Source organism: Enterococcus sp. DIV2379, from assembly GCF_050542965.1.
GTDB classification, from domain to species: domain Bacteria; phylum Bacillota; class Bacilli; order Lactobacillales; family Enterococcaceae; genus Enterococcus_D; species Enterococcus_D entomosocium.
Map to the genome: position 1 here is coordinate 2,951,445 of NZ_CP172938.1, position 230,686 is coordinate 3,182,130.

212 protein-coding genes, 1 tRNA gene and 4 other annotated features (2 of these 217 only partly in view) are annotated in these 230,686 nt (G+C 43.1%); of the genes, 64 read left to right on the plus strand and 149 right to left on the minus strand.

From position 1 onward, the window contains the following. The 4 genes in view from IGI92_RS13500 to lacG are tightly spaced (at most 24 nt apart) and all read right to left on the minus strand, a layout consistent with a single transcriptional unit that may run on beyond the window. A protein-coding gene (locus tag IGI92_RS13500; RefSeq protein WP_016621690.1) for a glycoside hydrolase family 53 protein crosses the window boundary here: on the minus strand, window positions 1-92 show its 5' portion. It extends 1,540 nt beyond the left edge of the window; only the first 92 of its 1,632 coding nucleotides appear in the window; it begins with the start codon at window positions 90-92; its stop codon lies off the left edge, out of view. Window positions 93-107: 15 nt separating this feature from the next. Then, window positions 108-1,781: a PTS lactose transporter subunit IIBC gene (locus IGI92_RS13505; RefSeq protein WP_016621691.1), complete on the minus strand. Its 1,674-nt coding sequence runs from the start codon at window positions 1,779-1,781 to the stop codon at window positions 108-110. A gap of 12 nt (window positions 1,782-1,793) precedes the next feature. Beyond that, a complete protein-coding gene (locus tag IGI92_RS13510) occupies window positions 1,794-2,111 on the minus strand; it encodes a PTS lactose/cellobiose transporter subunit IIA (RefSeq protein WP_034858641.1) in 318 nt (105 codons plus the stop codon). Between the two features lie 24 nt (window positions 2,112-2,135). After that, entirely contained in the window at window positions 2,136-3,536 is a 1,401-nt protein-coding gene (lacG, locus tag IGI92_RS13515) for a 6-phospho-beta-galactosidase (RefSeq protein ID WP_016621692.1), read from the minus strand. A gap of 236 nt (window positions 3,537-3,772) precedes the next feature. On the opposite strand from lacG, the gene IGI92_RS13520 reads away from it, so the two are divergent. The 4 genes from IGI92_RS13520 to IGI92_RS13535 all read left to right on the plus strand — a co-directional run bounded on the left by IGI92_RS13520 (window position 3,773) and on the right by IGI92_RS13535 (window position 6,716). Then, window positions 3,773-4,558 (plus strand): DeoR/GlpR family DNA-binding transcription regulator, encoded by a 786-nt coding sequence (locus IGI92_RS13520; protein ID WP_016621693.1) that lies wholly within the window; start codon window positions 3,773-3,775, stop codon window positions 4,556-4,558. A gap of 2 nt (window positions 4,559-4,560) precedes the next feature. After that, a complete protein-coding gene (locus tag IGI92_RS13525) occupies window positions 4,561-5,253 on the plus strand; it encodes an HAD family hydrolase (RefSeq protein ID WP_144330899.1) in 693 nt (230 codons plus the stop codon). A gap of 298 nt (window positions 5,254-5,551) precedes the next feature. After that, a complete protein-coding gene (locus tag IGI92_RS13530) occupies window positions 5,552-6,037 on the plus strand; it encodes an RNA polymerase sigma factor (protein ID WP_016621695.1) in 486 nt (161 codons plus the stop codon). Beyond that, complete coding sequence (locus tag IGI92_RS13535; RefSeq protein ID WP_016621697.1) at window positions 6,027-6,716, plus strand: hypothetical protein; 690 nt, start codon at window positions 6,027-6,029, stop codon at window positions 6,714-6,716. Before IGI92_RS13530 ends, IGI92_RS13535 begins: the two co-directional genes overlap by 11 nt. Window positions 6,717-6,771: 55 nt before the next feature. Here the strand turns inward: IGI92_RS13535 and IGI92_RS13540 are convergent, their stop codons facing one another. From IGI92_RS13540 to IGI92_RS13575, 8 genes are all read right to left on the minus strand, one after another. Then, complete coding sequence (locus tag IGI92_RS13540) at window positions 6,772-7,479, minus strand: zinc metallopeptidase (RefSeq protein WP_016612795.1); 708 nt, start codon at window positions 7,477-7,479, stop codon at window positions 6,772-6,774. A 94-nt stretch (window positions 7,480-7,573) separates the two neighbouring features. Then, window positions 7,574-7,906: a zinc ribbon domain-containing protein YjdM gene (locus IGI92_RS13545; protein ID WP_005233964.1), complete on the minus strand. Its 333-nt coding sequence runs from the start codon at window positions 7,904-7,906 to the stop codon at window positions 7,574-7,576. 181 nt (window positions 7,907-8,087) lie between these two features. Then, complete coding sequence (locus IGI92_RS13550; RefSeq protein ID WP_005233963.1) at window positions 8,088-8,747, minus strand: methionine ABC transporter permease; 660 nt, start codon at window positions 8,745-8,747, stop codon at window positions 8,088-8,090. Then, a complete protein-coding gene (locus IGI92_RS13555; protein ID WP_151195952.1) occupies window positions 8,740-9,765 on the minus strand; it encodes a methionine ABC transporter ATP-binding protein in 1,026 nt (341 codons plus the stop codon). The genes IGI92_RS13550 and IGI92_RS13555 overlap by 8 nt, the downstream gene beginning before the upstream one ends. A gap of 14 nt (window positions 9,766-9,779) precedes the next feature. Then, a complete protein-coding gene (locus tag IGI92_RS13560; RefSeq protein ID WP_430607247.1) occupies window positions 9,780-10,637 on the minus strand; it encodes a MetQ/NlpA family ABC transporter substrate-binding protein in 858 nt (285 codons plus the stop codon). A 50-nt stretch (window positions 10,638-10,687) separates the two neighbouring features. After that, window positions 10,688-10,922, minus strand: a binding site (T-box leader). A 93-nt stretch (window positions 10,923-11,015) separates the two neighbouring features. Next, window positions 11,016-11,849, minus strand: a complete 834-nt coding sequence (gene dapF, locus IGI92_RS13565; protein ID WP_301388841.1) for a diaminopimelate epimerase — start codon at window positions 11,847-11,849, stop codon at window positions 11,016-11,018. A gap of 23 nt (window positions 11,850-11,872) precedes the next feature. Further along, window positions 11,873-13,189 carry a diaminopimelate decarboxylase gene (gene lysA / locus IGI92_RS13570; protein ID WP_005233959.1) on the minus strand — a complete coding sequence of 439 codons (1,317 nt, stop codon included), beginning with the start codon at window positions 13,187-13,189 and terminating at the stop codon, window positions 11,873-11,875. A gap of 4 nt (window positions 13,190-13,193) precedes the next feature. Next, window positions 13,194-14,363: a M20 metallopeptidase family protein gene (locus tag IGI92_RS13575; protein WP_008380505.1), complete on the minus strand. Its 1,170-nt coding sequence runs from the start codon at window positions 14,361-14,363 to the stop codon at window positions 13,194-13,196. Between the two features lie 222 nt (window positions 14,364-14,585). Here IGI92_RS13575 and dapA point away from each other — a divergent pair, with 222 nt between their 5' ends. Genes dapA through dapD form a run of 3 tightly spaced genes read left to right on the plus strand, consistent with a single transcriptional unit; the run spans window position 14,586 to window position 16,962 of the window. Then, window positions 14,586-15,467 carry a 4-hydroxy-tetrahydrodipicolinate synthase gene (dapA, locus tag IGI92_RS13580; protein WP_008380503.1) on the plus strand — a complete coding sequence of 294 codons (882 nt, stop codon included), beginning with the start codon at window positions 14,586-14,588 and terminating at the stop codon, window positions 15,465-15,467. A 13-nt stretch (window positions 15,468-15,480) separates the two neighbouring features. Next, window positions 15,481-16,236, plus strand: a complete 756-nt coding sequence (dapB, locus tag IGI92_RS13585) for a 4-hydroxy-tetrahydrodipicolinate reductase (protein WP_005233953.1) — start codon at window positions 15,481-15,483, stop codon at window positions 16,234-16,236. A gap of 12 nt (window positions 16,237-16,248) precedes the next feature. After that, the gene (dapD, locus tag IGI92_RS13590; RefSeq protein ID WP_005233952.1) at window positions 16,249-16,962 is read left to right on the plus strand and encodes a 2,3,4,5-tetrahydropyridine-2,6-dicarboxylate N-acetyltransferase; all 714 of its coding nucleotides are present in this window, start codon (window positions 16,249-16,251) and stop codon (window positions 16,960-16,962) included. A 144-nt stretch (window positions 16,963-17,106) separates the two neighbouring features. On the opposite strand, the gene IGI92_RS13595 is transcribed toward dapD, so the two are convergent. From IGI92_RS13595 to IGI92_RS13615, 5 genes are all read right to left on the minus strand, one after another. Continuing rightward, complete coding sequence (locus IGI92_RS13595) at window positions 17,107-18,060, minus strand: DHH family phosphoesterase (protein WP_008380500.1); 954 nt, start codon at window positions 18,058-18,060, stop codon at window positions 17,107-17,109. A gap of 54 nt (window positions 18,061-18,114) precedes the next feature. Then, window positions 18,115-19,446, minus strand: coding sequence for a DRTGG domain-containing protein (locus tag IGI92_RS13600; RefSeq protein WP_005233948.1), 1,332 nt, complete (start codon window positions 19,444-19,446; stop codon window positions 18,115-18,117). Window positions 19,447-19,483: 37 nt separating this feature from the next. Next, a complete protein-coding gene (locus IGI92_RS13605) occupies window positions 19,484-20,167 on the minus strand; it encodes a metal-dependent hydrolase (RefSeq protein ID WP_005233945.1) in 684 nt (227 codons plus the stop codon). Between the two features lie 198 nt (window positions 20,168-20,365). After that, complete coding sequence (locus IGI92_RS13610; protein WP_008380496.1) at window positions 20,366-21,805, minus strand: MFS transporter; 1,440 nt, start codon at window positions 21,803-21,805, stop codon at window positions 20,366-20,368. Window positions 21,806-22,046: 241 nt separating this feature from the next. Further along, the gene (locus IGI92_RS13615; protein ID WP_005228243.1) at window positions 22,047-23,729 is read right to left on the minus strand and encodes a ribonuclease J; all 1,683 of its coding nucleotides are present in this window, start codon (window positions 23,727-23,729) and stop codon (window positions 22,047-22,049) included. A 364-nt stretch (window positions 23,730-24,093) separates the two neighbouring features. On the opposite strand from IGI92_RS13615, the gene IGI92_RS13620 reads away from it, so the two are divergent. Next, the gene (locus IGI92_RS13620; protein ID WP_301388833.1) at window positions 24,094-24,594 is read left to right on the plus strand and encodes a hypothetical protein; all 501 of its coding nucleotides are present in this window, start codon (window positions 24,094-24,096) and stop codon (window positions 24,592-24,594) included. A gap of 95 nt (window positions 24,595-24,689) precedes the next feature. On the opposite strand, the gene IGI92_RS13625 is transcribed toward IGI92_RS13620, so the two are convergent. The 5 genes from IGI92_RS13625 to IGI92_RS13645 form a co-directional block, all read right to left on the minus strand. Next, window positions 24,690-25,667: a peptidylprolyl isomerase gene (locus IGI92_RS13625; RefSeq protein WP_301388831.1), complete on the minus strand. Its 978-nt coding sequence runs from the start codon at window positions 25,665-25,667 to the stop codon at window positions 24,690-24,692. A 123-nt stretch (window positions 25,668-25,790) separates the two neighbouring features. Then, window positions 25,791-26,096: a hypothetical protein gene (locus IGI92_RS13630; RefSeq protein ID WP_301388829.1), complete on the minus strand. Its 306-nt coding sequence runs from the start codon at window positions 26,094-26,096 to the stop codon at window positions 25,791-25,793. A 755-nt stretch (window positions 26,097-26,851) separates the two neighbouring features. After that, a complete protein-coding gene (locus IGI92_RS13635) occupies window positions 26,852-27,904 on the minus strand; it encodes an aspartate-semialdehyde dehydrogenase (protein WP_301388827.1) in 1,053 nt (350 codons plus the stop codon). A 304-nt stretch (window positions 27,905-28,208) separates the two neighbouring features. Beyond that, on the minus strand, window positions 28,209-29,996 hold the full coding sequence (locus IGI92_RS13640; protein ID WP_034872136.1) for a glycoside hydrolase family 13 protein: 1,788 nt from the start codon (window positions 29,994-29,996) through the stop codon (window positions 28,209-28,211). Window positions 29,997-30,156: 160 nt separating this feature from the next. Continuing rightward, complete coding sequence (locus tag IGI92_RS13645) at window positions 30,157-30,642, minus strand: MarR family winged helix-turn-helix transcriptional regulator (protein WP_301388824.1); 486 nt, start codon at window positions 30,640-30,642, stop codon at window positions 30,157-30,159. A gap of 138 nt (window positions 30,643-30,780) precedes the next feature. On the opposite strand from IGI92_RS13645, the gene IGI92_RS13650 reads away from it, so the two are divergent. After that, the gene (locus IGI92_RS13650) at window positions 30,781-33,123 is read left to right on the plus strand and encodes an ABC transporter ATP-binding protein/permease (protein WP_016612861.1); all 2,343 of its coding nucleotides are present in this window, start codon (window positions 30,781-30,783) and stop codon (window positions 33,121-33,123) included. Between the two features lie 156 nt (window positions 33,124-33,279). Continuing rightward, the gene (locus IGI92_RS13655; protein ID WP_301388822.1) at window positions 33,280-34,629 is read left to right on the plus strand and encodes an Nramp family divalent metal transporter; all 1,350 of its coding nucleotides are present in this window, start codon (window positions 33,280-33,282) and stop codon (window positions 34,627-34,629) included. Between the two features lie 42 nt (window positions 34,630-34,671). On the opposite strand, the gene IGI92_RS13660 is transcribed toward IGI92_RS13655, so the two are convergent. The 9 genes from IGI92_RS13660 to IGI92_RS13700 all read right to left on the minus strand — a co-directional run bounded on the left by IGI92_RS13660 (window position 34,672) and on the right by IGI92_RS13700 (window position 45,787). After that, window positions 34,672-35,895 (minus strand): DUF1015 domain-containing protein, encoded by a 1,224-nt coding sequence (locus tag IGI92_RS13660; RefSeq protein ID WP_400449883.1) that lies wholly within the window; start codon window positions 35,893-35,895, stop codon window positions 34,672-34,674. After that, window positions 35,895-37,079 (minus strand): phosphoglycerate dehydrogenase, encoded by a 1,185-nt coding sequence (locus tag IGI92_RS13665; RefSeq protein WP_016609459.1) that lies wholly within the window; start codon window positions 37,077-37,079, stop codon window positions 35,895-35,897. The genes IGI92_RS13660 and IGI92_RS13665 overlap by 1 nt, the downstream gene beginning before the upstream one ends. Further along, window positions 37,080-38,159: a 3-phosphoserine/phosphohydroxythreonine transaminase gene (gene serC, locus IGI92_RS13670; RefSeq protein WP_086372363.1), complete on the minus strand. Its 1,080-nt coding sequence runs from the start codon at window positions 38,157-38,159 to the stop codon at window positions 37,080-37,082. A gap of 125 nt (window positions 38,160-38,284) precedes the next feature. Beyond that, window positions 38,285-39,211, minus strand: a complete 927-nt coding sequence (locus tag IGI92_RS13675) for an alpha/beta fold hydrolase (protein WP_086372364.1) — start codon at window positions 39,209-39,211, stop codon at window positions 38,285-38,287. 205 nt (window positions 39,212-39,416) lie between these two features. After that, on the minus strand, window positions 39,417-40,823 hold the full coding sequence (locus IGI92_RS13680) for a glycoside hydrolase family 43 protein (protein ID WP_301388813.1): 1,407 nt from the start codon (window positions 40,821-40,823) through the stop codon (window positions 39,417-39,419). Between the two features lie 30 nt (window positions 40,824-40,853). Further along, window positions 40,854-42,647 carry a glycoside hydrolase family 2 protein gene (locus IGI92_RS13685; RefSeq protein ID WP_301388811.1) on the minus strand — a complete coding sequence of 598 codons (1,794 nt, stop codon included), beginning with the start codon at window positions 42,645-42,647 and terminating at the stop codon, window positions 40,854-40,856. A gap of 18 nt (window positions 42,648-42,665) precedes the next feature. Next, a complete protein-coding gene (locus IGI92_RS13690; protein WP_061053283.1) occupies window positions 42,666-43,499 on the minus strand; it encodes a carbohydrate ABC transporter permease in 834 nt (277 codons plus the stop codon). 11 nt (window positions 43,500-43,510) lie between these two features. Beyond that, window positions 43,511-44,386, minus strand: a complete 876-nt coding sequence (locus IGI92_RS13695) for a carbohydrate ABC transporter permease (protein ID WP_016612866.1) — start codon at window positions 44,384-44,386, stop codon at window positions 43,511-43,513. Between the two features lie 159 nt (window positions 44,387-44,545). Beyond that, window positions 44,546-45,787 (minus strand): extracellular solute-binding protein, encoded by a 1,242-nt coding sequence (locus tag IGI92_RS13700; RefSeq protein ID WP_301388807.1) that lies wholly within the window; start codon window positions 45,785-45,787, stop codon window positions 44,546-44,548. A 246-nt stretch (window positions 45,788-46,033) separates the two neighbouring features. Here IGI92_RS13700 and IGI92_RS13705 point away from each other — a divergent pair, with 246 nt between their 5' ends. Next, a complete protein-coding gene (locus IGI92_RS13705; protein WP_008380365.1) occupies window positions 46,034-46,942 on the plus strand; it encodes an ArsR/SmtB family transcription factor in 909 nt (302 codons plus the stop codon). A 78-nt stretch (window positions 46,943-47,020) separates the two neighbouring features. On the opposite strand, the gene IGI92_RS13710 is transcribed toward IGI92_RS13705, so the two are convergent. The 6 genes from IGI92_RS13710 to IGI92_RS13735 all read right to left on the minus strand — a co-directional run bounded on the left by IGI92_RS13710 (window position 47,021) and on the right by IGI92_RS13735 (window position 52,712). Continuing rightward, window positions 47,021-48,049 (minus strand): Gfo/Idh/MocA family protein, encoded by a 1,029-nt coding sequence (locus IGI92_RS13710; protein WP_244732441.1) that lies wholly within the window; start codon window positions 48,047-48,049, stop codon window positions 47,021-47,023. Window positions 48,050-48,073: 24 nt separating this feature from the next. Next, a complete protein-coding gene (locus tag IGI92_RS13715) occupies window positions 48,074-49,042 on the minus strand; it encodes a sugar phosphate isomerase/epimerase family protein (protein ID WP_101699350.1) in 969 nt (322 codons plus the stop codon). Continuing rightward, complete coding sequence (locus IGI92_RS13720) at window positions 49,039-49,758, minus strand: ThuA domain-containing protein (protein ID WP_142437711.1); 720 nt, start codon at window positions 49,756-49,758, stop codon at window positions 49,039-49,041. Before IGI92_RS13720 ends, IGI92_RS13715 begins: the two co-directional genes overlap by 4 nt. Next, complete coding sequence (locus IGI92_RS13725) at window positions 49,755-50,507, minus strand: sugar phosphate isomerase/epimerase family protein (protein ID WP_196043764.1); 753 nt, start codon at window positions 50,505-50,507, stop codon at window positions 49,755-49,757. Before IGI92_RS13725 ends, IGI92_RS13720 begins: the two co-directional genes overlap by 4 nt. A 30-nt stretch (window positions 50,508-50,537) precedes the next feature. Next, the gene (locus IGI92_RS13730) at window positions 50,538-51,611 is read right to left on the minus strand and encodes a Gfo/Idh/MocA family protein (protein WP_005228203.1); all 1,074 of its coding nucleotides are present in this window, start codon (window positions 51,609-51,611) and stop codon (window positions 50,538-50,540) included. 234 nt (window positions 51,612-51,845) lie between these two features. Continuing rightward, window positions 51,846-52,712 (minus strand): AraC family transcriptional regulator, encoded by an 867-nt coding sequence (locus IGI92_RS13735; RefSeq protein ID WP_301389587.1) that lies wholly within the window; start codon window positions 52,710-52,712, stop codon window positions 51,846-51,848. A 132-nt stretch (window positions 52,713-52,844) separates the two neighbouring features. On the opposite strand from IGI92_RS13735, the gene IGI92_RS13740 reads away from it, so the two are divergent. Continuing rightward, a complete protein-coding gene (locus IGI92_RS13740; protein ID WP_008380351.1) occupies window positions 52,845-53,633 on the plus strand; it encodes a PHP domain-containing protein in 789 nt (262 codons plus the stop codon). 111 nt (window positions 53,634-53,744) lie between these two features. On the opposite strand, the gene IGI92_RS13745 is transcribed toward IGI92_RS13740, so the two are convergent. The 12 genes from IGI92_RS13745 to pfkB form a co-directional block, all read right to left on the minus strand. Beyond that, window positions 53,745-54,395, minus strand: a complete 651-nt coding sequence (locus IGI92_RS13745) for an HAD family hydrolase (RefSeq protein ID WP_144330891.1) — start codon at window positions 54,393-54,395, stop codon at window positions 53,745-53,747. Next, complete coding sequence (locus tag IGI92_RS13750) at window positions 54,392-55,072, minus strand: fructose-6-phosphate aldolase (protein ID WP_008380347.1); 681 nt, start codon at window positions 55,070-55,072, stop codon at window positions 54,392-54,394. Before IGI92_RS13750 ends, IGI92_RS13745 begins: the two co-directional genes overlap by 4 nt. Before the next feature lie 42 nt (window positions 55,073-55,114). Beyond that, a complete protein-coding gene (locus IGI92_RS13755; protein WP_016621850.1) occupies window positions 55,115-55,471 on the minus strand; it encodes a PTS glucitol/sorbitol transporter subunit IIA in 357 nt (118 codons plus the stop codon). 22 nt (window positions 55,472-55,493) lie between these two features. Next, window positions 55,494-56,492 carry a PTS glucitol/sorbitol transporter subunit IIB gene (gene srlE / locus IGI92_RS13760; RefSeq protein ID WP_301389586.1) on the minus strand — a complete coding sequence of 333 codons (999 nt, stop codon included), beginning with the start codon at window positions 56,490-56,492 and terminating at the stop codon, window positions 55,494-55,496. Between the two features lie 12 nt (window positions 56,493-56,504). Further along, a complete protein-coding gene (gene srlA / locus IGI92_RS13765; RefSeq protein ID WP_008380340.1) occupies window positions 56,505-57,059 on the minus strand; it encodes a PTS glucitol/sorbitol transporter subunit IIC in 555 nt (184 codons plus the stop codon). Then, window positions 57,059-57,544: a transcriptional regulator GutM gene (locus IGI92_RS13770; RefSeq protein ID WP_008380338.1), complete on the minus strand. Its 486-nt coding sequence runs from the start codon at window positions 57,542-57,544 to the stop codon at window positions 57,059-57,061. Before IGI92_RS13770 ends, srlA begins: the two co-directional genes overlap by 1 nt. Beyond that, window positions 57,541-59,403 carry a BglG family transcription antiterminator gene (locus tag IGI92_RS13775; RefSeq protein ID WP_301389585.1) on the minus strand — a complete coding sequence of 621 codons (1,863 nt, stop codon included), beginning with the start codon at window positions 59,401-59,403 and terminating at the stop codon, window positions 57,541-57,543. Before IGI92_RS13775 ends, IGI92_RS13770 begins: the two co-directional genes overlap by 4 nt. Window positions 59,404-59,418: 15 nt before the next feature. Next, a complete protein-coding gene (locus IGI92_RS13780; RefSeq protein ID WP_194188201.1) occupies window positions 59,419-60,219 on the minus strand; it encodes an SDR family oxidoreductase in 801 nt (266 codons plus the stop codon). 558 nt (window positions 60,220-60,777) lie between these two features. Next, window positions 60,778-61,755 (minus strand): tagatose-bisphosphate aldolase, encoded by a 978-nt coding sequence (lacD, locus tag IGI92_RS13785; protein WP_008380331.1) that lies wholly within the window; start codon window positions 61,753-61,755, stop codon window positions 60,778-60,780. A gap of 4 nt (window positions 61,756-61,759) precedes the next feature. Then, window positions 61,760-62,209 carry a PTS sugar transporter subunit IIA gene (locus IGI92_RS13790; RefSeq protein ID WP_301389584.1) on the minus strand — a complete coding sequence of 150 codons (450 nt, stop codon included), beginning with the start codon at window positions 62,207-62,209 and terminating at the stop codon, window positions 61,760-61,762. Beyond that, window positions 62,206-63,612 (minus strand): PTS fructose transporter subunit IIC, encoded by a 1,407-nt coding sequence (locus tag IGI92_RS13795; protein WP_400449887.1) that lies wholly within the window; start codon window positions 63,610-63,612, stop codon window positions 62,206-62,208. Before IGI92_RS13795 ends, IGI92_RS13790 begins: the two co-directional genes overlap by 4 nt. After that, window positions 63,609-64,547 carry a 1-phosphofructokinase gene (gene pfkB / locus IGI92_RS13800; protein WP_400449889.1) on the minus strand — a complete coding sequence of 313 codons (939 nt, stop codon included), beginning with the start codon at window positions 64,545-64,547 and terminating at the stop codon, window positions 63,609-63,611. The genes IGI92_RS13795 and pfkB overlap by 4 nt, the downstream gene beginning before the upstream one ends. Window positions 64,548-64,701: 154 nt before the next feature. Between pfkB and IGI92_RS13805 the strand changes: the two genes are divergently transcribed. Next, on the plus strand, window positions 64,702-65,451 hold the full coding sequence (locus IGI92_RS13805; protein ID WP_430607258.1) for a MurR/RpiR family transcriptional regulator: 750 nt from the start codon (window positions 64,702-64,704) through the stop codon (window positions 65,449-65,451). Between the two features lie 160 nt (window positions 65,452-65,611). On the opposite strand, the gene IGI92_RS13810 is transcribed toward IGI92_RS13805, so the two are convergent. From IGI92_RS13810 to IGI92_RS13835, 6 genes are all read right to left on the minus strand, one after another. After that, window positions 65,612-66,550: a 2-dehydropantoate 2-reductase gene (locus IGI92_RS13810; RefSeq protein WP_086316570.1), complete on the minus strand. Its 939-nt coding sequence runs from the start codon at window positions 66,548-66,550 to the stop codon at window positions 65,612-65,614. Window positions 66,551-66,816: 266 nt separating this feature from the next. Continuing rightward, window positions 66,817-67,779, minus strand: coding sequence for a rhodanese-related sulfurtransferase (locus IGI92_RS13815; RefSeq protein ID WP_016612875.1), 963 nt, complete (start codon window positions 67,777-67,779; stop codon window positions 66,817-66,819). Between the two features lie 107 nt (window positions 67,780-67,886). Further along, entirely contained in the window at window positions 67,887-68,636 is a 750-nt protein-coding gene (locus IGI92_RS13820; RefSeq protein ID WP_008379569.1) for an alpha/beta fold hydrolase, read from the minus strand. 98 nt (window positions 68,637-68,734) lie between these two features. After that, window positions 68,735-69,607, minus strand: a complete 873-nt coding sequence (gene scrK, locus IGI92_RS13825) for a fructokinase ScrK (protein ID WP_002347415.1) — start codon at window positions 69,605-69,607, stop codon at window positions 68,735-68,737. Window positions 69,608-69,626: 19 nt separating this feature from the next. Next, complete coding sequence (locus IGI92_RS13830) at window positions 69,627-70,124, minus strand: LURP-one-related/scramblase family protein (RefSeq protein ID WP_005233908.1); 498 nt, start codon at window positions 70,122-70,124, stop codon at window positions 69,627-69,629. Window positions 70,125-70,127: 3 nt separating this feature from the next. Next, the gene (locus tag IGI92_RS13835; RefSeq protein WP_008379560.1) at window positions 70,128-71,003 is read right to left on the minus strand and encodes an SPFH domain-containing protein; all 876 of its coding nucleotides are present in this window, start codon (window positions 71,001-71,003) and stop codon (window positions 70,128-70,130) included. Between the two features lie 165 nt (window positions 71,004-71,168). On the opposite strand from IGI92_RS13835, the gene IGI92_RS13840 reads away from it, so the two are divergent. Further along, a complete protein-coding gene (locus tag IGI92_RS13840) occupies window positions 71,169-71,525 on the plus strand; it encodes a hypothetical protein (RefSeq protein WP_008379558.1) in 357 nt (118 codons plus the stop codon). Window positions 71,526-71,564: 39 nt separating this feature from the next. Here the strand turns inward: IGI92_RS13840 and queG are convergent, their stop codons facing one another. Further along, the gene (queG, locus tag IGI92_RS13845; protein ID WP_008379556.1) at window positions 71,565-72,740 is read right to left on the minus strand and encodes a tRNA epoxyqueuosine(34) reductase QueG; all 1,176 of its coding nucleotides are present in this window, start codon (window positions 72,738-72,740) and stop codon (window positions 71,565-71,567) included. A gap of 259 nt (window positions 72,741-72,999) precedes the next feature. On the opposite strand from queG, the gene IGI92_RS13850 reads away from it, so the two are divergent. From IGI92_RS13850 to dhaL, 4 genes are all read left to right on the plus strand, one after another. After that, on the plus strand, window positions 73,000-75,324 hold the full coding sequence (locus IGI92_RS13850) for an HAD-IC family P-type ATPase (RefSeq protein ID WP_008379554.1): 2,325 nt from the start codon (window positions 73,000-73,002) through the stop codon (window positions 75,322-75,324). Between the two features lie 204 nt (window positions 75,325-75,528). After that, entirely contained in the window at window positions 75,529-75,933 is a 405-nt protein-coding gene (gene dhaM / locus IGI92_RS13855) for a dihydroxyacetone kinase phosphoryl donor subunit DhaM (RefSeq protein WP_005228160.1), read from the plus strand. Then, window positions 75,930-76,913, plus strand: coding sequence for a dihydroxyacetone kinase subunit DhaK (gene dhaK / locus IGI92_RS13860; protein WP_008379550.1), 984 nt, complete (start codon window positions 75,930-75,932; stop codon window positions 76,911-76,913). The genes dhaM and dhaK overlap by 4 nt, the downstream gene beginning before the upstream one ends. Before the next feature lie 14 nt (window positions 76,914-76,927). Further along, window positions 76,928-77,533: a dihydroxyacetone kinase subunit DhaL gene (dhaL, locus tag IGI92_RS13865; protein WP_005233893.1), complete on the plus strand. Its 606-nt coding sequence runs from the start codon at window positions 76,928-76,930 to the stop codon at window positions 77,531-77,533. Window positions 77,534-77,611: 78 nt separating this feature from the next. On the opposite strand, the gene IGI92_RS13870 is transcribed toward dhaL, so the two are convergent. The 4 genes from IGI92_RS13870 to hisS all read right to left on the minus strand — a co-directional run bounded on the left by IGI92_RS13870 (window position 77,612) and on the right by hisS (window position 83,796). Next, window positions 77,612-79,480 (minus strand): acyltransferase family protein, encoded by a 1,869-nt coding sequence (locus tag IGI92_RS13870; protein WP_061053302.1) that lies wholly within the window; start codon window positions 79,478-79,480, stop codon window positions 77,612-77,614. A 198-nt stretch (window positions 79,481-79,678) separates the two neighbouring features. Then, window positions 79,679-80,554 carry a YitT family protein gene (locus IGI92_RS13875; RefSeq protein WP_005233887.1) on the minus strand — a complete coding sequence of 292 codons (876 nt, stop codon included), beginning with the start codon at window positions 80,552-80,554 and terminating at the stop codon, window positions 79,679-79,681. A 156-nt stretch (window positions 80,555-80,710) separates the two neighbouring features. Then, window positions 80,711-82,486: an aspartate--tRNA ligase gene (gene aspS / locus IGI92_RS13880; RefSeq protein ID WP_016612881.1), complete on the minus strand. Its 1,776-nt coding sequence runs from the start codon at window positions 82,484-82,486 to the stop codon at window positions 80,711-80,713. Between the two features lie 11 nt (window positions 82,487-82,497). Beyond that, the gene (gene hisS / locus IGI92_RS13885) at window positions 82,498-83,796 is read right to left on the minus strand and encodes a histidine--tRNA ligase (protein ID WP_034872142.1); all 1,299 of its coding nucleotides are present in this window, start codon (window positions 83,794-83,796) and stop codon (window positions 82,498-82,500) included. A gap of 488 nt (window positions 83,797-84,284) precedes the next feature. Further along, window positions 84,285-84,489, minus strand: a binding site (T-box leader). A 189-nt stretch (window positions 84,490-84,678) separates the two neighbouring features. Between hisS and IGI92_RS13890 the strand changes: the two genes are divergently transcribed. Both IGI92_RS13890 and IGI92_RS13895 read left to right on the plus strand, forming a co-directional pair. Continuing rightward, the gene (locus IGI92_RS13890; protein WP_008379539.1) at window positions 84,679-85,113 is read left to right on the plus strand and encodes an acyl-CoA thioesterase; all 435 of its coding nucleotides are present in this window, start codon (window positions 84,679-84,681) and stop codon (window positions 85,111-85,113) included. 90 nt (window positions 85,114-85,203) lie between these two features. Next, complete coding sequence (locus tag IGI92_RS13895; RefSeq protein WP_008379536.1) at window positions 85,204-85,374, plus strand: hypothetical protein; 171 nt, start codon at window positions 85,204-85,206, stop codon at window positions 85,372-85,374. A 68-nt stretch (window positions 85,375-85,442) separates the two neighbouring features. On the opposite strand, the gene IGI92_RS13900 is transcribed toward IGI92_RS13895, so the two are convergent. The 6 genes from IGI92_RS13900 to IGI92_RS13925 form a co-directional block, all read right to left on the minus strand. Continuing rightward, window positions 85,443-86,081 carry a PepSY domain-containing protein gene (locus IGI92_RS13900; RefSeq protein ID WP_061053303.1) on the minus strand — a complete coding sequence of 213 codons (639 nt, stop codon included), beginning with the start codon at window positions 86,079-86,081 and terminating at the stop codon, window positions 85,443-85,445. A gap of 107 nt (window positions 86,082-86,188) precedes the next feature. Continuing rightward, window positions 86,189-87,547, minus strand: coding sequence for a sensor histidine kinase (locus tag IGI92_RS13905; RefSeq protein ID WP_301387896.1), 1,359 nt, complete (start codon window positions 87,545-87,547; stop codon window positions 86,189-86,191). After that, window positions 87,537-88,244, minus strand: a complete 708-nt coding sequence (locus IGI92_RS13910; RefSeq protein ID WP_034878320.1) for a response regulator transcription factor — start codon at window positions 88,242-88,244, stop codon at window positions 87,537-87,539. The genes IGI92_RS13905 and IGI92_RS13910 overlap by 11 nt, the downstream gene beginning before the upstream one ends. 141 nt (window positions 88,245-88,385) lie before the next feature. Then, the gene (locus tag IGI92_RS13915) at window positions 88,386-89,822 is read right to left on the minus strand and encodes an ABC transporter ATP-binding protein (protein ID WP_086316578.1); all 1,437 of its coding nucleotides are present in this window, start codon (window positions 89,820-89,822) and stop codon (window positions 88,386-88,388) included. Continuing rightward, window positions 89,819-90,520, minus strand: coding sequence for an energy-coupling factor transporter transmembrane component T (locus IGI92_RS13920; protein ID WP_008379524.1), 702 nt, complete (start codon window positions 90,518-90,520; stop codon window positions 89,819-89,821). The genes IGI92_RS13915 and IGI92_RS13920 overlap by 4 nt, the downstream gene beginning before the upstream one ends. Continuing rightward, window positions 90,517-91,116 (minus strand): MptD family putative ECF transporter S component, encoded by a 600-nt coding sequence (locus IGI92_RS13925; RefSeq protein WP_005233871.1) that lies wholly within the window; start codon window positions 91,114-91,116, stop codon window positions 90,517-90,519. Before IGI92_RS13925 ends, IGI92_RS13920 begins: the two co-directional genes overlap by 4 nt. A 550-nt stretch (window positions 91,117-91,666) precedes the next feature. Between IGI92_RS13925 and IGI92_RS13930 the strand changes: the two genes are divergently transcribed. Continuing rightward, window positions 91,667-92,242, plus strand: a complete 576-nt coding sequence (locus IGI92_RS13930; RefSeq protein ID WP_042890653.1) for a helix-turn-helix transcriptional regulator — start codon at window positions 91,667-91,669, stop codon at window positions 92,240-92,242. Between the two features lie 24 nt (window positions 92,243-92,266). Here the strand turns inward: IGI92_RS13930 and IGI92_RS13935 are convergent, their stop codons facing one another. The 5 genes from IGI92_RS13935 to nox all read right to left on the minus strand — a co-directional run bounded on the left by IGI92_RS13935 (window position 92,267) and on the right by nox (window position 96,891). After that, window positions 92,267-93,886: an ABC transporter ATP-binding protein gene (locus IGI92_RS13935; RefSeq protein WP_400449901.1), complete on the minus strand. Its 1,620-nt coding sequence runs from the start codon at window positions 93,884-93,886 to the stop codon at window positions 92,267-92,269. A 194-nt stretch (window positions 93,887-94,080) separates the two neighbouring features. After that, the gene (rplT, locus tag IGI92_RS13940) at window positions 94,081-94,440 is read right to left on the minus strand and encodes a 50S ribosomal protein L20 (protein WP_010749133.1); all 360 of its coding nucleotides are present in this window, start codon (window positions 94,438-94,440) and stop codon (window positions 94,081-94,083) included. Between the two features lie 63 nt (window positions 94,441-94,503). Then, the gene (gene rpmI / locus IGI92_RS13945; RefSeq protein WP_003128650.1) at window positions 94,504-94,704 is read right to left on the minus strand and encodes a 50S ribosomal protein L35; all 201 of its coding nucleotides are present in this window, start codon (window positions 94,702-94,704) and stop codon (window positions 94,504-94,506) included. 60 nt (window positions 94,705-94,764) lie between these two features. Further along, a complete protein-coding gene (gene infC, locus IGI92_RS13950) occupies window positions 94,765-95,286 on the minus strand; it encodes a translation initiation factor IF-3 (RefSeq protein WP_005228103.1) in 522 nt (173 codons plus the stop codon). Window positions 95,287-95,333: 47 nt separating this feature from the next. Beyond that, window positions 95,334-95,457, minus strand: a sequence feature (ribosomal protein L20 leader region). 99 nt (window positions 95,458-95,556) lie between these two features. Further along, on the minus strand, window positions 95,557-96,891 hold the full coding sequence (gene nox / locus IGI92_RS13955) for a H2O-forming NADH oxidase (protein WP_005228102.1): 1,335 nt from the start codon (window positions 96,889-96,891) through the stop codon (window positions 95,557-95,559). Window positions 96,892-97,223: 332 nt separating this feature from the next. On the opposite strand from nox, the gene IGI92_RS13960 reads away from it, so the two are divergent. Continuing rightward, entirely contained in the window at window positions 97,224-97,859 is a 636-nt protein-coding gene (locus tag IGI92_RS13960; protein ID WP_301387876.1) for a pentapeptide repeat-containing protein, read from the plus strand. Here IGI92_RS13960 and IGI92_RS13965 read toward each other — a convergent pair. Both IGI92_RS13965 and IGI92_RS13970 read right to left on the minus strand, forming a co-directional pair. Then, window positions 97,856-98,761: a magnesium transporter CorA family protein gene (locus tag IGI92_RS13965; RefSeq protein WP_008379505.1), complete on the minus strand. Its 906-nt coding sequence runs from the start codon at window positions 98,759-98,761 to the stop codon at window positions 97,856-97,858. The genes IGI92_RS13960 and IGI92_RS13965 overlap by 4 nt on opposite strands. Before the next feature lie 90 nt (window positions 98,762-98,851). Continuing rightward, window positions 98,852-99,496, minus strand: coding sequence for a deoxynucleoside kinase (locus IGI92_RS13970; RefSeq protein WP_008379503.1), 645 nt, complete (start codon window positions 99,494-99,496; stop codon window positions 98,852-98,854). 305 nt (window positions 99,497-99,801) lie between these two features. Between IGI92_RS13970 and mvk the strand changes: the two genes are divergently transcribed. The 5 genes from mvk (at window position 99,802) to IGI92_RS13995 (ending at window position 106,098) form a co-directional block, all read left to right on the plus strand. Continuing rightward, window positions 99,802-100,734 carry a mevalonate kinase gene (gene mvk / locus IGI92_RS13975; protein ID WP_301387873.1) on the plus strand — a complete coding sequence of 311 codons (933 nt, stop codon included), beginning with the start codon at window positions 99,802-99,804 and terminating at the stop codon, window positions 100,732-100,734. Further along, window positions 100,727-101,725, plus strand: a complete 999-nt coding sequence (gene mvaD / locus IGI92_RS13980) for a diphosphomevalonate decarboxylase (RefSeq protein WP_400449910.1) — start codon at window positions 100,727-100,729, stop codon at window positions 101,723-101,725. The genes mvk and mvaD overlap by 8 nt, the downstream gene beginning before the upstream one ends. Window positions 101,726-101,761: 36 nt before the next feature. Continuing rightward, on the plus strand, window positions 101,762-102,844 hold the full coding sequence (locus IGI92_RS13985; RefSeq protein ID WP_430607265.1) for a phosphomevalonate kinase: 1,083 nt from the start codon (window positions 101,762-101,764) through the stop codon (window positions 102,842-102,844). Then, on the plus strand, window positions 102,841-103,881 hold the full coding sequence (gene fni / locus IGI92_RS13990; protein WP_060791520.1) for a type 2 isopentenyl-diphosphate Delta-isomerase: 1,041 nt from the start codon (window positions 102,841-102,843) through the stop codon (window positions 103,879-103,881). The genes IGI92_RS13985 and fni overlap by 4 nt, the downstream gene beginning before the upstream one ends. Before the next feature lie 294 nt (window positions 103,882-104,175). Continuing rightward, window positions 104,176-106,098 carry a heavy metal translocating P-type ATPase gene (locus IGI92_RS13995; RefSeq protein ID WP_051154593.1) on the plus strand — a complete coding sequence of 641 codons (1,923 nt, stop codon included), beginning with the start codon at window positions 104,176-104,178 and terminating at the stop codon, window positions 106,096-106,098. A gap of 81 nt (window positions 106,099-106,179) precedes the next feature. Here the strand turns inward: IGI92_RS13995 and celB are convergent, their stop codons facing one another. From celB to rpsO, 4 genes are all read right to left on the minus strand, one after another. Next, on the minus strand, window positions 106,180-107,520 hold the full coding sequence (gene celB, locus IGI92_RS14000; RefSeq protein WP_034872146.1) for a PTS cellobiose transporter subunit IIC: 1,341 nt from the start codon (window positions 107,518-107,520) through the stop codon (window positions 106,180-106,182). A 2-nt stretch (window positions 107,521-107,522) separates the two neighbouring features. Next, complete coding sequence (locus IGI92_RS14005; protein ID WP_301387865.1) at window positions 107,523-108,923, minus strand: glycoside hydrolase family 1 protein; 1,401 nt, start codon at window positions 108,921-108,923, stop codon at window positions 107,523-107,525. 210 nt (window positions 108,924-109,133) lie between these two features. Continuing rightward, complete coding sequence (gene pnp / locus IGI92_RS14010) at window positions 109,134-111,251, minus strand: polyribonucleotide nucleotidyltransferase (protein WP_034878301.1); 2,118 nt, start codon at window positions 111,249-111,251, stop codon at window positions 109,134-109,136. Window positions 111,252-111,809: 558 nt separating this feature from the next. Beyond that, complete coding sequence (gene rpsO, locus IGI92_RS14015) at window positions 111,810-112,079, minus strand: 30S ribosomal protein S15 (RefSeq protein ID WP_005228072.1); 270 nt, start codon at window positions 112,077-112,079, stop codon at window positions 111,810-111,812. Between the two features lie 216 nt (window positions 112,080-112,295). On the opposite strand from rpsO, the gene IGI92_RS14020 reads away from it, so the two are divergent. Beyond that, window positions 112,296-113,156, plus strand: coding sequence for a MurR/RpiR family transcriptional regulator (locus tag IGI92_RS14020; protein ID WP_008379484.1), 861 nt, complete (start codon window positions 112,296-112,298; stop codon window positions 113,154-113,156). A gap of 69 nt (window positions 113,157-113,225) precedes the next feature. Here IGI92_RS14020 and IGI92_RS14025 read toward each other — a convergent pair whose 3' ends face one another. From IGI92_RS14025 to IGI92_RS14055, 7 genes are all read right to left on the minus strand, one after another. Then, window positions 113,226-114,611 carry a glycoside hydrolase family 1 protein gene (locus tag IGI92_RS14025; RefSeq protein ID WP_301387859.1) on the minus strand — a complete coding sequence of 462 codons (1,386 nt, stop codon included), beginning with the start codon at window positions 114,609-114,611 and terminating at the stop codon, window positions 113,226-113,228. Further along, entirely contained in the window at window positions 114,608-116,863 is a 2,256-nt protein-coding gene (locus IGI92_RS14030; RefSeq protein WP_306425326.1) for a glycoside hydrolase family 3 N-terminal domain-containing protein, read from the minus strand. The genes IGI92_RS14025 and IGI92_RS14030 overlap by 4 nt, the downstream gene beginning before the upstream one ends. A gap of 6 nt (window positions 116,864-116,869) precedes the next feature. After that, window positions 116,870-119,917: an alpha-mannosidase gene (locus tag IGI92_RS14035; protein ID WP_301387855.1), complete on the minus strand. Its 3,048-nt coding sequence runs from the start codon at window positions 119,915-119,917 to the stop codon at window positions 116,870-116,872. An 84-nt stretch (window positions 119,918-120,001) separates the two neighbouring features. Then, on the minus strand, window positions 120,002-121,654 hold the full coding sequence (locus tag IGI92_RS14040; RefSeq protein WP_005233773.1) for an extracellular solute-binding protein: 1,653 nt from the start codon (window positions 121,652-121,654) through the stop codon (window positions 120,002-120,004). A 21-nt stretch (window positions 121,655-121,675) separates the two neighbouring features. Further along, entirely contained in the window at window positions 121,676-122,590 is a 915-nt protein-coding gene (locus IGI92_RS14045) for a carbohydrate ABC transporter permease (protein ID WP_008379474.1), read from the minus strand. Window positions 122,591-122,605: 15 nt separating this feature from the next. Next, a complete protein-coding gene (locus IGI92_RS14050; protein WP_008379472.1) occupies window positions 122,606-123,559 on the minus strand; it encodes an ABC transporter permease in 954 nt (317 codons plus the stop codon). 55 nt (window positions 123,560-123,614) lie between these two features. Beyond that, window positions 123,615-124,973 carry an alpha-L-fucosidase gene (locus IGI92_RS14055; RefSeq protein ID WP_005233770.1) on the minus strand — a complete coding sequence of 453 codons (1,359 nt, stop codon included), beginning with the start codon at window positions 124,971-124,973 and terminating at the stop codon, window positions 123,615-123,617. Window positions 124,974-125,269: 296 nt separating this feature from the next. On the opposite strand from IGI92_RS14055, the gene IGI92_RS14060 reads away from it, so the two are divergent. Genes IGI92_RS14060 through IGI92_RS14075 form a run of 4 tightly spaced genes read left to right on the plus strand, consistent with a single transcriptional unit; the run spans window position 125,270 to window position 129,632 of the window. Further along, entirely contained in the window at window positions 125,270-125,899 is a 630-nt protein-coding gene (locus IGI92_RS14060; RefSeq protein WP_005233769.1) for a YesL family protein, read from the plus strand. A 15-nt stretch (window positions 125,900-125,914) separates the two neighbouring features. Then, entirely contained in the window at window positions 125,915-127,786 is a 1,872-nt protein-coding gene (locus IGI92_RS14065; RefSeq protein WP_301387851.1) for a beta-N-acetylhexosaminidase, read from the plus strand. A gap of 18 nt (window positions 127,787-127,804) precedes the next feature. Further along, window positions 127,805-128,302 (plus strand): hypothetical protein, encoded by a 498-nt coding sequence (locus tag IGI92_RS14070; protein ID WP_301387849.1) that lies wholly within the window; start codon window positions 127,805-127,807, stop codon window positions 128,300-128,302. A gap of 25 nt (window positions 128,303-128,327) precedes the next feature. Next, a complete protein-coding gene (locus IGI92_RS14075; protein ID WP_016612908.1) occupies window positions 128,328-129,632 on the plus strand; it encodes an alpha-L-fucosidase in 1,305 nt (434 codons plus the stop codon). A 238-nt stretch (window positions 129,633-129,870) separates the two neighbouring features. Here IGI92_RS14075 and IGI92_RS14080 read toward each other — a convergent pair whose 3' ends face one another. From IGI92_RS14080 to IGI92_RS14115, 8 genes are all read right to left on the minus strand, one after another. After that, the gene (locus IGI92_RS14080) at window positions 129,871-130,371 is read right to left on the minus strand and encodes a GNAT family N-acetyltransferase (protein ID WP_005233764.1); all 501 of its coding nucleotides are present in this window, start codon (window positions 130,369-130,371) and stop codon (window positions 129,871-129,873) included. A 150-nt stretch (window positions 130,372-130,521) separates the two neighbouring features. After that, entirely contained in the window at window positions 130,522-131,823 is a 1,302-nt protein-coding gene (locus IGI92_RS14085) for a family 20 glycosylhydrolase (protein ID WP_142437379.1), read from the minus strand. Window positions 131,824-131,842: 19 nt separating this feature from the next. Continuing rightward, entirely contained in the window at window positions 131,843-134,110 is a 2,268-nt protein-coding gene (locus IGI92_RS14090; protein ID WP_306425327.1) for a helix-turn-helix domain-containing protein, read from the minus strand. Between the two features lie 129 nt (window positions 134,111-134,239). Continuing rightward, on the minus strand, window positions 134,240-135,166 hold the full coding sequence (locus IGI92_RS14095) for an ROK family protein (protein ID WP_101699360.1): 927 nt from the start codon (window positions 135,164-135,166) through the stop codon (window positions 134,240-134,242). A gap of 530 nt (window positions 135,167-135,696) precedes the next feature. Continuing rightward, window positions 135,697-136,233, minus strand: coding sequence for a flavodoxin domain-containing protein (locus IGI92_RS14100; protein ID WP_008379457.1), 537 nt, complete (start codon window positions 136,231-136,233; stop codon window positions 135,697-135,699). 19 nt (window positions 136,234-136,252) lie between these two features. Next, on the minus strand, window positions 136,253-136,834 hold the full coding sequence (locus IGI92_RS14105; protein WP_087664579.1) for a TetR/AcrR family transcriptional regulator: 582 nt from the start codon (window positions 136,832-136,834) through the stop codon (window positions 136,253-136,255). Window positions 136,835-137,116: 282 nt separating this feature from the next. After that, window positions 137,117-138,298, minus strand: a complete 1,182-nt coding sequence (locus tag IGI92_RS14110; protein WP_005233743.1) for an AI-2E family transporter — start codon at window positions 138,296-138,298, stop codon at window positions 137,117-137,119. Between the two features lie 15 nt (window positions 138,299-138,313). Further along, entirely contained in the window at window positions 138,314-138,667 is a 354-nt protein-coding gene (locus IGI92_RS14115) for a PTS glucitol/sorbitol transporter subunit IIA (RefSeq protein ID WP_086298211.1), read from the minus strand. 118 nt (window positions 138,668-138,785) lie between these two features. Here IGI92_RS14115 and IGI92_RS14120 point away from each other — a divergent pair, with 118 nt between their 5' ends. The 3 genes from IGI92_RS14120 to IGI92_RS14130 are packed head-to-tail and all read left to right on the plus strand — an operon-like array spanning window position 138,786 to window position 140,373. Further along, window positions 138,786-139,808, plus strand: a complete 1,023-nt coding sequence (locus IGI92_RS14120) for a lactonase family protein (RefSeq protein WP_008379454.1) — start codon at window positions 138,786-138,788, stop codon at window positions 139,806-139,808. 19 nt (window positions 139,809-139,827) lie between these two features. Next, a complete protein-coding gene (locus IGI92_RS14125) occupies window positions 139,828-140,178 on the plus strand; it encodes a hypothetical protein (protein ID WP_005233740.1) in 351 nt (116 codons plus the stop codon). A gap of 33 nt (window positions 140,179-140,211) precedes the next feature. Beyond that, window positions 140,212-140,373: a hypothetical protein gene (locus tag IGI92_RS14130; protein ID WP_005233739.1), complete on the plus strand. Its 162-nt coding sequence runs from the start codon at window positions 140,212-140,214 to the stop codon at window positions 140,371-140,373. A gap of 43 nt (window positions 140,374-140,416) precedes the next feature. On the opposite strand, the gene IGI92_RS14135 is transcribed toward IGI92_RS14130, so the two are convergent. From IGI92_RS14135 to metG, 10 genes are all read right to left on the minus strand, one after another. Beyond that, the gene (locus IGI92_RS14135; protein ID WP_087664577.1) at window positions 140,417-141,964 is read right to left on the minus strand and encodes a bifunctional metallophosphatase/5'-nucleotidase; all 1,548 of its coding nucleotides are present in this window, start codon (window positions 141,962-141,964) and stop codon (window positions 140,417-140,419) included. Window positions 141,965-142,140: 176 nt separating this feature from the next. Next, window positions 142,141-143,424 (minus strand): ABC transporter substrate-binding protein, encoded by a 1,284-nt coding sequence (locus IGI92_RS14140; RefSeq protein WP_016609876.1) that lies wholly within the window; start codon window positions 143,422-143,424, stop codon window positions 142,141-142,143. 16 nt (window positions 143,425-143,440) lie between these two features. Further along, window positions 143,441-144,733: an MBL fold metallo-hydrolase gene (locus IGI92_RS14145; protein WP_005228016.1), complete on the minus strand. Its 1,293-nt coding sequence runs from the start codon at window positions 144,731-144,733 to the stop codon at window positions 143,441-143,443. Continuing rightward, a complete protein-coding gene (locus tag IGI92_RS14150) occupies window positions 144,717-145,535 on the minus strand; it encodes a carbohydrate ABC transporter permease (protein ID WP_005228015.1) in 819 nt (272 codons plus the stop codon). Before IGI92_RS14150 ends, IGI92_RS14145 begins: the two co-directional genes overlap by 17 nt. Window positions 145,536-145,539: 4 nt before the next feature. Further along, a complete protein-coding gene (locus IGI92_RS14155) occupies window positions 145,540-146,421 on the minus strand; it encodes a carbohydrate ABC transporter permease (protein ID WP_086298263.1) in 882 nt (293 codons plus the stop codon). Further along, window positions 146,421-147,494, minus strand: coding sequence for an ABC transporter ATP-binding protein (locus IGI92_RS14160; protein WP_086298266.1), 1,074 nt, complete (start codon window positions 147,492-147,494; stop codon window positions 146,421-146,423). Before IGI92_RS14160 ends, IGI92_RS14155 begins: the two co-directional genes overlap by 1 nt. Before the next feature lie 469 nt (window positions 147,495-147,963). Continuing rightward, window positions 147,964-149,466, minus strand: a complete 1,503-nt coding sequence (gene abc-f / locus IGI92_RS14165) for a ribosomal protection-like ABC-F family protein (RefSeq protein WP_086316601.1) — start codon at window positions 149,464-149,466, stop codon at window positions 147,964-147,966. 484 nt (window positions 149,467-149,950) lie between these two features. Beyond that, entirely contained in the window at window positions 149,951-150,379 is a 429-nt protein-coding gene (locus IGI92_RS14170) for a hypothetical protein (RefSeq protein ID WP_005228008.1), read from the minus strand. Window positions 150,380-150,550: 171 nt separating this feature from the next. After that, on the minus strand, window positions 150,551-153,229 hold the full coding sequence (locus IGI92_RS14175) for a cation-translocating P-type ATPase (protein WP_086332708.1): 2,679 nt from the start codon (window positions 153,227-153,229) through the stop codon (window positions 150,551-150,553). Between the two features lie 262 nt (window positions 153,230-153,491). Then, window positions 153,492-155,498 carry a methionine--tRNA ligase gene (gene metG, locus IGI92_RS14180; protein WP_005233704.1) on the minus strand — a complete coding sequence of 669 codons (2,007 nt, stop codon included), beginning with the start codon at window positions 155,496-155,498 and terminating at the stop codon, window positions 153,492-153,494. Window positions 155,499-155,854: 356 nt separating this feature from the next. On the opposite strand from metG, the gene IGI92_RS14185 reads away from it, so the two are divergent. Both IGI92_RS14185 and IGI92_RS14190 read left to right on the plus strand, forming a co-directional pair. Beyond that, window positions 155,855-156,130 (plus strand): hypothetical protein, encoded by a 276-nt coding sequence (locus IGI92_RS14185; protein ID WP_034872151.1) that lies wholly within the window; start codon window positions 155,855-155,857, stop codon window positions 156,128-156,130. A gap of 50 nt (window positions 156,131-156,180) precedes the next feature. After that, entirely contained in the window at window positions 156,181-157,011 is an 831-nt protein-coding gene (locus IGI92_RS14190; RefSeq protein WP_301387826.1) for an NUDIX hydrolase, read from the plus strand. Window positions 157,012-157,156: 145 nt separating this feature from the next. Here the strand turns inward: IGI92_RS14190 and IGI92_RS14195 are convergent, their stop codons facing one another. The 5 genes from IGI92_RS14195 to opp3b are packed head-to-tail and all read right to left on the minus strand — an operon-like array spanning window position 157,157 to window position 162,175. Beyond that, window positions 157,157-158,155 (minus strand): RNA-guided endonuclease TnpB family protein, encoded by a 999-nt coding sequence (locus IGI92_RS14195; RefSeq protein WP_008379437.1) that lies wholly within the window; start codon window positions 158,153-158,155, stop codon window positions 157,157-157,159. 30 nt (window positions 158,156-158,185) lie between these two features. Continuing rightward, window positions 158,186-159,124, minus strand: coding sequence for an ABC transporter ATP-binding protein (locus IGI92_RS14200; RefSeq protein ID WP_005233685.1), 939 nt, complete (start codon window positions 159,122-159,124; stop codon window positions 158,186-158,188). A 14-nt stretch (window positions 159,125-159,138) separates the two neighbouring features. Next, the gene (locus IGI92_RS14205) at window positions 159,139-160,191 is read right to left on the minus strand and encodes an ABC transporter ATP-binding protein (protein WP_216593164.1); all 1,053 of its coding nucleotides are present in this window, start codon (window positions 160,189-160,191) and stop codon (window positions 159,139-159,141) included. Further along, window positions 160,191-161,234: an ABC transporter permease gene (locus IGI92_RS14210; protein WP_005233683.1), complete on the minus strand. Its 1,044-nt coding sequence runs from the start codon at window positions 161,232-161,234 to the stop codon at window positions 160,191-160,193. Before IGI92_RS14210 ends, IGI92_RS14205 begins: the two co-directional genes overlap by 1 nt. Beyond that, a complete protein-coding gene (gene opp3b, locus IGI92_RS14215) occupies window positions 161,234-162,175 on the minus strand; it encodes an oligopeptide ABC transporter permease (protein ID WP_005233681.1) in 942 nt (313 codons plus the stop codon). The genes IGI92_RS14210 and opp3b overlap by 1 nt, the downstream gene beginning before the upstream one ends. A gap of 84 nt (window positions 162,176-162,259) precedes the next feature. Here opp3b and IGI92_RS14220 point away from each other — a divergent pair, with 84 nt between their 5' ends. Beyond that, complete coding sequence (locus IGI92_RS14220) at window positions 162,260-162,595, plus strand: DUF3899 domain-containing protein (protein ID WP_005227990.1); 336 nt, start codon at window positions 162,260-162,262, stop codon at window positions 162,593-162,595. 100 nt (window positions 162,596-162,695) lie between these two features. On the opposite strand, the gene IGI92_RS14225 is transcribed toward IGI92_RS14220, so the two are convergent. The 12 genes from IGI92_RS14225 to IGI92_RS14280 form a co-directional block, all read right to left on the minus strand. Then, the gene (locus IGI92_RS14225; RefSeq protein ID WP_005233679.1) at window positions 162,696-164,357 is read right to left on the minus strand and encodes a peptide ABC transporter substrate-binding protein; all 1,662 of its coding nucleotides are present in this window, start codon (window positions 164,355-164,357) and stop codon (window positions 162,696-162,698) included. A gap of 441 nt (window positions 164,358-164,798) precedes the next feature. Next, window positions 164,799-165,446 (minus strand): pyroglutamyl-peptidase I, encoded by a 648-nt coding sequence (pcp, locus tag IGI92_RS14230; RefSeq protein WP_301387823.1) that lies wholly within the window; start codon window positions 165,444-165,446, stop codon window positions 164,799-164,801. Window positions 165,447-165,476: 30 nt separating this feature from the next. Further along, window positions 165,477-166,397 carry a DUF979 domain-containing protein gene (locus IGI92_RS14235; protein ID WP_430607277.1) on the minus strand — a complete coding sequence of 307 codons (921 nt, stop codon included), beginning with the start codon at window positions 166,395-166,397 and terminating at the stop codon, window positions 165,477-165,479. Next, a complete protein-coding gene (locus IGI92_RS14240; RefSeq protein WP_005233676.1) occupies window positions 166,398-167,081 on the minus strand; it encodes a DUF969 domain-containing protein in 684 nt (227 codons plus the stop codon). Between the two features lie 196 nt (window positions 167,082-167,277). Further along, the gene (gene rlmN / locus IGI92_RS14245; protein ID WP_010749104.1) at window positions 167,278-168,345 is read right to left on the minus strand and encodes a 23S rRNA (adenine(2503)-C(2))-methyltransferase RlmN; all 1,068 of its coding nucleotides are present in this window, start codon (window positions 168,343-168,345) and stop codon (window positions 167,278-167,280) included. A gap of 305 nt (window positions 168,346-168,650) precedes the next feature. Beyond that, window positions 168,651-168,947, minus strand: coding sequence for a hypothetical protein (locus tag IGI92_RS14250; RefSeq protein WP_016612926.1), 297 nt, complete (start codon window positions 168,945-168,947; stop codon window positions 168,651-168,653). 8 nt (window positions 168,948-168,955) lie between these two features. Continuing rightward, the gene (locus tag IGI92_RS14255; protein ID WP_005227961.1) at window positions 168,956-169,327 is read right to left on the minus strand and encodes a type II toxin-antitoxin system PemK/MazF family toxin; all 372 of its coding nucleotides are present in this window, start codon (window positions 169,325-169,327) and stop codon (window positions 168,956-168,958) included. Between the two features lie 9 nt (window positions 169,328-169,336). Continuing rightward, complete coding sequence (gene alr, locus IGI92_RS14260) at window positions 169,337-170,458, minus strand: alanine racemase (RefSeq protein WP_061053329.1); 1,122 nt, start codon at window positions 170,456-170,458, stop codon at window positions 169,337-169,339. A 121-nt stretch (window positions 170,459-170,579) separates the two neighbouring features. Continuing rightward, the gene (gene acpS / locus IGI92_RS14265; protein WP_061053330.1) at window positions 170,580-170,945 is read right to left on the minus strand and encodes a holo-ACP synthase; all 366 of its coding nucleotides are present in this window, start codon (window positions 170,943-170,945) and stop codon (window positions 170,580-170,582) included. 202 nt (window positions 170,946-171,147) lie between these two features. Beyond that, window positions 171,148-172,674, minus strand: a complete 1,527-nt coding sequence (gene cshA, locus IGI92_RS14270; RefSeq protein WP_010749100.1) for a degradosome RNA helicase CshA — start codon at window positions 172,672-172,674, stop codon at window positions 171,148-171,150. Window positions 172,675-172,964: 290 nt separating this feature from the next. Further along, on the minus strand, window positions 172,965-174,314 hold the full coding sequence (locus IGI92_RS14275) for a UDP-N-acetylmuramoyl-tripeptide--D-alanyl-D-alanine ligase (protein WP_061053331.1): 1,350 nt from the start codon (window positions 174,312-174,314) through the stop codon (window positions 172,965-172,967). 86 nt (window positions 174,315-174,400) lie between these two features. Further along, on the minus strand, window positions 174,401-175,495 hold the full coding sequence (locus IGI92_RS14280; protein WP_061053332.1) for a D-alanine--D-alanine ligase: 1,095 nt from the start codon (window positions 175,493-175,495) through the stop codon (window positions 174,401-174,403). Window positions 175,496-175,677: 182 nt separating this feature from the next. On the opposite strand from IGI92_RS14280, the gene IGI92_RS14285 reads away from it, so the two are divergent. After that, a complete protein-coding gene (locus IGI92_RS14285; protein ID WP_016612930.1) occupies window positions 175,678-177,420 on the plus strand; it encodes an ABC1 kinase family protein in 1,743 nt (580 codons plus the stop codon). A gap of 52 nt (window positions 177,421-177,472) precedes the next feature. Here IGI92_RS14285 and IGI92_RS14290 read toward each other — a convergent pair whose 3' ends face one another. The 6 genes from IGI92_RS14290 to IGI92_RS14315 all read right to left on the minus strand — a co-directional run bounded on the left by IGI92_RS14290 (window position 177,473) and on the right by IGI92_RS14315 (window position 183,685). Further along, on the minus strand, window positions 177,473-177,925 hold the full coding sequence (locus IGI92_RS14290) for a YaiI/YqxD family protein (RefSeq protein ID WP_015510428.1): 453 nt from the start codon (window positions 177,923-177,925) through the stop codon (window positions 177,473-177,475). Between the two features lie 167 nt (window positions 177,926-178,092). Then, complete coding sequence (locus tag IGI92_RS14295; protein WP_008379404.1) at window positions 178,093-178,758, minus strand: ABC transporter ATP-binding protein; 666 nt, start codon at window positions 178,756-178,758, stop codon at window positions 178,093-178,095. 10 nt (window positions 178,759-178,768) lie between these two features. After that, on the minus strand, window positions 178,769-180,253 hold the full coding sequence (locus tag IGI92_RS14300; RefSeq protein WP_301387809.1) for an ABC transporter permease: 1,485 nt from the start codon (window positions 180,251-180,253) through the stop codon (window positions 178,769-178,771). A gap of 170 nt (window positions 180,254-180,423) precedes the next feature. Next, window positions 180,424-182,280 (minus strand): carbohydrate-binding domain-containing protein, encoded by a 1,857-nt coding sequence (locus IGI92_RS14305; RefSeq protein WP_016621916.1) that lies wholly within the window; start codon window positions 182,278-182,280, stop codon window positions 180,424-180,426. 15 nt (window positions 182,281-182,295) lie between these two features. Continuing rightward, complete coding sequence (locus IGI92_RS14310; protein ID WP_005233649.1) at window positions 182,296-182,973, minus strand: DUF4956 domain-containing protein; 678 nt, start codon at window positions 182,971-182,973, stop codon at window positions 182,296-182,298. Further along, entirely contained in the window at window positions 182,963-183,685 is a 723-nt protein-coding gene (locus IGI92_RS14315; RefSeq protein ID WP_301387805.1) for a polyphosphate polymerase domain-containing protein, read from the minus strand. Before IGI92_RS14315 ends, IGI92_RS14310 begins: the two co-directional genes overlap by 11 nt. 131 nt (window positions 183,686-183,816) lie before the next feature. Here IGI92_RS14315 and IGI92_RS14320 point away from each other — a divergent pair, with 131 nt between their 5' ends. Genes IGI92_RS14320 through IGI92_RS14330 form a run of 3 tightly spaced genes read left to right on the plus strand, consistent with a single transcriptional unit; the run spans window position 183,817 to window position 186,296 of the window. After that, window positions 183,817-184,491 (plus strand): response regulator transcription factor, encoded by a 675-nt coding sequence (locus IGI92_RS14320; protein ID WP_005233644.1) that lies wholly within the window; start codon window positions 183,817-183,819, stop codon window positions 184,489-184,491. A gap of 3 nt (window positions 184,492-184,494) precedes the next feature. Beyond that, on the plus strand, window positions 184,495-185,811 hold the full coding sequence (locus IGI92_RS14325; RefSeq protein ID WP_301387803.1) for a sensor histidine kinase: 1,317 nt from the start codon (window positions 184,495-184,497) through the stop codon (window positions 185,809-185,811). 11 nt (window positions 185,812-185,822) lie between these two features. Beyond that, window positions 185,823-186,296: a GNAT family N-acetyltransferase gene (locus IGI92_RS14330; protein WP_196043802.1), complete on the plus strand. Its 474-nt coding sequence runs from the start codon at window positions 185,823-185,825 to the stop codon at window positions 186,294-186,296. 351 nt (window positions 186,297-186,647) lie between these two features. Here IGI92_RS14330 and udk read toward each other — a convergent pair whose 3' ends face one another. The 3 genes from udk to IGI92_RS14345 all read right to left on the minus strand — a co-directional run bounded on the left by udk (window position 186,648) and on the right by IGI92_RS14345 (window position 188,769). Next, window positions 186,648-187,271, minus strand: a complete 624-nt coding sequence (udk, locus tag IGI92_RS14335) for a uridine kinase (RefSeq protein ID WP_005227927.1) — start codon at window positions 187,269-187,271, stop codon at window positions 186,648-186,650. Between the two features lie 83 nt (window positions 187,272-187,354). Further along, window positions 187,355-188,038, minus strand: coding sequence for a YjjG family noncanonical pyrimidine nucleotidase (locus IGI92_RS14340; protein ID WP_008379392.1), 684 nt, complete (start codon window positions 188,036-188,038; stop codon window positions 187,355-187,357). Window positions 188,039-188,052: 14 nt separating this feature from the next. Beyond that, window positions 188,053-188,769 (minus strand): 16S rRNA pseudouridine(516) synthase, encoded by a 717-nt coding sequence (locus tag IGI92_RS14345; RefSeq protein ID WP_301387798.1) that lies wholly within the window; start codon window positions 188,767-188,769, stop codon window positions 188,053-188,055. Between the two features lie 300 nt (window positions 188,770-189,069). Here IGI92_RS14345 and IGI92_RS14350 point away from each other — a divergent pair, with 300 nt between their 5' ends. The 3 genes from IGI92_RS14350 (at window position 189,070) to IGI92_RS14360 (ending at window position 191,616) form a co-directional block, all read left to right on the plus strand. Next, window positions 189,070-189,684 (plus strand): 50S ribosomal protein L25/general stress protein Ctc, encoded by a 615-nt coding sequence (locus IGI92_RS14350; protein ID WP_005227923.1) that lies wholly within the window; start codon window positions 189,070-189,072, stop codon window positions 189,682-189,684. A gap of 318 nt (window positions 189,685-190,002) precedes the next feature. Beyond that, window positions 190,003-190,320 (plus strand): DUF960 domain-containing protein, encoded by a 318-nt coding sequence (locus tag IGI92_RS14355; RefSeq protein WP_301387795.1) that lies wholly within the window; start codon window positions 190,003-190,005, stop codon window positions 190,318-190,320. A gap of 243 nt (window positions 190,321-190,563) precedes the next feature. Further along, window positions 190,564-191,616, plus strand: a complete 1,053-nt coding sequence (locus tag IGI92_RS14360) for a helix-turn-helix domain-containing protein (RefSeq protein ID WP_306425329.1) — start codon at window positions 190,564-190,566, stop codon at window positions 191,614-191,616. Window positions 191,617-191,654: 38 nt separating this feature from the next. Here IGI92_RS14360 and IGI92_RS14365 read toward each other — a convergent pair whose 3' ends face one another. The 6 genes from IGI92_RS14365 to IGI92_RS14390 all read right to left on the minus strand — a co-directional run bounded on the left by IGI92_RS14365 (window position 191,655) and on the right by IGI92_RS14390 (window position 196,557). Continuing rightward, window positions 191,655-192,509, minus strand: a complete 855-nt coding sequence (locus IGI92_RS14365) for a MetQ/NlpA family ABC transporter substrate-binding protein (protein WP_010749087.1) — start codon at window positions 192,507-192,509, stop codon at window positions 191,655-191,657. Window positions 192,510-192,553: 44 nt separating this feature from the next. Continuing rightward, entirely contained in the window at window positions 192,554-193,240 is a 687-nt protein-coding gene (locus tag IGI92_RS14370) for a methionine ABC transporter permease (protein WP_060791558.1), read from the minus strand. Further along, complete coding sequence (locus tag IGI92_RS14375) at window positions 193,233-194,267, minus strand: methionine ABC transporter ATP-binding protein (RefSeq protein WP_301387790.1); 1,035 nt, start codon at window positions 194,265-194,267, stop codon at window positions 193,233-193,235. The genes IGI92_RS14370 and IGI92_RS14375 overlap by 8 nt, the downstream gene beginning before the upstream one ends. Window positions 194,268-194,338: 71 nt before the next feature. Continuing rightward, window positions 194,339-194,588 (minus strand) — a binding site (T-box leader). A 77-nt stretch (window positions 194,589-194,665) separates the two neighbouring features. Continuing rightward, complete coding sequence (locus IGI92_RS14380; protein WP_010749086.1) at window positions 194,666-195,004, minus strand: glycine cleavage system protein H; 339 nt, start codon at window positions 195,002-195,004, stop codon at window positions 194,666-194,668. Beyond that, a complete protein-coding gene (locus IGI92_RS14385; RefSeq protein ID WP_301387777.1) occupies window positions 194,986-195,363 on the minus strand; it encodes an arsenate reductase family protein in 378 nt (125 codons plus the stop codon). Before IGI92_RS14385 ends, IGI92_RS14380 begins: the two co-directional genes overlap by 19 nt. Before the next feature lie 9 nt (window positions 195,364-195,372). Further along, window positions 195,373-196,557, minus strand: coding sequence for an FtsW/RodA/SpoVE family cell cycle protein (locus IGI92_RS14390; RefSeq protein WP_301387776.1), 1,185 nt, complete (start codon window positions 196,555-196,557; stop codon window positions 195,373-195,375). Between the two features lie 564 nt (window positions 196,558-197,121). Between IGI92_RS14390 and IGI92_RS14395 the strand changes: the two genes are divergently transcribed. Genes IGI92_RS14395 through IGI92_RS14425 form a run of 7 tightly spaced genes read left to right on the plus strand, consistent with a single transcriptional unit; the run spans window position 197,122 to window position 203,249 of the window. Then, a complete protein-coding gene (locus IGI92_RS14395) occupies window positions 197,122-199,065 on the plus strand; it encodes a BglG family transcription antiterminator (RefSeq protein ID WP_008379374.1) in 1,944 nt (647 codons plus the stop codon). A 2-nt stretch (window positions 199,066-199,067) separates the two neighbouring features. After that, window positions 199,068-199,523: a PTS sugar transporter subunit IIA gene (locus tag IGI92_RS14400; RefSeq protein ID WP_301387773.1), complete on the plus strand. Its 456-nt coding sequence runs from the start codon at window positions 199,068-199,070 to the stop codon at window positions 199,521-199,523. 15 nt (window positions 199,524-199,538) lie between these two features. Then, on the plus strand, window positions 199,539-200,876 hold the full coding sequence (locus IGI92_RS14405; RefSeq protein WP_005233598.1) for a PTS galactitol transporter subunit IIC: 1,338 nt from the start codon (window positions 199,539-199,541) through the stop codon (window positions 200,874-200,876). Between the two features lie 15 nt (window positions 200,877-200,891). Beyond that, window positions 200,892-201,176, plus strand: a complete 285-nt coding sequence (locus IGI92_RS14410) for a PTS sugar transporter subunit IIB (RefSeq protein WP_008379369.1) — start codon at window positions 200,892-200,894, stop codon at window positions 201,174-201,176. Window positions 201,177-201,188: 12 nt separating this feature from the next. Next, window positions 201,189-202,037 (plus strand): class II fructose-bisphosphate aldolase, encoded by an 849-nt coding sequence (locus IGI92_RS14415; protein ID WP_194199200.1) that lies wholly within the window; start codon window positions 201,189-201,191, stop codon window positions 202,035-202,037. Then, window positions 202,037-202,729, plus strand: a complete 693-nt coding sequence (locus IGI92_RS14420; RefSeq protein WP_301387769.1) for a triose-phosphate isomerase — start codon at window positions 202,037-202,039, stop codon at window positions 202,727-202,729. Before IGI92_RS14415 ends, IGI92_RS14420 begins: the two co-directional genes overlap by 1 nt. A 4-nt stretch (window positions 202,730-202,733) precedes the next feature. Then, a complete protein-coding gene (locus IGI92_RS14425; RefSeq protein WP_005227898.1) occupies window positions 202,734-203,249 on the plus strand; it encodes a YjbQ family protein in 516 nt (171 codons plus the stop codon). A gap of 102 nt (window positions 203,250-203,351) precedes the next feature. Here the strand turns inward: IGI92_RS14425 and IGI92_RS14430 are convergent. After that, a tRNA-Thr gene (locus IGI92_RS14430) sits at window positions 203,352-203,424 on the minus strand. Between the two features lie 126 nt (window positions 203,425-203,550). On the opposite strand from IGI92_RS14430, the gene IGI92_RS14435 reads away from it, so the two are divergent. Further along, complete coding sequence (locus IGI92_RS14435; protein ID WP_005227896.1) at window positions 203,551-203,787, plus strand: hypothetical protein; 237 nt, start codon at window positions 203,551-203,553, stop codon at window positions 203,785-203,787. Window positions 203,788-203,965: 178 nt separating this feature from the next. On the opposite strand, the gene upp is transcribed toward IGI92_RS14435, so the two are convergent. The 9 genes from upp to IGI92_RS14480 all read right to left on the minus strand — a co-directional run bounded on the left by upp (window position 203,966) and on the right by IGI92_RS14480 (window position 211,608). Continuing rightward, the gene (gene upp, locus IGI92_RS14440; protein ID WP_005227894.1) at window positions 203,966-204,595 is read right to left on the minus strand and encodes a uracil phosphoribosyltransferase; all 630 of its coding nucleotides are present in this window, start codon (window positions 204,593-204,595) and stop codon (window positions 203,966-203,968) included. A 248-nt stretch (window positions 204,596-204,843) separates the two neighbouring features. After that, window positions 204,844-206,088, minus strand: coding sequence for a serine hydroxymethyltransferase (gene glyA / locus IGI92_RS14445; RefSeq protein ID WP_008379359.1), 1,245 nt, complete (start codon window positions 206,086-206,088; stop codon window positions 204,844-204,846). 81 nt (window positions 206,089-206,169) lie between these two features. Next, window positions 206,170-207,198, minus strand: a complete 1,029-nt coding sequence (locus IGI92_RS14450; protein WP_301388091.1) for an L-threonylcarbamoyladenylate synthase — start codon at window positions 207,196-207,198, stop codon at window positions 206,170-206,172. Window positions 207,199-207,374: 176 nt separating this feature from the next. Then, window positions 207,375-208,232, minus strand: a complete 858-nt coding sequence (prmC, locus tag IGI92_RS14455) for a peptide chain release factor N(5)-glutamine methyltransferase (protein ID WP_005233577.1) — start codon at window positions 208,230-208,232, stop codon at window positions 207,375-207,377. After that, window positions 208,225-209,298 (minus strand): peptide chain release factor 1, encoded by a 1,074-nt coding sequence (prfA, locus tag IGI92_RS14460; protein ID WP_005227884.1) that lies wholly within the window; start codon window positions 209,296-209,298, stop codon window positions 208,225-208,227. Before prfA ends, prmC begins: the two co-directional genes overlap by 8 nt. 3 nt (window positions 209,299-209,301) lie before the next feature. Beyond that, window positions 209,302-209,886 carry a thymidine kinase gene (locus IGI92_RS14465; protein ID WP_301388094.1) on the minus strand — a complete coding sequence of 195 codons (585 nt, stop codon included), beginning with the start codon at window positions 209,884-209,886 and terminating at the stop codon, window positions 209,302-209,304. Between the two features lie 136 nt (window positions 209,887-210,022). Next, the gene (locus IGI92_RS14470) at window positions 210,023-210,604 is read right to left on the minus strand and encodes a GNAT family N-acetyltransferase (RefSeq protein ID WP_008379353.1); all 582 of its coding nucleotides are present in this window, start codon (window positions 210,602-210,604) and stop codon (window positions 210,023-210,025) included. Window positions 210,605-210,658: 54 nt separating this feature from the next. After that, window positions 210,659-211,084, minus strand: a complete 426-nt coding sequence (locus tag IGI92_RS14475) for a GNAT family N-acetyltransferase (protein ID WP_244732491.1) — start codon at window positions 211,082-211,084, stop codon at window positions 210,659-210,661. Between the two features lie 2 nt (window positions 211,085-211,086). Next, on the minus strand, window positions 211,087-211,608 hold the full coding sequence (locus IGI92_RS14480) for an AAA family ATPase (RefSeq protein WP_244732492.1): 522 nt from the start codon (window positions 211,606-211,608) through the stop codon (window positions 211,087-211,089). A gap of 92 nt (window positions 211,609-211,700) precedes the next feature. Between IGI92_RS14480 and msrA the strand changes: the two genes are divergently transcribed. Beyond that, window positions 211,701-212,219, plus strand: coding sequence for a peptide-methionine (S)-S-oxide reductase MsrA (msrA, locus tag IGI92_RS14485; protein WP_016609916.1), 519 nt, complete (start codon window positions 211,701-211,703; stop codon window positions 212,217-212,219). A 162-nt stretch (window positions 212,220-212,381) separates the two neighbouring features. Further along, window positions 212,382-213,446 (plus strand): iron-containing alcohol dehydrogenase family protein, encoded by a 1,065-nt coding sequence (locus IGI92_RS14490; RefSeq protein ID WP_005233563.1) that lies wholly within the window; start codon window positions 212,382-212,384, stop codon window positions 213,444-213,446. A gap of 152 nt (window positions 213,447-213,598) precedes the next feature. Here the strand turns inward: IGI92_RS14490 and IGI92_RS14495 are convergent, their stop codons facing one another. After that, window positions 213,599-214,393 carry an HAD family hydrolase gene (locus IGI92_RS14495; RefSeq protein WP_369076018.1) on the minus strand — a complete coding sequence of 265 codons (795 nt, stop codon included), beginning with the start codon at window positions 214,391-214,393 and terminating at the stop codon, window positions 213,599-213,601. 183 nt (window positions 214,394-214,576) lie between these two features. Then, the gene (locus IGI92_RS14500) at window positions 214,577-215,395 is read right to left on the minus strand and encodes a Cof-type HAD-IIB family hydrolase (protein WP_301388101.1); all 819 of its coding nucleotides are present in this window, start codon (window positions 215,393-215,395) and stop codon (window positions 214,577-214,579) included. 391 nt (window positions 215,396-215,786) lie between these two features. Between IGI92_RS14500 and IGI92_RS14505 the strand changes: the two genes are divergently transcribed. The 7 genes from IGI92_RS14505 to IGI92_RS14535 all read left to right on the plus strand — a co-directional run bounded on the left by IGI92_RS14505 (window position 215,787) and on the right by IGI92_RS14535 (window position 223,797). Then, on the plus strand, window positions 215,787-217,193 hold the full coding sequence (locus IGI92_RS14505; protein WP_008379338.1) for a TrkH family potassium uptake protein: 1,407 nt from the start codon (window positions 215,787-215,789) through the stop codon (window positions 217,191-217,193). A gap of 195 nt (window positions 217,194-217,388) precedes the next feature. After that, the gene (locus tag IGI92_RS14510; RefSeq protein WP_301388103.1) at window positions 217,389-218,738 is read left to right on the plus strand and encodes a Mur ligase family protein; all 1,350 of its coding nucleotides are present in this window, start codon (window positions 217,389-217,391) and stop codon (window positions 218,736-218,738) included. After that, entirely contained in the window at window positions 218,731-219,402 is a 672-nt protein-coding gene (locus tag IGI92_RS14515) for a type 1 glutamine amidotransferase (RefSeq protein ID WP_005233555.1), read from the plus strand. The genes IGI92_RS14510 and IGI92_RS14515 overlap by 8 nt, the downstream gene beginning before the upstream one ends. Window positions 219,403-219,589: 187 nt before the next feature. Further along, entirely contained in the window at window positions 219,590-221,182 is a 1,593-nt protein-coding gene (locus tag IGI92_RS14520) for an alpha-glucoside-specific PTS transporter subunit IIBC (protein ID WP_005233553.1), read from the plus strand. A 13-nt stretch (window positions 221,183-221,195) separates the two neighbouring features. Then, window positions 221,196-222,527 carry a 6-phospho-alpha-glucosidase gene (locus tag IGI92_RS14525; RefSeq protein ID WP_008379332.1) on the plus strand — a complete coding sequence of 444 codons (1,332 nt, stop codon included), beginning with the start codon at window positions 221,196-221,198 and terminating at the stop codon, window positions 222,525-222,527. Window positions 222,528-222,590: 63 nt separating this feature from the next. Then, window positions 222,591-223,364: a MurR/RpiR family transcriptional regulator gene (locus IGI92_RS14530; RefSeq protein ID WP_016621937.1), complete on the plus strand. Its 774-nt coding sequence runs from the start codon at window positions 222,591-222,593 to the stop codon at window positions 223,362-223,364. Beyond that, window positions 223,357-223,797, plus strand: a complete 441-nt coding sequence (locus IGI92_RS14535; RefSeq protein WP_301388108.1) for a hypothetical protein — start codon at window positions 223,357-223,359, stop codon at window positions 223,795-223,797. The genes IGI92_RS14530 and IGI92_RS14535 overlap by 8 nt, the downstream gene beginning before the upstream one ends. Before the next feature lie 55 nt (window positions 223,798-223,852). Here the strand turns inward: IGI92_RS14535 and IGI92_RS14540 are convergent, their stop codons facing one another. Further along, window positions 223,853-224,683, minus strand: coding sequence for an endonuclease/exonuclease/phosphatase family protein (locus IGI92_RS14540; RefSeq protein WP_086316619.1), 831 nt, complete (start codon window positions 224,681-224,683; stop codon window positions 223,853-223,855). A gap of 93 nt (window positions 224,684-224,776) precedes the next feature. Further along, window positions 224,777-226,951, minus strand: a complete 2,175-nt coding sequence (locus IGI92_RS14545) for a PTS transporter subunit IIBC (RefSeq protein ID WP_400449949.1) — start codon at window positions 226,949-226,951, stop codon at window positions 224,777-224,779. Window positions 226,952-227,202: 251 nt separating this feature from the next. Here IGI92_RS14545 and IGI92_RS14550 point away from each other — a divergent pair, with 251 nt between their 5' ends. Next, a complete protein-coding gene (locus tag IGI92_RS14550; protein ID WP_301388112.1) occupies window positions 227,203-229,467 on the plus strand; it encodes a glycoside hydrolase family 65 protein in 2,265 nt (754 codons plus the stop codon). A 107-nt stretch (window positions 229,468-229,574) separates the two neighbouring features. Beyond that, entirely contained in the window at window positions 229,575-230,594 is a 1,020-nt protein-coding gene (locus tag IGI92_RS14555; protein WP_005227844.1) for a LacI family DNA-binding transcriptional regulator, read from the plus strand. A gap of 77 nt (window positions 230,595-230,671) precedes the next feature. Here IGI92_RS14555 and IGI92_RS14560 read toward each other — a convergent pair whose 3' ends face one another. Continuing rightward, window positions 230,672-230,686 carry the 3' portion of a ribose-phosphate diphosphokinase gene (locus IGI92_RS14560; RefSeq protein WP_005233536.1) on the minus strand. 951 nt of this gene lie beyond the right edge of the window, so only the last 15 of its 966 coding nucleotides appear in the window; its start codon lies off the right edge, out of view; its stop codon occupies window positions 230,672-230,674.

Sequence of the window (230,686 nt, forward strand, 5' to 3'; positions counted from 1 at the left end):
GCAGATACTTCAACTGTTTTTGAAACAGCCCCCAAAGTCCCTATCACAGCTGCAAATAAAGCGGCTTTACGCAACCAAGCTCCCTTTTTCATTAATTTGCTCCTCCTTTATTGAAATTGGCTCAGAATAAATTGAACGGCTTTTTCAGGATCTCTCGTTAATCCGATATATTCTGCTCCTTTTGTCGCAACCAGCTTGATTCCTAAGCGATCGGTATCTTCTTTGATATCATCATAGTAAGAATTGACTTGCGGTGCTAAGACCACCATATCAAAATCCTGTAGCATTTCGTAATGAGAACCATAAGCACCCGCCATTGCACTGATCGGTGCTTTCGATTCCGATGCGCCTTCTTTTAAAGCATTAGCTAACATCGCACTTGTCCCTGCTCCAGCACAAAGTACCAACACATTGATTTCTTTATTTGCATCGTTGATAACTTGGCTCGCTGCCACAGGTACTTCCTCAGGAATAGTGGCAGAAGCACCTTCCTCAGTTGCGATCACTTCTGCTTTTTGTGCTTCTTGCTCTACTAAGACAGCATCGTATGCTTTACAAAATGGCAGATAGATCAGGAAGTCAACGACGATTAGAACCGCTGCTAAAACAAAGGCTAATACCCCCATGCCCGTTCCTAGAACCAAACCGATTGGTGCCGGAGTTGCCCAAGGTAAAACGTACATAAAACTGTTCATGCCTAGCACATCGACAAAAAACTTAAACAAGCAAACGTTTACAACAGGTGTTAACAAAAACGGAATGAAAAAATAAGGATTCAAAATCATGGGTGCTGCAAACAACAATGGTTCATTGACAGCAAAACTTACTGGAATAAAGGAAGCTTTCCCGACTGCCTTCAATTGTTTAGACTTTGCAAAGAGTAGGAAGATAAAAGGAACGACCAATGTTGCCCCAGTTCCTCCCATAGTTCCTACAAAATTCCCTAAACCCACTGTCAGTACTTTAGAAGCTTGTTCACCGGAATTGAACAATTGCAGATTGGTTTCCACATTGGCATAGATAATTGCCGCAATTGCCGGCTCCACAATCGACGGTCCGTGAACACCGACAAACCAAAATAGCGCCATCGCTCCCCAGATAATAGCGATTCCTAAATAACCGTCGGCTGCTGTGAATAATGGCTGCAGGACAGTAATGATTGCTTCTGCAAATGAGATTTGGAAAATTTGCCGAATACCTAAATCAATTAAAACGGCCGCAAATACTGAAAAAGAGAATGGAAAAATATCTCGGAAGGTTTGTGAAATCGTTCCAGGAACTTCTTTAGGCATTTTAATAGTAATATCTTTCAGTACACAAAACTTATATAAATTAACTGTTAAAAATGCAGCGACAAAGGAAGCCAGTAATCCCTTTGTCCCCATGTATTCCGTTGAAAATCCACCTTCAATTGGAGAGACACTTAGCAACAGGAAACTTACCACAGAGGCCAGCATCACAGAGGTAGTGTTGATCACTTTGTTTTTCGGTAAGCGGCGATTCATCGAATCAGCCAAGCAGCGAGCAGTGGTTGCTGAAACAAGTAACCCTACAACCCCCATCGAATAATTATAGACTTTCCATAACCAAGTGGAGACAGCTTCAGGCCATTGATAACCAAAAATCTCAGGAACCGCAGCAATCAAAATGAATATGCTTGAGAATAAAATAGCCGGCATCGCTGTTAAAAATCCGTCACGAACGGCTCCCAGATAACTATTGCGTGAGATTTTTTCAAAAAACGGTTTTCCTTTTTCGATTTGTTTAATGATTCCATCCATAGCGTTCTTCTCCTATTCTTGATTCTGCTTGTACAGTGCAATAAAGTCTTGAATCAGATCCCTCAGCAACAAAGTGGTCATTAAATGGTCCTGTCCATGGATAAAAATGAATCCCATCTCCATCTCTTTCCCCGATGCTTCTTCCGCTAAAATTTTTGTTTGCGAATTGTGTGCAAGGGTTAAATTTTCGTCGGCTTCTTTCAGTGCTGAATCAACATGCTCAAAGTTCCCTTGTCTTACTTCTTTCAATAATTTCAATAATGTACTGCGAGCGTCCCCTGAATAAGCAACGATCTCAAAACCAAGCATTTGTAATTCCTCTTTATTCATCTTTTCTTCCTCCATTATTACTTATTAAATAATCGTTTTGGTTTCACTAACTAATTTGTACCAGTATGCTGACTCTTTGGGGTAACGCTTCTGGGTTTCAAAATCAACATAAAACAAGCCATACCTTTTGTTATACCCATTTGTCCATGAGAAAAGATCCATAAGCGACCACAAAAAATATCCCTTCACATTTACTCCAGCTGTTATCGCCTTGCTTAAGGATTCCAAATAGACTCTCAAATAGTCGATTCTCGGCTGATCCATAATGATGCCGTCTTCAAACTGGTCTTTATACCCCATGCCGTTTTCAGTGATATAGATTTTGTTGTAATGCGGGTAATCGCTTTTAATTCGCAACAACAAGTCATAAAGACCTTCTGGATAAATCAGCCAGTCCCAATCTGTTCGAGGAATTCCTTCTTTATAAATGCGTTCTCCGATCCCCTTCACTTTATAAACAGAGGTCCCTTTTTCACCCGTGCCATTATGATGGATCGCGTTTTCTCCATCGTAAGCTTTGACAAAATGGCATTGGTAGTGATTGATTCCTAAATAGTCATTACGCGTGGAGGCTTTTTTCAATTCAACGAAATCTTCTTTAGGAAAATGATAGCTGGCCTGATTTGCTTCACATATCTCATCAAGAGCAGTCAAGGTTTCAGTTGAATAATAGCCTAAATAAGTAGCATCTAATAAGAAGCGGATCGACAATGCATCGTCTAAAAAGGCTGCATGCTTATCTTCTGGAGCATCTGTTGCCGCATATTTCGTCTCCAATGAGTGAACGACACCGATTTCGCCTGGAAGTTCGTTTTCTTTGAAATAGTTCACTACACGTGCATGGGCAACCATCATATTATGAAGACAGGCGATGATTTTTGTAAAATCATATTTGATTCCTGGTGGGAAAACGCCTAACAAATATTGATTGGTCGCAACAGGATAGATTTCATTAAAGGTACTCCACACTTTCACTTCTTTGAATTCATGAAAACAAAAAATGGCATAGGAAACGAATGCTTCTATTGTTTCTCGATTCAAAAAATCTCCCTGTTCAAACAAACGTTTAGGGGTATCAAAATGATGCAATGTCACAAACGGCGTTACGTTTCTTTTTGCGCATTCTTCGAACACACGATGATAAAAAGCGATTCCTTCTGGGTTCGGTTCCCCTGTTCCATCAGGAAAAATTCGACTCCATGCAATGGATAATCTTAGCCCATTCACACCAAATCGTTCACACAATTCAATGTCCCTTGCATATTGATGATAAAAATCACTTGCCGGATCGGGACTGAATCTACCCTGTTCCTCTAAAAAAGCATCCCAAGCAACAGCGCCTTTGCCGCCCTCCTTAGTGGCTCCTTCAACCTGATAGGCTGCTGTGGCTCCACCAAAAATAAAATCTTCTGGTAATTTCAGCATTTACATCTCTCCTCAAATCTATAATCAGTTTCCGCGTTTTCTAACTGATTGAATTGTAATCGCATCCAAAACATTTGTCAACAAAAACAAACATAAATAATCACAAAAATCGGAAAAAAATGATATATTTTATTGAAACAAACATGAAATAAGTATAATATGTTTGTTTTTGTTTGAATTGGATTGACTGTTATCCGATTATATGTTAGATTATCTTTAAATTAGAGGTGAAGACGATGCTGAAAAAAGAAAGATTGTTTACTATCGTAGAAATGGTCAATAAAAAAGGAATTCTTACTGTTAACGAGATCATCAATCAATTAGATGTTTCTGATATGACCGTTCGCAGAGATTTAGATGAATTAGAAAAATCGGGCAAGCTGCTACGTATCCATGGAGGGGCCCAAAGTCTTTCCTATACTTTAGATCAAGAACTTTCTCACACCGAAAAAGCCACTTTACAGATTCAAGAAAAAAAAGAAATTGCTGCCGCAGCAGCCTCATTGATTCACGAGGGAGAAACGATTTTCTTAGGACCAGGTACAACAATCGAACTATTGGCGACACATTTACTGAACAAGAAAATCCGGATCATTACTAATAATTACCCGGTTTTTGATATTCTTGCGCAAGCAGATGGACCGGAAATTTTACTAATTGGCGGTGATTTTCGTAAAAATACCGGTGCATTTGTTGGGCCGATTACTAACGACAATTTAAGAAGATTAAAGTTTACAAAAGCATTTATCAGTTCAAACGGGGTACACAACGAAGCCATTTCTACTTACAGTACAGAAGAAGGAGAAGCACAACAGATCGCTTTAAATAATTCCCGCAAGAAATATCTGCTCGTTGATAACAAAAAGTTCAACCGAGATGATTTTTATGTATTTTATAATTTGCATGACTTCGACCTACTCATTACGGATCGTCAAATATCACCTGAGCTGCAAGAGCACTATGCACAATATGTCGATCTGCAAATTGCTGATTCAACCGAAAATACCACTATAGGAGTGTAACTATGAAAGGGATTATTTTTGATTTCAACGGAACAATGTTTTTGGACTCTCATCTACATGAAGCTGCTTGGCTGCACATGATTCATGATCATACAAAAGATGGTTTATCAGATGAGGATATTTTAAAAAATATCCATGGTCGAACGAATACGGAGATTTTAAAACATTTCATTTCAGAACATTTGACTGTCTCTGAGATCGCCGTCTTGTCAGAAGAAAAAGAAAGCTATTATCGTATGCTTTGCTTGCAAAATGAGAACGATCTCCAATTGACAAAGGGGCTTGAAGCGACTCTTGATCAGCTGACTGACCAGCAGATTCCATTAACGATTGCCACGGCTACTGTTAAAGAGAATGTTGCTTTTTATTTTGATACTTTCGATTTAGCACGCTGGTTTGATTGGGATAAGATCGTCTATGACGATGGCTCTTTTCCTGGAAAACCGCAACCGGATATTTTTCTTAAAGCGGCTGGCAAATTGGGCTTAGCTCCTGCTGATTGTCTTGTTATCGAAGATGCTTATTCAGGTTTGCTTGCTGCCAAGCGTGCTGGGATTGGAACAATTATCGCAATTGATCCATTCGGAAAAAATAATGCAGTATTTGAACAGGCACAGCTAAATAAAGATGGAACAATCAAAGATTTTACTGATTTTTGGACAGAGCACCTATCTGTCATATCCATTAATTCTTAAGCGATTCTATTAAAAACAACTGAGATGCATATCTCCTTTTATAAAAAACTGCAGTGAAATGACATGAAAACACGTGTCATTTCACTGCAGTTTTTTTCATTTTCGTTTAGTTCTTACTCATTCTGCTAAAATTTCTAGATTTTCTCCAACCAATCATTGTCATTCTTTTTGTTCTTTGAGAAAATAAGCACAACTCAATCGATTAATTTAACGTTTTCTCGATTTTTTTCGATTTTTTCAGTTGAAAGATGTTCACTTTTTTTATTTTCAGTTGTTGTATTGTTAAGGAGGGAGAAAAATGCGTTTGGATGCTTACGAACATTATTTACTGCAGTTAACGAATGACTTGGTTCATTACCTGCAGTCCCTCGGCGCTTCTCAACAGGATGCCGAAGATATTGCTCAAGAAGCAGTTGTGAAAATCCTTGAAATCGATTCGGTCTTATCCGCAGAAGCGATTCGTCCGTGGCTGTTTCGTGTGGGGATCAATGGTTACTTTACTTTATATAAACAAACAAAGCGACGGCGAGAAATCGTCAGGCAGTATTTGCCAGTGACTGCTTCTAGTATCAACTGGCAAGAAACCGATGATGATCTTTATGAAGCACTTCAAGAATTACCCGTTTCTACCTCCACCCTTTTGATCATGAAGTACGCAGAAAATTTGAGCTTAAAAGAAAAAAGCTTCTTACTGAATCGCTCGGAAGATAGCATCAAAACAGCATTATACCGAGGAAGAAAACAACTGAAAAAACGAATGGAGGAAAAGAATCATGACTATTAAAGATCAAGAATTTAAAAAAATCGTGAAAAAAGCTCGACTAAAAAACACACGTAGGACAATTTTTATTGCTGTACTGTCTTTGTTAGTATTGATTGGTCTACCTGGGGGGCTTTATTTAAACTATTACAATTACGGTCCTTTTCGAGGAGAAAAAATAGCGGGTGTTCCAGATAATCATATAGTTCAAGTCGAAAATCAAATGGATCTTTCCAGATTGTTATTTGATTTTGGCTCACAGCTAAAATTTAATACCCAAGCTCGAGCGATGACGGTTTACTTTAATCACTACCAAAAAGGCGAGAAAACAACCCACAAGCTGATTGCTTCCTTAATGACAGATACCAAAAGCAATTATAACGGTTATTTAACAATTGGTATTTCTAAAGGAGAAAAAAAGCTGTTCGTAAACTTATCTTCCAATGGCGGTGCATCAGAAACAACGACAGATCTTACGGCATTTCAGTATATTTCTCTTGGAGAAGACAATGATCTTCCCGGGGGAGCAATCTATCACATTGAAGAAGATCCACTAGAAATCAAAAAAAATGTTGAGATTCCTTTGATTTACATTGCACAAGGCGGTGACCTAAAACTATTTGCTGAAATGGAAAACAATCTATCTGAAGAAAATTTAAAAAGCGTTGAAAACGTCTATTACGTTTACTTAATAGTAGAATAACGAAAAAAGACCAGTTCAGAATGCTGAGCTGGTCTTTTTTCTGTCACACTGTCGATTAATTCCGACGGTTGTTATTACCAAATAAAATAATCAAACGTAAGAGTTGCAATAAGGTTGCTACGGCAGCTGCGACATAGGTCAACGCTGCGGCAAAGAGCACTCTTCTCGCTTGTGGTACTTCCTCTTCTGTTAACAAGCCACCATCTGCCAAAATACGGATCGCCCGTTTTGAGGCATCGAACTCGACTGGCAAGGTCACTAATTGGAAAATAAACGCCAATGAGAAAGCCAACAAACCTAAGTTGATCAGAAACGAGCCTCGTAATAGTACCCCGATCAAAATCAACGGGATCGAGATGCTGGTTCCGATATTGGCGATCGGTACGATCGCATGACGCAAACGCAAAGGAAAATAGCCTTTGGCATCTTGGACTGCGTGACCACACTCATGGGCCGCAACACCGATTGCTGCTACCGAAGTTGATTGTGCGGTGGATTGCGATAAACTCAACATTTTGTTGCCAGAATTGTAATTATCCGTCAAATCACCAGCGATTGCTTGCACACCAACATTATTGATTCCTTGGCTCTGCAAGATGTACTGCGCCGCTTTTGTGCCGGTAATATTATTTTTACTTCTGACTTTGTCATATTTGTTAAAGGTACTTTTGACGTACGCTGACGCTGCTAGCGAAATCACCATACCGATAATTACAAGAATGAAAGTCGGGTCATAAAAAAAGCCGAACCCGTATCCGCCCATACCATACACGATAAAATTCCCCCTTTTAATCTTTGACCTTATTTTACCATTAAAGTGGTGAAAAAATTATGAAGATGACTGGAAGATTTTGTTTTTAACCTTTTTTTACAAATTCTGATTTTAGTTTCATTGGGCCGAAGCCATCGATCTTGCAATCAATGTTATGGTCGCCTTCGACTAATTTGATGTTTTTCACTTTCGTCCCTTGTTTGATGGCGCCAGATGCGCCTTTGACTTTCAAGTCTTTGATGACCGTTACTGTATCACCATCTACTAAAATATTGCCATTGGCATCTTTGTATACGGGTGCTTCTTCCGCCGCTTGTTGCTCTTGCCATTCGTTTCCGCATTCAGGACAAACAAACAGCCCGCGGTCTTCATAAGCGTATTCAGATTGGCAATTTGGACAATTAGGAATTTGAGTCATAGTGTTGCTCCTTTAAAATATAATTTTCGCTGTAAAAAACAACTCACCATCAGCATACCGAAAAACCACTAGTGGCGCAACCAAAAATCAGTGACCGATAAGCAAAAAAATCGCTTCTGTAGAGTAATAACAGAAGCGATAATTCAAGTGTATCCGAAAAGGAACTACACAGAATTCATTTTTATTTCGAGAAATAATTTGCACAAGCATCGCCGATCCATTGGATGAGTTGTACCAAAAGGATCAACAAGAGAATCACCACAATCAAAATCGCCGTTTCATAGCGATAATAACCATACTGAATCGCTAAATCGCCAATGCCGCCTGCGCCAATCGTTCCCACCATCGCCGAGTAGCCTAAAAGACTGATCAAAGTTAACACAAATCCGCGAATCAAAGCTGGCAGACTTTCTGGTAAAATCACTTCGCGAATAACTTGCCCCGTCGATGCTCCGGAAGCGACACTAGCTTCAAGGACGCCATAGTCGATTTCGGCAAATGCGGATTCAGCGATTCGGGCGTAAAAAGGAATCGCGGCAATCGATAAAGCAATCGCTCCGCCCGCCGGGGTATAAGGATCACCGATCAGCACCGCTGATAACGGAATCAACGTAATCAATAAGATCAAAAATGGTAGCGAACGGATTGCATTGACGACAAAATCGGCCAGATGATGCAAGAAAACATTTTTATGAAAAAGGTTACTGCCGACTAAAAACAGGACTAATCCAATCAATAAGCCGAAAACTACTCCTATAATTGCTGAAGTTCCCACCATGAAGAATGTTTCCCATAGTGCTTGGGGCAGGTTTGTTTTTAAAATCTCAAGCGTATCAGCCATTTTTCTCACCTATCTTTCTTAGAGAAAAGACGTTCGCAGCTAGGTGTTCTCGGGCTTTTGCTGCTTCTTCGGCGGATCCGGTCAAATAGATATACAAAATACCGATCACATCTTTTTTGATATACTCAATTTTTCCGTGGATAATATTGATCGACACATCATAGGCTTTGGCTACAGTCGAAATCAGTGGTTCTAACGTATACTCCCCTTGATAGCGCAATTCCAGCAAGTCGCCTTCCGTGAAGGATGCTAGAATTTCCTCGGGAAGCGTCAGATCCAAGTAACGACCTACCAGTTTTTTCGTAATAGGCTGTTTAGGCTGACTGAACAAGCCGTAGGTCGTTTGTTCTTCAACGATCCGACCCTTCTCCATCACTGCCACCCGATCAAAAAACTTGCGGGCAACATCCAATTCATGGGTGATAAAGACGATGGTGATGCCTGTCTGTTCCTTGATTCGGATCAATAATTTCAAAATTTCTTCAGTCGTTTCAACATCTAACGCACTGGTAGCTTCGTCACATAACAAAATCTCAGGTTCATTGGCAATCGCTCGTGCAATGCCGATCCGCTGCTTTTCTCCCCCAGACAAATTATTCGGATACTCGTGAATTTTGTGAGGCAGATCCACCATTTCCAACAGTTCCTTGATCCTCGCTTCTTGCTTTTCTTGCGGATAATGTCCAGCACGCAAAGCAAAGGCTAAATTTTCCTTGATGGTTCGATTATGGATCAGATTGAAATGCTGAAAGATCATCCCGATTTTTTGTCGTACTTCACGCAAGTGTTTGCCTTTAGCTTGCGTGATGTCTTGACCATCAATCAGAATTTGACCGCTAGAAGGCACCTGCAGTAGATTCAACGTACGAACCAAAGTACTTTTCCCAGCACCGCTCAATCCGACGATCCCATATACTTCTCCAGCTTGAACGGAAAAATCAACGGAATCCACTGCTTTTTTGATTTGTTTTTTATGAGTGAATGTCACTGATACTTGTTTTACTTCTATTTTTGCCATAAGATATGCCCTTCTTACTCAGTCCAAAATTTCGGTTGATCAAAGTTGCTGAACGGTGATTCGGCAATCGCTTTTTTAAATGCGTCACTTTCTAATACTTCCGTAACTGCCTTAGCAAAATCACTGTCTTCTTCTTCGGAGGACACCACAAAGACATTTTTATATTCTTCTTTCAATGACTCCAACGCCAAAGCATCTGCGGGATCAAGAGAAGCCGCCCAAGCGAAGTTTCCTGGTACTAAAGCTAAATCGACTGTATCTAACGAACGAGCCAATTGAGCTGCGTCTAATTCTTTAAATGTCAGATTCTTCGGATTTCCTTCGATGTCATTCACTGTTGCTTTCGTTTCGTCGATATTGTCTGCGATGGTGATCAACTCATTGGCAGCTAACAGTTGCAAGGTCCGAGCTAAATTTGAGGCATCATTGGCAATCGAAACAGTCGCCCCGTCTGCTAACTCATCCAAGCTGGACAGTTGATTCGAATAGATGCCCATTCCCAGTGTGGGCACTTTTTGTAATGCCGTAAGGGATAACTGGTTATCTGCCGAAAATTTTTCTAGATAGGCCGTATGTTGAAACAAATTGGCATCGATTTGGTCATTCGCCAAGGCATTGTTCGGCTGAATATAATCATTAAACACTTTAGTCGTAAGTTGATACCCTTTTTCTTCCAGTAATGGAGAAATCACCTCTGTCACCATGTCCCAGTATGGTCCCGGCGCAACTCCAACGACTTTTTCTTCCACTGCATTTACACTGTTTTCACCAGACTGTGTATCCCCTGTGCTGCTAGTATTGCCACAAGCTGCCAATGTAATTAAGAAAGCAGCAGCAACTAATCCAACGACTCCCTTTTTCAACTGTTTCATTTTTTTGTACCCCCTTTTTATAATAAAAAAACGTCCTTTCTCCATCATAGAGAAAGGACGAAACAACCTTGTTCGTGGTACCACCTTTGATTCATTGGCACAATCAGCCAACCTTATCAGTTTATCAACTGCTTTGCTATAACGGGCAATCCCGCTGCACGCTTGCTTTTGCTCACGTCCAAACGCTCCAAGGCCATCTTCAGTCAAACGGCTGTGCTCTTTCTCACCAATCCGAGCTCTCTGATCCAATCGAAACTGACTTACTCTTCTTATCATCGCGTGTTTTTTAATTTGTGTTTAACTATACGATAGCCTCAAATGAATGTCAATTCTTTTTTTAACGAAAATATCATCTTTTTGCAATAACTTTCACAGTGTTTACAGAGTCAAATTCTCATCTAGAATCAAGCCTTCAGAGACCATAACCGCATCACCGATCAATTCTAATGCGCCCTGATCAACATCAACTTCTACCGTTAACTGGCCACCTAACACGTGCAGCAAGACATTCGCTGCCGCTTGCTGTTGGCGTTTGGTCACGACATACGCAGTGGCACCAGATCCTGTGCCGCACGCATAGGTAAAACCTTCCACCCCTCGCTCATACGTGCGAACGATCAGCTCACCTTTCTCGTCTTCTTCATAGAAATTGACATTGGCCCCTTTTGGGAAAACTTCCCAATAGCGAATTTCTTTGGCAAGTTCAGCTAGCTGTTCCAACTCAGTTTCTGCCAGACCAGGATAGTGAACCACCGCATGAGGGATTCCCGGATCACCTAATTCCACATAGTCCACGAAAGAAACCGTTGGATTCGGGTACGCTTGATCAAACGTTGTCACGGTTGGTGGGTTCAAGGTTACTTTGTAGTGTTTTGCCGACAAGCGCCATGCGGGGACATCGCCAGCAACTGTTTCGATGGTCATCTGCTCGCCAGCAATTCCCTTCTCAAAGGCATAACGGGCAATACAGCGAGCGCCGTTGCCGCACATTTCTGCTTCGGTCCCATCAGCATTGTAAAACCGCATCCGAAAATCAGCGGTTCCTGTGGGGAAATCCACTGCCATGACTGCATCCGCGCCGACAGAAAATTTCCGATGGCAAACTTGAGCAGCAAATTGCGACAGTTGTTCATGGGAGAATTTCAATGTGCGGTTATCGATTACGATAAAATCATTCCCCGCACCTTGCATTTTTGTATAAGGAATCGTCATGTTGTCACCTGCTTTTCAAAATTTTACTTGCTGGAAGCTTCTTCTTTTAGAAACGAAGGAACCACTTCATTTTGCAGCATTTGCTCGTAGGACTGGCGTTTAACGGCTAATTCCGCTTGGCCATTTTCCACAAAGACGACTGCGGGTATCTGTAAATTATTGTAGCTGCTGGCCATCGAATAGCCGTAAGCTCCTGTTGCGAACGTAGCAAACAGATCCCCAGTTTCAACGGGCGGTAATGCAAGATCTTTTACTAAGATGTCTGTGCTCTCACAAGCTTTACCAGAAATGGTGATCTTCTGTGTCGCTGCTTCGGAAGCGCGGTTGGCTAAGATCCCAGTGTAAGTTGCCTGATAAAGACCAGGACGAATATTGTCTGTCATGCCACCGTCAATGCTGGCGTATGTTCTGATTCCCGGCAATGTCTTGATACTGCCGATGGTGTGCAAACTGATACCTGCTTCTGCGACGATACTGCGACCGGGTTCAATAACGATGGTCGGACGTTCGCTCTGGTGCTGCGCATAAAAGGCGTCGATTTTTTCCATCACAGGATCTAAAAAATAGCTGTAGGGTTGGCGAATATCTGCATCTGTGTATCGAACGCCAAAGCCGCCGCCAACATTTAGTTCTTTGATCCAATAATCAAAACGTTCATGAATGGTTTGGACAAGGGCCAAAGCCGCATCAACTGCCGCTAGATGTGAGCGATTGTCCGACAATTGACTGCCGACATGAAAATGCAGGCCATAGAAATCCAATTCAGGTGCTTGAATCACTTCTTCCACTAATGGAAATAAGATTTCTTCATCTAAAGGAATCCCGAATTTTGAATCTTTTTGTCCGGTCGAGATAAATTGATGGGTGCTGACCGAAACCTCGGGTGTGATGCGCAACAAGATTTTAGCAACGACTTGCTTTTCTTGACATAACGCGCGGATCAAGCCGACTTCTTGAATGCCATCAACGATGATCCGTCCCACGCCATAATCAAGGGCGGCTGCTAATTCTTCAATGGATTTGTTATTGCCGTTAAACTCGATGTGTTCTGCTGGAAAATCAGCTTGGATCGCTGTATACAGCTCCCCACCGCTAACCACGTCTAATGAAAGTCCTTCTGACTTGATCACTTGCAGCATCGCTGTAGTACAGAAAGCTTTAGCGGCATAGGCTGCTCGTGTCTTGCTGTAGCGCGTCAAAAACTGCGCCTGAATCTTTTGGCATTCTTCGCGAATCTCCGAAACGGAATACACGTAAAGGGGGGTTCCAAAGGTTTTTGCCAGTTCAACGGTATCGCAACCGTCAATGTATAAGTGATTGTTCTTGATTTCTTTTGCCATCGCTTTACTCCTTGTCTGTCGGCTCGTTCAACGCCTCGATCAAACGAACGTAGCATTCGATGCCTTGCAATAGATTTTTTTCGTCAAAATTCATTTTGCTGCTGTGTAAAGGGTGGACATAACCTTTTTCTTCATTTCGGGTACCGACAAAGAAAAAGACGCCGGGGATTTCCTTTTGGTACATCGAAAAATCCTCTGCCAACATATATGGCGGTGTTTCTCGGTAGCTCTCCCCGACCACTTTTTCCAATACTTCCACCATCTCAGGATCATTGTCCACGACACGATAAAGATGTTCGAATTCAACATCCGCCGTGCAATCATATCCTTTGGCGATTTCTTGTGCGACAGTGGTGATTCTGCGCGTCATCGTTTCATAGACTTCATCTTCAAACGCCCGCATCGTTCCTTTTAAAACGACCTTGCCGGGAATGATATTTTCCGCATCTCCCCCATGGATCTTCCCAAAAGTGATGACCCCAGCAGAAAGCGGGCTGATATTGCGTGAAATGATCGAATGCAATCCTTGAATGATCGCAGCCGCAGCTAAAATGGCATCATGCCCTTGATGAGGCTGGGCACCATGGGCACTCGTACCGTTGATCGTTAGATTGATCTCGCCGTTACGGGCCATCATCGGACCTTTCCGACTCGCAATGACTCCTTCGGGAAAGTCTGGGAAGACATGCAGCCCCACGATTTTTTCCACGCCAAAATCTCGTAAGATGCCTTCATCGATCATCAGTTGAGCGCCACCGGGGCTTTCCTCGGCTGGTTGGAAAATCAAAACGATCGTTCCACGAATCACTTCAGGATGCGTCGCTAAGTATTTGGCAAACCCTAGCATCGTTGCCATATGGCCATCATGACCGCAGGCGTGCATTTTTCCTTCATGTTTGGAAGCAAAAGAAACACCGGTCTCTTCTTTGATCGGTAGTGCATCGATATCCGTTCGAAAGGCCAGTGTCTTTCCTGGACGCTCACTGCGAAAGACAGCAATCAAGCCGGTTTCAATCACTGGATAGATTTCTTTGATCCCAAAGGATTGCAACTGACGCAGCAAGTATTCCTTTGTTTTGAACTCAGTTAACCCTAATTCAGGGATTGTATGTAATTCACGACGAAAACGAACCACGTCTTCGGTTAATTCTGTGACTGTTTGCGATACTTGCATGTTAAAACACCTTTCTATACATTCCTTTTAAAAATATCCATAAAAACCAGCGAATATTCAGTTTTTCATTGATATTGTTTAATATTATAGTATATAATTCGAATAATCTATAGTATAAATTGTCGAAATGTTTCGATTTTTATTGAAAATTTTACCCCTCGTTTTGGTACACTTATACGTAGAGTAACGAAAAATAAATTGGTTGAAAGGATGTGTCGTAGTTTGACAATATTCAAAGGTTCTGGCGTTGCGTTGATTACCCCTATGCTTCAAGATGGTTCGGTGGATTTCGATAAGCTGAAGGAGTTAGCGGAGTGGCATGTGCAGCAAGGAACGAATGCAATCATTGCATGCGGTACGACCGGTGAAGCATCCACGTTAGACGATGAAGAACATATCGCGGTGATCGAAGCGGTGGTAAAACAAGTTGCTGGTCGAATCCCCGTTATCGGAGGAACAGGCTCCAACAATACCCAACATGGGATCCATCTTTCAAAAGAAGCACAGCGCGTTGGTGCTGACGCATTATTGGTTGTAACACCTTACTACAACAAAGCGACCAAGAAAAGTTTAGTCGCTCACTATGAAGCAATCTGTCAAAGCGTTGAGCTGCCAGTGATCTTATACTCCGTCAGCTCAAGAACCGGCTTAAATTTAACACCTGAAGCCGTGGCAGAACTAAAAAAAATCCCTAATATCAAAGGCATCAAAGAGGCCAGCGGTGATATTTCGCAAATCGCAGAAATCGCTCGTCTTGCGGATGATGACTTTGCGATCTATTCAGGAAATGACGATCAAGTAACCCCAATTTTAGCTTTAGGTGGCTCTGGCGTGATTTCAACGATCGGCAATATCGCTCCGAAACAAACGGCACAACTCGTTGCTGATTTCTTAAATGGTGATGTAAAAGCAGCCATCAAAGAGCAGTTGCGACAAAAACCGTTGATCGATGCGATTTTCAGTGAAGTAAATCCTGTGCCGATCAAAGCAGCGGTCTCCTTACTGGGCAAATGCGAATTGCATTATCGTTTGCCTTTGGGTGTCCCGGAAGATGCGACCCTCGTTCATTTAGAAGAAGAAATGACCAATTACGGATTGCTGTAAGGAGGAGTTTTTGGTGAAACAAATTTTATTAAGCGGTGCAAACGGTCGCATGGGCAAAGTGTTGCAAAGCCTGATCGCAAAGCACCCTCAGTTAGAAGTGGCCGCCGGCTTAGATCGTACCGAGCAATTAGATGGTCCTTTTCCAATCTATGATCGTCCAGAAAAAATCACGCAACCGATCGATTTGGTGATTGATTTTTCTCATTATAGCAATGTGCCTGCCTTGTTGAACTATTGTGTCGAACAGCAGCTGCCAATCGTGGTTGCTACAACTGGTTTGACGGAAGACACGCAGATGATGCTGCCGTTGGCTGCTAAAGTGATTCCGGTTTTCTATTCTGCCAATATGTCGTTGGGGATCAATGTACTGATCAAAGCACTACAAAGTATCACCCCCGCATTAGAAGCTGACTTTGACATTGAGATTATCGAAAAGCATCATAATCAAAAACTTGATGCACCAAGCGGTACAGCTTTGCTGTTGGCAGACAGTATCAATGACAGCTGCGAAACAAAAAAAGAGTATCTCTACGGGCGTGAAGGCAGTGATCTAGTAAATGACCGCAAGCAGATGGGCATCCATGCCGTTCGCGGCGGAACGATCCCTGGGGAACACATTGTCATCTATGCTGGGCAGGATGAAATCATTGAATTAAAACACACTGCGCTCTCCCGCGAAATCTTCGCCAATGGTGCGCTAAAAGCAGCGGAATTTTTAGCCGATCAACCAGCCGGTTTTTATTCCATGCAAAATCTAATCGACAAGTAAAGGTGGTCTCTCATGACAGAATTACAATTTTCCGATCCTTATCAATTAGCAAAATATATCAAAGAAGCAAATAAACAAACACCTGTAAAAGTCTATATCAATGGAGATCTTGGCGACGTCCAAGCAGATGGCATCCAATTGTTTGGTAACGGCACCTTCTATTTCGTGGTTGGTGACAGTCAAAAAGTAGCTGAGTTTTTAACCGCGCACCAAGACAAAATCACCGATCACTATCTGGAAAATGATCGCCGCAACTCAGCGATTCCTTTGTTGGACTTGACGAAAGTCGATGCCCGTATCGAACCAGGTGCCTTTATCCGTGACCAAGCCATCATTGAAAAAAATGCCGTTATCATGATGGGGGCAGTGATCAACATTGGTGCTGTGGTTGGTGAAGAAACCATGATCGATATGGGTGCGATTTTAGGTGCTCGGGCAACCGTTGGGAAAAAAGCCCATATTGGCGCTGGTGCTGTCTTGGCTGGCGTTCTTGAGCCACCTTCAGCAAGCCCAGTCATCATTGAAGACAATGTTTTGATCGGCGCAAATGCCGTCGTCCTTGAAGGCGTCCGTGTCGGCGAAGGTGCAGTCGTTGCTGCCGGTTCTGTGGTGACGGAAGATGTCCCTGCTGGAGCAGTCGTTGCTGGCTCACCAGCTAAAGTCATCAAAATGAAAGACGAGAAAACGAAAAGCAAAACCGAATTTTTAGACGATCTACGGGGGTAAACTTCTTATTTTCTCGTAAATACGCAACAAAAAAACGCAGTACCGGTTCAGTGATGAGCCTGCGCTGCGTTTTGTCTAAAAAAGGGCGTGCCGAAAGCTTTTGGCACGCCCTTTTTCTATTGGCAAATGTGCTTGTAAAAGTGTTTATTCTGCTTGAAATTCTTTGATCGCTGCTTGGATCTCTTGATAGATCACTGCAACTTCTTCAAGGTCTTTTGCATTTGCTCCACTGGCAAGCGGATGTCCACCACCATGATGGCGTTTGGCGATCTCATTGATCACTGGACCTTTCGAACGCATCCGCACACGGTAATAGCCTTCTGGTTGTTCGACAAAGATCGCCCAAGCCATCACTTCGTCGATTTTCCCTGGTAAGGAAACGACTGCTGAGGTTTCCGAATCTACTACGCCAAAACGCTGCTGCAATTCTTGCGATAGGATCACTTTACCAGCACCAATCTCATCAATCTCGATGTTTTCGTAGACATACCCTGAAAGGCGAGCAACACTGCGAGAGACTTGATCCAATTGACGATTGATCTTCGGAGCATCAAAGCCGTAATCCAATAGTTCAGCCGCTAAGCGCAGGGTTGTCGCTGTCGTTGCCGGATATAAAAACCGTCCAGTATCACCAACAATGCCCGCATATAACAGACGAGCCGCTTCTTGCGTCATCGTCAGCTCGTTTTGAAACATTTGCCAAAACGAAACGATCATCTCACTACAGCTGCTGGCTTTCGTATTGACCCAAACCAGTTCTCCGTAAGGTTCATCATTAGGGTGATGATCGATTTTGATCAATTTCGCCCCTTGATCATAGCGTTGGTCACTGATCCGTGGTGCATTGGCCGTATCTGTAACGATCACCAGCGCCCCTTTATACAAATCATCAGGGATCGTCTGCATCAGCGCCAAGTAATCCAATCCTTCAACGGGTCCGCCAACTTGATAGATTTCTTTTTTGGGAAAACTAGCTCGTAAAATTTCTGCCAACCCCACTTGTGATCCTAATGCATCTGGATCAGGGCGCTGGTGCCGATGGATAATGATCCGGTCGAATGCTTTGATTGTTGCAAGTATTTCTTCTTGTACCTTCATGAATGGTCTCAACTTTCTCTCTAAAATTTTTCCATAAGTGCCGTTTTCGATGATTTATGGGCGTTCCATTACTTGGCATACCACGATCGCTTTTGCCACTAAGGAATTTTCGATCGATACTTCGATATCGATTTTCGCCGAACGTCGCCCCAGTTCTAGAATCTTCGGTTGAATGATGATCTCGCTTTCTAATTGGATCAAACGGAAGTAATGCAGATTGACTTGCTCGATCCAGCTATTGCGTCGTTGATTCAACTGCATCGTACGTTTCGCCGTATTAGCGATTACTTCACTCAAGACACCAAAAGAGATCGTTCCGACTTCATTAACCATTTGGGGCGTCACCGCAAAGCTGAAATACGGCTGCGGCAATTTGTTCCCTTCAAAATCTTGTTCGATAACTTGCATCTGTCCCGAGATTTGGTCAGAAATCGTATCTGAAATTTGCGTTTGTCGTTGGACCATCTGCATCGCTTTCATAATGTCTTGGCGTGTGACAATCCCAATCAAAGAAAGGTCATCAGCTACGACGGGCATCACTTCTAAGCCATCCCAAATCATCTGATGGCTGGCAGAGGCCACACTCATCTCTTTTTTTACGACCCGTGGTTCCCGGGTCATGATTCGTTCGATGATCTGCGTATCAGGCTTTTCTAAGACATCTTTGGCTGTGATGATCCCAACGACCCGCATATTCTTGTTGACGACTGGATAGCGGGAGTGATTGGTAGACTCCGAGAGTAGTTTGTAATCCTTGACCGTATCAAAGGTGTGCAGATACTTGGTTTTTTCCAATGGCATATAAATGTCACTCACCAGCATAATGTCCTTTTTGATCAGCTGGTCGCTTAAGGCACGGTTGATCATCGTTGCCACGGTAAAGGTGTCATAGGTCGTTTGTAAAATCGGCAACTCCAATTCGTCTGCTAAACGACAGATTTCCTCTGTTGTTTCAAAGCCTCCCGTGATCAAGACGGCTGCGCCATCCTCCAGTGCCAACTTGTGGACTTCGTTGCGGTTTCCGACGATCACTAAGGAGCCAGGCGTGATGTAGCGTTCCATTGCTGATTCTTTCATGGCGCCGATAACAAATTTGTTCAAGTCTTTGTCCAAACCGGCAGCGCCGCCCAAAACATCACCTTCAATGATTTGGACGACTTCGCCGAAAGTTAGTTTTTCAATGTGTTTTTTTAGTTTTCGTTCGATACGGATGGTTCCGACACGCTGGATCGTTGAAACCAAGCCGATATTTTCCGCATCTTTGATTGCCCGATAGGCTGTTCCTTCACTGACATTCAAGTCTTTTGCGATTCCCCGCACCGAGATGCGATCGCCTACAGGCAGATTCTCGATATGCGCTAAAATCAAGTCGTGTTTTGTCGCCATAATTATCCCCTATTCCTACTACGAATCTTCCTGTTGCTTAAACTTCTAATGTCTCACCGACTGCAAGGATCTGGCCCACACCTGCCGGCAATAAATTCACGAAGGTTTGCGGATCTTGCTTGATCATTGGAAACGTATTGTAATGGATCGGTACTACTTTGCTCGCGTTTAAAAGGGCCGCTGCTGTTGCGGCATCTTGAACGCCCATCGTAAAATTATCCCCGATCGGTAAAAATGCCACATCGATGTCGAAACGTTCACCGATCATCGCCATATCGCTAAAGAGTGCAGTATCTCCAGCGTGGTAGATGGTTTTGCCTTCTGCTTCTAAAATGATTCCAACAGGATTGCCCATATAGATCATCGTTCCGTCTTCTTCAAGGCCAGAGCTGTGTTTCGCTTCCACCATTGAGATTTTGCCAAACGGAAACTCAAAAGAACCTCCCATATTCATGCCATGCGTCTCAGCAACGCCTTTGCGGGCTGCATAGCGGCAAATTTCAACGACACTGATCACTGGCGCTTCATTTCTTTTGGCGATCGGCACCATATCCCCAATATGATCACTATGACCATGCGTGATCAAAAGCCAATCGGTTTCCACTGTCTCTGCATCTAAATCAGTCAGAGCATTTCCAGTAATAAAAGGGTCAAACAACAATTTTTGGCCATCCGCTAATTGGATAGCAAGCACTGAGTGTCCGTGATACGTGAGTTTCATACAACATTCCCCTTTCCATCTAAGTAATACAGTCTAATATTTTTCATTATAACAGATAACGCCAGAAATCCAAAAGCACAAATTCTGGCAGCTTTATTACATCCGTCCTTTTTCTGGTTCTTGTCAAGAAAAATAAAGAAACTGTTCTACCCTTTCTGAATAAGGAATAGAACAGTTCGACCTGATGACTTCAAGCGATCATAGCGTTTTCTTACGTCCGCCTTGTTTATAGATGCGCCAGACTGTTAAGAATAACGCCGTGATGCAAAGAAGGAACGCCCCAAAGAAGGTGATTTTCATGCCATAGGCAAAAATATCTGCCCGACCTGCGATATAGGTCGTCACATGCTTTCCATACGCTTGACTCATTGCTGCATAGAGAATCGTCGTTGCTAAGGATATCCCTAACACCATGCCCAAATTGCGGGCAAAGGAATTTAGACTACCTGCCACCCCAAGATTTTCTTTGGTGACACTGCTCATTACCATCGTATTGTTTGGGGATTGGAACAACGAATTGCCAAGTCCCATGATGGCAGTGGCAACGATATAATACCAAATCGGCGTATCCTGATTCATAAACATATACATCAGCTGAGTGATCGACAGCAACGCTAAGCCAGCTAAGACCAAAATCTCCGGTCCTACACGGTCCGTCAAATACCCGCTAAGTGGTGAACCAATGACCATCATCAAAGGAAAGACCATCATCAGCATTCCTGCCACGCTCGGCGTTAAGCCTCGGGCACTTTGCAAGTAAAAGGGAATCACGACATTGACAAAAAAGTTTGCAGAAAAGATCAGCAACGCCGTGATCAGGCTCATGGTGAAAATTTTATTACGAAAGATCCCAAAGGTAATCAGCGGTTTGCTCAGACGCGCTTCTACTCGCAAAAAGACGATGAATGCCACTAAAGCGATCCCACCCAACAGCAGCGGCAGCCACGTTAGAAAGCCACGCTCTTGTCCAAGAAAAATGCCGCCGAAGAAGCTGATAATTGCAATTGAAAACAGCACAAACCCGGTTTTATCAATGGAATCATGACTCATGGTAATATCTTTTGGTAACACCTTTTCTCCAGCAATCATCGTCAGAATACCGACAGGAACATTGATCCAAAAAATAAACGGCCAAGAAAAATGCGCCAAAATCACTCCGCCTAATCCAGGACCGGCGATGGAGCCTAACGAAACAAAGGCACCAATCATCCCTAAGGCGCGTCCTCGTTCACTCATAGGAAAAACTTCAGTAATGATTCCGGTATTCGTCGCCATCGTCATGCTAGCACCGATCGCTTGCACCACTCGGGCAAATAAAAGAAATGCTAAGGAGTGATTAAACCCGCATAACAGCGAACCGATAATAAAAATTAGCATTCCCAAGCGGAAAACTTTGATTTTGCCCCAACTGTCCCCTACCTTACCGAATAATAAAAGGCAGGCACAAACGATCATCAAGTAAACGGACACGACCCATTCCGCTTGATTCATAGGTACACCCATATCTGCCGAGATCGTCGGCAATGCGATATTTACGATACTCCCATCCAGTGTTGACATAAAGGTAAACATCGAAACAGCAATGAGAATCCACCACTTTCTCTGTTGTACTACTGGGTTTTCTTGATAACTATTCACAAATCGACCATCCTCTCTTTGCTTATTTTGTTCCTCTAGTCTTAGGGGGACAACTTTGTATTATTGATCGAAATCCATTCGCCGTCAATCCTTATCTGCCCATTCACGATCAAAATAAGGGGCATTTATTGAAAAAACGCCGCCTGTTTCTTGCACAAAAAAAAACAAAAGCTTCGGCGAAAAGAAATCGGCCGTCAAACGGCTATTCTTTCACCAGCTTTTGTCAGTAGGTCAAAACGAATTATTTACGGTTGCGATTTCTTTGGCTTGATTCCATGATGACCGGCAAGATGACTGGACGGCGTTTGGTTTGTTCAAACAAGAAACGACTCAAACGATCACGGATATCTTGTTTCAATTTGCTCCATTCAAACTCTTCATCATGAAGGTGTTTTTCTACGATTTCTTCTACGATCTCGCCACTTTCACGAATCAGGTCACGGCTGGCTTTCACGTAGACAAACCCGCGAGAAGTGATTTGAGGGGCAGAAATAATTTTCTTTTCGCGACGATTGATCGTCACTACTGCAACGAAAATTCCATCTTCAGATAAGACTTTGCGGTCTCGCAGGACGATATTCCCAATATCTCCGACACCGATCCCGTCGATCATGACGTTTTCAGCTGGGACCGCACCTGCGGCGATCATTTCGCCTTTTTTGTATTCTAAAACATCCCCACGCGCAGTAATGAAGATATTTTTCATCGGAATCCCGACTTCTTGCGCCAAGTCCACATGGGCGGCTAATTGGCGGTACTCGCCTTGAATAGGGATAAAGTACTTCGGTTTCATCATATTCAACATCAGCTGCAGATCATTCGGGTTGGCATGACCAGAAACACGGAAATTATCCGAGATCTGTTTCACGGTACCGCCAGCGCGATAGATGATATCTTCCGTTTTCGCAACCACCGTTTCCATTGCCGTTGTCGGCGTCGTTGTGATGTAAACAAGATCTCCTTCTTTGATGCGCAGCGTCCGGTGAGAGCCGTTGGCCATTTTTTGCAACGCTTTGATTGGTTCCCCCATACGACCTGTTTCTAAAATCAACAACTGTTCGTCTGAGTATTTTTTCATTTCTTTTTGGGTGATCAGCAAGTCTTCGGCAGGTAATTTTAATTTCCCTAACTTCATGGCCGTTTTGATGATCCGACCAAAATCTTGACCAGTCAAAACGACTTTGCGGTCAGAACGAAACGCCGCATCTAATACTTGTTGCACCCGTTGCAAATTGCTAGCAACGCTAGCGACGATGATCCGACCTTCCCAGTAACGGATATTGTCATAAACTTCATCTTGGATCGTCAATTCAGAAGCAATCGGCGTTGGATTTTCGGCATTTGAGGACGTACTTAGCAATGCTAAGACTCCTTCTTTTCCAATTTCCGCTAAGCGGCCAAAATCGGTTTGATACATAGGGATCGCTGTTTGGTCAAACTTGAAATCTCCTGTATAAACGATATTGCCAGCTTCTGTTTTTACGCTGATTCCAACAGAATCAGGGATAGAGTGGGTCGTACGGAAAAAGCTGATGGTCGCATGGCCAAAGTCGATCTCCGAATGTTCATCGATCACATGAAAATCTTTGAAGCGCTTGGTAGCTTCATTTTTATTCACGGTCAATTTTGCTAGTTCGATCGTTAACTCGGTCCCAAAGACCGGTACTTGGATATTCTCCAAGAAATAAGGCAATGCACCAATCGCATCTGCATGCCCGTGGGTCAAGAAGACACCAGCCACACGGTCGGCATTTTCTTCTAAATATGTGAAGTCTGGAATCACTGTATCGATCCCTAATAATTCATTTTCTGGGTAACGGACACCGCAATCCAGCACAAATATATCCTCGCCAACTTCAGCAATGTACATGTTCTTTCCGTTTTCGCGTACACCGCCAAGAGGAATGATTTTTATCGTTTCCACTTTTATTCACCTCTTAATTTTTTTCTACTGTATTATTTCCCAAGCATAAGCCGTCCCTATTATTATACAACAAAAATAACAATATTACTTGCAATCAATCGCAAAATCTCGCAACGTTAAGGTTTTTCGTTAGCGCAATGACACAAAATAGCGCAAACATTCGCAATAAAACGCAACTAAAGGGTAGTCAAAGGAATTCAAAAATGCGGGAATGCATACATATATTTTTTGATTTTTCAATTAGTCTCAAAATATCTAGATGAGTTAACAATTTTGCTTTTTCTTATATATTTTAGAAAAAATTCATAGTTATCTGGTATTTTAAAAATGTAATCGATACCATTCGAGAGAAAGAAGGTATTACATGAAAAAATATATTATTGTTGGATTGATAACATTATCCTTTTTTTTAGCAAGTTGCTCAAAAACTCCTGAAGATGAGCTGTCTAACATCATGAAGCAGTCACTTGAAACAAGGTGGTCGTATGATGTAAAAGATGAAAACAATTGGAAATTAATACAAAAAAGTCTACGAGCAGAATTAAATTTTCTAAAAGAACATACTGGCTTACTAAGTACGGACGACTCGAAAAAAATTAAACATGCCGAACTAAGATCGGCATTCGAGAATTATTACGCTGCCTTAGTAGCATTAGAAAGAAGCGCCGAGTATCAAACTAACGAATACCTCACTCCGGAACAATATAAAAAATCCGTTGAAAAGTACTATTCTACGATGTCAAAATCTATAGCTATTATTCATAAGCATTCCCCTATTAAAGTAGAAGAAAAATACGAATCAAACCTTGATCACATGCTTACTATTAATGATAACTCAAAAGAAGAAAAAACAATCCCTAAATGATTGAGGCAAACACCCTATCTTTTCGTTTAAAGAAGCCCCGGTTCTCCTGTTTGACCCTGAGCTTCTTTAAATCTTCTCTGGATTTCACAAAATGTTTATTCTTTTGATTCCTTTTGGTTTGAATCTTTGTATTTTGACTCTTTTTCATTTTCGTTATTCTTATTAGGCACTTGTTTATTCTCCTGATGAATTAAAGAATCCATAATATTACTTAATGTTGCATCTTTGATTTTCACATTTGCAGCTTTCAATTCCTGACTTATTGATTGTTTTACGAATTTTTGATCAGCTAATTGTTTTTCAATTATAATTTGCTTTAACTCGTCAGAATATTTTTCAATATCATCTCCTTTTTCCTGGTTCTGAATCATTTTAACTATATAGTAACTCGTTTGTTTTGTCATAAGATTCTTTACCGGAATAATCTCTGAAATATCGCTGTTACTTAGTTTGAAGCTAGCTTCTTTCACTTCTTCTGGCACAGATGAAGCATATGAATGAAATGTCACTTTCCCATCATTGGAATTTGATTTTTGATCTATTGATTTTTCCTTCACCAACTTCGAGAAATCTTCTCCCTCATCTAAAGATTTTTTTACTTTTTTTGCATCCTCTTCATTTTTCAATTTAATTTGCTGTACTTCTACTTCTGGATGGAAAGTCTCCCATATTTTTTTTAATTTCTCTTGATTTACTTCTACATTAGTTTCTAGGCCCTTTTTAAAGGCTAGTTGTTGCTTTATCTTTCGCTTTACTTCTGATTCCGTATTACCAGACTTAGCTAATTGAGAATCGAAGGATTTCCCGGCTTGTTCTTTGATTTTATTAAACTCTTTCTCAATATCCTTCGTAGCTATTTCGTCTCCATACTTATTCTCATACACTCGTTCAACTACCATCTGCTGGATTGCTGAATCTGCACCTTTGATTTTTTTTAATTGATCATTGATGTCTTTTTGTGTTATTGTACCACCTTTAAAGCTTACTGCGGTCTCTTTATCAGCACTCTTAGAGCATGCCGAAAACAAAAGCAATCCTACTGACATAGCTACAAATAAAAGTTTTTTTCTCATCTTACAGTTCCTCCATTTTTGTGAATGTTTGATAATCAAATACGTATTTTCACTTAAAGAAGTCCTGGTTCTCCTGTTTGAACCGGGACTTCTTTAGCCATTATCTAGTTTTGACAAACAAATTTATTCATTTGATTTCTGTCCATTTGAGTCTTTAGATTTTGATCCCTCCCCTTTTTCCTTGTTTTGATTCGGTTCTTGCTTCTTAGGCATTTGTTTCTTAGGTGTCTGCTTTTTAGGTGTCTGTCCTTTAGGTGTCTGTTTCTTAGGCGTCTGCTTTTTAGGTGATTGCTCGGAACCATATTTATTTTTTTGCTTTTGTTCGGTTTTCGGTGATTTTTCTGGGTTTTTTTTTGAACTTCCGGGTCCACATGCTGCTAAACTGATGACTGCCAACGCTGCTGTTACTACCAAAAAAACTTTTTTCATAAATCCACTTCCAATCTTATTTTTTTGTGTCCTTGACACACCTTTAATGTAAACGATAGGAAGGAATATTATTTTTACATTTCCTTAATTATAATTTAAGTTGAGCTTACATTAACGAAAGGTAACAATTGTTCGAAAATTATGTTTGAACAAACAATGTCTTTGACACATTTAAAAACAAATGTTCTTAATAAAATATTCTTTTATCACACAAATATGTGCTATTTATGATTTTTTTAATTTCATTCTATGTATCCACCTTTCAAAATAAGGTAGGTTTTATCACTTTACACTATTGTTCATTTTAACTCCGTAAAGAAATGTTAGATGCCTACTATAAAAATTATGCTAGATCCTAAACAGCACACAAAAAAAGAAAAACTTAGCGGACAAAAAATATAGAAAAAGAGATAGCCTAATTGGTAGAATTTAGTCGACTAAGATAAAATCACATCAGACAAAAGACCAACTTTTGCTTTATTGAGTAACAAAAACAGAATTACGCTTGGCATGTACACGATTTCACTGCAAAGAATGTCAGTCGGTATTCACCGCTCAAACAAATTTTGTGGATGAAAACTGCTATCTCTCAAAAGAATCAAATGAAATAAAAAACCAGTTAAGCACTATACCTAACTGGTTTTAACTAAGTTTCAATTATGTCTTTCTCTACCAACACTAAATGGCAAAGAATCATTATACAATAAAAAAAGAAAAGCGTGGCATTCACCACACTTTTCTGAAAAACTTATGGTTTACACATGAACTAATCCTTGCTGATGCAGGCTTTCGGCGATTTGAACAGAGTTCCATGCCGCACCTTTCAGCAAATTATCAGAAACGACCCATAAATGCAAGCCGTTTTCGACATCCAAATCTTTGCGAATCCGACCAACAAAGGTTTCCGTTTTGTCCACACTGGTCAAAGCTTGCGGGTACACTTGTTGACTCGGATCATCTTGCAAGACAGCTCCTGGGGCTTCGATGATCCACTGCCTAACTTCCTCAACACTGGCATGGTCTTTGGTCTCGATATAAATCGACTCCGAATGACCGCTAAACACAGGGATTCTCACACACGTAGCTGCTACTTTGATCTGCGTATCTTCCATGATCTTCTTTGTTTCATTGATCATTTTCCACTCTTCATAAGTATAGTCATCTTCAGCAAAGACATCGATTTGTGGCAAGGCATTAAACGCGATTGGGTAGTGCTTTTTATCGCTGCCTGCTGGTAAAATCTCAGGGTTTAGTTCATCAGCGGCTTTGCCGGCTAATAGTTCTTGAGATTCACGAGTCAATTCAGCCAATGCTTGTGCGCCAGCACCTGAAACTGCTTGATACGTTGAAACCAAGACCCTCGATAAACCGACTTTTTGACGAATCGGTTCTAATGCCACCATCATTTGAATCGTTGAACAATTCGGATTGGCAATGATTCCTTTATGTTGTGCTAATGCATGAGGATTCACCTCAGGAACGACTAGAGGAACATTCGGATCCATCCGAAAATGACTGGTATTGTCGATTACGACTGCACCGTGTTTGACTGCTTCTGGAGCAAATTGTTTTGAAATGCCACCACCGGCACTGAACAATGCAATATCGACTCCCGCAAAGGAATCTGCGGTCAGCTCTTGAATAACGAGCGGTTCATTTTTGAACACAAGGGTCTTCCCAGCAGAACGTTTGGATGCCAACAACGTTATTTTTTTGATCGGCAACGTGGTCTTCTCCAACATCTCAATCATTTTTGTTCCTACTGCGCCGGTAGCTCCGACAACTGCTATGTGATACCCTGTACTCATCAAATCACTCCTCGAATAAAAATACATTTTTACTAGTTTATCATATCTTGTAAAAAAGAAAAGGCCTTTCGTGGAAAGAAGCGCAAAAAGAAGGCAGAACTATCTAAATTTTCAATCGTTTTCCCCGTTTCAGGAAAAAACTACCTATATTTAAGGGTTATCATTTGTCACATTTAGGTGTTATAGGATATAATACCGACAGAAGGAATTTTGGGGAAGATTCTTTCCAACGTGCATGGGGAAATTAAAAATACCCAAAACATTGAATGAGGCAAGAATTGCATATGCAATTCTTGCCTCATTTTTATGCTTCATTCGATTCTTCGTTATTTACTTTCACGATAGCAAAGCCTTTGTTATCGATGATCATCGTCTCATCTTCCAGTTGGACAAACTGTTCCATCAAAATTGAATCAGGACGAGAGAGTGTAAGTTGGTCCTCGCCAGTGTTGAAAATACCGATGATCCGCTGTGCCCCCAACTCTCGTTCGAAAATGATCAGGCCATCTTCTTCCGAAACCCAGTTCCAACTCAAGGAACCTTCAGATAAGACTTTTTGGTTGTCTTTGCGTAGTTTGATCAATGACTGGGTGAAATGCAGCAAATCACGATCTTGCTTTTCCTCATCCCAAATCATACATTTACGACAATCCGGATCCATATCACCGGTCAAACCAATCTCATCGCCGTAATACAGGCAAGGAACTCCTTGTTGCAGATACGTAAAGGCCATCACTTGGCGCATCAAGTCTTTGTCTCCCCGAGCCAAAGTTAACAAACGCGGGGTATCATGAGAATCTAAAATATTGAACTGCACTTGGTTGGTTTGCTCCCGATACAACATCAGCTGGTTATTTAATTCCGAGACCATTTTCGTCATGGAGATCTCGTCTTTGACAAAATATTCAATAATTGCATCTGTAAAGGCGTAGTTCATCACTGCATGAAACTCGTCGCCTTGTAACCAGCGTTGAGAAGAATGCCAAATTTCCCCAAGGATATAAAAATCATCTTTGGCCTCATCACACACTTGGCGGAATTTTTTCCAGAAGAAGTGACTAACTTCATTAGCCACGTCCAAGCGCCAAGCATCGATATCAAATTCTTCGATCCAATAACGAGCGATCTTCAACAAATAATCTTGCACATCGGGATTTTCCGTATTGAGTTTCGGCATATGCGGCGTAAAGGCAAAAACATCATAGGTGATGTCATAAGCATCTTCAAAGTTTTCCCCTTCTTTGTAGTTGACAGGAAACTCATTGATGTGGAACCAATCAGCAAACGGCGAATCTTTGCCGTTTTTGATGACATCTAGCCATTGATGCGAAGTATCCCCCATATGGTTGAAAACAGCATCCAGCATAACTTTGATGCCGCGTTTGTGGCATTCCTCCACTAATCGTTTAAAGGTATCGTTATCACCAAAAGCAGGATCGATGGCCAAATAATCGATGGTATCATACTTGTGATTCGAATATGCCTCAAAAATCGGACAGAAATAGATCCCATTGATTCCTAGATCGACAAGGTAATCCAAATGATCGATGACTCCTTGTAGATCCCCACCGAAAAAGTCTTGGCGATCGGGATTTTTTGAGCCCCATGGCAACACACCTTCAGGATCATTTGATGGGTCCCCATTTGCAAAGCGCTCAGGGAAAATTTGATACCAAACCGTTTCTTTCGCCCACTCGGGAATTTTGAAACGATCGGCTTCTTGGAAGTAAGGCATCCGAAAATAATTGTTGTTCATTTCTAAATATTGCTGTTCAAAGGGGTAGACCCCGTGATCCCCATAGAAGACATGCAACCCATCGTAACTTTCGATGGAAAAGCCGTAAGACAAACGGCGGAATTCTGCTCCGACCGATACTTGCCAATAATCATGCAAGTCCGTGGAAAGAATTTTTTGCATTTCAATTCTTTGTTGGTACCAAGCTTCTTTATACAGTGTGTAAGGATCACCGCAAAGCAGCTGGACATGGCGGACGTCTTGACGGGCGGTACGCAAACGGATATGCATTTTATCCTTCTCGTACAAATACGCAAATTCACTTTCGGGACGATGATAGATGGCAGTAGTATTCATAGCAGACTCCTTTGACTTGTTTGATATACCCATTGTCGCACAAATCAGAAGTCAAAACAAGAGAAAAACGCAATCGGTTGCTTTATCTAATAAATCGATAATATAGGTCAATATGAAATTAATTCAGCAATTAAAAAGCAAACGATTGCTTCACCCTTTTTTAATCAAACTGTGTCTTCTTCTCACATTGATTGCCAGTCCGTAAAATGTCATATTTCCGCAAGATCCCCACTGCCTCCGTCAACGACTGACTCAACTGCTGGATATCTTCCGCAGCCATTTGAGCGGTTTTGGCATTCAAGCGTTCTTCCACTTGTTTTTTCTTTTGGACAAACAACTGCTTCCCAGCTTCTTCCAAATAAACATTGACGTTGCGACGATTGACGCCGTTGGTTTTGCGTACCACAAAGCCAGCCTTTTCCAACCCCGAGATCGAACGACTGATTTGGACTTTTGATGTACCGATTTGCTGGGCCAACTCGGACATCGTAATTCCTTCATTACTAGAGATCACCACGAGTTCCAAGATTTCCATTTTGGTCAATTTTAAATCTTCCAGACCGATTTCTTCAAACAATATGTTTCCCATCAGCGAAAATATCTCCGCAAACACTGCCATATTGAATGTTCCTAACGCTTTTTCCATACTCTCCCTCTTTTCTGTCTTTAGTTTAGTATAAATTATTTATTTAAACAATGATAATCGTTGATTTTTGTTAACCATTATGATAGCGTGGTTACATAATGAAAATAATCGTGAAAACGGCAAGAAAAGAGTGACCCCATGTTAGAATTAAAAGATATCAAGAAGTATTATACAGTTGGCTCCAGTACTACGAAAGCCCTCGACGGCGTCACCGTCGCCTTTCGTAAACAAGAGTTTGTTGCCATTTTAGGGCCAAGCGGCTCTGGGAAAACAACCATGTTGAACGTGATCGGCGGCTTAGATAATTACGACTCTGGTGATATGATCATCAATGGCAAATCAACCAAATCCTTTAAAGACCGCGACTGGGATGCCTATCGGAACAATTCGATTGGCTTTGTCTTCCAAAGCTACAATTTGATCAGTCATTTAGGCATCATCGACAACGTCGAGCTTGGGATGACCTTGAGCGGTGTGTCAAAAGAAGAAAAACGAGCCAAAGCAACCGATGCTTTGACGCGTGTGGGCTTGGCAGAACATATGCACAAAAAACCAAATCAGCTTTCTGGTGGTCAAATGCAGCGGGTAGCGATCGCCCGTGCCTTAGCAAATGATCCTGATATCCTCCTTTGTGATGAACCTACAGGTGCCTTAGATTCAGAGACCAGTGTCCAAATCATGGAACTGATCCAAGAACTATCAAAAGAAAAATTGGTCATCATGGTTACTCATAATCCTGAATTGGCCCACAAATACGCTGGACGGATCATTGAATTCAAAGACGGACGAATCATTAAAGATTCGAACCCCCATGTTGAAGGACAAAAGAAAGACCAATTCGAATTAAAGCACACAAAAATGAGTTTTATGACGGCCTTACGTTTGTCGTTTAACAATATCCGAACCAAAAAAGGGCGCACCTTCTTGACAGCCTTTGCTTCTAGTATCGGAATCATCGGAATCGCCATTGTTTTGTCACTATCAACGGGATTCCAAAAACAAATCGACAATACCCAGTCAGAAACATTAGCTCGTTTTCCGATCACGATCTCACAAGTGGCCACTGAACAAGATCCATCAGCGATGGGTACGCGGGATAAATCTGAAGATTTCCCTTCAGATAAAGAGGTCACTGCCAAATTAAGTGATACGGATCGTGCAACCCATATCAACAAAATCGATCAAGAGTTTCTCGATTACATCAACGACATTGATCCTGAGTTAAGTAACAATATCGGCTACACTCGTTCAACTTCATTGAATCTTTTCCGCAAGATCGATGACAATGTGGAACAAGTCAGCTTCTCCAACGCGTCGCCTGACAATGAACAGACCAATGCCATGATGTCTGCCATGAGTGCCTCAACCGGTATTGGGGTTTCGACTTTCCCTGAGCAGTTATCAGAGGATAACGGCAATTTCTTGAAAGACAACTATGACCTTTTAGAAGGCAGCTACCCAAGTGCCAGCACAGATGTCGTTTTGATCGTCGATGAAAACAACGTAACGAATGTCAATGCATTGATCAATCTCGGTTTTGATATTGAAGATGGTGACACGGTTTCCTTCGACGATATCGTGGGAACAAAAATCACATTGGCGTCTAATGATGCCTTTTACACCGAATTGCCGACTGGAAACTTCATTCCAAACCAAGATTTAAATGAAGTTTTCGATAACAGCAACAACAAAGAATTAACGATCAGCGGAATCTTACGTATCAAGCAAAACTCTACGATGAACTTGCTTTCAACCGGCATTGCCTACAGTGATGCCCTCGCGCAAGAAGTGATCAAAGAAAACCAAGACTCAGCGATCGTCCAAGCACAAAAAGATAGCGACACCAACGTGATGACGAATGAACCCGTTGACGAAAGTGCCAAAGATTCATTGATCGCTTATCTCGGCGGCAGTGATTTACCAAACAGCATTATGATCTATCCAAATGATTTCAGTGCCAAAGAAAAAATCCTTGATTACTTGGATGACTTCAACAAAGGCAAAGACAAAGAAGACCAAATCGTTTATTCCGATTTAGCCGGTACGATGACTCAATTGACTGGTGGCTTGATGGATGCCATCACCTATGTCTTGATCGCTTTTGCAGGAATCTCCTTGGTAACCAGCATGATCATGATCGGTATCATCACTTATACCTCTGTACTAGAACGCACGAAAGAAATTGGGGTCTTAAAAGCATTAGGTGCTCGTAAAAAAGACATCACCCGCGTCTTCGATGCCGAAACCTGTATTTTAGGGATCGCTTCAGGGGCTTTAGGTGTCCTAATTGCTTGGTTAGCTACATTCCCGATCAACGCGATCTTATATAGTATGACTGATCTCGAAAATGTTGCTCAATTAAATCCGGTCCACGGCCTGATCTTGATTGCCGTAAGCACCGTTCTAACCATGATTGGCGGCCACATTCCAGCTCGAATGGCAGCGAAAAAAGATGCAGCGATCGCTTTACGCGCCGACTAATTTTATAAGAAAACCTAACAGGCAGCAGCCACCCCCTTGGCTGCTGTTTTTTTGTCCTTCCTTCTGACTTCCAAAAGGTTTCTCTTGAAAAATCCATAAATGAGGAATACAATAGATTTGTTTTTAGGTATACCTAAAAAGATAGGGTGTGAAACGATGAATGAAGAAAAAAAATTGATCCAAGCGGCCAACGGTCCTAGCTTGGAAGAAATAAATAATACAGTTGCCATCCCAAAAAACGGCAGCTTTTGGCGCAATCTCTTAGCGTTCTCTGGTCCTGGGGCATTGGTAGCCGTGGGCTATATGGACCCAGGAAACTGGATCACCTCGATCGGAGGCGGTGCTGAATATGGCTATCTCTTACTTTCTGTGATCTTGATTTCCAGTTTGATCGCTATGCTACTGCAATACATGGCAGCCAAGCTAGGGATCGTGACCCAGATGGACCTTGCGCAAGCAACTCGTAAACACACCAGCAAAGGTTTAGGCTTTGTCTTGTGGATCGTCACCGAATTGGCTATCATGGCAACGGATATCGCGGAAGTGATCGGAGGAGCGATCGCTCTCAATCTACTATTCGGCTTACCGTTATTAGTTGGGGTCATCTTAACGATTTTCGATGTATTGCTTCTGCTCTTTTTAATGAAACTAGGTTTCCGTAAAATCGAAGCGATCGTCATGACACTGATTTTGGTCATTATGCTGGTCTTTTGTTACGAAGTCATTATTGCTCAACCGGATCTACCGGCTGTCTTGCAAGGCTTTATTCCCCAAAAGCAAGTCTTGAACCATGGACAGCTGACAATGGCATTGGGGATCGTTGGTGCGACTGTGATGCCCCATAATCTCTATCTGCATTCTTCGATCTCCCAGTCACGAAAAATCGATCGCAGCGATACCCAAGAAGTGGCAACGGCCGTGCGGTTCGCTACTTGGGATTCCAATATCCAATTATCCGCTGCGTTTTTGGTCAATTGCCTGCTTTTGATCTTAGGAAGCGCCTTGTTCTTTGGTCATAGCGAAGAAGTCGGCACCTTCTCCGCGCTGTTCAATGCATTGCAAGATTACTCCATTGCTGGTGCTGTCGCCAGTCCAGTCTTGAGCGTTCTGTTTGCCGTAGCGCTCTTGGCATCCGGTCAAAATTCAACGATCACTGGGACACTGACAGGCCAAGTCGTGATGGAAGGATTTATCCATATGAAGATCCCTACTTGGGCGCGACGTCTGATCACCCGTGGCTTATCGGTGATCCCCGTCTTGCTTTGTACAATTTACTTTGGCGGCAACGAACAAGCTCTGGACGATCTGCTGATCTATTCGCAAGTCTTTTTAAGCATCGCCTTACCCGTTTCGATGATTCCGCTGGTTCTTTTTACCAGCTCAAAAAAAATTATGGGGAAACGCTTCAAGAATCCGCTATGGGTCTCTACCTTAGGCTGGATTTGTGCCATTGCACTGACGGTCTTGAATGTCCGCTTGATCATCGAAACACTCGGCAACTTCTAATATCGAAAAAAGCTTACGAGGTAGCCTCGTAAGCTTTTTTGGTTAATTCGTTTCTAAATCATGTAAAAACAGACCGCTCAACAGTTTTGGTTCAAACCAAGTTGATTTTGGCGGCATGATTTCTCCCGCATCGGCTACTGCCAAAAGATCGGCCATTTGCGTTGGATACATGGAAAAAGCCAATGTCCATTCTCCGCTATCCACCAAACGTTCCAATTCTTCTGGACCACGAATCCCGCCGACAAAATCAATGCGTTTGTCTGTCCGCACATCTTGGATCGCGAAAATATCAGCCAGCACGTATTGTTGTAAAAGCGACACATCCAGCTGTCCTACCGCATCTTGCGGCACAGATTCCGGTTTGATGGTCAACTCCCACCACGCATGGTTTAGGTACAGATGAATCGAACCACGTTGCGCTGGTTTCTTCGTTGTAGTTTCTTGAATCGTAAAATGCTGGGCTGCCTGCTCAAAAAAGGTTTCTGGCACCGGTACCCGCAAGACCCGATTGTATTCCCAAATCGCTAATTCATTTTCTGGGAATAAGATTGCTAAAAAGCGGTCGCTTTCTTGGCTGCTTTGGCCATCGGCTCGCTTTTGCAAGCCAACTTTAACTGCTGACTCTGTACGGTGATGTCCATCCGCAATATAGAGGGCATCTACAGCCTGAAACTGCTGGGCAAAAGAGGCGACTAGCGCTGGATCATCGATCAGCCAAACACGATGCTGCACCTCATGATAGCTGACAAAATCATAGATCGGCGCATGCTCTGCTTGCCACGCATCGATCGCTTCTTTGACTGCTGCTGGTTGGCGATAGCTCAAGAAAATCGGACTTGTATTGGCATCACATGCCAGAATATGATTGATCCGATCGATTTCTTTTTCTGGACGGGTAAACTCGTGTTTCTTGATTTTCCCAGCGACATAATCATCGATCGAGGTACAGGCGACAAGCCCAGTTTGACTTCTGCCAGCCATCGTCAATTCATACAAATAATATGCGGGCGCCGTTTCTTGAATCAACCAGCCTTCTTCTTGAAAAGATGCAAGATTTTCAGCCGCTTTTTGATACACCGGTGGATCATAAGGATCGATTCCTGGCAAGTCGATCTCCGAACGGTCGATGTGGAAATAGCTGTAAGGATTGCCTTGCGCAAACGCTGCGGCTTCTTGTGAATTGACCACGTCATAAGGCAGCTCGGCCACTTTTTCTGCCAATGAGGCTTCTGGACGAATGGCTTTAAACGGAAATACTTGAACCATTAATACCCAACCTCCTGATTCTTGATGACCCGTACACGAACGATATTTTCGTTCTCCCGCAGTTTATCGGCTAATTGATTCAATAAGGCTTCATCTTCAGAAGCGACATCGGCTAGGGTGTAAGCAAAGTCTTCCCGGCCACGATTCAGCATATTGTCGATATTGATCCCAGATTCCGCAATGATCGATGAAATCTGACCTAACATATTCGGTACATTGCGATTGATGATCGTCAGACGATAAGGCGAATGAAAGGCCATCTCAACGGTTGGAAAATTCACCGAGCGCTTGATGGTTCCGAATTCCAAGAATTTTTTCAATGTTCGGGCTGCCATCTTGGCACAGTTGACTTCAGCTTCTTCTGTTGATGCTCCTAAATGCGGCAAGACGAGGACTTTTTCATTGTGCAGCAATTGTTCATCCGCAAAATCAGTCGTATAGCCCGCTAAACGGTCGGCTTTTAACGCACGTAAAACGGCATCTGTATCGACGATTTCTTTACGGGAAAAGTTGAATAGCTTCGTTGTTGGTTTCATTTTCGCGAGTTCGGCTTCCCCGACGAGATGATGGGTATTTTCCATTAGCGGCACATGAACCGTAATAAAATCACAGGTTGAAAAGACTTCCGCAATATCATTGGCACGCTTGACCCGACGAGAGATCGTCCAAGCAGTATCCACTGACACGTAAGGATCATAACCGACTACTTCCATCCCTAGACGATAAGCATCGTTGGCGACCATCGCTCCAATAGAACCAAGGCCGATGATTCCTAACTTTTTGCCTTCTAACTCTGTTCCAGCAAATTGACTTTTTTGCGCTTCTGCTTGTTCTTCCACATTATCACCACTCAAGGTTTGGACCCATTGGGCACCTCGTAAAATCGGGCGGACACTTAAGAGCAGACTAGCAATCACTAATTCTTTGACCGCATTGGCATTGGCACCGGGTGTATTAAAGACGACGATCCCTTTTTCAGTACATGCTTTGACGGGAATGTTGTTGGTCCCAGCCCCTGCACGAGCAATACCTAAGACACTTTCAGGAAAAGCGTAATCGTGCAATTTCTGGCTGCGCAGCAAAATCCCTTGCGGTTGGTCGCTCTCGTTGATGGCATACTTTTCTTTTTCTAAACGCTGTAATCCTTCTGGTGCGATCGCATTGAATGTTTTGATTTGGAACATTTATTTGACCTCCGCTTCAAATGATTTCATAAAGTCGACTAACGCTTGAACGCCAGCTAATGGAAAGGCATTGTACAAGCTTGCTCGCATTCCTCCAACGGAACGATGCCCTTTCAAGTTCTCAAAACCAGCTTCGACAGCTTCTTCATTGAAGCGCTGATCTAATGCTTTATCCCCTGTTACAAAAGGAATATTCGTTAGTGAACGGCTATCAACAGCCACAGGACTACTGTAAAGAGCAGAGGCTTCGATCGTTTCGTATAAAAGCGCCGCTTTTTGGCGGTCTTGTTCTAAAATTGCAGGAATGCCGCCTAATTCTTCCAACCATTCAAACACCAATTTAGCAATATAGATAGCATACGTTGGTGGTGTATTGTACAATGAGTCATTTTTAGCCTGTAGACGATAATCCAGCATTGGAGCGAAAACAGCATCATCATTGAGTAAATCTTCTCGGATGATCACTACCGTCAACCCTGCAGGACCAATATTCTTTTGGGCCCCAGCATAAATCACACCGAAGTCTTCTACGCGATAGTCATTGGCTAAAATATTTGAGGACATGTCTGCTACGATCGGCACATTGCCAGCCTGCGGAATCGTTTGAAAGGCCGTCCCTTCAATGGTATTGTTCGTGGTGATATGCAAATAAGCCGCTTCTTGATCGATCGCATCTTCTGAAATTTCTGGAATATAGGTAAAGTTTTGATCCTCACTAGAGGCAACAACTTCCACCGTCACGTTTCCAAGCGATTTTGCTGCTTCAATAGCTTTTTTCGACCAAGAACCGGTATTTACGTATAAGGCTTTTTTGTTTTGTGCAAGATTTAAAGGGATCATACTGAATTGGAGACTCGCGCCGCCTTGTAAAAACAGTACCTGATAGTTTTCAGGAATTCCCATCAATTTTCGTAAAAGTGCTTCTGCATCTTTAATGATCGCTTCAAACAAGGAGGACCGATGACTCAGCTCCATAACGGACATCCCACTTCCGCGGTAATTCAAAAGTTCGGATTGTGCTTTCTCCAATACGGGACGGGGCAATACGGCAGGACCAGCTGAAAAGTTATAAACTGTCATACAAAAAATCTCTCCTTTATGTTAGATGTGAAAATCATTATAACAGATAGCCGAAAATGAAAAAAGCCTTAAAAGAGAAAATAATTTTGAATTTTCAGAAAAGACTACCAATTTCTTAACGTTCGTCATTTCGGCATTTTTTCAAACAGCCAGCGAGAAATTTCATTGTAAACGATCTCGCGGTTGCGCTCATTCAAAATCTCATGACGTCCCTGCTCAAGCAAATACATCGTCACGTCAGCATTTTGCTTCAGCTGCTGAGCCAATTGGCGGACGCTTTTGCCATAGTGCCCCACAGGATCGTCTGCACCTGAAATCAAGAGCAGCGGCAATTCTGGGTCAATCCTGCGCAGTTGTTCCGGATCACTGGCAGCTTGCGTCAATGTAAAGAGATCCTTGTAAGCCGCTAAGGAAAAATGAAATTGCGTGTAAGGGTCCTTCAAGTAGCGATCCACTTGTTGCGGATCACTGGTCAACCAATCCTTGGCGGTCCGATTGGGACGAAAACGCCGGTTGTGCTGGCCAAAAACTAGCTGTTCCATTACGTGATAAGGCCATTGCTGAGCGGCAAACGGCCGCAACAAGTTCGTGACAAGTTTGCCTCCTTGCATCAGCACGGCTTTTTCCATCGTGGTGCCCATGAGGATCGCTCCTGTCAATGGATGTGGCTGACTAAACAAATAATTCCGCAACACCAGCGACCCCATACTGTGCCCTAAGATAAAGTATGGTCGGTCTGGGTAGCAAGCAGCGGCGTACTGATGGACCACTCCCACATCTGCCACTAAATAGTTGGCGCCCTCTTTTTCACCAAAATGCCCATAGGCCTGTGTTTCTTTCACGGATTGCCCATGCCCTAAGTGATCATGACCGACCACCGCATAGCCTTGCGCAGTCAAACATTCCGCAAACTCGTGGTAACGTTCAATGTGTTCGATCATTCCGTGAACGATTTGCACGACTGCTTTCGGCTGTTCTTCTGGCAGCCACGTTTTGACAAAAAGCTGATCCTTCCCATTTGATGAAGTCAGCTTTTCTTGATTCATCCTCATAGTTCGCACCTCTTTTGCTTTTTCTTTTCCCTTCGCCAAATAAAACGGTCGTTTTCTTTATTATACATGGAATTTTAGGCTATGGCGGTAGGAGTTGGGAATTTTCAAGGATAAAAAAATCCTGCCACATTGTCTAAAGACAAAGTAGCAGGAGTCAAACGATCATCACCCATCGCTTGGATTTAAAAAACTTCCTCATTATTCTTTATTGGAATTTGACGATTTCTAAACGATCAATACTTAGCGTATCAATCCCAATCTCAGACGAAAGGGTGATTTCCTGCGATCCTTTCGGTAACTTCATGCGGACTTGTAGCGGTTGATAATATTCGGAAGGATAGACATCCACCACGTGGTTTGCTTGTTTCGTTTCAATCCTGACCTGAATTGGGTCATTCAAGGAGAGATAATCAGTGGTTTTGACATAGGCAATCACCAGAAATTCGTCTGCTTCTTCAATCTGCGGGGCAAAGATAATTTTGTCAGTCGTTGATTCAAAGCCTTGGACGACTTTCTTAGAGAGTGCTGCCTCATCTTCGACAAGCACTAAATCGCCCTCCAGCAAAGCACGGCTAGCAGTTAATCGCAGTCGATTGGGCTCAGCTTTTGGCAACGCTTGAACATGCCATTCATCCAAAGGAGCTTCCATTAGAATTTTATCCTCTTGATCCCAACCAAACTTTTGTAAGCGGATCGAACGGTTCCAGCCCGAATGATCCCACCGAGCAGCATGATAAATCAGCCAGTCTTCAGAACCATCTTTTGATTTGGCAAATCCATTATGACCAGGTCCATAGACAGTGTTTGTCTGTTGGAAAATCGGCGCTGGTTCCTTTTGCCAGTTCGCTCTTTCTAGCGGATCATCAGCCACATCTAGGGTCATAAGACCAAGAGCGTAATCATTGTCCCAGCTTCCACTGGCAGAGTATACCAAATTGACTGTTTCGTCTTTGATCATCACTTGAGGGGCTTCATTGATCAATGGTGTTTGCCGCATTTCCCATTCATATTCTGGTTCTGAGATAAGTCGTTTCTCCCCAATCACTTCCGTAGGGGAGGCCATTTCCGCTAAATAAAGATTTTGCGCGACATTTTCATACCCTTCCCAGCCCGACCAAAGGAAATAGCGTTTGTCATTGATCTCTAAGACTGTTCCATCAATCGCAAATTTATCATCCATCCCTTTGATCTCTTCCAATTGCCACTCACCCATGTAAGGATCTTTTTGATGATTGACTAATGCGTACATACGATGCGTTTCTGAAGGACGATTAGCCGCGAAATACATCACCCAGCGATCATCTAAGTAATGAAGCTCAGGTGCCCAGATACTTTCAAATTCTGCTGGCATTTCCCAGATGATCTTTTTTTCACCAGCAGCAACGTGAGAGAGGTTTTCAGCACGCCAAAGCGTTAAATTATTCCCAGTCGTTTTGGTATAATAAAAGAACGCTTCCGTTTGCAAGATCCAAGGATCTGCCCCATCATTATCGATAATTGATGTAAAATCGGACACTTCTTCCCCTGGATCAGTTCCAGCGCTACAACCGGTTATCATAAGCGCAGCAATCAAGATACTTACTCCACTGAGCCAAGCTGCTGATTTCCCCATCGGACATCGCTCCTTTCCTTACCAATCATTTTATTCTATCTGTGGTGGATGAAACTGCTCATTGATCTCTTTAATCGCTGCCAAATCAACTTTTGGTTGGCGGTCATAGGTCAGTAATCCATTGATTTCTTGTTCAACATCTGTCAACTGAGTGTAGCAATAGCCCCAGAGTCCGACAGAATCATAAACAGCTGTCATGATTCGCTGATAATCCTTCAAGAAATCTTGTTGATTTTCCACTGAGGTATAGCCCCAACCGGGTTGCCCCGAAACATCGAAGCCAATACCGCCAAACTCAGTCAATAAAATAGGCTGATCCTGATAAGAAAATCCTCCAGCGAAAATCGGCCAGGGGGTCGATACTCGATTCACCAATTTTTCTCTCGTGCTGAGACTGTCTTTGAAGTATAGATATTTTTGCCGCTCAGATTCTTGCCCATGCGCATAATTATGAATCGCACAAATATCTGTCTCCGTCATCGCCCAACCATCATTTGAAATAACCAACCGTTGCTGGTCTAGCGAATGGATAAAGTGATACATTGCTTGAGAAAAATGCTGTTGCTGACGATCAAATGATATTTTTGGTACACCCCAGCTCTCATTGATTGGTACCCAAGTAACGATCGAAGGGTGACTATAGTCCCGAGTGATGATCTCTGCCCACTCTTGCATCAAACGCATCACAGAACGATCGGTATAGATTGCCGGCGCCGCACACTCTCCCCAAACAAGAAATCCTAATTTATCTGCCCAGTATAAAAAGCGTGGGTCTTCTGTTTTTTGATGTTTTCGGCAACCAGTAAATCCCATTTCTTTGGCCAATAAGATGTCTTGTTTAAAGTCCTCATCTGTTGGTGCAGTTAACAAACCGCTCGGCCAATATCCTTGATCGAGCACCAGCTTCTGGTAGTAAGGCTTGTTATTTAAGTAAATCATACCGTTTTCTGTATGTATTTTACGCATACCAAAATAACTTTTTAGCTGATCGATGGCATTCCCTGCTTCTCTAAGCGTCAATTCAACATCAAATAATTGCGGCTTTTCAGGTGTCCAAGACCAGCCTTCGTGGTGAAAATTCGTCCGAAAAATTTCTTGCTGGAAAATATCAACTGCAAAACTCAACTTAGAAGTGATAAAGTCTGCCTTTCCGCTGGTAACTAAAGCATCTTTAAAATAGATTTGATATTCTAAGACTACTTGCGGCTGTAACTGGTTCAGTTCTACATCGATCTTCACGGCGCCAGCATCAAAATCACTCGTAAATTTCACCTGTTGCAGATGGGTTTCAGCAACTACTTCAAGCCAGACTGGCTGCCAGATCCCTGTTGAGTTTGTGTACCAGATTCCTGCTGATTCTTCTTCCCAAAATTGTTTCCCCCGTGGAATGCTTTCATCAAAATGCGGGTCAAATGCTCGCACACTTAGTATTTGCTCTTGTCCAGATACTAGAGCATCCGTGATGTCTATAGCAAACGAGGTATGCCCTCCGCAATGATTTTTCACATGATTGCCATTGACAAACACATCTGCTTCATAGTCCACCGCCCCAAAATGCAAAAGGACACGACTTTTTTCAGGGACTTGCACATTGAAGGTCCGATAATACCATACAACGTCGTGCACTTCTCGATGATCAATGCCGCTCAATGCACTTTGATAGACAAAGGGAACATTGATCTTGTACGGATAGTTTGCTTCATTTGTGTACCACTTTTCTTTTAAACCAAGATTTTGGTCATCAAAGGTAAATTGCCATTCACCATTTAAGCTTAACCAATTCTCTCTCTCAAATTGCGGTCTCGGGTATTCTTCTCTACTCATATTTCCTCCAAAAACAAATTATTTTATGCCACTTTGCAACGACATTGACGCCATAAAGCTTTTTTGCGCCACCAAATACAATAAAAAGGTAGGGATCAAAGCCAAGATTGCTCCGGCAGTTCCAATTCCCGGATAGGTCATGTATTGCCCTTGTAGCAACTGCAGCCCCGGTGTAATCGGTAATTTATCAATATCGTTTATCACGATCGATGGCCACAAGAAGTCATTCCATGAGCCAGTAAAACTAAATAACGCAACCACCGTCAATACAGGTTTGATCAGTGGTAAGATAATATGATAAAAGATTTGAAACTCGTTGGCCCCATCGATCACAGCCGATTCATCCAATTCTTTAGGAATCCCTAAAATGAACTGCCGAACGAGGAAAATGTTATAAACACCTGCAGCCCCAGGAACGATGACTGCCAGAAATGTATTGGTCCAACCTAACGTATCAACGATTTTAAAATTCGGGATCAAATTGACCACCCCGGGAAACATCATCGTTCCTAACAATAGGGCAAAAATCAAATCTCTCCCCTTAAAGGTGAGTCGTGTATAGCCATAGGCTGCAAACGAGACGATCACCATAACCAACAGCGTATGTGAAGTTGAAATAATCATTGAATTCACAAACCAGCGGAACACAGGAGAAGAATCATTGCCTTGTAACAAGCCCAAAAAGTTAGTCAGCGTCCAATCTTGTGGAATCAAACTGAACCCAACCTTTTGAATCTCTGCCTCCGATTTAAACGAGGTAAAAATTGCCCATATCAAAGGAAAGAGCCAAATCACACAGACGATCGCTAGCAAAATAAAGGCAATTCTTTTCCCTAGTTTGTTTTCTCGCATCTTCTTCCCTCCTATCTTTCCATTTTTTTGATGACCATAAATTGCACAATCGAAACTGCCATGATTACAAAACCTAGTAAAATAGCCATCGCTGAAGAAATTCCTGCAACCGAGGTACTACTACCAAAAGCATTTTCTTGGATGTACATCATCAACACGCGAGTAGAATTGTTGGGTCCGCCACCCGTCAACATTAGTGGCTGACCATAAATATTAAACTGAGCGATGGTCGTCATGACCGTGGTAAAAACAAGCTGGTTGCGAATACTCGGCAAAGAAATACGGAAAAATTTCGTTATACTATTTGCACCATCTAATTCTGCTGCTTCTAACTGCTCTTTAGAGACGCCATTTAATGCAGCAACATAAATAATTAGATTCCCACCTAATGTCCACCAAATCGTCACGATCAAAATAGCGATCCATGCCCATGGTTGCGTGCCTACAAAATTGATGTCGATACCGAATACTTCTTTGATTGGCCCAAAAGATTTGCTCAAAAGGAACCCCCAAATAATCATGACGGCAGAGATTGCAAACAGTGTTGGCAGGTAGAGAATCGATTGAAAAAAACGCATCATTTTTGGTTTAGCAGATAATGCAACCGCTAGTAACAAGGGAATTACAATACATAACGGAACGGAGATTGCCGCAAAAAACAGCGTATTTTTCATTCCATTAAAAAATTGCGTATGATACAACGAGTCTTGATCAAACAAAATCGTTTGAAAATTATCAAACCCGACAAAAATCGGTGTACTGAACAGATCCCATTCAGTAAAAGAAACATAGATCCCAATCACTGCAGGAACTAAAAAGAATAAAAGAAAAAGGAGCATATGCGGACCAATAAAAACGATTGGCCAGCCATTTAACCTTTTTTTCATCAATACCCATCCTTCCTTGTATTTCTAGTGCAGCTCTCAACAAGAAACGACTGTGACAGCCCTTTAAGCCTCCCCATCAGAATTCCTCCCCTATCAAAAAATAGACTGAATTCTTTTTATGGTCGCTCTTCCTTCTGCCACAGCCTCTATGTGAGAAGATTATTTCATCTTTTCTTCTACAACTTTTTGGATCTCACCAAACGTCGTTTGAATATCTGCTTTTCCTGTGATCATGTCCCATGAGCGATTATCATATTCACCAAAGATATACGATAAGCCATCAACTGCGTTAACAGAAATTGCCGCTTGTCCTTTTTCTGTCTTCAATAAGAAGGATTGTGGCATCTCAACATATTCTTCATTGTCTAGCATAGCTAAGGAAGTAGGATTTGCACCTGATTTGACCCACTCTAATTGGTTTGCTTGTAACCAAGTCAGAAAGTCGACCATGCCACTTTTCTTTTCATCGAAACGTTCCTCGTTCGTTTTGAACATTGCAAACTGATCGACGCCTGAACCTTGAATGATATGTTCCGCATCCCATTGAGGAGTAAATGTTTGGCCCCAAGTGAAGTAACTGATTTCTTCCATATTACTTAGCATCCATGTTCCTTCTGGAAGAAAAATCAGCTGCTGGTTTGCAAAAAGTTTATTTGCATCTTCACCATCTGGGACCATGTAGCCGGCATCGTACAGATCCTTAAACTCTTGAACGGCATTGTAAGAATACTCATTATCGATATTGATGTTTCCTTGTGCATCTTGCCATTCCCCACCCATTTGTTGGTAGAGATTCGAATAATTCTGCATGCCCCATGTATAGCCAAAACTATAGATACCATCTGCTTTTGCTTTTTCCCCAGCTTGTCTGATTTCTTCATACGTCACTACGCCATCATCCAACGCTCCTGGAACATATTTATCCACCAAATCTTGGTTGTAATACATCACCCACGAACCCATGGTTGCCGGAATCCCATATTGACTATCATCCACTACACCAGTGTCCCAAGCAGCTTCAACGTAGTTTTCCCGTGCCAATTCTGTCCCATCGATCATGTCATCCCAAGTTTCAAGCATGTCTTGGTGTTTGTAAGTAGGCAAAGCTTCTGAGGCAATCAAAGCCAAATCAGGAACACCTTTCCCCGATTTCCCCGCAGTCGTCAACTTTGAAGTAAAGGTGTCACCTTGCATGCTTACTAACTTCACTTTAAAGTCTGGGTCTGTTTCATTGTATTGATCAATCGTTTTTTTGATTTTTTCACCGTCTGGTCCTGTCGTCGAAGACCAAAGCAAAATTTCTGAATTATTACTTGAGCTACCACTCCCGCCACAAGCAGCTAACAACACTGTACATAATAAGCTTGTCCCTACTAAAACAATAGATTTACTTACTTTCATTTTTTACACTCCTTTTAATTTAACTAAAAAGTAAAATGACATCCAATTATCAATAAACATAATCGTTAGACTATCGTCAAATAATGTTTACACCGTAAAGTTACTATAAATATAAAGCGCTGTCAACATTATTTTAACAAGGAATAACCAAAAATTATATCATTTTACTATTTTGTAAATCCACAAGGTTGTGTTATAATTAAACTATCTTTTCATTAAACATTTTAGTATAACGAGGTGATCGCTATGGAATTGGATTTAACAAACGCATCTTTACCGATCTACGAAGCACTGGCAAATGAAACTCGCTTAGCGATTTTAAGAGAATTAGGCGATAAGAAGAAAAGCATCAGTGAAATTGGACAAAAATTAGCAATCAGCAATGCTTTAATGACCAAACATATCCGTAAACTCGAAGAAGCTCAGTTGATCAAAACCGAAAAAGGATCGGGGCAAGACTGGAAGAAAAAATATTTGTCTCTAAAAACTGATTTCATCAATATCAATTTCCCAGCAAAAGTGTTTCCAGAAATGAATCTAACCTCCCAATCTGTGAAAATCGGCCACTTCACCGATTTTAAAGCTGAGCCTTCTTGTGGAATGGCGACCAAAGACCGCTTGATTGGCGCCTTAGATGATCCAAAATCTTTTCTGGATCAAGAACGTGTTGATGCAAGTATCATCTGGCTAAATAACGGTTTTTTAGAATACAAAATCCCAAATCCTTTGAAAAATGGTGAAAAAATCGAATTACTGGAAATCAGTATGGAGATCGCTTCAGAGTTCCCAATTTCGAATAACTATTGGCCCAGTGATCTTTCCTTTTACTTAAACAATCACTGCATCGGTAGTTACACCGTACCAGGAAACTTTTCGGATGTCAGAGGTTCTCTGACTCCGCAATGGTGGATCGATGAGTTCAGTCAATATGGATTGCTTAAGCATTTACGCATCAATCGCTATGATACTTCCCTCGATGGAGAAAAATTAACAGATCACAACCTGAATGAAATCGACTTAGACCACAGTGACTTTTTCACCTTTAAAATTGCTGCACCTGCAACTGCCGAAAACGCTGGTGGTTTGACCATTTTCGGCGATCGATGGGGAAATTATCCTCAAGATTTATTGTTCAATTTTTACGTATCGGAATGACTGTTGTCGTTCCATTACACAAAAAAAGCACGTAGCGAAGAGAGACCACTCCCTCAGCTAGTGCTTTTTTCTATTCTCTTACGCTGTGGCAAAAATGCGTTCGATCAACTGCATCACTGCTCGGACTTCTTCGTTTTTAACGATAGGTTCGGCACCGTTGCGTACAACGTTGTAAAAATTCTTGTAGAAAGGTTCAAAATCCGCTTCGGCTTTCGGGAAAGGAATCTCTTTGGCTGCCAATTCCGATGGCGGTGCCATCGTTTTCGTCAAGCCAACGCCTGCTTGAACTGGTTTTGGTGCGGCCACGTCTTCGCGACCTGTTGCCTGAACCATTTCACCATTTAGATCCCAATCGGTGATGGTGGCTGTTCCTTCCGTTCCTTTGATGTACCAGCGAGGCAATTGCGTGTAATTGGAGGTTCCAACTTCCACGATTGCTTTGACCCCATTTTCAAAGGTAATCAAAGCGAAGAACCCATCATCGACTTCTTCCCCCAACACAAAGCTAAGATCCACTTTGACGTCTTTCACTGGGCTGTCGATCAGCCATAGCATTTGATCTAGCAAGTGAACGCCCCAGTCTAAGAGCATTCCCCCGCCTTGTTTTTTCACATGACGCCAGTCTCCTGGGATGCCGTTTGCCCCTTGGACCCGTGATTCTAATTGGAACAAATCGCCGATCTGTCCATTACGGTACAGTTCGCGTACAAGTAAAAAATCAGGATCCCAACGGCGGTTTTGGTGAACCATAAAGGTATTGCCGGTTTCTTGGGCAACCGCCACGATCTCATCTAGTTCCGCAGTATTCAGCGCAACAGGCTTCTCGCAAACAACATGTTTGCCTGCTCTCAATGCAGCGATCGATAACTCTTTATGCAAGTCATTAGGTGTGGCGATCAATACTGCTTCGATCGTCTCATCGGCTAAGACTTCATCATAGCTTTTAAAGATCTTATGGCCTTTTTCTTGTGAGATCGCTTGACGTTCTTCATTGATATCGTAAGTTCCTACGATGTGGATTCGTTCGTTTTCATTTGGTAAGATATTGTGGACATGGTACGCACCCATGCCGCCATATCCGATTACTGCAAAATTGATTGCACTCATGTCTGACACTCCTCGGTTTTCTTCTTATGCCCACCACATGGATGAAGCTTCTTCACGGATCATAATCGTCTTCAAGTTGCTGATGGCACGATTCAGTCCTTCATCAATGGACATGATTGGATCTTCATGCTCAATACTCAAGACATAATCATACCCATAAATTCTAAGTGCAGAAATAATATCTGACCAGACTTGTAAGCTGTGGCCGCAACCGACTGAACGGAAGGTCCAAGCTCGGGTTTTGACATTGCTATATGGCTGCATGTCCGTCAAGCCATGCATGTTGATATTGTCTTGGTCCAAATACGTATCTTTGGCATGGAAGTGATGGATCGCATCGGCTTCCCCTAAGATTTTGACCGCTGCCACTGGGTCGATCCCTTGCCACCATAAATGACTTGGATCCAAGTTACAGCCGATGGCTTTACCCGCAGCATCCCGCAGTTTCAACATCGTATAAGGGGTATGTGCCAAAAAGCCGCCATGAAGTTCGATCCCGATTTTAACACCAGCCGCTTCCGCTTCCGTGTTGATGCCTTTCCAATAAGGAATCAGTTTTTGTTCCCATTGATAATTATAATTGTCATCGTATTCCGTCGGCCATGGCAATACTGGCCAGTTGACTTGTGTATCTGTTGCATTTCCGCCTGAAACGCCTGAAAAACCATTCACAACAGGTACATTCATTAAGCTGGCTAATTTGATGGTTTTACGCAAAAGTTCATCGGCTTCTTGCGCTTCTGCTTTTAGTGGAGAGATTGGGTTGTTGTGACAGCTCAAAGCTGAGATTTCCAATCCTTTATCAGCTAATTTTGCCAAGTATTCTTTTCGCTCTGCTTCACTTGCTAGTAAACAGTCAATGTCTAAGTGGGCATTGCCGGGAGAACCACCGGTACCGATCTCAACGGTTTGGAGCCCTTTTTTCGCTACTTCATCGATCATTTCTTCAAAGCTAAGTTGATTGAATAACGGGGTAAAAACACCTAATTTCATTTTCTTTCCTCCTCAATTGCTTGAAAATGCCCATATGTTGGGTAACGATTTTCTGTTGGTGCACACCAGCGAGCCGCATTTTGGATCACTTTTTGCACTTTGGGATTGTAATAGCTTGGGAATGTCTCATGACCAGGCTGGAAATAGAAGATTTTGCCATTCCCACGGCGGAATGTACAGCCGCTGCGGAAAACTTCACCACCAGGGAACCAGCTGACAAAGATCAATTCATCCGGCGCTGGAATATCAAAGTGCTCGCCATACATTTCCTCTTGCTCTAGTTCGATCCATTCGCCGACTCCTTCAGCGATTGGGTGGCTTGGATTAACATTCCAGATCCGCGCATGCTGATCGTCTACCCGCCATTTCAAATCGCACGACGTTCCCATCAACGTTTTAAAGATTTTCGAAAAGTGGCCAGAATGCAAGACGATCAGTCCCATTCCTTCCCATACACGCTGCTGCACACGAGCAACGATAGCATCATCGACTTCTTCATGCGCCATATGGCCCCACCAAACCAACACATCCGTGTCAGCCAATACTTGCTCCGTCAACCCATGTTCTGGTTCATCAAGGGTCGCCGTTCGTACTTGAAAATCATCCTCTGCTAAAAACTTGGCAATTTGACCATGGATTCCTTCTGGATACATTTTTTGGACGGTCTCATTCGTTTTTTCATGACGAAACTCGTTCCATAACGTAACATGGATCATTGGTAGACCTCCTCTACGATGTCTTTTAATTGCAGATAATCAATCCCGCTGGCTTCTAAAGGAGCGAATTTTTGAAACGCTTCCTGCTCGACGATCAGCCATGGTAGTTCTAATGCTTTAGCTGCTTCTACATACGACTTAATTGGTAAAATCCCATTGCCGATCTCGGTGCTTTCCTGCGGCTGCTCTTGCATATCTTTGATATGAACCAAGCCGACCTTCGTTTCGCGTTCCTTTAGCCAAGGTAAAATAGCCACGTTTGCAAAGGCTAACCAGTAAAGGTCGGCTTCCAAACGCAGTTGCGGATTGTCTTTGATCAGTTCATCGATCATGGATTTTCCAGCAACTTCAGTAAATTCATGGGCATGGTTGTGGTAGTAGCAAGTCAGCCCTTCTGCCTGCAATTTTTGGGTGATCTGGGTCAGCTCCGCAGCAAAGGCTTGCCATTTTTCCAAAGAATCAAAGCTGGCATACGGAATCACGATCCGTTGATTGCCAATCGTTTTTTCAAAAGCGACGGTTTCTTCAAAACGATCTTGCAATGCTTCAAACGGGATATGGGAAGCCGCGACCGCCAAATCCAACTGCTCCAGCATTTCTTTGATCTGAACAGCGCTGTGTCCATGATAACCGGCAAATTCAACACCGTCATAGCCGTTTTGTTTTACTGTTTTCAACGCATCAAAAAGATTTGTCTTGCAGTCCTCTTGAATACTCCAAAGCTGTAAAGCGATTTTCGGTTTTGTCATTTGTGCTCGCTCCTTTTCTTCCAGCAGTTCTTATAGGTAGACTGGCTCACCGGTTTGCGATGATTTGTAGATCGCTTCTAGAATCTCCGTCACGACCATTGCTTCTTCAGGTTTGACCACTGGTTCGGTATCGTTGATGATCGCATGGATCCACGATTGTGCTTCTAAAATTTCTGGCGTCTCCCCGTTTCCTTCATAAAAATCAACGCCGCCTGTTTCAAGTTCGATATTTTTTTCATACAGCAAGCTGTGGTCTTCCCCATTGATGGTCAAACCGTTGTTCATATCCGCACCGGCTTTGCTACCCATCAGTGTCGTTTTGGCTTCTTTCACATCCAAGCTGTTGAGCGCCCAGCTGGCTTCTAAGAAAATCGTTGCGCCATCTTCCATGACCACAAAACCAAAGGCCGAATCTTCTACTGAGAATTTCTCTGGGTCCCAAGGGCCCCAAGCATTTGCGGCATTTTTGGTTTGCGACAACTCATGATACGCTTTTCCGACAACAAATTTTGGTTTGTAATTGTTCATCATCCATAAGGTCAGATCCAATGCGTGGGTACCGATATCGATCAAAGGACCGCCGCCTTGCGCCTCTTCATCAAGGAAAACACCCCAAGTTGGCACAGCCCGACGACGGATCGCATGAGCTTTCCCAAAATAAATGTTTCCTAATTGTCCTTCGGCGCACACTTCATGAAGATAACGAGAATCTTTTCTAAAACGGTTTTGGTAGCCGATCGTGAGTTTTTTTCCTGTTCGGTTGGCTGCTTCGATCATTGCTTTGGCTTCTGCCGCTGTTTTTGCCATTGGTTTTTCACACATGACATGACAATCCGCTTCTAGTGCAGCAATCGTCAACTCAGCATGTGAGGCGTTTGGTGTACACACATGGATCACATCTAGATCAGCTTGTGCCAACATTTCTTGATAATCGCTGAATACTTGAGCATCTTCGGTCCCAAATGCTGATTTCGCTTCAACTGCACGTTCAACCAGCAGATCACAAAAGGCAACCATTTCTACTTCCTCTACTTGAGACAAGGCAGGCATGTGCTTGCCGTTTGCGATCCCACCGCACCCAATAATTCCAACTTTAACTGTCATATCTTTCCTCCTGAAAACGCTTATTATTTTCTACCCCCTCATTATAGCGAAACATCGAAAGCAGTTCTTCCCAGTTTCCATTGAAAAAATTCCCGAAAATTATCTTATGAAACTTTAACAAAAAGAACCACTCCACAATTTATGCAAAGCGCTTAAAAAAACACTATCGAGAAAAAAATAGTGCCAGATCAACAAAAAAACAGTCGACAAGCAAAGGCTCATCGGCTGTTTCTATCAATTTTGATTCAATTGTTTCTGGTACTGCAACGGTGATTGACCAACAGCTTCCTTAAAGACATGATGAAATGTTTTGACACTGGCAAAGCCTGCTTTTTCAGCGACTTCCGCCATCGGGATCTTTTCATTTGCCAAGATAAATTTGGCTTGATTGATGCGGTATTCCGTCAAAAACTGCATGAAGGTCTTGCCAGTATTGGTTTTAAAGAAACGCGTGAAATAATGGGGACTAAACCCTACATGTCTTGCGGTGTCCTCCATTGTCAAGACTTCTTGGTAATGGGATTCGATGTACTCAAAGACATCATTCAGACGCTGCAAGGTTTCTTTATATTGTGCGGCCGTTCGTTTTAGTGGATTGACGGCTCGTTTTCGCTTTGGCAAGCTTTGATAGCACTCCCCGATCAACTGGTAAAGCAGCCCGAGAGTCAAATAACGCTTCCCAACAACATTTTCCTCTTCCAACTGATACAACTCGATCAAGAGACCTGTTATTTTTTCCGTAAAACTCGCTGGCCAATTTTTGCTGTGGGGCTCCCCTTCTTCAAAGAGTGTCATCAAGGATACTTCATTTTCTCGCAGCAGCGGCTCTTCAAAAAGCTGCATATCAAATTGATAGACATAGCGTTCACTCTCAGGTGATGCAAGAAAGTAGTGGGGCTGCCCGCTGGAAAAAAGATATAGATCCCCTTCTTTCAACTCAATAATCGTATCGTCAACACCAATATTCACCGTGCCGCGCTTAGCGTAAATGATCTCGATTTCTTTATGGACATGGGGATAAACGATGGTCAAACCATCATTTAGAAACGTTCGAAAACGAAATTCACTTTCAAATTCAGGAATTTCAAGATACATACTCATGGCTGACCGACTCCTTCGCTCTATTCTTATTTATTATAAGCGAAAAATTGCCCAAGAGAAAACCTTTTCTCAGCCAATCATAGTTTCTTCTGCTTTTTTGTGGTATCGTATTCAAGAAAAGGAGTCTTGTTTATGAATTATTATGATCAACATCTGCATACATTTTTGTCTTTTGATTCAGATGAACAGTTTGAGAATTATCTAGCTTACCAGCCTGCCTACTTCGTTGCGACAGATCATTTCGATTTGAAGAACCCCTACTCGGGATTCCGTGATGATATTCCTGACTATGAATTACTAGTAAAAACCCACCAGAAGCTGCAAGAGACCACAGCGACGAAACTCTTAAAAGGCATCGAGATTGGTGTCGTGCCTGGTCAAGAACAAGAAATCTTGCGCTATCTTGAAAGCCATCCTTATGACTTGAAATTGATCAGTATCCATCAAAACGGTACCTTTGATTATATGGACGATGCCGTGTTGACGAAGGACAAATTTGCAGTCGCCAAACAATACTTTGACCAAATGGCCCACGTGTTGGACTCGTTTCCAGACGGGCATATCGTGACCCACTTTGATTATGGCTTGCGTCGTTTCCAATTTACAGCTGAGGAATTGGCCGCCCATTTTGAAACAGAGTTAACGACGATCTTCAAAAAAATCGTTGCCCGTGACTTAGCGATGGAAATCAACGCTAAGAGCTTTGGCCCTTATCAAAATGCCCACCTTTACCAATATGCTATCCCGCTGTATCAAAGTGTCGGGGGTAACTTGTTCACCCTCGGCTCTGATGCCCATAAAGCCAGTGATTATCGGTTAGATTTTGCAGCGATGAGCGATCTGCTGCGTTCCTTTGGTGTCAATCAATTAGCGGTCTTTCAAGGTAGTGAACGGTTTATGGCGGATCTGCCGACAGAATAAGCTTATTCTTTGACTATCATGCAAAAAAATTAAAAATGACCAGCCTATAAAGGATGATTCCAGCTTCATTAGCAATCATCCTTTATAGGCTGGTCATTTTAGACGTGCGTATTATTTAATGGTTTTCAATCCTTGCACATTCAGGTCACGAAAATCAATGATCGTTTGATCCGCTGGCAGATCTTGCGCAGGGAATGCTGGATTTGCAAAACCAATACAGTACATCCCCGCATCTTTGGCAGCTTTACAGCCATTGATCGTATCTTCAATGACGATACATTGCTGAGGGTTCGTGCCCAACAAAGACGCTACTTTCAAGAATACGTCGGGAAAAGGTTTCGAGCGTGCTACCTCTTCACTACTGACGATCTCAGTAAAATAGTTTCGCAACTGCAATTGATCCAGGTTCTCCTCAATCTCTTTTTTGGGAGAAGAGGAAGCAACACCAAGCTGAAAGTTCGCTTCTGCTAACTGCCGAATCAATGTTTGCACATGAGGAATCGCTTTGACGCCATCACGTGTGATCAACGCTTTTCTTCTGAGATTCATTTCTTCAATGTACGCTGAAACAGATTTTTGTAACTGTAATTCTTCCTTCATTTTTTCCCACATAAATTCTGCAGTGGTCCCCATGAACTGATAGTGATACGACTCATCTACAAGGTGTCCTTCACTATGAAGCATCGCTGTTTTTGATTCTAAAAACGTATACTCAGAATCTACGATAACCCCATCCATATCAAAAATTACCGTTGGCATCATTGGCATAACCCCTGAATCGATGGCGACTCAAATGTCTCGACCCAGTCATTGTGAAAGTCCGTTATTGCTTTTTGAATGGAAGGCATGGCTAACCCCTGTCGATAGATGTCTGGATCAGCAGTGAGCGCATGTGCCCCTGCACGAATCGCGCGATTCATTTGCGCAGTGTTCTTAAAGCTTGCAGCAAGGATCTTACTTTGTGCTTGAGTGGTATGAATCGCTTGTGCCAATGATTCAATGACTGTTGGTGCATCAACATTGATATTTTCCATACGGTTATAGTATGGCGCCAAATAATCGACTCCAGCACCAATCGCTAAGAACCCCTGTAATTCGGTATAAATGGCTGTAGCTGTTAAATTGAATTCACGCTCTTTTAATCGTTTGATGGCTTCTAACCCATTTTCATTGACAGGGATTTTGATATAGACGTCGTTTCCCAGCTTATTGATAATCGTTTCTGCATCTAGGATCATCTCATCGACAGTTTCCCCAACCACTTGAACGTGTAAGGACGCTTCTCCGATTCGTTCTTTCACTGCTTGCAAATGAGTAAAAAAGTCGATGTTCCCCGCAGCTTTCAAAATCGTGGGGTTCGAGGTTACTCCTGCCAGCGGGAGTACCTTTTGATAGTGGGTGATTTCCTCAAGATTTACTGTATCCAAAAAGAATTCCATTGTTTACACTCCTTCAATCTTACGTTTTACTAGACAGTTTCCTTACTTAATACTGATTTTTGTTCCTTTTTCAATCACAGGGATCGTTTTTTCTTCTACATAAAGTGTGCCTGGTAATTCAGAGGTCGAACTGCCATCAAATTTAATCGTGATGTGTCCTAACTCTTGCAAATTCCTTGATACCACATCACCTACCGAGGTAATTTGATAGCTTTGATCATCGATCCATAATTTTTGTTCAGATGTAATCGTGCCATTCATTGGCTGTACTTCAATATTGTAACAATAGTCAGCTAATGCTGCCGGTGCATCTTTGCCAAAAAGAATGATCATATTTTCTTCGCGAAATAATTCTGCCTCCACACCGATTGAAAGAACTGTCGTAGTAAAAACTGCCATTTCTGCTTCCTCCTATACTGATTTAACTATAAAGTCCAAAACTTGCAAGCCATGCTACGAAGACCCGTGGTACACCATTTAAGAAACGAGAATAAAGAACAGAAGGTACCCCAACCTCAACCGTTTCCGCTTCTGCCTCTTCTAATCCTAACCCAACTGGAATGAAATCACAGGCATTTTGAGTATTGATCGCAAATAATGCAGGTAGAGCAAGTTGAGGTGGAATCGTTCCTTTACCGATCTCGACCCCAATCAGAGTTCCAATCACTTGACTGATCACTGCCCCTGGTCCAAGTAACGGGGAGAGAAATGGCAAGGAACAAATAAAGCCAATGATCATCAATCCCCAAATATTGCCAGCCAATGGCGCCATTACATTCGCAAAGAAATTTCCAACGCCTGACCCTTGAATGATCCCAATCAACAGGGAAACAAATGCCATGAAGGGAATGACGGTATTGATCATCGTCTGAACCCCATCTCGTGCAGATTGGTTAAAGGTCGCAACGACTTTCCCGGTGCCCATCCCGATCTTGGCAATAAAATTTTGTTGCTCGGCTTTTTGCTCCGTGATTTTTTTCGAAGTATCGTAGGTAAATTCCCGCTTAGGAGCTGTTGCTTCATTGGTGACAGTGATTGCTTCTTGCTCTTCGCTTAATGAAATTTGGTCGACCCCAACCGCCGAAACATAGATCTGTTCATTGATATATTGTGCTAATGGCCCGCTTTTCCCCGTTGCGACGACATTGATCGTCGGAATCCCTTTTTTGGGATAAATACCGCAACGTAGTGTGCCACCACAGTCAATGATTGCCAATGCAATTTCATCATCGGGAATCGATGTTTTAAAGCCATTGACTGCTTCCATTCCCGTTAATTCAACAATTTTATCAACGATTGCAGGTCGCTCACCACCACCAGTAATGTAAATAAATTTATGTCTTTCTTCTGTCGGCGTGATCACTAAGGGACCGCCATAACCACCGCTGCCTTTGACTACTCGTATACTTTTATACGTCATCTTGATTCCTCCTTATTCTGCCACTAGTTTGACGGTTTTACTCAAAGTGATGCCTTGCTGCTTACACACGTAAGCAGTCGTAAAGTCGGTGACCCAACCACCAATAAAGTTCATGATCATACCGACCAACAGATAACGAATCGCCAGCTCCATCGAGTTTAAGCCTAATGTTGTGATTCCTTGGGCAATACCCAACCATACAAAGAGTTCTCCCGGATTGATATGAGGAAATACCCCATTACTGGTGTGACAAAATTGCGCTTGTGAAGCATAATAGCTAGGTTTATAGTATTCAGGTAAAAAGCGAGCCATAGTAAACGACATTGGATTTCCTAACATAAAGGCAGATAGGAAAGGTAAAAGCAAATAGCGAGTAAAAGGATTTTTTGAAGATAAACGTGCCACTTTGGTCACGCGTTCTTCTCCTAAGAAAGCAATCAGCGTATTCATGGCGACCATCAGCATTAGCACCACTGGAACGATACCTGTCATCCATGAGATAAAGGTTTCTGCTCCGGTTTGAAAAAGGCTCATAAAACCTTCAGCAAATTTTGTAATATACTCCATTATTTTGCACTCCTTTTTTCTTTCATGTATATTTTCTCTTTCCATGTTTGTATTTGTATTTTCAACAGTGTTACAGGCGACACTCCTTGACTTTCGGTATAGTTCCCGGCTTCTGTGCGCAAATAGATTTCTCTGGCATTTTCCATCGCTTGAATCGTCAACTTGTTTTCTTTTTGCACATTGGGATGGTACTTATCGATATAATGAATATCTTCTCCTAGATAGACCGGCAGCTCTTTAAACTTCGCCAACACGGTTACCCCTTGCATCTTTCTGGCATCAAGAATGATTCCTGCTGGATCGACCGCAAATAAAACGATCGTTCCTGCTTTTATTTTCCCAGCTCTGCGTCCAATCGCTACCTTGCCTTTTTTGCGCAGTTGCTGATAGTTTTGATTAAAGTGTTTGATCTGTTTTAACCCAAAAAGAATTTGTAACAAATAGGCGCCTAAGGCAAAAATACCAAATAGATAAACAAAACTCATATAATCAACTCCTTCTGATAAAGCCATTCTTTCAATGCCAATAGATTTTCTCGGGCACTGATTTCTTCTCTGAAATCCGCGTTGCCAGCAATCGCAAATAATTCATCATAAATGCGCAACAAGTCTTGTTCGTTTTTCCCTGTCAATTCACTTGGAATACCTAACAAAAAAATCAGTTTGATATTGCCCTCAGGAGTAACCAATTTCCTTTTGAATACACCTATCGACAGAACGATTTTATCTGTTTGATCATTGATCGCATGGGGAAAGCCAATCTCAGAATCAAAAATCGTGGCATGTTTTTCCTCTCTTTGTCTGATTCGTTCCAAAAAGCACTCATCTACTATATGCTCCTTTGTTAATTCGGCGATCATTGACTGGACATTCTCTTGATAGGTCAAGTCAGGATCTAAGTGATTAAAATGTAAGAGGATCGACTGCTTCCCTACTGACTGCAAGCGTTCGGCTTTTTCCCACTCATTGCGCAACCAATGATCGTCAAATAAGTTGGTCAATTTAATGATTGGACTTTTCACTTGCTCTAAATGTTTTAATGGAATCGTCGTAAAAATGGCGAAGTAATCGGTCAGATTTTCCTGCTGATAGGCTTCCTCTGATAAATGGGTGATGCGAATATCATTGCCTAAGACTCGTTCCAATTGACGACGAATGATCATCGCCGTACCTCTGCCACTGTGACAAACTACAGCAATTTGCTTTTTGGCTGGTTCGTTTTGTTGGCTTTTCAAAGCAAGTTCAAAATAAAGTGCTAGATAACTGATTTCGACTGTGGGTATGGTTCGACCAACCACTTCTTCAATCTCTTGTAGACCGACTTTGGCTAATTCATAGGCAAAGGGATATTGTCGCTCGATTTCGCCGTAAAACAAATCGCTTAATTTTGCTTGGACCACGATTCGGTTGATCATATACTTTAAGTGTTCTTTCATTTCTAAAAACAAAACTTTCTCATTGATATCCAAAACGAGCGTGCGATGGATTCGCTTTAGCATCGCTTTAAAGTACTGTTCGACTGCTGTCGGGACAACCGTACGCTCAATTAAGGAATTTGCAGATAAATTTAACGGGAACCAGAGAAAGTCCTGTTCTGTTTGACTTAAAGTCACTCGGTATTTGGTCTCTAGATGATAGATCAACTGCTCGATTTGTTCTTCTTCTTTGATGAAATTTGTATAACAATTCGGTATCGTCTCTAAATAATTCCCTTCAATGATCCTTTTCATGGAAATAGAAATCACTTTATACAGTAAACGACCATAATACTGCGGAATCCCTGAGAGAGAAATGATTTTTTGGATCATTGCTCGTGTATCGTTTTCTAAATGATTTTCATAAAAATAATCTTGTACATAATAGATGTAAAGCAATCGCAGATTAAATTCACTTCCTTTAATCTGAATCCCTCTATTTGGCGTTCCAACTACTTCTGTATCAAAAGGCTTGAGTAGCTTTTTTAGCATCCGAAAATCATTATAGACAGTACTCCTACTGATCCCTAGCGCTTCAGACAGATCGTCAATTAAAATAAATGACTTTTCCTCGATCAATTGTTTTAGGATAAATGCTACCCGCTTACTTGCTGAGTTAAAATCGGTTTCTTTTTTTAACTTTCCAGCCAAAATGAGTTCAAATTCTTCAGCGTCTTCTACCTCAATCGAATAGCTCTTTTTCCTTTGCACGATTTTCGCAATACCAATTAGTTCTTCATTAAGCAGATCAATACTACTCTTTACTGTTTTTGAACTACTGCTCAACTTTTTCTGTAAATCAATGATTGAAATATCCTTATGGGTTATTAACAAGTCTAAGATTTGATACCATCGATTTACGAATGCCATTTTATCCCCCTATTTCTATCCCCTAGTTTTTCCTCCCGCTACATTTGTTGTCACTCCTGTAATATAACTGGATCGATCAGACAGGTAATAGCAGACCAAGTCAGCTACTTCTGACAATTTGCCACTCCGACCTAGAGGAATTGTACTCGTTTTTGTGTATCCTTCTCGCAGTTTTTCAACTGTCGTCCCTCTTGTGTAAGCCAATGCCTCCTCATAGGCAGGCGTTCTCAAACCTGTTTCTTCCATGATGCCGGGTGCAATACCCACCACTCGAACATTTGATTTTCCTAATTCTTTTGCCCATGATCTTGTATAGCTATTGAGTGCCGCTTTGGTAGCAGCATATGCACTTTGCCCTTCAGATCCTTCAAGCCCTGATTCTGATGACATATTGATGATGACTCCAGATTCTTTATTGACCAATTCTCGGGCTACTGTTTGCGTCATTAGGAAAACGCCCTTTTGATTGATTGCACTCATCTTGTCAAAAATAGGATCTGATAATTCATATTTCCCATGAGGATCTTTCTTATCTACTAAAAGACGTGGAATATTGATCCCTGCATTGTTCACTAAACCATCGACAGTTCCAAACCGCTCAACGACTTTTTCTACACCTGACTCCACCTCTTCCCTTACTGAAATATCCGTTTCAACAAACAACAAATTGTCATGTTGTTGGGTAGCTTCTGTAAGGTCAAAATTTGCCACATTCACCCCTTGCTCTAATAAACTTTCAACAATCCTCTTTCCGATACCTGAAGAACCTCCTGTTACGATTACGGTTTTTCCAGCTATATTTAACCAGTCTTTCATACGTCCCCTCCTACAATTTGATTACGCTTTCAGTATAAGCGTTGACCAATAATAATTAAGACAGGATTTTTTCAAAGATCTGGAAAAAAAGTGTACGAATTCACTGAATAATCTTCAGACCGTTTGCCTTATAAAACAATGCAATTTTATTTTGCAACTGAAAGAATTCATGTTGAAGCGACTTCTATTCTATCCTATCTTCTCCTTAGATGGAGCCATCCACTCTTTTTTAAAGGATGGTTTGTGTACTAATTGCTCTCGATTTTTCCACAACAAAGCCACTCCAATAACAAGCAGTCAAAGAAAGAAAAACTCCTACCTTTTTCTTCCACAAAAAAAGCTTAGGAAAATTCCCTAAGCTAATTGAAACGATTGAAATTAGAGTGTATTAAAAAGGCGGAGATTGGTTAGTACGCTCCTTAAGAATGACCCAACTCGTTGACTTTTTCAAATGAAGACTTCGGCGAAAGTCAATCTCAGATATCCGTTTAACCGTCTGGAAGCCAGCATATGTTGACACCTTATTTCCCCAAGTTCAGATATTCCCATTGAAAGAAATCATTCAGTTGTTGCCTGACAAGAAGAAGCTGTTTCCATTAGCACTTCATTCAATGTTTCGATGTTTTTTCTACCGTCTGTTTGCATCCATTGTCTTGCAGCAGCTTCTCCTTTAGTGGCAAATACCTTAACACCATCTGCCCAAGTTGCTCGCCCGCATAATACACCATTGAAGGTTGAACCAGCTGCTTTGGCAAAACGGAGGGTTTCTTGAAAAAGCTCCGCACTGACGCCCCCGCTAAGAAAAATAAATGGACAAGCAGTCATTTGGCTTTGTTCTTTAAAGAATGCTGCAGCCTCTTTTTGTGTATAGACAACTTCATTTCCGAACCCTTCAACAAACTTCATATTGACAGGAACTTCTACTTTCAAAACAGCCACGTTATAGCGCGACTCCGCAAAAACCTTCATCATTTGATTGACTTTATGTGGTTTGATCGTTGCGTATTCTTTCGATGTGTTATCCGAAATGGTCGCATCATAGGAGACTAGCTCTAAGAAAAAGGGCAGCCCTTCCGCCAGACATTCAGAACCGATTCGTTCTATATAAGCTTTCTTTTGATCGTTGATCGCATCGCTTTCGTCTACATCATAGTAGAGTAAAAACTTACAGGCATCTGCTCCTGCCTCTTTGAGCTTCTTGACTGACCAATAATTTAACGAGTCTGGGAGTCTCCCAGGCGTCGTTGCGTCATACCCCGTTTTTTCATAAGCCATCAATAGACCAGTTTGCTGAGCGCGTTCTTTTGCTGCCGGAAGTCCGTATTCTGGATCTAATAAAATAGCCGATGCATAGGGTGTTAGTTCTTCAGAGACGATGGTTTTAAACTGCTCGATCGCTGCATCCGACACTTCTTTTTTATATTGACTTAGCATCCTCTTTAATGCGCCTCTTTGATCGATCGCTAAGGCACTGATGATTCCTTTTGAATTACAAAGTTTTGTTACTGCTATCGGTTGCTTCATTGTCGTAGTCATTTTTTCAATTCCCTTCTAGATACTGATTCATTACTTGTAGTAAAGCTGTTTTAGAAGTAGTTGTTTGGATCGCTTTTTTAAAATCTTCTTTCATCAGCATCCTTGCCACTTGAGATAAAATCGTAAGGTGGGTACTCCCAGCTTCATTCTCTGGTATAAACATAGCGATGATCGTATGGATTTTTTGTCCGTCTAAACTGTCCCAATCGATTGCTTCTCTAAGTTTGATTACACTAATAAATGGTCGTCTAATAACACTGCTCTTCGCATGAGGAATGGCAAAACCATCCATCATGCCTGTAGAGCCTTGTTCTTCTCGAAGGATAAATGCTGCTTCCACTTCTGAAGCATTCGTAGCATCGCCTTGTCTCCGACTTTCTTTTGCTAGAAATGATAAAGTTTCTGCTTTATTCTTTAAGAGGGAATCGATAAAAATATATTCTTCCGTAATCATGCTTTCACGTCCATTCTCTGTTTGGCAACTTTTCTTTTTTGAACCAATCCTAGCAACAAACCACCTGCGATCGATCCTGCCAAAATCGCACTTACCCATAAAAGACCATGAGTAACAACGGGTAATACCAGGAAGCCACCATGAGGTGCAGGCACTTGCACTTTGAAGAGATAGGTCAGTACAGCAGCAATCGAAGAACCAAGCATCATGATCGGTAACACTCTCAGCGGGTCTTTCGCCGCAAAAGGAATCGCTCCTTCTGTAATATGTGTTGAGCCTAAGATAAAATTGACTAATCCAGCATTTTTTTCATTTGCATCAAAATACTTCCCAAAGAATAAAACGGCAAAACCTGTAATCAATGGTGGGGCAATGCATGCTGCCGAAACTCCTGCCATGAAACTAGTATTTCCTTGTGCCAATAAAGCAGTACCTGTTACATAAGCTGCTTTATTGATTGGTCCTCCCATATCGAATGCACACATACAGCCAACAATAATTCCTAATACAAAGGGACTAGAGTTTTCGAAACCAGCTAAGAAGGACATCATTGCTTCGTTGATTGTTGCCATCGGTCCTGACACAAAGTCCATAATCAGTCCTGTAATCAAGACTCCTAAAACAGGATAAAGAAAAATTGCTTTCAAACCATCTAATGATTTAGGTAAAAGAATCAATGCCTTCATCAGACCTAGCACGACATAACCGGCTAAGAAACCTGAAACGATCCCACCTAAGAAACCAGTGCCGCCGTCTGCCGCGATCAAGCCCCCAACAAACCCAACCACTAGTCCTGGTCGTTTCGCGATGCTCTCCGCAATAAATGCTGATAGGATCGGGACCATCATACTCATAGCAAAACCACCGATTCCATTGAGTCGGGCAGCAAATTCGTTGTACTGAGTGTTAGTTGGATCAGCCGAATAAATCCCCCAAAGAAATGAAATAGCAATCAAGACTCCCCCACTGACCACAAACGGCAACATATGAGAGACACCATTCATTAAGTTTTTGTAGATCGTATGTCCAATCCCACTGACGGCTACTTCTTCTTTATCGGTCGGAACAGATTGCTTCGACTGTTTGATTTTCCCTGCACCCTCTAAGGCATCAGCGATCAATTGATCCGCATTGCGAATGCCCGAAGCTACCGGGACATCAATGATTTTTTTTCCTGCAAAACGTTCGGCTTGAACATCTTTATCAGCCGCGATAATGACTGCGTCGGCAGCTTCGATCTCTTTAGCAGTCAATGCATTTTCGATCCCAATCTGTCCATGAGTCTCTACTTTGATCGAAATGCCTCGCTTCTTAGCGGCTTGCTCTAATGCTTCTTGTGCCATATACGTATGCGCGATCCCCGTCGGACATCCCGTCGCAGCTACTATCTGAAATTTTGTCATTTATGGACTTCCTTTCTATGAACATGTATTTGCGCTTCCAATTCAGGGATATCTAAAAAGTCAGTCAATCCCTTTTTAAAAGCAGTTGAACTTCCCGCTGCAATACTTCTTTTCAATGTATGAGAAACCTTCTCCTTGCGAACCATCCCAGCAATAAAGGTCCCTAATAAGCTGTCTCCCGCACAGGCTGTATTTACCACTTTGCCTTTTGGAGCATTAGCGATCAGACAAGTTGCTTCATTTAAAAAAATCCCCCCTTCACTTCCTAAAGACAGCAACACATTTTGCGCTCCTTCTGCAATTAACATTTGACCGTATTTCTGATAATCTTCGGGTGCGATCGTGGCGACATCAAATAGTGTCGCTAACTCTTCTTCATTTGGTTTGATTAAGTAAGGACGATACTGCAAACATTCCCGAACTTCCTTATAACTACTATCAATAATCAGCTTGACTTCTCGTTCCTGACAGATTTTACTGATCTCAATCAAAACCGTCGGCTGAACACCTTTTGGCAAACTCCCAGAAACACAGAGAAAATCACCTGGAACAAGAGTCTTGATTTTTGCTAACAATCGTTCCACATTTTCTGGACTGATCGCTGGTCCTTGATTGACCAATTTATATTCTTTGTTTTCTTCGTTGACTTGTGTAAAGACATTGATCCTTGTCATTCCATTAACCGCTACAAAATCGTTCTTGATGTGCTTTTCGCTTAAAAAATCTTCAATATATTTTCCTGTAAAGCCACCACTAAATCCTAAAGCAGTGCTGGTAATACCTAGCATTTTCAAAATAAGAGAAACGTTCACCCCTTTGCCATTGGCTTGGATATCATCATCTAGTGTACGATTGACAACTTGAGGCAAAAGCTGTTCTGTTTCAATAAATAAGTCAATCGCTAAATTCATCGTGCATGTGTAAATCGTTCCCATAATTGTTCCTCCTTGCTGTACCTTAAGTATGCACTGTTTCTGAATGTACATGTTTTCTAAAACGATCCATTCTGTTGAAAACATTTTCAATCTTGTTTGATTCCATTTGATTTTCAGATACAATCACACTAAAATAGCGATAAGAGGTGGCAAGATGGACAACAAATTAAGTGAAGCAGAACTATTTTTATGGAATTACATTACGCAAAACCTTTCAGAAATTCCGAGCCTTTCGATTATCAAACTAAGTGAACTGGCAAATGTTTCAACGACAACGATCGTCCGAACCATGAAGAAAAAGGGCTATGAGGGCTACACCTCTTTTAAACATCATTTAAAAGAGCAATCGAATATGACCTTGAATTTTTCAAACGTGGAGATGGTGGATGAAGAGATCCGTCGCTCCATTATTAAAAATGAACAAGAAGTCATTCGTACCTTAAATATGCTGGATACGGGCACTATTGAAGATGCGATCCAAAAAATATACAACGCGAAACGAATCGTTATTTTTGCACGGGGCTTTTCAGAATTGATTGGGGAAGAAATGAAGACAAAATTTCAACTGGTGGATAAATATTGTGAGTTGTACACTGATCCCAATATTATCACTACGATCAGTAAGCGTTTACGCAAAGAAGATACCGTGATTTTTGTTTCATTAAATGGGGAAACCGAAGAATTAGTCATCGCGGCTCAAAATTGTTACGACAAAGAAATCGGATCGCTTTTGATCACCGCCTCAAAAGAAAGCCGCTTGCTGGAATTAGTCGAGCTTTCTTTGATTGGCTTCAAATCAGAAATTTCCTTTTTCCCTGATTATGAAGCCCGCTCACGACTGCCCTTATCGGTCATTGCTCGAATATTGTTGGATTCTTATGCGATTCGCATCAAGAAAAAATAAGCAGACTCACTCGAAATCAATAAAAAAAGTCTTTTCGCCCTCATAGTGTTTCTGCTATGAGCGAGCGAAAAGACTTTTTTGCTGAATGATTTGGATGCAGTCTCTTAAAATCGCTACTGACTGCTAGCGATTTTAAGAGTTATTACCTTCGCAGAAGTGTTTACTCTGCTGCTAAAATATCTTCCTTGGCATGGATCATTTGAGTCAAAAAGTCACAATAAGGCGTTGGCACTTGGTACTTGCGGCCTTTTCGTGAGATTGCGCCATTGATATAATCGATCTCGGTTTTGCGATGATTATTGATCAAATCTTGATACATGGATGGATAGTGCATTCCGATGCCTTCTGGATCATAGGTTTCCTCAATATGGTGGACTACTTCGGATACATCCAGTTGAACAGATTCATGGGTAGCAACTGCCGCAAATTCTTCCACAATCGTTTGGACCATCGCACGCGCCGTTGAGGTTTGTCCGAATTGGGCAATATTCACATTTAAAATCGAACACAAACCATTTAGTGTGCCGTTGACACAGGCTTTGCGATAGATGGAGTAGCGAATGTTCTCAGAATAAGACGCATTTAACCCAGCATCAGCCAAGACTGCCGCTAATTGACGGGCATCTTCTTCTTTGCCCGGTTCGATATTTTGCAGTTCTACAGAACCATCCCCAAACAAGCGAACATTACCAGGACCAATCAAGTCCGCCGTCCAAATGGTATTTCCTAAAAAGATTTTATCCGTGCTGACATATTTTTCAATCGTGTCCTCATGACCGATCCCGTTTAATAAGCATAAGACTTTCGTTTGCTCTCCGATCATCGGTTTGATCGTTTGCATCATTTGATCCAGTTGCATCGCTTTAGTAAAGACCAGGATCAAGTCTGCTTGTACAGTCGTTGGGATCTCATTTTGCGAATAGATCGAAAAAGGGACTGCGATCTCTTCACCGTTTAAGTTCGCTCGTAATCCGTGTTCACGGATCGCTTCGATATGCGCCGGCCAGCCGTCGATCAACGTGACGTCATTTCCGCCTCTTTTTAGCATAATAGCAAAACGGCTGCCCATAGCACCTGCACCAGCAATAACAATTTTCATCTGAATTCCTCTTTCCTCTTCCACAATTAGGTATAGTTTACTCTAAAATCGTGAAATATGCGAGAGCCTTGCGTTTTTTCTCAATAGGAAAGAAAAAAGAACAATTGGAATAGTTAGATTTTTCAGATAATTAAAAAACGGTTGTTTCCAATTTTGTCCATTCAAAAAAGTCGCACGGAAGATTGAAAACTTGACTGAGCGAAACCAGTTTTCGGACTCACGTGCGACCCTTCTATTCAATTATTTCCTGTGAAACAGTTGTCGTTTTAGGCAGTGACTGTTTCATTGTTTGTTGTAAAGTTTTTTAGCCGTTCAGCTTTTTCCGCTTCTGTGATCCCATGTTGTTCCACGTAACGGTTGTGTTCGTGGATGGCACAATCATAGCTACAGGCACCTAAATGGGCAGCCTGATTTTCCTCAGAAGTCAAAAATTGGCGATTGCATTCTGGGTTGGCACAGTTTACATAGCGCTCGCAAGGTGTGCCATCAAACCAGTCGCGACCGATAACTTTTTTATCCACATGATTGATTTCCACACTAATACGTTCATCAAAGACGTACATTTTGCCATCCCAAAGCTCGCCTTGAACTTCTGGGTCATTCCCATAAGCAAAGATACCACCATGAAGTTGGGCCACATCATCAAAGCCTTCTCGCAGCAACCAGCCTGAGAATTTTTCACAACGGATACCACCAGTACAATAAGTAACGACTTTTTTATCCATAAATTTTTCTTTATTATCGATGATCCATTGCGGCAACTCACGGAAGCTGCGGATATCGGGACGAACGGCTCCCCGGAAATGGCCTAAGTCATATTCATAATCGTTACGGGCATCGATCACCACGGTATCTTCATCTAACAAAGCTTCTTTGAACGCTTTAGGATCTAAATATTTTCCAGTCATTTCTAATGGATCGATGTCATCTTCCAGGTTCAATGAAACCAATTCTTTGCGCGGACGAACGAATAGCTTTTTAAACGCATGTTCTTCTACTTCATCGATTTTATAAAAAATCCCTTTAAAACGGGGATCAGCTTCCATTTTTTCCATATAGCGATTTGTTGCTTCAACCGTTCCAGAAAGCGTGCCATTGATCCCTTCATTGGCTACTAAAATACGGCCCTTGATGCCAATTTCTTTTCCAAATGCTAAATGCTCCTTGGCGAAGCTTTCCGGATCTTCAATTGTTGTATATTTATAAAATAATAAAACGCGGTATGTCAAACCAATTCCTCCTTTTTTTGCACCCTACAGTATAGGTTATCGCGTGACAAAAAACGAGTTTTATGCTTGTACCTTTTCACACAATCTTTTTCTTTGAGCAAACAGTGTCATGGATTGGTTTTATTGAGCTCTGCCACGAAAAAAGCTGTGACTTGATCCATCGTTTCTCCACGCACCAGATGGCGTTCTTCTCGCGAGATAAACTGCAGATTTGCTTCTGGATTTTCTGCCACAAAGGCTTCCACATCAGCATAAGGAATTTTCTCGTCTTGGGTACCATGCCAAAATAAAAGGGGACGCTGTCCTAATTTCTCTGGTTGAGAAGACAGATCGTAAGCATCCATCCAGCTTAAAAGCTGACCATAATCCTCGGGTACAAAGAACCCAGCAGCGCCGGCGTGCATTTGGATGCGGTCACGGTATTTCAACATGGAAGGAGAACCCATGATACAAGCTGCCGCTGTGATTTCTGGATGCTGGCATAACAAACCACACGTGGTCATCCCTCCCATGGAGACACCGCCAACTGCGATCTGACCGTTGACCAAACCAAGATTTTCAAAAAAATCGACTAAGTAAGAAAACTCAAATAGATTGGTTTGGATACTTTGCCAAAAAGTTAAAGAAGGAATCTCCGATAGCTGGGTCTTGCGCTCCCCATGATTGGCTGCATCTGGCAAGACCACCCGAAAACCTTCTCTAGCCAACTTTCTGCCTTGTGTCAACACTAATTCTTTGCTCGTCTGCCAACCATGATAGTAAATAATCAATGGCAGCGGTTCATAAATCATTTCTTCTGGTACGACTTCTAAGACCGGAATATTCCCGATTTTTCTTTTTCGAACAGCTAATTTCATTCTTTTCCACCTCAGCTTAAGTATACAAAAAGTCGCCAAAAGCGCCACTGATACGCTGCAAAAAAAGACCATACCCAAAGAGTATGATCTTTTTTTATTTATGAATGTAAGACCGCTTCTCGAGCCAATGCCAAACAACCGAGGGTTCCAGCGTTGTCTTCCAATGCTGGGGTCACGATATATTTGCTTAACTCAGGCGTTTCGACATACCCATTGACCAATTTTGCAAATGCGTCGTGGACGTTTTGCAGCATATGGCGCTGTTTCATCACTCCACCGCCAAAAATGATCACATCTGGAGAAAACATCAAGGTTGTATTGTAGGCACATTGAGCAATATAGGAGGCTTCGATCTCCCAATAAGGATCATCTTCTGCAACCTCTTGTCCTTTTTTCCCTAAGCGTTTTTCGATGGCTGGTCCAGCGGCCATCCCTTCTAAACAGTTGCCATGAAATGGACAGCTGCCAGCAAAGTCATCTTTTGGATGAGGGACGACCAGCATATGCCCCATTTCTGGATGACTAAATCCTTCGATAAAGCGCCCTTCTTGTAAGGCACCGCCGCCAACACCTGTACCGATCGTGTAGTAAACGACACTACTCAATCCTTTGCCACTGCCGAAGACATACTCACCATAGGCAGCCGCATTGACATCTGTTGTCCAAGAAATCGGGATCGGAAATTCTTTTTTCATGGTACCGATGAAATCAAAATTTTGCCATGCCAATTTCGGGGTTGAGGTAATGTACCCATAAGTGGCAGAATCGCGATGGATATCGATGGGCCCAAATGAGCCAATCCCAATCCCTGCTAAATCTGCTTGGTATTGTTTGAAGAAATCAATGACTAAAGGCATTGTTTCCTCAGGTGTCGTTGTCGGAAAGCTCACTCTTTCCTTGATCGTCATTTCTTCATCGCCAATGGCACACACAAATTTTGTGCCGCCTGCTTCAATCGAACCGTATAACATGCACATCGCTCCTTTTTTTCTAACTACTTGCTGAACTTGATGCTGCGGCATCATCTGCTTTGACGCGATCGATGGCTACCACTAATGCAATGATCAGGTCATCTAGATCTTCTTCATAGATCACGACTTCATAGGTATCGCCCCAAGAGATCCATTTTTTGTGGATCTCTGCGATCCGCTTGCCGTTGCGGTTGACCACAAAATCCATATCCCACCAATTGCCGTCCACATCGATGCCTTCTGCACTGATGGAATAGCGGGCTTTAAAAAATGTGAAATGTTTTTCTAAAACGATCGCTTCTTGGCCGTGGACTTCCACAAAAAATTTTGGTAATAAACTGAACACTTTTTTGGTGATCTCCGCGATCGGTCGCTGCTGCTCATTGAAGATCGTAAAACTTTTCGGGATCTTAAAAAAACTGCCTTCGACATAATAGCGAGGGTTTTGTAAGTCATCGGTCACGGTAAATTTTTCGCCGATGCTGAAAACCTTCTGTTTGATGTAAAGTTTCTTCAAATGCTACACTCCTTTCTCTTTGACATCGCCCGTATTGATCACCGGCTGAGTGCCTTTATCGGTAATGATCGACACCAATAAATTATTGATCAGTTGGACTTTGCGGTCGTCTGTGAAATTGATGTCCTGTCCGTCTTCGATTTGTTCTAACGCCATTTGTGTCATGGAGACGGCCCCTTCAACAATGATTTGCCGTGCTGATAAAATTGCTTTAGCTTGTTGGCGCTGCAGCATCGCACTAGCGATCTCAGTCGCATACGCGAGGTGATTTAAGCGGGTCTCTATGACTTCGACCCCAGCAACAGCTAATCGTTCCTGCAATTCTTTTGCCAGCTCCTCCGAGACTTCACTTGTATTGCCTCGCAACGTCAGATCATCGTCATTGAACGTGTCATAAGGGTATTGCGTCGCAATGTGACGAATCGCTGTTTCACTTTGGATCTCAATGAAGTCTTGGTAATAATCGACATCAAACAATGCTTTAGCGGTATCTACAACTTTAAAAACCACCACTGCCGAGATCTCGATCGGGTTTCCGTCTGAATCATTGACCTTCAACAGCGAACTGTTAAAGTTGCGAACTTTCAATGAAACATTGATTTTTTGGGTTAATGGGGTTGTCACAAACAAGCCGTTGTCTTTAATGGTTCCTAAATATTGCCCAAAAAAGAGGATCGCTTTGGCTTGGTTGGGTTGTACGATCGTTAACGAACTAAGGAAAAGAAACGAAACGATCCATAAAAGAATACTGAGAACGATTTCGAGAACGCTCTCATTTACGAACCCATGATAAAACAAATAACCGCCGCCAACTAATAACCCGATCAGCACAACCAGTGCTAAATACCCATTCACATGAAATGTCTGTTTTTCTGTCATTTTTATTCCTTCCCTTCTTGCTCTTATCTTACCTTGGTTAAAGCCGCTGTGCAAATGTTCTTGCGCATATCAGGGACGATTCCCAATCAAGCTATTTTGTTTTCTGTAACTTTCCCGTTACAATTAAGGTAGGACAAAATTTTTCTCAAAAAAGGAGTAATTCTTATGGCACAAAAAATTGACTTAGAAACGAGTAAATGGTCGTTGGAATCGATCATTAAAACGGTCGGCACCGATCTTTCCTCTGTTGTGGAGGTACAAAACAAAGACGGCATTGACGTTGTAGTGATCTCGAAAGACGAGTGGCAACATCTTTTGGAATTACTCGATGCGCGTCATGCAGAAGGCTATCGTCTAGAACAAGAGCTTCCTGAAGAAATTTTAATTGACGTTGCCGATACCGACAATCAGTATACAGAAGACGGCGAGTTAGAAATGGAACTGCCTGAACGTGTGCATCCAGCACCTGATTTTGAACTGGATTCAGAAGAAATCGTTGAAAGTGATGACGTACTAGATTAAATAAAAAAGCAAAACGGCCCCGGGCTCGTTTTGCTTTTTTTATAGCTCTTTTTCCTGCTTTTTGGTAATGACTGCTTGCAATCGTTCGATGGCAGGCTGCAATTCTTGTAGCGCCTCTTCTTCAGGTTCTAACTCTGCACACCGTTGCAGTCGCTCTAACCACATTTCTGGTTCTTTGACGCCCAACTGGCCAATGGCCCAATAAGCCGTTCCTCGAATCACTGGGCGCACGTCTTCTGTCGCACAGCGCCAAATCGCTGGCAAGGCACTGCGGTCTCCCACATTGGCTAAGGCGATGATGGCATTACGCTGCAGAGGTTTTTTCCCCCGCCAAGAGCCAGATAGATGGCCAAATTGTGCTTTGAAGGCTTTGTTTGATAAAGACAGCATCGGTTGCAGTTTTGGATAAACGGTATCGACTTCAGGCTCCATCTCTTGATGAAAATGGAAGTCTTTCCCCCGATTATAAGGGCAGACCAGCTGACAAATATCGCAGCCGTAAATCACGTTATGCATCTTTTTGCGGTACTCTTCTGGCATCATACCCTTCGTCTGGGTTTGATAGGACAAACAGCGCTGGGCATTCATTCGACCATCGCCCAATAACGCTTTGGTGGGGCAAGCCGTCACACAACGCATGCAATCACCACAACCAAACGGGACTTCTTCATCTGGTTCAAGAGAGATATTAGTGACGATCTCCCCTAGATAAACAAACGAACCAAATTCTTCCGTAATCAGCAAGCCATTACGACCGATAAAGCCAAGACCCGCCCGCTGCGCTGCCGCCACATCCACCAATTCCCCTGTATCGACTTGCGGTGCGAAACGCCATTCGACTTGTTCTTCCATCGTTTGCGCTTGTTCTTTGATAAAGGCGATCAAGCGATCCAATCGTTCTCGCAAAATATCATGGTAATCGATGCCCCACGAGGCACGGGCAAACATGCCGCGTTTTTCATCCCGCGGGACTTTCTCTTTGATTTTTGTCGGATAAGCTAAAGCGATCGCAATGATCGTTTGCGGATTTTCAAATGTCCGTTCAGGATAGATACGCTCTTCGATCACGGGATGCTCAAAACCAGACGTATGACCTTTGGATTTTTGTTCCCGCAAGGAAGGCTCCAATGCCAAAAACGGCTCCGCTGAAGCAAACCCGATTTTGTCAATGCCAAGCCGCTTGCTTTCTGCAATAATTTTTTCTTTTAAAGACATGCTCGCTACCCTCTTTTGTCCGCTAAGCATCTGCTTCTCGGCTTTTTCTCTTCCCCTATTATACGTAAGCACCTGAAAAAAGTCGATGGTGCGGTTTGTTCCCCCAGTTTTTTTCTTTCTTTAAAAGAACACGTGTTGATTGTTTAAGATTTTAATTAATTTTATCGTTATTTTCCTCGCAACGATTGCATTGCCTTTTTCGAATGCTAGACTATATAAAGGAATTAGAAAGAAATGAACAAATGAAATGGAGATGCTTATGACTCAATTACCCACCGGCTTGACTGCAGCAGAAGTCGCCAAGAAAACCCAAGAGGGGTTGCACAATGATTATGAAACAAAAACCAGTAAATCAACTGCTGCGATCATCAAAGACAATTTACTGACATTATTCAATTTTCTCAATCTATTGATTGGCGTTTTTTTATTTGCCGTAGGCGCCTATTCCAACATGTTCTACTTAGCGATTATTTTTGTGAATATCACCATTGGGATCAGCCAAGAATTGCACGCGCGTAATTTAGTAAAAAAACTCTCACTTGTTTCACCGCAAACGGTACGAGTGATTCGAGATGCCCAAATCCATGAGATTTCAGCCAAAGAATTGGTCTTAGAGGACGTAGTTATTCTTGGTGCTGGGGACCAAATCCCCGCTGATATGACTGTGCTTTCTGGACTAGTCGAAGTCAATGAAGCGATGCTGACTGGTGAAGCCGATCTGGTTGTCAAAGAAGCAGGTGCTTCCTTACTCTCAGGGAGTTTCATCGTCAGCGGTGAAATGACAGGAACAGTCCTTCATGTCGGTGCAGAAAACTACGCAGCGAAACTAAGCAATGAGGCAAAGGTCCACAAACCGATCCGCTCTGAGCTGCTTGCTTCGATCCGTAGTGTATCCAAATTCACCAGCTATGTAATCGTTCCTTTAGGGGTGATTTTGTTCTTCCAAGCCTTTATGATGCGAGATGCTGGGATCAAGGAATCCGTCGTCGTTTCTGCCGCTGCCTTATTAGGAATGTTACCAAAAGGACTTGTCCTGCTGATCAGTATCGCCTTGACGACAGGTGTCATTAAATTGGCAAAAAAACGGATTTTGGTCCAAGACATGTATGCCGTTGAAACCTTAGCGCATGTCGATACCCTTTGTCTGGATAAGACGGGGACGTTGACGGAAGGCCATATGGTTCTCGAATTGATCGTTCCTCTCCAAGCCGACAGCGACCCTAACATGCTCTTAGGGAATTATTTGGCAGCCAGTACGGATAACAATTTGACGATGCAAGCATTGCGTCAAGGCTGTCCTGAGCTAACGGATCATCAGCCGATCGACGTCGCTGCCTTTTCTTCACAGCGCAAATGGGGTGCTGTGGCTTTTGAACATCTAGGAAATGTCTATCTTGGTGCACCTGAAAAAGTCGCCGGCTCTGCTGCCTTGCCGCAAGTCATAGAAGCGCAAGAAGCTGGTCTACGGGTGTTGATTTTAGCCGTAGAAACTGATCCAAAAACGCCAACATCCTTTGACCCAACCAACGCACAAGCGGTGGCTGTCTTGATTTTATCCGATATCATCCGCCAAAACGCAGAAGAAACCTTGGCTTACTTAGCGGATCAAGGCATCGATCTAAAAGTGATCTCTGGCGATAATCCAATAGCTGTCGCAGCGATCGCCCATCGTGCAGGCCTAGCGAATGCCGATCAAGCCATCGATCTTTCTACCTTAACGACCGAAGCAGAAGTCCGAGAAGCTGCGACACGCTATACGGTCTTTGGTCGTGTGACTCCTGAACAAAAGAAACTACTCGTTCAAGAATTAAAAGCCAATCAACGGACCGTTGCCATGACGGGTGATGGCGTCAACGATGTGTTGGCACTACGGGAAGCCGACGTCAGCATTGCAATGGCTGCTGGCGACAGTGCGGCTCGTCAAATCGCTAACTTTGTCTTATTGGATTCTGACTTTACTACGTTGCCAGATGTTTTATTTGAAGGACGCCGCGTCGTCAATAACGTGACCAAAGCGTCGGGAATCTTCTTTATCAAGACGATTTACAGCTTCTTGCTCTCTTTGGTTTGTATCCTGACATCCAGCGCCTTTCCGTTCTTGCCGATCCAAATCACATTGATCGACTTAGCAATTGAAGGCTATCCTTCTTTCTTCCTTTCCTTTGAAGAAAACAAAGCACCGATCAAGGGGCGCTACTTGCCGACAGTCTTGCTCAATGCGTTGCCAAATGCCTTGTTGGTGTTAGTCAATTACTTTGCGATCCGCTTTTTACAAACCGATTACGGTTGGTCGCAATTTGATACGACGACCTTGTTGTACTATTTGTTGATCGGGATCAGCTGTATCGCTGTGATTCGCTCTTGCTTGCCATTAAATCCATTGCGATTGTTCTTAGCGATTACCACTACCGTGGGGATCTATGTCGCAGCAATGCTTTTCCACGGATTGCTGGAAGTCGGTTTCTTGACCGCCGTAACATTGCCTTACTTCCTTGGCATGATGGCATTGAACATCTGCCTGTACGTGGGGCTTTCTTTCCTAACGAAGCGCTTTTCAGCCAAAGTGCTCGTTAAACAATCCTAATTGATTTTGCAGCATCGCTCTTTCTTGCTTTGTCCAGAAAGACGATGCTGTTTTTTTGTCCTCTCCATAGGTGCAACCATACAAGAAGAAAGAAATTTGGTATACTGAACCTGTAGGCGGTTTCAACAAGGACGGTGTTTCTTTGGAAAAGGCAACCCCCTTGTCAAACAGCCAAATTTAATCAGAAAGTGTTGGTGAAATTGGATGAAAAAAAGTATTTTACTCGTTTCTCACAGTCAGCAACTCACCGAAGGATTAAAACAGATGATCGAAGAAATGGCTGATGGCGAGTCAGTCACGATCTATTCTTTAGGCGGGACAGCAGAAGGAGAGCTGGGTTCTGACGCCACGAAAATCGTGGATGCCGTCAACGAATCCGCAGATGCTGAACTGATCTTAGTCTTTGCCGATCTAGGCAGTGCCGTTTTGAATGCCGAACTTGCTTACGACATGCTGGAACCTCAGCAACAAGAACGCTATCACCTGATCGACGCGCCGCTGGTGGAAGGTGCCTTTGCTGCAGCGATCACCGCTGGTTTTAGTGATGATTTGGCACAAATCGTTGCAGAAGCAAAAAAAGCAGCCGAGAAAGGATGGCATGAAGCATGAAAAAAATCATTAATGATCCCTCAATGATCGTAGAAGAAATGTTGGCTGGTATCGTAGGCAGTTATCCTGAACTGGTCCATCAAGTCGCCGACTCACGGGTGATCGCTAAGAATAATCAAAAAGAACAAGTCGGTCTTGTTTCTGGCGGTGGGAGCGGACATGAGCCGGCCCATGCTGGCTTTGTCGGTGATGGGATGCTTAGCGCCGCCGTTTTAGGCGATGTCTTCACCTCCCCTACCCCCGACCAGATTTTGACGGCTATCCAAGATTCTGATCAAGGACAAGGCGTCTTGTTGATCGTCAAAAACTATACTGGCGATATCTTGAACTTTGAGATGGCCAAAGATATGGCAGAAATGGAAGAGATCACAACGGAGATCGTGGTCGTTGATGATGATATCGCTGTTGAAAATAGCACCTATACTGCTGGGAAACGAGGAGTTGCCGGTACGGTCTTAGTCCACAAGATTTTAGGCGCAGCTGCTCGTAATGGTGCCAGCTTAAGTGAATTAAAAACACTGGGCGATGCCTTGGTTGCATCGATCAAAACCATTGGGGTCGCATTAAAAGCGGCAACAGTTCCTGAAGTTGGGAAACCAGGTTTTGACTTAGCCGATGATGAGATCGAGTATGGCGTGGGTATCCACGGCGAACCTGGTTACCGTCGAGAAAAACTGAAACCCTCACGTGAACTAGCAAAAGAGTTGGTGGAAAAAATCTTGGCGGATTATGAAAAGACCCCAGAAAAAGTCGGTGTCTTGATCAACGGTATGGGTGGTACGCCGCAAATGGAGTTATTCGTTTTTGCCAATGATGTCGCGAAATTACTCGCAGAAAAAGACATCCCTGTCTCCTTCCATAAAGTCGGCAATTTCATGACTTCCATCGATATGCAGGGACTTTCACTGACCTTGATCGACTTCAGCGAAACGGATCACACCGATGCGTTAAATGAAGCCGTCACAACAATAGCCTGGTAAAGGAGCGAATAGAGATGCAATTGACAACAGAAACGGTGCAAGCATGGTTAGATACCTTCACGAAAGAAATCGAAGCAAACAAGGCCTATTTAAGCGATTTAGATACACCGATCGGCGACGGTGACCATGGCAACAATATGGCACGCGGCGTAGCCGCTTATCAAGAAGCTTATGCCAAACAACAGCCAACGACGATCAGTGATACCTTTAAAGTCTTCTCGATGGCAATGATCTCAAAAGTCGGCGGAGCTTCGGGTCCCCTTTATGGTTCGGCGTTTATGAATATGACCAAAGCAACGAAGGAACTAGAAACGATCGACTCCTTTGAACAATTAGGTACGATCGTTGAAGAAGGCTTGACCGGCATCAAAATGCGGGGAAAAGCTGAGTTTGAAGACAAAACGATGGTCGATGTGTGGCAACCTGTCGCAGAAGCCTTGAAAAAAGGTGAATTGACCAAAGACACGATCGAAGCAGCGAAAGAGCATACCAAAGAACTAGTGGCTAAAAAAGGCCGTGCCTCTTATGTTGGTGAACGTGCCATCGGTCATATCGATCCCGGATCGGCTTCTAGTGCGATTTTATTTGAGTCTTTGTTAACGGTGATAGAAAAGGATTAAAAAAACGATGCTCTTACAAAATACCGTTTAAGACAAAAGACAAACCTTATGATTGCATAAGGTTTGTCTTTTTCTTGTTTATTCATCTTGTAAAATCGTTTGGGCAACTAGCTTCACGTATTGATCCATGCCATCTGGATTTGGATGGACCCGATCTTCATAGAACCAGGACTCTTGGTCATTACTCAAATCATACCAATCGATCAAGGTCATATTGTCGTATTTTTCCGCCATGCGCTCCAACATCCGATTGACTTCATTTTGCCAACGCTGTGTCGGTACCCGTACATTGATCCAGTAGACTTTGCGATCACCGATCTCGTTCATAAAGCTGTCAAATTGGGCTTCTGTAAAGGAACCATTCGTCCCTAGCCCCACAAGGACGGTATCCCGCAAAAGATTTTTTTCTTTCAAGTCTTTGATCAATTCAGGGCTCGCATACAGCTGGCGCCCAACATCCCCATCAACTACCGCTTGGGTAAAGACTTCTTTCAAGTCAGCCGTTGCATCCAGCATCACAGAATCACCAAAAGCCGTGATTTCAAGAGATTCCGCTTTTTTCACTTGGGCTGCTGTTAAATCATACTTTTCCATGATATTTTTTTCATCTTCACTCGTGTTCGCCTCATCATCCGCTTCATTTCCTTCAGCATTCGCGTTCTTTTGCGATTGCTCTGCCGCTTTTTTATTGGCAGCAATGTTGTCTTTCAACTGCTGCTGCTGGGCATCGACATAATTCGTCGGTGCAGTCACGACGCCAAACAAAGCAACGAGGGTAATGAGTAAGCTGGGCACTAACCACGGTTTTTTCCAACTAAAAATTGGTTTACTGAACCAACCGCGGACCGTTCTGAATGTATCTTTGTACTGGAATTTACGCATTGGGTTTTCGATAAACCGATAGGACAATTCACTGATAAACAAGATCAAGAATAGTTCCACTAACGTGTGCATCAGCACGTTCTCACCGATATTTCCCACTTTTGCTTCGTAAAAAATCATCACTGGAAATTGATACAAATAGATCCCATAACTGCGCTTGCCGATATAACTGAAAATCGGATTACTCAATACACGATTCAAACTGGCTCCGGGATGAGCGGTAACTGCCACAAGAATCGTACATAGGATACTGATCAAGAACATGCCGCCATAATAGACAAAGGTCAAATGATCATCTAAGAAAAAGAACGCTGCGATCAGACCAGCCAAGGAAGCAAAACCAGAGATATTTAAGACCCGTTTGGCTTTTTGCGGTATCTCTTTCTTCAAGTGGGTACTTGGCCAAATGAATGCTAAGGCACTCCCCATCCAGATCGAAAAGAGCCGCGTATCTGTTCCATAATAGACCCGTGTCGGATCAGCGCCTGGTGTGTAAAGGACCGCTAACAGAATTGCCGATAAAATCGTGACTGCGGCAGTAAATTTAAAGGCGCGATGCCTCTGCTTGCCGATTTTCATCAACAAAATAAACACTAAAGGCCAAATCAGATAGTTCTGTCCCTCCACAGCCAGTGACCACAGATGGGTAAAGGGGGATTCATTGCCGAACCGATCAAAATAGGATAACCCATGATTGATCTGCCACCAGTTGTTGTAATACAGCAGCGAGCTAACAAAAACCCCGCGCAAATTATTCAGCAGGTTTCGCTGGAACAAAGTGATATACGCTGCTGAGATAAGCAGCATCACCACCATTCCTGGATAGAGCCGTTTCATCCGCCGAACATAAAAATCTTTGACTTTGATTTTGCCGTTTTGATCCCACTCTTGCCTCAGCAAGTCAGTGATTAAATAACCTGATACGACAAAGAATACTGGAACTCCTAAATACCCGCCTCGCATATGAGTAGGTAGTAAATGATATAAAATAACGCCGATGACTGCCAAGGTTCGAATGCCGTCAAACCCGGTAATATAGCGGCTTGTGCTTAAACGTTTATTCATTTTTCAACCACTTTTCTCTAATTGATCCAATTGTTTCATAAAAAAACAATTTCAGCATGAACGCTATTGATTCCATACTCTCATAATTTACCAGAAATCCCCCATATAAAGCTAGCAACATCTGCTATATTTCAAAAAAATTAATTTTTGGCGAAAAAAAAGTACTTCTATAAAGAAATACTTTTTTCAACTCCTTTTTTACAGTTCTTCTTCATAAAAGCGACCCAAAATCTGGACATTTTCCGCAATACTAACAAAGGCTTTTGGATCGGCTTCTTTCATAGCACTGCGCAGCATCGGCAGTTCAAAGCGTGTGACTACCGTCAGCAAAACCGTTTGTTTGTCATGCTTGTAGGCTCCTTCGGCTTCATTGATGATGGTAATGCCTCGCCGCATATGTTTTTGGATCGTTTGAATGACTTCTTCTGGGTTGCGAGTGATGATCGTCACCTGCATTTTCTTTTGCTTCGTAAAGACCGCATCCGTCACTTTTCCACTGACAAAAATCGCGATTGCACTATACAACGCATATTGCCAGCCAAACAAGATTCCGGCGGCGAACAAAATAACAATGTTAAAGAAAATCGATATCGAGCCGATCGTCTTCCCTGTCCGTTTGCGGATGGCTATGCTGACAAAATCCAGCCCTCCGGAAGAAAGACCATTCTTCAAGGCATAGCCGATCCCCACTCCATTGATGGCACCACCGAAAATCGCACAGATCATCGGGTCCGTCGTGACGGTTTCTTCTGGCAAAATTTGCACGAATAAGGATGTCAATAAAACAGTGATTCCAGTAAAGATCGTAAATTTGTGGCCGATCTTAAACCAGCCAAGAAAAAATAATGGCACATTCAACAATAATAGCGCAAGGGATAAGGGGATATAAAACCCGATCCATTCTCTTGAGATCGTAGTAATGATCTGAGCGACACCGGTAATGCCGCTGGAATAAATATTGCCCGGCTGATAGAAAAAATTGACCGCAATCGATGCCAGCAGTGCGTACACGATCGAGAATGAAAGTTTGTTGGCATATTCCGGATGAGGGAGCCATTTAAACAGAGGAGTCATTGCATTTCATAGCCTCACTTTTTTGATTTGCCTTTATTATACTTCAGCACATAAAAAAAGAAACGAGCAATGAAAGAAATGGGTGAATTCTCATGAACTTTTTTCATTCATTCACCAATTTCTATTTCATCACTCATTTCATCATGGGTTTAACGCTTATTCGTTTTCTTCAACCGTTGTTACATCAATGCTCAAGTCAAACAGTTGCATTGGCGAAACGGTACTTGGCGCTTGTGACATTGGATCAGCCGCTTTCCCATTTTTAGGGAAGGCAATGACTTCGCGAATGTTTTCTTCACCAGCCAAGAGCATCACTAACCGGTCTAACCCAAGGGCGATGCCACCATGTGGTGGGAAACCATAATCCAAAGCATCCAATAAGAAGCCAAATTGATTTTGCATCTCGCGACGTGAGAAGCCCAGCGCTTCAAACATTTGCTCTTGCACTTCCCGTGTATGGATACGCAATGATCCGCCACCTAACTCGTAACCGTTTAGCACGATATCGTAGGCTTGCGCATAGACCTTTGAAGGGTCTGTCGTTAACAATGGCAGATCGCTTTCTTTTGGCAATGTGAATGGATGGTGAGCAGAAACATAGCGGCCTGCTTCTTCATCGTATTCAAATTGCGGCCAGTCAGTAACCCATAGGAAGTTGAATTTGCTCTCGTCGATCAAGCCTAATTCTTTTCCTAATTTATTACGAATCGCACCTAACGTTGCTGAAACGATCTCAAAGGAATCGGCACCAAACATCAGAATATCGCCAACTTCCGCATTGGCTGCTGCAATAATCGCGTCGGTTGCTTCCGTCAAGAATTTAGCGATCGGTCCTTTCAATCCATCTTCTTCAACTTTGACCCATGCCAATCCTTTGGCACCAAATTGGCCAGCGTAATGGCCTAGATTGTCCATGTCTTTTCTTGAGTATTTGTCTGCAGCCCCTTTGGCATTCAAGACTTTCACAACGCCGCCTTTTTCAAGAGCCATTTGGAAGACTTTAAAATCAACGTCTTTCACAACTTCTGATAAGTCGATAAGCTCCATGTCAAACCGTGTATCTGGTTTGTCACTGCCGTAGCGTCCCATTGCCTCATCATAGGTCATCCGTGGGAATGGCAAGGTAACTTCGATGCCTTTGACTTCTCGCATCACTTTTGCCAATAGCTCTTCCGTATAGGTTTGGATTTCTTCTGCCGTCAAGAAAGAGGTTTCGATATCGACTTGGGTAAATTCTGGTTGACGGTCGCCCCGCAAATCTTCGTCACGGAAGCAACGTACGATTTGATAGTAGCGATCGAAGCCGGCGCCCATCAATAACTGTTTAAAAATTTGTGGTGATTGCGGCAACGCATAGAAATGACCTGGATAGATCCGTGAAGGAACCAAATAATCCCGCGCGCCCTCTGGTGTTGATTTTCCTAGATAAGGTGTTTCGATATCCAAGAACTCGTTCGTGTCTAAGAAATTGCGGATCGCTTGCGTCGTTTTCGCCCGCATCACGATGTTGTTCGTCATTTTTGGACGACGCAAGTCTAAATAACGGTATTTCATGCGAATCTCGTCGCCAACGGTTTGATCATCTTCAATCAAAAAGGCTGGTGTTTTTGCAGTGTTTAAAATCGTGATTTCGCTGATCATCACTTCATAGGCACCTGTCACCATTTTCGGATTGATGGCTTCTGGTGCACGATTGATTACTTGACCTGTTACTTCTAATACATATTCGCTGCGGCATTTGTCCGCGATTTCCCAGGCTTCTTTCGAAACCTCAGGATTGAAGACGATTTGCACGATCCCTTCCCGGTCGCGCAAGTCAATAAAAATCACGCCACCTAAGTCACGGCGCTTTTGCACCCAGCCTTTTAGTGTCACTGTCTGGTTTAAATGGGTCTCATTTACTAACCCGCAATATACTGTACGTTTTGTCATTCTTTTTCTCCTCACTCAAACATTTTGGTTGTCATTTCATCGTAGATCTCATCGAAGCGGGCATAAAGATCCGCTAACGGAAATTGTTTTTCTTCACGGCTTGCCATGGATTTGATATTGATCACTTGTTCTGCTAATTCTGTTTCGCCTAGAGTCAGAACCAACCGTGCCCCTTGTTTATCAGCAGATTTGAACTGGGCTTTGGCTTTACGATCCATGAAATCACGATCGGCAGAAAAGCCGAAATTACGAATCGCTTGCACGACTTTCAGCGCTTCTAAATTGGTTTCTTGTCCCAGACCAACCACATACGCATCTAACTCATTCAAAGCAGGAATCACAACTTCTTCGGCTTCCATAGTGATCAATAAACGTTCGATCCCCAAAGCAAAACCAAAACCAGGTGTTTCTGGTCCACCTAGCTCTTCCACTAAATGATTGTAACGACCGCCGGCACAGATGGTGGCTTGCGCCCCCATTTTTGGTGCATCACTCATGATCTCAAAAATCGTGTGGGTATAATAATCCAGACCACGCACCATATTCGAATCGACCTCATAAGGGATCTCCAACGCATCCAGCATACTCGTTACGGTTTCAAAATGTGCCTTGGCATCTGGCGTTAAGTAGTCTAAGATCGATGGCGCATCTGCCACAAATTTTTGGTCTCGCTTGTCTTTGCTGTCAAGGACCCGCAAAGGATTCTCATGCAAGCGGCGTTTTGAATCCTCACTAAGCTCCGCTTCATGGGGCGCTAGATAATCGATCAACGCTTGACGATAGTTTTGGCGTGTCTCTTTGTCACCTAATGAATTGATGACCAAGCGCAATTGACTCAGTCCTAATTGACGATAAAAATCCATTGCCATCGCCATTGTCTCAACATCGGTCGCTGGATTTGCTGAACCGAAAACTTCGACACCGATTTGGTGGAATTGACGCAAACGGCCTTTTTGCGGACGTTCATAACGGAACATTGGTCCCATGTAAAACACTTTATAAGGCTTCGTATGTTCTGGTCCGAATAGTTTGTTTTCGACATAAGAACGAGCGATCGGTGCGGTGCCTTCTGGACGCAACGTCACATGCCGCTCTCCTTTATCGTAGAAATCATACATTTCTTTTGAAACGATATCCGTTGTGTCCCCGACACTGCGGGCAATCACTTCAAAGTGCTCAAAAATCGGTGTCCGAATCTCATTGAATTGGTAATCGCGAAACACTAAACGTGCTGTTTCTTCCACAAATTGCCATTTTTCGGATTCTCCTGGCAAAATATCGTTGGTTCCTTTTGGACGTTGGTAACTCATCGTATGCATCCTCCTATTTGTTTCATGGTTGCCCATGTTCTTTGCTTTCATTACTTGTTTGCTTATTCACCTATTGCTTGTTGCTCGTTGATATGGGTGGGTTGTTCTCGTGTTTGGCTTTTGGGTTATTGCGCTTTTAGTGGTTGGTTGCTGCTGGTCATCATCTATTCTGTCTTGCTCCAAAAGACAATCCCAGTGATTCCTAGTTCGGTTACTACGCTCCCTAGGTCGCCTAGTACTGTTCATCATCTATTCTGTCTTGCTCCGCAAGCCAACCCCAGTGATTCCTAGTATGGTTACTACGCTCCCTAGGGTCGCCTAGTACTGTTCATCATCTATTCTGTCTTGCTCCGCAAGCCAACCCCAGTGATTCCTAGTATGGTTACTACGCTCCCTGTGGTCGCCTAGTACTGTTCATCATCTATTCTGTCTTGCTCCGCAAGCCAATCATAGTGATTCACAGCAAAAAACTCGCCCTTGTTTTTTTATACAAGGGCGAGTTTTGATTACACGCGGTACCACCTAAATTCGAGAAATGTTCTTCTCCTCTCGATTAACGCTCGGTCACGGAACAGCTTTTCTTCTGTTCATCTCCAGATTGTCTTTCCTTTACACGTCCTAAACTGCTTTCAGCCGGGGCAGTTTTCTCTTTTAAGGAATAGAATAAAGTACTCGATCCTTCACTGATTTTTGATATTATCTATAAACTACAAGAAAGCTATGAAAAAGTCAAGGTGTTTCACTGTCTTTTTCACTCCGCTGCTTTCAAGTAGCGTTTTCTCTAGTAGTCAACGCAAAGAAGTTACCCTTCTGTTTGCTTTTCTTTCTTTTTGCGTTATGCTGAATAACGAAGGTTTTGTTTCTATGAAAGGAGCTGTTTTTATGTCTTTATATTCAGGCTATATCCGTCAACCACACTACTATGAGACCGATCAAATGGCGATCATCCATCACGCCAATTATATCCGCTGGTTTGAAGAGGCCCGCGTGGAATTACTGGCGTTTTTGGATTTACCGTATCATACGATCGAAGAAGCTGGCTTGATCGTTCCCGTGCTGGAAGTCAGTGCGCAATACAAAACGATGATTCGTTACGAAGATGAGGTGCGAATCGATGTTTTGGTCGACAAATATACGGGCACGCGTTTGGATTTTCGCTATGAGATCTACAAAACTAGCGATGGTCAGTTGGCTACGACGGGGACTTCAAAGCATTGTTTTTTAGCAAAAGAGACCAATCGCATCGTGCAGCTGAAGCGTAGTTTTCCTGAAATCCATCAACGATTTGCTGATTATGCTGCCCTGTCAGGAGAATAATCAATTCTGATCACTCATTTAAGTCAAAATCCTTGCTTTTTGAAACGGCTTTCGTATAATCAAAAGTAATTTCAGGGAAGGATGATGGCGATGTACGTGATTAAAGTTTTGCATGGTTACATTGGCAAAGATGGTCGTCGCACTCGTGAAAAAATTCCAGACAAGTTATGGGTCTTTGAAGATCGGAAGCAGTCCGAAGCATTTGCAGATAAAATTGGTGGTCGCGTCAAACCGTTAACTGAAGTCAAACAGCATACGTAAAGAAATAAGCCGTTATCGTCTTTTGCGCATAGACGATAGCGGCTTATCTTTTTTACTGCGTAAAAGGATTAGTCATCCAATTCTGTTTCAAGTACTTCACCTGTTTGGGCATTGATTTTCACATCTGTTTGTTTGTTGCCATCTTCTACTTTGACTTCCCAATAGGTTACATTCATTTCTTTGTCTAATGACCAATCTGTTGCTTGACCACCGCCAGCTTCTTTCACGGCGATATCAGAAATTTCTTCCAATGAAAGCAAGTTGGTTAGGTCCAATTGATCGGCATCTTTTTTGACACCGTTTTGTTCATCGGCATCCAATTTTTCCGTTCTTTCTTCAGAAGTTTCTTTGGTTTCTGCATCGATCTTTAATTCAAACTCATTCGTTTCATCCACGCCTTCTACTTGGTAGAAGTAATTGCCAAAAGAAGTATCCAAATCAATCGAAGTGATCGCTGCATCTGGGTATTTGTCTTGGAATACTTGGATCGCTTCTTCTACGGTCACCGTAGGCAAGCCCCCATTGGCGATCGCTGCACTGCTTGAAGAGCTGTCCGCTGCTTGTGATGAGGTTGTTTCACTTGATGAGGCAACTGCTGTGCTTGAGCTGCTGTTTTGCGCAGGTTCTGAATTTCCCGTGTTGTTTTGTGTACATCCTGCCAATAACCCTAATGCGGCAATTCCGAATAAAATAGTTGTTTTTTTCATGTTTCATTCCTCCAATTGTTTGTGTATTCCTTTTTTCTATATATTTAGAATAACAAGTTCCCAAAGAAAAAGAATCAAAATTGCTTGAAGAAAATCTAAAAAAATCTTCATCTTTCTCTTTCATTTGGAAAGGCCAGCTTAAAGATACTGCCTTGCGGTTGATTGTCTGTCACGGTGATTTTGGCATGATATTTGTCTGCCAGCTGTTTTACCAGTGAAAGCCCAATGCCTGAACCGGCAATCTGGCTAGAACGAGAATCTTCTACCCGATAGAACCGTTCAAAAATCAAGGCTTTCTTATCATCGGGAATCCCAATGCCAAAATCGACGACGGTTAAAGACAACTGCCTTTGCTCTTGTGTCAAGGTCACATGAATCGGCTGATCAACAGGCGAATACTTCGCGGCATTTTCTAACAGGTTTTGGATGATTTGCTGGAAGTCACGTTTATGTCCTCGCTTCATACATTGGTTCTCCACAAAATATTCAATCGATTGCGGAACGATCGTCGCTTGTTTTTCACACTCTTCTCGGACGATCTGGGAAACATTAACAAGGGTCATTTCTTCTTGGGATTGATTTTTTTCTAGGTCTAGCAATTGATTGCTCAATGTTTCCAAACGCTTCGACTCTTTGTCAATAAATGCCATCGAGGAAGGAATGACTTCGGGATGTTTGGTTCCACGCCGCTGGATCAATTGGACATGTCCGCGAATCGCAGCCAAAGGTGTGCGCAGCTCATGGGAAGCATCGGCAACGAATCGTTTTTCCCGTTCGATCGTCTCACGCTGTTCTTTCAACAATTTATTGAACGCCAAGGCCACCGAACGAATCTCGATGGGTTCTTCAGACACTGACAATTCTCCTTGTCGGCTTTGTTCAATGGCAGCAATTTCTTGCGCCATGCCGGTAAGTTTCTGACTCCATTTCCCGACACTCCAATAAATCAGCAGGCTGCCAATCACAACAGCGATCAGATTCAAGAAACTGCTGATCATAAAGAGACCATAGGCTAATTCCACACTATCCTCCCCATTGATAGCGATCGTCACCTGATCCCCATCGACTTCTTGGGTTTTCGTGTAATAGATGCCATCCTCTGTAAAAACGATGTCTTCGAGAAATGGCATCACTCGTCCTTGATTGATATCGGCAAAAATCTCTTCCGCATCTTCTGATGAAACGACACTGCCATCGGCTAAGATCACTTGCAGGGCGTCTTCTTCATCTGCCGAAACATAGGCATTGACGAGAGTGTCCCAGGTATCCCCTGATGCCTCGCCTTTTTCGATGGCTTCAAGAATGTTGCTGGCACGATTTTCGATATGTTCAAACAAATAACCTACGGATAATAAAATAAACAGCAGATTGAAGAGAATCAGCAGACCAAAGAGTATCAAGGAAAAGCGGCTCGTCAATTGAAACTGGGCTGTTTTTCTACGTTGGTTGACTGACTTATTCTTCATGGTCGGTCCTCAAGACATAGCCTAATCCTCGAACGGTTGCGATCATTTTGCCTTTGCCGCAAACATCCAGCTTGTTCCGCAGTGTACGGATATAGACATCTACAACATTCGTTTGACCGTCGTATTCATAACCCCAAATCTCATTCAATAGGTCATCTCTGGTTTTGACGACTTCCGGCTCTTTCATCAATTCATATAAAATCCCAAACTCTTTGGGCGTCAACTCAATGGTTTCACCGGCAACCTGAACCAAGTGCTTGGCGATGTCCATCATCAGCTCCCCCGCCACTAATTGGTTTTGCTGGTTCTTTTGTTGTTTGGCTTCTCTTTGCAGCCGCCGCTCGATCACGCGAATTCTGGCAAACAGTTCTTCGATTTCAAAAGGTTTCGTTAAATAATCATCTAACCCAACATCAAGCCCCGTCACCACATCGGCGGTTTGATTTCTGGCGGTCATCATCAAAATCGGGATGTCGCTTTCTTTGCGTATCCGCCGCGCCACTGTGATGCCATCATAGATTGGCAGCATCCAATCCAATAAAATCAGATCAAAAGCATTTGCTTGCTGATTGAACAAGGTCAATGCCTCTTGCCCATCTTTGGCCCAGACCGTGCCATATCCCTCAAAAGTCAATTCGGACTGGATAAAACTGGCTAAACTTTCTTCGTCTTCTACTAGCAAGATCTTCAAAGTCATATGCGCTCCTCCTCTGGTTTTGCTTCTATCATAACGGATTTTTTCAAAACTTCCTAACTGATTGAAAGAAAAAAACATGAAGATTTTTTCATGTTCGACCAAAAAAAGACGGCATGAACCAAGGTTCACTCCGTCTTTCAGTTATTCCATATTTTTTGCCAGCTGATACGTGCCAACAAGTTCTCCTTTTTCGAGTTGAATCATGTAAGGACATGTTTCAGCTAAAAACTCACGATCATGACTGATCACGGCTAATAAATCAACTTCTTTGGCAACTATTCGCAGTAGTTTTGCGACTTCCTCCATTTGCTGCAAATCTAATCCACTCGTTGGTTCATCGAAAAACAACAAACGTTTGCCAGAAAGCAAGGCACTGCCAATCGCAACTCGTTGTTTTTCCCCACCCGACAAGCTTTGCGGATGTCGGGCAAGGAGTGGTGTTAAGTGCAACAATGAGACAATTTCTTCAAAACGAGCTGGGTTTTGGGCTTTGATCAGCAGCTCTTTTTCCACCGTTTCAAAAAACAGCTGCAAGTTAACATCCTGCATCACAAGAAAGCTTTCCTGCAGCAGCTGCTTTTGGGTCCGCTTTTGTCCATTGATGGCAAATACTGCTTCTGGACATTTTTTCAATCCTGACAGGACTTGCACCAACGTACTTTTGCCAGCACCATTTGGTCCAACGATCCCCACAGCTTGCTTCGTCGGCAATTGTAGTTCAGGCAAGTTAAGCGCCCAATTTCTGCTGTTTGCTGAGCGTTTCGATTGCTTGATCTGCAGATGCGTTGCCCTTAATCCAGACTTTTCTGGCAAAGATTCTCGGCAGTGCTGATTTTCCAATGCCGCCTCGCCTACTTTTCGCAATCCCAACTCGTGAATTGCCTCCTCGGGCAGTGACAACAGCTGAGCTGCTGGATAGGACGCCCGCAACCGCCCTGCTTCTAATAAGCAAAAGCGGTCTGCCAGTGGCGCCAAATACGCCAAGCGGTGTTCGGCGATCACAATGGTTTTCCCTTGTTGTTTTAAAGAAGCCAATCCTTGAGTCAACTTTTGGATCGCTTCTTGATCCAAATTACTGGAAGGCTCATCCAATAAGAACACATCATGGGGCAGCATCGTGGCTGCAGCGAGAGCAATCAGCTGCTTCTCCCCACCAGATAGGTCAAAGACACTAGCATCAAGCAACGGGGTCAGGGAAAACTGCTGTGCTACTTCGGTGATTCGCTGCCGAATGTTTTCTGGTGCGACGCCCGCATTTTCCATCGAAAAAGCTAACTCCGAATAGACATCCGTGGTGAAAAATTGAGTCTTGGGGTTTTGAAAGACGACGCCAATCGTCTGGGCATAATGGGAGAAATCGGCAACTGGCAAGTCTGTTTCTCCGACACGGATCTTTCCTTGCACTTCGGCGGGATACAGCTCAGGGATCAAGCCATTCAAAACATTGAGCAAGGTCGATTTTCCGCTGCCGCTAGCGCCGCACAAAACGATAACTTCCCCAGCTGCGACTGTCAAAGAAAGCTCAGATAATACGGTTCGATTTTCTCGTTTCACTGACACTTGTTCTAGTGTGATCATCCAAGCCACATCCTTTTCACGATAAAGCCGCCTAATGCTAAAAAGACCAAGCCATCCCACCAGCGCAGCTTCAGTTCGTGGACGGTGGTATGGGGAGTTTCTGATGCTAACCCGCGAACCAGCGCCGTAGCCGACAGTTCGGTTGCGGTCTTTTCAGCCGACATCAGTAATGGGATCAAAAAATACTCCGCACTTTGCAGTGGATGAAGCAAGATCGATCCTGCCGACAGCGAGATGCCGCGAAAGCGCATCGCTTGGCGAATACTTTTGAAATCTTGTACCAATGTGGGAAAAAAACGAAATAAGACTGCCAGCGGGACTAATAATACATTGGGCACGTGCATTTTTTGCAACGCCGCCATCCACTCACTGTTCTTCGTCCCACTAATGGCAAAAGCCGCCGCCATGATCGTTGGCAATAAGCGGCGATAACCGACGGAAAAGAAATCCAGCAACACGATCAATAGGTGGTTTCCTTGGCGAAACAAAAAACTATCTGCCAGTGTCAGCAAGACAAACACGCCATAGAACATCAGGCCTTTTTTCCAAAAGCCGCTGACTAAAAATAGCAGCAGCAAGAACGTGACAAAGACAAACTCATCGATCCAGCTAATGGACACCATCATAGTAAAACTAGCAAAGAGAATCACCGCCAATTTGCTGCGGGGATCAAACCTTGTTTTCGACACATTCCTCACCCTTTATGCGATTGGATCGTTGGTTGAAAATGTTTTTCCATCAAGCGGCTACCAATGCCTAAACCAGCCACCGCACCAATCAAAACGGCCAATGCACAAAGCCCCAACATCACATTGGAGGTATGAGCAAACACACCGGCAATGTAGGTTTCATCTTTTCCGCGAGCCACTAATGAATCGATGTAGGCATTTTTCATAAACCACAGGGGCAAGATCGGGCCCATCAAGCCAAAACTAAAGACGATATAACTCGCCAGTACGCGAACGTTCTCTTTGAGCTTTGTTTTGTATTGAATCAAATCAGCTGTTAAGGCACAAATCATATTGGGCAAAAAGGCCAATGGAAAATGTCCTGAAATCAAAAAAAAGAGCCCTACCACGGTACCCATAATGGTGATTGCGCCAAATTTCGGTACTTTATTCAATAAAATCAGATAGATAATGCCAGAAAACAAAGCGGTGACTGCTGGAATAAATAAATTATGAAAACCTGGGATCACAAAACGCAAAATCAATAGACAGACGCTCATTAAAAGAAAATAGATCGCTGTATAGATCCCCACTGCAATTAAATCTTGAACCTTTAGTTTTTTCACTGCGTATACGCTCCTTCTTGCAAGCAATCAATGAAAAAACCGTTGCTGCTTGCTTGTACAAACTTATTTTTACAAAGCCTCAGTATAGCACAAAGCAGACGTTTTTATGGGGAGATATGCTTATCAACAGTCGATTTTCTTCTAGAACAGAACCAACAAACAGACGTGACTTCTGAATGGCTCCATTTCAACACACAGGGACTTTTAAAGATCCACTAATGGAAAAATGATGCTTTCACACGCTTAGTTGTTTTCTCCTCTTCCCATCTTTGCGAAATTAATGAATAATAGATAAAGACAAACATTAAAAATCAGCACATGCTCTTCATCATTTTCTTTATTAAGAAACCAGCAGGTGCTTCTAAAAAAAAACAATAAGAAAGCTGACTGTCGCTTATTCGTTGAAGAAAATCAACGCTGTACTGCTGTGTAAACAGCATAAACCCAACTGTAAAAACATTTTGACACTTGACTTCAAGGCGTTGTCAAAGACATTTGATCGTTAAAAAGCAGACATTGGCCTACACTAATGGTAGAAGGAGCGGATAAAATGAACTTAAGCAAACAAATAAAAAAACATCGGGAACGATTAAGTCTCTCTCAGGAAGGGCTGGCAGAAAAACTCTATGTCTCCCGACAAACAATCTCAAATTGGGAGAATGAAAAAAGTTATCCTGATGTTCACAACTTATTATTGCTCAGTGTTCTATTTGATGTTTCTTTAGATGAATTAGTCAAAGGGGATATTGAACAAATGAAAGAAACGATTGAGAAAACAGCAATGGATCACTACACGAAAATAATGTTAGTCTTTACATTGTTGGCCGCATTATCTGTTGGGCCTGCTCTCTTTTTACCAGGACACTGGTGGATTGCCCCTCCTCTATGTTTTTGGCTCGTCTCCATGTATGCCGCATTGAAGATCGAAAAAATCAAGAAAACCCAAAATATCAAAACGTATAAAGAGATCGTTGCCTTCATGGAAAATCAAGAACTCGATGCCATTAGGAAAAAGCGGGACATCAAAAAAGATTTCCTCTCAAAAACAGTCATCGTCTTGGTCTTTGCCTTGATTGTCGGCATGCTTGCATGGCTTAGTACACTGCCGCATTTACTGATGCGCTGATCAAAACACAGGTTGAAGCTGCTTTTATGATGAAGCCGCTTCAACCTGTGTTTTTTTCAATTCAATGATCTCATCCGCATAAATCAAATTTTTCGGGCGATGGGTGATCATAATGACTAGTTTATTTTTCAATTGGTCTTTGATCGCTGCAAAAAGCTTTTCTTCTGTTGTTTCGTCTAAAGCAGATGTGGCTTCATCAAGGACAATGACTTCTGCGTTTGTGAAAAACAATCGGGCAAAAGCGATCCGCTGTTTTTCCCCACCAGAAAGGTTGGCTCCTTTTTCTCCAATTTCAGCAGACATTCCTCCCTTGAGTGCCTGATAGAATGCGCCTAATTGACATTTTTCTAATACCGCTATGATTTCCTCGTCTGCGATTTCCTTATCAAAAATGATATTTTCTTTCAGCGTTCCTTGGAATATTGGCGCATCTTGCGATAGATAAAAGACATGCTGATAGTAATCATTTAAGTTGTAAGCAGCCAAATTTTTGTGATTGATCAGAACTGCACCGGTCGTCGGCTGATACAAGCCTAAAATCGTTTTGATCAGCGTTGATTTTCCTGCGCCGCTTTCTCCTACTAACCCATAAATCGCTCCCCGCTTCAGCTCCAGTGTGCTATCGGTTAAGATTTTCTTTTCTTGAAGTATGACGGATAGATCCTTAACTGTGATATAGTTGATGGTCTCAGACAATGCATCTCCTTGTGTTAATGCTTTGTCCTCTGGCAGATAGAAAAATTCATTTAACCGTGCAAAGGCAACTTTATCTAAGCTGTATTGAACAAAAATCACGTTAAATATTGCAACAGGCGTATAGATTCGATCCACATAAATAATCAGTGCTGCTAAACCGCCCAAGCTGACTGTAATCTGATTTGTGAATGCCAATACCACAATTGCGACTTTGATCAATGCGACTAAAACTGCAAAAAAACCAAAGAAAAACTCATGGATCATCGTCATTTTCGTCAAACGTTCTGTTGTGTCAGCAGACATATTTTTATATTGTGCGATCTCTTTTTCAAACCGTTTATTGATCCGAAACGTGACCATTTCCGTTAATCCGCGGATAAAGGTGCTGTTCATGGCTTCTTCTGAAACTAGCGCACGTTCTTTGAGAGAGCGTAAAACTTTCAAAAGCAAATTGGTCACGATAAACACCACTAGATAGCCCACAAGGATCGCTGGAATCAACCTTTTATCGATCATAGCAATAAAAGCTAAGTTAAACAGTGTTTCGGGAAGCAATTCTTTAAACAAGCGTCCATAAAAATTCAAATGGATATTTCTACCCGCCGCTGCTCCCGCTTCAGTTTTCTGTAAGAGTGCTCCAGAGCCAATCTGCAAGTATTCAGAATAGGTAATCTTGCTGATTTTCACTAAAGCTTGTTCTTTGAGATAGAAATACATGCTGTTGTGCAATTTCGTTTTGGGTTTCTGCTCGAGATAGGACAAAAGCGGTACCAGTACAAGCGTTAACCCATAGATAAAAATAACTGACCAATAAAATGTCTTGCCAAATGAATCGAGTAATTTTTGAAAATAAAAGACATTCGCGGCACTCAAAAATGAGACCGCAATTCCAATCCCAATATATACCGTCAATCCTTTTTTAAAATGCCGCCATAAATCAATCGCCATCGTAAGCTCCTTTTGCTGCAGTGTTCGTGGAAAAGTCGTGAGATAAATAAAATAACCGCTTTCAAAAGTATAATCTATTTTTCGCTTAATGGAAAGAAACGTATGAAAGATAGTGAGAAACCATTCCTCGGTCATCGAGAAAAACAAAAAAACCCCGCTCAAAGAGCGGGGCTAACGTTGTTGCCAACGATTGATTATTTGTTTAAAGCGTCTTTTGCTTGGTCAGCTAATGCAGTAAATGCTGCTGCATCGTTTACAGCCAAGTCAGCTAACATTTTGCGGTTGATGTCGATTTCAGCTAATTTCAAGCCGTGCATCAATTTTGAGTAGCTTAAGCCATTCATACGAGCCGCTGCGTTGATACGAGCGATCCACAATTTGCGGAAGTCGCGTTTCTTTTGACGACGATCGCGGTATGCGTAGTTGTATGAATTCATTACTTGTTCTTTTGCTGTTTTAAATAGAGTGTGTTTAGAACCGTAGTAACCTTTTGCTAATTTAAGCACTTTTTTACGACGTTTACGAGTTACTGTTCCACCTTTAACACGTGCCATGTATAATTCCTCCTAATATGAAAATCGATAATTGTTTGTATACGTGAAGCTTGGGTTACGCAATTATTTCATGCGTGCTAGTTGTTGACGGATACGTTTGTAATCGCCAGCTGAAACCATTGAAGCTTTACGCAATTGACGACGTTGTTTTTTTGTTTTGCCGTGGAAACGGTGACTGGTAAAGGCACGGAAGCGTTTCAATCCGCCGCCGCCAGTGCGTTTTACGCGTTTTGCTAATCCGCGGTGTGTTTTTTGTTTTGGCATAACTAATTTCCTCCTCAAAATCTTTCGTTATCTGACTTTAAACTGAAACTCAGTGAGTCATTATTTATCGTTTTTTGGTGCTAAGACTAAGAACATACTGCGGCCATCCATTTTTGGCTTTTGCTCAACAGTTGCCAAATCAGCAGTTTCTTCCGCCAAACGATCTAACACTTTCTGACCAATTTCTTTATGGGTAATGGCACGGCCTTTGAAACGGATCGAAGCTTTCACTTTGTCCCCTTTTTCAAGGAATTTACGTGCATTACGCAATTTTGTATTGAAATCATTGACGTCGATCGTTGGACTTAAACGAACCTCTTTAATGTTGATTACTTTTTGTTTCTTACGAGCTTCACGGTCTTTTTTCTGTTGCTCAAAGCGGAATTTCCCGTAATCCATAATTCTTGCTACTGGCGGCTTAGCATTTGGTGCCACCAATACCACATCAAGGTTTGCTCGTTCTGCAATTTGCAATGCTTCAGCTTTACTCTTTACACCAAGTTGTTCGCCGTTTTGATCAATCAAACGCAATTCACGTGCACGAATGCCGTCGTTTACCATCATATCCTTTGCTATGGTCATTCACCTCCGAGTTTTTTGAGAGAAAGAAAAGCTTGTCGATTCGAAATCAGACAATAAAAAAACGAGTTCTTCACGAACCCGCACGTACTCCACACAAATAAATGGTAGGAATCCTATTCTGCCCAGCGATATCTTCACTCAGGCGAGAAGCGGGTGCTTCTGCTTTTATTTCTCAACTTTTATAGTATACTGCTTTTTCCTCTTATTGTCAACAGTTTTCATGATTGTTTCAAAAAAAAGCCGGAGCATACGCTCCGACTTTCGTGTTTCTTATTCTGCTTTCAACGCAGCCATCGTGATGTAGTTGTATGGTTGATTGAAGTGAGGCAAGAAGAAGATATCTAATAGCTTCATCTTGTCGATCGTTACGCCTTCTTCGATCGCTAGTGAGAACATGTGGATGCCCATTGCGATTTCAGATGTACGTGATGCCATTTGTGCACCAACGATGCGGCGTGTTTCTTCTTCATAGACGATGCGGATCTTAACCGTCGCATTTTCTTTCATGAAGCCTGGTTTTTGGGTATCTTCGTAATCAGAGTATTTCACTTTCATGCCATTACGTTCGGCAGCTTCGACTGACAAGCCAGTTGAAACCATGTTGTAGCCGAAGATCGAAATCCCGTTTGATCCTTGAACACCTGTTGATTCTAGAGACGTTCCGCCGATATTATGGGCAGCGACGATCCCTGAACGTACGGCATTCGTTGCTAATGCGATATACGTTGTTTGTTGCAAAGCATTTGAGTACACCGTTGCACAGTCACCGACTGCGTAAACATCTGCATCGCTTGTCCGTTGATGGCGGTCCACTAAGTACGCGCCGTTAGCAAACAATTCCAAATGATCTTTGCCTAACTCGTTGTTTGGTAAGAAACCGATCGCGTTGATCACTAGATCAACTGGGTATTCGCCGTTGTCTGTTACAACTGCTTCTACTTTCTCTGTTCCTTTGTATTCACGTGCTAATTCACCGAAATGCAATTCAATACCATTGTCAGCTAAGTTTTTGTCCATATCTTCTGTGAACCATTTGTCGTAGTAGTTTGGCAATGCCCGTGTCGCTGCATCAAAAAGCAACACATTTTTGCCACGGCGTTTTGCTGCTTCAGCAATTTCAACACCGATGTAACCAGCACCGATAACGGCAACGTTTTTCACGTCTTCTGAGGCTAACTCTTTATCAACCGTTTGTCCATCTTGGAATTTTTTCAAGAAATGGATGTTTTTCAAATCACGTCCAGGTACTTTTGGTGAAATTGGCACAGAACCAGTTGCGATGACAACTTTATCATAAGATTCAACGATCGTTTCACCGTCATTGGTTACAGCGTGCACTTCTTTTTTCTCAAAATCGATATGGTCAACCACTGTTTCCATATGAATTTTTGCACCTTTTGCTTCAAAATCTTCACGTTTTGTATAGAACAAGCCTTCGTATGAATCGATTTGACGTCCAACCCATAAAGCAGTCCCACAACCTAGGTAGCTTAAGTTTGTATTACGGTCGATCATTACGACCTCTTGGTCTTTGTAGTTATCTAATAGTGTATTGGCAGCAGCAATCCCCGCGTGGTTTGCACCGATAATAACTGTTTTTGTCATGGAAAATTTCCTCCTTTTGTTTACATTGTCATTATAGCTCGCTTGTGAATTTGAAAACTATCAACTTTTTCGCGATTTTAAAAATTTGTGACAGTTTTCCGTTGATATACGTCACTTTCAGCGGGTTAAGTTTCTATATCAAAATTATTTTCGTCTTGCAAGTAAAAAGATTGTGAAAAAATATGTATTCAAAATCAAAGGTTTTCCTTGTTATAAAAGCATTCTGCAAACCGATTGAATAAATTTCACAATGCCCCACCGCTTTTTCGTAACTATCGCGGCATCGATTCGCCGTGTTATACTGAGAGAAAAACATACAGGATGGGATCTTGATGAAGAAAAAAATCGTATTGCCACTACCGCCCTTATTGTCGGCATTAGAGCCACAGGATTTTTATTTAGAAGAAGAACTGCTTTTCGAAGGGGGGGTGTTCGAAGGCGGTGATTATAGCTATGATACTTGCAAAAACCTTATCTTGAAGCAATGTCATTTCAAGAAAGTGACGATGCAAAAAACACGCTTGATTCAATGGGAATGTCAAAATGTCCTCTTTGAGAACTGCGATTTTTCTAATCTGGAATGTTTTGGTGCCAGCTTTCATCGCGTTCACTTTAAACAGTGTAAATTGACTGGTACGAATTTTGCGGAAAGCTATTTCCGTGACTGTACCTTTGAAGATTGCGTGGCAAACTTTGCTTCTTTTAGCAATACCAATTTACGGACGATGCTGTTTCGTCAGTGCCAACTAAACGACAGTGAGTTTTATGAGATGGATTGGAAACACTTGACGCTACAAGAAAACCAGTTGAACAATAGCAACTGGTTTCACACAAAATTAGCAACTTTAGATTTTCGGACCAATCAATTTCAAAAGATCGCGTTGTCCTTTGAACACTTGCGAGGACTAACAGTCGATCAAGAACAAGCCTTGGTCATCGCCGCCGGTCTAGGTTTGGTGATCGACTAACGAATTCTGCGCCATAAAGCAATCAACATCCAGACGGATAACACTAAACTGATCAACAAGGCAATACCCCAACCGAAAATACTATTGGTAAAAGGCAGCGGAACATTCATGCCAAAGAAACTGGTGACGATGGAAGGCACAGTCAATAAGAGGGACCAAACGGTCAAAAACTTCATGGTATCATTCAAGTTATTGTTTAATAGATTATTGTAGGTACCAGACAATTGTTCCAAAATTTGGAATGCCAGTTGGGTCATTTCCACTGCCTGTTTGGCTTCGATCAAGGCATCATCCAGTTGTTCCCGCTCATCATCATCCATCAAACGATAAATGGATAATGCTTTGATTTGCTCCAAGAGGACCGCATTTTGTTTCGTGGCAGACACTAAAAAAACCAGTCCAACTTCCAAATCAGACATTTGCAGTAAGTTTTTATTGGTTGTTTTTTCCCGTAGTCGCTGATTCAAGCGAATCCGCTCACTATTGACTTCTTCGACTAACGGAAAAAACGTGCCAGAAATCAAGAACAAGCTTTGAAACAAAAAATGAATGGGCGTTTGCAGCGGGTTTTGCAGGATCAAGCGCTCCATCATTGGAATCACATAACGGGTATTGTGGGATGCAAAAGTAAAGAGTTGCTTCCTTTTTAAAATAAACGTCATCGGGCTGGTCTCAAAATGATTTTCACGCTTTTCTTGCTGAGGTACATTGAAAACCAGCAGCAATGCTTCCTCTTCGGCATCATATTCGACCCGCGCGCGTTCGTTTTTATCTAAAGAGTACGTAAGCATCTCGTCAGACAAATGATATTGTTTTTGCAGTGCCATCACGCTTTTTGCGTCTTGTTGGTCGACTTGAATCCATTCATAGTTTCCGTCATAAAAGACATGTTTGTTTTCCACAATCCATCCTCCACTCTTGCTTTCTTCTATTATAAAAGAAAACAGCCAGAAGCCCAATCAAAGGACTTTCCTGGCTGTATCAGCTATTACTTATTTACGGGCGTCTTTCAAGGCCTCTTCCACCATCGTTAAAACGGCCTGTGCCGCTTGCGGGTCTTCGACAAAATTGAATTGATCGCCATCGATCTGGATCTTTGGACTCTCATTGTACTCTTCGTACCATTGATCGTAGCGTTTGTTCAACTCTTTGTAATAGTCGTATAACGAAGGATCAAAGGTCAACTGCTCATATTCCCGCCCACGTTTTTCAATACGCTCGAGCATCGTTTCAAAAGAAACGCGAATATGCACCAAAAGATCTGGATGCTTTTTGTGGGCTGCATACGGCAGCTCTTCTAACATATTGGCTAACAATTCATCATAGACTTTGACCTCGGTATCGGTCGCTCGCCCAAGGTCCGCATTTAAATGGAACAACAGTGAATCCTCATAAATGGAACGGTCCAGGACGTTATTGTCGTCTTTCATGGCTTGCTTGATACTTTCAAATCGTTTATTTAAGAAATAGATTTGCAGTAAAAACGCATATTTATTTGGATCTGCATAAAATAATGGTAACACTTCATTGTCATCGATCGATTCATAAAAGGCTTGACTGCCAAAATGATTGGCGATCAATGCGGTCAAACTTGATTTACCGGCACCAATCGTTCCTGCTAATACGATCACGCTCATATCCCCCAACTCACTCATCACTAAATATTGTATGTTGCATTTGCGATATCAACTATACAACACTATATCTTGTGCCGTCAACTGAAACTTTTGAAGCACAGATCAAGAATTTTTTCAATAAAAGTTTAAAGATTTTTGCTTTTTTTTGAAATCTCATACGGAATGCTTAACGAAAGAGCCTTCTTCTAGTAAAATAGGAAAGGATCTTTAATTAAATTGTGTTTTTGTCAGGAGATAGTTACAATTGACTGACAAACGATAAATGAATCATGTGGGGTAAGCTCCCTAGAGAAATGAGGAAAATAATGTCAATTGGTACTGGCATAGCTACAGGAAAAATCATCTTAATGGGTGAACATTCAGTTGTTTACGGTGAACCAGCAATTGCTTTCCCTTTTGCGGGAGCAAAAGTACAAGTCGAGATTACAGCAAATGCAACAAACACCTTGATTTCAAGTTACTATCACGGTCTGCTTGAAGAAGTCCCCAGCCACTTAAAAAATGTCAAAGACTTGCTGCATCGTCTGCAACAAGACTTCCACACGGGTCCTTTTGCAACCTCCATCGTCAGCACTATCCCTTCTGAACGGGGAATGGGTTCTAGCGCGGCGGTCGCTGTTGCACTGACTCGCGCTTTTTTTGATTGGATCAAAAAAGACTTTACAAAAGAAGAATTGATGACCTATGTCAACTTTTCTGAAAAAATCGCTCATGGCAATCCTAGCGGGATCGATGCTGCGGCAGCCAGTGGGACAGATGCCATTTACTTTATCAAAGGGCATCCCATCACTTCGTTTCCCCTCACGATCGACGGTTATTTGCTCGTCGCTGATACTGGAATCAAAGGGCAAACGAGAGAAGCAGTCAAAAGTGTCGCCCATCTTTTTGAAACCAGCAAGCAGCTGGCTAGTCAAGCAATCCAGCGTTTAGGGATCGAAACCAAAAAAGCTAAAGAGGCCATCATAGCCAATCAATTAGAAGTATTAGGTGAAAGCATGAACAACGCCCATCAGGCACTGCAGCAGCTAGGGGTCAGCAATCAGCAACTGGATCAGTTGGTTTCCTTAGCGTTGGCACACGGTGCTTACGGGGCAAAGCTGACCGGCGGGGGCCGGGGCGGCTGTATGATCGCACTAACCAAAACGAAGGAACAGGCTGAGAATATCAGCCGTATTTTATTGTCCGATGGCGCTCGTGCGGCATGGATACAAGGATTAGGAGTTTATGAACATGTATAAGGGAAAGGCTCGCGCCTACACGAATATCGCATTGATCAAGTATTGGGGAAAACAAGATGAAACTTTCATTTTACCGATGAACAATAGTTTGTCCCTGACCCTCGATGCTTTTTACACAGAAACAACGGTGGCTTTTTCACCTGATTTTCCAAAGGATTGCTTTACGCTGGATGGTGTGGTGCAAACAGACGCTGCCACAAAAAAAGTTGCGGACTTTTTGGATCTGGTACGAAAAAAAGCGGACTGCCCGTGGTATGCCACGGTGGAAAGTCAAAACTTCGTCCCAACCGCTGCTGGACTTGCCTCTTCTGCCAGCGGATTAGCGGCCTTGGCGGGTGCCTGTAGTGAAGCACTGGACTTAAACTTGTCGGAGCAAGAGTTATCCCGTTTGGCCCGTCGCGGTTCTGGTTCGGCGTGTCGGAGTATCTACGGCGGCTTTGCTGAATGGCATCAAGGCACCGATGAGACTTCTTTTGCCACGCAAGTGCCGTCGAATGGCTGGGAAGAAGAATTGAGTATGATCTTTATTTTGATCAACGCACAAGCCAAAGAAGTCTCCAGTCGTGAGGGGATGCGCCGAACCGTTGAAACCTCGAGCTTTTATCCAGGCTGGCTTTCTGCCACTGCCACCGATCTCGTGAAAATGAAACAAGCGATTGCCGAAAAAGACTTTACTGCTTTAGGGGAAACGACCGAGGCCAACGCCTTGAAAATGCATGGAACGACCTTAGCCGCCGAACCACCTTTTACTTATTGGTCTTCTGAATCTTTACGAGCTATGGAATGTGTCCGAATGCTGCGAAAAAAAGGATTGGCTTGCTATTTCACGATGGATGCTGGTCCCAATGTCAAAGTTTTATGCCAAAAACAAGAAGAACAAACGATTTTACGTGAATTAAGTGCTCACTTTGCCTCAGAACAATTAGTAACTGCTCACGCGGGCAAAGGATTAGCCTTTTTACCGGTGGAAGAATCTTCTGCCATCAACTAAGAAGCCATTAAGAAGCCATCGATTAGGAGTGTCGAAATGATTGAACTATCCGTTCCCGGAAAACTATTTATTGCTGGTGAATACGCCGTTGTCGAACCTGGTCATCCTGCAATCATCGTTGCCGTTGACCAATTTATTACAGTCAATGTGGAAGAGGCCCGTAAAAACGGCAGCATCCAGTCTGCCCAATACAGCGACCTGCCGATTCGCTGGACGCGTCGCAAAGGCGAATTAGTCTTAGACCATCGGGATAATCCTTTCCACTATATTTTGGCAGCCATTCGTCTGACGGAAAAATATGCCCAAGAAAAAGGCATCCCCCTTTCCTTTTACGATTTAAAAGTGACCAGTGAACTGGATAACTCGAATGGTCGCAAATATGGCCTCGGTTCCAGCGGTGCCGTGACTGTTGCCACGGTCAAAGCATTGAATCTGTACTATCAAATGGAAATGGATCGGTTGACCCAATTCAAAATTGCGGCTCTTGCCCATCTCGCTGTTCAAGGCAATGGGTCGTGCGGTGATATTGCGGCCTCTTGTTATGGCGGCTGGATCGCTTTTTCAACCTTCGATCACGACTGGGTCTTAGCCAAACAAAAGGACCATACCTTAACAGAATTGATTGCTTTCGATTGGCCAGGATTTCGGATCCGTCCCTTGACGGTTCCGAAATCTCTTCGACTATTGATTGGTTGGACAGGCTCTCCTGCCTCTACTTCTGATTTAGTGGATCAAGTCTATCAATCCAAAGAAGAAAAAGAAAACGCCTATGCCGCCTTTTTAGCAGCCAGCAAAGACTGCGTCAATCGATTGATCGACGGCTTCTTAAATGAAGACAGTCGCACGATCAAAAAAATGATCACGGAAAATCGAAAGCTCCTGCGAGAGTTGTCTGCACTAACTGGTGTACCGATTGAAACCCCCGCACTTAAAAAGCTTTGTGATCTAGCAGAAAATTATTGTGGCGCAGCCAAATCTTCTGGTGCCGGCGGTGGCGATTGCGGCATCGTGATCGTTGACCAGAAAACCGGTATTTTACCATTGATGAGTGCGTGGGAAAAAGCCGAGATCACCCCATTGCCGCTGCATGTTTACCATTACCGGGAGGACCTATCATGAATCGAAAAGATGAACATGTTTCCTTAGCAAAAGCGTTTCATAAAGAACACAGCAACGATTTTGATGCAGTTCGCTTGGTCCACCAGTCCTTTCCGCAAATTGACGTGGCTGATGTGGCAATTACGACGACTGTCTTTGACCGCTCATTTTCCAGCCCTTTTTTCATCAATGCCATGACAGGCGGCAGTGAAAAAACCTTAAAAATCAATCAAGAGTTAGCAGAGATCGCGCAAGCCTGTGATTTGATGATGGCAACCGGCTCCGTTTCGGCTGCCTTAAAAGACCCAAGTGTCGCCGATTCTTTCCGCATCGTCCGCAAAGCCAATCCTGACGGCTTCTTATTAGCCAATATTGGTGCGGGCAGTCCCGTTGAAAATGCACAACGGGCAGTAGAACTGTTTGGCGCCGACGCCTTGCAGATCCATCTTAATGCACCACAAGAATTAGTGATGCCCGAAGGCGATCGTCAATTTAGCCAATGGCTGTCCTTATTGGAAAAAACGATTGCTTCCGTTGCCGTTCCGGTTGTCATCAAAGAAGTCGGCTTTGGGATGTCCCGTGAAACGATCCAGCAGTTACTGGCGATCGGCGTACAAACGATTGATGTTGCTGGTAGCGGCGGCACAAGTTTTACGCAAATCGAAAATGCTCGTCGAAAAAAACGTGAATTGGCGTATCTTGATACCTTCGGCCAATCCACCGTGATTTCCTTGCTGGAAGCAAATGAGATCCAACAGCCCTTTACCCGCATCGCTTCAGGCGGCGTTCGGGATGCTTACGATATCTTCAAAGCACTTTGCCTTGGTGCGGATAGCGTAGGACTATCCGCCACGATCCTCGTGCTGCTTTTGTCAAAAGGCAAAGAAGAAACCATCGCCACCTTACAATCATGGAAGGAACAGCTGCAGCTGCTCTACACAATGGCAGGACAGACAAGCACTAAAGACCTCACCAAGGTTCAGCTGATTTTTTCTGGCGCTGTCAAAGAGTGGTGTGAAGCACGTCAAATTCCCTTAGCAAAGTATAGTTTGCGTTGAGAGATCCAATCGCTGACTACCACATCAAATAAGTAAAAGCAGTACAATTCGTTTTTTATTGTGCTGCTTTTTTTGTGTTCTTTTTTCTATAATAGTGAGTTTCCATTTATCATTTGGATAGTAGCGTTATTTAATCGCTACTTGATAATCACTTTCATTATCAGGTACGTTGTTTTTTTACCATCTTGTTTTCGAATGTGCTATGCTCAAGTTGAGGGAGGAACAATCGATTGTTTCTTGAGAAAAGGATCGGTTTTTTCATTCCTAGACTACATTCAAAAGGAGGCGTTTCTTATGAGTAAATCCGAATCGTCGGCTGTTTTTTCAACGATTGCTTGTTTGCTATTGATGGCAACTGGCTTTCTTATGGCATCTTTTTCCATTCCTTATAGCTTTGTCCCTTATCTGTTAGCGATTCTTGCCGGGGGTTGGAAACAAACCTGGGAAGGCACGCAAGAATTGGTGCACGACAAACGGTTGAACGTCGATCTACTGATGGCGTTAGCCGCCATTGGTGCCTGTATCATTGGGCATTGGTTTGAAGGGGCGATGCTGACCTTTATCTTTTGTTTGAGCGGTGCCCTTGAGGAATATACGACCAACAAAAGTACGCGAGAAATTAGTTCATTAATGGCACTGCAACCAACGACTGCCTTAAAAATGATTGAATCTGGGGAGCTCGTCGAAGTACCAGTCGAAGCCCTTCAGTTAAAAGATACGATTATGGTGGCAAAAGGCAGTGCGATCCCGATCGACGGTATCGTGATCCAAGGAACCAGCAGTGTTGATGAGGCGGCCATCAGTGGCGAATCCATTCCTGTCGAGAAACGTTTAGGCAGTGAAGTCTTTGGGGGAACCATCAACCTTGGGCAGCCATTGTACATTGAAGTTACTCAAACGAGTGAAAACACCCGCTTTGCAAAAATCATTCAATTGGTGGAAGAAGCGCAGCAAATGCCAAGTCAAACGGCGACCCTGATCGAAAAAATCGAACGGATCTATGTGCCGATCGTCCTGATCGCCGTCCCACTAATGATCGTTTTGTGTACGTTTTTCACGAATTGGGGGTTCCAAGAAAGTTTTTATCGTGGCATGGTCTTACTAGTAGTGGCATCCCCTTGTGCCTTAGTCGCCTCTGCTACTCCTGCGACGTTAGCAGCCATTTCTCACGCTGCTCGTTTGGGCGTTTTATGCAAAGGCGGACAAGCCTTGGATGCCTTTGCCAATGTCAAAGCGATCGCTTTTGACAAAACCGGAACGCTGACTCGAGGCAAACCTGCTGTCACTGATGTTCATCTATTGCTGGATGAACCGTTTATCCCCCAACTGATTGTTGGGATGGAAAAACAATCAAATCACCCATTGGCTGAAGCGATCTTGGCGTATTTCCACGATGAAAGACCATTGGAATTAGCAGTGGAAGAACAAGCGGGGGTCGGTCTAGCCACCACTTACCAAGCTGCCCATTGGACGATTGGAAAAGAAGTCGATCTAACCTCTGTTGCTGTCAGTGAACAAACCCGCATCCAAGAATTGAAAGCAGCCGGAAAAACCTTGATTTATATCAATCGTGACCGTGTATTAGCAGGGTATTTAGCACTATTGGATCAGCCCCGTCCTGAAGCTCGTGAGAGTCTTGCCTACTTCAATAAGCAAGGAATTCACACGACGATGCTGACGGGTGATCATTTAGGTACTGCCAAAGTGATCGCCGCAGAAATCGGCTTGTCTGACTACGAAAGTGATTGCCTGCCTGATGAGAAAACCACTCGGATCAAAGAAATGAAAGAAACCTACCAAATCAATGCGATGGTCGGTGATGGGATCAATGATGCCCCCGCCTTAGCGACCGCAAGTGTAGGGATCGCGATGGGCGAAGGAACAGATGTCGCAATGGATGTGGCGGAGATCGTCTTGATGAAAAATGATTTGCTGCGTTTGGTCGACAGTCACCGTTTGGCTAAGAAATTACAGCGGATCATCAAACAAAACATCGTCTTTTCTATCAGTGTCATCTTGTTGCTGATCGCTTCAAACTTCCTTGAATTTCTCACGCTACCTCTAGGGGTCGTGGGTCATGAAGGAAGCACGATCTTAGTTATCTTAAACGGGTTGCGTATGCTTTTGCCATTACACAAAGAAACACCCCAGCAAGCCAAACCAACCCGCAAAGATTGCGATGATTGTGTCTTGTATCAACAGTCTTTGCATACGTGACCACTATTTGCACTAGCAAAAACGCCCATTGTTGGCACTTCACTAGAAGTCCATCAACGGGCGTTTTGCTGTTTTTTCTACTTATGCTTGATTGGCAAGTTGTTCCGTGTAGAGTTTGCCATCGTACATCTTAAAGAATGGATAATAGCAGAGAATGGAAACCCCTAAGTTGATCAAAGCGATCAGGATGGCTCGGAAATCACCGCCGGTTCCTAAAAACGCCCCTATGCCCACCGGTGAAATCCAGGGAATTCCCGTAATGACTTTATCGACAAAGCCAAACGAGCTAGCAAAGTAAGCAATCGTCACGTTGATCAAAGGTGTTACGATAAAGGGGATGATCAAATACGGATTGTAGACGATCGGTGCCCCGAAGATCACTGGTTCATTGATGTTAAAAAGCCCCGGTAAGATCGCTGCTTTTCCTAAGACTTTGAGCTGTTGTGATTTTGCCACAAACAGCATCAATAAAACCAATCCAAGTGTACTTCCTGCGCCACCCATAAAAATATACATGTTCACAAAATCCCCAGCAAAAATATTATTGGCACCATCGATATTTTCAGTTAGAGCCACCAATAGGATGGGATTGATGAAACTATTTTTTATAACTGCCGTCCCATGAACCCCCACTGCCCATAAGAGATGGATAAGGAGCATAATCACGATGATTCCTAACCACGAACCCGTCAACTCCTTCACGAATTCAAATGGTTTGGATAGCAATCCGTGAAGATCCGTGTGGAAAACCGCCAGTACTCCATTGATCGCCACCATCAAAAAGGCAATCAAAATCGCTGGGATCAATGACGCAAATGCTTTGCTGACTCCATCAGGAACCCCTTCAGGCATCTGGATGGTGATCTTTCTTTTTACACAAAAACGATAGACTGACGTAGCAAGTACTGCAGTGATAATCCCGATGAAGATCCCTACTCCACTGAAGCGAGTGATCCAACCGCCTAAAGCGACCCCATTATAAACAATGGCGGTTTCGCTCTCTGACTGCAGCAATTGTGCCGCACCATCTGTGATATCGACTTGGACGATCGTCATTAAAAAGGCAAACAAACTTAATAACGCCCCTACAAAACTGCTCATAGTCAAATGCTCTTCTTTATGATAGATCTCAGTTAAATAATACCCTGTTGCTAAACAATAAAAAACAGCAATCGAGCCAACAGACATGGTAGTTACGACACTATAAAGCGGTGAAAATCGTAAAATCGTTTGTTCGAAAAAGCCAGCCAGTGGTGGAATGATTTGTGGTAAATTATTGATGATTAAAAAAATCGATCCGACGATCGTAAAAGGGACCGTAATGATCCCAGCTTGCATGATTGCGCGAATAAAGCGTAAATTCGCCAACTTATTCAATGGCGGCATCAAACGCGTTTCTAAAAAGGTAAAAACACTTGTCATCATTACTCCTCCAACGAAGGGATCGCCCCTTCTTCAATCAGCTTTTGATACCAATAAAAGCTGTCTTTTCTCACTCGTTTTTGTTCTTTTTCCTCTGCATCATTGCGATCTACGTAAATAAAACCATACCGTTTTCGAATCCCTTCATGCACACTAATCAAATCAATGGCAGACCACGGGCTATATCCGATCAGATCCACCCCAGCATTGATCGCGGCTAAGCATTGATTGATATGCTGCGACAAATAATCGATACGGTACGGATCATGAACCGCGCCATCTGCTTCTAGATGGTCTTCGGCCCCTAAGCCGTTTTCAGTAATGATGATCGGCAAGTGGTAACGATCATAAAGTGTTTGCAACGTCGTTTTCAGTCCCAAGGGATCGATGGTCCAATTGAAGGCATTTTTCTTCAAGAACGTATTGGTGAACCCTTTGTAAAAACCACGCTCCATAATGTCTTCACTTTGCTGATCACTGATGCCGTTTTTCATGTCCCCAGCTTCCGTCGGCTGCTCCACTGTCACCGTGGTGTAGAAGTTCATTGCGACAAAGTCAGGCAGAGCCCGTTTCATCAACACCTCATCTTCCGGACCAAAGTCAATCGTGAGGCCGTTTTGGTTCAAATAATCTTGAAAGACCGTATTGTAACGACCGAAGCAGGCGAAATCAAGGTACGCCCAGTTCCGGACACTGTTGAAATACAGCGCCGCTTGGTTGTCTTCTGGTCGACTAGTCGCCGCATAGACCAACGAAATATTCGGCACCGGTCCGATTTTGCCATTCGGTACGATTTCATGACACGCTTCGAAAGCATATTTTTCAGCGATCATCAGGTGATGAAATTGCTGGTATTTTTCTGATAATGGAATCTTTTTCCCTAATATTTTTTGATCCACCAACAGCATGATATTTGGTTCATTGATCGTCAGCCAGTGCGTCACTCGATCCCCATAGGCTGTAAACAGCGTTTTGGCGTATGCGGCAAATGCCTCAACGGTGCTGCGTTTTGTCCAGCCGCCTTCGTCTTCCAATGCTTGCGGCAAGTCAAAATGGTTCAACGTTACAAAGGGCTGAATGCCGTGTTTCAGCAATTCATCAATGACATCGCTGTAATGATCCAATCCTTTTTGATTAATAGTACCGCGCCCTTCTGGAAAAATTCGCGACCAAGCGATCGAAAAACGGAAAATTTTGATCCCCATTTCTGCTAACAAGGCGATATCCTCTTTGTACTGGTGGTAATGGTCGACAGCCACAGTAAAATCCGCGATCTTGTGGTTGTCTCTTGGACGAGTATCTTGGACACTCATTCCCTTGCCATCGGTTTGATACGCTCCTTCGGTTTGGTGAGCGGAAATCGATGCTCCCCATAAAAAATCAGTTGGAAATGTTTGTTTCATATCGTACTCCTTATCCTAAATAAGATGCGTTTAACATCTTAGAATTATTGCTTGCATGGCAAAGACAATATTCTGAATTATCTCTTATTTTTCGCACTAAAGCAAAAAATAACTCCTGTCAAGTAAGACCCTTTTGAAGATGTGCTACTTAGACAAAAAAAAAGCAAAGTCCAGTTTCCTAGACTTTGCTTATGATTTAGAAGTAGCAGCTTATTTTTGCTCTGCTTTATCTTCGTTCAATAGTGCTTTTCTTGACAGGTTCACACGGCCTTGTTTGTCGATTTCTGTGACCTTCACTAAGATTTCGTCGCCTTCTTTGACAACGTCTTCTACTTTGTTGACCCGTTCGTTCGCAAGTTGTGAAATGTGAACTAAGCCGTCTTTGCCTTTTATTAAGTTGACAAACGCACCGAATTTTTCAACACGGACAACTTTCCCAAGGTACACTTCGCCAACTTTTACTTCTTTCGTCAATTCTTCAATGATCTTGATAGCTTTTTGGATCATTTCTGCATCAGCAGAAGCAATCGAAACTTTTCCGTCTTGATCAATATCGATTTTCACGCCAGTTTCATCAATGATGCCATTGATGGTGTCGCCGCCTTTACCGATTACATCTTTGATCTTCGCAGGATCGATTTGGATCATTTCGATCTTCGGTGCGTATTGGCTTAACTCTTCACGAGGAGCAGCCAATGTTGATGTCAATTCATTTAAGATTTCCATCCGTGCTTTTTTCGCTTGACTTAATGCTTCTGTCAAGATTTGTTCAGTGATTCCTTGGATCTTGATATCCATTTGTAACGCAGTGATCCCATCTTTGGTTCCAGCAACTTTAAAGTCCATATCGCCAAGGTGATCTTCTAAGCCTTGAATATCAGTTAAGATCGTGTAGTTTTCACCATCAGATACAAGTCCCATTGCGATACCTGCAACTGGTGCTTTGATTGGCACCCCTGCATCCATCAATGCTAAGGTTCCTGCACAGATACTTGCTTGAGAAGAAGAACCATTTGATTCTAATACTTCTGCAACGAGACGGATTGTGTAAGGGAAGTCTGTTTCATCAGGAATCACTTGTGCTAAGGCACGTTCGCCTAATGCACCATGACCGATTTCACGACGTCCTGGTGAGCCGGCACGACCAGTCGAACCAACAGAAAATTGAGGGAAGTTGTAATGGTGGATGAATCGTTTTGATTCTTCAACCCCTAATCCATCAATGATTTGGTGTTCGCCTAAAGGTGCTAATGTACAAGCAGACAATGCTTGGGTTTGTCCCCGAGTAAATAGACCAGAACCATGAACACGTGGCAATAAGCCAACTTCTGATGCCAATGGACGGATTTCGTCTAATTGACGGCCATCCGGACGAATCTTGTCGATGGTGATCAATTCGCGAACCACATCTTTTTCAAGATCTTCCGCGATTTGTTTCACTTCTTTCAAGAATTGTGCTTCCTCTTCATGTCCAGCAAATTTTTCTGCATACACTTCTTTCACTGTGTCTTTGACTTTATCGATCTCGTCTTCACGAGCCAATTTTTCTTCAGTCATAACAGCAGTTTTCATTGTTTGGTAGTAGCCGTCGAAGATTTCTTTTTTCAAGTCAGCATCTACTTGTAACAATTTGACTTCCATTTTTGGTTTACCCACAGCTGCGACAACTTCTTCTTGGAAGGCAACCAATTCTTGGATAGCATCAAAACCGAATAATAACGCACCTAACATGTCTTCTTCAGAAACTTCTTTCGCGCCTGATTCAACCATGTTGATAGCTTTTTTCGTTCCAGCTACTGTCAATTCGATATCAGTTTGTTCTGCTTGTTCTACTGTTGGATTCAAGACATACTCGCCATTGACCCGACCAACATCAACACCAGCGATCGGTCCGTCAAACGGGATATCTGAAATAGACAATGCTAAAGAAGAACCTAACATTGCCGCCATTGCTGGCGTACAATCTTGTTCAACACTCATTACGATGTTTGTTACTTGTACTTCGTTACGGAAACCTTCCGCAAACATTGGACGGATCGGACGATCGATCAAGCGGGCAGTCAAGGTTGCTTCCGTACTTGGACGTCCTTCCCGTTTGATAAAGCCACCAGGTACTTTCCCTACGGCATACATTTTTTCTTCGTAATTGATTGTTAATGGGAAAAAGTCGGTATCTTTTGCTTCCTTAGATGCAACCGCTGCACTTAGGACAACCGTATCACCATAACGAACCAATACAGCTCCGTTTGCTTGTTTGGCTAATTGGCCAACTTCTACTTCTAATGGGCGGCCGCCCCAAGTTGTTTTGAATACTTGTTTTTCTGTCATGTTCTGCTCCTTTTCATCGGATCCCAGCAAGTCACTACTAAACAAATGAAAAAATCGGAATGTCGTTCCGCTGCTTTCATTTGGTTAGTAGGATGCTGCTTACAAGGACCCAAAATTCTTTTTAGCTGCGCTTTTTGATTCACCAGTCAAAAGGCCGCTCTTTCGGTGTTTCACTTTTTAGATGGCTCGAGATCACCTGTCAGACTGCATCAGCTGTTTTAGCCGACACTGCAGTCGCAGTGATTCCGCTGCTTGGTCACTACGCTCGTTTCCCTCGCCTAGTAGGTTTCATCATCTGCTCTGTGCGGCTTGCGCCGCTCAGTCGCAGTGATTCCGCTGCTTGGTCACTACCCTCGTTGCTCTCGCCTAGTAGGTTTCATCATCTGCTCTGTGCGGCTTGCGCCGCCCAGTCGCAGTGATTCCGCTGCTTGGTCACTACGCTCGTTTCCCTCGCCTAGTACTATTCATCATCTGCTCTGTGCGGCTTGCGCCGCCCAGTCGCAGTGATTCATAGCAAAAAAGTGAGATTCGGGTTGAACCTCACTTTTCTTTGTTTGATTAACGACGTAATCCTAAAGCTTGGATTAATTCGCGGTAACGTTGTACGTCTTTTTGACGTAGGTAAGCTAATAAGTTACGACGATGTCCAACTTTTTTCATCAACCCACGGTATGAATGGTGGTCTTTTTTGTGCATACGTGCATGTTCGTTCAAATGGTTGATTTCTTCTGTTAAAACAGCGATTTGAACTTCTGGAGAACCAGTATCTCCTTCATGACGTGCAAATTTGTTGATGATTTCGTTTTTGCGTTCTTTTGAAATTGCCATGTTTTTCACCTCTTTTTCTTTTTCCCCTGCGACTGAGTAAAACGTTGGTGATTCGTTAAACCAAGTAACAGGTACTGTGCTTTTCACACGTAATTACTTTACTTGATTCTAAGGAAAAAAGCAAGTTTATCTACCTATTCTTTTCGTTTCTTTTGAAAGCTCCTCCAAAACTTATGTTATACTTAGGATACTACTCTATCTAAAGGAAGTGTAAGGATGAGCGTTCTTTCCCGAATCGAGAGCATGAAAAATGAATTATCGCTTTCTGAGAAGAAACTCTTCGCATTCATGGAGGCCAATCCTGAAAAAGTGCCGTCGATGACTGCGAGTCAATTAGCAGAAGCCACTGGGATCAGTGCACCGACTGTCGTACGCTTTGCGAAAAAAACCGGCTTTGCTAGTTTGACAGATTTAAAAATACAATTATCTGCGGAATCCGGCTTGCGCCAAAATGCCAATGAAAACTTGGGCTATGCCGATGTTGAATTAAATGAGCCCTTTCATGCCATCACATCTAAATTAAGCCACAATGCACAGGTGACTATGAATGAGACGGCCCAATTGTTAGAAGAACAGCTGATGTTGGCTGCCGCTGAACTGATCGCGACTCGTGAGCGAATCTTTGTCTGCGGGATCGGTGCTTCTTCATTGATCGCACAAGATATCCAACAAAAATGGACCCGTTTAGGCAAAATCGTCGTGTTTGAAAATGACTACAATCTCTTGTTGCCGCAACTCGTCAAAAACGAGAAAAAAAGTCTCCTCTGGGTCATTTCCAACAGTGGACACACGCCTGAGATGGTTCACTTAGCAGAAATCGTTAAAAATCTTGGCGTCCCGATTCTGTCACTCACCCGATTTGGCAGTAATCCGTTAACAAAGTTGGCGGATGTTCCCCTGCAAGTGTCCCGTTCCAAAGAAGCCAACCAACGTAGTGCTGCTACGAATTCGATTATCGCCCACCTATTGGCGGTCGATGTCCTTTTCTATGTCTTTTTAAGCAAGAATGAAAAGCTGGCACGCAATATCTATGCCTCACGCCAAGCCATTGCCGATTTTCGTGAGAAGTATTTATAAAATATTCATAGCCAAAGAAGTCCGCAGGAAAGTTTTCCTGCGGTATTTTTTCTTCTAAGGACACTTTGATCAATCAAGGGCATTCTTGGCAGCTACTTCTGCCAACCAAAAACTGGACGCTTTGGGATAACGCTCGAAGTCATTTTTCAAATCCACTCGATAAAACCCATAGCGGTTTTTATAAGCGTTCAACCAGCTCCAGCAATCCATAAAGGTCCACATATGGTAGCCGAAGCAAGGTGACCCATCTTCGATCGCGCGATGCAGCTGACGCAAATGGTCTTCAACAAAGGCGATCCGATACGTATCATTGACCTGCCCCGTGGCGTCCATGAACCGTTCTTCCTCAGATACCCCCATGCCATTTTCGGAAACAAACCATGGCATGTTTTGATAGTCATTCTTTAGACGCATCGCGATATCGTAAATCCCTTCTGGATAGATTTCCCAGCCGCGATGAGGATTGATTTTTTTCTCTGGCCAATCGTACCCACGAAATAACTGACGTGGCTCAAAGGGACCGGATGCTGCCTTCTGCGGAAGTGGTGCTTGGATCCGCAACGGTTGATAATAATTGCAACCAATAAAATCTACGGTATTTTCACGAAAAATTTCCGCATCTGTTGCTTCATATTCAGGGGACAATTGATGCTCCTTGAATAAGCTCGTTAGCTTTTCTGGAAATTGTCCATAAACGACACAGTCCAAAAAACTGCGAATATACAAGAGATCTGCCCATTCAGCGGCTTCTCGATCAGCCGCTTCTTGACTTTTTGGATAAACAGGTGACAAATTCAAGATGATACAGATTTCTCCATCAGGAAGTGTGATTTTACGAAACTCAGCAACTGCCTTCGCATGGGCTAACAAGGTATGATAACCAACTTGAATTGCCCGCTTGAAATCACGCACTTGCGGCCAATGAGCATCTCCGTAATACCCACATTCAATATGCACCAATGGTTCATTAAAGGTCGCCCATTTTTTCACTAAATCGCCAAATTGTTCAAAAGCAGTTTTTGCATAAAATACAAAATGGTCCACGGATTCCCGCGCCTCCCAACCTCCTTTTTCCATCAGCCACCAAGGCATGTCAAAATGAAACAAATTAATGATCGGTTCGATGCCTTGATCCAGCATTTCCTGAAAATATGCCCGATAAAACCGGACTGCCGTCTGATTCAATGTTTTTCCATCTGGTAATAAGCGGGTCCATGCAATCGATGTCCGATAGGAATTCAAGTTCATGGCCTTCATGTTTGCTACGTCTTCCCGGTATTGATAGTAGGTATTTGAGGTGTCGCTTGGTCCGACACCATCGTAAAAGCGTGACGGCTCCAACTCAAACCATTTGTCCCATGTAGAGGGACTTTTGCCGTCAACCACTGCGGCCCCCTCGGTTTGCGGTGCTGACGCGGCCGCTCCCCATAAAAAGTTTTTTGGAAAGTGAATCATTCTTTTGCTCCTTTCTGAATTACCTGCCACGTGCGGTCAGGGTTGGACCGTTGAAATACAAATCGATACTGCTGACCTGCTGTTTCGACTTCCAGACAAAACGATGTTGTTTCTTCCAAGGAAATTGCCAGCTGCTGCAATGATGCTTCACCGATCACGAGTTGAAAAGTTGCTTGTCCTTGACTAGGCACCCATACTTTTTGAAAGCCGCATAAGACTTTTTTCCTCGGCACATATGCTTTTGTATACTCTTTTAGATAGCATTGGACCACTTCTTTACCAGACACAGTAGAATGATTTTCAAGTGTGCCACTGACGATAATGCCTTCCCCTGCATATTCAGCCGAAACCGAGCTGCAAATAAAAGAGGCATAACTAAGCCCATAACCAAAAGAATATACTGGTGCGCCTTTTTGATCGAGGTAGTCTTTTTGAAACGCTGTGTTGCGATAATTATAACAGACAGGCAGTTGTCCAACTGTATCAGGAATAGAAACTGCTAATTTCCCACTAGGTACCGTTTCACCAAAAAGAATCCGAGCAATCGCTTCCCCTCCATATTGGCCGGGATAGCCAACGTAAAGCACCCCATCGAACAAGTCTTGCAAAGGAGCTAAGCAATGCGGTCGACCGGAAATCACGATCCCAATCAGCGGCTTTTTACTCTTCTTCAACGCAAACAGTAAATCCAACTGGCATTGCGGCAAATCGAGGGTAGCCAAGTCGATGTTTTCTCCACTGGTCATTTCCTGAGATCCCCTTAAGACGGCACCGTTTTTGTCAAAATCCGTTGTGAAATCACGGGCACTGGAGCCACCGATCGTCACTAAGACGACATCCGCTTTTTCTGCAATCTGACAGGCTTGCCTTCGTTGAGCCAGTGTGCCACTAGAGATTTCGCAGCCTTTCTCGTAGAAGAAGTCAGCTTGATGCGTACTTAAACTGGTCAAACCTTCCCAAAGGGTCGTACATATTGTTTCTTCCTTGAATGGCGTATAATCCCCCAGCTGATGATAGAGCTGTTTAACGTGAGGACCGATGACGGCAATCTTTTGTCGCGTTTTCTTCAAAGGCAAAATACCATTGTTCTCTAGTAAAACAATCGATTCCTCCGCCAATTTCAAGGCAACTTGTTGCGCCTTTTCTTTACGGGGCAATGAAACACGGGGCGTTGCTTCTTTAAACAAGCCAAGTTTTTCTTTCAAAAGAAGCACACGACGGACTGCATCATCGATCGCCGTTTCCGCAAGTAGCCCCTCAAGGACAGCTTCTTCTAACACTGGGAAAACTTCATCCCATAAACTAACATCCACACCGCTGGTCAAGGATTTGGCGGCCGCTTGTGGGTGGCTCCCCAGCCAGTCAGCAATTCGATCCAGCCCACACCCATCGGCCATCACAATTCCCGTAAAGCCACTTTCTTCTCGTAAAACATCTTGCAGCAAATAAGCATTGGCATGGCATGGGATACCGTCTAGATCATTGTATGCAGCCATACACCCCAAGGCCCCAGCAGCAATCCCCGCTTTCATTGGTGGCAGATGGATCTCGCGGAATTCCCGATCACCAATTGCCACTGGCCCTGCATTGTGTCCCCCAATTCCTGCACCTTGGGCAGCAAAGTGCTTCAATACCGCTAAAACGTTCTGCTTTTCTATCGTTGTTTTTGATCCTTGTAATCCTCTGACGGCTGCTTTGGTAAAGCTACTGGTCAAAAACGGATCTTCACTGAAACATTCTTCTGTTCGCCCCCAACGAGGATCTCTAGCAATGTCCAATGCGGAAACCAAGCCAACATGGGCTCCTTTTGCCCGAATCTCTTGAGCAGTGATGGTTTGGGCCGCTTGATACAGCTCTGGATTCCAACTAGAACCAACACTAAAATTGACCGGAAACGTCGTCGCTTCTAAACCTTGGTGCCCGTGAGGACACTCTTCACTGAGAAGGGCCGGAATCCCCAGCCGAGTGTGCTCCTGCAAATAAGTTTGAATCATAAGGGATAGCTCATAGGACTCCGTGGTCGTCAGGCCTGTTTGCTGATTTCTACCTGACCAAGGATCAGCTCGAAACACGCCGTAAATCCAGCCAAGACTGCCAAAACGAGCTACTTCTTTTTTAAAGGTTTCAGTTAAAATAATTTTTCCATTGTTTTTTTCGTAAACTTCCCAACCATACAGACGCTGATTCAGCTGGCCGATTTTTTCTTTCAATGTCATTTGCCGTAAAAGTGTCTCAATCATATGCTTCTCCATTTCTATTTAGTCTTCTAAATAAAGCATGATGGTCTGGATCTCAAAAGGCTGAAAATGGATTGTGATGCTTCGGGCATCCAGCGGCTCGACCGACAGTTCAGCGACGGTTTCTTCCAAAAGATTCGTTAAAACCGCTTTTTTGATTCTTTTCTGGCAGCGCATTTGACAGGCGGTGGTTTGATTGTGATATTCATACAACCGCACGATCAGTGCCTCTTCATCTTCGGCTTTTTTCACCGTATCCAGTAAGACATTCTTTTGGTCGACTGCTAGAAAAGCATCCCCTGATAGTTGTGACACCCTTGGAACCGTCAGAACGGGAACATTTAATGCCAATGCTTCTTCCATCGTTTGCGCTTCTTGCCAAGTTCCTTCGTGGGCGTACAAGGAATAGGTAAACTCATGAAGGCCTTGATCCGCTTCAGGATACGGATCGATCGGCGATTTGATCAAAGAAAGCCCGATTTTTTGATAATCCGTATTGAACCCATATTTCGAATCCGTCAAAATACTAACCCCATAATTCCCTTCTGAGAGATCTACCCATTTTTGTCCACAGCTCTCAAAACGTGCTTGGTCCCATGTCGTGTTTTGATGCACAGGCCGTTTTACCTGCCCGAATTGAATATCAAACGTTGCTTCCAATGTGTTAACATCAATCGGCATCAATGCCTTTAACAGCAGTTGATGCTGGTGCCAATCAACCGCTGTTTCAAAATTGATTCTTCCCGTGCCATGGTAAAAATGCAGCCATTGCGTAATAAAAGAATCTTCAAACTGACGTTTGATCTTCAAGGTATCGCGAATCTCCCCTTGCTCAACAACCTCAGCTGAGAGAACTTGCTTCACAGGATAAGGCTTCTTCTGGTAATAAATATCAATGTCCCACGCATCATAATCCATTGGCAGATCTTCGTAAGCCACTAACTGATTCAACCGCTCGCCTTTTGGCACGATTTCTCGCTGCTGCCGTTTGTCAAATAAAGAGATGATGTCAAAGTGTTTGTCAAAAATCACTTTAAAGTCAGCCGTTTCAAACGATTCCTCTAGTCGTATCGCTACTTGCTTTGATTGAGGCACAGCTGAGATAGGAGTCAATTTTTTGCTACTCAATCCAGCCATGGCGGGAATTTTGACTAAGAGCCGGTCATCATAGGTCCGCTGAGTCAGGTAAGCTTCTTTGATCCCTGTCTGATCGTCTAAATAGACCAGACCCGTCCGCTCTTGTCCCAGCGGATTAAAGACATGCCATGACGTAGCTTCGGCTGCTTGCGCCGCTGGAATCAAAGCTTCGATCAGCTTGCAGCCTTTATCAAAGAGCTGTTGATATTCTTGATCCGTCTGATCATAAACTTCTTTGATCGAGCTTCCCGGCAGAATGTCATGGAATTGATTAAATAGCAGCTGTTTCCAAAGTTGTTCTAATTCAGCTTGCGGATAACGATTGATTGCACAAATACTATAAAGTTTTTCAATCGTCTGTAAGAAAAATTCTCCTTGGCGATTGGCCTTCTTGTTTTTGCCAATCGAAGTCAGTGTTCCACGATGGTATTCAAAGTACAATTCGCCGTACCAGACCGGGCCAGGTTTTTCCTTAAAAGAATCTGCCAGTCGATCAAAAAAGCCCCCCACATGATTGCCAGTAATCGTCGGCATATCTGGCAGTGTCTTTTGCAGCCGTTTCTGGACTTCTAGCATCTCTTTCGTCGGGCCTCCGCCACCGTCACCGTACCCATAGGCAATCAAAATTTCGTCGTGCTGATCTTTTTGCTGATAACGTTCAAAACTGCCTTTGATCGTGTAAGGATCTAGCAATCCATTATACGTCGTATAATAATCTCTTGGACTGTATCCTTCACTGATGGTGGTAATAAAATGCGTCAAAACGCGGCTGCCATCAATTCCTTGCCAATAGAAGGAATCATAAGGAATTTGATTGAACTGGTTCCATGACAGCTTCGTCGTCATAAAGTAGGGCGTATTTGTTTTGCGTAAAATTTGCGGCAAGGCGGCTGAATAACCAAAGACATCCGGTAGCCATAAGATGCGGCTATCGACTTGAAATTCCTCTTTCATAAACCGTTTGCCATAAAGGATCTGACGAACCAGCGATTCCCCTGAAGTCAAATTGCAATCGGCTTCCACCCACATCGCCCCGTCAACTTCCCATCTTCCTTCTCGAACTTTTTCTTTGATTGCAGCGTAAAGTTCAGGATAATGTGTTTTCATGGAGAGATACAGTTGTGGTTGGCTTTGAAAAAACGTGTAATCTGGATACTCCTCCATCAATTTCAAGACCGTCTGGAAACTGCGCTCACCTTTTTCAATTGCTTGCTGTGCCGTCCAAAGCCACGCCAGATCGATGTGGGTATGGCCGACAGCCGTCACTTTTTGTTTTGGTGTATGCGCTGGTAAGTAACATGACGCAAGCAGTTGCTTGGCTTTTGCGAGACTTTCATAGAATGCCGCTGAGTAGGGCGTACGAAAATCCAAGACATTGGCGACTTGACCAAGAACTTGTTGATAAAATGCTTCGTCACCGCCAAACGCACGAATGGCACGCCAACTATCAAACAGCGTATAAAAATCAAACCAGAGTTCATTGACGACAGGATCCAATGCCAATAAGTTGATATGCAGTGGGAATGGTTTATCGGAACGGCCCGAGAACAGATCAATCTTCAGTTTGACTGCTTTTTGTTGATATCCTTCAGCCAAAGTGACCTCTCGATGATTGACATCGATAGCTTGGACATAGGTATCGTCCAAATAAATTTTGATTTGGGTATTGGTGGTGTTGTCCCACTCTGAGAGACTTGAATAGACTTGTAAAACACAAGGTTTCCCTACCCAGTCAGCGGGAACTTGAAAGCTGCCTTTCAACTGGTAATAGGTGTTTTTTTCTCCGAAATAACTCCCTTGTTCATACGGTACCCAATCCTCTTGCTTAAAAAAAAGCAGGTCTATTGGCTGTTGATAGCGTACACGGTACTGTTTTAATTTGTAGAAAATTTTTCGGATGCGTTCAAACTCGTAAGGCTGCATAACTCTCATTTTTCTTTTGACTCCTCTATCTATTTTTTGAAAAAAAACGGGTGGAGATTGATTGTCTCGACCCGTTTCCCTTATCGTATGATATTAGTTTGCTTTCCAGCGGTCATAGGCCGTTTGATAGACTTCGACATATTCGTCAATGCCCATTGCTTCGATCGTTTTCACATAATCGTCCCAATTGTCTAATGGCTCGACACCTGTGATAAACTTAGCTTCCATTTGTTCTACATAAGTTGTCAAATCAGTGGCAGTGGCTGCTACTTTGTCATTTTCTTCAATCGTTAAATACAGTAGCGGAAATGGTACTTCAGCGATGTCTTCCATCTTTTCTGCCGTTTCTTGTGCAACCCAATCACTAAAACGAGTATCTGGTTCTTCATCAGCCGTTTTGCGAATATGGTATTCACCTGTTGTATCAATGACAATGTTTGGTGTAGTCAATCCATATGCCGGCGTGATTTTGCCGCGTTCGTCTTCCGTGTTGTCTGTATCAATGCCATCCACATAAACCCGGACTTTTTCGCCATCCGCATTTTCTTGGTACTCCCAAAGAACACCTTCTGGCCCTTGTTCAATATATTTTGTGCCTTCTTCCGAATAGAAGTAATCCACCCAACGCATGGAACCTTCTGGGGAAGGATTGACATTGGTCAATGCAAAAGTTCCCCGAGAGATTCGTGGACTGCCAGGAATCTTGGCTTCTGGTGCCCATTCAGAGGTCAACGGTTGGAACATCGGATCGTTCATCGCCTCTGCCTCACTGCGACCAGTAGTAAAGAAGCTGAAATAGTCGGCAAAAAGCCCTAGTTGATTGTTTTCACCCTTCGCTTTTTTCTGCTCATCTGACTGTCCATAAACTTCTTTATCCAGCAAGCCTTCATCGTAAAGTGTATTCATGTATTCCAAGAATGCTTTGTAGTTTTCTGATGTCGGTGTGTAGGAGACCACATCATCGTCCACTTGAATCCCGCGAGTCCGTAAGCCAAAGGCGGCCATCAACCAAACACGTGTCGAGTTCATATCGACATCCGTCAATGGAATCTCGTCTGCTTGACCATTTCCGTTAGGATCTTCGTCTTTGAAACGCGTCAACAATTCTTGCAGTTCCTCTGTGGTTTTCGGCAGTTCTGATACGCCTAAATTATCTAGCCACGTGCCGTTGTACCACATCGGGCCTTGCCACCAGATTGAAGTCGCATTCCGAGAGATCATTGGTAAGGAGTAAATGTGCCCATCTGGCGTGGTGATCGATTTCAAGATTGAGGGATCTTCTTGCGTCAGTGCATAAAGATTTGGCATGATTTCTGGCGTGATATACTCCTCTAAGGGAAGTAAAATCCCTTGTGAACCGTAATCGATCTCCATCGAAGCCGTCAGTGCTTGCGAACCAGCACCGTAAACGATATCCGGCAAGTCGCCGGAAGCAAAGGCTAAGTTCAGTTTCGTACTAAAGTCAGCCGATGGCGGTGTCGTATAAGTCAGTTTGATACCGGTTTTTTCTTGGTAATCCTGTAGCGTCGGCATGTCTTCCCACTCGGCCATTCCCACACCTGGTGCCATGATATTCAAGGTCAGCTCTTCGCCTTCTTTGATGATTGGAAATTGGCTGTCATGATTGATAGCAACCTCTTTTTTTTCTCCAGTTCCCTCATCTGAAGAATTGCCGCAGGCACCCAAGACGAGGGTACTGCATAAAGCGACACCCGCCATTCCTAAAAGTTTCTTTTTTAATCCCATTTTCTTCCTCCTTTGATTTTTTTATCCTTTAATTGAACCGACCATCATGCCCTTGACAAAATACTTTTGTAAGAACGGATAGACGATGATTACCGGTAACGAAGAAACGATCATGACACCGTACTTGATGACTTGAGCGAGTTGCTGTTTGCTATATAGCATATTCGCCATTTCTGAAGTCACATTGCTGACGGTATTTGAAGACATATCTTGAAGAATCAAAATTTCTCTTAAAATCATCTGCAGCGGGTACATCGATCGATCAGAAAGATAGATCAATGCGTTAAAGAAGCTGTTCCAATGTCCGACGCCATAGAACAAAGCCATTACCGCAATGATCGGCGTTGATAATGGTAAAACGATCTGCATGAATAGACGAAAATCGGAACAACCATCCACAATCGCTGCTTCTTCCATCTCTCGCGGAATTGTGGATTGAAAAAACGTTCGTGTGACAACCACATTGTAAACCGAGACGGCCCCTGGAATCACCAGTGCCCAAACGGTATTCAGCATACCTAAGCTGCGAATCAGCAAATAGCTGGGAATCAAGCCACCAGACAGGAACATGGTAACCAGCATAAAATTGGTGAAGGCTCGTCGCCCATAAAAATCTTCTCGCGATAACGCATAGGCACAAGGCAAGGTTACCAAGAGATTGATCGATGTTCCTAACACTGTATAGTAGATCGTGTTCAAATAGCCACGCCAGATACTGCTGTTGCCCAATAATGTTCGATAGCCTTCGAAGGTGATTCCTTTTGGTAAAAGCCACATTTCACCTGAGTTTACCAGATGCGGATTTGAGATCGAAGCACTGACGATATAGATCAGCGGATATAAAACGATCAGCAATGAAATTGCTAAAAACACATAAACAAAGATCAAAAAGATTTTATCAGCACGGGTATCTTTTATTAAAGAAGTTGTTTTCACTTTTGGTCCTCCCTCCTACAATAGACTAGAATTGCTTAAACGTTTGGCAATATGATTGACTACGATCAACAATACGGAATTGATCAATGAGTTAAATAGGCCGACTGCCGCAGCAAAACTGTACTGCGCATCTAACAGCCCTTGCTGGTAAACAAAGGTCGCAATCACATTCGAGGATTGCATGTTCAAAGGATTCTGCATCAAGATGATTTTTTCAAACCCAACTGACATCAAGCTGCCGAAGCTCATTATCAATAAGATCACCATCGTGGGCATGATCGTTGGAATATTGATATACCAAACGCGTTGCAGACGAGAAGCGCCATCGATCGTTGCCGCTTCGTGCAGTTGCGTATCGACTCCAGATAGAGCTGCCAGATAAATCACAGACCCCCATCCCGTTCCTTGCCAAACTCCGGACAGGACATAAATCGTTTTAAACCAACGGGGATTAGTCATAAAGCTGATCCGCTCGAAACCCAAAAATTCTAATAGGTGATTGATGATCCCTGTTGAAGGAGATAAGAAAGCAATGACCATACCAACCATGACCACCACAGCAATAAAGTTTGGGGCATAGGTGACTGTTTGGGTAATCTTTTTAAACGGGCCGTCTTTGATCTCATTCAAAGCCAATGCCAGGATGATCGGCAGCGGAAAACCGACAACCAATGAATAGATACTGATTCCTAAAGTATTTTTGATGAGTTCCCAAAAATAATAGGAATCGAAGAAACGTTGAAAATGTTTAAATCCAACCCAAGGACTGCCCAAAATCCCTAATGAAGGCATATAATCCTTGAATGCAATAATGATTCCATACATCGGTCCATAAGAGAAAATCAAAATAATCAAAAATGCTGGCAACACAAACAAGTACAATTGCCGATTTTTCTTGATTTTCATTTTTATATCCTGTTTCTTTGTTTTAGGTACTGAAACGGTTTGTCTGATTGGCGCTGTTTCCATTCTTCCTCCTCCTTGCTTGGTGTTAGCCTTATCATGAATTGTATTCGCTTTCAAATCAATGTGTATTTTTTTCCCTATGTGTCGAAACGCGAATCCCAACTGCCCCAACGTTCGGCTGACTGATATCCGACCATAAGAGGTACGGTTCGGTAGCGTTTTTATAGACTGGTAACGCTTTTTTAGTGGCTAGATCAATTAGCTCGTCTTCTTCAGTTGCGCCAATCTCTGTTAAAGGAATCTGTTCGAAAGCGCCTGCAGCGATACTGCGAAATGCAAAATGAGCCTTGCCCTCTTTTTGATAGGTCAAATGCCATTCATTTGGCCAAGCTATTGGGTTCGCCCGCGTTTCATAGATGCCTTCACCATATAGCGCCAACCAATTGCCGATTTCTTCTAAGCGTTGGGTCTCTTCGAATGTAAATTCGCCATCAGGTGTTGGGCCGACACCTAAAATCAAATTTCCCCCTTTGCTGACTACCTCAATCAAGGTTTCCAGCAGTTCTTGGCTGCTCTTGAAGGTATCATTTGGCACATATCCCCAATCATTCCCAATCGGGATATTGCTTTCCCAAACTTTTTTAGGAATTTCTGCTAATGCAGGAATTTTGCGTTCTGGTGTCACATAGTTTTCATGACGGCCACCCATCATTCGATCAACGATGATCAATTCCGGCTGTTTCTCACGTGCAATCTCAGCTAAACGATCCATTTGTAGGTCTTCTTTTCCTTGCCCGCACCAACCGGCATCTAGCCAAAGAAAATCGACTTTTCCGTAATTGGAAGTAATCTCTACAATCTGACGATGCACAAATGACACATAGCGCGCCCAGATTTCTGGGTGAAGGTGGGTGTCATAGCTGGCATGACGGCCTTTGACGGTATCATCATCCAACCAGTAAAAAGGAGAATACCAGTCAGCTTTAGAATAGTAGGCTCCTGTTGCAATCCCTGCTTCTTGAAACGCCGTAAACACTTCTTGTAAAATGTCGCGTTTAAAGGGACTTAATTTCCCGCCGATTTTAAACTCTGACTCCATTGTGTTGAACATCGAAAACCCATCATGATGCTTTGTTGTGAATAAACAGTACTTAAATCCCGCCTTCTTACAGATCTTGGCCCATTTACGGGTATCCAGCTTCTTCGGCTCAAATTGATTAATCAACTGCCAATAATCCAAACGCAGTGCTTCGATAGTTTCTCGATAGGGCTGGTTTTCTCTAGCCCATTCATCTTTTTCAGATAATTGCCATGATTCAACGATCCCCGCTTCGGCATACAGCCCATAATGGAAGATCACTCCGAATTTCAAGTCTTGAAACCATTCCAGACGCTGCTTGAGCATTTCTGTTTCTGGGACCCACGCTGCTTGCTCTCTCTCCTTGGCTTCTTCAATATCACCGCGAATTTTTGTCATGCATTTGCACTCCTTTCTTTGTTCTAAATGTAAGCGAAAAAAAGTCCATCTAACAATATGTAACTTTTTTCACTGTGTTAAACCAAGCAAGAGCGTTTGTAAAATTTGTAATGAAGAAAGCTTCCTTCCATAAAAACGTTAGGAGAAATAAAGCGGATCAAATATATTTGCTGTGTTTTTCCTGTATGGGATGTGTGATTTTTTCATCCATGCCCATTATCCATGGATCAATGGTACGATAAGGACAACAATTAAAGCGGATACAAAATGGTAATCCGTAAGAAAGTGAGGATTTTATGAAACAATCCAATGGTCTTTATCATGTTTCCTATCAAGTCGGTGAATGGCTCCTCCATTGCCTAAAATTGCAGTTTCTTTGGTTTTATTGGGTATTTCGATATGGGATATTTTTAGGCATTTTCCCTGCCACCGCTACGATTATCCAAGCTTTTTTCAACAGTTTCCAAAAAAAGGAACGCCCAGCGGCTTTGAAGCCTTGGTTCAGAACTGTCGTGAAAAAAAATTTCCGTCGCGCCAATCAATTAGGAGCCATGCAAGCGGGTTTGCTGCTTTTCTTATGGCTAGAATTGCGCATCTCTAGTACCTTTATCCAAAATAGCTTGATTCACTTTTTTTTGCTGCTGTTGTTTATCAGTGCCCTTTTGATCAGCTTGTATCTGCTGCCAGTGTATTTGCGTTATGACTTGCCCCTTCTTCACTATTTTAAGCAAGCAGTAATACTGATGGTTATCAGTATTCCCCAAACGATTGCGATGATTTTGGGAATCTTAGTAACTACAATCATTTTGACTTTTTTACCGATTTTATTAGTCATCGGCTTTGTTCCTTTTTTCCTTTTTCCAAATAGTTGGTTCTCTTTTCAAGCGATCCAACGTTCAGAATCATTGCTGATAAAAGAAACTTAAGAAGGGACGTTCGTAATGAAAGACATTTTTATCCAAAGTAATGAAAATCTTGATGATTTTTTTAGTAACATACTACCGGAACTAGCGTTGCGAGAATCACCGCAAGGGCATCCATTACAGCTGATTCAACGGCCCGGTTCTCTGAAAATTTGCCACGGTCCGCTAGCAACAATCATTTACTATCAAGAAAAGGCCCATTTATTTCGGGCATTAACTTTATGGGTGCATGAAGACCGCCCAGTCTATGTCTTAGAAGAACAGCCGCATTTTGAAGCAATTGGACCAATGATCGATCTGTCCCGCAATGCAGTAATGACCGTTGAAAAACTGCAACGCTTTATTCTATTGACAAGCAAGATGGGGCTTAATCGTCTCACGCTTTATATGGAAGACACTTATGAAATTCCAGAGTATCCTTATTTTGGTCATTTACGAGGCCGTTATACACAAGGTGAGTTAAAGAAGCTTGATAGCTACGCGCAAGCTATAGGTGTAACTTTGATTCCGGCGATTCAAACATTGGCACACTTAACGAATCCCTTAAAATGGGGATTTGCTAAAAACATTCGGGACACGGAAGATATTTTACTGGTGGGAGAAGAAGAAACATATACCTTTTTGGAAGCAGCGATCTGTTCGATCCGTTCGTGTTTTTCGACGGATCAGCTACACATTGGCATGGATGAAGCACACCAATTGGGGAAAGGAAGATATTTGGTATTGCACGGTTTAAAAGACCGTTTCTCGATTATGGCCGAACATCTGCAGCGGGTAGCTGCGCTTTGTCAAAAAGTGGGTTTTAAGCCGATGATGTGGAGCGATATGTTTTTTAGGATCGGTGCACCTACTGGTGATTATTACGATCCAGACGTGTGTTTTCCCACAGAATTGTTTGCTGACCTTCCTGCTGTCAAAATGGTTTACTGGGATTATTACCACCATGATCATGCCTCTTATCAGCGAATGTTTGCGAAACATCGGGAATTAAAACAGCCGATCGCCTTTGCTGGAGGTATCTGGACTTGGAACGGTTTGGCGCCGAACTATGGCAAGAGTTTCGCCACCATGCGTCATGCCTTGCAAGCCGCCAAAGAAAACGATGTTCAGGAAGTTTATGCCACACTTTGGGGCGACGACGGAGCCGAAACACCGCTGATTGCTGCGCTATTAGGTTTGCAATATTTCAGTGAAGCGCAGTTTGGAAACGACCTTTCGTTAGAGAAATTAAATGAAAAATTCCAGCTCTTTCACGAGTCAGTTAGTAGCGATTTCTTGCTGCTTGATCGTTTTGATCAAACTGCAGGTGTACCAGAAAACAATCCTCACGGAGAAAACCCCAGCAAGCTACTGCTCTACCAAGACTTGCTGTATGGTTTGTATCAGGAAAACTTAACCGATCTTTCTTTAGCATCCCACTATCAAACATTGGCTCAAGAGTTGGCAGCTGTGAAATCAACACGGGACACACAAACGATGTTTGCCTTTTATCAGCAGCTGGCTGATGTTTTGGCACAAAAAGCTTGTATTACCGACCAAATCACCAGTGCCTATAAAAGCAAGGACTTCACGGAATTGCGCCAAGCAGTCGATGAGCTCAGTGTCTATAAATCCGCCTTGCAATCCCTTTATGAAGCCCATCGTAAAGTCTGGTTTGACTGGAATCGACCTTTCGGTTTTGAGAGTATCGATCTGCGCTACGGCGCCTTGCTGATGCGCTGCGACACGACACTCTGGCGGCTTACTGCCTTCTTGGACGGGGAGCTCGATACTTTGGAAGAATTGACTCAACCGTCCTTACCAATGGTAACCCCTTTCAGCGGCAGCACTTCTGTGGGTCGCAATTTATTTCATGGAATCTATAGTGCGGGGAAAATTTCTAATGTTTAAAAGAAGGAGTGAGAACTTATGAAAACATCCTTGCTGCGCCGAACCGTCATCGTGAGTCTGCTAGCTATTGTTAGCCTATTCTTTCTCTATTTTCTAACAACCGATTCTTCTGCTCCAGTTCATGCCCAACCTTCAGAAAAACTGGAGATGACAGGTAATATTACAAATCAAGCAGCGGCGGAGGCTTGTTTGGCAGTGCTGAAAGAAAATTTACAAGCAGCCTCTGACCAAGATGCGACAGCTTATGCCGCCACGCTCGTGGCAGCGGCGCGAGCAGAGACGAGCCAAGAATTGGCTGATTTTTTTGCAGAAGAACAGCTGCAGCACACGCTGCTTTCTTTTGAAGTCGTTAAACAAGAGACAGGATCCATGCTGGTCGCGGCGCAGCAGAAAACGATCAGCCCAAAAGATTCTTCCTACCGTGATCACATCACAGAGGCTTACCATACTTTCGTTAAGGAAGCAGATGGCTGGAAAATTCAAGAAACAGTCATGACGAATACAGAATTTCTTTAAGTGAGTGAAAAAGGAGTGATTTTTAATGAGAACGTATAAGAATTGGCCTGCCAACTACCCTGATCCAAACTGGTTCCTCCATGATCGGTTTGGCTTATTCATCCATTTCGGCCTATTCAGTATTGGCGCTCGACACGAATGGTTTATGACGACAGAAAAAATTGAACCCACCACCTATCGCGAGAACTATTTTTCTCAGTTTGATCCTGATCTTTTCAACGCGGAGGAATGGGCTCAAACCGCAAAGAAGGCCGGTTTTCAATACATGGTCTTCACGACGAAACATCATGAAGGCTTTGCCCTTTGGGACACCGCGCTCAGCGACTACAAAGTAACCAACACCCCATTCAAGCGAGACCTCTTAGCAGAACTGCTGCCGGCATTTCGCAAGGTAGGCATTAAGGTCGGACTGTATCATTCGCTGATCGATTGGTATCATCCAGATTTCACGCTCGACGGCCTGCATCCGCAACGAGAGACTATTCAAGCCCGTCAAGCCAATGACCAGCGGGACATGCGCCGTTATCAAGATTTTTTGGCTGGTCAAGTCACCGAACTATTGACCAATTATGGAACCATCGATTATATGTGGTTTGATTTTCCTTATAGCCATCGAGATTGGGGCTGGTCAAAAGGCAAGGGTGCCGCCGATTGGGATAGTAAGCGGATCGAAGAAATTTGCCGAAGTCTACAGCCGGAGATGTTACTGAATGACCGTTTGGATTTGGGCCGAGGGATTACCACCCCTGAGCAATTCCAACCAGACAAACCATTAGAAGCGAATGGATTGCCTTTAATATGGGAAGCGTGCCAAACGATGTACGAAACGTGGGGCTATGATCGTGATGCTCAGCACTGGAAATCCAGTGAAATGATGACCAAAATGCTGATTGACACAGTAGCAAAAGATGGGAACTTTCTCTTAAATATCGGCCCGAATGCTCGTGGAGAAATCAACTTACCAACTCGTGGCCATTTAGAAGCCATCGGTTCATGGATGCATTATCATCAGCAAGCGATTATCGGCTGTGGTGCCAGCACTTTTCAACCGCCTATTGACAGTCGTTACACCCAAAACGGGAATAAACTTTACTTGCACCTCTTCTCCTACCCCTACAAATCCTTGCATCTTCCGGGACTTGCAGGATGCGTGAAGCATATCCGTTTCTTACATGATGGCTCCGAGTTGTTTTATCGAGGATTTGATCCCGAGGAAGTTCTCACGTCAACGGAAGCCATCATCAACAAAGAGGACCTTGTTCTCAGCTTACCCGTCTGCCCCCCAGATGTGTTGGTACCAGTGGTCGAAATCACTTTAAAAGAAATATAAGCGCCTATTGCACTGTACTAAATGAATATTTTATTGATACAAAAACATTGTCCTTACTTTCTTTACAAAAAAATGACTAGAAACTGATCGTTTCTAGTCATTTTTTATGGCTATTTTTTCAAAAACTCCCTAAATTCGCTTATACGAAAGTAGCGAGCTAGCTTGTTGAACAGGTGATGAGAACATGCAAACAAGCTGCGGGATTAATCCTTTTTTAAAGGTACTTACCACGGGAGGGTCAAAGTTCCTTAGACAAATAAAGAACAAGATCGTCATTGTTACAACAAGGCACATTCATCGCACAATTCTGATTATTGAACCAAACACCAGATCCATCTGGAATATAGCCTTGTTTTACATACAGTCTCTGGGCCGATCCATAACCATTGTGTAAACCTACCCCTAATGTCACCACGGCAGCTATTTCTCGTGCCTTTTCTTCGGCTGCTTTTAAAAGCTGACTGCCTACCCCTTGTTTTTGATAAGATTCAAAAACATTAAAATCCACAATTTCTGGGTACAAGCCTTTAAATGGTCCGTGCTTTGCTAGAGGGACCAATGTCAAATACCCGGCAGTTTTGTTGTTTATTTTGGCAAGCAAAATGTATCTCTCCCCCGCTTCTTGCTCGTTTAAATACTCCATCAAGAGCTGCTGGCGAGAAGGCCACCCTTGCTTTAAAAACATTTGATCCATTTCAAGGATATCTTTTTTCTTCAACGGTTGAATGTCTATGATCACTTATTGCTCCATTTCTCCCCTCACTCGGAGTTACGTTCATTTTATCAAAATACTATTGGCTTTTGTTTCACTTGTCGCTAAACTTATTCATCATAAAGAAAACAACAGGGATTGTCAGCGATGTGCCCTTTCACCCAATTCCTCTAACAATCAGCTAAATGTCGCTTCCCACCCATCATAAAGCTTTCGAAATGTCTCTTTTGGTCGATTTGGCTCATTATAAACTTTTTGGCTAATGGCCGTTTGGAGCCAAAAAATCGCTTGGATCACTTCACGACTAGTCTGAGCCTCAGGTACATCCGCCCAGACGGATAAAGCGATCGCCTGTGTTTGGGCAAGCTGTTCCTGTGCAACTGGTTGTCCATTGGCAAACGTCGTCAACTGGAATTCATTGCTGATTTTTTCGTAAGTTGGGTAGGTATACCCTGCCGCTTCTCCTAAGACATAATAGAAAAAATTATCATTGTGATTGATCATGGTATAGCCCTTTTCAAAAAAGACATCCGCCGACGCCATATTCTGGTTCCAACGGGTCCAATAGGAGATTTGACAATTCTCCGTCAACGTTGTCTGCTCTTGGCGATTCAAGCGGTAAAAACCATCATTCCAGACCCGCACAACAAAGCCGAGACTTTCAACAAAGGCCGCCAGCTCATTGACATAATCAATAAAGACTTCGATTCCGCTGGCTTTTTCCCCATAACGCTCGCGGGCAGCTTCGATCATTTGTGGAAAGTTTTCTAACTGGTCAAAATCAATAAACTCATCGGCCCCGATGTGAAAATAGGTGCTGTCTTCAAACAGTTGCGCATATTCTCGATAAACTTCCTGAATAAAGGCTACCGCTTCTGAATCCAAAATGTTCAGTGCTCGATCATCACGAGTGCCAGCTGCTGTCGGCAATTGCCATTGAGGTTTTTGTGCTAGGACTTGACGCAAATGACCAGGAGAATCAAAATCAGGGATAATGGCAATTTCATGGTTTTGAGCATACGCAATCAATTCACGAATTTCTTGCTTGGTCAAACATTCTTCCGAAACAATTTCTGGAAATTGCTGGGATTCAATCCGAAAGCCTTCGTTTTCCGAAAAATGAAGTTGCAGATGCGTGAATTGGAAGCAAGCCATGCTGCGGACGATTGCTTTCAAATCAGCAAGCGAATAAAATTTGCGCCCGATATCGATCATCAGACAGCGTTCTTTAAGCGCTGCTATATAGCTTTTCTGTGCTAATTGACCCGTCGCCTGATCTCGGCCATATTTGGTTAACGCGTAAAAGGCATGTTCTGGCGAGGACACACTGATTGTTTGGTTTTCAAATCGAAAATCAGCATCCAGCTGCGGATCGATCACTATTTTCGGTAACGGATCTTTCGCCGACTGCCAACCTATTTCCTCAAAAAAGACGGCTGCTCGTTGCTGAACTTTTGTCAAATCAACTTGTTTGTTCATCTCATTTTCCCCCATACTTTCAATAATTTCTCATTTTTTGGTTCATTTCACGGTATTGCCCTGGTGTCACACCCACTATTTTTCGGAACTTTCTCGTATAATTGGAAACATCATAATACCCATTGTTGCGAATAATTTCTTTGATTGGCAAATCTGTTTCAATCAGTTCCTCTTTGATTTTTTTCAGTCTTAGTTCTTGAATATATTTGGAGAAGGTTTTGCCGCTTTCTTTTTTTACAAAACGGCTGACATAAGAGACAGAAACACCAACCTCCTCTGCCACCGATTCCAAGGAGAGCTGTGAGGAATGGTAATTTTCTTGGATAAAACTGAAGATTTTCTCATTCATTTCCGACTCGTCATCCAGCGGCTGTTTCTGCACCTTCGTGCAAATCTGCTGGGCAATCGTTAACAAGGCAGACTGCAATTGATTCAAGCTGTTGAAATCAGCACTTTCAGAAGCGGTATGCAGTACTTCTGCCCCCACCAATTCACCGCCGACTTGCGCGATCGTATTCAACAAGTAGTAGCCATACATTTTTTGGACACGAGGCGAAGTCTGTTTACTCTCGCCTTCTTCGATCAACCGCTGGATCGTTTCACTGGCAATCTCAATATTTCCTTGATTCAAGGCTTGGATCAATTTTAATTTTTGATTATCTGGGTAATTGATTGGCAAATGATTGGTCTCTTTGGAAAGCTCCGCATAGTAGCTGATTTGCTTGCCTTGACTCCCTTGATTTTCCAGTGCTGCCAACCCTTCGATATAGGATTCATTGATGGCGGTTAGTTGATCGACCGTCATACCGACACCCATTGTGGGTGTTAGGGAGATCGCATGGGTAATTTTTTCCGCAATGGCATCCACAATTTCTTGTTGTTCTTTGCCATCAACAAACCCTACGGTCAAGGCTAACATTTCTTTGGATAAAATTTCCGTCGCATATGCCGTATAATCCGCCTCTTTGATTTCCTCGATATAATCGATCAGAAATTTTTTATCTCCTTGCTTGGCTTTGGAATCCACAGTTTTCGTATCGATGGCGATCACAAAGTAATTTGACTTAGGAAAGCAGACATGAACCGCTTCTAAAAGCAAAGCCAGTTCTTGCTCGGACCGAAAACGTCCGCTCATTAATTTGCGCAGCACTTGCTCTCTGGCATGAGGTGTTTGCAGGCGGACTTCCTGATGTAGTTCTTGGTGCTCAACCAAAAATGCCGCCAAGGTATTATGGACATCATCCATCGAATGAAGGGTCATTTTGGGGTCCCGATGAAACTCCTGAACCAGATTTTCGATTTTGCGAATTGGGCGATAACTACGTAACCCAAGCATCACGACTGCAGTGATACCCGTAAATAATATGGCGATAAATACTAGGACGAACTGCTCTTGTACACGGTTGACCGATGCCAGCGCTTGATTCGGATTAGCAACGGCTACCACTGAAATATTCAATTCATTATTGGCAATCGCTTGAACAAAATACGTTGATTGTTCAAACCGCATTCGTCCTGTTTGAATGCCTTTTTTCATGCGTTCGGGATGATTTAAAAAGCGCGCTAACTCATCATTGGTGGTACTGGCTAATAACTGGTACTCATCATTGATAATATAGGTGTTACTGATCCCATCGTTATTGCTGAAATCAAGAATTCTCTTCAAATTGTTCTCTTTGATTTCATAGATCGCTGAGCCATAGACAGTCATCTCTTCACTTTGAATGGGAACGATATAAAAGAAACGGGAATATCGCTGCTCCTCACCGGCGCCTTCTAATGTCAACAATGTAGGCGCTGAGGAATCCAATTGTGCGGCTAACTGTTCCTGGCCCATTTCATTTTTCGGCAGTACTTTTTTCAAAAATGTGTCAAAAGAGAATGATCCTACGGTTGAATACAAGGTTGCTGGGGACTCTTTATAATATAAATAGACTTCTTCGACTAAGTCGTTGGTGATTTTGTACGTTTGCATGGCCTCTCTTGCTTCTTTGGTCAAGTAAGGATGCTGCAAATATTTCAATGAGACAACATGATCATTGGTCATTTTTTGCGTCAGATAATTCAATTGAATAAACGTATTTTCTAAAGAATATTTCAACTGAATCAATTGATTTCTAGCGGTCAGCATCACTTGTTCATTGATACTTTTGACAGATGTATCATACCAAATCCATGACACGGCTAAAAAAGGCACTAAAAACACGATTAAATAAGAGCTGATGGCACGAATGATTCCCCTAAATAGTTTTTGACGATTCAGTTCCGTGTACTTTCCCATTTGCATCACCTATTCTCTGTTATTTCGAAAGCTCAAAAACGCTTTCATTTATCGGTACTTATTTAGGAGAAAAGAATGTATGATACTCTAATAAAATACGCTTTATTTTAATAAAAAACAATGCTTTTTTACAAGTCAGCTATCAGGCTTGTATTTTCTTAACCAGTTATAACAAGCGCCCAATAAATTAGATTCATTGCCGAAACGACAGGCACAAATGTTTGGCACGATAACAGTACTAGGAATCTGCTCAGCAATCATAGCTAATCGTGCGTTTACATGTGGGATCAAGAAACGGCTCGCACTGATTCCACCGCCAATCAAGATGATTTCCGGATCAATCATATATTGCAGGCTATAGCAAGCCGCCGCCAGTTTATCGACAAAATCAGCTACTACTGGCAGACATCGCGGATCTTGTTCTTGAACCAGTGTATCAATACGCTGACCATTGATTGTTGGGTCTCCGATACGTTTTGCTGTTTTCTCTACTAATGTTCTGGTTGACCCTGCGATGCTCCAAAGTTCCCAATCCTTCCTTTCGGTCGGAAAAAGCAGATAACCAAACTCTCCTGCTAGTAAGTGTTTGCCGCGAATCAATTGATGATCGATCATCAAGCCACCGCCAACGGATGTACCTAGGACAATTGTCGCAAAGGACGCACAATTTTGAGCGTGACCCAACCATTTTTCTGCCAATAACGCACAGTTGCCATCATTTTCGGCAGCCACTGGACATTGGTATGTACTGCGCAAATGCTTAACCAGTCTTTTACCAAATCCTTCATATAAAGGTGATGTCATCCCGATTTCTTGGCTTCGGGGATCAACCAGTCCCGTTGAGCTAATAGCGATGCCATCAAATGCTGCTGCATAGAATGCATCGATCTGTCGACATATACGTTGCGTGACTGTGGAATATTCCTTGTTCATAGGAAATTGAGTCAATTGTCTGCGTTCCCCTTGACTATTCACTAACCCACATTTAATAGCAGTACCGCCAATATCAATTGCTAAAATCCACATTTTCTTGACCTCACAAGGTTTTCTTTTGTCTTGCATTCAGTATACGCAACCAATGTTTTCAGCGACCATATGTATTTCTTGCAACAATATGTCAAATCCGTCCAAGCCATAAAAAAGCCCGCAACGAAAGATATCTTGCATTTAGAAAGAATATACATTGTACATACAGAGATAGCTTCTCTGCTTATTTTTTTAGCACTTGAAAGACCTGGTTTAACGTTCAGCTTCACAAAAATGTTCATCATGCAAAGCTAAAAAATAGAACTATTAGATACAATGTCTGAGAATTTTATAAACAAAGGAATCAGCTACTCCCGTTTTTTCTATTAAGATAAGCTACAAACAAAAAAACCGTCACGCATAAGACATCCTCTCATGCGTGATCGGCATTCTACTTACTCATTGAATTTTAGGAATAGATCAAACAATTTTAAGAACTTAGTTGCAGACTCTTGGTGTCACAACAAAAAATCTATTCGCAGTAAACTAATTTTGTTCTGTTCTTACACTCTGGTCACTTATTGCTCATTTGATTCATAAAACCTCAATAAAGCGCTTGTGCTCGTTCAATACAATTCCTGCTCCAAATAATCCACCAACGGAACCAAGTATTTTTTATCCGTCCAATCGCAATCTTGTCCATTGGCTTCCATGAGTACCTTCGTCTGTGGGTCATAGGTGTGTGGCTCTTTTTTAGCGGCCGCTTTTCTTAACATTTTCACTAAGGTTCGATCGAAAAAGTTCATTTTGCTTTCCTGCCATTGTCCTCTTCCGTAAAAAAAGGGGATGTCCTTTAGCGGACCCGTGAGATTCTGTTCTCTGAGTTTTTTCACTACCACTTTTTCAGGAACAGAAGCTCCCGCACAAAAGATGAGTATCTCTTTGCCTTTTAGCTGATTGCTATTCTTTTTTAAAAAGGACAGTCCAGCAATACCCGAAGCATAGATTCCCCCACAGAAGATAATTGTGTCATAATCCATTACTTCAGCTATTTTGGCTTTTGGGGTTTCTAGGCAGGGAAAACCTGTTGCTTCTTGAAGCCAGTGGACATACTTTTTGACAGCGCCGTATTTCGATTGATAAACAATAATGCCATTTTTCATGAGGAATTCCTCCCTGCAGTTAGGACTGCGACCTACTTTTTGTGCCATCTATTGCCTGTTTCAAAAACATCTCGTAAGCTTCTTCCTGTTGTGCATAGATTTCACCTAGTGGAATACCTGGTGTCGTTACTGCGAAAATCGTGCCGATTCCGATCGTGTAAATGAGCATATGCAAGTGCAGCTGTTTGGCGGTTTCTATGCTGATGTTCAAATCGGCGGCAATCCTTTTTGCTACTTGAGGATTCGTCTCCAACTGATACAGCTCTTCTAATGACGAAACATTCGCTCTTTTTTGTAAGACAAAAATTCTCAAAATTTGGGGTTCTTCTTTCGCCAATTGCAAATACGCGTGTCCGGTACTGCGAAACAGATCCTGGGGGTCGCTATGGGCTTCTAGATACGCTTGTAAAAATTGCCGTGCTTTCTGCTCTACTTCTGTCCGCAGTCCTTCCATATTGGTGCAATAACTATAAATGGGCTGGACTGAACAGCCTAACCTTTCCGCAATATTTTTGACAATCACTTGCTCCATACCGCCTTTTCGAGCAATCTCAAAAGCGGCATCAACCACCATTTCCTTTGTTATTCGTTGTTTTGGCATCCAAGACCCTCCTTAAGCACAAGTCACATTATATAAACGATTTATATAACTCGATTATATTCTTTTGTTCCTGCGAAGTCAATCGGGTCCAAGACACTACTCCCTCACTCTTTCTATTGAATAAAGAGCTGTCGGTTTCTCCCAAATCATCGTTCATAGGTTGTAAATCTTGCATTACTTCCCAGTGATTGCTGGCTCTTTTATCCGCACAAAAAAGGTACAGCCCACAGAAAAAGGCTGTACCGTTGATAATACGTATGGACTCTTTTGCACTCGAAGCTGCTAAACTTCTGGGGTGTCCTCTGGTGGTGCTTCGAGGATTGGTTCTTCCTCTTCATACAAGGAGGAAACCCGCGTATACCATTCAAACACATGGGTAATGATCACCTTGGCAGCCGCATAGACAGGAATCCCTAAAATGACCCCAACAAGACCAAACAATTTTCCTGAAGTCAAGAGGACTAACAGGATCGTGACAGGATGGATCGATAACTCGTTTCCTAGAACTAATGGCGAAATCAAGCGTCCTTCAATGGTTTGCTCAATAACAAAAACGATCAAAACTTGGATCAGTAACACTGGTCCGCCGACGATTCCTAAAAAGACCGCAGGGATCATGGCCAAAAAGGAGCCTAAATAAGGGATCAAATTTAGAAATCCCGCTGCAATCCCCAGTGTGATGGCATAATCTAAGCCAATAATACTAAAGCCGATCATAAACATCACTGCGACCGCAAACGCCACTGTCAGCTGTCCCCGAATATAGGAGGATACCTGGTCATTCATTTCTTTTAAAACGATCAGTGACGGCTGGCGCATTTTGGTTGGTAAAAATTTGACAAAATAAGGGGCTAGTTTGCGGCCATCTTTCAGTAGGTAGAACAAAATAAACGGCATGGTAATGACCGCTAAAACGATCGTCGCAACGGCCCCGAAGAAACTACCTAGATTTTGAATCGTACTGCGGGAAAGATTTTGGACGATATCCGTCAGAGAAGAAATCAACTTCTCATTGGAAGCTTCGATCTGATCTTGGACTTGCGAGAAGATTGGATCAGACAAGATTTCATTCACCTTATTCTCAATAATCGTCAAATACCCCGGCAGATTATCCGCAAAACTCATGGATTGCTCTTGAATCTTAGGAATGATGACCACCACCCCCCAGACAATCAGACCAACCACCAAAACAAAAAGACCAAAAATACTGTAAATTCGTTTGATTCCTTTGCGCTCCAAATAGTCAACAGTAGGATTCATCAAGTAATACAAGATCCCAGCCAAAATGATTGGCAATCCGACGATGGCTAAAAATTGCCAGACAGGCTCAAACAAATATGAAACTTTCGTGAAGAGCAGCAAAATTAAGAGAATCAATAAAATGACCAGCAAGCTGGTCACTGCTTGATTGTTTAAAAACCATTTCCAAAACCAGGAATGCGGCTTTTTCTGCGTTTCTTTCATGACATTCTTTGCCTCCTAGTTGTACGCCACTTGCATGCCGACTTCGAGGTTCGGCAAAACAGTTGGCGTTAAATAAATCGCACTTGAAAGCGGTTCTTCAGCCGGCACTTCGTCAAAGACAAAGGTCACATGCTGGATCGTTTGCAGGATTTGGTTAGCCACCGTTCCTACATATTGGACTTGATAGGTCTGATCACCAAAAGTAATCTGATCCTCTTTCTTTACGACTAACGCTTGCGAATCAGGAATCGTTTGGATGACTGAATATTCTCGCAATGTATCGGTCGCTTCTTCCCCAAAGAAGATGATCATTCTTTCTTGCGAATCGATCGCTTGTGGACCAATTTCTTTGATCGTCCCTTTTTTCATATGACAAACTCCCCTTTCTATCTTCTCGTTTATTATAACATAAAGAGTTTTTCTACCCGCCCAAAACCGCATTCTATGGTAGAATTAAAGAGGAATGAAACTATTAGGAGGTTTTTTTATGTTGCAAACGATTTATTTAGGTACGTACACTCGTCGCGAAAGTAAGGGGATCTATTCGATCGCTTTAGATACGGAAAAAGGAACACTGACCGATTTGACCTTATGTGCGGAAGAAAAAAGTCCGACTTATCTTGCCCGCAGTAAAAAAGAAGCAGTTTACAGCGTCACAGAAGTAGCTGGCAACGGCGGCGCCGCTGCTTATACCCCAGACTTTACCTTGCTGAATACCGCAACGGAAGAAGGCGCACCCCTTTGCTATGTAGCAGTTGATGAAACCCGTCAGCTTTTATATGGTGCCAACTACCACAAAGGTGAAGTGAATGTTTATAAAATTCTAGAAGATGGCAGCATCGAAGCAACGGACAGCATCTACCATGATGAACCCGTCGGCTCTCATGAAAACCAAGACAAACCTCATGTCCATTATACTGACTTAACACCAGACCAACGTTTAGCAGTTTGTGACCTTGGAACGGACCGGGTCTATACTTATGATATTTCAGAAGATGGCAAACTGACAGAAGTAGCTGTCTATGTGGCAGAAGACGGAACTGGTCCTCGTCACTTAGTCTTCCATCCAAATAACCAATACGCTTACTTAGTGGGCGAATTAGACAGCTCATTGACTGTTTTACGCTACAATCAAGCAGATGGCAGTTTTGAGAAAATCCAAAAGGTGCCAACGATCCCTGCGGACTTTACGGATTTCAACAGTGGCGCTGCGGTACGGATCTCGAACGATGGACGTTTTGTTTACAGCTCAAATCGCGGCCATAATTCAATCGCTGTTTTTGAAGTAACCGATGAAGGCGCTGGCCTGGCTTTTGTTCAATCAATCTCAACAGAAGGCGACTTCCCTCGCGATTTCGATTTGGACCCGACAAACGATTATCTGGTTTGTGCCAACCAAAATTCTGATAACCTAACGTTATACAAACGCGATGAAGCCACTGGCAAATTGACTGTCTTAGAAAAAGACATCTACGCACCAGAATGTGTCTGCGTCTTATTCAAAAAATAAAGTTTTGGAGGATTCCCCCATGTTTGATAAAACACCAAAGGAACTCGTGCTCAAAGATTTTTCTAATATCTACAATAAATGTCAATCAACCTTTGAACTAGTGACGAGCCGCAAATACAATGAATCATTGGTCCTATTAACGACTGCGGAAACGTATGCGATCGCTGAAAAAGCCTATATTCGCTGCGATACTGCCAAAGAGCTGCAAACAGCGGAAGTCATTGCTTTCTTTGATGCTTTTGAGATCTATTATTTTGAATTAAAACAAGTCCTTTTTCATGATGACGATGATTTTGTTTCTTTAAAAAATCGTTTAGAAAAAATGAAAGACACTTACGAAGCATTGACAGCCTCATTTCATTTGTTATGATGAAATCAAATCAAAAGTGAAAAAGGTGACGTTATGAACCAAGAACAAGTGTTGGATCGTTTACGAGAAGAATTGGCCATGCCATTTTTCGAAGCAAAACTAGAAGACAAAGACTATTCCGAAGAAGACTATCAACAAGTCAAAGCGGATTTGGTAAAATACTTTGATGACTATGTACGTAATGTAGAAAATTAAGAAACAGCCTGCGATGATTCATTCATCGCAGGCTGTTTTGCTATTATAACGTCACTAGAAAGTTTTGATTCGTCGTAGCTTCGATCTGAGGATGCTGTTTCAAATAGTCAGCAATCAGTTCCGTCATATCGACTTGAATCTCACGAACGATTTTTTCGGCAGAAAACATGGCGTAGTTGCCACCGCCCACGGCACGGTATTGGTTGATGACGATCTCTAATTCTTGGTCCATCGCAATGGCTTTTTCTTCAAAGTCCAAACGGGTGATTCGTTGACCAACGGGTTGACTAAGATCGATCGTATACTCGATGCCTTCATACATATCGTAGTTATAATATTGCGGTTTTGGTTCAATAAAAGCAGGATTGAAAACGATCTGATCGTCAACAACGGCTAAATAATCCGCCGTTTGTTCTAAAGCAGCTTTTAATTCGGCACCTGTTATTTTGACTACAGCTAACGTATTTGGGTAAATATAATTGGTAATCACATCCCGCATCGTGATGGTTGCACCAAAGCCTTTGCCTTCATTGTTGAAAAGAGCAGTGCCAGAAATTTTGGCGCCACTGGCAGCCATCTGAACACGATTGATGAATTCAATATAAGGATGCTCTTTCAAGCGTGCCCCCATCGGATCGGTGATTCGCATATCCCCACTGACTTTGCCTAACGGCTGATCTAGCCATGTTTGTAACTCTTCTTCGATGGGTGCTAACAAAGCCAATGTCTCTTGATCTGGGACAGCATCCGCAACAGGGATCAACGCAGCCGTACTGTTTGTGACATGAACCCCTGTCTGATTTTTTTCAACCGTCAATTCGATGGCGCCGATAAAGCTTCCACGATAACCGGGCTGCACAACAGGGACACCATTGATTTTTGTGGCAATCTCACGATGTTGGTGTCCTGTGAAGAAGGCATCGATTCCTGAAACTTCCTGCAGTAATTGATAGCCCTCATTTTCGCCAGTCAATAATTCGGTCGGTTCCCCAGTTACTAAATCACGCTCGAAGCCGCCATGGTAGCTGATGACAACGATATCGGCTTGTTCTCGTAAGTAAGGTACATAGTTTTTCGCTGTCTCAACGATGCTGACAAACTGCATCCCGCGAATCGTCGCAGGTTGTTCCCAATGAGGAATATAGGGCGTCACCATTCCTAAAATCGCGATCTTTACCCCTTCTTTTTCAATGATGGTGTAAGCTTGCCCAAAGAATGGTTCCCCCGCTTCATTTAAAATATTCGCTGCCAGTACTGGTGTTTGGTAGCTGGCGATCGCTTCTTGCAAATAAGGCAGACCGTAGTTGAACTCATGATTGCCTAAGACATGAACATCAACGTCTAGGTGGTTGACGACAGCGGTCAATGCGGCAACGGAGTGCTGGCTTTTGGCGATGTAATAGCTTAAGGGCGAGCCTTGGATAAAGTCGCCATTTTCGATCGTTACGACCGGTCCGGTGGCTGCTTGACGTAGCTCTTTCATTTTGGTAGCAACTTTTGCCACGCCGAATCCTTGTTCCGTGTCATCGGCAAAATTGGTTGGATAGACATAGCCATGCATATCGCTCGTTTCTAAAAACGTGATTTTCATTCAAAAGACTCCTTTTCCCCTCAATAGACCAAAAGGGCATGCGCATAAGTCGAAAACCCTCGAAAGCCAGCATTTTCTGCTTCCTTGTGTCTTCAAACCTTATGGCACAAACCCTTTTGTCTTTCATTCTCAGGTGTTTCCCTGATTATACCCTATTTTGACGAAGAAATTCAGAATTATTGGTTCCAAGCATCTTCTAATTGTGGTTTTGCGTTTTCAATCAATTGATCGACATCTTGATCTGTATTAGACAAAATGTTTTCCATGATTGAACGCATTTCATTGTAAGCAGGATCAGCATTTTCAATCACTGGGATCGAGAACAATTCTTTGGTTGCATCTTCTAATTTGGCAGCCACTTTTGTTTCAGGATTGTTTTTGTATTCATCGCTTTCCAAAACAGATTCAACAACTGGCATGTAGCCGGTATCGATTGCCCATGTTTTTTGCGCTTCTGGCGAAGTTAGGTATTTCATGTATTCAAAAGCAGCGGTGCGTTGCTCTGGTGTTGCGCTGTTGAACATATACAAGTCAGTTCCTTGTTGCAAGTTGATTGGTTCTGGACGAGCTGCTACGTCATATTCAAATTTGCCTTCGGTATCTTTTTTAACAAAGCCTTCCCCTGCGATTGAGCCGACATACATTGCGATTTGCTCGTTGGCAAATGGACCAGACAAGTATTTGTCAGAACCAGCGATTCGGAAGTAGCCGTCTTTAACACCATCTAGGTAGTAGTTGATGACTTCTTTTGATTCATCGCTGTCTAATTGCAAGTCTTTGTCAAAATCAACGCCTTGATTTTTCATTGCGATGGCATAGTAGTTGTTTAATGAGTCAAAACCAGCACCTACGACTTCACCGTTTGATTTTTCATAGATTTCTTGAGAAGCTTCTTTTAATTCTTCCAGGTTTGTTGGTACGTCAATACCATACTCGTCTAACATGTCTGCATTGTAAAACAGCATTTCTGTAGATTTGTTGAAAGGAATCCCGTATTGCACGCCGTCGATTTGTGCACCATCTAAAAGGGCACTGCGGATCTCTTCTTGGTCACCCCAACCGATAGTATCATCGTTGATGTATTCGCCAAGGTCAACTAGCATGTCATCTTGGGCAGCATTCCATAACCAACCAGGATATGCTTGGGTGATAGTTGGCAGATCTTTTGGTGAAGGCAAGGTTGAATTCACCTTTGCTTGCAAATCAGGATAGCTTGATTGGTTCTGCAATTCGATCTTGATGTTTGGATTTTCGTCCATGAATTGCTCGGTCAATTTCGTCAATGATTCTTCTTGCGCACCATTCATTGCATGCCAAAAGGTGACAGTCGTATCTTCGCTTAGTTCTGTAACGATTTCATCACTTTCCGTAGAACCAGATGAATCGTTGTTGTTTCCACAAGCCCCTAATACCAATGTCGCGGCTGCAGCTGCTGCAAATGCAAGTTTCTTTGTTTTCATTTTTTCCTCTCCTCTATCACTCTAAAATAATTTTTTCACCGCGTTGCGGCAATATTCTTTCACCATACGGATTCACCAGATTTTCTGGTTTCAGCGTATGGATTGGAACCAATCGTTGGGGCTCGATCCATGCAATGATCTGATCTAAATCAGCTGGTTTCGCATGTCCCGAGTTTGGCAAACGGACAAATTCGATCTCCAGTGCTGCCAATTGATCCAAAAAGACTTGATAAGCTGGATCAAAATCGCCTAACGGCTGCGCATCACTGTGAATATACAAACCACCCGTCTGCAAGTTTTCAAAATGCGCGACTGCTTGCCAAAGGTACTGGCTCGTGTCGGCACATAATGCCTGATAAGAAATGGCGAAGGCTGGATCGAGAGTCGCTGGTACTTGATCATCGATCGTATAGAACGGTACATCTTTATTGAAAATTTCTTTCAACAAAGCAGCTTGCGTCGCCTCTAAAACAACCGTCCGCGGCGCGGCTTCAACAAGCGCCATAAAGCGCTCGACATTGGCTGGATAGCCATTGAAAGTAATTTGTCGTTGGGGATTTTCTTTGACCAAACGCACGAAGGTCTCGATCAATTCTGTTTCACTTTCCACTGTGATCGCTTTGGGGTCCGGTTCTCTTTCTGGAAAGCTGATGCTGACCCCTTCCATCATCAATAAATCCGTGTGTTTGGCTAACTGACAGAATTCTTTGGTACGCTCTGGATGATAGCCATGCAAACGCAAATCACCGGTATAAGCGATAAAATGATCTGGCGTGCGAATCAACAAAGCTGCCGCACCGTACGCATCATGATCGACTGGAATGATCTCGACTTCGATTTCCCCGACCCGAATCACATCATGGGGTTCTAAGCCGATCAATTCACGGACAAAGCTTTTTTCTTCATGAGGAACGGGCAGCAAGAAGTCCCCTTTTTGATTCAACACTTCGAGGATCGCTTTGGTTTCCTTCAAGGTGTACATAGGAATATTTGGGTCTAAAAAGTTGATCATCTTGGAATGATCCAGATGGGCGTGGGAAAGAAAAACTGCTGTTTCTTGGTATTCTTTCGTTTCGCTTCCTTGGTACGTGTAGTCTAAGCGTGGATCGTAGACATTTTTCAGTTCTGGTATCCAGCGATGCGCAACTAACGTTTGTAATTCTTCATCTGGTAAGGGTGTTTCTGGATGATACTCCGAACCGAAATCAAAAAAGATATGGGCATCTTTGTACGCAACTTCGATGACGGTTCCTCCAATCGTTAAAATTCCGCTATGGAAGGTGATCGTTGTTTTATCCTTTGATGCCATCTTTAGCCACTCCTTTGATAATTTCTTTTCTAAAGATCAAGTAAATGATCAGAATTGGAATGACGGTCAAGGTCGCTGCCGCCATTTGTAAATGAACGTCACTGCCGCTTTCTGTGGTAAAGGCAGCCAATCCATTATTTAAGAGACGGTATTTTTTCTCATTCGTCACTAACAACGGCCATAAGAAAGAATTCCAGCTAGAGATGAACGTCAGAATCCCGACTGTCACCAAGGCTGGTTTAGACATGGGGATCAAAATTCGGCGGATATAAGCTAGGTCGCTGGCACCGTCAATTTTGGCTGCCTTATAAAAGGTATTAGAAATACTTTGTAAATAACCGTTTAAATAATAGATGTAAAAAATACTGGTCAGAAACGGAATGATCAAGGCACTATACGTATTCAATAAGCCCATTCGAGCAATCGTATTGTAATTGGTAAAGATGATGGATTCATAAGGAACCATCAATAACGAGATCATCAATCCGATAACTAACCGTTTGTATTTGAATTCAAGACTAGTCAATGCAAAGGCAGCTAGAATCGCAGTGATCAGCGTCGCGATAGTCGTCACCGCAGAAACGAAGACCGTATTAAAGAAGTAGCGTAAAAACGGTGCTCGGGTAAAGACTTCCCCGTAGTTGCTCCACTGGAAAGACTCTGGCATGATCGTCGGTGGAATACTGGTTGCTTCACTGTAGGTCATTAGACCAGCTAAAATCATATAGACAAAGGGAAACAGCGTGATCACTGCTAAAATTGCTAAAAACAGCATCGAAACAATCGTGACAATTTTTTTCATTCGTTTATTCGCCCACTTTCTTCAAAAGTTTATTTTGGATAAAGGTGACGAGCAAAATAATGATGAACAAGATCACGGTTGCCGCCATTGCAATCCCCGGACGTCCGGCGATATGGAATTTGTCATAAATATAAAAGACTGCCGTCGTTGCACTGCGGGCGATCCCTGGCTGGCCGCCAAACAAGGCGTATACTTGGGTATAGACTTTAAAGGCACTGATCAGATTGACCGTCAACAAGAAAGCAAAAGTTGGGATCAATTGCGGAAAGGTGATTTTCCGAAAAATCTCGCCATCGGTAGCGCCAAACATTTTTGCGATTTTGTAGTGTTCTTTGTCGATGTTGCGCATTCCTGCCAACAAGATAATAATGTTGAAGGCGAGGCTCGTCCAAACGCCGAAGATGATCAAGGTCGTCATACTCATATTGACGTTATCTAGCCAATTGACTGGCGCAATGCCGACAAGACCTAGTAGATAATTAATGATCCCGTAAGAGCCGTTGAAAAAGTAACGAAACACGATCCCGATCGCAATCGTACTTGTGACATAAGGCATAAAGAAGATCGTTTCAAAAAAACTTTTGTATTTGACTTTTTCAAAAATGATCCAAGCAATCGCTAATGAGAGAACCAGCGAGATCGGCACGACCGCAAAAGCAAACAGCGCCGTATTTTGCAGTGCTCGAAAGAAGACTGGGTCCGTTAAAACCCTTTGATAGTTCTCAACCCCAGCATACTGTTGGTTAATCAAGGTTCCTTTTTGGAAACTCATGATGAAGGAACGAAACAGCGGATATACACTGAATAAGAAAATAATGACCAATGAAGGCAGTAAAAACAGCCATGCTTTCGGTTGGTTCTCAGGGTTATAATTTTTTTTGAACATTAGTAGACCCGCTCTCCTTTTTCATCAAAGATAAAGGCTTTTTTGTAATGAAAATCAAATGACACTTGCGCGCCTTCTTCAATGATTTCTTCAATACTAACGATCGATTTCATATGTTTGTCAGCCAGATCAAAGTTCAAGATTCGTTCTCGTCCGATCAGCTCCACACTCTTGACTTCCGTTTGGAACAAACCTGCTTGCAAGGTGGTCAGCACATCTTCTGGACGAATGCCTAACGTGTATTGGCCGTCTGTTAATGGTTTCTTGAAGCGAATGTCGGTAAAACGGGCAACTGGTACAGTAAAGGCAGGATGGATCATTTGTCCCTCTTTGACTTCTACTGGCAAGATGTTGATGATTGGATTACCAATAAATTTCGCTACGAAAAGATTGTTTGGTTCTAAGTAAAGGTTTTGCGGATCATCATTTTGTTGAATGATCCCCTCGTTCATCAAAATGATCTTATCACTGATAGAAAGAGCTTCTTCCTGGTCATGAGTCACGAAAATTGTGGTGATGCCCACTTCTTTGACTAACCGACGGATCTCTTCACGGATCTTCAAGCGCAAACGGGCATCTAAGTTACTTAATGGTTCATCCAGTAGTAAGACTTCTGGACTTTGCACCAAGGCACGCGTGATCGCTACCCGTTGCTGCTGTCCGCCAGAAAGGGTTCCTGGTTTTTTCTGACTTAACTCTTCAATATTGGTCAGTTTCATGAACTTTTCAGCAATTTTCTGTGCTTCGTTTTTCTTGATCTTTTTCTCTCCGACTGTCAGTGGAAACATGACATTTTCTAACACAGTCATATGGGGATAAAGGGCATAGTTCTGAAAAACAAACCCGATATTGCGGTCTTTCGGCTCCGTCTTAACAACGGAAGTACCATTAAAGCGGATATCACCATCGGTGGGACTTAACAACCCCGCGATCAAATTCAATATCGTCGATTTCCCGCAACCACTAGGTCCCAACAAACAAACCAAATCGCCTTTTTCTATTGTAAAATCTACTGCTTTCAAGGCTTCGAACTTATTATCAAAAACCTTCTTCAACCCGACTACTTCTATCAAAACTGCCCCTCCATTTTCTCTTTTTCCTCCGAATAGTTGACTGGCATTTCAAGTCACAAAAAAAACGAACTCTTGATGTTTCGGTCAAACGCTCAAAGAAATTCGATTTTAATCATAACAAACGAATGTTTTTATTCGATACTATTATTGTAAATGTTTTGTAAAAACCAATGGGAATTATGAAAGAATTTTTAATTAATTTACCAAACAATGAGAAAACAATGAGTGATTCAAAGGGAATTCTACCCGCTAATCCCGAACATTTCGTCATTTTTCGAAAATTTTCATGAAAAAATGAATGAATTTTATCAAATATACATACCTGTGTATAATAACACTATTTTTACACAGCTTTTTTATCAAAAGCACCCTTATTAAATACTTACTAAAATCGTCAGTATCTCTCCGATTAAAATAACAAAAAAGGACGGTTTTCCCAAAGAAAACAATCGTCCTTTTTCCCCTTCAGTTATTCGACTTCATCGATCGTCAACGTCAGCAATTTCGTTGAGACTTGCTCAAGAAAATAACGGTCGTGTTCAATGATCAGCATAGAAGGCTCCACCAAATGGATTACTTCCTCTAATTGCTTCTGATTGAAGACATCCAAATAATTCAGAGGTTCATCCCAGATAAACAATTCTGCTGGTGTTGCTAATGATTTGGCTAGTTCCACGCGTTTACGCTGCCCCATGCTCATTTGCTGGATCGGCGTTTGAAAAACAGCTCTTTCCAAGCCAAGTTTTTTCAAATTATTTAGCAGATCTTGATAATTCAAGCCATGTTCTTGGGCAAACTCTGTCAGCATCCCACAATTGTCCTCGTAGTTTTGTCGAACATAACTGATGGTGATCCCATGGGCTGTTTTGATCGTCCCTGTCTGCTGTCCTTCGAAAGTACCTAAAATACTCGCAATCAAACTGGACTTGCCAGATCCGTTGGCCCCTTGAATCCCCAAGCGCTCTTTTTGACGGATCGCAAACGTCAGCGGTTTAAACAAAGGCTTCTCATAGCCGAGCTGAAAATGCTCTGCTTCCAGCAACACGTCATGATGGCTAACAAGCGGGGTCATTTTCAGAGGATCGATCCACTCAATGTCTTTTAACAACGCAGACTTGTCTTGAATTTGATCTTCCATCCGTTTAACGATCGCTTTCGAGCGCTTCATGGTCCGTGCCGCTCGGGCACCGATCGCCCCCGTATCATAGATTGCCCCACTGCCTTTTTTGGTCGGCGACCCTAATTTGTCCCGTTCGCGTCCTCGGGACCACTCCGCTTTCTCGGCTGCCGTCTGCTTCAAACGACCGATTTCTTTTTTCAACTTGCTGTTTTGTTCTTGCTCATAGGCATCTTTTTGCTGCTTTTGCAGTTCATAAACTGAATAATTCCCTTTGTACAACACCAAGCGGCTTTTTTCGATCGCCAATACATGATCGACGACTTCATCGACAAACTGTCGATCATGGCTCACAACGATAAACCCGGTTTTTTGCTGCAAATAGCGGGCAACATGTTGGCGAGCGGTCACATCCAAATGGTTGGTTGGCTCATCGATCAAAGCAAAATTCTCTTCATCAACGAACAAACGCGCCAATAGAACTTTCGTTTGCTCGCCGCCAGATAAAGTGGCAAAGGGCCGCCAAAGAACTTCTGGATCAAGTTGCAGCAGGTTCAATTCTCGTTCCAAACGCCACTGCTCAAATTCACCGGATTCTTGTAAAACAAAAAGCGTCAGTTGCTGATCGTCAGCGACGGTTAAGGGAAAATAAACGAATTGCTGCTCATGGGTAATCGAGCCGCTATACGGCAATTCATTGAGCAGCAAACGCAGCAAGGTCGTTTTGCCGCGACCATTTCTGCCAATCAACCCTAATTTCCATTGAGTATCAAGGTTCAAGTTGGCATCCTCAAAAAGCAACCGTTCCTGGCTATCAAAGCCAAAAGTTAAATGATTAATACTGATATTAGACATAAATATACCTCGTCTCTATTCACGGAATAGAGTAGACTAAAGCTATTTTCAGAATCAGTTTTTAGAGGTACACAAAAAGATCCTCCATTGAAAAAGTCAACCAATCCTGAAAATCTGCAGACTATCCCCTTGGAGGAACAGTTTCATGCAGCTTTCAACAAATTGGTTAATTTTTCAATGGAGGATCCCTCATTTCGTTTAATAGTGCCCTAAGTATAGCATTGATCGACAAAAAAGCGCAAGCTTGCTATTCCTTGCTATTTCAACTTTATATTTTGTTCACAAACTATCCCCGCTTTTGATGGAAACACTTCATTAAAAAACAAAAAAAACCATCAGGTTGGTTAGTCCTGATGGCAAAAGGAGTAAAATGAAAAATAAAAAGGTTGTTGGTTGTGAATTCATTATACCTCCGATAAAAAAACTTTACATGTGAAAAACATAACAGTTAAATTAAATAACTCTTGTTTAACTTGAATGTTTATCATTTTTTTAACAATAAAGCGGTCATCCGTTGGATAGCAAAAGAAATTTCGTCCGTTGCTTCATCTTGCTTAGCTTCAGCTGCATCAAAGGCTTCTTGGTCGATTTTGTTATCCAGACTCAAAATCATCTCATCACAGCCGGCAACATATTTCATATACGCTCGCTCGAATTTTTTATGGATCCCCATCACATTCGCTGGTGGACGCAATTTGCTGATTTTTTCCAGCATCAAGCGGTATTTGTCCGTGCCTTCTTTAAAAATTCTGGTAATCTCAGCTAGCCGCTCAGGTGTTACCTCTGCTTCTTTCTTCTCGTCGATCGCTTTGCGGATCTCTTCATAATTGGGATTCATTTTCTCCCCGATTGCTTCTGTTTCTTTGACAAGATCGTTGATTGTTTGTACATAAAAACCTAAGTTTGGTCGCACAGTGGGTCCCCTACTTTCTTTGTTATTATCTTCTATTTTACCGTTTCTTGCTGCAAATGAAAAGGTCAAGAAACAGCCATAGGGTTTATCGAAAATAATCCAGCAAAAAAAGGCCTGCTGCCCATGGAGAAGGACAGCAGACCATTCGTTGTTTTTCTGTTTATTTTTGGCTTATTTGCGTCCCATTGCTCGTTGGATCGCTTTGACGATCTCAACGACTGGAATGATCGCAAAGGAGGCGCCTAAAACGATGCCCCATTGATACAAGTCAAGGTGTGCGACACGGAAGATATCGTTTAATCCTGGCACAATGAAGATCACTAGCATCAACGCAAAGGACAACAGGATCGCCCAGTTGAAGGCTTTGTTTCTAAATGCTCCTACTTTAAAGAGCGACTGATGGATCGATTTGACGTTGAAGGCATGGAACAATTGCATCAATCCTAACGTGGCAAAGGCCATCGTTAAGGCATCGGCATGGATCGCATCGTACGTATTGTGAACGGGCCATTGGATCGCTGACCAATAAACGAACAGCACGGTTGCCGCTTCTAAGATCCCTTGGTAGATGATACTACTCATCACACCACCGGAGAAGAAGTTGGAACTGCGTCCCCGCGGTGCATGCTTCATTAAATCTTTTTCAGCAGGCTCCATTCCTAAGGCAATTGCTGGGAAGGTATCCGTTACTAGGTTGATCCAAAGCAAGTGGATCGGCAATAGCGAGTCCCAACCCCACAAGGTTGCTAAGAACAAGGTCAAAACTTCCCCTAGGTTAGCGGCTAGCAAGTATTGAATCGCTTTTTGAATATTGGAGAAAACTTTACGTCCTTCTTCCACTGCTACGACGATCGTAGCAAAGTTGTCATCTGCTAGGACCATATCGGAAGCACCTTTAGAAACTTCGGTACCTGTGATCCCCATGCCAACACCAATATCGGCTTGCTTCAGTGATGGTGCATCGTTGACCCCGTCACCGGTCATGGCAACGACTTTGCCTTCTTGCTGCCAAGCTTTGACGATGCGGACTTTATGTTCCGGCGATACCCGCGCATAGACTGAATAGTGGGCTACCTTTTGGGCAAACTCTTCTTCGCTCATTTTATTGAGTTCAGCGCCGGTCAAGACAGCATCATCATCGCCCGGTTTGATGATCCCTAAACGTCCCGCAATGGCTTCAGCTGTATCCCGGTGGTCTCCGGTGATCATGATGGGACGAATCCCAGCTTCTTTGGCTAAACGTACCGCATCGGCTGCTTCTGCCCGTTCTGGGTCAATCATTCCGACTAAGCCAGCAAAGACCAAATCATTTTCGACGATTTCTGATTCTAAGTTTTCTGGCACTTGATCTACGTATTTGTAGGCCATTCCCAATACCCGCAGCGCTTGTTTTGCCATATCGGTATTGTTGAATAAGATTTTTTCTTTTTCTTCATTCGTCATTGGTAGCTCTTGGCCATCCAATAGTACTTTTGAGGTTCTGCCTAGTAAGACATCCGGTGCACCTTTGACAGCAACTAAATAGCGGCCGTCTTCTTGTTGGTGGATCGTACTCATAAGTTTTCGGTCAGAATCAAAGGGCAGATCCGCTATCCGTGGTTCTTGATTGACGAGATCCCGCACATGGAATCCTTGATCCATCCCGAATTGCACCAATGCGGTCTCGGTCGGATCACCGATCAAGTTGCCTTCTTCACCAAATTTTGTATCATTGGCAAAGTTCATGACTTTTAATGCCATGTTGTCTAACGGAATATCTTCTGAAGCAGCATGTTGTTTGTTATTGACATACAATTTTTCCACGGTCATTTGATTCAACGTCAAAGTACCAGTTTTATCAGAAGCGATAATATCCGTTGCCCCAAGGGTTTCAACCGCTGGTAATTTACGGATCACTGCATTTCGTTTCGCCATTACTTGCGTACCTAAGGCTAAGATGATCGTTACGATCGCTGGCAGCCCTTCTGGGATCGCCGCTACTGCTAATGAGATCGAAGTCAATAGCATGTCGACCCATGACGTATTGTTAAAGATCGTTCCAACAAAGAACATGATCACTGCAATGATAATGATGGCGATCGTCAGGAATTTTCCTAGTTCATTTAAGTTACGTTTCAATGGTGTTTCGGTTTCTTGGGCGCTAGCTAGCATGCCAGCGATTTTCCCAACTTCGGTTCCCATCCCTGTATTGACCACGACCCCTTTTCCGCGGCCATAGGTCACATTACTGTTTGAATAAGCCATATTGACGCGATCGCCGATCCCGACATCCGTCCCTTCGATGACAGTCAATTCTTTTTCGACTGGTACGGATTCACCGGTCAAAGCGGCTTCTTCAATTTTTAACGAACTTGCTTCTAAGAGGCGTAAATCTGCCGGTACGACATCGCCAGCTTCTAATAGGACAATATCCCCCGGAACCAATTCATCGCTCTTGATGGTGACGGTATGACCATTACGCAGGACATTGGCATTTGGTGTGGACATTTCTCTTAGTGCTTCGATGGCCTGCTCTGCCTTTGCCTCTTGAACAACACCCATGATCGCGTTGATAATGACAACTGCTAAAATAATAATTGAGTCCACGACTTCATGGGAAACGACTGCTGAGATAATCGCCGCCGCTAGCAAAACGATGATCATCAAATCCTTGAATTGCTCAAAGAATTTTTGTGCCATCGATTTCTTTTTGCCTTCTTCTAATTCGTTGGGACCATACTCAGATAAGCGTTTTTGCGCTTCATCGTTCGTTAATCCATTGGCATCTGTTTGCATTTCTTCCAGAACATGCTGCGCTTCTTGCGCATAAAACGCCTGCGATAGCTGCTCCTTTTTGTTTTCTTCTGACATGTTTCTCCTCCTTTTATACTTACTCTTCCTTTATTGTACATGATATGAAAAAAAATAGACTTATGTATGCACTGTCTAAGCATACATAAGTCTCACTGTTTAAGACAGCACCAGAAATTTCTTTCAGGATGGTGATACTGCCGCAGATAAAATCCGCCAATTACTCCCTCATGTTCATATCAATAACCTACATTATACAAAAACTTTTCGGGTCTGGCAATTTTATTTTCGCTGAAATTCAACAAAGAATTTCTCCTAAAAATCAAGCGATGACCGAGCCGTTTGGCATGCCTTTTGGCGCTTCCACGATTTGCAGGCGACCATCATTGTCTTCTGCAGAAAGGATCATTCCTTGGCTGACTTGCCCCCGCATTTTCCGTGGTTTCAAGTTGGCAACGATCACGACTTTTTTGCCGATCAAATCTTGTGGTTCTGGATAAAATTCAGCAATCCCCGATAAAATTTGACGATCTTGATCATCTCCCGCAGCTAAGCGGAATTGTAGCAGCTTGTCGGCCCCTTTGACTTTTTGACAATCAACGACTTCTGCCACTTTTAATTCGATCTTGTCGAAGTCTTCGTATTTGATCTCGGCTTTGTCTGATTGCAATGTGGTTTCTTCTGGATTCCATTTGACTGTTTCTTCTGGACTTTGTGTCCCTTCAGCCATTTTCTTTTGGATGTAGGCTACTTCTGTTTCAAGTTCCAACCGAGGGAAAATCGGTGTGCCTTTGGCAACGACTTTCGTGCCACTTGGAAATTCACCAAAGCGTAAATCTTTCAGATCCATGGCAACAGAAGCCAATCCTAATTGTTGGAAAATGTTGGCTGGTGTTTCTGTCATCACCGGTTGCAATAAGATCGCAACGATGCGTAAGCTTTCCGCCAAATGAACCATCACACTGTTTAATTCCGCGCGCTTTTCTTCTTCTTTGGCTAACACCCATGGTTGGGTTTCGTCAATGTATTTGTTGGCACGGGAAATCAATGTCCAAACTTCTGACAATGCCGTACTGAATTCCATTTTATCCATGGCTTCATGGTAACGACCAACCACATTGGCCGCAGTCGTTGACAGCTCGCTATCAAAAGGCGTTACTTTTGAGGCATAATCGGGCACTAAGCCATCACAATATTTATTGATCATGGCGATCGTCCGATTCAGCAGGTTGCCTAAGTCGTTGGCTAGATCGTAGTTCAAACGAGAAACGAAATCTTCTGGTGTAAACACACCATCGCTACCAAAAGGAACCGCCCGTAATAGATAGTAACGCAACGCATCTAAGCTGTAGCGCTCCACTAACATTTCTGGATAAACGACATTGCCTTTTGATTTCGACATCTTGCCGTCTTTCATCATCAACCAGCCATGACCAAAGATTTTTTTCGGTAAGGGCAAGTCTAAGGCCATCAGCATGATTGGCCAATAGATCGTATGGAAACGCACGATTTCTTTCCCAACCATATGCACGTCAGCTGGCCAGTATTTTTGGAACAAGGAATCGTCCTCTGAGCCATAGCCTAATGCCGTAATATAGTTAGATAACGCATCGATCCAAACATACACCACGTGTTCAGGACTAGCCGTGACAGGAATGCCCCATTTAAAGGTCGTTCTGGAAACAGCCAGGTCTTCTAAACCTGGTTTGATGAAGTTATTCAGCATTTCATTTTTGCGTGATTCTGGTTGAATGAACTCTGGATGTTCATCATAGTATTGAACCAAACGATCGGCGTATTTGCTCATGCGGAAGAAATAAGAAGATTCCTTCACCAATTCTACCTCATGACCGCTTGGCGCTTTGCCGCCGATGACTTTGCCCTCTTCATCTCGGTAAACTTCTGCTAATTGCGTTTCAGTAAAGTATTCTTCATCAGAAACAGAATACCAGCCTTCATATTCACCAAGATAGATATCTCCTTGATCAAGCAATTGCTGGAAGATTTTTTGAACGGCTGTTTTATGGTAGTCATCCGTTGTACGGATAAATTTGTCATAACTGATGTCTAGTGTGTTCCATAATTTCTTGACGTCAGCTGCCATTTTGTCGACGTATTCTTGCGGATCTACGCCAAGTTCTTCTGCTTTTTTCTCGATTTTTTGACCGTGCTCATCGACACCCGTTAAATAAAAGACATCAAAGCCCATCAATCGTTTGTATCGTGCTACCGCATCACAAGCGATCGTCGTGTAAGAATTCCCGATATGCAGCTTGCCGCTTGGATAATAAATTGGCGTCGTAATATAGAATGTTTCTTTTTCAGCCATGGACGCAAGTCCTCCTTTTCACTAGTAAAGTGTATACTTAGGTAGTATACAGTTCGCAACCCAAAAATGCTATAAATTTAATCAAAAAAGCGGACATAATAAGACCTTTCTTCATGCTCTAAAAGAAGCAAAGGAATCGTTTTCGTCCTTAAAACGCAGCAAATAAACCAGCAGATTTGAGTATTTCTTTTCTACTAATTATCATAGCGCAGATAGCCGTTCACTTCAATGTTCTAGGGGAAGAATCTGATCCTGACAACGAATCTCATAAGAAATAAAGGTGTTTTATCTCTCTTTGATTAACAGGTACTTCTTTTGCTATAATGAGGAAGACTTCTCTTATAGAAAGGAACGCTATGACTCGAAAAAACAAACAGCATTTTTTGCTTTTAACCGCGCTTTCTGTGGGGCACTTGCTCTTTTCAACCACAGGTTACCCCTTTTTGTTTGCTTACTTCAACAGCCATGATTACGCGGCGCTTTTTGCGACAGCGCTGGCAATCCTACGGGTAGCTTTTCTGCTATGGATCGCTCTTTGGGGCTATTTAGCACTCAAAGAACACCCTCGGTCTTCTTGGCTTTATCTCGCACTGTTTTTCATTAATTTGATCGTTCCTTATTTTTTCCGTTAAGGAAAACCATCGCGCTCAGTTACTTACTTTATCTAAGGCAGGAGAAACCAATGAAAGAATTTACCTCAAAATCAGCTGAAAAACACTACTATGAGAAAGAAGCTTCTGAAGCAGACTTTCTTACGTGGTATCAGACACAAGATCAGCCGAAATACGAGAAACCCTCCGTAACCGTCGATATGGTGTTGATGTGTTACAACAAAGAAGAAGAACAACTCAAAATTGCGCTGATCCAAAGAAAAGGCCATCCCTTCCGCAATTCTTGGGCATTGCCGGGGGGCTTCGTCAATCCGAATGAATCGACAGGCCAAAGTGTGATCCGTGAAACCCAAGAAGAGATCGGGGTCACCATCTCCAAACAAAACATCGAACAGCTGCACACCTTCAGCACCCCTGGTCGTGATCCGCGTGGGTGGGTAATCACCGTCAGCTATTTGGCATTTATTGGTGAAGAGCCCTTAAGTGCTGGGGACGATGCGAATCAGGTACGCTGGTTTTCTCTGGAAAGAAAAGCCAATCAAATCTATTTGACCAGCGGTGAGATCGAGATCATTCTTGACCTGGTGACTGGTGCCTCTGTTGGAAAAGATACGCTGGCTTTTGACCACAGCGCGATCATTCTCAAAGCCTTCAAACGGGTTGCCAACAAGATGGAACACGAGCCGCAAGTGCTTCTTGTGTTAGGCAAAGATTTTTCGATCACGGAAGCCCGCAAAGTATTCGCCAAGTTTTTAGGGATCGATTTTAAAATGATCGATCATTCCAACTTTAAAAAATCCATGCTTCAATATTTTACGGAGGTCGGCGAAAAGCCCGTTGGCATCGGGCGTCCCTCAAAGATCTATCGCTTAAATGACGCATTTTTAGGTGATAAAATGTAAAAAAATACAACCCCCTGCTAAACTGTAGTTTGGCAAGGGGTTGCTGGTTAATCATAATTAGTGAACGTGGTTCCTAGAAACAAAAATCATAAAGATTTTTTCTATACCCTAGGCGATCCCTGGCGTTCCTTCCAGTTCAAGCGGATCAGCTGCTCATTTCGCCTGAGAGCCGTTCCAGCTTCTGTTGGTCCTGCGTGTCCAACGTGACAAAACGCAGTTCTTTGCCGTACCACTGAGCCTTGTACTGGATTTTGCGAACAAACTGATGCCAGTCGCTGATGCTGTAATGACCGGCTTTTAGAACCGTTTCTTCAGCAATTTGTTCCAAATAGATCGTATCGTACTGTTTTACGAGATGATAACTGACTTGATCGATGAATTCCCGCTTTTGACAGCAGTGAAAACGATAGAGGCGAGCGACTTTTCCTTTTAGCTTCTGATAATTTCGTGCCTGAGTCAAAAGGATTTTTTTCCGTTTGACCGCCGTAGCTTTCACCTGAAGTTTGCGTTCTGCTCGTGTCAGCTTCTGTTTTGTTTGGATCGCATGCTCACAAGTGACCGGTACCGATTGGTTGGCTTTGATCAGCTGCTGCGGATCATAAACAACTGCGATAGACGCTTGCTGTTTCGGGAGTGGTGTGATCTCTTCCAAACAAAGAATCGAGATATAAAACTCTTCATTGTTTTTCGCTGAGATCGTTGCCGATTTGATTTTCCCTTTGATTTCCCGATGCTTTTTTACTGGAACCAGTGTTTTGAGCTTTGGCAGCTTGATTTGATCCTCTTCAAAGTAAATGGTGTGCTGCTGATTATTCGTAGTATACGATTGCCAAATACTTTTTTTGGTTTTCATTTTTGGAAAGCCAGCCCGCTTTTGGAAGTAATTTCGAAACGCTCGGTCCAGATTCCTTTGTGCATTCGCCAATGCCAAACTATCGGTCTCCTTCAAAAAAGGATACTCCTTTTTTAGTTTGGCTGGCGTCAACCCTTGCTTTGCTTCATTGTTGGCCAGCTCCTCCATCTTCGCCTCCAGCAGTTGATTGTACGTAAACCGAACACAGCCGAAGGTTTCGATGAAAAACTGTTTTTGCTGTCCATTAGGATAGATCCGAAATTTGTATGCTTTTAAAACACCCAGTTTCATCTCCTCCTAACACTCCCTATACCTTTGACGCTAGTTCCCCTTTTTTTGTGCTAACTTTTCTTGGTAGATCTTGGCTTCTTGTTTCGTGGCATAAACGAAATGTCCTGGTGCGATCTCTTCCATTGCTCGTTCTTGGTTATCGTTTGGTTCGCTGACGTATTTGATCCGTTTGCGTTGACGCTCATGGTCAGGATCTGGCAGCGGAATCGCTGATAAAAGACTTTCAGTATACGGATGGACCCCGTAATGATAGATTTCATCACTGGTTCCTACTTCTAGCAGTTTGCCGTTGTGCATCACGCCGATCCGATCGCTGATGTGTTTGACCATCGATAAATCATGGGCGATAAACAAGTACGTCAATTTATGTTCTTCTTGCAGATCTTGCAGCAAGTTGACAACTTGGGCTTGGATCGAAACATCCAATGCCGAGATCGGTTCATCACAAATGATGAATTTTGGATCGACGGCTAATGCTCGGGCGATTCCGATCCGCTGACGTTGTCCCCCTGAAAATTCATGAGGATAACGGGTCCCATGACTTGGGTTTAGTCCGACGGTTCGCAAGAGTTCATCCACCCGATCATTGCGTTCTTTTTCATTTTTAGCTAATCCGTTGATATCGATCCCTTCGGCAATAATGTCGCGAACTTTCATCCGTGGATTCAAGGAGGCATAAGGATCTTGGAAGACCATTTGAACTTCCCGGCGAAAATCAGCCAGCGGTTTCTTGCCTTTGATTTTCATAACATCTTGTCCATCAAAAAGAACTTCGCCTCCGGTAGGATTATTCAAACGAATCACCGTCCGTCCAGTGGTCGATTTTCCGCTTCCGGATTCACCTACTAGACCAAAGGTTTCTCCTTCATAGATTTGGAAGGAGATATCATCGACGGCTTTGACTTCGTCTTTGCGGCCAACGTTAAAATATTGTTTGAGATTCTTTACTTCAAGTAAAACTTTTTCCAACCGTTTCTCCTCCTTTAGACAGATGCCTGAGTATTTTTTTCTTGGAATTTTTTCCAGCGAATCAAGATCTCATCCGGCGGAGTTACCTTCGGTGCTTGCGGCGCTAACAGCCAAGTTGCTGCTTTGTGGGTCGGTGAAACATCAAAGAACGGCGGTTGCTGTTCTGCATCGATCTGCAAAGCAAATTCGTTTCGTGGATAAAAAGCGTCCCCGGTTGGCGGGTCCAACAGATCCGGCGGTGAACCAGGAATCGCGTACAAACGATCGCCTGTCCCTTCTAACGTTGGCATCGAACCCAACAAGCCCCAGGTGTATGGATGTTGCGGGTTGTAGAAGATTTCTTCTGCGGTGCCCACTTCGACGATTTTCCCACCATACATCACGGCTACTCGGTCAGCCACATTGGCAACGACACCCAAGTCATGGGTGATAAAGACGATGGACGAATTGATTTTCTTCTGAATATCTTTTAATAACTCTAAGATCTGTGCTTGGATCGTTACATCCAATGCAGTCGTCGGTTCATCTGCAATTAAGATCTGTGGGTAACAGATCAGCGCGATCGCAATAACGATCCGCTGCCGCTGACCACCCGAAAATTGATGCGGATAATTTTTCAAGCGTTTCTCAGCATTCGGGATGCCGACAAGGTTCAGTAATTCCAACGCTTGTCGCAAGCCCTCTTTTTTACTGATTTTGTTGTGCTTCATCAATGACTCTGCCACTTGCTTGCCAATCGGCATCGTTGGGTCTAGTGAAGTCATTGGATCTTGGAAAATCATGGCGATTTCCTTGCCACGGATTTTTTGCAGTTCTTTTTCGGATTTTTTCAAAATGTCCGTCCCATTGAAGAGGATCTGGCCATTATCGACATTGGCATTGCTGGCTAATAACCCCATGATACTGCGGGTTGTCACGGACTTGCCGCTCCCGGATTCGCCCACGATCGCCAAGGTTTCTCCTTTGTATAGATCGAAACTGACATCGCGGATCGCTTGGACTTTCCCAGCAAAGGTGTCAAAAGAAATTTCTAAGTTTTTCACTTCTAAGACTTTTTTCATAGCAATCACTCTTTCATTTTCGGATCAAAGGCATCACGCAAACCGTCTGCCAGCAAATTGAACCCAATCATAATCACAGACAAGGTCACAGCCGGTACCCACATTTGGTAAGGCAGGAACAAGAAGGTTTTGTAGCCATCGCTTAGTAGCATCCCTAAAGATGCTGAAGGTGGTTTTAATCCTAGCCCAATAAAGCTTAGGAAGGCCTCGAAGAAAATCGCCGAGGGAATACTGAACATCATTTGTACGATGATCACGCTGGAAATATTTGGTAATACGTGTTTCATCGCAATCTTGAGACGGCTTTCCCCCAGCGTTGTTGCGGCTAAAACGAATTCCTGATCTTTTAGTTTCATTGTTTGGGCCCGTACGATCCGCGCCATTGGAATCCAGTTAGTGATCGCCATTGCTGCCACGATCGAGAAGATCCCAGGTTCGAAAACTACCAGCATTAAGATCATTACCACTAAGTTGGGAATACCTGATAAGATTTCTAGGAAACGTTGCATCACATTATCGATTCGTCCACCTAAAAGACCAGAGATCAAACCATAGGTTACACCAAAGATGATATCTAGCATCGCTGCGATAAACGCAATCAATAAGGAGATACGTGTCCCTACAAATAGACGACTCAATAAGTCACGACCTAATCCATCCGTTCCTAAAAGGAAATATGTCCCGTCAGGTACATTGGCAGCTGCATACTTATCTACTAGCTCGCCTCCCACCATCGCATAGCCGTTTAAGCCATTGATGTTGATACCGGGAATTTTCGGCGGCAGATTTGTAAAGGTCACATTTTGCGCGGTCGGATCATGTGGCGAGACAAAAATGGTAATGATTGAGATCGTAATAATGATCAGCAACAAAACGATTGAGAAAACAGCGGCTTTGTTCTTTTTCAAACGACGCCACGAATCTTGGAAAAAGGTTAATGAGGGGGTTGCGATCGCTTCACGCTCTTCATTGGTATTTTTTTGTAACGGTTGAAATTTGGCTGCATCGATGGCAGCAACATCATTTGCTGTGTAAGGTTTCTCTGCCATTAGCCACGACTCCCTTCTGAAACTCGGATCCGCGGATCAACGATTCCATATAAAATATCAACAACAAGAATCACAAAGACCAACATTGCGGAATAAAGGATCGTTACCGCCATGATCGTCGGATAGTCATTGGTCATGATTGATTTTACGAACTGTTCACCGATACCCGGGATCGCAAAAATATTTTCTACGACAAGGGAACCAGTCATCAAACCGACAGCTAGCGGTCCTAACAACGTCAATAACGGAATCAAACTATTCCGCAAACCGTGCTTGAAGGCAATTTCCCAGCGGCTCAAACCTTTTGCTCGTGCCAACTCGACATAATCACTATGCAGCACTTCCACCATCTCGGTTCGAATAAACCTAGCGGAATCCGCTAACGGCGACATCGCTAAGGCGACGGTCGGTAAGATCGTGCTGGCAAAGGTCTCCCACTTGGCAATCGGCAAGATCCCTAGTTTGATGGCAAAAATATATTGCAGCAAAACGGCAAAGACAAAGTTAGGGATCGAACGCCCTAAGATCGCCACTAAGGTAGACGTTGTGTCGACCCAAGTATTTTGCTTCATTGCAGAGATCGTTCCTAAAATAATCCCAAAGAAGGTACCAAAGATGATCGCTTGTAGTCCTAGTTGCAGTGAAGGTCCGATTCTTCCTGATAATAAATTCGCTACTGGCTGGTTTTTAAATTGGAAAGAGATCCCAAAGTCACCTTTTAGTAGATTGGTCAAATAAAGCCAATATTGGGTAATGATCGGTTTGTCCAATCCTGCTTGCTCATTTAGCAAGGCAATTTGTTCTGGACTTAATTTTTCAGCATTCGTATATGGTGTTCCTGGCAAAAATTGCATCAAGAAAAAGGTGATCGTGGCAATCAGCCATAATGTTAAGACCATGTAGAACACTCGTTTCAATAAATATTTCAAAAAGCTGTTCACGCAGTTTCCCCCTTAAGTATTTTGACTTCTATTCAATAATTATGTAAATTAACATAGTACGAATCATTAAAAAGGAGTCAGATCATGAAAATAAAAAAAAGTAGTGGGCTCATACCCCTCCTATGCCTCGCAATTTCTGGCGGATGGTTAGCCATAAAAAATGAATTTTCCATAGCAGCTCTTTCAGATGCCCTTTTCTTGTGGGCGCTGTTCTTTTTGATCATTGGCGGTTTTTTATGGGTATTTGCTTCTGGTTTCTTTGACCATTTTCAATATTCCATGAAGAAAGCTTTTTCCAAAAATAAAACAGATTATCTGAAATTATCCCAAGTCGGCAAACAGAGTTACGCCTTTTGGTTATGGCCTGGTGTCTTCTTGTTATTCCTTTCATTGCTCTTTTTAATGATTGCTACTAGTTAATTTCACTCTTATATTTTTACTCATTGAAATGAGAAGCAAAAGGCTGAGACAAGAAATTGTCCCAGCCTTTTCTTCGGCATTTCAAGTCAACTACTCGTGATTATTCGATTGATGTCCACTTGTAGTCGTATTGTGCGCCCGCTGCGTGAGCAACAACACCTTTGACTTTTGTTGCACGTAAATGTGCTTCCGCTTTTTGATAAACTGGAATGACACCTTGTTCATTCATAATGATTTTTTCTGCATTGACTAAATCTTCCCAACGTTTGTCAGGGTCATTGGCATTGGTCGTACCTGCTGCTTTTACAGCTGCATCGTATTCTTCACTGCTCCATTGACCACGGTTGTATGAGTTACCTGTCGTAAACAAGTCAGTAAAGCTACTTGCATCGGCATAGTCAGCACCCCAACCGCCCATTACTGTATCAAAATCACCCGCATTTGAACGATCCAAACGAACAGAGAATGGAACTGGACTTAACGTGACTTTCACACCGTCCAATGTTTTTTCGATCGTGTCTTGCAAGTACTCAATGATTTTCTTGGTTGAGTCTGTATCAGAAGCTAAGATATCAAATTCTAATGAATCGATTCCTAATTCTTCTTTGGCTTTTTCCCAATATTCTTTTGCTTTCTCTTGATCGTAGCTAATGACGCTGCCAGCTGCTTCTGTGAAGTCTGTATGATCGCCAGGGCTGAAAGTCATGCCTTCTGGAACCAAACCACTTGAAGCAATTGAACCATCACCTAAGATCGATGTTACTAAGGCATCACGGTCGATCGCATAAGAGATTGCTTTACGCAAATTTTCGTTACGGAAAGGTGAATCTTCATCACGTTGATTCAATTCTAAGTAAGAAGTCGTTGCTTCTGGTTGAGAAACGAATGCTTCGTCGTTAGCCATCTGTTGCGCCAGTTCACCTGTTAGGATGACATCATCTGCTTGACCATCTTGGAAAAGATTCAAGGCAGTTGAGGATTCTTTCACGACGCTTACGTTGATCGTTTGTAATTTAACAGTGTCTTTGTCCCAATACTGATCGTTCTTTTCATAAGCCCATTCTGTATCCGTTCCTGGTCCATCAAAACCAGTCAGGACAAATGGTCCATTATAAACGGCATTGTCGCTTGTTGATGCATATTGATCGCCATTTTCTTCCACTACTTTTTGATTTTGTGGGAAGAATGATGGGAATGCTAATAAGTAATCAAAGTAAGGTGTTGCTTTTTCTAGGGTGATTTCTAATTCGTAATCCCCCACTGCTTTGATGCCTAGCTCTGATGGATCCGTATCGCCAGCTGTGATGGCATCCGCATTTTTGACTGGTGAAAATAGATACGCATATTCTGATGCAGTTTCAGGTTTGACCGTCCGTTGCCAGCCATAAACATAATCCGCTGCTGTAACAGGGTCACCATTTGACCATTTCGCATCTTCACGCAATTTGATCTTGTAAGTTAGTCCATCCTCGCTGACTTCAGCTGCTTCAGCTGCACCAGCAGGTTGTGGTGTGCTGTCAGCATCCAAACGATACAGTCCTTCATATACATTGTTCAATGCACTGAAGCTGATCGTATCGGTTGCTAATGAAAGATCCGCACTTGGCATTTCTTGTGAAACCACTACGTTAAATACTTGTTCTGCGTTGCTATCGCCGCTAGTTGCTGTGTCATTGCTTGAACTATTTGTTCCGCCTGTTGTACAGCCGGCTAACACCACGCCACACACAGCTACTAAACCATAGGCCCATTTATTTTTCATCCTGTCCTACCCCTTAATTGAATTAATTTTCAGAATAATCATTCGATTTCTGAAGTTAGATAAGATTTTAATTAATAATTATTAAAAAAGCAATCCCTTTTTCGATAAAAAACACCTTTGGAAGAAAGTTTTCTTGGTATTTACTTACCTTACTCTCATCAAACATTCGTTAAATGCTATTTTTCCTTTCTTTATTTATAAGAAATAAAGCGAAAAAAATAATAAAAAAACACGGTTAAATGTAACTTACATTCATTTTCTGTCTGCTTTTTTCATTTCAGTCATCAAAATGAGAAATGTCTGATAGAAAAGTAAACATGCAGAAAACAAGGATGATTTCTTATCAAATTCAGACAAAAAAGACCTGATCGCATGCTTACTGATCAGGTCTTTTCATTTTAAGAACTTTTGTTTTGTCCTCGAAAGGATGTCCTTCAATGATTAATGGATCGCGCCGCCAATCGCTTTTAAATCTTCTTTGTCGGAATAATCAACGATAGCTTCCACTGCTGCAGTTAATCCTTTGGCGATGTCTTCGATGCTCATTGCAGGCTGTCCTGCTTTATCGACGACTTGCTGAGGAATAAATGGCACGTGAATAAAACCGCCTTTCATTTCAGGGTATTTTGTATCGATCATGTATTGTACTTGATACATGATGTGGTTGCAGACGAAAGTTCCAGCAGTATTAGAAACGGCTGCAGGTATTCCTGCTTTTTTCATATTTTCTACCATTGCTTTGATTGGCAGTTGTGTGAAGTAGGCAGGCTTTCCTTCTGTTTGGATCGCTTCATCGACGGGTTGATTGCCTTCATTATCAGGAATCCGGGCATCATCCACATTGATTGCCACTCGTTCTGGTGAGATGGCAAACCGGCCGCCCGCTTGACCGATGTTTAAGACGACATCTGGGTGGACCTCTTCAATTTTCTCTTCGACGATCGCCGCTGATTTCCCAAATACAGTGGGGATCTCTGCTTTCACGATCTGTGCACCATGAATTGTATCTGGCAGTAATTTCACTGCTTCTAAGGCAGGATTGATTGCTTCTCCGCCAAATGGATCAAATCCGGTAATTAATAGTTTCATTTCCATCATCCTTCCATCTCTGTTTTACCACTAAAATGCCCAAAAGTACATTAAAGCGATGTGGATCACTAACAATAATAAAGCAATTGGGGCTTGTGCTTTAATGACACCATTAGGGTCTTTCATCTCTAACAAAGCCACTGGCAGTGCATTGAAATTGGCTGCCATCGGGGTCAGCAACGTGCCGCAAAAACCAGCGGTCATTGCTAAAGCGCCAGCAACAACTGGATTGCCGCCTTGCGCCATTACGAAAGGTACGCCAATACCGGCAGTTATAACGGTAAATGCTGCAAAGCCATTTCCCATGATCATAGTAAAGATCATCATTCCTAAACAGTAAGCCACGACACCGATAAAACGATTGCCTTCTGGCACGACGCCAGAGATTCCTTGAGAAATCACATCACCAACACCAGCAGCGTTAAAAATGACACCTAGTGCTGCTAATAACTGCGGCAAGATACCGGCAGTTCCGACTTGGCGAAGCATCCGGTCGGAATCGTCTAACACTGTTTTTGGTTTAGCGGAAGTTAGCACGACTGCCAACAAGAGTGCTAAGATCGACGCGATCCCGATCCCCACTTGGCCCCCTAATGGTGTATAAGAAATCACCACAGCGATCAATGCCAAGCTGATACATGGTACGAAGATCGTACTACCGATCCGTTTTGCTGACGCTTCGGCTTTTTCATCATCAACGTCGACGATTTTACCGATCTGTACTTGTTTGAAGAAGGTCAAACAGCCCATCAAAACGATCAAAATTCCGTCCACAAGATACGGCAAAAAATTTCCGAAAGCAAAGACGACCCCTAGCAGTAACCAAAAGGCAGAGGTGCCTAATCGTGTAGGATGGTCTGCTTCACGAAAAACCCGGACAGCCGTCATGATCGACAGCAGCCCAATCAAGATATAAAAGAATTCTAGTAATCCGTTAACGATTCCTTCCATCTATTTCTCCTCCTTCTTGCCATATTTTTTTGCTAATTTGCGATCAAAGAGCAAGTTCGATAACGTGGCAATAACTAAGACGATCAATGCGATCGGCAATGATGCTTGCGCGATCGAACTAGCTGCCACATCATATCCAAGTGATTGCAACGTTCCTACGATCAACAGCACACCAGAAGCAGCCACGAAGGTATTTTGGGCAAAGAAATTCCCGAAATTTTCATTAGCGGCAGCCCGAGCTTTGATTTTTTCCTGATCTTTTTCATCCAGTTCCCCAAATTTATTTTCCCCAGCAGCTTGCGCCATCGGGTTAACGATTGGGCGGATAAATTGCGTATGTCCTTGGATCCGAATAGAGAAAAAGCCAGCAAGTTCCCGAATAAATAAGTACAAACTCAAAAACTTCCCTGGTGTCAAGCCTTTGATTTTTTCAATCAATATGACGGCCTGCTGTTTCAAGCCAAAACGTTCCGACAAGCCGACCATTGGTAATGTCAACAAGAACAGTGTCACGAGTCGATTATTGACAAACGCTTCTCCTAACATTGTTAAAAAATCAACAACAGAAATTCCCGATACAAGCGCGGTGACAAAACCAGCAACGATTACGACAGCAATAGTATCTAGCTTCAGCAAAAAGCCGACTAAAATAACTAGAATACCAATTAATTTAATCCATTCCATCAAATCATCCTTTCACAGTAAGTTATTTTTAATGAATACCAGCTTTTAGTATAATCTATTTTTTTCTTGTAAAACAATATTTTTTGAATTTTCTTTACAGGAATACGCTTTCTTTAAGGCGTTTTTTAATTGCTTAGATAATAAAAAACCAAAAGAAGAACTGCGCTTGTGCAGTCCTTCTTTTGGTTTTTTTTGTTTAAGAAGCAGAAGCTTCTTTTTTCATTTGTTTGCTTCGCAGCTGTCCGCATGCTGCGTCGATATCTGTCCCATGTTCTTTACGAATCACACAGTTGATGCCGTTTTTCTTTAAAATGTCATAAAAAGCTAACACATCGGCTTTTTTACTTCGAGCATATTGGTCATGCTCACTCACTGGGTTATAAGGAATCAAGTTGACATAAGACAATTTCTTTTTATCCTTCAATAATGCTGCCAACTGACGGGCATGTTCCGGTCGGTCGTTGACATGATCCAGCATGATATACTCAAACGTGATGCGACGATTGGTTTTTTCTAAATAATAATCGACCGCTGCCATCAGTTTTTCAATCGGGAAGCTCCGATTGATCCGCATCATGGAGGTTCTGACTTCATTATTTGGGGCATGCAGCGAAATCGCTAGGTTCACTTGCAAGCCGTTCTCCGCAAACTCTTTGATTTTATGCGCCAAGCCGCTGGTTGACACGGTAATATGCCGCGCACCGATCGCTAAACCTTTTGGGTCGTTAATAATCTGCAAGAAATGCATCACATTGTCATAGTTATCAAAGGGTTCGCCGATCCCCATGACGACTACGTGAGAGACCCGTTCTCCCTCGTTGCGTTCATCAAAATAGTGTTGTACTAACATGATTTGAGCCACGATCTCGCCTGCTGTTAAATCCCGCTGTTTCTTTAATAACCCACTGGCACAAAAGGTACAGCCGATGTTGCAACCGACTTGGGTCGTCACACAAACCGACATGCCATACTCTTGACGCATCAAGACCGTTTCAATCATGTGATTGTCGGGCAATTGAAATAAATACTTGACGGTCCCATCACTGGCTTCTTGTACCACCATCTGCTTCAGGGGATTGATCACAAAGGCTGCCGTCAGTTTCTCAATCAAAGGTTTCGGTAAATTGGTCATTTCTTCAAAGCTGGTTACTCGTTTTTCATAGAGCCACTCCCACACTTGGTTGGCTCGAAATTTCTTTTCATTTTGTTCAGTTATCCACAAAGATAGATCTGATTTGGTAAGTCCATAAATCGATGGGTTCACTTTTTTCCCTCTTTTCAAACTAGTCGCTACATACTATAACTGAATTCTTTGTGAAAAGCAACCGTACCTTGGTTGTTTGTCAAAGCAAAACCGTTGCTCTACTGCGCTGGTTGATCATTTTTTCGATGCTCAATGTTCCCATCCATCACGCCATCTTGCTTGAAATAGCTCTCACAAACATTTTAGTCATAAAAAACAAGCAGTGAATGGACCAACTCCTGTGAAATAAATGGAGCAGCTCTTTCCTGCTTGTTTGCTTTTCCTTGAAGAGATACTCTCTCATGGGCACTGCTTTCTTCACATGATCACCCTTCAAAAGAAAGGACTCGGCCTTCTTTGGCGGTCAACATCCCCCGTTGCGGTGGCTGTAGCTGTAAATAAAGCTGGAGTGACATTTCTAATATCAGTTCTTTGTCTCCTTGTTGAAAAACGCCGTAATAATGGGTCTGTTCCCGTTTCTCTTCATATGTATGACTGACAAGGTAATACCCTTGTTCCATGGTTTCGTTGCGCTTTTTGGTTTCTGAAAGAAAACGGCGAATATGTTTATAAGTAAAGAGAATCAATAAAATGACAACTACTATTAATACTACATACCCCATTGCTTGTCTTACACCTCGATCGTTGATGTAGCAAAGGTCGGCTCCACACCAATACTGATCATCAAAGCAGCATCGACTTCACACATCACTTTATCGTCTAAATGACAAACTTTTTCTTTCAACCGACTTTTGTCGATCGTGCGGATCTGTTCCATCAAAATGACGGAGTCTTTGCCAATCCCTGTGCAAGAAGCGGAAATCCCAATGTGGGTTGGTAATTTCGGCTTCGCCATTTTTGCCGTGATCGCCGCAATGATCACGGTGGGACTGAAGTGATTGCCCAAGTCATTTTGAATGATCAAGACCGGTCGTATTCCGCCTTGCTCCGATCCAACGACTGGTGAAAGATCGGCAAAATAAATATCTCCCCTTTTTACCATAGGACCACCCTAACTTTTATATTCTCGCGGAACCCTTGCTGAGAGGGTGCACGCTACTTCATAGTGAATCGTTTCTAACTGGTCTGCAACATCCTGCATCGTAATTCGTTTCCCATGATTCTCACCAATCAACGTGACCGTTGTACCGACAGCAAAGGCTCGCGGCAAACGAATCATCAGTTGATCCATACACACCCGACCGACGATTTCACAAGGTTCGCCTTCTACTAAGAGTGAGAAGCCTTGCATTTTTCGTAACCAGCCATCCGCATAACCGATAGGCACAGTGCCGATCCATTCCTGACGGGGCGTGATATATGTCTCACCATAGCCAATCCCCGCTCCTTTTTCAAGTAATTTCACTTGGATCAGTTCAGAAACAAGTGAAAGGGCTGGTTTTAAGGAAAATGGTTCCTTCAATGCATGACCTGACGGATTCAATCCATACATCGCGATCCCAAAACGGACCATATTCCCAACGGCCTCTTTGTGCCACAAGGAGGTCGCGCTATTGCCTGTATGTATATATGTCGGCAAATAAGGCAAAACAGTTAAGACTTCTTTAAACCGCTGGTGCTGTGTTTCCCAATAAGTTGTATCAGCTTGATCGGCTGTGGAGAAATGGGTAAAGATTCCTTCCCAATCAAATGTGGGATGAGTTTCCAACCAAAGAACGGCTTGAAGCACTTCTTCTGGGGTCAAAAAACCGATTCTCCCCATGCCGGTATCCACTTTGACATGTACTTTAAGCGGTGTCTTTATAGGATTCTCTTCCAAATAAGTACCGGCTTCTACCAACCAGTCCATCGAAGCGACTGGAAAAGAAAAATCGTATTCTGCAAGTAAGGGAATATCTTGCACGTTCACAACCCCTAAAATCAGCAGCGGGTCAGTGATTCCTGCTTCTCGCAATTCGATTGCCTCATCGATCGTCGCAACGCAAAAACCGGCTGCACCGCCTTCTTTGGCTGCTTGAGCAGTTTGTACCGCTCCGTGCCCGTACCCATTGGCTTTTACCACCGCAAAAAGAAACGTCTCGCTTGGTAAGTGAGCAATCTCATTTTTGATGTTTTCGGTAATCGCGGTCGTATCAATAATCGCTTTCGTTGGTCTATGGTAAGCAACCACCATTTCCAGTTCCTTCTTTCTACTAATGCTTGATCAGACAAACAAATTAAGTTGGTTTTATGTAGTCGGCTGTTCGTCCATAAAGTATCGTAGTTTTTTCACCAAGTGACGACTTCCACTCAGGTTACTCACTATCCGATACTTCTAAGATAATTTGTGCAAAGGCAGTATCATTTGTATGGGTGATACTGACAAACGTTTTTTCTAAAGGGTGCGGTGCTTTGGTAACGATCGGTGCACCGAATTCATTGGTCAAGACTTCAATATCATGAAAAGAAACTTTGCCGATCCCCGTCCCCCAAGCTTTGGAGAACGCTTCTTTGCAGGCATAGCGCCCCCCGATGAACTCTACCTGACGTTTCAGGGGCAAACGGGCAAATAATTTTGCTTCCTTCTCTGTTAAAATACGCGTTATAAACTGAGGTTTTTTTTCAATTAATTCTTTCATTCGAGGCAGCTCGACTGCATCGATTCCGATTCCTTTAATCATTCTTCTCGCTACCTTTACTTAAGATAGGGGTTTCCAAATTGGAATTGGCCCTTGTTTAGCTAGTTACCATTCTACCAAAAAAATGGCGAATTACCATTCAAATCTGACGAGTTTATACGGAGATTAAGATTTTCAATTGCTCGTATTTGTTTTTTATATAAAAAAGACCTTGCAAGTTTCCTTACAAGGTCCACAAACTCAATTAGTCTTGGTTATTTCTGATAACGAAACCGCGTTTTTTGTCGTTGCTACGGCGATTGTTTTTACGGGCACCATCTTTTGAATAGTTACCACGGGCTTTATTGCCGTTGCCGCCGCCACGGTTCCCACCGTTTTCTTTGCGGTTACGATTGCCGCCATTGCTGTTATTGCTGCGACGTCCGTTTTTATTGAATGATTTTTTTCCTTGAGGTAATGGGCGTTCTGGTGTAATTTTGACTGGTTCTAAATCAGCTGGATCTTTCGCCATTGTTTTTAGAAGCAGTGCTGCTAAATCTTGTGCAGAATAACGTTCCAAAAGATCGTCGGCTGCTTGCAAGTATTTATCCAAACCATTTTCATCCAATTTTGTTTCAACAGATTCGATTGCGGCACCTAATTGACCTTTAAATGCTTCTTTTTCGGTTGGTGGGCGCATTGGTGTCATCCGTTTTTTCGTTAAGTTTTCAATGACATGCAAGTAGCTCATTTCGTTTGGTGTAACGAAAGTCACTGACATTCCGCCTTTTCCGGCACGACCTGTACGTCCGATCCGGTGAACATAGCTTTCAGGATCTTGAGGGATATCGTAGTTGTAAACGTGTGTAACACCAGAAATATCTAATCCGCGAGCTGCTACGTCTGTGGCAACTAAGATATCTAATTGACCACTCTTAAATGAACGTAAAACGCTCATCCGTTTTTGTTGAGAAAGGTCCCCATGAATGCCTTCAGCTTTGTAGCCACGAGCTTCTAAACCACGTGCCAATTCATCAACACGACGTTTCGTACGACCGAAAACGATCGTCAATTCTGGTGATTGCACATCCAACAAACGAGTCATGACATCGAATTTTTCATAATCTTTTGAGCGAACATAATATTGATCAATCAAATCAGCGGTCATTTCTTTGGCTTTGATTTGAACATGTTCAGGCTCTTTCATGAATTTCACGCCGATATTTTTGATTGCTGGCGGCATTGTTGCTGAAAATAGTAACGTTTGACGAACATCTGGCACTTGGCTGATGATTTTTTCAATATCTTCCAAGAAGCCCATGTTCAACATTTCGTCTGCTTCATCTAATACAAGCGTTTCAACCGTACCTAATTTTAAGGTGTGGCGGTTGATATGGTCTAACATACGTCCTGGCGTACCAACTACGATATGGGGACGATCTTTTAATTGACGGATTTGACGGCCGATATCGGCTCCACCGTAAACTGCTTGAACGCGAATTTTTTTGTCTTTACCAAGACGATACAATTCTTCTTGGGTTTGGATCGCTAATTCACGGGTTGGGGCAATCACTAATCCTTGTAGTTGATGGTTCGCTGGGTCGATTTTTTCTAACATTGGCAAACCAAATGCGGCGGTTTTACCAGTACCGGTCTGTGCTTGACCGATCACGTCTTTGCCTGCTAAGGCTAATGGAATCGTTGCTTCTTGAATGGGTGTTGCTTCTTCAAAGCCGGCACGCTCAACAGAAGTCAATAATTCGTTGGATAATTCTAGATCTTTAAATTTCAAATGGATCCTCCTAGGCTGGTCATCTTTTCGATGCCTGTTTTTCTATCATCGAAGCGTAGGTTAGTTCTTCAGAAACACAAGAGTAGTCCCATTTACTCTTATCTTTCTCTCGGTACCGAAAAACCGCTTCACGAAGGCATTATAAAAGGCTAAAACAAGTGTTGTTTGTCTCAGCCATCATTTTATCTCAAAACGTCAATGTTTTTTACAGTAATCATTCTGTGCTTCATCTTTCGGCGTTAGATAAGTATAACACGTTTTGAAAGTTTCAGCAAGATTTCAACTCCGCTTTACATTCCTTTTAGTGCATCAACGACTTCGCTCAAGCCCATGCCATTGCTCCCTTTGATTACCAAGCTGTCGGAAGGTTCTAAAGTTTCCTTTAAGGAGGCGATCAGTTGCGGTTTTTCATCTGTCGCAAAATAGCGCACCTTGTCAGCCAGTGGTGACTGAACTAGTCGTTTTTGCAATGCTTGCATTTCTTTGCCATAAAGAAAAACTAGTTGGAACGAGTCATCTAAATGTGCGGCCATCTGCTCGTGCATTTGTGCAGAATCTGGTCCTAATTCAAGCATATCTGCCAATACGGCGATCCGTCGTCCTTCTAACGGCAATTTGCGGAAACTATCCAATACAAGACCCATGGCAGTCGGATTGGCATTGTATATATCGCTCAAAATCGCTGCTCCGTTACCGGCAGTTACCCATTGGGTCCGATTTTTCGTTAATTGAAAATGCGCCAAGCCTTCCTTGATGGCTTCATCTGCTACACCAAAATGACGTCCTAACCCAATCGCGATCAAGGCATTTTTGACATTATAACCGCCTAATACCGGTAAGGTAAAAGTCGTACCTGCTACCGTAAAAATCGTTTGATCTTGCGATTCCTCTACGATGTCTCCTTGCAGATCTCCCTCTGTTAAGCCAAAAGTTTCAATGGGCTGCGTCAAGTTAGGAACAAAGGGGTCTAACAATGGTTCATCCGCCGGCATCATAAAGAAGCCGTCTTTTTTCAATCCTGCGGTGATCTCCATTTTGGCTTTGGCGATCCCTTCTCTGGACCCTAAGTTTTCAATGTGGGCTTCGCCAATCAAAGTGATCGCCGCTGCATCAGGTTCTGCTAAGCGCGAAAGGACTTCGATCTCTCCTGCATGGTCCATTCCCATTTCTAAAATCAACACTTGCGTATCTTCTGGTGCATGCAAGATAGTCAAAGGCACGCCTAGTTCATTGTTATGGTTACCTTGAGTTTTGTAGGTCTGGTATTTTTGTGCCATAACCGCGTCTACCATATCTTTTGTGGTTGTTTTCCCATTACTTCCGGTAATAGCGATGATTTTTGGCGCAAGTTTTTCTTTGTAGGCTCGTGCTAACTGTTGGAACGCTTTGACAGTATCCTTGACGGGGATCACAAGGATGCCTTGCGGTGGTTGTATGGTGGGATGACTCCACAATGTCGCGATCGCACCATTGTCTTTGGCTTGTTGGGCAAATTCATGTCCATCCCGAGTCCCCGCCAAGGGAACAAAAAGACTGTTTTCTTTGATTAGACGGCTGTCAAACTCCACAGAGGCAAGTGGTGTCTCATTTTCAATTGGCTGACCAAATACGGCAGCGGCTTCTTTTACAGTAAAATTCATCAGTTTCGCTCCTTTTTTACAAAAAAAGAAAGCACAAGATCGCTTCAAGTATTTTCCTTGAGTTGAGCTGGCTTTCTTCCTGCTATTTATTCTGCTTCGTTTTCGTTTTCTGCTTCCGTTTCGGTTGCTTCTACGTTGGTCAAGAACGAACGTCTTTGATTGAAACGATTCATCCCTAATTGGATCAATTCTTCAATCAAATCCCCATAAGGCAATCCGGTCTTTTCCCATAGCAATGGGTACATGCTGAATTCAGTGAATCCCGGCATCGTGTTTAGCTCATTTAAAAAGAGCTCGTTTTTATTGGTCAAAAAGAAATCACAACGGCTCAATCCACTGCCGCCTAACATCGTATAGGCTTTTTTCGCAAACTCTTGGGCTTTGGCTTGTGTTTCTTCGGGAATTTGCGCAGGAATCTGCATCTCGATTCGGTTGTCAATGTATTTGGAATTGTAATCATAAAACGCAACATCTTTTACGATTTCTCCCGGCATGGTGGTCCGCACGTCTTCGTTTCCAAGAACAGCGACTTCGATCTCACGGGCTTCGATTCCTTGTTCAACGATCGCTCGGGTATCATAGCGATACGCTTCTTGTAGCGCATTTTGCAGTTCTTCACGGTTCTCGGCTTTCGAGATACCGACACTTGAGCCCATGTTGGCAGGTTTGACAAACATCGGATAAAGCAGACTGCCTTCACATTGATCGAAAATCTTTTTCGGATTTTCTTTCCACGCATTTTTCAAGACTGGTACATAGGGAACTTGCGGAATTCCCGCAGCTTGCAAGATGTACTTGGTCATGATTTTGTCCATCCCGCAGGCACTAGTCAAGACACCGGCTCCGACATAAGGCATTCCGATGGTTTCTAAAAACCCTTGGATCGTGCCGTCTTCGCCGTTTGGTCCATGGAGCAATGGAAAGACGATCGCGTCTTCTTCATAGATGGCCCCAGGTGAAATTTCTTCCCCTTTGGTCTCTTCGTTGGTCAATGCCAAAGTATCTGGTGACGTTGGCGCCTCAGACAATAATGGGCCTTTTAACCAACGTCCTTCTTTAGTGATCATTACTAATTGAACTTGGTAGTAATTATAATATACAGCATTAACAACTGAAAAAGCGGATAACAGTGATACCTCATGCTCTGCACTGCGTCCCCCGTATAATAAAATGATTTTCAAAAGAATTTCCTCCTGTATTCATTGATTCTACCAAACTAAGTCTTCCACATTTTAGCACAAAATCGACCAACCGGCATTAAATCTTGCAGAAATTTCTTTAAGCTTACACAGTCGTTAGTTGAATGTTTTTCATTTTGTCAGTACTATGAATATATCACGGCACGTTTAAAGAGGTGGGACCTATGACAGAACAAACTGCTCCTTCTAGAAAAGGACGATTAAAACAAATCCTTCAAGTCTTTTTGAAATACAAAGTCGTTCAAAATATCAGCAAACAGCAGCATCCCGAAATGGTGCGTCAAGCGTTTGAAGAATTAGGACCAACATTTATCAAAATCGGGCAGATGCTTTCGGTCCGCAATGACCTGCTTTCCAGCACTTTCGTTGATGCCTTCAAGCAGTTACAAGACAATGTCAAAAGCGATCCATTTCCCAAGGTCAAAGCACTGCTGGAAGCAGAACTACAGCAGCCACTAACGGAAGTTTTTTCCGCTTTTGATGAAATCCCAGTCGCCTCAGCTTCCATCGGACAAGCCCACCGAGCAAACTTGATCAGCGGCAAAGAAGTGATCGTCAAAGTGCAGCATCCGGGAATCATTGCGGCGATTCAAGTGGATCTCGATCTTTTTGAAAAGGCTCTACCGTTGGTTCGTGCAATTCCAGAAGCCAATGTGGTGGATTTAAAAAGCGTGTTAAGCGAAGTCAGACGATCCCTTGCCAATGAAACAAATTTTTTACAAGAGATGAAAAATGCGCAGGAATTCTACCGTAACAATCACCAAAACCCGCAATTGGCATTGCCAAAAGTTTATCCCGAATGGTGCACCCAAAAAGTATTAGTCATGGATTACATGGCCGGTGAAAGTTTGAACTGCTTGCTGACCCGCAGCAATCAAGATATCGTTTATGACAATCAGTCCGTGAAAGCAGTGAAAAAACAAGTGGGAACGCTATTAGTCGAAAACTTTATGAAGCAAGTCTTTGAAGATGGCTTCTTTCACGCTGATCCGCATCCTGGCAATCTTTTTTTACATGTCTTCACAGATCAAACCAACCGACCAAAACCATTCCAAGTCAAACAGCGCGTCGGTGTCCTCGGCGGTGTTGATTATTCATTGAAGTGGCAAGAAGAAGCGATTATGCCGCCTTACCAAGTGATTTTCTTAGATTTTGGGATGATGGGACATTTGGATCAGTCATTACGCAGTCGCTTAGCTGATGCATTGATTGCTTTGTATACCCAAGACACCCAAGAAGTCGGCAAAGCTGTCTTGCGTTTGTGCAACAGCAGCGGCAGTTCCTTTGATGAAGTCGCCTTCTATCAGGATCTTCAAAAATTTGTTGAAAACTACTATAATATGCCGCTAAAGGATATCGACTTGCAAAAAGTGATGGGGGAAGTCATCACGATCTGCCATGATAACCAACTGCAGATGCATCGAGACATCACCTTGCTGATTAAGGCTTTTGGCACCTTGGAAGGTGTGATCAAAGCCTTAGACCCCGAATTATCAATGATGGAAGTCACTCAGCCTTTTGCACAAAAATATTTCTTACAGCAGCTGAGTATTGAAGACGAGGTGAAAAAAAGCGCCTTGGCAACCGCAAAAAGCTTGCGGGCACTTAGCCATCTTCCTGATCGGACCTTGGCTGTCTTAGACACTTTTGCCACTGGTAAACACCGGTTAAATTTAGAGATCCGCGAACAAAAACAGCTATTGGACCGCTTTGATCAGATGGTCAATCGACTGGTAATCGGTATTATTCTAGCTGCGGTCATCCTTGGCTCTTCCTTATTGGTGGTCGCCAGCCCGCAACAAGGAGCCTTCGTCCATCAGATGGGGATCTTCGGATATACCTTGGCATTTTTCGCGATCGTAGCTTTAGTCGGCAAATACTTTTATGATCGTTTTCGTAAGAAATAAATAAGCACCTTCAATTCCCGTGTTTCATGCAGAAGCTGGGTCTTGAGGGTGCTTATTTTGCAAGGGTCTGTCGCAATTCGTTTTCAAAGATTCGTTTGAAGGCTTCCCGATCCTCTTTCGTAAAGGGCTTCGGTCCTTTTGTGCGCTTGCCTGCTTTACGCATCTGCGCACCTAAATAGCGTTGACCTAATAAAAAATCGATTGTTTCTGGCAAATACTCTGTACCGTTATGGTGAAAAACTCGTGCTTTTTTGGGCAAGACTAACGAGGCTAAGCCATAATCTTGGGTGACGAGAAAATCGCCGGGTTCTATCTCCTTCACGATTTCATAATCCGCGCGATCCGAGCCTTTGTCGACATAGACAAAGTGGACATGGGCGGGATAGTCTTTGGTCGTATAATGATCGACACTGGTCACGATCACTACCGGCAGCTGATACTGCTGAGCCAGTTCAATCACTTCATTTTTCACCGGCGAACCGTCGCCGTCAATAAAAAGCCGCATCTGCTTGCTCCTCTCAAAAGTTCCTTCTTTTACAATTACTTCTATTGTAAGAGGAGCACCTAGAAGATGCAAGCAGACTTTGCGGTATTTTCATTTCAGTCTTGCTCAATGAGGGAATAAGAATGACGATCTTTGTCTCACTAACTAGCAGTTACCATATGCAAAGCTCACCTTTCAATTTTAGAAAATGCTCGTTCCTTCAACTCATAAACGACATCGCAAGCCTTTGCTACTTCTTGTTCATGGGTCACTAAGATGATACATTTTTTTTGCTCATGGGCAATTTCTTGAAATAGTTTGACGATTTCTTTAGATGTCGTTTCATCCAAGTTTCCAGTCGGTTCATCGGCTACGATCAGCTCATGTTCACAGCACAACGCGCGAACGATAGCGACCCGTTGCTGTTGCCCACCCGATAATTGGGTCACTTTTTTCAGTGCCAGCTCTTCCGTGATACCAACTTTGGCTAAGTTAGCTAAAGCATAGGCCTTTTTATCGGCTTGCTGCGACTTCGCGATCGCCATGGCTGTGATCACATTGTCCAGTGCCGACATATAAGGCAATAGATTATACGCTTGGAACACGATGGAAACATCTTTGCGGCGGTATTCTCGCAATCCGATTTTTGCTAACGTTTCTTCGTTGTAAAGGATCTTTCCTTCTTTCGGGGTATCTAGACCCGTGATCAGCGACAGGAAGGTTGTTTTCCCCGATCCGCTGGAACCTAAGATCGCATACATCTTGCCAGGTTCAAAGGTCAAATCAACGTCACGAAACAGCGCTTCTGCTTCGCTTTGATACCAATATCCTAATTGTTCTGTTCGTAATGTCATGTCGTTCCTCCTAAGAAACCAAGATTTTTTTCGGATTCAACCGCAAAATGCCCGCGGAAGAGAGTAAGATCGAGCCAAAACTGATCCCTAGACCGAGTAATGCCAATAGACCAATTTGTTGAGGGGAAACGGTGATTTCTAAGGACTCCACTTCTGCTGATTGGGTGAAGGATGGGAAAGAACCCCCACGATTTCCGCCCATTTGCGGCATCTCCCCGCCTCCAGGACCAGCGTTTTCAGTGGCTGCTTGATCAGTCGTTGTCTCTGTTTGTTGTGCCAATAATTGCTCTCCGACGGCATTACCGACAAGATTGCCGCTAGCGGCCGCGATCCCTAAAGCAAACACCATACAGACAAAAATCTCTGTGAAAAATTGTAGGATCACTTTGGCCCGTGACTCGCCTAAAGAGAGCAATACGCCAATCTCATAGCGACGTTCCCGAATCGACATCATCACGATCAACGTCAAAATAATGATACCGGCAGCAGCAACTAACACAATAATATTTTTTGCAAAGCTAGCGACATTATTCAATGGTGTCAGCATCGACTGATACATTTGATCGTTGGTTTGAATGCTGTAGGTTTCTGTATCGATCAACCCTTCCGCTTCTTCCACGAATGCTGTCATCTCAGACGGATCACTCAAGGTATAGGTTGCCGAGTCAATGGTGTCCTCATTGCCGCTCAACGTATTGGCAAGGGTATAAGAAGCAAAGATCGTGTTGGCTGGATTGAGAAAGTTGAACATTTGGCTCATGCTGTTGCCTACTTCACTCGTTTCATAGATTCCCTTGATCGTCACTTCGACTTCATTGTCCTCTGCATCAGTGATCGAAAACGTATCTCCGACTGCCAAATCATTTGCTTCAGCCAACGAGGATTCGATCAGTACTTGGTTCGTGCCTTCATCCTCAGAAGTAATGCCTTCTCCATCCGTGATCGTCGCTGTTCCTTCCGAAAAAGTCGTATACGCCGCACTAGTTGATACACCAGTGATTTGGAAATCACCCGTACTCATATTCCCACCAGGCATTCCTCCTGGCATACCGCCCATTTGCCCCGATTCGCTGCTGTCGGTTGCTTCTGACTCTGTCGATGAGTCACTGCTGGAGATCGGTTCGATCCCGCTGACGGCATCAGCAGAGGTGCTGACTTCAAAACTATATGAGGCAACCCCGTCTAAATCGGCGATCGCTTGGGCATCAGTAATCGCTACTGGTGTCGATTGAAAACTCCCTGGATCTGGTCGGGTGCTTTGGTCATCGCTGTCAGAAGAAGAGCTCCTTTGCTGAAAAGCCTGCTCGCGGTTTGCTTGCAACGTCACAGTTGCGCCAACACTTTTCTGGGCATTTTCAGTCGCTACTAGTGCCGCACTGCGAATCGTCAGACCCGCCAATACAAAAATCAAGATTGCAGAAAATACGGCGATCAGCAACAGGCTCCGGCCTTTTTTCGCCCATAAACTTTGGAGACCTCGTTTCAAAAAATTCATCTTTGTTCCTCCTGAATAGCTATTTATTGTCTTTCGACTATAAGGATCCTAGCTTAAATTGACCTTAAACCGTCTCCTGATTTTTTGAATCATAGAAACAGACCGCAACGACTGCCTGCGATCTGTTCGATTTATTGATAACCATTTGGTGATGATCGGTGAAACTTCAACTAACGACCAAAACCACCGCCCATCTGATTGGTTGTCGCTGTTGCACCTGATTGGGTCAAGTTAGCGATAGTATCCGTGACGGACAATGTTCCTAACTCTGTCCCATCACTGAGGGTTCCGCCAGCATAATAACCGGAGACTGCTTGTGCATCATTCGTCCCACCACTGACCAACGTATAGCTGCTATCGGTCAAATCTGGGCTGGAAAGAACCACGTGTTGGTAGCTTTTGCTTGGGGCATAGGACAAGATCGTCTGACCTTGACTGTCCTTTAAGGTCACTAGGGTCTCGGCTGATTGGGTTTGATCGAAACTGATTCCGATCGACTGTTGACTACCACCGCTAACGTTCATGGCCATATCGGTCGTGCCTGCCGCTAACAAGACGCCGCCGGTGAGTTCAAATGTGCCGTTATAGTCCAAAGCACCATTGCCACCGGTCGTTGGACCATTTACGATGACGACGCCATCACTCATGGTGACATTGCCATTACTATCCAGGCCGTCCCCTTCGGCATCAATGACCAACGTTCCACCAGTGATCGTGATCTGTTTACTGTCATCCGCGGTATCGCCGCCGCCAGGGCCGCCGCCAAAACTGTCTTGACCAAATTGTCCCGTTGTTTCATCCGTATCACTGCCACCACCGGCATTGATCCCATCATCGCTAGCCACGACGTGTGTCGTGCCACCTGCAATCGTGATTACACTTGCTTCTAATCCTTCATAGGATTCTTCGATAGAAATCGTTCCGTCGGAGATCGTCAATTCATTGTCGGCGTGGATCCCATCATCGCCACTGCTGGCAGTGATCGTGCCACCTGCAATGTTGATCGTATCATTGGCATGCAAGCTATCATCCGCACTATCGATCGTAAAGGTGCCGCTGCTGATGGTCATCACACCGCCAGCTTTCAATCCTTTGTAACTTTCATCCGTCACTAGCGACTGACTTTGGGCTCCGTCAGCCGTTTTGATCGTGATATCAGCTGATTGGATGCTTAAATTTGTTTCTGCTTGGATCCCGTCACGACCACTTTGGATCGTAAAGGTACCACCATCAATCGCAACGTAGCCTTTTTCCGCATCTTCCGTATTATTCGCTTGGATGCCATCTCCTTCAGTGGTGTTCAGTGTGTAGTTCCCCGCCAAGATCGACACGGAATCTTTTCCTTTGATGGCATTGTTCTTCGCTGTGATTTCAATCGTCCCCCCTGCTAAAACCAAATCATCTTTGCTGCGCAATCCGTTGCTGTAATTTCCTGTGATCACCAACGTCCCATCGCCGTTGATGGACAAATCTTCTTTACTATAAAAGGCAGCATCTGGTTCTGTCTCGCCTTCAGCCAAGGTGTAGCTGCTGCCATCCGTCAGAGTATTCGTCGTATCACTGGCTAAGGTCGTGATGACTTTTTCTGCTTGTTCGATGACGACGGCCGCCCCGTCTTCATTGGTGATCGTGACACCGGCAAAGATCAGATGGACTTTTTCTTCTTTGTTGACGTTGACAACCAGTTGGCCATTACTTAACGACCCGCTGACGACATAGGTGCCGGCTTGGGTGATCGTCACGGTTTGGTCTTCCACTGAAACGCCATCAACAGCCGTCGTGTCGCTGCCATTCAATTCAAGTTGCGTAGCAGTTGCCTCATCGTAGGAAGCATCAACATCTTCTTCTTCGTAACTACCGTAATAGTCCACAGAATCATCAAGGGTCGTTGAAACGTTGGTCACTGCGGCAGAACCGGAAACTGCTGCTGCGGAACTGGAACTGCTGCTCGTGCTAGTACTATCGGTTTGCCCGCAAGCGCCTAAGAGCAGCGATGAGAGCAAGAGTGGATAAATGAGTTTTTTCATAAAAGGTTCCTCCTTCTACAGCTCATCGCGGTTAGCGGTGAGCTTGCCTAAAACAACAGGTAAATTGCCATTACGAACCCGAACTTCATCAATGATTTGCTTTTCTTGCGCTTGGTCTTTTAACAGCAACTGATAGCGCAATTCATACAAGCTTCCCATCGTCGTCGTTCGAACCGATGTCAGTTTGGCAGAATGCGTATATTTTTCAAAGAGATCATCGAATAATTGTGGATAATCCAAATCTTCCGGAATCGTGACCTTCAGTTCCCGTTCACTCGTGGCTTGTCGATCGCCAAAGGGCATCGTATATAAAAGGGTCAAGAAAAGCGCCACGATAATGGAAAAAATGACAACATAGCCGACATACCCCATCCCAGTTGCCAGACCGATCCCCATCGACCAAAAGACGCTGGTAATCTCTCTAGAACCCCCGGGAACCGAGCGGAAACGAATCAAACTGAAGGCACCTAAGATCGCCACCCCTGTGCCAAGATTGCCGTTGACTAGCATGATCACCGATTGAACGAGAATCGGTAAGACTGCCAAGGTAATGACGAAGTTTTTCGTATAGACATTGCGGATCATATGGATCGCTGCCACTAATAATCCTAAAAGCAATGAGGCGGCGATACAGATCAATAAGCTACTCCATTCAAGGGTGCTCGTATCGCCAGAAAATAGACTAGATAACATGTAACCGTTCCTCCTTCTTGAATAAATGCCGTTGATAGGTTTGGGCATATTTTGAAAAGCTGCCTTTGCGCACACTGTATTTGTTCAGCAGTTCCACAAACCATATTGGATAAGAGCCGAGGGCTTTGACTTCCATCAACACTCCGACTTCCGGTGCTACTAGTGCACCGTAACTACCGGAACCTAACATGAGATCGCAGGTGCGAAAGCGAATGTTTTGATCGAACGTCACGCGAAATTCACTATCATCATCAACAAACAGCGACAGGCGATCATAGGCAATCAAGACTTTTGGTAGCAGGTCCGGGTTTTTCTTAAATAACCAGTGGATCTCCGCGGCGATTTGCGGGGCTTCCTCCATTGACGGCAAGACCCCCGTTTGCAACCAGCGGCAATAGTCAGCATAGGGCATCGGAACGCGGCGTTTGTAGACCACGCCACTGACTTTCTTCTTGATCTCTAAAAAAATCAACTGTTGCTCTGTCGGTACCCCATAGCTGCGGACCCGAAATTTTTCTTTGTATTTCGGTTTGTCCATCGAATGACGAATAAAGCGGTAATCCTGGGTATCATAATACAAGGACATAATCGTGTGTTGCCCATATTCATCGATCGCCATTTTTTGCTGCAACTCGCCAAGAAATGCTGGAAATTGCTCCTTAGTCAATAGATATTTCGTCTCTTTTCTTTGAAAGACTTTTTTTAATTTCATAAAATGTTCCTCCCTTGAAATCCATGCACTGAATTTACGGCAGCTATCTTAAATGCAGCTTAAGACAAAACAGTTTTTTTAAGCATTTTTTATGCTATTCGTGCTATTCTTATCCTTAAAGAGGTGGGAACATGATTAAATTATTAGTAATCGAAGATGACAAAACATTATCTGAAAATATGAAAGAGATCGTCAGCGAAATCGGTGAAGTCACGCAAGCATATGATGGCAGTGAAGGCTTGTACGAGGCGGAAACGGGGATCTATGACTTGATTATTCTTGACTTGATGATGCCTGAGATGAACGGCTATGAGGTGCTTTCAGCATTACGAAAAAAAGGACTCCAAACACCCGTCCTGATTTTAACAGCCAAAGACGGCTTAGAAGACAAAGTAACCGGCTTTCAAAAAGGGGCTGATGATTATTTGACCAAGCCTTTTTATCGGGAAGAATTATTGATGCGGATCAAAGCGTTGCTAAAACGCTCCTTAGGTTTGTTCAATGAAAATACACTGGAATATAACGGGTTGCTCTGTAACCTTGGCACCAACGAGGTCAGCTATCAAGGGGAGCTTTTACCGATTCAAGGGAAAGAATTTGAGCTACTGCTCTATTTTCTACAAAATAGAAACATTATTTTGACCAAGGAACAGATTTTTGATCGCATCTGGGGGTTCGATTCAGAAACGACCCTGACTGTCGTAGAAGTCTACATGAGCAATCTGCGAAAACACTTGCGCCAGACAGGAATCGACAAAGAGATCCGTACGTTGCGAAATGTCGGCTATATTATGCAAGGAGCCTAGTCTATGAATAAAGAACGCTCTAAGAGACAACGGCTGCACTCCTTTCTCCTAAATGTCAGTGCCTTTGCTTTGGTCTTCTTACTTTTAGGAACGATCGTGCTCCAATTATTCAACCAATCGGCTTATCGTCAAACCGATATTTCTTTGGAACAAGCAGTCAAAGATACCCGCTTGATCCAAGCTGAGATCAGCGCTTCACAATCCAATCTAGAGGTATTGCCACCAGATAGTGCAATGCCGAAGATCCCTGGTACCAATCGCTTCAACACCCAGTTGATCCTCTGGTCTGAGGACGGCGAGATTTTAAACAAACAGACTTTAGGCGGCCGTTTTTCACAATTGGCAAGTCTATCTTTAGATACGAGCCATTTAGACAGTATCACGTCTTTTTCAGTGGTGGATCAGTCCTTGTCAGAGGAAGAAGAGACACTTTTGTTTCGCTCAATCACCACCAAAGCCCCAACCAATGACGCCGGGGTCGGCTATATCCAAGTCTTAGCGAACACCAATCAAATCAAAAATGCCATGAACAATTTCCAAACCATCTTGATTTTATCGATGATTTTTTTCTGGATTCTCTCGATCGGGATCAGCTACTTGCTTTCCAGCTTGAACATGCGCCCAATTTTAGCCTCGTGGAAGAAACAACAAGAATTTGTCGAAAATGCTTCTCACGAGCTGCGCACACCATTGACGATCATTCAAAATAGTCTGGAGCGCCTGTTTACCAAGCCCAATCATACGATCATTGAAGAATCTGAAAGCATTGCACAAGCGTTAGCGGAAACCCGACGGCTAACTGGATTAACGGCTGATCTACTAACGATTGCCCGCAGTGATTCCAATCAACTGCAGTTAACGAAAGAAACCGTCGAATTAGTTCCGTTTATCGATGACTTAGTCAAACCTTTCAAAGAAATTGCCGAACTGGATCAAAAACATTTTATTGTCGAAAATTTTGCCAAAACGACCGCTTGCTTTGATCAAAAGAAAATTCATCAAGTCCTCGTGATTCTCCTAGATAATGCCTTAAAATATACCAGCAGTGGTGATAAAATTACGCTCTTATCGGAGATTTCTAACAAGCAATGGCTGATCGAGGTCAAAAACACGGGACCAACTATTTCCGATGAAGAGAAAGCTCGCATCTTTGACCGCTTCTACCGCGAGGATCGTTCTCGCTCCAAGGAGACCGGCGGCTATGGTTTAGGCTTAGCGATCGCCAAGCAAATCGTCGAAGAGCACAAAGGACAAATTCTGGTCAAAGATCTGCAGCCACGAGGGGTTATTTTTCAGATTCGCTTACCTAAAGAAGGATAAAGGAGAAAAAAATGCAGGTCATCACCCTTAAAGAACACCCTGAATACTTAGCAGAAGCGATCCGTTACTTCCAAAAACAGTGGGCTGGCCCCGATTCCCTCATGGTTTATGAAGACAGCCTGACCCATAGTTTTTCAACAAGCATTTTGCCGCAATGGCTACTGCTGGTCAACGATGAGATGGCATCCGACGGACCTTATCAAATCATCGGCTGCGGCGGCTTGATCCCCAACGACTTCATCAGTCGGATGGATTTGACGCCTTGGCTTTGCGCCTTGTATGTGGACCCTTTGTGGCGTGGCCAAGGCGGTGCCCGCCTTTTGATCGAAACAGCTAAACAGCGCGCTGCTGGAGCTGGTTTTGATTCTCTGTATCTATGTACGGATCTTTCTACTTTTTATGAGCAGTTTGCTTTCGAACCGATCGGCACTGGCTACCACCCTTGGGGAGAGTCTTCCACCATCTATCGCTGTTCTCTCACGTAAATAAACAAAAAAAAGCTGTGAACAAAATTGTTCACAGCTTTTTTCACTCACAGTACTATTGCTAGTAGAATACCCTATCTCCACAAAAGGAATATTCCGACACCCTACAAATCCGGTAGGTTGCTTACGCGGTGTGCCTCTGCTATCAATCTGGTCAGCTAATGCTAGACCTTCTCGACTCGTCGCATGAGGATTACTTTACCATAAAATTAGTCGGAATACTACTGTTTTTTTTATAAAATCAAAAACTGCGGATAAACATCTTTCAAGAAAGAGCACTTATCAGCAGTTTTACATGAACCAGTTGTTTCTTCTCAAAAGAAACGTTCAAATCGATGGATTCAAGAAACCTTAGGATAAAAAGGTTGCCACTTTGGTCGTAATCAAATCAATGGCTACGTGGTTTTCGCCGCCTTCTGGTACGATGACATCAGCATACCGTTTTGTCGGTTCGATAAATTGATGATACATCGGTTTTACGACCGTCAAGTATTGTTCGATCACAGAATCCAACGTCCGGCCACGTTCTTCCATATCACGTTTGATTCGGCGAATAATCCGAATATCATCGTCTGTATCAACATAAAGTTTAATATCCATTAAATTACGTAATCGCTCATCTTCTAAAATCAAGATCCCTTCCAAGATAATGACTTCTTTGGGTTCTTGAATGATCGTTGCTTCGCTGCGAGTATGAGCGACATAATCATAGACAGGTTTTTCGATCGTTTGATATGCAAGCAGCTGCTGCAAGTGATCGATCAACAAATCAGTATCAAATGCAAAAGGATGGTCATAGTTGGTGTTCAACCGTTCTTCAAAGCTCAGATCACTTTGGTCTTTATAGTAGGAGTCTTGTTCAAGCATCATAATAGAATGGTTGGGGAAATGATTAAAGATCGCCCGACTCACGCTTGTTTTTCCACTACCTGATCCACCTGTCACACCAATAATAATGGGCTTGCCATTCGTCATTCAATTAACCTCTTTCATCTTAAAAAATTCACACTGGTTCTATTATAGCGAAAATTCGGCAAATTACTACTGTTTCTGTAGAATCAGTGCTGCAATAAAGGAAGTAATTGCTGCAAACGTTCGATCTCAACGGTAGGCTGAATCTCACCACTGTTTTTTTTCTTTGGATTAAACCAAATCGTGTCGATCCCTGCCAATTGTCCGCCTAAGATATCTGAAGTCAGTGAATCGCCAATAATGACTGTTTCTTGTTTTTTAACGTTTGGTATGCGGGCAAACACGTAGTCAAAATATTCTTTCATTGGTTTTTGATAACCCGTGTCTTCTGAAACAAAAATATCACGGAAATAGGGCTTCAATTTGGCATCTTCCAAGCGACGGTACTGGGTTTCAGAAACCCCGTTCGTAACCACGTATAGGTCAAAATGCTGCGCCAACTCCGCTAAGATCTCATCACTGTTGTCTAACAGTTTATGTCCTTCATTTAGAAATTCTCGGTACGCCAATTCAACTGCTGGACTATCGACCTGAATGCCTTGCGTTTCAAAAAACAAGCCAAAACGCTCATTGATGACTTGGTCTCTCGTGATTTTCCCTTGCTCAAACTGCTGCCACAAATCATGATTGATCGTTTGATAGCTTTGTTTGCGCTCTGGAGTCATTTCCAAGCCATGAGCTTCAAACAGTGCTTTTAAGGCTTGATCTTCGGTATCTTGAAAGTCGAGGATCGTGTCATCGACATCAAATAATAATGTTTTATACTTCATTTTCTCCCTCTTTCTCAGCGGAAATGCGCCGCCAGTCCTTTTAATTCTTCTTGCGTCAGCGAGCGATAACTGCCCACTGCTAAATCATCTGGTAGAACCAGCGAACCCATCGCTGTTCGTTTCAGCTGAATGACTTTTTTCCCTCGGGCTAAAAACATCTTTTTCACTTGATGGAACTTGCCTTCAGCAATTTCTAACGAAACAAAGGAATGATCCGCTCGGGCATCGATGATCGTTAGGGCAGCTGGTTTGCAAGTGACACCACCATGAAAGGTGATCCCTGCAGCAAATGCCGCCACATCCTCAGGAGTCACCAAGTCATTGACCACCACTTCATATCGCTTGGTCACCTTTTTGGTGGGATGCAGCAAGTCATAGCCTAACTGACCATTCGTCGTAACTAATACCAACCCTTCCGTGTCCCGATCCAATCGACCGACGGCATAAAGTTCAGGATGTTGATCTTCGGGTGCAATCAAAGCGATCACTGTCTGGTGCTGTTGATCCAGATTGGCTGTAACGACACCCTTGGGTTTGTTGACGATATAATAGCGTTCCTGTGTTTCCAACTGCCGCCCCGCAACCATGATTTGATGCAAGCTGCTATCGACGTTGCGCTCGGGCCTTCGCTCAATCCTATGATCCACAAAGACTTTTCCTTGCTGAAACAACCGTTTCATCTCTTTCCGGGATGTATTCAATTGTTGCTCGATCACTTTATCTAAACGCATAAATTTTTCTCCATAGTGGCTATTATAGCTTAGGATCTAGCGAAAGGAAACTGCCAGGATTTCAAATGATTTGACTTTCTTTGTCTTTTTGCGTAAGGTTAAAGAGTAAAGTAAATATAGTTTCTCATACACAGCGTTATGACCTGGTGGAGAAAAGTTGAACCAAAACTTTCTGGGGCAGTTGTGTACACAACTGCCCTTTTGCGTGTTTTCACTCACGTACCACTTAATGTGCAGAGTTAACAAAATTTGCTTAAAAAATCTCGTTACTAACGAGAAAATTTTAGGAGGAATTGAGTTATGTCAGTATCATTAGAAGTTACGAAAAGAGAAGTTCGCCCACGTTCTTTACGGAACAAGTTGCGTCACGAAGGAAAAGTACCTGCAATTGTCAATGGGTACAAAGTAGAAAGCACACCGATTGCTGTCAATGCAGCAGAATTAGAAAAAATCTTGCGTGAAAATGGATTGAATACCGTAATCACGATCAGTTTAGAAGGCAAAAAAGTCAATACACTGATCAAAGAGTATCAATCAGATACCTTCACACGCAATTTAACCCACGTTGAATTCCTATCTGTCGATATGAATGAAGAAACCGAAGTAGAAGCAGAAGTAACCTTAATTGGCGAATCTGCTGGTGTCAAAGCTGGTGGTGTTCTAGCACAAAACTTGTATACAGTCGTTGTATCAGCAACACCAGACAAATTGCCTGAACGTGTTGAGATCGATGTAACGTCATTAGAGATCGGCGATTCATTAACAGTGGCTGATCTGCCTAAGAACGACGAGTACACGATCGTGACCGATCCAGAAGAACAAATCGTTGCGGTTACTGAACCACAAGAAATCTCTGAAGATGAAGAAGCCGGCGAAGCTGCTGAACCAGCAGTTATCGGTGAAGACGAAGAGTAATCATAGAACACCGTTCTTAAGACCACGTCTTCAATCAACAGACACTTCTAAGAAATGTAGGACTCTTGAAGGGATTTCCCTTCAAGAGTCCTTTTCATTCTTACGAAGAGCTGGTATGCTGCAACTGACTATTTCCCATTGAAAGACGTCTTTGGGAAAGCTTGGTCCAGCCAACCCAACAAATTTTTAAAAAAATAGTTAAAATGCGTCGCTGACCAAAAAGAAAAGCAGAAGTAGTTGCATTTTTGACGGTTCTTCATTATGATAAATAGACAAATTTGATGTTAGTGGCAAGCCTACTTGAAGGAGGGGTTTATTATGTTTGAAACATTTGATGATCACCGCAGTCGTTACGCTTCTGGCGGTATTGTTCAAACACTACCTAGCGAATTGATCGATAGTATCTGGTTGATCATCGATCTTGATTTAAGAGGGTTTATTCCGTTGACAAATCTGCTCACCTTTGAAGTCCAAAACAATCATGGTCGTGTCACCCTGCTTTTTTCTCAAGCACAAAGTCAAATCGAACTTGGTGTTGATCTACCTTACCGGTATTCCGACCTGTATCCCCAAAAAGTCTATGTGTATGATGATGGGCAGCGGCAAACGATTTTATTGCCTAGCGAGACTCGTTAACGCCCATTCGCCATTCTCTTTTTATAACGACACCTATATAAAAAACCACCCTTTTTATTTTAGAAGGTGGTTTTTTTTTGCATACCTCCTTTCATTTAATTCTGTCTAGCAGCAATTTCAAATAAATACTCGACAAAAACATCGTTTTTTATTACGTTTTATTGACTATTTTTTGCGAGTGAAAATAACGAATGAAGTTCCCTTATAATAAGGACAGTTGCAAAATTTAGCTGAAAGAGGTGCATGATGTTGAAAAATATCCTTGAAAAAGATATTATGCAAATGCTGCGACTCTCCACAACACTTTTAACCGAAAATCCCCTGCCTTTGAATAAAGCTGCTGCCGCCCAAAAAATCTCTGTCAAAACGATCCGTCGGCTGCTGTCAAGCCATTTAAACGAGGACCCATTCTTCCACTATGATGTACAACAAGGGCACATTCGTGCAGACCGTCATTTGCAGCAATCAGCCAGTTGCTCCCTCCCCCATATGGAAATGATTGCTGCATTATTCACTAAAAGTGTAAATTATCAGCTACTCTTGCTCTTGTTAAAAATGCCGACTATTTCCTTTGCAGACCTCTACAAACGCTATTATCTCAGCCCATCCAGTTTGCATCGGCGCTTTTCATCCTTTTCTAACTTTTTAGCACCTTATCAACTAGCTATCGATCGCCGCAGTTATCCTTTAATCACTGGAAACGAACGACAACTGCGCTATGTGCTTTTTCGCCTTACCCTCTTAGCAAACCCAGCGCTTATCTCCCCCAATCAAGCGTTTCAGGAGCTGACACAAATCCATCAGTTACGGAAAACTGCTTTTTATCCCAACACATCAATCACGTTTACTCAACAAGTTTTTCCCAAACACTTTGTTCCAAGTTTCTACTTAGTCGGTGAACGCAGCTATTTGTTTTTATGGAAACAGCTTCTAACACTGGAGCCTTTCTATGTACCTGCAGAAGAATCTGGCCTCTTATGCCAAATCATCACCCCAGTTTTGAGGCAGTATCCAATCGAGCAGCCGTTAGAGGTTCTTTTGCCGAAAATTTTCCAAGCCCATATGCTGGGGGCATTATTGGAGGGCAATTTATTTGTCTACCCGCCATTAAATCCTCGCTTATCTGAACGTTCACAACGCTTGGTCCGTGCTTTCTTGACACAGCTTCCCCACTACGAAAAACTTTTAAAGAAGCATCCCGAGTTGCCCTTACTCTATGAATGCATTTGGCAAGACGTCTCTTTCTTCCAACCCATCATTGCCTTTCCGCAACAAAAAGAGCGCCCACTTGAATAGCGGTACGCTCTTTTTAAAATCATTTTACTATCAGTGAATTATTTTGCGTCAGCATCAACGATTTTCACTGAACCTTGCCATTGTTCTTCAACAAAGTCTTTGATTTCGTCTGAATGAAGCACTTCAATCAATTTCTTGATTTTGTCGCTATCTTCGTCACCACTGCGGACAGCGATCACGTTGACATAAGGAGAATTATCCGCTTCTAATAAAACAGAATCATCCGCTGGGTTCAAATCGATCCCGAATGCGAAGTTCGCATTGATGGCAATTAGGTCTGCTTCGTCGTTTTGATAAGCAGTCGCCAAAAGAGATGGATCGACGTCATGTTTAAATTCTAAGTTTTTCGGATTTTCAGCAATATCATCAAAGGTTGCCGTTTCTGTATCAACGCCGTCTTTTAAGGTAATCAAGTCAGCATCTTGTAAAATCGTTAGGATACGACCCCAGTCAGATTCAGAAGTGGAAGTAAGAACCGTTGCACCATCTTCTAGTTCTGAAATATCAGAGATTCGTTTTGAGTAAAGACCCATTGGCTCGATATGGATCGCACCGGCATTAACAAAGTCATAGCCATTGTCTGCGATTTGTTTGTTCAAGTAAGGAATGTGTTGGAAGTAATTGGCATCGATATCGCCATTTTCCAATGCTTTGTTTGGCAACACATAATCATCGAAGGTCTTGATTTCAAGATCAATGCCTTCTTCTGCTAGTAAAGGTTTGGCTTGTTCTAAAATTTCCGCATGAGGCGTAACCGATGCACCGATCACTAATTTTGTTGATTCTCCCTCAGCCGCAGATGAATCAGAGCTTCCTGAATTTGAGCCCGTTCCACAAGCAGCTAAAGCGGCAGTTAACAATAAGGTTGTTGCAATACCAAAAATCTTTTTCATATCCATTTCCTCCCATATTTTCCACTTTTTGTTCTTCGTTTCATTTACCGTTTATCGGTGGCCTTCGCAAGGAAATCGCCGACCCCTTGGATAATGAAAACGATAATTAAAATAATCACTGTTGCAACAAGCGTAACAGTGTAATTTCCACGTTGAAATCCTTCTTGCCAAGCCAAAGCGCCTAGCCCACCGGCACCGATCGCGCCTGCCATGGCGGTATAACCAATCATTGAGATCGTTGTGACTGTCAGTCCTGAAATCAATGCCGGAACACTTTCTGGGATCACGATCTTATAAATGATCTCCCAGTAACTAGCGCCCATCGCTTCTGCTGCTTCAATCACACCAGGATTGACTTCACGAAAAGCAATTTCCACCATCCGAGCATAAAACGGTGCTGCCGATAATACTAATGCTGGGATCGCTGCTTTTGCCCCTAGGAACGAACCGACTAATAACGTTGTAAAGGGAATGATCAAAACCATCAAAATCATGAATGGCGTTGAGCGAAAGGCGTTACTGATGATGGAAACCACATTATAGAAAATGTTGGCTCCCGCCGTTTGTTTACGCCCTAGTGAATAAAGCGCCAATCCTAGAAGCAAACCGATCACAACCACTAAAACCATGGAGAAGAAAGTCATAAACAAGGTGTCTAGGGTTGCTTGCTGCATATTGGCCCAGTCGACCTTTTCAAAATTAAAATAGGTTTCTACAAATGACTTATCCACGTTCAATCACCTCCACGCCTACTTGCTGCTCTTTGAAAAAGGTGATCGCTTTTTCGATCTCATTTGCTTCACCTGTCAATAAGACCGTCAAGCCGCCAAAGGAGCCTTCATTGGTTTGTTGGATCTTTCCATAAACGACATTGACATCGATCTGGAAGCGGCGAATTGCTTGTGAAATGACTGGTTCATTGGCGTTGTCTTGCGTGAATGTCAAGGTCACTAAATGTCCTTGCGGATTTTCTCGTAAGAAGGCTTGCCGTAGTTCTTCGACATCTTCTTCTGGTTCCAAATCTTGCTGAACAAAACGTTTGGTCACTTCTTGCTGTGGGTTACGGAAAACCGATTGTACTGATCCTTCTTCCACGATCTGCCCATGCTCCATCACCGCGACCTTGTTGCAGATTTTGCGAATGACGTTCATTTCATGGGTAATCAGCACGATCGTCAAATGCAATTTTTTATTGATGGAAAGCAAGAGATCCAACACTTCTTCTGTTGTTTGTGGATCTAACGCACTCGTTGCTTCATCACACAGCAAAATTTCTGGTTCATTCGCTAATGCACGAGCAATCCCGACTCTTTGCTTTTGTCCGCCAGACAATTGTGCCGGATAGGCAGTTTCCCGTCCTTCCAACCCAACTAACTTGATCAGCTCTTGCGCCCGTTGCCGTCGTTTTGCTTTTTCAACGCCTGCCAACTCCAATGGCAATTCGATGTTCTCCGCCACCGTTCGAGACCATAATAGATTAAAGTGCTGAAAAATCATGCCGATTTTTTTACGGAAGTTTCTCAATTCTTTGTTTTTCAATGCCAAAATATTTTGACCGTTAATGACTACATCTCCTGCTGTCGGCAATTCTAAGCCGTTCAACAAACGAACTAATGTACTTTTCCCAGCACCAGAGTAGCCGACGATTCCATAGATATCGCCTTTTTCCACTTGCAGTGAAACATCATTGACGGCGTCGACAGCCGTTTGCTTTTTGCCGAATGACTTTTTTACATGCGACAATTCGATTAATGCCATGTTATTCCCATCTTTCCTCTTTGGTTGGTTAAACACAAAAAAAGCTCTCATCCTCTGTACATTATACTGTTACAAAGGACGAAAGCACAACTTCCGCGTTACCACCTTGATTTACTGTCGATTCGCATCAACAGCCTCGCTCAGTACTTGAATTGCTTCGCATACTGCTGCACTGTAACGGGTGCCTCCCGTGATAGGCTTGTTTCCACTCACCTATCATGCTCAAAGACCATCTTCCATCCTCTCTCCGTTGCCCATTTGCACCAAACAGGGCTCTCTGTGTACGTTAAGAACATGTACTCTTCTTTTCAAAGCATTCATTTATTGAGCAAATTATAGCAACGTCTTATCCGACTGTCAATTCTTTTTGAAAAAATAGTCGTTTTTACAGATTTGACTTACAAGGCTTCAAATTGACTTGGGTCAACCTCTTTGAAGCTGACAAGCCAAGCGTTCATTTCGTCTTCATCATTTAAGGTATCAATGGATTGATCGATTTTTTCATTTACGGAAGAAATCACGCCCGTCAATGGACTTGGAAATTCACTGACTGCTTTTTCCGCTTCCAGCTCAACAAGGGTCTCTCCTTGTTTTAAAGCAGTTCCTGCTTTTTGAATCGAAGCAAACGTGACCGCACCAAGTTCTTCTTGCGCTTCTTTTGTTAAACCGACACAATATTCTTTCCCGTTAAACAAAACCCACAAATTATCTTTTTTTCTTAAGCATTTCTTTTCCATGATTCTTGTAAGACTCCTTCATATTCATTTTCTTTAAATCCATTAATCAAAAAGCGGTCGCCGCTAACCAGCAGTGGGCGCTTGATCAACATACCATCGGTTGCCAGCACATCGGCTGCGTCTTGGGCAGTCATGGTCGGCACTTTTTCTTTTAATTGCAATTCACGGTATTTCATGCCGCTTGTGTTAAAGAAACGGGTTAACGGTGCTTCGCTTGATTGGATCCAAGCCAGCAATTGTTCCGGTTGAGGCGGTGTGGTCACCATATCGATCGCTTCAAAGGGAATCTCGTGCTCTTCTAACCAACGCTTCGCATTTCGGCATGTACTGCATTTTGGGTACCAATAAAATGTAATCATGTGAACTCCTTAAAGTGTTTTTGGTGCGGTCTCAGCTTGATAGCGCATCGATAAAATCAAACCGATCCCAATCATATTGCTTAATAGGGCAGATCCTCCTTGGCTAATAAACGGCAGTGGAATCCCCGTCAACGGTAAGAGACCGATGTTTGCGCCAATGTTTTCAAACACATGGAAGAGAATCATCATAATGATCCCAGTTGCCAAGTAAGCATAAAATTCATTGTTGGTATCGAAACATACGCGGATCATCCGGTAGATCAAAATAAAATACAATAAAATGACAAACGCGCTGCCAATAAACCCAAAATTCTCACCGATCACTGAAAAAATCATATCGGATTCTCGGACTGGTACATACACATCGCTGACATTAAATCCTTTCCCGAACATCCCGCCAGATGCGATCGCCATCAGAGCGTACGCCAATTGGAAGGATTGCCCTTGGGTATCATGAAAAGGATCTAGCCACGAATCGATACGGGCGAACTGATACTCTTTAAAGATCCCTGTATTGTACAGCAACTCACGACCAACATCGGTGGTCACTAAGAAAATCGTTCCGCCACCGAGAATCACGAATGCCGCAATCACTGGCACAACGATTCGCCAAGAGATCCCCGACATCAAGAAGACCCCACCGAAAATCGCCAGAAAGACCAGCATCGTACCAAAGTCGTTTTGCAAGGTAATCAGGATCAGTACTGGAATCGTGACGGCCAACATTTTCGCAATCAGCACCCCATCTGTTTTCAAATCCCGTTCCCGATGCTTGACATTGTGCTGCGTGACGACTAACGCCAACATCATAATATAGGCAATCTTCATCAACTCTGAAGGCTGGAGGGTAAAGGGACCAAAACGGAACCAGTTTTTTGACCCTGTCGAGGTAGCCATTGTCCGGTCATAAAATTTCAACAGCGCCAACATGACGGCTAATCCAGCTCCATAAATATAGGGAGTCAATTTCCAGAGCCATTTTGATTTGATCTGCATGATAATAATCACCGCAATAATACCTAACACATACCATAAAGCTTGAAACCCTAAGGTTCGCCACATATTCGGGTTATTTGGATCATGCGTCAACGCCACATACAAGGACGCCACTCCAATCAGACATAATAAAAATACGGGTAGAATCACACCGTAGTCAATTCGATTATCGTTCGTTTTTATTCGTGAATTTTCCATGTCCACACTCTCTTCTGTAGAATCTTTATCCATTATAGTGATATTTGAGGAGAAAAGAAAGGATTGTCCATGAGCATTCACAAAAAATTTAGAAACTTTAATGATTTTCGGGAAAAGAGGGTTAAAAATAATTCAAATTGATAAGAATTACAACGAGAGCGGACCTAACTTCTGATTCATATCTGATCAATCAGAGTATAATTACAGTATATCTATTAGACAGGAAGTTCAGAAGCATATTTTTCTATTAAAACTCGCTGAATACGTCTATATCTTATTAGTAATAAATCACTTCATTTCAACTATTCTTCTTTATTTTGATTATTCTTTGCTCAATGTAACCGAAGTAACCGAACAAAGCAACTTTAACTCAGTCAAAAATTGCCACCCTATTTTCATTTCAAAGAAATAGCAACCCGTGACTACTTCTCTTAAGCTGCTCAAAATATAAATTGATGCACGACGAGCCTAATTTACCACATTAATGTGGTAATGAAATGTTATTTACGCCACCACATAATTTCACTAGAATACAATTAAGGAAGCGCTTCCGGAGGTGAACCAATGATTTTAAATGATCGAGAACAACTACTGTTGCAACTACTATTAGAACAAACGGAGTTTCGCCCTGCCTCTTTTTTTCAAAAGCAGTTAAATGTATCCCAGAAAACGGTTTATAACAATTTAACGACTTTAGAAAAGAAACTAAAAGATTCGGGACTAGCTATCAAAAAAGTACCAAGAAAAGGAATCTTTTTATCTGGTTCTGAATCAGCAAAACAGAATGGTTATCGATTGTTAGCAAAAAAAGAGACTAAACTCGAACTATTTTCACCTAATTATCGTAAAATCTTTATTTTCGCTAACTATCTGTTTTCAGTAAAGCCAATGCACTATCAGGAATTCTCTGAATATTTTTATATTAGTAACCAGTCAATAAAGAAAGATGTTGATGAAATCGTTGCTTTCTGTCGATTCCATCAAGTATCTACAAAAATGACTACTAGCGGACTCAAGCTAACCTCAGTTGAATCTGCTGCTCAAAACGTATTCAAATCTTTTTTAGAGAAGTATACCGACGCCAAAGCCAGTGAAAATCTTTTGGTCAACAATCTCTTTGACTCTAAGGTACTCGATTTGACGAAGAGATTTGTCTCAGATATGACCCAGACAATCGGCCACCCCGTCAACAATTATTCTATCGACTCCTTGAAGCTTTCATTGCGTATTTTTCTTTCAAGACTCCTCATAGATAAACACATTGAAAAACAAGAGCATCTAGTATTTGACGAACTGAGACGAATGAAATTCTATATGATCGCGGTTGATTTTGCTGAAATGATCCAACAGCAACTACCTGTTCAATTTAGTGATACAGATATTCAATATGTATGTTCCTTGTTATTAGCACACGGCATCGAGCCTTTTGGTCAAATGGATGAGCCTCACGAATCTACTATCACAAATTGTACGAAACAAATCATTCAAAAAATGTCACATATGTTAAACGCAGATCTGACACAAGATAAATTATTGCTGCAAACATTGTTGGCTCATATCGTTCCCATGATCCATCGATCAAAGACAGGGATTTTATTGAAAAACCCACTGATAAAAAGTATCAAAAAACAATACTCAACAATGTATACATTGACCAAATATGCAATTGGAGATTTAGAGGAGCGATTTCAAATCTTATTAACAGAAGACGAAGTTTCTTTTCTGACGATCCATTTTCAGTTAGCCTTTGAAAAGATAAAAATTACTAACCATATACTAATTGTTTGCCAATCAGGTTTTGCTACATCGGAGTTGATTTTTAACCGTATCAAACAGACGATCGCTGCTGATACCGTATTGGAGATCATTCCTTTGAGTAAACTGGCCAGTACATCTCTTGAAGCTGTTGATCTGATCATATCAACTATTCCATTGGACATTACAGCACCGCCAGTTATTTATATTTCGCCGCTTCCTACTACCGAAGAAATAGGAAGAATCTCAGCAAAGATATCTAATCTTAATGAGAATGAGAAAAATTTTTACTCAAAAAAATACCAGAAAACGACTTTATTACAAAAATATTTAGATCCTACTTTCCTTTTTGTCAAAAAAAAGTTTCGAACAAAAAAAGATGTACTGGATTTTTTAGCAGATGATTATCTGAAAAAAAAGCTTGTTACAACAAAATTTAAGCATTCTCTATTTGAACGAGAGGAACTAGGAAGCACTGGCTTAAAGACGGGAGTAGCCATTCCACATGCTGATCCACATACAGTGAAAGAAACAAAACTTGCTTTTCTCACCCTCGATGCGCCAATTACTTGGGGAGACACAAAAATCCAACTAATTGTTTTGCTTGCGATTGCTGAAGAAAACATGATCGAGGCAAAAGAGTTGATCGCTTCGATTTACGGATTGTTTAACTCAGCCGAAGAAATTCAATGGATCGTTAATAGTCAAACGCAAGAAGAACTGTATCAAAGATTGTTAAGAGGAGGAAATTGATCATGTTTTTTTATCACCAAATCGTGTTACTTGAAAAAGATTCTAAAACAAAAGAGGAAGCTTTTCGACTATTAGCAGACGAACTCATCAAAACTCATTGTGTAAATGATCAGTTCTATCAAAATATCGTACAGCGAGAAGAAACCTTTCCTACAGGTTTAAAAATTAACGGCATTGGGGTAGCGATCCCACATACGGACAGCAAATTTGTTTTACGATCCCAAGTCGCTTTTATGTCACTTGCCTCTCCCCTTTCATTTATTGAAATGGGTTCGCAAGAAAAGAAAATCGATGTATCTCTGTTGTTCATGCTTGCATTGAAGGAACCACATGAGCAATTGGGTATGCTACAAAATCTTATCTCTATGTTTCAAACACCAGGGGTTTTGGAAGCCCTATCCTCAGTAACGACTAAAGAAGCGTATCTTTCGATTATTGAAAAAAATGGACTGCAATAAAAAGGAGGAACAATTATGTTAAATGCATTACAGTGGTTCGTTGATCTAGGTTCAATCGTTGTTTTGCCTATTTTAATTTTTATTTTTGGAATAATTTTAGGAACCAAGCCTGGCAAAGCCTTTACTTCAGCCTTAACTGTTGGTGTCGGGTTTGTTGGATTGAATTTGGTGATTGACCTTCTAAGCAGCAGCTTGGGTCCTGCCGCCCAGCATATGGTTGAACGTCTAGGATTAAATTTGACAACGATTGATGTCGGATGGCCTGCCGCAGCAGCAATTTCTTACGGGACGATTTTAGGAAGTCTTGCGATTCCGATTGGTGTGGTCCTAAATGTTCTACTCATCATTTTAGGGCTGACTAAAGTATTGAATGTAGATATTTGGAATATTTGGCACGCAGCCTTCATCTCTTCTCTGATTTATGCCCTCACTGGAGACTTTGCAATGGGGATCGCGGCCACCGTCATCTATTTGATGATGATTCTTTTAATGGGAGATATTTTAGGTCCGATCATTAATAAGTTCTACGGATTTCCTAATATCACTTTTCCTCATGGTACCGCCGCACCCGGATTCATCTTTGCACTACCGATGAATTGGCTCTTTGATCGTATTCCGGGACTAAAAGATTGGAAAGCAGATCCAGAAACCATTCAGAAAAAATTTGGTGTCTTTGGTGACTCTACTGTTATGGGCTTTTTGATTGGTCTCATCATGGGAATACTTGCCGGATATGACACAGCAGGTGTCGGCCAATTAGCCGTCCAAACAGGCGCTGTGATGGTTTTGATGCCTAAAATGGTTGCTTTACTGATGGAAGGTCTAACGCCTATTTCTGAATCTGCAAATGAATTCGTCAAAAAACGGTTTCCTGGAAGAGAGCTTTACATCGGTATGGATGCAGCATTATCGGTTGGTCATCCAGCTGTCCTTTCTTCCTCATTGCTTTTAGTTCCGATCACTATTTTGTTAGCCGTAGTTCTACCTGGCAATACGACCTTGCCTTTTGGTGATTTAGCAACCATTCCCTTTCTGATTTGCTTGATGGCTGCTGTTTTTGGAGGAAACATCATTCGAACGGTAATTGCTGGAACGATTTATATGGTAAGCATTCTCTATATTACTTCGTGGGCAGCACCGCTTGTCACTACTGCTGCTCGATCCGCAAACTTTGATCTACAAGGAAACTCTATGATCACTGCTATGGCTGAAGGAGGTTTATGGACCACATTCCTTTATGTCGGCTTAACCAAAATATTAAGCTGGGGCGGTTTAGCCATAATTGGTGTCTCTGTTTTGTTTGGATTGATTTATGTAAATAAAATTCGTCCCAAGAAACAACTATCAAAATAATAGGAGGAAATGATAATGAAAAAACTATTGATTATGTGCGGCACAGGTGTTGCAACTTCAACAATTGTAACAAATAAGGTAAAAGAATGGCTGAAAGAAAAAGGGATGACTGATCAAGTGAAACTGTATCAATCCAAAGTGGCAGATGAGATGAATAAAATTGATGACTATGACATCGTGGTGAGTACAACGGTTGTTCCAGACTCAATCAAAGATCGCGTAATTATGGGGCTGCCACTCTTAACAGGGATTGGTACAGAAGAAATGTACGCGGAAATCGAAAAGAAAATCAAAGAATAAGGAGAATGCCCTATGTTGGTCACAACAAAAGAACTATTCGCACATGCAGAAAAACACAATTATGCATTACCCGCAGCAAATTTTTTCGACTTAACTAGTGCAAAAACATACGCGGAGACTGCTGAACGTTTAAACAAGCCTTTGATATTGGCCTTCGCTCAGTCCCATATGAACATGTTGACTTTAGAAGAGGCTGCCATGATTGGAAAATTTTTGGCAAAGAAAAGCACTGTACCTATCGCTTTGCACTTAGATCATGGTACCGATGAAGAGGTCATCAAAAGAGCCATTCATTTAGGTTTTACTTCCGTAATGATCGATGCTTCTGAGGAGCCATTTGAAGAAAATGTCCGTCGGTCAAAGGAGATCGCCGATTACGCTCATAAAAATGGTGTCGTTGTTGAAGCCGAAATCGGGCACGTTGGGTCGGAAAATAGTCTGGAATCAGCCGTAAATAGTCAATCTATTTACACAGAACCTTCTGAGGCTGTTGCATTTGCCAAATTAACCGGGGTTGATTCGTTGGCAGTTTCTATTGGCACCTCTCACGGACATTATCAAGGGATACCCAAAATAAATTTTGACGTTTTAAAGGAAATACACCATGCTGTCAATGTTCCTCTTGTTCTGCATGGCGGATCCTCTTCTGGCGATGAAAACCTTGAAAAATGTGCCTTAGAAGGTATCCGGAAAATAAATATTTTTACTGACTTTGTCACTGCTGCTATGAATGAAATTCACAAAAATCAACCAAATGACTATTTCGATTTACTTCATTCAGCAAGCAATGGAATGTCCAAGACACTCGAGCACTATTTTACAGTCTTTCATACCAAACCTTATCGTGAAGGAGAAAGCTAATGAAAAAAAGAACTTTAAGAACGCCATTCTTTGTCATCAATCCCAAAGCCTATCTTTATGGAAAACAAGCATTGGCATTGGCAAAAGCTGCTAATGAGTTGTCATCTTTGTATGACATCGACATTCTATTTACTGTTCAGCATGCAGACGTTTCTTTAATTAAACAGGCAACAACACATTTATTCGTCACTGTCCAACATTTAGACGGAATCGAAATTGGTCGTGGAATGGGCTATGTTTTACCCGAAGCAGTGGCAGAAGCCGGAGCTGAAGCTACCTTTTTAAACCATGCTGAACACCCCATGACATTGCAAGAACTGACTAAAGCGATTCAGCGCTCAAATGAATTGGGTCTCTTAACAATTGTCTGTGCGAATTCATTGACTGAAGCGAGAGCCGCGGCTTCCCTGAAACCGGATGTGATGGTTTGCGAGCCAACCGAACTAATTGGGACAGGACAAACCAGTGATCTTCAATACATGACGGAAACAAATCGTGTTGTTCGGGAAATTGATCCAGAAATCCTGATTTTGCAGGCTGCTGGTATATCTAGTGCGGCCGATGTTGAAAAAGCTTTGTCGTCAGGTGCTGATGGTACCGGAGGGACAAGCGGCATTGTGCAAGCAGATGATCCCGTTCAAACCCTTACAGAAATGATCAAACAAGCGGTGAAGCATAAAAAGGAGGATTAACACTGTGAAATTTTTAAAAGAGCAACTGACGTTAACTTCTAACGGGAATCGAGTGTCTTACCACAACATCACAGAAGAAGTGAAAACGATGGTTGAAAAAAGCGGAATTTCAAATGGAATCTGTCTCGTACAGTCTCCCCATACGACCTGTTCTGTTATCTTTGAAGAATACATGCATGATACAGACTTTAACGGAGATGAATTTCTTCAAGTTGATTTAAACCGAATTCTCGATAAAATTATTCCTCGTGAACTATCAGAAAATACCGATTATCGTTATCCTGGACCAAAGCATTTAGAATTTTTGATGAGTCTGGACGATCCAAACTACCCAACAGATCCAGCAACGATTTTAAACGGCGATGCCCATATTCGCTCGAGTTTTTTCGGTGCAAGCGAAAGTTTTATTTTAAGTAACGGCAAGCTAGAGATCGGCTCTGTAGGCTATATCTATTTTGTTGATTTCGATCAAAATCGTGTGCGAAATAGGACATGCCATGTAATGCTAATGGGCGAATAAGAACAGTTATCGGGTAAATCAGGAAAAATTGAGATTACTTATCACCTGCAAAAGAAAAACCATGAATCCTCTAAAAGAAGATTCATGGTTTTTCATTTCTTATGCCAGCTGCAGGATTCGAACCTGTGACCTACGCGTTACGAGTGCGTTGCTCTACCAACTGAGCTAAGCTGGCGTTGTATGGCACAAAGAAAATTATATGCAAAAACGGTTGTTTTGTAAAGAGGTCTGCTGAAAAAAATCTACTTACTGAAATTTTCCGAAAATTGTGATATAATAGAAGTATCAAGGAGGTTTTTACATGGCAACATTTGGTAAATTCGAAACAACAATTGTCCCGTCACAAGAAGGTTCAACGTTTGAGGTCGCTACTCCTGTCATGTTCACGTTCCATGGGAAGAAACAAACTGGTACCATCACAAAGCAGTTGAAAAACTCTGCGGTGGTCGAGCTGAACGAAACCCCAGAAAACCAGAAATTAGTTTCGCAAAGTAATGGTGTATTGATCATCAATTACAAACAATTAACCAAACTATAACCCGTTTAATGCAAGGAGAAAATCAGTTGATTTTCTCCTTTTTTCATTGTCTGATTTTATGAAAAGCTAAAAAAAGCCATGGATAACCGATCGAACCGTTTTGGCAGTCGATCTTCTTCCATGGCATCATTGACGAGGCAAAACTTGAAGCAGTTGCCTTTGTCTTATTTGTATTGATTTATTTTGTACCGAATAGACGGTCACCGGCATCGCCCAAACCAGGAACGATATAGCCGTGTTCATTTAGGCGTTCATCAAGATTTGCAGTGTAGATATCAACATCTGGATGGGCATCTTGCAATGCTTTCACGCCTTCTGGTGCAGCAACTAAGCAGACGAATTTCATGTTTGAAGCGCCGCGTTTTTTCAGTGCGTCGATCGCCATGATCGCTGAACCGCCCGTAGCTAACATTGGGTCAACGATAAATAATTGACGTTCATCGATATCTTCAGGTAATTTTACGAAGTATTCGTGTGGTTCTAGCGTTTCTTCATCACGGTACATCCCGATATGACCAACTTTTGCGGCTGGGATCAATTCAAGGATACCATCAACCATGCCTAGACCTGCGCGCAGGATCGGAATGATCGCTACCTTTTTACCAGATAGTGTTTTTTGTGTTGATTCTTCAATTGGTGTTTCAATCACTAGATCTTCAAGCGGCATGTCGCGAGACACTTCATACGCCATCAACATTGCGATTTCATTAACAACTTCACGGAAAACCTTTGTTCCACAGTTCTTGTCGCGGATCATTGTTAATTTGTGTTGGATCAGCGGGTGATCGATTACTTGAAATTTACCCATTTAAAAAAATCTCCTTTGGTTTTTCTCTTATTTTAAAGCAAATCGGCTCTTGTTACAACCATCTGCCACAGGCAATACTGCTTTTCCTCAAAAAAAGGATTGTGTTAGAAGGAAGGAGACAAGACGGCATGTAACACGCCTCTGCGTTCATTCTAGCCCCTTTTTCACTTTTGGTGATCAAAGAGCTGGAGCGCAGGAAAAACGCGTGAGACATCTTGTCTGACCTTAACTTCTGTCACAGTCCCATTTTATTTGTTTTTGTAAAGTGGATAGTTGTCCGTCAATTCTTTGACTTGCGCCGCTACTTCTGCCAAGACGGCTTCATCATTTGGTTTTTCTAAAACTTTGACGATCAATTTCGCCACTTCGACACAATCTTCTTCTTTAAAGCCACGACTAGTGATCGCTGGTGTCCCCACGCGAATCCCACTCGTTTTGAAAGGACTTAATGATTCGAAAGGAATCGAGTTTTTATTGACGGTGATATTGACTTGATCCAGCAATGCTTCTGCTTCTTTGCCGTTCAAATCAAAGCCACGCACATCGATCAATAATAAGTGATTGTCTGTTGCACCAGAGACCAAGCGAGCTTGTGGTGCTTGGTTGAAGACTTTCGCCATTGCTTGCGCATTGCGGATGACTTGTTCAGAGTACTCTTTGAACGACGCATCTTGTGCTTCTTTAAAAGCAACAGCTTTCGCTGCAATCACGTGCTCTAATGGGCCGCCTTGAATACCAGGGAAAACGGCACTATTGATTTTTTTCGCTAAATCTTCATCATTTGTTAAAATCAAGCCGCCTCGAGGGCCGCGTAATGTTTTATGGGTCGTAGAAGTCGTGATGTCCGCATAAGGAACTGGGTTTGGATGAAGACCAGCCGCTACTAAACCAGCGATATGCGCCATATCCACCATCAATTTTGCGCCAACTTCATCGGCGATTTCACGGAACTTCGCAAAATCGATTGTACGTGAGTAAGCACTGGCACCGGCAACGATCAGTTTCGGTTGATGCTTGCGCGCCAAAATACGAACGACATTGTAGTCAATGACTTCTGTTGCAGGATCAACACCATAACTAACAAAATTATAGGTCTTGCCGCTGAAATTCACTGGTGAGCCATGGGTCAAATGACCGCCTGCGGAAAGATCCATCCCTAATACTGTATCGCCTGTTTCGATCAACGCTAAATAAGCTGCTGTGTTGGCTTGAGAACCAGAATGCGGTTGAACATTGGCATATGCCGCACCGAAAATACTTTTCGCCCGTTCAATTGCTAAGTTTTCTACCACATCAACAAATTCACAGCCGCCATAATAACGACGACCTGGATAACCTTCAGCGTATTTATTTGTCAAAATACTACCTTGCGCAGCCATTACACCTTCTGAAACGATATTTTCAGACGCAATCAATTCCAAATTGTTTTGTTGACGATTCGTTTCTTTTTCGATCGCTTGCCACAATTCAGGATCAAACGTTTGATAATCCATGCTTACAACACCCCTTTACCTTAATGGTAGCATTGTATCACATTTCTTCATAAGCTACCTATAATGAATTCTGGTTTTTTGCTAATTTTCTTGAAAGAAACTTTGATTTGCAGCTTTTTTCAACCGATTCATATAAGCAGCCCCTAAGCCGCTTTCTGGAAACGTGGGTGCAAATAAGACATCTAGCTCAGCAATCGATTCATCTAACGCTCGTAAACCTGCAAACAGCCCTTTTGTCGCGGCTTCCACACTGTCATCAAAAAATAAATAAATGGCCGCCGCTTCAAAGCGGACTTGCTCGGCGATCGTCGGTCCAGCTAAAACACCTACCTTAAGCTGCTGTTCTTTTGCCCAAGCCATGGCTGCCGACCAATCTTGGTCATTGACCATCATGACGTTGGTATTCGGTGCATAGTGCTTGTATTTCATGCCCGGCGCTTTGGGTGCTTCACTTTCTGTTACTAAATGCTGATCGACGAGGACTTTTGTTTGTAAAACTGCTTCAAGCTGTTCTTTAGAGATCGCACCAGGGCGTAAGATGATCGGCGGCGCCGTTGGGTCACTCAAATCTAAGACCGTTGATTCGACACCGATCTGTGTCACGCCATCATCCAAGATGCCAGCGATTTTGCCTGCCAGATCATGCTGAACATGCGCAGCTGATGTTGGGCTTGGTTTACCAGATGTATTCGCGCTAGGACCAACCAATGGCTGTTGGGCTTGTTTGATCAACGCTAACGTCTTGGTGTTGTTGGGCATCCGAAAAGCCGCTGTGGATAAGCCGCCAGTAACGATACTAGGTAAACTGTCTTTTTTGATCGAAAAGATCAAGGTTAAGGGCCCAGGCCAGAAAGTTTCCATCAATTTATCAGCGAAGGGATGCTTGTTATCCACAAACGGTTCCAACTGCTCTGGCTCGGCAATATGAACGATCAAAGGGTTGTCACTAGGTCGTCCTTTGACTTGATATACTTGCGCAACAGCATTGGGCAAAAGCGCGCTAGCCCCTAGTCCATAGACGGTTTCCGTCGGGAACGCCACTAATCCCCCCTCAGCTAAAATAGCTGCTGCTTCGTTTAACTGTGATTGATCAAAAATTTTTGTTTCCACAATTTATCCACATCCTTTTTTGAGAAGTTTCCACACTTATCAACATTTTCTTGTTTCTTTTCCACATTTTGTGGATAAGTCGTTTGTCAAGTGTGGATAACCCTGTTTATAACTCTGTTTATTTAGAAGTCGTTCATTTCATAAGGTTTTTGCACTTTTTCTGTAGCAAAAAAAATTTATTTATCCACATCTTGTGGATGACTGACAAACACCATCCGATCTTGACCCGCAAGATCTTTTACTACGGTAACTTCTTTGTTGGGAAAAGCGGCTGCAAAAAGCTGTTGAACAGCTTGTCCTTGCTGGAAGCCGATTTCCAGCGCCATTTGCCCACTTGGTGCCAAACACTTCGGTGCTTGCTGTGCTAATTGCTTATAGATCGCCAATCCTTGTTCTTGAGCAAAAAGCGCCATTTTAGGCTCTTTTTCCCGTACGCTGATATCCATCAGCGGCCACTCTTCAGCGCTGATATACGGCGGGTTGGAAACGATCAGATCCCATTGCTGATCTGCCACAGGCTCCAAGGTATCTCCTTGGAAAAAGCGGATCTCCGCACCTAAAGCTGTCGCATTTTCTTTAGCAACAGCTAACGCCTCTGCTGAAAGATCCACGGCACTTACCGACCACTGGGGACGTGCCAATTTTAAGGCAATGGCGATCGCTCCTGTACCCGTGCCAATGTCAACGACTCGTAGCGGCTGATCTGCTGGTAGTTTTGCCAGACAGTTTTCCACCAGCTCTTCGGTTTCTGGACGCGGGATCAAGGTTGCAGGGGTCACTTTTAAGCGATGACCATAAAATTCTTCATACCCCAATAAATATTGCGGGGGTTCATGCTGTAGCAACTGTTCAAGATCTGCTGCGATCTGTGCCTCATCTTCCCTTAGGATGGGTTGGTCCATCTGCAGCAGCCAATCGAGTTGCTGCCAGTTTTTTCGCTGTAAAAACAGGTATTGGATCGCATACCCGTCCAGTCCTTTCGTTTCTAAAAAAGAAGAAGCCCGTGAAAGGACTTCTCGATAGGTTTTAGCCATTTTGCATCTCATCTAATTTTGATGTTTGATCGTAAACGATCAGTGCATCAACAATTTCATCGAGTTTTCCAGCTAAAATTTGATCCAATTTTTGAATAGTCAACCCGATACGGTGATCTGTTACGCGGTTTTGCGGGAAGTTATAGGTCCGGATCCGTTCAGAACGATCGCCGGTACCCACTGCTGATTTACGGTTTGCATCGTATTCGCTTTGTGCTTCTTGCTGCATTTGGTCATAGACCCGTGCCCGCAAGACTTTCATCGCTTTCTCACGGTTTTTCAGCTGTGAACGCTCATCTTGCATCGCAACAGCGATCCCTGTTGGCAAGTGAGTCAAACGAACAGCAGAAGCTGTTTTGTTAACGTGCTGACCACCGGCACCAGAGGCATGGTAAATATCGGTACGAATATCTTTGTCTGCGATATCGATTTCGACTTCTTCTGCTTCAGGCATAACCACGACCGTTGCCGTAGACGTATGGATTCGGCCTTGTGATTCGGTAGACGGTACCCTTTGCACTCGGTGGGCGCCGCTCTCATATTTCAATTTTGAAAAGACGTTGTCGCCAGTGATCATCATGATGACTTCTTTGTAGCCGCCGATCCCAGTGACGTTGGCATCCATGACTTCGACTTTCCAGCCTTGGTTTTCCGCATATTTTTGATACATATTGAAAAGATCGCCAGCAAATAAGGCTGCTTCGTCGCCGCCTGCTGCACCACGGATCTCCATGATGATGTTTTTGTCATCATTCGGGTCTTTTGGCAACAACAAAATCTTGATGCGTTCTTCTAAAACGTCTTTTTCTTTTTTCAAGTCAGAGAGTTCTTCTTTGGCCATCTCAGCCATTTCTGCATCTAGGTTTTCCCCAAGCATTTCTTCAGTGTCCTTGATTCCTTCAACGACTTCTTTGTAACGGCGGTAGACTTCCACCGTTTCCCGTGTATTGGCTTCTTCTTTTGAAAGCTGCATGAAGCGTTTGGTGTCAGAGATCACGGCTGGATCACTTAGTAATTCGCCTAATTCTTCGTAACGGTCTTCGATTGCTTGTAACTGATCGTACATTGATTATTCTCCTTCTTTTTTCATTCCCGGGTGAAAGTAATGCTTGCGGCAAACTGGATAATACGCTTCATTGCCGCCGATTTGTACTTGATCGCCCTCGTAAACGGGTTTTCTGTCGATATAGTGCAAGTTCATGGTTGCTTTTTTATGACAGAACCAGCAGATGGTTTTCATCTCTTCGATTTTATCTGCGTAAAGCAGCAAGTATTTTGAGCCTTCAAATAATTCATTGCGGAAATCATTTTTCAAGCCAAAGGCCATTACAGGAATACCTAACTCATCCACGATTTTGGTGAAAGCCAGCACGTGATGCTTCTTTAGGAACTGTGCTTCGTCGATCAAAATACAATAAGGTTTATAACCGAGGTCTTTGATCAAATGAAATAGATCCGTTTCATCAAAAATCGGGATCGCGTCTCGCTCTAAGCCGATGCGACTCGAAACATTTCCCACGCCGCTTCTCGTGTCCAATCCACTTGTCATGATCACGACTGGTTTGTCTTGTTCTTCATAGTTGTGAGCAACTTTCAGTATCTCGATCGTTTTCCCACTATTCATTGCGCCATATTTAAAAAAAAGCTGTGCCATCTCGCCCATCCTTCCTCATACTCCTTTGGTATTATACTTGAAAAAGGAGAATTTTTACAGACTTAAATTCGACACACGCCGCCTTTTACGCAAGAGTTTTACGAAAAGTTAACGGATTTTTTGCTGCCGGTACTTCTTAATCATTTCTGGCTTTTCTGGCCACTTCTGCCAATACTTGACAAGCCAGTGGATATTCTGGATTTTCATTCCCATTGATATCCGTTGCAATGATCACAAAACCGAGCTGCTGGTAGAGCTTGATTGCTGCGTGGCTCCACGTTTGCGTATGAAGATACATCGGCTCGTTGGCTGCCTCTAAGACAGAAACGACTTGCGTGACCAAGCCGCGAGCGATCCCTTGACGTTGAGCTTGCGGCATTACTGCTACCCAATGGACTAGCGGAACCGGTGTACCGTCTTGCTTGGCTTTTTTCCAAGCGGTAGCCGTGCCGACCGGTGTACCTGTTTGATCAAGGGCAAAAAACATTCGCTGTCCTAGCTGTGCTTGCTCGGGCATAAATTCTTTTTCAAAATACGCCAATGCCTCTTCCTCATTGTCAAACTCTCCGACGGATGTTTCGATCCGTGCCCAGTGCCTTTCGTCTCCTGCTTGGTAGCTGCGTAGCGAATAGTTATCGGATTGAATGGGCTGGATCGGTGTGCTTTTGTGTGCTCGCTTCATCCAGATTTCTGCATATGGAATTGATTTATCTAACATTGTTTGTGCCTCTCTTTCCTTGGTTTCGTCCTTGTTCAACGGTTTCTTTGGGATTCAATCACGTAATTTCTTTACTAGAAAAATTTCTGTTAGCTGATTTTGCGTATGGGCGATTCTCCCGATTTCTTCATAGCCCACTCGCTGATAAAAATCTGGTGCTTGGAAATCAAAAGTCGCCGTCTGGCAATTTTCACAGCCAAATGCTTTCAACTGCTGTTCAAGATCCGTAAGAATCTGCTTGCCATACCCTTTTCCCCGCTCGGATGCTTTGACCCACAGGGTGTCAAGATAGCCGATATGATACATTGAGGCGTAGGCAATACCGCCAGCAATCACCACACCCTCTTTTTTGATTACACTGCTAAAGTTCTGATAGGTCTCTGTTTGTGTAAATGGTTTTTGATGCTTTGTGTATGCTGTTAATGCTGCTTCTAACGCAGCCAATTCTTGGTCTGTTCCTTGTTCAATGATTCGCGCCATATTCAATCACTCCTTCTTGTTTCTTGATAATCTGCGATGATCTGATCGACCGTTTCTGCTATCGTTAGGCCTTCTTTGATCAGTCTTTCCTCTGAAGATCCTTTTGGGAAAAGCAAGTCTCGCTCAAGCCACCATTTACGCATCGCCTCCTCGGAAAAATAGTCTCGCTGCATTCGGGTCTGATGTCTTTTGACCGTTTCCTCGAAAGAAAGATCAAAATAATAAACTAGCTTTTTTTGGGGAAAGAGTTTCATTAGAAAGTCGAGAAAGTCTTGGTATTTTTCACGAGAATAAATCCCCTCAACAAGTATCATCGGCACTTTCCCCTTCGCATATAGGACAGCTTCTTTCATCAAACCGCTGGCTAAATTATTAGAGGTATCTTTGACACAAAAAATTTCTCGCCGAAAAACATCTTGTGAAATCAGCACTGCCTCTTCCCCAAAAACGTGCTGAACAGCTTTGGCAATAGTGGTTTTTCCGCTGCCAGAATTCCCCCGTAGTAAAATTAACATGCTTTCCATGGGCGGTTCCTTTCTTCGTTAGTAAGTTATCTAAGCATATCTCTTGTTTTTCTCTACTAGAAGCATACCATAGAAGCAAAGGAGGAATACCTATGAAAGATACGGCAATTTTTGCTGGTGGTTGTTTTTGGTGCATGGTGAAGCCTTTTGATTCACAGCCAGGCATCCTCAAAGTGGTTTCGGGCTTTACTGGCGGCCATGTCCCTAACCCAACCTACCAACAAGTAACGACAGGTACCACCGGTCACACCGAAGCAGTTGAAATCACCTTTGATCCTGAAGTCATCTCTTATGAAGAATTAGTTGCCATCTATTGGCAGCAGACAGACCCCACGGATGCGTTTGGTCAGTTTGCCGACCGTGGTGATTCCTATCGTCCAGTGATTTTTTACAATAGTGAAGAACAAAAAGCGATTGCGGAAAAATCAAAGGCGCAGTTGCAAGCTAGCGGCCGCTTTGACCGTCCGATCGTAACGAAGATCGAACCAGCAGAACCTTTTTATCCTGCAGAAGATTATCATCAAGATTTTTACAAAAAAAATGCAGCCCATTACAATGCTTATAGCGAAGGCTCCGGTCGAGCCGGCTTTATTCGCCAAAACTGGGCTTAACATTTTGGGGAACGTTCCTTACAATTCATCACTAACAGCCGATCTGCCTCGTCAGCAGATCGGCTGTTTTCTGTTTTTTCCCAAAAAGGAAATTGACAGTCAGGGCATTTTCGCGCTACACTGATTAGAAAATTCTGACGATTATAAAGGAGTGTTTGTTTGATGTTAGCTAATGAAGTCCGTCCAGGTCCAAACCGTTATATTACGGGCGATGGGGTCTTAACTGATTTGCCGGAGTATTTACGAGAGTTCCAAGAGGTAGCAGTAATTACTGGGGAGCAGTCATTCGATGTGTTTTCGAACTATTACCCTCATTCATTTGACTACCCGATCTACCGCTACGATGGATCATCGAGTTATGAAAATGCGCAAACCTTAGCTGAAGCGATCCAGCAAGCAGATGCCGTGGTGGCAATCGGCGGCGGCAAGGTCGCTGATACAGCAAAAATCACCGCTCAAACCCTTGGCGCAGAGCTGATCGTGATCCCTACATTGGTTTCCAACTGTGCGCCCTTTACCCCGGTGATCGTCGCCTATTACCCCGATCATACGATTTGTAAAATCGACTATGCCAAAAAAGGTGCCTACATGACGATCGTCGACACCCGTTTTTTACTAGCCACACCTGTTGATTACTTTATCGCAGGGATCGCTGATACCTTAGCCAAATATTATGAAATGGAAGCCATCGTCCGCAACATGGCAGAAGACGACAAGACTGCCTTAGTACGGCTAGGTTTCCAAAGCGCTCTTTTGATCAAAAACTTGCTGATTGCCGATGCGATCCAAGCTGTCAAAGACCTAGAAGCTGGGCAGCTGACACCCGCCTTTGCCCGCATCACCGACGCGATCATTGCTTTGGCAGGCGAAGTTGGCGGTTTTGCAGTAGAGTTTGGCCGCACGTCCGGTGCGCATGCGCTGCATGACGGCTTGTCTTATTTGAATGAGACCCATAGTGTCTTGCACGGCAATAAAGTCGCCTACTGCATTTGGGTCCAGCTTGCCTATACCAATGATTTTGATGTGATTGAAGAATTACGGCCGTTTTACGAAGCTTTGCACTTGCCGATGAAGCTGAAGGATCTCCACGTGACACGCCTTGATCGTGATTACTTCGCCTCGGTTCTGACCTATGCTGTCAAGGAAGAAGAAACCTTTATTTTGATCGATCCTGCGATCACACCCGAAAAAGTCTATCAGGCGATCGAAGCAGTAGAGGCGCTGTAAACCGTACAAATTGCTAAACAACTTTATATCAATAAAAAACTGTTTCCCTAATGCATTTCGGAAACAGTTTTTTTATTTGATCAAACTGACACGCAGTAGCGATCCTGGCTGCGCATGTTCTTAGCGGGCAACAGCAACTGACGCATTGCCCATCACTGCACGGCTTCACCCAGCAACCCGTTTTCTAAGCAGTATTGATAAATACCTTCCTCGGCTACGTGACCAATCACTTCGTCAGCGATCGCTTTTAACTCATCCGAAGCATTGGCCATTGCTAGACCCCAACCAACTGCCTCCAGCATCTCAATGTCATTGTTGCCATCCCCAAAGGCAATGGCTTCGGATTTATCCAAGCCATAGTAAGCCAGCATTTTGGCAATGCCGCTTCCTTTCCCGCTGCTGGCTGGAATAATATCGACTGCCCGATCCCACCAGGCGGTGATTTTCGCCTCTGTAGTATTTGCCATCACTTTGGCGTAGTCTTCTTTCCCTGAACCTAACATCACTTGGAAAATGTCTTGCTGTTGGATCAACTCTTCAAAATCTTCTGCCACGATCACTTCTTGATGAGCAAAGGAAAAATACTCAACTAAATCAGCATCTTTGCCATTGGCAACGGTACGATCCTTCGTTGCGATTGCTACTGGACGCTTGAGCGCCGTCGCATTTTCTATGATTTGCTGAACATCTTTTTTAGGAATGGGGTTTTGGTGGATCCCCTCGGCTTGATTAAAACAATACGATCCGTTAAAGGTCAAAAACGCATCGAAGGTCACGCCTTCAAATTGCGGCAACGCGATGGGACTTCTGCCAGTCGCAATGCACAACAGGATCCCTTGCTTCTTCAAGGCTTTTAATGTGGCTAACATTCTTTTAGAGATTTGCTTTTTGCTCATGTCGATCAGTGTGCCATCAACATCAAAAAAAATAATTTTCACGTTCTTCATGATCTTCCCCATTTCCGTCTCGATTTTCAAAAAAATTGATGCGCTTTTCTCTCTATTGTTCCGTGCGGATCGTCGCTGTTATCTTTTATTTCTTTTATCTTCTCATAAATTGCCAGCGTTTTCTTCTGAAATCGTGAAAATTGATCGGAATACTTACCTATTTTTAAGAATCTTAAAGAACGCCTAGACCATCGGGAACAGCTGATCCAATGTGACTAATACTCCATCCTCATCATTTGAGGGACAGACGGCGGTGGCAACGGCTTTGACGTTTTCTGGCGCATTGTCCATCGCATAGCCTCTCTGGCAATAGGCTAACATTTCCAAATCATTGCCGCCATCGCCAAAAGCGACACATTGCTCAGGAGTGATCCCCCATCGCTCTACCAAGCGTGCCAATCCTGATGCTTTGTGGCAGTTAGGCACGATCAGATCCACGGAACCATGCCCACTGCCTGTTGGCACTAGCAAACCAGCTAGTTCTTTTTGAAATAGTTCCGAATAATAGGCCGTTTTTTCGACAGGAACGGTTGGGGCAAATTTCAGGATCGTGTCCTCTACTTGGGCAAAGTCATCGACCCATTGCAATTTGTGGTAATACTTATTTGTTAATTCAAAAAAAGCATCACTGACCGTTCCCCGTTCACAATAAGCACTATTGAGCCCACACATTACATTTTTAACTTCGGGGTATTTTTTACATAAATCTAAGGTTGCGAAAACCGTTTCTCGGGGAATGTCCGCTGCAAAAAGCACTGTTTCTTTGTCTTTGACAAGTGCTCCGTTTTCTGCAACAAAACTCAGCTCGTGATCATAGCCGGGAAATTGAGCCCGCAACTGGTAATACTGATTGCCGCTGGCAACGACAAACTGACAGCCGACTGCTTTCATGCGGGCCAACATGGCCTTGAAGCGGGGAACATCATACGTATAATCCGTGCGCATAAAGGTTCCATCCATATCGACAGCTACTAACTTGATATCATAAGGGTTGGCATTCATCTACTTCTCTCCATTCTGGCTTTCTTTATTAAAGAAAGCGTTTTTCTCACATTATTATTTTAACATGTATATACAACTTCCGCATCCTTTTTCTTGCTAAAAAATCGATTGAAGGGATAGTGCCTCTCAAAAAAGAGACTACTGCTTTACACCATTCAATCGTGCCTACCTTTTCAAAAATCCTTACAATGATTGAAGATCATTCAAAGGCAGACCATCGCTGCCAAACACAAGGATTGATTGGCGGCTCCTTTGCCCGAATGAAAAGAATCACTCCAGAAACGTTTCCTTGCGCAATTTCTGCCCCACATAAATTCTATCCTGCTTTCTTTCAAATCTACTTGGTTCTTTGGTATACTGGGGATAGTTTAATTAGTGAGGGGTTTTTGTTATGAACTTTACCCGCTTTGCTCGCTTGACGCAGCGCAGGAGCAAGACGTTTATTTCCCAGAATGTATCTTCAATCCAAGTGATTGTTTTTTATTATATCGTGATGACGGTGGTCTCTTTGGGGCTTTTTTCACTTCCCTTCTTTCGGGAACCGGGCTCTCATGTCGCGTTTATCGATCTGTTCTTTATGGCGGTCAGCACGGTCAGTGTCACAGGGTTGACTACCTTCCCGATCAATGACGTATTTAACGACCGCGGGGTCATTTTATTGGAAGTCCTCTTTCAAGTTGGTGGTTTAGGGATCATGATGATCTCGACCTTTTTTGCGATCGTTTCACGGCGCAAAATCAGTTTAAAGCAGCGCCAATTGATCATGACAGATATGAACCAGCCAAAGCTTAGCGGGATCGTTCGGATGATTCGAACGACGTTTACCATCATTTTAGTTTGTCAGTTGGTAGCAGGTACGATCTTCGCTGTTTATTTTCATCTTTACGGGTATTATGACAATTGGCGTGACGCGATCTTTTATGGGTTTTATCAAGCGATCTCTGCTGTGACCAACTCAGGGTTTGATGTGACGGGCAATTCCATCTTGCCGTTTTCCCATGATTATTTCTTCCTGACGTGTATCATGATTTTGATTTTTATCGGGGGGATCGGATTTCCAGTGATCATGGACTTTCGGGAATGGGTCCTTTTTAAAATGAAAAAACAACGCCGCCGCTTGCCGTTTCGCTTTTCTTTATTCACAAAAATTGCTGTTTTGGCTTTCGTGATCCTCTTTGTCGGCGGTACATTAGCGATCTTTTTCCTTGAGAAAGATTATTTATTCAAAGATTACAGCTTTAGTGGTATGTGGATGAACAGCATGTTTTATTCCATGACAACGCGGAATGCTGGCCTGCAGATCCATGACTTAGGCAACTTCCAAACCACGACGTTGATCGTTTTCTCCTTGCTGATGTTTATTGGTTGTAGTCCCAGCTCTGTTGGTGGGGGGATTCGGACGACGACCATTGCCATCATTGGGCTGTACCTCTATGCCTTCTTGAAAAGTGAGGACAATATCAATATCTTCGGTCGCCGGATCGATCAAGATGACGTCCGTAAATCAGTGGTGGTCTTCATGCTTTCGATGGGCATGTGCTTCTTTTGTGTCTTATTCTTGACCGCCATCGAGGATATCCCTTTGATCGCCATCATTGTTGAAGTTTCCTCGGCCTTTGGAACCACAGGGCTTTCTTTAGGAATCACGGGCGATTTATCAACCATCGGCAAACTCGTGATTGCTCTTTTGATGTTTATCGGCCGTGTCGGTATGCTGTACACCTTGATGTTATTCGTACCAAAAGAAACACGTGACTTAGGCTACGAGTACCCAACGGAAAAAATCATTATCGGTTAAAACAGCAAACCTGGCAGAAGGTTTGCTGTTTTGCTTTTCAAGCCTTTGATCATCGCAAGTAAAAGAGCCATTTATCAGAATGGTCTTTGTAGAAATTTAAAGAATCGCAAAAGCAATTTAACCTTTTTCTTGGTATATGGTATGATAAATTGAATTTGCACAACGAAAGCATTCGCTCTAATGGAGGGTTACATTATGGGAATACGAAGTCATCTGGCTGTTTCAGTCGGTAAGACCTCTCAATGGGTATTAAAGAACTTTTTCAAAGGTGGCTCAAGCCTGCCTGGTAAATTAGCATTAAAAGTTGATCCACATATATTAGATCATTTGGCGAAAGATTACCAAGTCGTCGTGATTACAGGCACCAACGGCAAAACATTGACGACTGCCTTGACTGTCAATATTTTGCGCCAAGAATTTGATGAAGTATTAACGAACCCCACCGGTGCCAATATGGTCCAAGGGATCGTTTCAACCTTTCTATCGGCACGCCCTAAAAAAGGCAAAAAATTTGCGGTTTTAGAAATCGATGAAGCCAGTCTCAGCAAAGTAACGAAGTACATCAAACCGGAATTGTTCGTTTTCACCAATATTTTCCGCGATCAAATGGACCGTTATGGCGAGATCTATACGACCTATAAAATGATCGTTGAAGGTGCCGCAAACTCACCGGAAGCAACGATCCTCTGCAATGGGGATTCGCCACTGTTCAATTCGGTGGCAACTGTCAATCCGCGGAAATACTATGGATTTGATCATTTGCCAGATGAAGAGCAGATGGCCCATTACAATACGGATGGCGTGTTGTGTCCTGAGTGTCATCACATTTTGCATTATAGAATGATCACCTATGCCAATCTTGGGAAATACTACTGCCCAAATTGCGGCTTCCATCGACCAGAATTGGATTATAAACTGACGGAAATGACTGCAATGGACAACACCTCTGCTGATTTTGTGATCGATGGCAATGACTATCGCATCGAAGTTGGTGGGATGTACAATGTCTACAATGCGCTGGCGGCAACTGCGGTTGCGGAATATTATGGCGTAGCACCTGCAAAAATCAAATCTGGTTTGGCCTATGACGAAAAAGTCTTTGGCCGCCAAGAAGCGATCCGCATCGGGGACAAAGAATGTACGTTAGTTTTAGTTAAAAACCCTGTTGGTTTGAACCAAGTCATCGATATGATCGGCCTGTCGCCCTATCCTTTCTCACTAGTCAGCTTGTTGAATGCCAACTACGCAGATGGGATCGACGTCAGCTGGATTTGGGATGGCGACCATGAAGCGTTTGCCGATATGGGGATTCCTCAAGTGATCGCTGGTGGTGATCGTCACAAAGATATGGCGTTGCGGTTAAAAGTTGCGGGGATCCCTGAAGAGAAAATCATTGAAACCCCTGAACTTGATGACGTCATCAAGCAAATTGCAGACTTACCAACAGAAAAAGTCTATATTTTAGCGACTTACACTGCAGTCCTGCAGCTACGCAAAAAGCTTGCGGAAAAAGGCTATATCAAAGGAGGAATGAGTCGTGACTAAGTATCAACTGAATGTTGCCCACTTGTATGGAAATCTTTTGAATACTTACGGCGACAACGGCAATCTCTTGATGTTGCGCTACGTGGCCGAAAAACTAGGCGTGACCTTCAACGCAGAAGTCGTCAGCATTCACGAGCCCTTCGATCCTGAAAAATATGATCTCGTCTTCTTCGGTGGCGGACAAGATTTTGAACAAGTGATCGTTTCACAAGATATCCAATCAAAAAAAGAAGCCCTGACCAGCTATATCGAAAATGATGGCGTGATGCTGGCAATTTGCGGCGGCTATCAATTGCTGGGTCATTACTACATCGGTGCCAACGGCGAGAAAATCAAGGGGATCGGTGCCTTGGATCATTACACCTTAAGCCAAGAAAACAACCGGTTCATCGGTGACATCGTGATCCACAATGAAGAATTCGATGAGACCTATTATGGCTTTGAAAACCATAATGGCCGTACTTTCTTAGGTAAAGGGGAAAAACCATTGGGGAAAGTCATCCAAGGACAAGGAAACAATGGCGAAGACCAAACCGAAGGTGTGGTTTACCGCAATGTGTTCGGCTCTTACTTCCACGGACCGCTTCTCGCAAGAAATGAGCATTTGGCAGAGCGCTTGATCCGCACCGCCCTTGCCAATCGTTATGGCAACGTCGAAATTTAAATACACGTACTTAGCAAACAAACCTGTTTTTCGCAGGTTTGTTTTTTTATGGGAAATTTCCCCGCAGTTGCTACCTTTTCTCTTTGTTTGCTTCTACGTTCCTATGCCGCCTCACTTTATTGTAACCGCTATCTTTCTTTTCTATACTGAGATTGTAGTAAAAATTGAAAGGAGATGTTAAGAAATTATGATGGAAAAAGTTCAGCGGTTTGGCGGTGCGATGTTTACCCCGGTCCTCTTGTTTTCATTTTCGGGGATCATGGTCGCGCTGTGTATTATCTTTAAAAATCCGATGCTTGTGGGGAGCATCGCCACTGAAGGCTCTACTTGGTTCAACATTTGGACGATCATTGAAAACGGTGCATGGACGGTCTTCAACCAAATGGAATTACTATTTGTTATTGGATTACCGATCGGTCTCGCAAAAAAAGCCAATGCGCGAGCGGCAATGGAAGCCTTTGTCGTCTATATTACTTGTAATTATTTTATTTCTGGCATGATCGAGTACTTTGGTCACTTCTTCGGTGTCAACTTTGCAGCTGATCCCGGCGGTGAGAGTGGCTTGAAAATGATCGCCGGCATCAAAACATTAGATACTGGTATTATCGGAGCAATTTTTATTTCGGCGATCGTCGTCTATCTTCACAACAAGTTTTTCGATACGAAGCTGCCTGATTTTCTCGGAATCTTCCAAGGCTCTTCCTTTGTCGTGATCCTTGGATTCTTTTTGATGTTGCCAGTCGCTTTCTTGATTGCATTGATTTGGCCGAAAGTCCAAGCTGGCATTGGGTCCATGCAAGGGTTTCTAGCAAGTGCTGGGGTCTTTGGGGTCTGGCTCTATACTTTCTTAGAGCGAATATTGATCCCCACAGGTCTCCATCATTTCGTGTATACCCCCTTTGTTTTTGGTCCTGCTGTCGTCGAAGAAGGAATCTCCAAATACTGGATGGCACATTTACAAGAATTTGCCCAATCCACCAGACCATTGAAAGAGCTTTTCCCTGAAGGGGGCTTTGCTTTACATGGCAATTCTAAGATCTTTGCTGCACCGGGGATCGCTGCTGCTTTTTATTTCACAGCCAAGCCTGAGAATAAAAAGAAAGTATTAGCGATTTTGATCCCTGCCACTTTAACTGCCGTTTTAGCTGGTATCACTGAGCCATTGGAATTCACCTTCCTCTTTATCTCACCACCCCTCTTTGCGGTGCACGCTGTTTTAGCAGCGACCATGGCGGCAACGATGTTTGCCTTCGGGGTCGTTGGAGATATGGGGGGCGGCTTGATCGATCTGTTAGCGAAGGTCTGGATTCCGCTATTTCAAAATCATCGCAGTATGATCTTCACGCAGTTGGTGATTGGGTTAGCCTTTACTGCGCTTTATTTCCTTGTTTTCCGCTTCTTGATCCTCAAATTTAAGTTAGCCACACCAGGACGGGAAGAAAACAATAGCGAAGTCAAACTATACACCAAAAAAGATTACAAAGAAAAACAAGCCAACACTGGAACTCCAGTGATTGCCGGTGCCAATCGCTACACCGAACAAGCCGCAGTCTACTTAGAAGGGTTTGGCGGTCGCGACAATATCGATAAAGTCACTAATTGTGCCACTCGCCTAAGAATCACCGTCAAAGATCAAGACCAAGTGCTGCCAGATGACATCTTTAAAGGCGCTGGTGCCCATGGCGTCGTTCGCAACGGCAACGCCTTCCAAGTGATCGTTGGCCTGGATGTGCCACAAGTGAGAGAACAATTCGAAAAATTATTAGCTGTATCAGACTAAGGAGGAAACAAAAATGAAAAAATTTTCAATCGTGATCGCTGGAGGCGGCAGTACCTTTACCCCTGGAATCGTCTTGATGCTTTTAGAACACTTGGATCGTTTCCCGATTCGCCAAATCAAGTTTTACGACAATTTGGAAGAACGACAAGAAAAAGTGGCACAAGCTTGCGAGATTTTATTGAAAGAACGCGCACCCGAAATCAGCTTTTTAGCAACCACTGATCCCGAAACCGCGTTTCAGGATGTCGATTTTGTGATGGCGCATATCCGAGTTGGCTTGTATGCGATGCGCGAAAAGGATGAAAAAATCCCTTTGAAATATGGTGTGGTCGGCCAAGAAACTTGTGGTCCTGGCGGGATCGCTTATGGGATGCGTTCTATCGGCGGTGTATTGGAGTTAGTCGATTATATGGAAAAATATTCCCCTGATGCGTGGATGTTGAATTATTCCAATCCTGCAGCGATCGTCGCAGAAGCGACTCGTAAATTGCGCCCTGATGCTAAGATCATTAATATTTGTGATATGCCAGTGGGAATCGAAGAACGGATGGCGCAAGCGATCGGTTTAGCTTCTCGCAAAGAATTGGTCGTTCGCTATTATGGCTTGAATCACTTTGGCTGGTGGACAGATATACGAGACAAAGCTGGCAATGACTTGCTGCCGCAGATCCAAGCGCATGTAGCAAAATACGGCTATTCATTGCCAGAAGAAATCGAAGCGAGCCAACATGCTGATGCCAGCTGGATGCACACCTTTGCCAAAGCAAAAGAAGTGTACGAGGTTGATCCATCCACTTTGCCAAATACCTACTTGAAGTATTACTTTTTCCCTCAAGATGAAGTGGCGCACACCAACCCATCTTTTACACGGGCAAATGAAGTCATGGCTGGCCGCGAAAAACACGTCTTTGGTGAATGCCAACGCATCGTAGAAAACCAGACAGCGACTGACACCACGCTTGAAGTGGATGAACACGCCAGCTACATTGTTGACCTTGCACGAGCGATTGCTTATAACACGCAAGAACGAATGCTGTTGATCGTGCCTAACGAAGGAGCGATCGTCAACTTTGATGAACAGGCAATGGTGGAAGTGCCTTGTATCGTCGGCAGTAACGGGGCAGAACCAATCACACAAGGCAAGATCCCTCGCTTCCAAAAAGGATTGATGGAACAACAAGTCGCCGTAGAAAAATTAGTCGTGGAAGCTTGGGCAGAGGGTTCTTACCAGAAGCTGTGGCAAGCACTGATTCTTTCAAAAGTGGTCCCAAATGCCCGTGTAGCCAAAGAATTACTCGATGAATTGATCGAAGCAAATCAAGCCTTTTGGCCAGAATTACACTAGCCAGCGTTCTTCGCCTCCCCTCCTGGCTTTTCAGCTATACTTAATCAATAAGGAGGGGTTTTTGTGAAATTACAGTATTTGATTCAACAGCACCAAGCAGAGTTAAGTGAACTTGATCGTGGCATTCTGAACTATATTCTTTCCCACGGCGATACCGTTCTATCTATGGGGATCGTCGAGCTATCCGAGCAGGTTCACGTCTCAAAGTCTTCTATTTTACGGTTGACGAAAAAACTTGGTTTTTCTGGCTATTCCGAGTTCAAATATTTTCTACGGCATCAGCAAGAACAGGCAACAACGATTTCGCAGCAAAAAACGATTTTTGAAAAGCAACAAGAGGATATTTTCGCCACCCTAAACTATGTAAAAACAGTAGACTTAGCTGCCCTCAACCGCTTGTTTGACCGCAGCAAAACCATCTACTGCTATCCAACTGGGTTTTCCCAAAAGAAAGCACTGGAGGAGTTTTCCAAAATGATGCTTTCTATGGAAAAACGAGTGATCGTATTGCCGAACAAAACGGAATTTGATATGGTCATGCCGATGATCACTGCCGAAGATTGTGTGATCATCGCCTCACTCAGCGGCGAAACAGAAAACGTCAAAGAGAATCTGACGACTTTTGCGATTCGTCAGATTCCCGTTTTGACATTGAGTGCGCCAGGAGATAATTATTTTGCTCGCCATTCAACGTTTCACCTGACCTATTATTGCGATTTTTTTCAAATCGGTCGCAAGAAAATCCCTAGCCAGTCTTTGATTGGACTGAGCTGCTTGATTGATTATTTGATCCGTTCCTATGGACTATTCACTTTACAGGAGGGCAACCATGACTAAACGAAAATGGGCGTTTCCATTGATTTTACTGAGTTATTGGCTTTTGATCGCCGGTGCTTACTATCTTTATCTTTCCTTGACTGCCTTCAACCATGGGATGACCTTTGCCCAGTACCTTAGCTCGCAACCGTTAGCCGCTTTAGGGGTCTTGTTAAGTAGTCTCCTTTTGCTGCAAGGGGCTTGCCTGTACTTTATTCAACGGTTTTCCATGAGTAAAAAAGGCCTTTTGGGACAGTATTTATTTCTGATCTTCTTTCAACAGTTGCTGACAGCGAATGTCATCGGCGCAGGACTCGTCTTTTTTACAAGAAGAAGTCTTTCGAGTCAGGAGGAAACCGCAACGTGGGGCGAAAAGAGTTTTACCTATGGGGCATTAGCATTCATTCTTTTATTGAGTTTATTATTTTTCCTCCTTGTTCGTTCAGCGATTTAACTTCCCCAAAAAGAAAAGCAGTGCCAACCGGCACTGCTTTTTGCTGTCGCTCATGTTAGTTTGGATCTGTTTTTGAAGCAAAAACCACTTTGATTCCAAAGTGATCGCTGACGATTGGAGTACGCGTTCCGTCAAAAACGACTTCATATTCCGTTGCTTGCAGGTCATTAGATGCAAAAACATAATCAATCCGCAATGCTTCTCGATTGTCTTGCCAACCATCAATGGCTTTAACGACAGAGGCTTCCCCGGTCGTTTCAGCAGCCGTTAAAAAGCTGTCTTGCAGCTGTAAGGAGCTGTCAAGGACGAGTTGATGACCAGAACTGGCCGCATCGTTGTTGAAATCTCCTAAGATCAATAAGGTATCTGCCCGTTCTGCTAAAAATGCTTCTGTCTGTTGCCACTCGTAGGCAAATTTACCGTCTTGCCACCAAGAAAAGTGACAACTAACGACTTGTACGATCTGCCCATCGGCTTCAGTCACGCCGCTCAGGTTTTTGCGCGTGGTATGATCCCAGACATCCGTGGCTTGTGAAGCCAGATATTCTTTGGCAATGATGGGCTGTTTGGACAATAAGGCATTGCCTTCGTGGTAAATGTCATAGCCTACGTGACTGTAGGTCCATGACCAATAGTAGTCACAGTCTAACAGTTGCAGTTCTTCCACTAGGCGTAAAGCAAAATTGTCCTCCTTGATTTCCACCAGCGTATCTGTCGGGCAATAAAGCCCATCAGGAACGATGGTTTGAGCAGCGATCGTTTGGTTGACTTCTTGCAAGGCGATGATGTCATAGTCGCCTGTTGCAATCTCTTGTGCGATCATTTTGCATTTTTCTAGCTGATTTTCTTCTAACCAGCTATGGGTGTTCAATGTTAATACCTTCATGAATAAGGCTCCTTCTCTCGGTTTGCTTGTACGATTCCTTTTAAAAATAAAAGAGAGCGGGTCAACAAAAGAGTCGACCCGCTTGTCATTTTATTATAGTTTTACGATTCCAACAACTGCGGCTGCTTGTTGCTTGCCGATTTGGGTCAATTCAAAGGAATCGATTTGATCGCTGTTGGTCAACACTACAACGATGGTGGTGTCTTTGCCAGCAGCACTTACTGCAGCGAGATTCATCTCCGCTAACTTGTCACCGACCGCCACTTGTTGTCCTTCAGTGACAGCTACCGTAAAGGGTGCACCGTTTAAGTCAACGGTATCTAAGCCCATGTGAACCAATACTTCGATGCCTTCATCAGAAAGCAAGCCGATCGCATGTTTCGTTGGGAAGATGTTGGTGACTTTCCCGCTGATTGGTGCGACAACTGTCGTCTGCTCTGGACGCACGCCATAACCGTCACCCATCATTTTTTCCGCAAACACTTGGTCTTTGACAGAGGTGATCGGCATCACTTCTCCAGTGGCAACGGCAGCTAGTTCAGCTGTCACGCCTTGGCTTTGATGGGTAGTGGTTTCAGCTGGTGCTTGACTAGCAGTCGGTTCGGGAATCGTGACACCAGAATCTAAGATATCTTGAATGTCTGATTTTAAGACATCTGCTTTCGGTCCATAGACTGCTTGCACACCGTTGTCTTTTACGATCAAGCCTAACGCCCCTGCGGCTTTCCACGCTTTTTCATCGCCGACCGCTTCCCGATTTTTCACAGAAACTCGTAAACGGGTCATACATGCATCAACGTCGGAGATATTTTCACGTCCCCCTAATAAATGAATGATTTTCACGACTTGCGAATCTGGGTTCAAGTTGCCATCCGCCGAAGCAGTTGCTGGCGCATCGCTGGCCCCTTCTGTTTCATAGTTGCCGTTTCTACCTGGTGTTGCAAAGTTGAATTTTTTGATCAAGAAGTTTGCCAAGAAATACATCCCGACACCAAAGACGATGGTCACTAACACAAAGTTGATCAAATCTTGTCCTAAGCCGGCATTGATCGCCATTGGGGTACGGGTCAACAACTCGATATTCCCAAAAGAATGGACCCGTAAGTTGACGATATCCGCCATCGCAAACGCCGCCCCTTGTACGACTGCATAAACGATGTAAAGCGGTACGGCAGCAAACATAAACATGAACTCCAACGGTTCTGTTACCCCTGTCAAGAAGACAGCGATGGCAGCTGATAAATACATAGAGGTATATTTGTGCCGTTTGTCCGCATCGACATTGCGGTACATGGCATAAGACAAGCCCATCAAGATCCCAGATGAACCAATCATTTGTCCAACTTTAAAGCGGGCAGGAACAAAGTTTTCCAATAAAAATTGATATTGTGACGTATCGCCAGCATTGCGCATATTCACTAGATCTGTTGCCCAAGCAAGCCATAATGGGTCTTGTCCAAAGACTTGGGTGCCGGCTTGTGCCCCAGAAAGAATTGTGTAGGTTCCACCTAATTCGGTGTAGTTGATCGGGATCGTCAACATATGATGCAGCCCGAATGGTAAGAGCAGCCGCTCCAAGGTTCCAAACAAGAAAGGTGCTAAAACGGGCGCACTTTCTTGTGATTGCGCGATCCATAAACCGAAGTTGTTGATGCCGGCTTGAATGTAAGGCCAAACGATTGATAACACTAATGCGACGACTACTGAACGGGCAATCACCACGAAAGGAACAAAGCGTTTGCCGTTAAAGAAGGAAAGCGCATCCGGTAATTTGCGGAAATTATAGTATTTGTTGTAAGCTGTTGCCCCCACAAAACCGGCGATGATCCCGACAAAGACGCCCATGTTCAAAGCAGGTGCTTCTAATACACTAGTAAAGAAACCGTCGATCATGATCTTTGTCCCAAACAACGTATGGGTAAAGGCGCCTTCTTCGGTTAACATCGCGCTCGTCACGCCAAAGATCGAACCAGTGATCCGGTTGATCAAAATAAAGGCGATCCCGGCAGCAAATGCCCCACCAGCTCGCTCTTTAGCCCAACTACCACCAATAGCTAATGCAAATAATAAATGCAGGTTACCAATAATTGCCCAACCAATGTTTTCAATGACGCCTCCTGTGGTGATCAAGAATGCCCAGTCGGCATTGATCATTGGGATCGTTTTCCCAATACTGATCATCAAACCAGCGGCTGGCATAACAGCGACAACCACCATTAGCGCTTTTCCGAATTTTTGCCAAAATTCGAAGCTCAATAATTTTTTCATCTTCCTTCTTCCTTCCCTGAATCGATTTACGCAATCGGTTTCTTAATAATTTCATTCTAACGGAGAAAAAAGATTTTGTAAACCCAGAAATATCAAAAGGGATTCTATTCGCTTTTCCACCTTTATATAACTGAATCTTTCTTTCTCGATGTTTCCTAATAGGAAATTCTTTAAACGCAACAACTTTCACTTGACGATGCAATCGTTTGCGCTTATGATAGAGATATCAAAAAGATTCTGGAGGGACTTTCATGAAAAAAATCCAACGATTGTTCGAGATCGATCCATGGAAAATCGCGACATCTACCTTAGATAAAGAAAATCGTCGACTGCAAGAGTCGCTAACAAGTATCGGGAATGGCTACATGGGAATGCGCGGCAACTTTGAAGAACAATACAGCGGCGATCATCACTTAGGTACCTATATCGCAGGTGTCTGGTACCCAGACAAAACCCGTGTTGGCTGGTGGAAAAACGGCTATCCTGACTATTTTGGCAAAGTGATCAATGCGGTCAACTTTATTGCAATGGACCTATTTATCAATGACCAATTAGTCGACTTAGCAAAAATCAGCCCAAGTGATTTCCATTTAGAACTAGACATGGAAACTGGGATTTTACGCCGCAACTATACTGTGACTTTAGCAGGTGCAACGGTTAAATTCTCTTTTGAACGCTTCTTGAGCATCGTAAAACGTGAACTTGCCCTCATTAAGATGGATGCTGAGATCATTGAAGGCGACGCTGAGATCAAAGTCATTTCTAAACTAGATAACAACGTCCATAACGAAGACAGCAACTACGACGAACGTTTCTGGGAAGAATTAGCTCATGGCCAAACCGAAACCTTCCATTACTTGACGACTCGGACCGTAGAAAATAATTTTGACATTGAACGCTTTACTGTCACTTCTGCTATGCGTCATAGCCAAACACCGATTGATTCCGTGAAAAGCGAACTTTGCGTCGCTGATACCTTTGCCTTTTCTGGGGCAGCCGGTGACACCTTCTCATTGATCAAAGAAGTCTTGATCGTTACGAGTCGTGATGTTCCCGCTCATGATCATCCAGCAAAAGTCACCGAATTAGGCACTTTATACAAAGCAGATTATGATGCGTTGCGTGCAGAACAAGTCGCTGCTTGGAAAGCCCGCTGGGATTTAGCCGATGTGATCATTGAAGGCGATGCTGCGGCGCAACAAGGGATTCGTTTCAACCTGTTCCAACTGTTTTCAACCTATTATGGCGAAGACGAGCGCTTGAACATCGGACCGAAAGGCTTTACTGGTGAAAAATATGGCGGTGCGACTTACTGGGATACCGAAGCCTATGCAGTCCCATTGTATTTGGCATTAGCAAAACCAGAAGTGACCCGCAACTTGTTGAAATACCGTCACAACCAATTGCCGCAAGCCCATATCAATGCGCAAAAACAAGGCTTAGCAGGTGCCCTTTACCCAATGGTGACCTTCACTGGGATCGAATGCCACAATGAGTGGGAGATCACTTTCGAAGAAATCCACCGAAACGGTGCCATCGCTTATGCCATCTACAACTTTACGAATTATACTGGCGATACAAGTTACCTGAAAAAAGAAGGATTAGAAGTGTTAAGCGCGATTTCACGTTTCTGGGCAGATCGTGTCCACTATTCAAAACGTCAGCAAAAATACATGATCCATGGCGTCACTGGACCAAACGAATACGAAAACAATATCAATAACAACTGGTACACCAATAAAATGGCTACTTGGGTCTTAGCTTATACCTTAGCCAGCTATGAAGCCTTCAAAGACGAAGCGACTGTCACGATCTCAGACGAAGAACAAGCCAAATGGCAAGACATCATCGACAATATGTACTTCCCAGAAGACCAAGAGCTTGGTGTGTTCGTCCAGCATGATACCTTCTTAGACAAAGACTTGATGTCCGTTTCCGATCTTGATCCAAAACACTTGCCGTTAAACCAAAATTGGTCGTGGGATCATATCTTGCGCTCTTGCTTTATCAAGCAAGCCGATGTTTTGCAAGGGATCTACTTCTTCGGCGATCAATTCAGCAAAGAAGAAAAACAACGGAACTTTGATTTCTATGAGCCGATGACAGTGCATGAATCTTCCCTTTCCCCAAGTATTCATGCGATTTTGGCAGCGGAATTAGGTATGGAAGAAAAAGCGTTGGAAATGTATGAGCGGACTGCTCGTCTTGATTTGGACAATTACAACAATGATACCGATGATGGCTTGCACATCACTTCTATGACCGGCAGCTGGTTAGCGATCGTTCAAGGCTTTGCTCAAATGAAAACCGATCACGACCACTTAGGGTTTGCGCCATTCTTACCTAAAACGTGGAGCCGCTATGCCTTCCACATCAACTATCGTGGACGTCTGCTCTTTGTTTCCGTCAATGAGTCAACGGTGACTTTGAAAAAAATCAGCGGTGAGGCATTGCCAATCAAGGTGTATGGCAAAGACTATGTTTTAGAAGACGAAATCAGTACAGCGATCAACTAAACAAGCCTTCTGAAAGAAGAAATGTCTGCATTTCTTCTTTCTTTTGATTGGCTCTACCCTTGTGCCGACACTTTGTGATACTATAAGCTAAAAAAGGAGGGAAATCAGTGAGCATTACGGTCAAAGATGTCGCCAAAAAGGCTGGCGTCGCTACATCCACGGTTTCTCGTGTCGTAAACGATCATCCCAGCATTTCTGAAGATACCAAGAAGAAAGTGCGCAAAGTAATGGCAGAAATGGGCTATGTCCCCAATCTTGCAGCTCGAAATCTCGGCAAACAGATATCCAGTGCCATCGGCGTGATCTTGCCGCCCCTTGATTCGAAAGAACGACTAGGAAACCCCTTTTATTTAGAAACGATCGAAGCCATCAATGAAGAGGCCCGCCATCATCAAATGACGGTTGCCGTTGCCTCCGCCCGTGACTTTGCTACATTACTAAAAAACGTGGAACGGATGCACCTGCAAAAACAAGTAGATGGCTTTATCTTGGTCTATTCCGATGAAAAAGACCCCATCATCGACTATCTGGTCGAAAAAGAAGTCCCTTTTACCTTGATTGGTCAACCATACAGCAATGAAGACAAAATCGTTTTTGTCGATAATGACAACCAGTTGTTAGGCAAGCAAGCAACCGAGCATCTGATCGCCCAAGGGCATACGAAGATTTTATTTGCTACTAATACGACCCATGAAAATCTGTATTTCGAACGTTTTTTCGGCTACCAAAAAGCCATGATGCTGGCAAATCTCCCCTTTTATCCAGCATTGACCTTTGAAAAAGCGGAAGATTACGTCACGTTTGAAGAAACGATCAAAGAATCCCAAGCAACTGCCATCGTCGTGATCGATGATCTGTTCGCTGTGCGGATCATTCAATTAGCGACGATGTATGGCTACAAAGTCCCGGATGACTTATCCATCATCAGTTTCAATAATTCGATCTTTGCTACTTTGACACACCCGTATTTGACTAGTATCGATATCAACGTGTTGTCCTTAGGAAAAATCGCTACCGAACGGCTGATGGCGCAATTGAATCATGAAGATTCAAACGGCGTACAGCTGGTCGTACCACATAAGCTGATCAAACGAGAAACGGTCTTGAACCGCAACCAGTTGAACTGATCCGCTGTGTTTGGTCCACTTCCCCCACACGCAAAAGCACCCGCTGTCCCTAAGGATAGCGGGTGCTTTTCATATTTTTATTTATACTCTTT

Coding starts and splice junctions, on each gene's coding strand:
- IGI92_RS13505 (WP_016621691.1), bottom strand. CDS start 1,781: ATGGATGGAATCATTAAACAAATCGAAAAAGGAAAACCGTTTTTTGAA.
- IGI92_RS13510 (WP_034858641.1), bottom strand. CDS start 2,111: ATGAATAAAGAGGAATTACAAATGCTTGGTTTTGAGATCGTTGCTTAT.
- lacG (WP_016621692.1), bottom strand. CDS start 3,536: ATGCTGAAATTACCAGAAGATTTTATTTTTGGTGGAGCCACAGCAGCC.
- IGI92_RS13520 (WP_016621693.1), top strand. CDS start 3,773: ATGCTGAAAAAAGAAAGATTGTTTACTATCGTAGAAATGGTCAATAAA.
- IGI92_RS13525 (WP_144330899.1), top strand. CDS start 4,561: ATGAAAGGGATTATTTTTGATTTCAACGGAACAATGTTTTTGGACTCT.
- IGI92_RS13530 (WP_016621695.1), top strand. CDS start 5,552: ATGCGTTTGGATGCTTACGAACATTATTTACTGCAGTTAACGAATGAC.
- IGI92_RS13535 (WP_016621697.1), top strand. CDS start 6,027: ATGACTATTAAAGATCAAGAATTTAAAAAAATCGTGAAAAAAGCTCGA.
- IGI92_RS13540 (WP_016612795.1), bottom strand. CDS start 7,479: ATGGGCGGATACGGGTTCGGCTTTTTTTATGACCCGACTTTCATTCTT.
- IGI92_RS13545 (WP_005233964.1), bottom strand. CDS start 7,906: ATGACTCAAATTCCTAATTGTCCAAATTGCCAATCTGAATACGCTTAT.
- IGI92_RS13550 (WP_005233963.1), bottom strand. CDS start 8,747: ATGGCTGATACGCTTGAGATTTTAAAAACAAACCTGCCCCAAGCACTA.
- IGI92_RS13555 (WP_151195952.1), bottom strand. CDS start 9,765: ATGGCAAAAATAGAAGTAAAACAAGTATCAGTGACATTCACTCATAAA.
- IGI92_RS13560 (WP_430607247.1), bottom strand. CDS start 10,637: ATGAAACAGTTGAAAAAGGGAGTCGTTGGATTAGTTGCTGCTGCTTTC.
- dapF (WP_301388841.1), bottom strand. CDS start 11,849: ATGACGATTCCTTATACAAAAATGCAAGGTGCGGGGAATGATTTTATC.
- lysA (WP_005233959.1), bottom strand. CDS start 13,189: ATGGCAAAAGAAATCAAGAACAATCACTTATACATTGACGGTTGCGAT.
- IGI92_RS13575 (WP_008380505.1), bottom strand. CDS start 14,363: ATGCAAGTATCGCAAACAGTCACAGAATTAACCGAAGACGTGGTTCGT.
- dapD (WP_005233952.1), top strand. CDS start 16,249: ATGACAGAATTACAATTTTCCGATCCTTATCAATTAGCAAAATATATC.
- IGI92_RS13595 (WP_008380500.1), bottom strand. CDS start 18,060: ATGAAGGTACAAGAAGAAATACTTGCAACAATCAAAGCATTCGACCGG.
- IGI92_RS13600 (WP_005233948.1), bottom strand. CDS start 19,446: ATGGCGACAAAACACGACTTGATTTTAGCGCATATCGAGAATCTGCCT.
- IGI92_RS13605 (WP_005233945.1), bottom strand. CDS start 20,167: ATGAAACTCACGTATCACGGACACTCAGTGCTTGCTATCCAATTAGCG.
- IGI92_RS13620 (WP_301388833.1), top strand. CDS start 24,094: ATGAAAAAATATATTATTGTTGGATTGATAACATTATCCTTTTTTTTA.
- IGI92_RS13625 (WP_301388831.1), bottom strand. CDS start 25,667: ATGAGAAAAAAACTTTTATTTGTAGCTATGTCAGTAGGATTGCTTTTG.
- IGI92_RS13630 (WP_301388829.1), bottom strand. CDS start 26,096: ATGAAAAAAGTTTTTTTGGTAGTAACAGCAGCGTTGGCAGTCATCAGT.
- IGI92_RS13635 (WP_301388827.1), bottom strand. CDS start 27,904: ATGAGTACAGGGTATCACATAGCAGTTGTCGGAGCTACCGGCGCAGTA.
- IGI92_RS13640 (WP_034872136.1), bottom strand. CDS start 29,996: ATGAATACTACTGCCATCTATCATCGTCCCGAAAGTGAATTTGCGTAT.
- IGI92_RS13645 (WP_301388824.1), bottom strand. CDS start 30,642: ATGGAAAAAGCGTTAGGAACATTCAATATGGCAGTGTTTGCGGAGATA.
- IGI92_RS13650 (WP_016612861.1), top strand. CDS start 30,781: ATGTTAGAATTAAAAGATATCAAGAAGTATTATACAGTTGGCTCCAGT.
- IGI92_RS13655 (WP_301388822.1), top strand. CDS start 33,280: ATGAATGAAGAAAAAAAATTGATCCAAGCGGCCAACGGTCCTAGCTTG.
- IGI92_RS13660 (WP_400449883.1), bottom strand. CDS start 35,895: ATGGTTCAAGTATTTCCGTTTAAAGCCATTCGTCCAGAAGCCTCATTG.
- IGI92_RS13665 (WP_016609459.1), bottom strand. CDS start 37,079: ATGTTCCAAATCAAAACATTCAATGCGATCGCACCAGAAGGATTACAG.
- serC (WP_086372363.1), bottom strand. CDS start 38,159: ATGACAGTTTATAACTTTTCAGCTGGTCCTGCCGTATTGCCCCGTCCC.
- IGI92_RS13675 (WP_086372364.1), bottom strand. CDS start 39,211: ATGAGGATGAATCAAGAAAAGCTGACTTCATCAAATGGGAAGGATCAG.
- IGI92_RS13680 (WP_301388813.1), bottom strand. CDS start 40,823: ATGGGGAAATCAGCAGCTTGGCTCAGTGGAGTAAGTATCTTGATTGCT.
- IGI92_RS13685 (WP_301388811.1), bottom strand. CDS start 42,647: ATGAGTAGAGAAGAATACCCGAGACCGCAATTTGAGAGAGAGAATTGG.
- IGI92_RS13690 (WP_061053283.1), bottom strand. CDS start 43,499: ATGCGAGAAAACAAACTAGGGAAAAGAATTGCCTTTATTTTGCTAGCG.
- IGI92_RS13695 (WP_016612866.1), bottom strand. CDS start 44,386: ATGAAAAAAAGGTTAAATGGCTGGCCAATCGTTTTTATTGGTCCGCAT.
- IGI92_RS13700 (WP_301388807.1), bottom strand. CDS start 45,787: ATGAAAGTAAGTAAATCTATTGTTTTAGTAGGGACAAGCTTATTATGT.
- IGI92_RS13705 (WP_008380365.1), top strand. CDS start 46,034: ATGGAATTGGATTTAACAAACGCATCTTTACCGATCTACGAAGCACTG.
- IGI92_RS13710 (WP_244732441.1), bottom strand. CDS start 48,049: ATGAGTGCAATCAATTTTGCAGTAATCGGATATGGCGGCATGGGTGCG.
- IGI92_RS13715 (WP_101699350.1), bottom strand. CDS start 49,042: ATGAAATTAGGTGTTTTTACCCCGTTATTCAATCAACTTAGCTTTGAA.
- IGI92_RS13720 (WP_142437711.1), bottom strand. CDS start 49,758: ATGATCCATGTTACGTTATGGAACGAGTTTCGTCATGAAAAAACGAAT.
- IGI92_RS13725 (WP_196043764.1), bottom strand. CDS start 50,507: ATGACAAAACCGAAAATCGCTTTACAGCTTTGGAGTATTCAAGAGGAC.
- IGI92_RS13730 (WP_005228203.1), bottom strand. CDS start 51,611: ATGACAGTTAAAGTTGGAATTATTGGGTGCGGTGGGATCGCAAACGGC.
- IGI92_RS13735 (WP_301389587.1), bottom strand. CDS start 52,712: ATGAGTATGTATCTTGAAATTCCTGAATTTGAAAGTGAATTTCGTTTT.
- IGI92_RS13740 (WP_008380351.1), top strand. CDS start 52,845: ATGAATTATTATGATCAACATCTGCATACATTTTTGTCTTTTGATTCA.
- IGI92_RS13745 (WP_144330891.1), bottom strand. CDS start 54,395: ATGATGCCAACGGTAATTTTTGATATGGATGGGGTTATCGTAGATTCT.
- IGI92_RS13750 (WP_008380347.1), bottom strand. CDS start 55,072: ATGGAATTCTTTTTGGATACAGTAAATCTTGAGGAAATCACCCACTAT.
- IGI92_RS13755 (WP_016621850.1), bottom strand. CDS start 55,471: ATGGCAGTTTTTACTACGACAGTTCTTTCAATCGGTGTGGAGGCAGAA.
- srlE (WP_301389586.1), bottom strand. CDS start 56,492: ATGACGTATAAAAGTATACGAGTAGTCAAAGGCAGCGGTGGTTATGGC.
- srlA (WP_008380340.1), bottom strand. CDS start 57,059: ATGGAGTATATTACAAAATTTGCTGAAGGTTTTATGAGCCTTTTTCAA.
- IGI92_RS13770 (WP_008380338.1), bottom strand. CDS start 57,544: ATGAGTTTTGTTTATCTATTTGGTATTTTTGCCTTAGGCGCCTATTTG.
- IGI92_RS13775 (WP_301389585.1), bottom strand. CDS start 59,403: ATGGCATTCGTAAATCGATGGTATCAAATCTTAGACTTGTTAATAACC.
- IGI92_RS13780 (WP_194188201.1), bottom strand. CDS start 60,219: ATGAAAGACTGGTTAAATATAGCTGGAAAAACCGTAATCGTAACAGGA.
- lacD (WP_008380331.1), bottom strand. CDS start 61,755: ATGACTACGACAATGAAGCAACCGATAGCAGTAACAAAACTTTGTAAT.
- IGI92_RS13790 (WP_301389584.1), bottom strand. CDS start 62,209: ATGATTACGGAAGAATATATTTTTATCGATTCCCTCTTAAAGAATAAA.
- IGI92_RS13795 (WP_400449887.1), bottom strand. CDS start 63,612: ATGACAAAATTTCAGATAGTAGCTGCGACGGGATGTCCGACGGGGATC.
- pfkB (WP_400449889.1), bottom strand. CDS start 64,547: ATGGGAACGATTTACACATGCACGATGAATTTAGCGATTGACTTATTT.
- IGI92_RS13805 (WP_430607258.1), top strand. CDS start 64,702: ATGGACAACAAATTAAGTGAAGCAGAACTATTTTTATGGAATTACATT.
- IGI92_RS13810 (WP_086316570.1), bottom strand. CDS start 66,550: ATGAAAATTGTTATTGCTGGTGCAGGTGCTATGGGCAGCCGTTTTGCT.
- IGI92_RS13820 (WP_008379569.1), bottom strand. CDS start 68,636: ATGAAATTAGCTGTTCGAAAAAGAAAAATCGGGAATATTCCGGTCTTA.
- scrK (WP_002347415.1), bottom strand. CDS start 69,607: ATGTTATACGGTTCGATTGAAGCAGGCGGCACAAAATTTGTGTGTGCC.
- IGI92_RS13835 (WP_008379560.1), bottom strand. CDS start 71,003: ATGACAGAAAAACAGACATTTCATGTGAATGGGTATTTAGCACTGGTT.
- IGI92_RS13840 (WP_008379558.1), top strand. CDS start 71,169: ATGGCACAAAAAATTGACTTAGAAACGAGTAAATGGTCGTTGGAATCG.
- queG (WP_008379556.1), bottom strand. CDS start 72,740: ATGTCTTTAAAAGAAAAAATTATTGCAGAAAGCAAGCGGCTTGGCATT.
- IGI92_RS13850 (WP_008379554.1), top strand. CDS start 73,000: ATGACTCAATTACCCACCGGCTTGACTGCAGCAGAAGTCGCCAAGAAA.
- dhaM (WP_005228160.1), top strand. CDS start 75,529: ATGAAAAAAAGTATTTTACTCGTTTCTCACAGTCAGCAACTCACCGAA.
- dhaK (WP_008379550.1), top strand. CDS start 75,930: ATGAAAAAAATCATTAATGATCCCTCAATGATCGTAGAAGAAATGTTG.
- dhaL (WP_005233893.1), top strand. CDS start 76,928: ATGCAATTGACAACAGAAACGGTGCAAGCATGGTTAGATACCTTCACG.
- IGI92_RS13870 (WP_061053302.1), bottom strand. CDS start 79,480: ATGAATAAACGTTTAAGCACAAGCCGCTATATTACCGGGTTTGACGGC.
- IGI92_RS13875 (WP_005233887.1), bottom strand. CDS start 80,554: ATGACTCCTCTGTTTAAATGGCTCCCTCATCCGGAATATGCCAACAAA.
- aspS (WP_016612881.1), bottom strand. CDS start 82,486: ATGACAAAACGTACAGTATATTGCGGGTTAGTAAATGAGACCCATTTA.
- hisS (WP_034872142.1), bottom strand. CDS start 83,796: ATGAGTTACCAACGTCCAAAAGGAACCAACGATATTTTGCCAGGAGAA.
- IGI92_RS13890 (WP_008379539.1), top strand. CDS start 84,679: ATGTCTTTATATTCAGGCTATATCCGTCAACCACACTACTATGAGACC.
- IGI92_RS13895 (WP_008379536.1), top strand. CDS start 85,204: ATGTACGTGATTAAAGTTTTGCATGGTTACATTGGCAAAGATGGTCGT.
- IGI92_RS13900 (WP_061053303.1), bottom strand. CDS start 86,081: ATGAAAAAAACAACTATTTTATTCGGAATTGCCGCATTAGGGTTATTG.
- IGI92_RS13905 (WP_301387896.1), bottom strand. CDS start 87,547: ATGAAGAATAAGTCAGTCAACCAACGTAGAAAAACAGCCCAGTTTCAA.
- IGI92_RS13910 (WP_034878320.1), bottom strand. CDS start 88,244: ATGACTTTGAAGATCTTGCTAGTAGAAGACGAAGAAAGTTTAGCCAGT.
- IGI92_RS13915 (WP_086316578.1), bottom strand. CDS start 89,822: ATGATCACACTAGAACAAGTGTCAGTGAAACGAGAAAATCGAACCGTA.
- IGI92_RS13930 (WP_042890653.1), top strand. CDS start 91,667: ATGAACTTAAGCAAACAAATAAAAAAACATCGGGAACGATTAAGTCTC.
- IGI92_RS13935 (WP_400449901.1), bottom strand. CDS start 93,886: ATGGCGATTGATTTATGGCGGCATTTTAAAAAAGGATTGACGGTATAT.
- rplT (WP_010749133.1), bottom strand. CDS start 94,440: ATGGCACGTGTTAAAGGTGGAACAGTAACTCGTAAACGTCGTAAAAAA.
- rpmI (WP_003128650.1), bottom strand. CDS start 94,704: ATGCCAAAACAAAAAACACACCGCGGATTAGCAAAACGCGTAAAACGC.
- infC (WP_005228103.1), bottom strand. CDS start 95,286: ATGACCATAGCAAAGGATATGATGGTAAACGACGGCATTCGTGCACGT.
- nox (WP_005228102.1), bottom strand. CDS start 96,891: ATGACAAAAACAGTTATTATCGGTGCAAACCACGCGGGGATTGCTGCT.
- IGI92_RS13960 (WP_301387876.1), top strand. CDS start 97,224: ATGAAGAAAAAAATCGTATTGCCACTACCGCCCTTATTGTCGGCATTA.
- IGI92_RS13970 (WP_008379503.1), bottom strand. CDS start 99,496: ATGAGCGTGATCGTATTAGCAGGAACGATTGGTGCCGGTAAATCAAGT.
- mvk (WP_301387873.1), top strand. CDS start 99,802: ATGTCAATTGGTACTGGCATAGCTACAGGAAAAATCATCTTAATGGGT.
- mvaD (WP_400449910.1), top strand. CDS start 100,727: ATGTATAAGGGAAAGGCTCGCGCCTACACGAATATCGCATTGATCAAG.
- IGI92_RS13985 (WP_430607265.1), top strand. CDS start 101,762: ATGATTGAACTATCCGTTCCCGGAAAACTATTTATTGCTGGTGAATAC.
- fni (WP_060791520.1), top strand. CDS start 102,841: ATGAATCGAAAAGATGAACATGTTTCCTTAGCAAAAGCGTTTCATAAA.
- IGI92_RS13995 (WP_051154593.1), top strand. CDS start 104,176: ATGAGTAAATCCGAATCGTCGGCTGTTTTTTCAACGATTGCTTGTTTG.
- celB (WP_034872146.1), bottom strand. CDS start 107,520: ATGACAAGTGTTTTTACCTTTTTAGAAACGCGTTTGATGCCGCCATTG.
- IGI92_RS14005 (WP_301387865.1), bottom strand. CDS start 108,923: ATGAAACAAACATTTCCAACTGATTTTTTATGGGGAGCATCGATTTCC.
- pnp (WP_034878301.1), bottom strand. CDS start 111,251: ATGACAGAAAAACAAGTATTCAAAACAACTTGGGGCGGCCGCCCATTA.
- rpsO (WP_005228072.1), bottom strand. CDS start 112,079: ATGGCAATTTCAAAAGAACGCAAAAACGAAATCATCAACAAATTTGCA.
- IGI92_RS14020 (WP_008379484.1), top strand. CDS start 112,296: ATGAGCGTTCTTTCCCGAATCGAGAGCATGAAAAATGAATTATCGCTT.
- IGI92_RS14025 (WP_301387859.1), bottom strand. CDS start 114,611: ATGATTCACTTTCCAAAAAACTTTTTATGGGGAGCGGCCGCGTCAGCA.
- IGI92_RS14030 (WP_306425326.1), bottom strand. CDS start 116,863: ATGGAGAAGCATATGATTGAGACACTTTTACGGCAAATGACATTGAAA.
- IGI92_RS14035 (WP_301387855.1), bottom strand. CDS start 119,917: ATGAGAGTTATGCAGCCTTACGAGTTTGAACGCATCCGAAAAATTTTC.
- IGI92_RS14040 (WP_005233773.1), bottom strand. CDS start 121,654: ATGGGATTAAAAAAGAAACTTTTAGGAATGGCGGGTGTCGCTTTATGC.
- IGI92_RS14050 (WP_008379472.1), bottom strand. CDS start 123,559: ATGGAAACAGCGCCAATCAGACAAACCGTTTCAGTACCTAAAACAAAG.
- IGI92_RS14055 (WP_005233770.1), bottom strand. CDS start 124,973: ATGACAAAAATTCGCGGTGATATTGAAGAAGCCAAGGAGAGAGAGCAA.
- IGI92_RS14060 (WP_005233769.1), top strand. CDS start 125,270: ATGAAACAATCCAATGGTCTTTATCATGTTTCCTATCAAGTCGGTGAA.
- IGI92_RS14065 (WP_301387851.1), top strand. CDS start 125,915: ATGAAAGACATTTTTATCCAAAGTAATGAAAATCTTGATGATTTTTTT.
- IGI92_RS14070 (WP_301387849.1), top strand. CDS start 127,805: ATGAAAACATCCTTGCTGCGCCGAACCGTCATCGTGAGTCTGCTAGCT.
- IGI92_RS14075 (WP_016612908.1), top strand. CDS start 128,328: ATGAGAACGTATAAGAATTGGCCTGCCAACTACCCTGATCCAAACTGG.
- IGI92_RS14085 (WP_142437379.1), bottom strand. CDS start 131,823: ATGAACAAACAAGTTGATTTGACAAAAGTTCAGCAACGAGCAGCCGTC.
- IGI92_RS14090 (WP_306425327.1), bottom strand. CDS start 134,110: ATGCAAATGGGAAAGTACACGGAACTGAATCGTCAAAAACTATTTAGG.
- IGI92_RS14095 (WP_101699360.1), bottom strand. CDS start 135,166: ATGCAAGACAAAAGAAAACCTTGTGAGGTCAAGAAAATGTGGATTTTA.
- IGI92_RS14100 (WP_008379457.1), bottom strand. CDS start 136,233: ATGAAAAATGGCATTATTGTTTATCAATCGAAATACGGCGCTGTCAAA.
- IGI92_RS14105 (WP_087664579.1), bottom strand. CDS start 136,834: ATGCCAAAACAACGAATAACAAAGGAAATGGTGGTTGATGCCGCTTTT.
- IGI92_RS14110 (WP_005233743.1), bottom strand. CDS start 138,298: ATGAAAGAAACGCAGAAAAAGCCGCATTCCTGGTTTTGGAAATGGTTT.
- IGI92_RS14115 (WP_086298211.1), bottom strand. CDS start 138,667: ATGAAAAAAGGGACGATCAAAGAAATTGGTCCACAAGCGATCGATTCG.
- IGI92_RS14120 (WP_008379454.1), top strand. CDS start 138,786: ATGTTGCAAACGATTTATTTAGGTACGTACACTCGTCGCGAAAGTAAG.
- IGI92_RS14125 (WP_005233740.1), top strand. CDS start 139,828: ATGTTTGATAAAACACCAAAGGAACTCGTGCTCAAAGATTTTTCTAAT.
- IGI92_RS14130 (WP_005233739.1), top strand. CDS start 140,212: ATGAACCAAGAACAAGTGTTGGATCGTTTACGAGAAGAATTGGCCATG.
- IGI92_RS14135 (WP_087664577.1), bottom strand. CDS start 141,964: ATGAAAATCACGTTTTTAGAAACGAGCGATATGCATGGCTATGTCTAT.
- IGI92_RS14140 (WP_016609876.1), bottom strand. CDS start 143,424: ATGAAAACAAAGAAACTTGCATTTGCAGCAGCTGCAGCCGCGACATTG.
- IGI92_RS14145 (WP_005228016.1), bottom strand. CDS start 144,733: ATGGCATCAAAGGATAAAACAACGATCACCTTCCATAGCGGAATTTTA.
- IGI92_RS14150 (WP_005228015.1), bottom strand. CDS start 145,535: ATGAAAAAAATTGTCACGATTGTTTCGATGCTGTTTTTAGCAATTTTA.
- IGI92_RS14155 (WP_086298263.1), bottom strand. CDS start 146,421: ATGTTCAAAAAAAATTATAACCCTGAGAACCAACCGAAAGCATGGCTG.
- abc-f (WP_086316601.1), bottom strand. CDS start 149,466: ATGTCTAATATCAGTATTAATCATTTAACTTTTGGCTTTGATAGCCAG.
- IGI92_RS14175 (WP_086332708.1), bottom strand. CDS start 153,229: ATGTCAGAAGAAAACAAAAAGGAGCAGCTATCGCAGGCGTTTTATGCG.
- metG (WP_005233704.1), bottom strand. CDS start 155,498: ATGGCTGAAAAAGAAACATTCTATATTACGACGCCAATTTATTATCCA.
- IGI92_RS14185 (WP_034872151.1), top strand. CDS start 155,855: ATGACTCGAAAAAACAAACAGCATTTTTTGCTTTTAACCGCGCTTTCT.
- IGI92_RS14190 (WP_301387826.1), top strand. CDS start 156,181: ATGAAAGAATTTACCTCAAAATCAGCTGAAAAACACTACTATGAGAAA.
- IGI92_RS14195 (WP_008379437.1), bottom strand. CDS start 158,155: ATGAAACTGGGTGTTTTAAAAGCATACAAATTTCGGATCTATCCTAAT.
- IGI92_RS14210 (WP_005233683.1), bottom strand. CDS start 161,234: ATGGCAGAGAAACCTTACACAGCAAATGATGTTGCTGCCATCGATGCA.
- IGI92_RS14220 (WP_005227990.1), top strand. CDS start 162,260: ATGAAAATAAAAAAAAGTAGTGGGCTCATACCCCTCCTATGCCTCGCA.
- IGI92_RS14225 (WP_005233679.1), bottom strand. CDS start 164,357: ATGAAAAATAAATGGGCCTATGGTTTAGTAGCTGTGTGTGGCGTGGTG.
- pcp (WP_301387823.1), bottom strand. CDS start 165,446: ATGAAACTATTAATTACCGGATTTGATCCATTTGGCGGAGAAGCAATC.
- IGI92_RS14235 (WP_430607277.1), bottom strand. CDS start 166,397: ATGGAAGGAATCGTTAACGGATTACTAGAATTCTTTTATATCTTGATT.
- IGI92_RS14240 (WP_005233676.1), bottom strand. CDS start 167,081: ATGGAATGGATTAAATTAATTGGTATTCTAGTTATTTTAGTCGGCTTT.
- IGI92_RS14250 (WP_016612926.1), bottom strand. CDS start 168,947: ATGGGGTATGTAGTATTAATAGTAGTTGTCATTTTATTGATTCTCTTT.
- IGI92_RS14255 (WP_005227961.1), bottom strand. CDS start 169,327: ATGGTAAAAAGGGGAGATATTTATTTTGCCGATCTTTCACCAGTCGTT.
- alr (WP_061053329.1), bottom strand. CDS start 170,458: ATGGTGGTTGCTTACCATAGACCAACGAAAGCGATTATTGATACGACC.
- acpS (WP_061053330.1), bottom strand. CDS start 170,945: ATGATTAAAGGAATCGGAATCGATGCAGTCGAGCTGCCTCGAATGAAA.
- IGI92_RS14275 (WP_061053331.1), bottom strand. CDS start 174,314: ATGAATTTTACTGTAAAAGAAGCCGCTGCCGTATTTGGTCAGCCAATT.
- IGI92_RS14285 (WP_016612930.1), top strand. CDS start 175,678: ATGACAGAACAAACTGCTCCTTCTAGAAAAGGACGATTAAAACAAATC.
- IGI92_RS14290 (WP_015510428.1), bottom strand. CDS start 177,925: ATGCGGCTTTTTATTGACGGCGACGGTTCGCCGGTGAAAAATGAAGTG.
- IGI92_RS14295 (WP_008379404.1), bottom strand. CDS start 178,758: ATGACATTACGAACAGAACAATTAGGATATTGGTATCAAAGCGAAGCA.
- IGI92_RS14300 (WP_301387809.1), bottom strand. CDS start 180,253: ATGAATTTTTTGAAACGAGGTCTCCAAAGTTTATGGGCGAAAAAAGGC.
- IGI92_RS14305 (WP_016621916.1), bottom strand. CDS start 182,280: ATGAAAAAACTCATTTATCCACTCTTGCTCTCATCGCTGCTCTTAGGC.
- IGI92_RS14310 (WP_005233649.1), bottom strand. CDS start 182,973: ATGTTATCTAGTCTATTTTCTGGCGATACGAGCACCCTTGAATGGAGT.
- IGI92_RS14315 (WP_301387805.1), bottom strand. CDS start 183,685: ATGAAATTAAAAAAAGTCTTTCAAAGAAAAGAGACGAAATATCTATTG.
- IGI92_RS14320 (WP_005233644.1), top strand. CDS start 183,817: ATGATTAAATTATTAGTAATCGAAGATGACAAAACATTATCTGAAAAT.
- IGI92_RS14325 (WP_301387803.1), top strand. CDS start 184,495: ATGAATAAAGAACGCTCTAAGAGACAACGGCTGCACTCCTTTCTCCTA.
- IGI92_RS14330 (WP_196043802.1), top strand. CDS start 185,823: ATGCAGGTCATCACCCTTAAAGAACACCCTGAATACTTAGCAGAAGCG.
- udk (WP_005227927.1), bottom strand. CDS start 187,271: ATGACGAATGGCAAGCCCATTATTATTGGTGTGACAGGTGGATCAGGT.
- IGI92_RS14340 (WP_008379392.1), bottom strand. CDS start 188,038: ATGAAGTATAAAACATTATTATTTGATGTCGATGACACGATCCTCGAC.
- IGI92_RS14345 (WP_301387798.1), bottom strand. CDS start 188,769: ATGCGTTTAGATAAAGTGATCGAGCAACAATTGAATACATCCCGGAAA.
- IGI92_RS14350 (WP_005227923.1), top strand. CDS start 189,070: ATGTCAGTATCATTAGAAGTTACGAAAAGAGAAGTTCGCCCACGTTCT.
- IGI92_RS14355 (WP_301387795.1), top strand. CDS start 190,003: ATGTTTGAAACATTTGATGATCACCGCAGTCGTTACGCTTCTGGCGGT.
- IGI92_RS14360 (WP_306425329.1), top strand. CDS start 190,564: ATGATGTTGAAAAATATCCTTGAAAAAGATATTATGCAAATGCTGCGA.
- IGI92_RS14365 (WP_010749087.1), bottom strand. CDS start 192,509: ATGAAAAAGATTTTTGGTATTGCAACAACCTTATTGTTAACTGCCGCT.
- IGI92_RS14375 (WP_301387790.1), bottom strand. CDS start 194,267: ATGGCATTAATCGAATTGTCGCATGTAAAAAAGTCATTCGGCAAAAAG.
- IGI92_RS14380 (WP_010749086.1), bottom strand. CDS start 195,004: ATGGAAAAGAAATGCTTAAGAAAAAAAGATAATTTGTGGGTTTTGTTT.
- IGI92_RS14385 (WP_301387777.1), bottom strand. CDS start 195,363: ATGATTACATTTTATTGGTACCCAAAATGCAGTACATGCCGAAATGCG.
- IGI92_RS14390 (WP_301387776.1), bottom strand. CDS start 196,557: ATGGAAAATTCACGAATAAAAACGAACGATAATCGAATTGACTACGGT.
- IGI92_RS14395 (WP_008379374.1), top strand. CDS start 197,122: ATGATTTTAAATGATCGAGAACAACTACTGTTGCAACTACTATTAGAA.
- IGI92_RS14400 (WP_301387773.1), top strand. CDS start 199,068: ATGTTTTTTTATCACCAAATCGTGTTACTTGAAAAAGATTCTAAAACA.
- IGI92_RS14405 (WP_005233598.1), top strand. CDS start 199,539: ATGTTAAATGCATTACAGTGGTTCGTTGATCTAGGTTCAATCGTTGTT.
- IGI92_RS14410 (WP_008379369.1), top strand. CDS start 200,892: ATGAAAAAACTATTGATTATGTGCGGCACAGGTGTTGCAACTTCAACA.
- IGI92_RS14415 (WP_194199200.1), top strand. CDS start 201,189: ATGTTGGTCACAACAAAAGAACTATTCGCACATGCAGAAAAACACAAT.
- IGI92_RS14420 (WP_301387769.1), top strand. CDS start 202,037: ATGAAAAAAAGAACTTTAAGAACGCCATTCTTTGTCATCAATCCCAAA.
- IGI92_RS14435 (WP_005227896.1), top strand. CDS start 203,551: ATGGCAACATTTGGTAAATTCGAAACAACAATTGTCCCGTCACAAGAA.
- upp (WP_005227894.1), bottom strand. CDS start 204,595: ATGGGTAAATTTCAAGTAATCGATCACCCGCTGATCCAACACAAATTA.
- glyA (WP_008379359.1), bottom strand. CDS start 206,088: ATGGATTATCAAACGTTTGATCCTGAATTGTGGCAAGCGATCGAAAAA.
- prmC (WP_005233577.1), bottom strand. CDS start 208,232: ATGGCTAAAACCTATCGAGAAGTCCTTTCACGGGCTTCTTCTTTTTTA.
- prfA (WP_005227884.1), bottom strand. CDS start 209,298: ATGTACGATCAGTTACAAGCAATCGAAGACCGTTACGAAGAATTAGGC.
- IGI92_RS14465 (WP_301388094.1), bottom strand. CDS start 209,886: ATGGCACAGCTTTTTTTTAAATATGGCGCAATGAATAGTGGGAAAACG.
- IGI92_RS14470 (WP_008379353.1), bottom strand. CDS start 210,604: ATGTTAGATAAATCAATTCCATATGCAGAAATCTGGATGAAGCGAGCA.
- IGI92_RS14475 (WP_244732491.1), bottom strand. CDS start 211,084: ATGGCGCGAATCATTGAACAAGGAACAGACCAAGAATTGGCTGCGTTA.
- IGI92_RS14480 (WP_244732492.1), bottom strand. CDS start 211,608: ATGGAAAGCATGTTAATTTTACTACGGGGGAATTCTGGCAGCGGAAAA.
- msrA (WP_016609916.1), top strand. CDS start 211,701: ATGAAAGATACGGCAATTTTTGCTGGTGGTTGTTTTTGGTGCATGGTG.
- IGI92_RS14490 (WP_005233563.1), top strand. CDS start 212,382: ATGTTAGCTAATGAAGTCCGTCCAGGTCCAAACCGTTATATTACGGGC.
- IGI92_RS14495 (WP_369076018.1), bottom strand. CDS start 214,393: ATGAAGAACGTGAAAATTATTTTTTTTGATGTTGATGGCACACTGATC.
- IGI92_RS14500 (WP_301388101.1), bottom strand. CDS start 215,395: ATGAATGCCAACCCTTATGATATCAAGTTAGTAGCTGTCGATATGGAT.
- IGI92_RS14505 (WP_008379338.1), top strand. CDS start 215,787: ATGAACTTTACCCGCTTTGCTCGCTTGACGCAGCGCAGGAGCAAGACG.
- IGI92_RS14510 (WP_301388103.1), top strand. CDS start 217,389: ATGGGAATACGAAGTCATCTGGCTGTTTCAGTCGGTAAGACCTCTCAA.
- IGI92_RS14520 (WP_005233553.1), top strand. CDS start 219,590: ATGATGGAAAAAGTTCAGCGGTTTGGCGGTGCGATGTTTACCCCGGTC.
- IGI92_RS14525 (WP_008379332.1), top strand. CDS start 221,196: ATGAAAAAATTTTCAATCGTGATCGCTGGAGGCGGCAGTACCTTTACC.
- IGI92_RS14535 (WP_301388108.1), top strand. CDS start 223,357: ATGACTAAACGAAAATGGGCGTTTCCATTGATTTTACTGAGTTATTGG.
- IGI92_RS14540 (WP_086316619.1), bottom strand. CDS start 224,683: ATGAAGGTATTAACATTGAACACCCATAGCTGGTTAGAAGAAAATCAG.
- IGI92_RS14545 (WP_400449949.1), bottom strand. CDS start 226,951: ATGAAAAAATTATTGAGCTTCGAATTTTGGCAAAAATTCGGAAAAGCG.
- IGI92_RS14550 (WP_301388112.1), top strand. CDS start 227,203: ATGAAAAAAATCCAACGATTGTTCGAGATCGATCCATGGAAAATCGCG.